Genomic DNA, 230686 nt, shown 5'->3' on the forward strand with positions numbered 1-230686 from the left:
CGCATAGCGCGGACAGTTTCACCAACGAGTTCAGCGCCAATCTGGTCGATTACGTCTTTAATCCGACGTCCTTGAATCCCGGCTTGCCGGGCTTCGAATATTCGGGCGTGATCTTGTACGGTGGCCGAGATTCAACCCGGCGCGAGACGCAGCTCAGTCATACGTTGCGCAACGACTTCACCTACACTGGCCTTGAAGGCCATGCGTTCAAGCTCGGCGCACGTGTCGAGATCACCGATATCGATTTCGACAACCAGAACCTGATCCAGCCGCGCTATATCTTTCGCCGCGAGCCCCAGAACAACCTCAACTTCTCGTTCCCTGCCGAAGCCCGGCTTGGACTGGGCAGCGGGCTCGTGCAGGGTTCGAACACCCAGGTCGGCTTGTACGTCCAAGACGATTGGGACGTGACCGAACGCCTGCAGTTCAATCTCGGCGTACGCTGGGACTATGAGACCAATGGCTTCAACAACGAATATCGTACACCGGCTAGTGCCGCGGCGGCGCTGCGTGCGCTGCCCTCGACTCGGTATTTCGATCCCGAGAACTACATCACCGACGGCAATGATCGCAGCCCGTTCGCCGGTGCGATCGCACCGCGATTCGGCTTCTCCTACGACCTGTTCGGCGATCGCTCGACGGTGATCTTCGGCGGTGCCGGCCGCTATTATGACCGGAATAACTTCAACAACACGGTCGACGAGCTTTCGCGCACGATCAACCCGGTCGGCGTGTTCCGCTTCTCGACCGATGGTGCGCCGCGCGGCGGGTTGCCGACGATCGTCTGGAACCCGTCCTACCTCACCAAGGAAGGCCTCCTTGCGCTACGGGCTAGCGCGGCCGGCGCGGGCAATCCGGAGCTTTTCGCGGTCAAGAATGACGCCAAGCCGCCGGTCAACGACCAGATCAGCCTCGGTGTCCGCCAGCGGATCGGAATCTTCCAGGCTTCGGTCACCGGCTCGTACCAGCGCGGCCGCAACGGCTACACCAACCTGTTCGCAACGCGGAATAACTTCATCCGGCAGGCCAACGGGACCATCGTCCCGGTTCCGGCCGGCGAAGGGGGTTGCTGCAACACCGCGCCGCTGGCGCAATATGGCTATGCCAATGCGCTGATCGGCTATGACGGGCTCGACACGCGCTACAAGGCGCTCTTCGTCACGGTCGACAAGCCTTATAGCGAGAGCTCGGGCTGGGGCATAAACATTGCCTACACGCTGTCCAAGGGCGAGCAGAATGGCGGCGACCTGTTCAGCCTGGATCAGATCACGCCCGACGATTATGGCTGGCGCCCGCGCAACGGCGACGAACGCCACCGGCTCGTCTTTTCCGGCATCGTCGATCTGCCGTTCGGTGTGCAATTTTCGACGCTCACCACCTTGGGCAGCGGCGAGGCGTTCCGCGTGACCGACGAGACCAACGGTGCCGATTCGGGCTTCAACGCCTTCACCGCGCGCTATCCGCAGAAGAACTGCATCGGCGGGGTCTTCGCCTATTGCGAAGTCAACCTGTCGCTCGCCAAGAAGGTCAAGCTGTTCGGCAACCACGAGGTGGAAGCCGGAGTCGACTTGCTCAACGCCTTCAACAACAAGAACTTCGCAGGCTTTGACGATAGCTTCAATAACACGATCGATCCCAACACCGGCAATGTCGTCAACACACTCGACCCCGCCCGGATCGGTCGCGACCTGCTGACGCTGCCGCGGCGCGTCCAGTTCCGGATGGGCTACCGCTTCTGACGACTAGGGGCGGGGCCTCTCCAGGGGCCCCGCCGATAGTCGATGCGATTCCAGCTCGCAGTCAGCTCAACCACCCTCCGGTAAACCCCGCGAGCATCAGCCCGCGCCGGATCGCCGGCTCCTCGCGCATGCGCCGCCAGACGAAGTCGTTGCGGTAGTTGGCGGCCTGTACGAGGATCGGGCCCTGATCGATCCCGAGATGATCCTTCGCATACCAGCCATGCACCGGGTCGACCGTCCCGCTTCCCGTTCGCACATCGCCGTAGCGGAAGCTCGGGTTGAACGAATCGCGGAACCCGTACGCGCCATAAAGCCGGTCGCCATGTTCGCGGCGCAGCGCCTCTGCGCAGGGGATGACGATCTCGGGCGCGAAGGGGAGCGAACCGAGCGCCGCGGTCGGTGACAGCGTGCCGTCGTCGCGCTCGTCGGGCTGGCCGAGCGGGCCGCGCGCCGAATAGCTGTAGAATTGTCGATTCTCGCCTTTGAAGGGCAGGGCGTAATCGCCCGGGCCGTCGCAGGCAGTGAGTCCCCAGACCTGCTTCGACCAGCCGTCCCAGCGCATCGGATTGGCGGTGCAATAGGCGCGGCTGGCATAAGTCGCGCGGCGGCTATTCTCGAAATAGTCGAGCCCCGCCTCGTGCATCACGGTGTCCTGGATGCCGCGGAAATCGATCCAGACATGGCTGTATTGGTGGCCGAACAACGGCGCGAAGGCGAGGTGGCGTGTCGGCCCTTCGCCGCGCCACGAATGCGGGTAGGTCTCCGTCCAGGCTTTCCAGCTATCGGCCGGAAGCGGATGCTCCGGCGCGGCCAGCCCGAGCACATAGACGAACATGGCTTCGTTATAGCCGGTCCAGCTGCGGGGGATCAGCCCGCGCTCGGGATGCCAGCCCATCGACACTGCCGCGCGGCCGTCCGAGCGGAAGAAGTTCCAGTCGGCGCGGGCATAGATCGCCAAAGCGAGGCGGCGGATCTCGGCTTCGGCAGGGTGATCGGCGTCATAATAGCGCCCCGCGAACAGCACGCCCATCAGCAGGATCGTCGTGTCGACGCTGGAGAGTTCGACATCGCGGAAGCGGTGCCCCGTCTTCATGTCGAGGAAATGGTAGAAGAAGCCCTTGTGCCCGGCCTTGCCGCTCGGCTCGGGGCCTTGCGGCGCGTTCCAGAAGAACTCGAGCGTGGTCAGCGTCAGGTCGCGCGCCTCGGCACGCGTGCACCAGCCGCGCTCGACGCCGATCGGGTAGGCAGTCAGCCCGAACCCGACTGCGGCGATCGAGCAGAAGCTCGGCGTCGGCGCGCGATCGGGGACGAGGCCGTTGCGGCGGTTCGCATTGTCCCAGAACCAGCGGAAGGTGCGCTCCTCGATATCCTCATAGAAGGCGGGAAGCGTATTGCCGGTCGGCGCTCCACCAGGCCGTGCCACCGGCGTGCAGGCGGGGAGGGAAGTCGCTGCGGCGAGCAGCGACGAACGGGACAGCAGGCTGCGTCGATCGATCATGTCGTCCTATATCCGAAGGGCGCCCGGGAGCGGGCGTGAAGCGGTCAGCCATTGGCGACACCTGGGCGTGCGGCGGTCGTCGCGCGTGCGATCAGCTCGGGCTGGTGGAGTTCGACGGGCGCGCCGGGGCCCTTGCCTTCGAGCATGTCGACCAGCCGGGAGACCGCGCGCGCGCCGATCTCGGCGATGCGCACCTGGATCGTGGTCAGCGCGAGATAGCGGGCGAGGGGCACGTCGTCGAAGCCGGCAACCGCGAAATCCTCGGGCACGCGCTTGCCCGCCTGGCGCAAAGCGTGGAGGCAGCCGATCGCCATCATGTCGTTGGCGGCGAATATCGCGTCGCAGGGCTGGTCGCTCGCAAGGATCTGCCGCGCCGCCGCTTCGCCCGCTTCCTCGTTGAAGTCGCCGGCGATGATCCGCACCGGCATGTCGGGCGCGAGCTCGGCCAGGGCGTCGCGAAAGCCCCGCGCGCGCTCCTGCGCGTCGACATTGCCCTCGGGCCCGGCGATGTGGACCAGATGGCGATAGCCGCCCGCCAGCAGATGCTCGACCATCGCACGGGCACCGGCGCGATTGTCGAGCCGCAGCGAGGGGCGCGAGGCGAAGTCGCCCGGCGCGTTGATCAGCACCGCGGGCAAAGCCGCAGGCAGCGCGCGCTCGAGCGATTCAGGCGGGATGTGCGGCGCCATCACCAGCAGCCCGTCGACACGGCCGCGCATCGCGCGCAGCGCCACCGCGGCCTGCTCGCTATCGTCGTGCATGTTGGAGAGCAGCAACAGATAGCCGCGCCGGCTCGCCTCGCGGTCCATGCCGCGCACGCATTCGGAGAAGAACTCGCCATGCAGATCGGGCAGGACCACGCCGATCGCATGTGCCCGGGCCAGGCTCAGGCTGCGTGCGCCGGCATGCGGGACATAGCCGAGCTCCGCGGCGGCGGCGAGGATCCGCTCGCGCGTCTCGCCGCGGACATTGTTGAGGCCGTTGAGCGCACGCGACACCGACGCGACCGAAACCTCGGCGCGGCGTGCGACATCGCGGATGGTGGCCTCGCCCATTTTGCTCCTGCTCCCGGTCCCGCGCATCTTTCCTACGTTTCAGACCGTGAGGACGATTGCAATCCTCGCCCTGCAAAGGTTATGTAACCGGTTACGGTTACTTGCAACAAGCATAAAGTTGCGCGCGTCCGCCGCTCAAGGGCGCGCTTCAGGGAGAGAATTGCAATGCTCGACACCAGGATTTCGCGACGCGCGGCGCTGCTCGGCGCGGGCGCGGTCGCGGCTTGGGTCTCCAGCCCGGCGCGTGCATTGTTCCAGGCCGCGGCACGGCTGCCGGTGCCGGCGTTCATCGACGGGCTGGTCGCGCAGATGACGCTCACCGAAAAGGCCGGGCAGCTCACGATCATGCCCGCGGCCTGGGCCGGCGGCGTCGCGGTCGCGCTCAATCCCGCCGGCAACGGCCCCGGCTTCGAGCAGCAGCTCGAGGAAGTCCGCCAGATGCAACTCGCCGGCGTGTTCAACGGTAACGGCGCCGAGATGGCGCGCCGCATGCAGAATGTCGCAATGAAGGAATCGCGGCTCAAGATCCCGCTGCTGTTCGCCGCCGACGTGATCCACGGTCACCGCACGATCTTCCCGGTGCCGGTGGGCGAGGCGGCGAGCTTCGAGCCCGATCTTGCCGAGCGCACCGCGCGGATGGCGTCATATGAGGCGGCGGCGGCGGGGATCGACTGGACCTTCGCGCCGATGGTCGACATCGCCCGCGACCAGCGCTGGGGCCGTACGATGGAAGGCGCCGGCGAGGACGTCCATCTCGGCAATCTGATGGCGGCGGCGCGCGTCCGTGGCTTCCAGGGCCGGAATCTCAAGGCGGCCGACGCGATGATGGCCTGCGCCAAACATTTCGCGGCCTATGGCGCGGCCGAGGCGGGGCTCGACTATAACAGCGTCGACATTTCGGAGCGGACGCTGCGCGAAGTCTATCTGCCGCCGTTCAAGTCGGCGCTCGACGAAGGCGTGATGACCTTCATGGCCTCGTTCAACGAGCTGTCGGGCGTTCCCGCCACGGGCAACGAATGGCTGATGCGCGGGATATTGCGCGGCGAATGGGGCTTCGAGGGCTTCGTCGTCTCCGATTATACCGGCGACATGGAAATGATCGACCACGGCTTCGCGAAGGATTCGCGCGAGGCGGCGAAGCTGGCATTCCTCGCCGGGGTCGACATGAGCATGACCAGCGGCTTCTATCGCAAGCACCTTCCCGAACTGGTCGAGGCGGGCGAAGTGCCGGTGGCGCGCGTCGACGAATCGGTCCGCAAAGTGCTCGCGATCAAGGCGGCGCTCGGCCTGTTCGACGATCCCTTCCGCCGCATCGACGTCAAGCGCGAAAAGGCGCGCTCGCGGACCCGGCCGGCGCAGGCCTTGTCGCGCGAGGCGGGGCGCAAGTCGATCGTATTGCTCAAGAACGAAGGCGACCTGCTGCCCTTGCCCAAATCGGGCAAGAAGATCGCGATCATCGGCCCGTTCGCCTCGGGCAAGCACGACCTCAACGGACCCTGGGTGGTTTATGGCGCCAATGACTATGCCGTCGACCTCGCCGAGGGCGTCCGCGCCGCGGTGTCGGACAAGAACAATGTCACGGTCACTGCGGGCTCGGGTGTCGACGAAGCGATCCCCGGCGGGATCGACGCCGCCGTCGCCGCCGCACGCGCCGCCGACGTCATCCTGCTCGCGATCGGCGAGAACGAAGCCATGTCGGGCGAAGCGCAATCGCGCACCGAGATCGTCGTTCCCGAGGCGCAGCAGGCACTCGCCGAAGCCGTCGCTGCGGTCGGCAAGCCGGTCGTCGTGGTGCTCAAGAACGGCCGTGCCCTCGCGCTGCAGGGCGCCGTCGCGAATGCCTCGGCGGTCCTTGTCACCTGGTTCCTCGGCACCGAGAGCGGCAACGCCACCGCCGATATCCTGTTCGGCGACTACAGTCCTTCGGCGCGCCTGCCGTGCAGCTTCCCGCGCTCGCCGGGGCAGCAGCCTTATTATTATGCGCATAAATCCACTGGCCGCCCAAATCCGTCAGACGACAAGCTCGAGCCCTACAAGGCGCATTATCGCGGGATCCCGAACTCGGCGCTCTACCCGTTCGGCCATGGCCTGACCTACGGCAAGGTCGACTATTCGGGACTCAAGGTCGCACCGGCGCTGGCGTGGGACGGCGCGCTGACGGTCACCGCGACGATCGCCAATCGGGGGACGCGCGCGGTGGAGGAGGTCGTCCAGCTATACATCCGCGATCGCACGGCGAGCATCACCCGTCCGGTCCGCGAGTTGAAGGCCTTCCGCAAGCTCAGGCTCGCGCCGGGCGCGTCCGAAACGGTGACCTTCAAGCTCGATCGTTCGCTGCTGCTGTTCATCGGCCGCGACAACAAGCCGACGGTCGAGCCGGGGACGTTCGACGTCTGGATCGCGCCCTCTGCCGAGGCGGCAGGCCTCCATGCCCAGTTCGAGCTGACTGCCTAAATCCTCCCTCGCGAAGCGGGGGGAGGTGGCGCCGAAGGCGACGGAGGGGGCCTCTCCACGAGCGAATCCCCTCGCGGCCAAGCCCCCTCCGTCATGCTGCGCATGCCACCTCCCCCGCTAGCGCGAGGGAGGATTTATTCATCGCTCCAACCCCTTCAAAATCCGTGCATGCGCACCTTTGCCCAGCGGGTTGAGCAGCATCAGCCCGCACGAAATTGTCAGCGCCGCGAGCGGTACCAATGCGATCGTCCAGCGCATTGCCGCCAGCGTCGCGTCGCTCTGCGGGACGTTGGCCATATAGCCAGCGCTGTCGAACCCGAAGCCGAGGATCGCGGTCGCGAGACCGATGGCGACGCGCTGGAGCAACGCCGCCGCCCCGAACACCGCGCCCTCGACGCGCAGCCCGGTGGCCTGCTCGCCATATTCGATCGTGTTGGGCAGCATTGCCCAAAAGGCGAAGTGCAACCCGACGATCGCCGCCTGCATGCCGACGAGGAACAGCTGCATCGCCAGCGGGCGATCGATGTGCACCGCCGCGAACAAGGCCAGCCCGGCGATGCACAAAGCCGCCGCGACGAACCACAAGGCCCGCGTTCCCATCAGCCGCTGGAGCAGCATCCATATCGGCACCGCGACCGCGCTTACCACGCCCATCCACGCCAGCGCGCTTTGCCCGGCATCGTCGCTGTCGAGAAAATATTTGAAATAATAGAGCACGGATTTGTTGAGCACGGTTACCGCGACGATCATCGCCATCATCGCAAGGTTGAGCGTCACGAAGGCGCGGTTGGCGATCAGGCTGGCCACACTGGCGCGCACCGAGGGCGGCGCGGGGGCGGCAGGCATGGCTTCTTCGCGATACGTCGCGCCGACCAGCATCAGGATCGCCGTTCCCAGCACCGCAAACAGCACCGCCGCCCACAAATAGCCTCGCGCGGCCACCGCGCCGCCGCCGATCCACATCCCGATCGGCACCGTGCCGCGCGCGACCACCACCCATGCCAGCGTCCCGAACAGCATCCGGGCACCCGCCACGAACGCCCGGTCGCGGCTGTCGACGCTGATCCGCGCGCCCATCGCCAGATACGGCACATTGATCGCCGCATAGGCCGTACGAAACAGCAAATGCCCGATCACCACCAGCGTCAGCCCGCCAAGCCCGGTCCCGAGCGGCGCATAAGTGAGGATGCACGCCAGGCCGAGGGGCACGCTCCCCAGGATCAGGACGCGGCCATAGCCATGCTCGGGCCGGCGCCGGTCGGTCACCGCGCCCGCGACGAAATTGGCGATTCCATCCCAGATCGATGCCGCGGTGTAGATCGCCGCCGCGGTCGTCATCGCCAGCCCGAGCGCGTCGGTGTAATAGAAAAGCAGGAAGAGCATGATGCTCTGCCAGTAGAGATTGAACGCGAAGTCCCCCAAGGCGAACAAAGTCAGGCGAAGCTTGAGGGGAAGGGGGGGGCGCACGCCGCGGGATTAAGGCAGGCGCGCGGCCAAGTCACGTCGCGCTCTTCCCCAGACCCCGTTGCCGCTATACCGCATGCGCATGAAAACCCTCGCCGACCCGGCCAACAGCCTCACGCGAAACCTCGCCGCGATCCGCACGCGCTTCCAGGTGTCCGAGGGTTTTCCCCCCGCCGTGCTCGCTGCGGCCGAAGCGGCCGCGCGCCGCGCGCCGACCGAGCATGTCGATCGCACCGGCCGTCATTTCGTCACACTCGATCCGGCAAGCGCTACCGATCTCGACCAGGCTTTCGCGATCGAGCCGAGCGGCGCCGACCTGTTGCTCCATTATGCGATCGCCGACGTCGCCTGGTTCGTCGCCGACGGCGATCCGCTGGACCTGGAGGCATGGCGCCGCGGCACGACGCTCTATCTGCCCGATGGCAAGGCGAGCCTCTATCCGCCCGCGCTCAGCGAAGCCGCGGCCAGCCTGTTGCCCGATGGACCCCGACCCGCGGTGATCTTCACCGTACGCGTCGCGCCGGACGGCGCAGTGCATCTCGACGGCGCCGAGCGCGCGATCATCCGCAGCGCCGCCAAGCTTGCCTATGACAGCGTCCGCGATGCCGATCTGCCGGCGGGCTTCGTCGAACTCACTGCACGGCTCCAGGCGGCCGAGAACCGGCGCGGCGCGGCGCGCGTCGATCCGCCCGAGCAGGAAGTCGCCGCGCGGCCCGGCGGCGGTTTCGAATTGGTGTTCCGCCCGCGCCTGCTCTCGGAAGAGCGCAACGCCGCGCTGTCGCTTGCCGCCAACATGGCGATCGCCGACGCGCTGCGCGCGCATCAGACCGGACTGTTCCGGGTAATGGCCGAGCCCGATGCCCATGCGATCGGCCGGCTGCGCCAGACCGCAGTCGCTTTCGGGCTTCGCTGGCCGCCGGCAGCGCCGCTCGCGCAATTCGAAGCGACGCTCGACGGCAGTAATCCCAAGCAGGCGGCGTTCATGCTCGCGGTGCGCAGGGCGGGGCAGGGGGCATCGTACCAGCCCTTTCAGCAAGGAGTCGTCCCATGGCACGCGGCAGTGGCGGCGACCTATGCCCATGCCACGGCGCCGCTCCGCCGCCTCGCCGATCGCTATGTGATCCGCGCCACGCTGGCCGTGACCAACGGGCAACCTGTTCCGGAGGGGGTGACCGAGGCCTTCGCCAAGCTCCCTGAGGTGATGGCGCGTGCCGACGCGATCGGCGGCCAGATTGATCGGGCGGTGATCGACCTCGCCGAGGCGGTGATGCTGCAGGGCAGGGAAGGCGAGGACTTCGCTGCCGTGGTCACCGACGCCGATGATCGCGGCGCGCGCATCCAGCTGCGGGATTTCCCGGTGGTGGCGCGACTGGCGATGGCAGGCGCCGAACCCGGCGATGCGATCACGGTGCGCCTCGTCGCGGCCGATCCAGAGCACCAGCGACTCACGTTCGAGCGTGCCTCATAGTTTCCCTCTGCCGACCGGAGGAGGAACGGACCTATCCTAGCCCTGCCAAACTCGCCGCCAGTTCGTCCTGCCGGAACGGCTTGGCGAGCCGCGGCAGATCAGGCGAGATGCTTTCCAGATCGGCATAGCCCGATACAATCAGTATTTTCACGTCGGGATTACGCTCGCTTACTATGCGTGCGAGATCCGTGCCCTGCATGCCGGGCATCAGATGGTCGGTGACGAGAAAGTCGACAGAATGCTCGGCCAGATAGGCCAGCGCCTCGCGCCCATTCTCTTTCTCGATCACCTGATAGCCGAGGTCGCGCAGCAACTCGCCGGTTGCCGTGCGCACCGCTGCTTCGTCATCGATCAGCAGCACGATGCCTGCCGCTTCGCTCAGGCTTTCGGCCGTCGGCTTGCTCCGCGTCGCGACCGGGCTACCGGCTACGGGCAGGAGCAGCTCCACCACCGTGCCCAGACCTGGCCGGCTCGAGAGCAGCATCGCTCCGTTCAGTTGCGATACCAGGCCGTGCACCATCGACAGCCCCAGCCCGGTGCCCTTGCCGATTCCCTTGGTCGAGAAGAACGGCTCGACAGCGCGTGCCCTGGTTTCTTCGCTCATGCCCTCGCCGCTGTCGGCGACGGTGAGCCGCACATAGCGGCCCGACGCCAGCTCTGAGCGATGTCCAGGCTCCAGCTCCACTGCAGATGCCGAGAGCGTCAGTCGTCCGCCTTGCGGCATCGCGTCGCGCGCATTCACGCTCAGGTTGAGGATCGCCATCTCCAGCTGGTTGGCGTCCGCCAGCGCCGGCGGCAGGTCCTCGGCCACGTCGACGCTCAGGTTGATCTGCGGGCCGGATGTGCTCGCGATCAGGTCGGACATGCCATGAATCAGCGCAGCGAGATCTACCGGGCCAGGCTGGAGCGGCTGGCGCCTTGCAAAGGCGAGCAGCCGCTGGACCAAGGTGCGGGCGCGTTCGGCCGATTCGAGTGCCGCGCCGATCAGCCGCTGCTCACGCTCGCTCGCGGTCTCGCTGCGGCGCAGCAGGTCGAGGCTGCCGATGATCGGCGTCAGAAGATTGTTGAAGTCGTGCGCGACGCCACCGGTCAACTGGCCGAGCGACTCCATCTTCTGCGATTGGCGCAAGGCTTCCTGCGCGCGCTCGAGTTCCTCGCGGCGCGAGACTTCCTCGGTCACGTCGCGGCCGATGACATAGGCTTCGCCGTCGCCGGGCGCAGCGGTCCAGGCGAAACGCCGCCACGATCCGTCCTTCGCGCGCAACCGGGCAACAAGGTCGCGCAGCGGCGCTGTCGCCGCCGCGCGGATCGCCTCGGCCAACCCGTGCGACTCCTCGGGGTGAAGGAAGCGATCGAACCGCTGGCCGAGCACTTCGTCGGGCGCATAGCCGAGCAGCGTGCCAAGCGCCGGATTGACTGCACGAATCTCCCGGCGGCGGCCGACGACGAGCATTAGGTCGCCGCTCAGCCGCCACATGCGGTCGCGCTCGGCGGTGCGCTCCGCGATCTGGTGCTCGAGCGTCGCGTTGAGCGCCTTTAGCCCTTCCTGCGCTTCGCGCCGCTTGGTCACGTCGCGAACGATGCCGGCAGTGCGGATCGCCTTGCCGCCTTCGTCGCGCTGCACCACCCCGCGCGATGCGATCCAACGGACGTCACCGTCGGGGCGGACGACGCGGTACTCGGTCGAGAACTCCTCGCCGGCGAGCACCGAGCGGCGCACTTCGTCGAGCACGCGTGCGCGGTCGCCGGGGTGGATGGTGCGGATGCGATCTTCGACCGTCACGGCGTCGCCGCGTTCGACGCCGAGGATTTCGCAGGTGCGCGCCGACCAGGTGCCGAGCATCGTCTTGAGGTCCCAGTCCCAAGTGCCGATCTGTGCACCTTCCACCGCGAGCCGCAGTCGGGCCTCGCTTTCCCGCAGCGCCGCCTCGGCGCGCACCCGCTCGATATGCGCCCAGCTTCGCTCGGTGACTTCACGCAGCAGCCCCAGTTCGTCGGCGGTCCAGCGGCGGGGTGTGGAATTGTGGATAGCCATCAACGCGGTCAGCCGGCCCTCCTTGAGAAAGGGCATGCAGATCGTCGCCTGGATGCCGATGTCCACAAACGCCCGCGCACCGTCTTCGCCGAGCAGGTTGGCATCGTCGATCACCAGCGGGTGTCCGGACTTGAGGCTGGCGACCGCGAGGCCGCCGAAGCTGGCGAGGCTGTAGCGCCCGACGATGCTCGGCGCATGCGTGGCGTGCCAGTCGCCGCGGATGTTGAACATGTCCTCGTCGGCTTCCATGTCGGCATAGGCGCAGTCCGACCCGCCAAGCTGCTCGCCCAGCATCCGCGTGGTAACCGCCATCACAGCGTCGGCGTCGGCCGCCCGCGCCGTTGCCACGCCGAGCGTGTCGAGGAAGCGCAGCCGGGCCTCGTTCTTTCGCAATGCCTGCTCGGCCTCGCGCCGCGCGACGGCATTGCGGGTTCGCTCGGCCACTTCCCGGATCAGCGCGAGCTCTTCGTCGCTCCAATCGCGTGGGTCGGCATGGTTGAGGAACAGCAGGGCGACGAACCCGCCTTGCTCGGTTACCGGCATGTTGACGAACGATCGCGCGCTGATCGCCGCCAGGCTTGGCGCAGTGGCGGCGGTGCGCGAGTCCTGTTCGGCATTGGCGACAACGACCGTGCGGCCGGCCTTCAGATCATCGATATAGCTGCCATAATCGCGGAAATGGAGCAGCCCGGCGAGACTGTCGACGCCCGGGGCGTTCCAGTCACGCTCGATGCGGATCGTCTCTGCCTGCTTGTCGATCGCGCCATAGCCGGCGCGGCTCACTCCCAGCCGCCGGCCGAGCAGCGCAGCTGCGGCATAAGCGATCGCGTCGGGGTCCTCGATGTCGCGAATACGGTCCGCGAGCTCGATGAGTATGTCGTGGTGCTGACTCTCAAACCCCGGCATTGTTCAGCGCAAGCCCTTCATCCACTCGATACGTCCGCTCGAGCGCCCCCCGTCGCATGAGATTTGAGCGACCAGAGGTAAAACCAGCGTTCGGGCCAAGGGATCCGGAAGTTTGTGTGAGAACGTTCTTGAGAACGCTCACAATCTATGCTCTAACCGCGACATCCGAGGCGAAAGATCTCGGAAGAGGGGTGTTGGAAAGGTGATCGCGCGCGCCGCAAAGGCGTCTGTGCGTTGCTTCGGCCACGGCTAGACAGCGTTGTCAGTCGAGGGCCGCCCCCGCAGTATGATGCCCGTTCGAGGGGCAAGGAGCGAGGGGCGAAATGCAGTCGAGTCTGGTTAGCGCAGCCCGGTCGTGGGCGATGATCGCCATGATCGCGGCGGTGCCCGCAGCGGCGCAGATTCAAGAACCCGCCCCGGTCGCCGTCCCGCGTCCCTGGTCGGACGCTACGCTCTCGCCGGCGGGCCGCGCCGAAATGCTGCTTGCGGTGATGACGCTCGAGGAGAAGCTCGCGCTCGTCTACACGTGGTTTCCGCCGATGGCGAAGGACCCGGCTGCGCCGGCGGACCTGATCCCGTCGGCGGGCCATCAGCCCGCTATCCCGCGGCTTGGCATCCCCGCGCTGCGCGCGACCGACGCCAGCCTCGGCGTCGCCAACCAGGTCGAGCAGCGCAAGGGCGATGTCGCCACCGCTTTGCCCTCGGGCCTCGCGCTCGCCGCCAGCTTCGATCCGCAGCTCGCTTTCGCCAGCGGCGCGATGATCGGCAGCGAGGCGCGGGCCAAGCGCTTCAACGTGATGCTCGCCGGGGGCGTCAACCTCACACGGGATCCATGGGGCGGGCGCAATTTCGAATATCTCGGCGAGGATCCGTTGCTCGCCGGCACCATGGCAGGCGAATCGATCCGCGGCATCCAGTCCAACCATATCGTCTCGACGATCAAGCATTACGCGCTCAACGCCCAGGAGACCGGGCGGATGATCCTGGATGCGCGGATCGACGAGGCGGCATTCCGCGAGAGCGACCTTCTCGCCTTTCGCATCGCGATCGAGCGCGGTCAGCCCGGCTCGGTGATGTGCGCTTATAATCGGGTCGGCGGCGACTATGCCTGTGAGAATGACTGGCTGCTCAATCATGTGCTGAAGGGCGACTGGGGCTATCGCGGCTGGGTGATGTCGGACTGGGGGGCGGTCCACTCCACGGTCCGCGCCGCACGCAACGGGCTCGATCAGCAATCGGGCGGCGAGCTCGACACGCACCCCTTCTTCCGCGCCGATCTGCGCAAGGCGGTCGAAAGTGGCCAGCTGCCCGCCGCGCGGCTCGACGACATGGTTCGCCGCATCCTGTTCGGCACTTTCTCGGTCGGTGTGATGGACGCACCGGTGGTCCAAAGGGCGCAGCCGCTCGATTACGCGAAGAATGCCGATATTGCCCAGCGCGCCGCCGAGGCGGGGATCGTGCTGCTGAAGAACGAGCGCGGCATGCTCCCGCTGGCCAGAACGGCGGAGCGCATCGTGCTGATCGGCGGGCACGCCGATGTCGGCGTGCTCTCAGGCGGCGGCTCGAGCCAAGTCCGCTCGGTCGGCGGTGCGCCAGTCGAAATTCCGCTCGCTGGCGGTGCTGCCGCCTCGTTTGTGCGCCGCACCTGGCACGCCTCGTCGCCGCTTGCCGCGATCCGCGCACTCGCGCCGCGCGCGTCGGTGCAGTTCGTCGATGGCAGCGACCCTGCCGCCGCTGCAGCCGCCGCGCGCGGTGCCGATCTGGCGATCGTCGTCGCCACCAAATGGACCACCGAGGCCGAAGACCCTGAAGGCATCGCGCTCGAAGGCAATCAGGACGCGCTGATCGCCGCGGTCGCCGCCGCCAATCCGAAGACCGCCGTGGTGCTCACCACCGCGGGGCCCGTGCTGATGCCGTGGATCGATCGGGTACCCGCTGTGCTCGCCGCCTGGTATCCCGGCCAGCGCGGCGGCGAGGCGATCGCGCGCGTGCTGTTCGGCGAGGTCAATCCTTCGGGCCGTCTGCCGATCACCTTCCCCGCCGCCACGTCGCAGGCCCCGCGCCCTCAGGTCCCTGGCATGGAGCAGGTGCTCGCCGATCCGAAGCACGGCGAGGACGCGCGCGCTCTCAAGCCCTTCGAGGTCCAGTATCGCGAAGGCTCGGACGTCGGCTATCGCTGGTATGCCCGGCAGGGCCAGAAGCCGCTCTTCGCCTTCGGTCACGGGCTTTCCTACACGCGCTTCGAGTATGCGAAGCTGCGCGCCGAAGGCGGCGACGGCCTCAAGGTCAGCTTCGATGTCACCAATCGCGGCAAGCGTGCGGGCGCCGACGTGCCCCAGCTCTATGTCACGCCGCGCGATGGATCGCGGGCGCCGCGCCTCGCCGGCTTCGAGCGCGTGATGCTTCAGCCAGGGGAGACGCGCCGCATCACCCTGACCGCCGATCCACGCGTGATCGCGGATTATGACGTGGCGCTGCCCGGCTATCGGGTCGCGCCCGGGAATTATCGCGTGTCGATTTCGCGGGATGCCGGACAGCCGGTGCTCACGGCAATTGCGCAACTGCAGGAGCGCCAGCTGGCGCCCTGAGAAAGAAAACCTGGAGCGACGGGACGCAACAAAACGCCCGCCAGGCAAATCGGGAGGAAGAGAATGAAGAAGGGGTTATCAGGGGTAATCGTCGGGTTGCTGACCAGCACGGCGCTTGTCGGCCCGGCTTGGGCGCAGGACGCGGTCGCGCCCGCGGTGCAGCAGAATCCGGAGGGCGGCGAGGCTCAGGGCGAGGAAATCCTCGTCACCGGCATTCGCGCCTCGCAGGAAGCTGCGGTGGACATCAAGCGGAACGAAGTCGCGATCGTCGATGCCATCTCGGCGGAGGACATCGGCAAGCTGCCCGACGTGACGATCGTCGACGCGCTGCAGCGCATCTCCGGCGTCCAGATCCAGCGCAACGCGGGCGAGGGCACCAACGTCAACATCCGCGGCCTGCCGCAGGTCATCACTCTGCTCAACGGCGAGCAGTATCTGAGCCCAGGCAACCTTGGCGAGGCGCGGCCGAACCTCAACGACTTGCCCGCGCAGCTGATGAATCAGGTGCTTGTGTTCAAATCGACTGACACCAGGAATGCGCTTTCGGGCATTTCGGGCACCGTCGACCTGCGCACCCGGCGTCCGTTCGATCTCGACAAGGGGCTCACGCTGTCGGGCCAGGCCGAATATTCGCGTGGCGACTATACCAAGGAAAACGACTATCTGGTCAGCGGCCTCATCGCGTGGCGCAACGAGAATTTCGGCGCGATGCTCTCCGCGGTGAAGAGCAACTCCAACCTGGGCAACAACTATGCCGGGATTGCCGGCGGGCCCTTCGGCAACAACGACTGGGGCGGCTCGGGGCCCAACTGGATCTCGCCGCACGGCTATGAGTTCTTCAATCGCGTCGTCGAGCGGGATCGCCTGGGCATCAACGGCGCGGTCCAGCTAAAGTTCGGCGAGGGCTTCACGCTCTCAGGTGAGGTCTTTCACACCGAGTTCACCGAGCACAATCGCGCCGCGGGGATCAACATCTCGAACCGCTGGAGCGGCCTTGGCTGGACCAACCCCACTGCATCCTCGGATTCGGGTCAGGTCGCCGGCAACGGCCAGCCGTGGCTCGACGTCGACGAGTATGACCTCAACGTCTGGTGGCTGAACAGCTTCACGGTAAACCGAACGACCAAGTCGAAGGCTACCAACTATAATTTGCAGCTCGACTACGACAACGAGAGCAACTTCAAGTTCTCGGCGCGGGCGATGCGCGCGGACGCAAATTTCCGCAGCATCAACGGCCAGGTCCAGGGCGATATGAGCAACTGGCGCCAGACCAACACCTTCACCCTGTTCCGCGACGCCAACGATCCCACGCGCGGGCCGTTCTATCCTGCCAACATCGCCGCGCAGTTCCCGGCGTCGCGCTATACCAATGGAGTCGTGGGCTCGAACGGCGGGCGCTATATCGATCCTAACCCGCTCGGCTATGGCCAGAACCCGCAGATCCATCTGGATATCGGCGGGGATCATCCTGTGCTCAGCGGTTTCCAGAATCCGATCAGTGGCGGCCTCGGTACGCGTCCGTTGAGCGAATATATGGCGAATCTCGACAGCTACGCCGTCGGTGCCTTCTCGTCGGAGGGCAATCAGGAGAACAATTCCGATCTCGGCGTCTTCCGGGCCGACGGCTCGTACGAGTTCGACGACGACGGGCTGTTCGGGGCGTTCAAGCGGATCGATGTCGGGGTCCGGCGCAGCGATCGCAGCGTCCAGATCCGCGCGTTCCACTTGTTCTCGAACTTCTACGGCGGCAACGGCGCCACCGTCGCCGAGGGCTGCGGTGCGCAGTGGAAGGCAATCGACGTGGTGATGAACCAGGCCGGCTGCCAGGCGGGCGAGCAAGTGGCGAACCCGGCGTTCAACCCCGGGCTACCGGTCAGCGCGACCAATCCGACCACGGTGTTCCAGGGCTATACGGTCAACAAGCCGACCAAGCTCAACGAGTATAACAACGTCTATTTCCTCACCAATCTCGGTGGGGTGAGCTCGGGGATTCCCGGTTTCTGGGTCGCCGATCCACGCGACTTCGACGATGCCAAGGCTTTCCATGAGCGCGTGTTCGGTGGTGCCGACGAGGTCATCATCCCCGGCCGGACGTATGACGTCGATCTGGTCGAGGAGAGCGCGTACCTCAACACCTCGTTCAAGACCGGTATCTTCAGCGCGGCGATCGGCGGCAAGATCATCAATACCAAGCTGACCGTGAAGCAGAACATCACCGGTCCGACGCGCAGCTATGGCGACACCAATACCGACGAAGGCGACACCGTTACCCGCCGCGACTATGTCGATTTCCTGCCGGCGGTGAATCTCAGTGCCGATATCACGCAGAACCTCCGTCTGCGCGCGTCGTTCGCCAAGACGATGCTCCCGCTCGATCTGGGCAATTACGGCGGCGGGCTCACCATCTCGACGGCGGACTCGCTCTGCCCCAAGCCGGGCGATCCCCCGCCGCCGGCCGACGCGGCGCCTTGTGGCGTGCGCCAGGTCACCGGTGCCAATTCGAGCGGCAACCCATACCTCAATCCGTGGCGCTCGAATAATTACGATCTCGCGATCGAATATTATCTGGGCCGCGGCACGCTGTTCAACGTCAGCCTGTTCAAACTCGACATCAACAGCTTTGTCCGCACCACCACCACCAATACCGGCCGCTTCCCCGATCAGGACGGCGTGATCCGCCGGACGGTTCCGGTCACGCAGCCGGCACAGGGCGAGGGCGGGTCGCTGCAGGGTGTCGAGGTCGGTGCCAAGATCGCGTTCAGCGATTTGATCCAGGGCGGCTTGCTGAGCAACTTCGGCATCGATGCGAACTACACCTTCTCCGACAGCAAGCAGACCGACAAGGGCCTTGACGGCGAGGAACTGCCCTTCCCGGACAATTCCAAACACCAGGTGAACCTGGTCGGCTGGTATCAGGACGATGCACTGCAGGTCCGTGTCGCGTATAATTACCGTACGCCGCGGCTTTCCACGACATTCGGCGCCATTCCTATCTTCCAGGACACGGCACAGTATGTCGACGCGAATATCACGTACAATATCAACGATAATTTCGCTTTGTACGCGAACGCTTCGAATATCTTCGGTGAGATCGAGCGATACTACTTCCAGTTCGACAAGGACTCGAAGCAGTTCCACTCGCAGAATGAGTTCGAGCCGCGTTATTCGGCGGGCGTTCGCGTTCGCTTCTAAGAGCCAACCCTCCTGGGTCGGCGGCATTGCGCCGTCGGCCCATTTTTTTGACTGGGCCGACAGGCGATGGTTTCGCTTGCGGTGCAGCGATCAAGAAGATCAGATACGACCATGGGCAACCGGGGAAGCGCAGCGAACGCAATCGAGCGTGTCGTCATCGTCGGGGGAGGCACCGCCGGCTGGATGGCAGCCGCTGCGCTTTCGGCGCATCTGGCTGGAACCGGCGTGTCGATCACGCTGGTCGAAAGCTCGGACATCGGCACGATCGGCGTCGGCGAGGCGACGATCCCCACCATCCGCCGTTTCTACGCCGCGCTCGGCATGTCCGACGCCGAAGTGATGCAGGCGTGTCAGGCAACCGCCAAGCTCGGTATCCGCTTCGTCGACTGGCTGCGCCCGGGGCACGATTTCGTTCATCCCTTCGGTCGCTTCGGGCAGGATCTGAAGGGCATCGACTTCCACCATTATTGGCGCAAGGCGCGCGATGCGGGCGATCCCGCGCCGCTTGGCGACTATTCGCTCGGCGCGCTGCTGGCGAGCGAAGGGCATGCCACCTTGCCCGCGCCCAATCCGGCCTCGCAGCTCGGCATCTTCGACTGGGCGCTGCACTTCGACGCGGCGTTGTTCGCACAGCATATGCGCCGTTTCGCCGAGAAGATGGGCGTCACGCGTATCGATGCGCGCATCGTCGACGTCGGGCTGCGCGGCGAAGACGGCTTCATCGACACGCTGACGCTGGATAGCGGCGTGCGGGTACGGGGCGATCTGTTCGTGGATTGCTCGGGCTTCCGCGCGCTGCTGCTCGGCGAGGCGCTCGGCGTTGCATATGAAAGCTGGTCGCATTGGCTGCTCTGCGACGGTGCCTTCGCCGTACAGAGCGAGCGAGCAGGCGATCCTCCCTCCTGCACCACCGTCACCGCCCGCAGCGCCGGCTGGCAGTGGCGCATCCCGCTGCGCCAGCGCGAGGGCAACGGCCTCGTCTTTTCCAGCCGCTTCCAGAGCGATGATGACGCACGGAACGAACTGCTGGCGAATGTCCCCGGCAAGCCGGTGATGGAGCCCCGCCGCCTTCGCTTCACGCCTGGCCGCCGCCAGGTCGCCTGGAAAAAGAACTGCGTCGCGTTGGGCCTTGCCTCGGGCTTTCTGGAGCCGCTAGAATCCACCAGTATCGCGTTGATCGAAACCGGGATCGAGCGCCTCAAATCCTTGTTCCCGGATAAGGATTTCGATCCTGCCGTGACCGGCGAATATAACGAGCAATCGGCCGAGGAGATGGAACGCGTCCGCGACTTCCTGATCCTGCACTACAAGCTCAACGGGCGGCCTGGTCCGTTCTGGCAGGCCTGCCGCGCGATGGAAGTGCCCGAGAGCCTGAACGGCAAGCTGGCTTTGTGGCGCGCACGCGGCGCCTTTGTCCGCTATCGCTGGGAGATGTTCTCTCCCGCAAGCTGGCTGGCCATCTATGCCGGCTTCGAAGACCTGCCCGATCGCATCGATCCCGCCGTGGCCGGGCTCGACGCGGACCAGTTGCGACGCTCGCTCGAGGGGATGCGGCGCTCCTTGCAGGAGACGGTCGCCGATACGCCGAGCCATCGGGAATTCCTCGAGATCATGGACGGCGCCGCCGCACAGGGGCGGGCGGCGTGAGGGCTCCCGACGCACTCCGCAAAGTCTGTATCGTCGGCGGCGGCACCGCGGGCTGGATCGCCGCCGCGGTGATGGCACACCACTTCAAGGGCAAATTGTTCGAGATCGTGCTGGTCGAGAGCGACGATATCGGCACGATCGGTGTCGGCGAATCAACCATCCCGCCCTTCATGGAACTGATCGCCAAGCTCGACATAAACGAGCAGGACTTCGTCCGAGCGACCCAGGCGAGTTTCAAGCTGGGAATCGAATTCGAGGACTGGCACCGCAAAGGCGAGCGCTATTTCCACCCCTTCGGGACGATCGGTCAGCAAGTCGAACTCAGCGAATTCTACCAATGCTGGCTCAAGGCCAGGCTTGCCGGCCAGCCCTTCGAACTGATGGACTTCGCCCCCGCGGCGGCAATGGCGCGGAGCGGACGTTTCATGCTGCCGTTCAAGGCACACAAGACCCCGGTCGGCGGCGCCGCCTATGCGCTGCATGTCGATGCCAAGCGCGTCGCCCGGTTCCTGCGCGCGCACGCCGAGGACCGCGGCGTGAAGCGCTGCGAAGGCATCGTCTCCGACGTGCGGCTGGACGATCGCGGATTTGTCGATACTCTGGTGCTCAAGGATGGCCGCGAAGTCGCCGCCGACTTCTTCATCGATTGTTCGGGTTTCCGCGCGCTGTTGATCGAGAAGGCGCTTGGGGTCGGCTATGAAGACTGGTCCGAGTGGCTTTTCTGCGATCGCGCGATCGCCGCGCAGACGCTGAATGTCGGCGCGCCACGCCCCTATACGCTGGCACAGGCGCAAGACTCGGGATGGCGCTGGCGCATTCCGCTCCAGCACCGCACCGGCAACGGCCATGTCTTCTGCAGCGAGTTTCTCTCAGACGACGAGGCCACGCGGATCCTGCTCGATCAGGTCGAGGGCGAAGTCGTCGCTGGGCCGATGGTGGTACCGTTCAAGACCGGCATGCGTCAGAAAATCTGGCACAGGAACGTGCTCTCGCTCGGGCTCGCATCGGGCTTCATCGAACCGCTCGAATCGACTGCGATCCACCTTATCTATCGCGGGATGGACTTCTTCTTCCGTTATCTGCCCGACCGGAACTGCGATCCGCGTCTTGCGATCGAATATAACCGACGCATGGCCGCGGATTACACCGAAATCCGCGACTTCATCATCCTCCATTATTGCACCACCCAGCGAGACGACACGCCGTTCTGGCGCAAGTGCCGCGACATGACGTTGCCCGACAGCCTTCACGAGCGAATCGCACTTTTCCGCACTAACGGCGTGCTGCGCGAGGGGCTGGACGAGCTGTTCCGCGCGGTCAGCTGGCATTCGGTGTTCGAAGGGATGGGGATCCGCCCACCGACCTATCACCCGCTCGTCGATCGCATCGACGAAGCTAAGCTGTTCGATGGCATGAACATGCTCCGCGCGCAGCTCGGCCAAGTTGTCGCGTCGCTTCCCACCCACCAGCAGTTCATCGATGCGCATTGCCGCGCCGATGCCGTCGATTTGGGACAGCCGGGACGTTGATGCACAAGAAGAGCGCGATCACGATCAAGCACGTTGCGGCGGAAGCTGGAGTCTCCTTCCAGACCGTGTCGCGTGTGATCAACGACGGCCCCAATGTTACGCCTGCCATGCGCGAACGCGTAATGAATGCAGTCGACAAATTGGGCTATGTTCCGAGCCTCGCCGCGCGGCGGCTGGGTGGTTCGCGCTCCTATCTGGTTCTAGCTTTCAACGATCGGCGCCCGACGCTCGAGGGCTGGGAGTCACGGCGCGGCAACGACTGGGTCGATCAGATGCTCTATGGCGGCATGCTCAAATGCGCGGAGCACGGCTACCGCATGCTCTTCGAGCTGGTCGATTCGCACTCCGACCAACTCGAGGCTCAGGTCCAGGCGGCGCTGTCCGCGCTGCATCCCGACGGAGTGATCCTGACGCCGCCGCACAGCGACGACGCGCGGATCACCCAGCTCCTCCACCGCAACGGCCTTGCCTTTGCCCGACTGGGTTCGCGCCGCGAGGGGGACGGCTGCGCAGTCTATATGGATGACGAGGCGGCGGCCCGCGCCGCCGTCAAATATCTTCTCGACCTCGGCCACAACCGTATCGCCTATGTCGAAGGGCACCCCGAATATGCGATCAGCGGCGATCGCCTGCGCGGCTTCCGCGGCGCGATCGAGAGCCGAGGATTGCAGATTAACCCCGAATATCTGCAGCCTGGCGACTTTACCTATGAAGCCGGGACGCGCGCGATGGCGGCACTCGCAGCGCTCCCCGTCCCGCCGACAGCAGTGCTGGCGAGCAGCGACGAGATGGCATTGGGAGTGCTGCATGCTGCTGCGCCGCTTGGATTTTCCGTGCCGGGAGACCTCTCCGTGGTCAGCTTCGACGACACCCCGACCGTCCGCATGAGCGTGCCTTCGCTCACTGCGATCCGGCAGCCGATCGCGGCGATGACCGCCAAGGCCGCCGATTTACTTATTGCAGGAAAAATCAATAATTTAGAGGGGAATAGTCGGCATTTGCTGCCGTTTGATTTCATCGTTCGGGACTCGACGGCACCGCCGCGTTGACCCGGAACATCCAACCGCCGATGTTGGCACGTCCATGACCTCCCCGTTCCGCAGTCGCGGCTTCATTGTCGTCTACGCGCTTGCGTATGCCGGGCTGTTCGTCAGCTTCATTCCATTCGTTTCCGTCCTGCTCCCGCTCAAGGTCACCGCAGTCGCCGATGCGGAGCACCGTGTCGCGTTGCTCGGCGCCGCGGCGCTGGGCGGCGCCGCCGTGGCAAGCGTCGCCAACCTCGTCTTCGGGGCGCTCAGCGACCGGACCTATCGCGACCGCGGCACGCGCCGGCCGTGGATCCTCGCCGGGCTGGCGCTGCTGATCCTGGCGTATGCGCTGTTCCACGGGAGCGAGGACGCGATCCAGATGCTCGTCTCGGTCGGCTTGCTGCAAATCGCGATCAACATGATGTTCGCGCCGCTCGGAGCGATCATGGCGGACGAAGTGCCCGACGCGCAAAAGGGACTGGTCGCCGGACTGATGGGCGCGGCGCATCCGTTTTCCTCGCTCGTCGCGGTCGGCGTCACGCTGCACGCGCTGGGGACGCAGGGCGTGCGCTATGCCCTGCTGTGCGCGCTCATCGCCTTGCTCGTGGCACCGCTCTTGCTGTTCCTGCGCGAGCGCGGCGACCCGCTGCCCGAGCCGCCGCCGGCGCTCCGCATCCGGCGTGGCGCCGATTTCGCGCGGATCTGGATTGCGCGCATGCTGGTGCAGATCGCCGGCAACGGGCTCTCGACCTACGGGCTGTTCTACTTCCTCGCGGTGCTCGGCCAGAAAATCCCCGACAGGCACCAAGCCGAGGCGGCGAGCGAAGGGGTCGCGACGATCTTCTCGGCCGTGACGATAGTGGCACTGGCGCTGACCATCGCGGCGGGGCGGCTCTCGGACCTGAAGATGCGGCGCAAACCGTTCCTCGCGGGCGCGGCGCTGTTGATGGCGGCGGGGCTGGCGATCATGGCCGCGGCACCAAATTGGGCGGTGGCGGCGCTCGGCTTCGGCGCCGCGATTTCGGGGATGTCGGTGTTCCTTGCGCTGCAATCGGCGCTGGCAATGCAATTACTGCCTTCGCCGCTGCATCGCGGGCGCGACCTCGGCATCCTCAACCTCACCAACACGCTGCCAGCGATGGTCGCGCCGTTGCTCGCGCTGGCGCTCAGCCCCGACAAAACCGGCTATGCCGCGTGGCTGCTGATCCTCGCGCTGGGCGTATTGGCCGGAGGCGCGGCGGCGATGACGATCAGGACCCAGGACTGAGCGCGCGGCCCTTGTCCGACAGACTGCGGAAGGTAATCGACCAGCGCGGCACTTCCATCGGCGCGATGCTGTGTTCCCAGACGTGCCGCGCCTCTCCCGAGAGGTGATAGAGCGAGCGGGGCCCGAGCGGCACCGCGACGCGATCGAACCCGCCGGGCCGTCGCTTGCGGAATCGCATCGTCGTGGCATTGCCGAGCGAGATGCCGACGACATGCTCGAACACCGGGCGATCCTTGTGCCAACCGATACCGGCGCCGGGATCGTAGCGGATCAGCAGCGCGTGCTCGAAGGCATGGGGTGCGAGACCGGCAAATGCCGCGGCCTTGTCGCGAAGCGGAAGCAGCCAGCCGGGCAGCGGCGCACCCTGGGTGAAGCTGGCATCGTCGAAGTCGTAGCGCCAGCCGAAGCTTGCGGTCAGCCGCTTGCCGAGCCAGCCCTGAAACCGGAACGGACTGAGTTCCAGGCCATCGATCGCACCGATCAGTTGCCGTTCCTCGTCGAGTGTGACGAGATCCTCGCGATAGGCAAGGCCGGGGAGCGGCGGGGCGCCAAACAGGTCGAAAGCGGCGGGCATAGGCGGCACGGACAGCCTCAAAGCAGGACAGCCAAGCTGGTGAGCGCGGGCAGGCTTTCCAACCCTCGCGGGGCAGGGTCACATTTTTGCAACATGAGATATTCTAATTAAAATCCGTTGAGATTCCGTCTGATAGCGGTTGCCACCAACGCATTTGAGGCATAGCGGTGCCGACCGTGAAAGACCAAATGATTGCCGAAATCGACCGCGCGTCGCTGTTCCTGAAAGCATTGTCGGGCCGCAGCCGCTTGTTGCTGCTGTGCCATTTGTGGGATGGCGAAAAGTCCGTCGGCGAGCTCGCAAGGCTCACCGGCGCGCGCGACACTGCCGTCTCGCAGCAGCTTGCGCTGCTCCGCCGCGAAGGGATGGTCGCTGCCCGCCGCGCCGGCCAGATGATCTTCTATACGCTGGCGAGCCCCGAAGCGAAGCGCATGCTCGAATCGCTTCACGACCTGTTCTGCATCGAGCCCCTCGCCAACGCGGCCGAATAGAGCCGCTCGACGTCTTCGCGCCGGGTGAGCTCGGCGCCCGGCGTAAGCAGCGCCGCGGCGCCGGCGGCGATGCCGTAGAGCAGCGCATCGCCCAGCGTCTTGTTTGCGGCGAGCGCGAGGGTGAGCCCAGCAACCATCGAGTCGCCGGCGCCCACGGCGCTGCCGGCGGGCACTTCGATCGCGGGCAGGCGCAGCTCGGTCCCTTCGGCGACGAGCAGCGCGCCGCGCTCCGCCAGCGACACCACGACCACGTCGGCGAACCCGCGACCGCGCAGCTCGCGCGCGGCGGCGAACTGCTCGGCATCGCCGGCGAGTTCGCGACCGACAAGTTCCTCGACTTCGCGCAGGCTGGGCTTGACCAGCCAGGCGCAGCCGCGCTCGAGCGCGGCAAGTGCCGGACCCGACGTGTCGACCACCAGCCGCGCGCCGATCTTTCCGGACAGACCGCATAATCTGTGGAAGATCGCGGGATCGCAGCCGGGCGGCAGGCTGCCGCTGGCGACGACGTAGCGCGGGCTGTCCGCGATTACGGCCTGCAGCAGTTGTTCCAGCTCGGCCTCGGCGAGCATGGGGCCGGGAAGCACGAAGCGATATTGTTCGCCGGTTTCGTTCTCGTCGACGGTCAAGCTCGCGCGCGTGGTGCCGGCAATCGGAACCGGTGCGATCGGCACCCCGGTATCGCGCAGCAGTTTCTCGAAGGTCGTGCCGGTCGGTCCGCCGCAGGGGAATACCGCCGTCACTTCGCCACCGAGCGCGTGGATCACGCGGGCGACGTTGATCCCGCCGCCGCCGGGTTCGATGCGCGGCTCGGCGCAGCGCAGCTTGTGGGTCGGGCGGACCTTGTCGGTACGGGTCGACTGGTCGAGCGCGGGATTGAGCGTCAGCGTGGCGATCCGGGCCATCAGCGCCGCCGTTCGAGCACGGCGCGCGCGGCCGCGACGATGACGTCGAGCGGGCGGTTGACGCGCATCCGGTGCCAGCCGGAAAGTTCGCCGATCGAAAGCCGCGATTGCTCGCGCACCACTTCGGGCGTGGCATCCGAAGCATCGCCGCTGCGTGCGGCGACCCGGGCGATCCGATCGCGTTCGGGCGCCTCGAGCCAGATGCCGGTGAACGGCACGTCGAGGCGATAGGCGAGCGCCTCGGCAACGTCGCGTTCGCTGCGGCTGAGGAACACGCCGTCGAGGATCACCGACCCTCCGCAGGCGAGATGATCATAGGCCGATTCGAACAGCGCCTCATAGGTCTCCTCGTCGCTGTGCCGGGTATAATGCGCCGGCGGCAGCCGGGTCTCGGGCGCGAGCCCGGCGAGGCGCTTGCGGAACACGTCGGAGCGCAGGACGCGCGCGCCGGCGCCGCGGCCCAATCGCGCGCCGACCAAGCGGGCAAGCGTCGACTTGCCGGTGCCCGACAGCCCGCCGATCACGACGAGGCGCGGCGGGGAGGGCGCGAGCACCGCCTCGGCCAGCGCCGTATCGCCGGCTTCGGCGGCGTGCAGCGACAGGAACAGCGGCAGTGCCGCCCAGCCACTCGCGCCTTGCGGCACGATGTCGACATAGCGATTGGCGACGATATTGGCTTCGATCGGCAGGCGGCGCCGGAGCAGGCCGGTGAGGTGCGCCGCGAGATCGAACAAAGTGTCCTGCGCGCCGTCCGGCAGGCGGCGAACGCGTTGCGCCCGGCTCCTGCGCTCGAGGTTCGCAAGCTGGCGGGACCATTCGCGGCGCTGGGTTTCGATAGCGGTCAGTGGCTCGATCCGGGAGAGGAATGCCGCGCCGTCGGCCGAGGGGGCCGATGCATGGCCGGAGGCGATGCCATCGGTGAAGCGGTGGAGCAGGGATGCATCGAGCCCGCCCTGTTCGAGCAGCATCTCAGCCGAAGCATTTCCCTTTGCAGCCACCGCGGCCATTGCCGTCTCTCCCTTGCGCATCCCTTAATGGCGCTTTGCCGGGCTAGCACCGCTTTTCTGAACGGAAGCCGACAAAGCGGGGAATCGGACGTCGTGCGTCACGGCGCGGTGTTGATGCCGGAGGATGGTGGTTAGGCGACAGGCAAGTTTTGAAAAGCGGGGCGGTTGACCCGGCACGCGATCATGCGCCTCTGGCGCTTCCGTATCGCGAGCGGCGCGGCGATGACGACGAACAATCCCAACGCCAGGGATAGCCGCATCAAGGTCTTGTCGTTTTCCAATAGGGCAATCCAAACCAGGCATGGCACGGCGATGACCGGCGTCACCTTTGTCACCCACCACAGGATCGATCCCCACCCAGGGAGATCCCGAGCTCCCTTGTTTACAAGCAGAACGGTCAGGGTCGCCACGACCTTGGAGCCGAGAGCGAGCGCCACGATCCAACTCAAAAGGTCGATCGTCGTCGTGAAGCCGAAATGCAGCATCCCTAAAGGATGCCGCGCTGAATATCGGAAGGCAACCAGCTAGGGCGTCCGCTTTCGCTTGGTCGCACGCAGGTTGAGCACATCTGGATGGTAGCGGACCATCGCCACCGGCCGAAAAGTGGTTAGCGGTCGTTCATTCTCCCACTCCCCCTGGGAGAGAAAGAAGATCACCCCGGCCGCGCCGCCGCCGCGGCGAAGCGGCGGGCGAAGACGTCGCGGAGCGGCTTGGGGCGGAACTGCGCGTCATGGGGTGTTGCGCGTTTGACCGTGCCGTCGGCGCGCGGGCTGAAGCCGTTGAGCCAGCCATATTTGTCGCACATTCCCCAGACCAGCACGTCCTTGAGCTGCGGATAGGCGAACATGATCTCCAGATAGGCATCGGCATAGGCGGCGACGCCGGCGTCGCGGAGCCTCGGGTCGCGCGGCAGGTCGCGATCGTTGACGTCGAATTCGGTGATCACCAGCCTGTAGCCCATTCCGACAACCTGATCGAGGAAGCGGCGCCACTCGGTCTCCTGCCGCGCCGCGGTCCGGCCCGGATCGCCATAGACGCCGATATGCGATTGCACGCCGAGCGCGTCGACCGGCACGTTCCGCTTGCGGAAACCTTCGAGCAGGCGGAGCACGCCGGCGCGGTGAGTCTCGTTGCCGGGCTCCCAGCTCATATAGTCGTTGTAGACCAGTTCGGCCCGGGGGGCGTGCTGGCGCGCGGTGTGGAAGGCGAGGTCGACCATCGCGTCGGCATCGCCGAACGCTCTGGACAGCGCGGTTTCGCGCTGGAGGCCGGTCTTCTCGTCGATCGTCTCGTTGACCACGTCGAAGCTGGCGATCCGGTCGCCATAGAGCCGGCACAGGGTGCGGATGTGGGTGCTGAGCAGCGCTTCGGCGCTGGCGCGGGGGCTCGGGCCGAAATCATAGTCGGTGAGCCATTTGGGCAAATATTGCGTCTTGTGCCAAAGAAGGGTGTGACCGCGCATGGCCATGCGATTCGCCTCGGCATAATCGAGCATCGCGGCGAAGCGGGTGACGTCGAACTTGACCGGATCGGGGCGGAGCCGCTGCCATTTGAATTCGTTTTCCGGGACGAGGATGCCGCATTCGCGCTCGATCAAGGCGGCGTAGTTGGGGTTGGCGAACGAACCGGCATCGGCGCCGGGCTTGCTCCAAGCCACGCAGGAGCCGAAGCGCATGCCCTTGGCTTTGGCGAGTGCGTTCAGCGAGGGGGGGGCCGCGGAGAAAGCGGGGCTCGCCACCGCGCAGGCCGCCGTGGCTGCCAGCATTTCGCGGCGGGTCAATCGCGTCATCATTTCTCTCCTCGCGCGCCTTCGCAGTGCGCCTGCTGGTAGCGCTACCATGTGCGGGCTGCTAGGAACAAGTCAATGCGCGGCGGCAGACCGGGGATGAGAGGATGAAAATGCGGCAGGTTCTTGCTTTTATTCTGTTTCTGCTGGGGGCGGCGCTGGCCGGAGGCGCGCGTGCCGAGACCGGCTACGACCTGTGGTTGCGCTATCAGCCGGTCGAAGCCCAGTGGCGGGAGCGCTATGCCGCGCGGGTGACGCACTTCACTGCGGCGGACGGGCCGACGATGCTGGCCGCGGCCGGCGAATTGCGGCGCGGTGTCGCGGGGATGCTCGGTTACGATCCGGCGCGGCGCGAGGCAGTGACGGGGGACGGCGCAGTGGTGCTCGGGACGGCGACATCGCCGCTGATCGCGCCGCTGGGGCTGCCGCTCACCCGGCTGGGGGCCGAGGGCTATCTGATCCGCAGCGCCGTGATCCAGGGCAAGCGCGTGACGGTGATCGCGGGGAACGAAGAGGTGGGCGTGCTCTACGGGGTGTTCCGCTTCCTCAAGCTGATCCAGACGCGCCAGCCGCTCGACGGTCTCGACATTTCCGATGCGCCCAAGCTGCGGGTTCGGGTGCTCAATCACTGGGACAATCTCGATCGGTACGTCGAGCGCGGCTATGCCGGGCAATCGATCTGGGACTGGCAGAAATTGCCGGGGCACAAGGACCCGCGCTACACCGACTATGCGCGGGCCAACGCCTCGATCGGGATCAACGGCACGGTGCTGACCAACGTCAACGCCAATGCCGACGTGCTGCGGCCAGAGTGGCTGGCGAAGGTAAAGGCGCTGGCGGAAGTGTTCCGGCCGTACGGGATCAAGGTCTATCTGACGGCGCGGTTCTCGGCGCCGATCGAACTAAGCGGGCTCAAGACCGCCGACCCGCTCGACCCGCAGGTCGCGCATTGGTGGAAGGCGAAGGTCGACGAGATCTACCGGGTGATCCCCGATTTCGGCGGGTTGCTGGTCAAGGCCAATTCGGAGGGGCAGCCGGGGCCTTCGGACTATAAGCGGACGCATGCCGAGGGCGCCAACATGCTCGCCGACGCGCTGGCGCCGCATGGCGGCACGCTGATGTGGCGGGCGTTCGTCTATGCCGCGGAGAATCCCGACGATCGGCACAAACAGGCTTATGCCGAGTTCCAGCCGCTGGACGGCAAGTTCCGCGACAATGTTCTGGTCCAGGTCAAGAACGGCGCGATCGACTTCCAGCCGCGCGAGCCGTTCCATCCGTTGTTCGGGGCGATGCCGAAGACGCCGCTGCTGATGGAAGTGCAGATCACCAAGGAATATCTCGGTTTCGCGACTCACCTCGCCTATCTCGGGCCGATGTGGGAGGAGGCGCTGCAGGCCGACACCTATCGCCCGCGCAAGGGCATGACCGTGGCCAAGGTGATCCGCGGGGTGGCGGGAGTCGCCAATATCGGCAGCGACATGAACTGGTCGGGATCGCAATTCGATCAGGCGAACTGGTATGCGTTCGGGCGCTTCGCCTGGGACCCCGAGGCGAAGGCCGAGCCGATCGCGAAGGACTGGGCGGCGATGACCTGGGGCAATGATCCCGCGGTGACCGGGCCGATCGTCGCGATGATGATGGCGTCGCGCGAGGCGGTGGTCGATTATATGACTCCCCTCGGGCTCGGGCATCTGATGGCGACGGGGCATCATTATGGGCCGGGGCCCTGGGTATCCGATCTGGCGCGGCCCGAATGGAACCCGGTCTATTATCACAAGGCGGATGCTGGCGGGATCGGGTTCGACCGCACCGCGACGGGGACCAACGCCGCCGCGCAATATGCGCCCGAGGTCGCAGCGAACTTTGCCGACCGCAAGCGCGTGCCGGAGCGGTTCCTGTTGTGGTTTCACCACCTGCCATGGACGTATCGCGCCCGTTCGGGGCGGACTTTGTGGGACGAGCTGATCGTCCGCTACGATCGCGGTGTCGATGCGGTGACGGGGATGGAGGCGTCGTGGAAGGCGCTGGAGGGCAAGGTCGACCCGCGGCGCTGGGCCGAGGTGCGCGACTTCCTCGCGATTCAGCGCGACGAGGCGGGGTGGTGGCGCGACGCCTCGATCGCTTATTTCCAGTCGGTGTCGAAGCGGCCGCTGCCGGCGGGGCACGCCGCGCCCGCGCACGAGCTCGACTGGTACAAGGCGATCCAGACGCCTTACGCGCCCGGCAACGGCAAGTGATCGGGTCGACATGGTTTCGCGATGGACGCGCCGGGTTATCGCTGCCAGGGCACTGAGAAGATAAGATTAATTAATTCCCAAACCCACATAGATTTACAACGGCGCTACCAAGAGGTGTATCCTCAGTGCATCGCCGCCACTGTTCTGGCTTACGGCGACTGAGAGACCATTGCGCTCCCGCCTACGGTGGAGTCGCGATATGCCTCGGTATTTTTTCAATGTGAACGACGGTTCGACAGCTGATGAAGAAGGCGTCGAATTGGAGAGCATCGCCGTCGCGAAATGCGAGGCGGTCAGGACCGCAGCAGCGCTGATCTGCGAATCTTCCAAGACCTTCTGGGACACGAAGGACTTCGGCATGACGGTTTCGAACGCGAGCGGACTGACGTTGTTCAGCCTGATGTTCATCGGCGTGGAAGCGGCCGCGATAGGGGGCGCGCACGCTGGTCGCTAGACTAGAGTCGATTTCATATTGACGGAATCGGTGCTTTTCCCGTTCGCCCTGAGCCTGTCGAAGGGCGGCTATCCGCGCACGGACCGCCGGCGGCATCGCCCTTCGACAAGCTCAGGGCGAACGGCTCGGGTGGTTCAATCCAACTGAATCGTCTCCAGGCTCGCTCCCCTGCGAAAGCAGGGGTCCAGGTTACAAGTTACGGGCGGTGCGCATTGGGCCCTGGCCCCTGCTTTCACAGGGGACTAAAAAATGGCGCCGCGAGCAAAGCTCGCGACGCCAGTCAGGGTGTAGCGGAAAATCAGAAGGTATAGCGGGTGATGATCGAGAAGCGCCGGTCCGGGCTGTACCATTGGCGCGGCACGCGGCGCACGTCGCCGTTCTGGTCCTCGACCGCGGCCTCGGTCACCGTCTTCGACTTGGTCAGGTTCACGCCTTGCACGCCGATCTTGAAATTGTCGGTGACGCTGAGGAATGCCGATGCATCGAGCTGCCCGTAAGCGCGCTGGAAGATCGGATCGAACGGCGTGATCACGTCGCGCAGCGTCAGCAGATAATCCGAGCGCCAATTATAGGTGGCACGCAGCGACAGTCCGCCGATGTCGAGGAACGGCGTGATGTTGAACTGATGCTTCGAGAGCCCCTGGAGCGGGAAATCGGCGCCCGTGATCGTCGGCTGCTGGCCCGAAGACACCGCCGGATCCGTGGGATTGAGGATCGCCTGCGGAACGCCGGTGCTTTGGACATAGGTATAGTTCGCCTGCAGACCGAAGCCCTTCAGGAAGCCCGGGAGGAAATCGTAGGTCTGTTGATAGGCGAGCTCGATGCCCTTGATCTTGCCGGTCTCGGACGAATTGACCGGGGTCGTCACGATCGAGTCGAACGTTTCACCGTTATTGGTGAAGGTCTGACGCTGGATATCGTTGGTGAGGACATTCTTGAGGCGCTTGTAGAAGAGCGACGCCGTGATCGATCCGACGCGGCTGAAATACCATTCGCCGGTCAAGTCGAAGCTGTCGGACTCGATGGGCTTGAGATACGGATTGCCGGCGTTGAACTGGCCCTCGACACGCGCCTGATTGGGCGGGACCGTGCCATCGGGATTGATGATGATCGGAAGCGCCTGGCCGTTGGCGTCGGTATTGGGCTGTGCGTCGAGCGACACGACGTAATAGTTGCGCACCAGGCCCGGCGAGGGCGGCGAGACGCCCTTGGTATAGGCCGCGCGGAACTGCACGCCGCCGCCCGCTTCGAGCCTGACGTTGAGGCTGGGCAGCCAGTAATCATAGTTGATGTCGACATCGTTGGGGATGAGCGCGCCGTTGAGGAAATTGGTGGCGCTGGTCCGCACGCTCTGCGGAACCGCGCAGAAGGCCTGGAGCGCGCCCGTGCCGTTGGTGAGAATGTCCGCAATCGCGTCGTTGCATTCCGCCTGGCTCGGGATCGTGGTGACCACGGGGAATGACTGGAAGCCCTGCGACTCGCGGCGCGTGGTGGTGTAGCGCACGCCGACATTGCCGTTGATCCGCATCCCGCCGAGCGGCGCATCGAACCGCGCCATGATATAGGCGGCCTTGTTGGTCTCGCTCTGCGGATTGATCTCGCCGGGCAGATAGTTCGTGCCGGAGTTCACGCCGCACCGTTCGGACAGGCGATTCCAGCCGTCGTTGATCAACCGGCCGTCGATCGAGCAGGCGATCTTGGGCACCCATTCGTTGATGATCTGATTGGCGTAATTGGCATAGGCGTCATAATTGGTCGCCGGACGGCCGGCGTAGAACAGCCGCCCCTGGCCGCCGACCGGGTTGTTGGCCTGGCCGCCGAGGAAATTGTGGAAGAATACCGGCGTGTAATTGCCCAGCGGCGCGCCCCCGTTGCCGCCGGGAATGCCGTCGACATTATCGTCGAGCCACACCGGACCGCCATTGCCCCATTGCTCGGAGAGCCGGCCCCAATTGTAGGTCGAGAAGCGCGCGGTGGTATCGCGATCCGCATAGCGGGCGCCCGCGCGGATCGCCTTGAGGAAGCCGCCGTCGGGAAAGGTATATTCCAGGTCGATCCGCGCGGCATCCGAATTGCCGTCCGAATCCTCGGTATGATCCATCGCGGCGCGCGGGAAGCTGTTGAACGGATCGATGAAGCTCTGATGCGCGCCGGTATAATAAGCCGGGTAGGCGGCGGTGCCGGGCACGCCGTTGCAGGAGCCGGTGGCGATGTTGAAATTCGCCGATTCGCAATTCTGCGGCGGCAGGAAGCTGACGTCGGGGACGTTCTTGCCGTTCAGCTTGATCGCGGCATCCTGATAGGTCGACATCCACAGCGTGTTGGCAGTGATCCGGCTGCTCGACACGATGTGCTGATAATCGAGGTTCACCGCCAGCCGGTCCGACACGTCCCACTTGAAGTTGAACGAATAGTCGGAGGTGACGATATTCTCCTCCTGCTCGCGGCGGATGTTGTTCGACTGGAGCCCCAAAGCCGGGGTGCGGGCGTCGGCGCCGTTCTGGTCGTCGCGCCAGCCGCTCGGCCCGGTGATGATGCCGCTCTGGAACAGGCCGCTATCGTCGAAATCCAGGCTGGTGCCGGCGCGGGCGCGCGAATCGCCGTTCGACTGGACGTTGTCGGTCGCGATCTCGATCGTGTTCTCGAGCCAGTTCTGGCGCGCGTCGGACCGCAGGAACTGCGCCGTCGCCTCCATCGAGCCATCGTTGCTGCGCCACTGCGCCGCTGCCGAATAGCCGTAGCGCTTGCGGTTGAAATCCTGGCTGCCCATCACCGCGCCGCGCGGGAACAGGCCTTCGCCGGTTTGCGTCGCGGTGCCGAAGGGCAACGTGTCGGTGCGGGTGCCGTCCGAATAGATCGGGCGGACGCGGAAGCTGGAGATGCCCAGCCGGTCCGCGCGCGAATAAAGCTGCGAGTAGGAGAAGCTGGCGAGCAGGCCGAATTCGCCGATCCCGGTCTCCCAGCGGTCGCTCGCCAGGATGGCGGCGACGGGCGCGCTCTTGTCGACGAATTCGCCGTAATTGAGCTCGAGCGAGCCGGCGATCATCAGGCCCTTCTGGTCGAACGGCAGACGCGTGCGCAGATTGACGACACCGGCGATGCCGCCTTCGATCCGATCGGCGGACGGCGATTTGAACACGTCGACGCCGCCGAGCAGCTCCGAAGGCACGTCCTGGAAGCTCAACCCGCCGGCATTGCCGGCGCTGAACGCGTCACGGCCGTTGAATTCCGAGCGGACATACGTGAGACCACGCACCACCACGCCCGAGCCCTCGACCGAGAAATGGTCGGGATCGTTGCCTGCGGCGAAGCGATTGATCGAGACGCCCGGGATGCGCTGCAGCGTCTCGGTGACCGAGCGGTCGGGGAGCGCGCCAATATCCTCGGCAGTGACCGAATCGACGATGACGTCGGAATTCCGCCGGAGCTGCTGCGCGCTTTGCAGCGCCTGGCGATAGCCCTGGACGACGACTTCTTCGTCAGCCTGCGGGTCCTGCGCGCCGGCATCTGTCGCGTCCTGCGTGGCGAGCGGCGTGGCCGCCTCGGTCTGTGCCCAGGCCGAGCCGGCACCGAACAGGCACAAGGCCGCGGCGGACACCCCGGCGCGGAGCAATCCAGACCGCAATTTCGTGGAATTCTCAAATGAATGCGTTGCGTCGTTGCGCATCAAGCGTCCCCTCCTCCCGATGTTAGCGCTATCATTACGTGGCGCTATTTGTTGTAGTTATGGAGCACGATTAGCGGCAATTCGTGGCAGAGATCAAGACACATAGTGACAATGGCGCGCTTATGTGCTGATTTTGCAACGAATTTGCTGCGGTGCAACGAGAAACTTCCCAGCTGGCGCTTTTACGGCCCAGAATGTGGGAGCGCTAACATCGGGCTAAGGGGAGGAATGCAGCGCGTGTCGAACTCTCATCCGAAGCAGCGCCGGTGAACGCGCCGATCCGCAGCATCGTCATCGTCGGCGGCGGCACCGCCGGGTGGATGACCGCCGCGGCGCTGGCGCGGATGGTGCGTGCCGGGGTGGCGGTGACTCTGGTCGAATCGGATGCGATCGGGATCGTCGGGGTGGGCGAGGCGACGATCCCGCCGATCCGCAGCTTCAACGCGATGCTCGATATCGACGAGAACGACTTCCTCGCGAATACCCAGGGATCGATGAAGCTCGGGATCGAATTCCTGGACTGGAACCAGCCCGGCCATCGCTATCTGCATCCGTTCGGCGAGTACGGCTTCAGCGTCGAAGGAGTCCGCTTCCACCAGATCTGGCAGAAATTGCGCGCCGCGGGGCGAGCGGGGCCGATCGACCAATACAGCATGTGTGCGGTGGCGGCGGGGCGCAATCGCTACGCGGCGCCGGCAACCGAGCAGACTTCGCCCTTGTCGCAGCTCGTCCAGGCCTATCATTTCGACGCATCGCTCTATGCGCGCTATCTGCGCCGCTATGCCGAGGCGCGCGGCGTGGTGCGGCGCGAAGGCAAGGTCATGCAGGTCGCGCTGCGCGGCGAGGACGGATTCATCGATGCAGTGACGCTCGAGGACGGCAGCCGGATCCAGGGCGAACTGTTCGTCGACTGCTCGGGATTTCGCGGGCTGCTGATCGAGGAGGCGCTGCACACCGGCTATGAGGATTGGAGCCACTGGCTGCCCTGCGACCGGGCGCTGGCGGTGCCGACGGTCCATGCGGGGCCGCTGACGCCCTATACGCGGGCGACAGCGCGGCCGGCGGGGTGGCAGTGGCGGATCCCGCTCCAGCACCGCACCGGCAATGGCTATGTCTATTCGAGCGCGCACGTCTCGGACGACGAGGCGGCGGCGACCCTGCTCGCCAATCTCGACGGCGAACCGCTCGGCGATCCGCGGCCGCTGCGCTTCGCCACTGGGCGGCGGAAACTGGCGTGGAACCGCAATTGCGTCGCGATCGGGCTGTCGAGCGGGTTCCTCGAGCCGCTCGAATCGACCAGCATCCATTTGATCCAGTCGGGGATTTCGCGGCTGCTCGGGCTGTTTCCCGACAGCGGCTGGGGCGATGCCGAGCGCGATAGCTATAACGACTTCACTGCGGCGCAATATGCGCAGGTGCGCGATTTCGTGATCCTGCATTACAAGGCGAACGGACGCGACGAGCCCTTGTGGCGGCAGGCGCGCGAAATGGACGTGCCGGAGAGCCTGAAGCGGCGGATCGACCTGTTCCGCAATCGCGGGCGCATCTTCCGGCTCGAAGACGAATTGTTCGCCGAGACGAGCTGGATCGCCGTGATGCTGGGGCAGGGGATCGCGCCGCAGGGCTGGGATCCGCTCGCCGATGCCTTGAATCCCGACCAGCTCGCCGCGATGCTGGATCGAATCCGCTCGACCTTCCGCCGCGCCGCCGATGCGATGCCCGACCATGCGGCCTATCTGGCGCGGCATTGCGCTGCCCGGGGGTTTGCATGACCGACCAGCGTATCCGCAACATCGTCATCGTCGGCGGCGGCACCGCGGGGTGGATGAGCGCCGCCACGCTCGCCCGGATCCTCGGGCCCGAATATGCGAGCATCACGCTGATCGAATCCGACGCGATCGGCATCGTCGGGGTGGGCGAGGCGACGATCCCGCAAATGGCGACGTTCAACCGGATGCTCGGCGTGGACGAGAACGACTTCCTCCGGGCGACCAAGGGCAGCTTCAAGCTGGGCATCCAGTTCGTCGATTGGGGGCGGCGGGGGCACACCTATTTCCACCCGTTCGGCAAATACGGCGTCGACATGCAGGGGGTGTCGTTCCACGCTTATTTCCTGCGGCTGCACCAGATGGGCGAGGCGCCGGATGTCGACTTATGGTCGCTCCAGGCGATGGCGGCGCGGGGCAACAAGTTCATGCGGCCGATCGATGCCGGGCGATCGCCGCTGTCCGACATCGCCTATGCCTTTCACTTCGATGCCGGGCTCTATGCGCGGTTCCTGCGCGGCTATGCCGAGGAGCGCGGGGTGGTGCGGCGCGAGGGCAGGATCGTCGACGTCAAGCTGCGCGGCGAGGACGGGTTCGTCCAGTCGGTGGTGCTGGAGGACGGCAGCCACGTCGAAGGCGATCTGTTCGTCGACTGCTCGGGGTTTCGCGGGCTGATCATCGAGCAGGCGCTGAAGGCGGGGTTCACCGACTGGTCGCACTGGCTGCCGTGCGACCGCGCGATCGCAGTGCCGTGCGAGAGCGTCGAGGAATGGACGCCGTATACCCGTTCGACCGCGCATACGGCCGGGTGGCAGTGGCGGATTCCGCTGCAGCATCGCACCGGCAACGGGCATGTCTTCTGTTCGGACTATATGAGCGACGACGAGGCGACTTCGATCCTGCTCGCCAATCTGGACGGCAAGCCGCTGGCCGAGCCGCGCACGGTGCCGTTCCGCACCGGGCATCGCAACAAGTTCTGGGTCAAGAATTGCGTGGCCTTGGGGCTGGCGGGCGGGTTCATCGAGCCGCTGGAGTCGACTGCGATCTGGCTGATCCAGAGCGGGCTGTCGCGCTTCCTGACGATGTTCCCCGACAAGCGGTTCAACCAGGCCGACGTGGATCGCTACAACCGCATCATGGCGACCGATTACGAGGAGATACGCGACTTCATCATCCTCCATTACCACGCGACCGAGCGCGACGATTCGCCATTCTGGGAGCGGTGCCGGACCATGGCGATCCCCGAGCGGCTGGCGGAGAAGATGCGGGTGTTCCGCAGCCACGGCCGGGCGTTTCGCGAGAATGAGGAATTGTTCAACGACACCAGCTGGTTCGCGGTGATGCACGGGCAATTGCTGCGGCCGCAGGGCTTCGATCCGGTGGCGGAAGTGATGCGCCTCGACGAGACCCGCGCGCGGCTGGCGCATATCCGCGAGGCGGTGGGCAATTCGGCCGACTACATGCCGAAGCACCGCGATTTCATTCAGGAGAATTGTGCGGCATGAGCCTTTTCCATCGTCATCCCGGCGAAAGCCGGGACCCAGAGCCACGAACTGCACCGCCTGTTACTCTGGACCCCGGCTTTCGCCGGGGTGACGGCATAGGGTTGGCGCTAGCCTTTCTGGCTCTGACCTTTGCCACCCCCGCCGCGGCGCAACCCGTCGCGAACTTCGACTGGTTCGAATATCGCGGCGAGGATTCGGTCGACCGGGCCAGCCAGCCTGCGGCGGGCGAGTATCGCAATCCGATCCTGCAGGGATTCTATCCCGATCCGAGCGTCACGCGAGTGGGCAAGGACTTCTATCTGGTCACGTCGACCTTCAGCTACTTTCCTGGCATTCCGGTATTCCACAGCCGCGATCTGGTCAGCTGGACGCAGATCGGCAATGCGATCGATCGGCCCGAGCAGCTCGACTTCAAGCAGCTTGGGCTGTCGCGCGGGGTGTTCGCGCCGACGATCCAGGCGAAGGCTGGGATTTTCTACATCCTCAACACCTGCGTCGATTGCGGCGGCAATTTCCTGGTCACTGCCAAGAACCCGGCAGGGCCGTGGTCCGACCCGATATGGCTGCCCGAGCTCGAGGGCGGGATCGATCCGTCCTTGTTCTTCGACACCGACGGCAAGACCTGGATCCTCAACAACGGCCCGCCCGAAGGCAAACCGGAATATGAGGGGCATCGCGCGATCTGGATCCAGCAGTTCGATCTCGCGGCGCGCAAGCCGATCGGCCCGCGGAAAGTGCTGGTCAACGGCGGAGTCGATTTCTCGAAGAAGCCGATCTGGATCGAGGGGCCGCACATCTTCAAGAAGGACGGCTATTATTATCTCAGCTGCGCGGAGGGGGGGACTGCCGAGGGGCATAGTCAGGTGATCCTGCGCTCGAAGAGCGTCACCGGGCCCTTCGAGGCGAACCCGGCCAACCCGATCCTCACCCAGCGCGGCCTGCCGGGCGACCGCACCGATCCGATCACTTCGGCGGGGCATGCCCAGCTGGTCACCACCCCAGACGGCAAATGGTGGGCGACCTTCCTCGCCGTGCGGCCTTATGCCGGCGACTTCTACTCGACCGGGCGCGAGACGTTCCTGTTGCCGGTGCGCTGGGAGAATGGCTGGCCGCGGATCACCGATCCGGGCCAGGTGATCCCGTGGGTGGCGACGCGGCCCGCTCTGCCGCCGCAGCCCGCACCGCCGGTGCCGACCAGCGGCGGATTCACTGTGCGCGATGAGTTCGACGGGGCGAAGCTGCCGCCTTACTGGATGATGCTGCGCAATCCGCGGAGCAACTGGTTCGCGCTCAGCGACGGCAGGCTATCGCTCACCGCGCGCCCGGTAGGGCTCGGCGACAATGCCAACCCGTCCTTCCTCGGGCGGCGCCAGCAGCACCGCAATGCCGCCGCCGAGACGGTGGTGCGCTTCACGCCGGAGAAGGACGGCGACCGCGCCGGGATCGCCGTGCTGCAGAATGACGATTACTGGTTCTTCCTCGGACTGAAGCAAGTCGGCGGCAAGCTGGCGCTGGTGCTCGATCGTCGCGACGGGACCGATTCCGCGGCGGCGGGCGAAACCGTCGCCGCGGTGGAGGCTAGCGCTTACGGCATCGGGCCGGGCAGGCCGCTGGCGCTGCGCATCGAAGTGCGCGGCAATCGCTATGTGTTTTCGTACGCGCGGGTGCTGGGCAGCCCCGACGTGCCGATGCTGGCGTGGCGGCCGCTGACTCGGCTGACGACGGATTCGCTGACCACCAAGGTGGCGGGTGGGTTCGTCGGGTCGACGTTCGGCGTGTTCGCGGGGAGCGCGGAACGATGATGCGCGCGGCGATCCTTGCCGCAACTGCTCTGACCTTCGGCGCGGCGAGCCCGGCGGCGCTGCCGATCCACCTCAATCAGATCGGCTTCGAGCCCGGCGACGCCAAGATCGCGATCGTCGAGGGCGGTGCGGCGCCGATCGAATGGACTCTCGTCGATGCGCGCGGGCAAACCGTGAAGCGCGGTAAGGCGCAGGTCTACGGACCGGATGCCGCCTCGGGCGGCGAGGTGCAGCGGATCGACTTCAGCGATGTGCGCACGCCGGGGGAGGGTTATCGCCTGGTGGTGAACGGTTCACGCAGCGATCCCTTCGTTATCCGTGCGGGGATCTATGCGCCGCTGGCTCGGGATGCGCTGGCGTTCTTTTATCACCAGCGCGCCGGCGTGCCGATCGAGGCAAAGCGGGTCGGCGCGAAGTGGGCGCGGCCGGCGGGGCATCCGAAGGAAGTCGCGAAATGCTTTGCCGGACGCGACGAGCGCGGCGTGGAATGGCCGGGGTGCGGCTATGCGCTCGACGTGACCGGCGGCTGGTATGACGCGGGGGACCACGGCAAATATGTCGTCAATGGCGGTATTGCGCTGTGGACCTTGCTCAATGCGTTCGAACGGCGGCCGGTGGCCGGGCTGCTCGACGAGGCGAAGTTCGAAATGGCGTTCCTCCTCGCGATGCAAGTGCCCGAAGGTACCCGGACCCGGCTTCCGACCGGACCTGAGATCGATGTGGGCGGGATGGCGCACCAGAAGGTCGCCGACCGCAACTGGACCAAGCTGCCGATGCCGCCGCAGGACGATCCCGAGGAACGGCTGCTCTATCCGCCGACCACCGCGGCGACGCTCAACCTTGCCGCCACCGCGGCGCAGTGTGCCCGGGTCTGGCGCGGCGTGGACGACGCCTTCGCCGCACGCTGCCGCGCCGCTGCGGAGCGCGCATGGCAAGCGGCGAAGCGCAATCCACAAATCTACGCCTCCAACAGCTTCACCGGCAGCGGCGGCTATGGCGACGGCGACGTCTCGGACGAATTCTTCTGGGCGGCCGCCGAATTGTTCGCGACGACCGGCGGAGCGGAATATCGCGAGGCCGTGACCGGATCGCCGCACTTCCGCGCCGATCTGCGCGAGCCGGGCTGGCCGAGCACTGCGACGTTAGGAGCGATCACGCTCGCGACCGCACGCAATGGCCTGCCCAAGGTTGAGATCGACCGGTTGCGCCGCGCGATCGTCGCCGCGGCGGATCGCTTTCTCGCCGACGAGAAGGGCAATGGCTATGGCATTCCCTATGTGGCGAAGGACTATCCCTGGGGATCCAATTCGAGCCTGCTCAATCGCGCGATGCTGCTCGGGCTGGCGCACGATATCACCGGCGTGACCAGGTATCGCGCGGGGGTGGTGGACGCGATCGACTATGTGCTGGGGCGCAACCCGCTCGGCCAATCCTATGTCAGCGGCTATGGCGCGCGACCGCTGCTGAACCCGCATCATCGCTTCTGGGCGCATTCGCTCGACGCCAAGCTGCCCGGGCCGCCGCCGGGGGTGCTTTCGGGCGGGCCGAATTCGACTTCGATGAGCGACGACGTAGCGAAGGCGATGCGGGGGAAGTGCGCGCCGCAGCGTTGCTGGGTCGACGATGTGCATGCCTATTCGATGAACGAAGTGGCGATCAACTGGAACGCGCCGCTGTTCTGGGTGGCGGCTTGGTTGGATAGCTAGTCGGCAAATCCTCCCTCGCGCAGCGGGGGAGGGGGACCACGAAGTGGTGGAGGGGGCCTCGCCGCGAGCGATGTCGTGGCGGCCAGGCCCCCTCCGTCGCCTTCGGCGCCACCTCCCCCGCTTCGCGGGGGAGGATTTTCTTATTTCACCGTCAGCGTGGTGCTCTTAAGCTTGACCGAGTCCGGGCCCGACGAGATCGTGAAGGTGCCCGGCTCGACGACGCGCTTCATGTCGACGTTCCACAGCGACAGGTCGCGCGGGGTGAGTTCGAACTGGACGGTCTTCTTCTCGCCCGGCTGCAGGGTGACGCGCTCGAACCGCTTCAATTCCTTGACCGGGCGCGTGACGCTGGCGAGATCGTCGCGGACGTAGAGCTGGACGACCTCGTCGCCAGCGCGCGTGCCGGTGTTGGTCACGTCGACGCTGACGCGGACATTGTTGTACCGCCCGATCGTCGGCGTCGCGAGCACCGGCGCGGCGACTTCGAACGTCGTGTAGGACAGGCCATAGCCGAACGGGTAGAGCGGGCTGGTCTCGGCGAAGAGATAGCCGCGGCGCGCGCTCGGCTTGTGATTGTAGAACATCGGCAGCTGGCCGACGTCGCGGGCGATCGTCACCGGCAGCTTGCCGCCCGGATTGGCGCGGCCGAACAGCACGTCGGCGACGGCGTTGCCGGTCTCCTGGCCGAGATACCAGCCCTCGACCAGCGCCGGGGCGTTCTCCGACAGATACTTCACCGCGAGCGGGCGGCCATTGAGCAACAGCACGACCACCGGCTTGCCGAGCGCGAAGATCTCCTTCGCCAGCTGGTTTTGCGGGCCGATCAGCTCGAGGCTGTTGCGATCGCCGAGATGGTTGTCGGCCCAGGCTTCGCGGCTGAGCTGCTCGTTGTCGCCGAGCACGAGGACGATGGTGTCGGCTTGTCTGGCGGTCTCCAGAGCCTCGGCGCGGAGGCGATCGTTGGTGGCATCGTCGACCAGTTCGACTGCGTCTTCGGCCCAGGCGCGGCTTTTGGTCAGCTTCACGCCTTCGGCGAAATCGACCTGGAACTTGCCCTTGCCTTCGGCCTTGAGCCCTTCGAGGACGCTGACGACGTGGCGGGGGACGTCGCTATAGCCGCCGATCGGCGTGTCGCTGGCGTGCGTGCCGATCACCGCGAGGCGCTTGATCCTGCCGGCGTCGAGCGGGAGCAGACCTTTATCGTTCTTGAGCAGCACGATCGCCTGGCGGGCGGCCTCGCGCGCGAGGGCAATCGCGTCGGGGGTCTCGGTCTTCCGCGCCGCGGCCTTGGCGTCGACATAGGGGCTTTCGAACAGCCCGGCGTTGAACTTTAGCTTGAGAATGCGGCGGACCGATTCGTCGATCTGCGCCTGGCTGACCCGGCCTTCGCGGACGAGTTGGGGCAGATTGGCATAGGCTTCGGCGTCGGGGGTCTCGAAATCGACTCCGGCATCGAGCGCGCGCACGGCGGCGTCGCTGAGATTGTCCGACAGATGGTGGCGCGTGTTGAGCTCGCGGATCGCGAAATAGTCGCTGAGCACGACGCCCTTGAAGCCCCATTCCTGGCGCAGCACGTCATGGAGCAGCCAGCGATTGGCGTGGCTGGGGATGCCGTCGATCTCGTTGTACGACGGCATCACCGACATCACCGGCAGCTCGGTGACCGCGCGTTCGAACGGGGGGAAGAAATTCTCGCGCAGGGTGCGCTCGGACACCGTCGCCGGGCCGATATTGGTGCCGCTCTCCGGCGCACCATGACCGGTCATGTGCTTGAGCGTGACATAGACCTTGTCCTTGGCGAGCGGCAATGTGGTGCCCTGGAAGCCGCGGATCGCGGCCAGGCCCATCTCGCCGACGAGGTAGGGGTCCTCGCCATAGGTTTCCTCGATCCGGCCCCAGCGCGGATCGCGGGCGACGTCGACCACCGGGGCGAGCGCGAGATTGGCGCCGCGGGCGCGCATCTCGCGTGCAGCGATCGCGAAAATCCGTTCCTGAAGCTTCGGGTTCCAGGTGCTGGCGAGCGCGATCGCCTGGGGGAAGCTGGTCGCGCCGGGGGCGACATAGCCGTGCAGCGCCTCCTCGTGGAGGATCAACGGGATGCCCAGCCGGGTCTTCTCGACGGCCCATTTCTGCGCGGCGTTGATGTAGCGCGCGGTGTCCTCGGCGCTGCGGTTGATCGTGCCGGCGGCGGCGCCCGCGGCGGGGCCCTGGGTGATCGCACGGCGATCATAGGGACGCGAGATCTGGCCGAGGCCGTTGGGGAAGTTGCTGCTCGCCTTGGCGGGGTCGAACTCGCCATCGGGGGTCTGGATCTTGTCCTTCTGGAGCCAGATCGCGACCATCTGCTGGACCTTCTCCTCCAAGGTCATGCGGCCGAGCAGATCCTCGACGCGGGCGTCGATCGGCTGGGCGGCGTCCCTGTAGAGCGGCTTGTCGGCGCGGCTGGCCTGCGCGCGCGCGGGCGGCACGAGCGATGGGGTGAGTGCTAGCGCGGCAACGGCGGCGAGCGCCGCGGCGCGGAACCGGCGGGAAACGGGCATGAACCTCTCCTGATTGGCGTTGCGACGCCTTATTGATCGTTGTGGTAGCGCTATCAGGTATCGACCCCCGGCGGGAGGGTCAACCGATACGCAACCGGTTTCATGTCGATTGCATTCCGCGAAACCGCATCTTATGCCTCGGGCGCAAAGGACGGGGATGAGCAAGCCTAGCCGAAGAAGCCGCGGGACGGTCACCGTGCAAGACGTCGCCCGCGTTGCCGGGGTGTCGGCGATGACGGTGTCGCGCGTCGTCAACGGCGGCACCAATGTGCGCGAGACCACGCGCGAAGCCGTGCTCGCCGCGATCGCACAGCTCAATTATTCGCCGAACAGCGCCGCACGCAGCCTTGCCGCCGGCGATGCGACGCAGATCGGGTTGCTCTATTCGAACCCGTCGGCGGCGTATCTGTCGCAATTCCTGATCGGCGCGCTGGCCGCGGCGCGGCGGGCCGGGTGCCACCTCGTGCTCGAAGCGTGCGAGAGCGAGCGGCCCGACGAGCAGGCCGAGGCGACGCGGAGCTTTGCCTCGACCAGCGTCGAAGGGGTGATCCTGCCGCCGCCCTTGTCCGAGGCGGCGCCGGTGCGCGCGGAGCTCGAGGCGGCGGGGATTCCGTGGGTTTCGGTGGCGATGGGACTGCCGCCGGCGCGCAGCCTCAACGTGCGGATCGACGATTTCGAAGGTGCCGCGGCGATGACCCGGCATCTGCTCGACCTGGGACACCGCCGGATCGGCTTCATCCGCGGCAATCCCAACCAGACGTCGAGCGCCGAGCGCTATCGCGGCTTCGCCGCGGCGCTCGAAGAGGCCGGGATCGACGTCAAGTCGGCGCCGGTGGAGCAGGGCTATTTCACGTTTCGTTCGGGGATCGTCGCCGCCGAGCGGCTGCTCGACCGGGCCGATCCGCCGACCGCGATCTTCGCGAGCAACGACGACATGGCGGCGGCCGCGGTCGGCGTCGCGCATCGCCGCGGGCTGCACGTGCCGCAGGATCTGAGCGTGGTCGGGTTCGACGACACCTCGCTCGCCACCACCGTCTGGCCCGAGCTCACCACCGTGCGTCAGCCGATCTCGACGATGGCCGAGGAGGCGCTGGCGCTGCTGCTCGCGCGGATCCGGTCGCATCGCTCGTCGGAGACCGACAAGCTCGAGGACCAGGTCCTCGATCACGAGCTGATCGTCCGCGAATCCTCGGCGCCGCCCAAGGGGACTGCCCCGGCGCGCGCCGGCGGCGGGCGACGCGGCGCGGGTGCCACGAGCAACCCGGGCCTGCGCTAGCGCTTGCATTTCCTGAGCGTCCGGGCCACCGTTACCGCTAACACGCCGTGCCGGTCGCGCATGGGTGGCCAGGAGAGGAAGTGGGATGAACCAGACCGCCGAGAGGGCCAATATCGGCCTGATCAGCGCCATCGTCGCGGTCGCGACGATCGGCGGATTGCTTTTCGGATATGACAGCGGCGCCGTGAACGGCACCCAGCCGGGGCTCAAGGCGGCGTTCGCGCTCGACGATGCCGGGCTCGGCTTCACCGTCGGATCGCTGCTGATCGGCTGCGTCATCGGCGCGTTCTCCGCGGGCACGCTGGCCGACCGGATGGGCCGCCGAAACGTGATGCGGGTCGCCGCGATCCTCTTCCTCATCGGCGCATTGGTCCAGGGGCTGGCGCACGATCACACCATCTTCGTCGTCGCCCGGATCCTCGGCGGCATGGCGGTGGGCGCCGCTTCGGTGCTGTCGCCGGCCTATATCTCCGAAGTCGCGCCGGCGAACATCCGTGGGCGGATGACGACGGTCCAGCAGATCATGATCATCACCGGCCTTACTGCCGCGTTCGTGGTCAATTATTACCTTGCCGGAGCGGCAGGCGCATCGACCAACCCGTTCTGGGGTGGGATCGAAGCGTGGCGCTGGATGTATCTGATGCAGGCGCTGCCCGCCGCGGTGTTTCTGATCGCCTTGTTCTTCATCCCGGAGAGCCCGCGCTATCTCGTCTCCAAGGGACGCAATCCGGATGCGCTTCGCGTGCTGACGTCGCTGTTCGGCCCGACTGAGGGCGGGCTCAAGCTCGCCGAGATCCAGGCGAGCTTCTCGGTCGACCACAATCCGCGGCTCAGCGACGTGCTGACTCCAACGGGTGGCCGCGGTTTCCTTGGTCTTCGCTCAATCGTCTGGGCTGGCTTGCTGCTCGCAGTGTTCCAGCAGCTCGTCGGGATCAACGTGATCTTCTATTACGGCTCGACCCTGTGGCAGGCGGCCGGCTTCAGCGAGGCGGACTCGCTGCTGATCAACATCGTCTCTGGCTTCGTCTCGATCGCCGCCTGCTTCGTTACCATCGCCGTGATCGACAAGATCGGCCGCAAGCCGCTGCTGCTGATCGGTTCGGCGGGGATGGCAGTCACCTTGTTCGCGATGGTCTATGCGTTCAGCCAGGGCGCGCTGGTCGACGGCAAGCTGGTCCTGCCGGGGCAGAGCGGGTTGATCGCGGTGGTCGCCGCCAATCTCTATGTGATCTTCTTCAACGTCAGCTGGGGCCCGGTGATGTGGGTGATGCTCGGCGAGATGTTCCCGAACCAGATCCGCGGCTCGGCGCTGGCGGTTTGCGGCTTCGCGCAGTGGTTCGCCAATTACCTGATCGCGCAGGCGTTTCCGATCATGCTGGCGGGTATCGGGCTCGCCCGTAGCTACAGCTTCTACGCGATCTGCGCGGTGATCAGCTTCTTCCTCGTCCAGCGGTTCATCCAGGAAACCAAGGGCAAGGAACTCGAGGCGATGGAAGGCTGAGCCTTCCGCGTCGTTGAAAGTAAAGCCGTCATCCCGGCGCGAGCCGGGATGACGATTGGAGTAGTCCGAACGCCATGACCCGCACCCCCGCCCGCCCGTTCCGCTCGCGCGAATGGTTTGCCGCGCCCGGCCGCAGCGACATGGCGGCGCTCTATCTCGAGCGCTTCATGAACTATGGCATCACCCCCGACGAACTGCGCGGCGGCAAGCCGATCATCGGGATCGCGCAATCGGGCAGCGACATCGCGCCGTGCAACCGGATCCATCTGGAGACGGTCAAGCGCGCGCGCGAAGGGATCCTCGCGGCGGGCGGCGTGCCGATGGAATTCCCGCTCCACCCGATCTTCGAGAATTGCCGCCGGCCGACCGCGGCGCTGGATCGCAACCTGGCCTATCTCGGGCTGGTCGAGATCCTCAACGGCTATCCGATCGACGCGGTGATCCTGACCACCGGCTGCGACAAGACCACGCCGTCGTCGCTGATGGCGGCTTCCACTGTCGACATTCCGGCGATCGTGCTGTCGGGCGGGCCGATGCTCGATGGCTGGCATGAAGGCGAATTGGTCGGATCGGGCACGGTAATCTGGCGCAGTCGGCGCAAGCTGGCGGCGGGCGAGATCGACGAAGAGGAATTCCTCCGCCGCGCCACGGACAGCGCGCCGTCCTCGGGCCATTGCAACACGATGGGCACCGCATCGACGATGAACTCGATTGCCGAGGGGCTGGGGATGAGCCTGCCGGGCTGCGCGATGATCCCGGCGCCGTATCGCGAGCGCGGGCAGATGGCGTATGAGACCGGGCGGCGGATCGTCGACATGGCGTATGAGGATCTGCGGCCCTCGAAGATATTGAGCAAGGCGAGCTTCCTCAACGCGATCAAATTGCTCACTGCGATCGGCGGGTCGACCAACGCCCAGCCGCACCTGGTCGCGATGGCACGGCATGCCGGGATCGACATCACGCCCGACGACTGGCGCTCGGGCTATGACCTGCCGCTGGTGGTCAACATGCAGCCCGCGGGCGAATTCCTGTCTGAGCGCTTCCACCGCGCCGGCGGCATCCCCGCAGTGCTCACCGAGATGCTCGCCAACGGTGCGCTCGACGGCAGCGTCCTCACCTGCACCGGCAAGACGCTTGCCGAGAATGTCGCCGCCGCGCAGGTCCGCGACCGCGACGTGATCCTGCCCTGGGATGCGCCACTCAAGGAAAAGGCGGGGTTCCTCGTGCTTTCGGGCAACCTGTTCGACATGGCGATCATGAAGACCAGCGTGATCTCCGACGATTTCCGCGCGCGCTATCTGTCGCGGCTGGGCGCCGAGGGGGTGTTCGAGGGAAGGGCGATCGTGTTCGACGGATCGGACGATTATCACCACCGGATCAACGATCCCGCGCTGGAGATCGATGCGAACTGCATCCTGGTGATCCGCGGTTCGGGGCCGATCGGCTGGCCCGGATCGGCCGAAGTGGTCAACATGCAGCCGCCCGATCATTTGATCCAGCAGGGGATCCTGAGCCTGCCGACCTTGGGCGACGGGCGCCAATCGGGGACTTCGGACAGCCCGTCGATCCTCAATGCCTCGCCGGAGAGCGCGGCGGGTGGCGGGCTGGCCTGGCTGCGGACGGGCGACATGGTCCGCATCGATCTCAATGCCGGGACTTGCGACGCGCTGGTCGACGAAGCCGAGATCGCGCGGCGCAAGCTGGAGCCGGCGCCACCGGTTCCGGCGAGCAATACGCCATGGGAGGAATTGTACCGCGAGAAGACGGGGCAACTAAGCGAGGGTGGGGTGCTGGACTTCGCGCTGAAGTATCGGCGGACGAGCGAGAAGGTGCCGCGGCACAATCACTGACGCGCCCGTCGTCATCCTGGAGAAAGCCGGGATCGCGTGCGACGACGTCGCGCCCGCGGCCTGAGATCCCGGCTTTCGCCGGGATGACGGAGAGGAAGCATGGAGCAGCCGCACCCGCTCGATCGCCCCGCCTGGACCGCGCTGTGCACCCGGCAGCAGCCGCTGGCCCGGGGCGAGGGGCGCGCACTGCGTTATGACCGCGATTATGCGATCTTCGCCGCGGTCGGCGACCACGCCCCCGCCTCGCTGGAAGCACTGGGCGCGCTGATCGCGGCCACCGGGCCGGCGATCGTGCTGCAAAAGGATCGGTTGCCGCCGGTGCCCGGCACCGTGGCGGTCAAGCGTCGCATGGGCGTGCAGATGGTGGCGGAAACGCTGTCGGGCAGCGGCGCGCTCGACTTCCTCGAACTCGGTGACGGCGACGCGGCGGAAATGCTCGCGCTCGCGACGCTGACCGAGCCGGGCCCGTTCTTCGCGCGGACGCACCGGCTGGGTGCGTTCATCGGCATCCGCGATTCCGGGCGGCTGGTGGCGATGGCGGGCGAGCGGACGAAGCCCGAGGGGTTCACCGAAGTCAGCGGAGTCTGCACCCATCCAGACTGGCGCGGACGCGGCTATGCCGGCGGGCTGATGCGCGTGGTGGCGGCGCGGATCGCCGCGCGGGGCGAGACGCCGTTCCTCCATGCCTATGCCGATAATCGCGGCGCGATCACGCTGTATGAGAGCTTGGGGTTTCGGTTGCGGTGCGAGGTTAATGTGGCGGTGCTGGAGCCGGAAGCAGGGTAGGGATCGTGGAGGGGGACGGCGGTTATCGCCCAGAAACGGACGCTACCGCTGGATCGCTCGAAACCGCGCCGCGATGATTGATCCGCCGAAAAAGAGCATTGCGCACCCGGCCCCCACGTACACCGTGGCGAGCGCCATGTTTGATTCGTTGAATCCCGAAACCAATCCGACGACGCCGAAGATTAGGGCGAAAATCGCCATTCTGAACGGCATTGTCTGCAAGAGCTTCCATGCCACCGGACCGTATGCTCGCTTTGGCGTTGTTTGTCGTCCTGCCAATGACTTACGCCACGCGCGTCTTGATCCAAACACCGGAATGTTAAGATACCCCTCTCTTTCCTCTGGCGTTACCGGAATACCGCGTGACCAACGATAATGATAATACACGAAACCGTGTTCGGTTTGCTCGAAGCTAAGTGCCAACATTTCGCGCTGCTGCGCTGGAGACGTTAGTGTCATAGCGGCCATGCTAGTGCCGAACCCGCGAAACGCCAATGGCAGCTTGCCATCACCTGTCGCCGTTTGGGGTATTGATCCGTACGGCGCGACTGGTCGCGAGGGCAAACCGATGCAGGCTGTTCGACTACCGCGCCGGCCGGCACGGTTTCCCCTCATATTGGTGACGCTGGAGCACATAGGCCTTGCCGTTCCAGCGCTGGACCGGGAAGCAGAAGCCCTGGCCGCCGATTTCGAGATCGGGCCAGCCGCCCATGCCCTTGGTCGCGAGAATCGTGAGGATTCCCGCGCCGTCGGTAATCCGCTTCCACGTCTGATCGGCCTGCTTGCTGACCAAATTGTAGCCCATCTCGTCGCCGCCGAAACAGGCGATGCTGCCTTCGGTGATCACTGCCTCGGGCCGGCCGTCGCCATTGAGATCGCGGAAGGTCTCGATCTTGCCAGGGGTATAGCTGGCGCTGCCGGGATCGCCGCATGCTTGCCACTGGCTGCCGTGCTTCTTGAAGCCGGCCGCCTTGAACGCCGCGGCCTGGTCGGCCGAGGAAAGGATGATCTGCGCCGCCGCGGGCGTTGCGAGAGCCAGCAGGGCGAGCAGAGTGTATCGAATCGGCATGATCTGTCCCTTCGCTTCAATCGTCTCCGTTTCCAGCCATCAGGTCCATGAAGTTGCGTGCGGCTTCGCGGTCGGCTTCGTCCTTGAACGCGACATCGAGATCGGGGGCGTTGCCGAGGATGTGGAGGAGCGCCCATAAGGCGAAGCGGCGATTGCGGTCCTTTTCGAGGCCAAGGTCGACGCGGATGCGATCGGTGCCGTCGGCGAGCGCGTCGGGGCTGAGCGTGGCGGGGTCGGCGGTGCCGAAATAGCGGCGGAGCTGATCGTCGAAGTTCATGGGGCTCTGCCTATGCGAAATCGCCCGGGACGCAAGCCGGCGCGGGGGGCGGTCAACCGACCACCGTGTGGAGGAAGCTCCGCCACAGGCCGGTCTGGCTGAAGGTGAGGCGGAACAGCTGCGACGCGAGCAGGAAGCCGCCGCCTGCCAGCGTCGCCGGATGGACGCGGCCGCGCTGGCGCAGGTCGAACGCCACGAGGGCGAGCAGGAACAGATCGGAGAGGAGCATGCCGCCGACCGGCGGCGTGACGGCGTTGGTTGCCATGCGCGTGATGCGCGCCAGCGGCGTGGTGGCGAGCGCGACGGTGGCGAGCAGCATCAGGCGCTTGTGGTGCGCCGGGCGCTGCCGCACGGCAATCCCCGCTGTAAAGAGGACGGCGAACGCGGTGATCGCGCCGAGCGGGAAGATCGGCGGCGCGCCATGGCGGACCGCGGCGTGGAGGTTGGCGCGGGCAAGCGTGATCGTCGTCACCACGCCGACTACGAACACGAGCACCGCCAGCGCCGCGCCCGCCATCCCGGTGCGGCGATGCCAACGGACATTGCCGGTACCGATCAACCAGTTCTGTCCGGCGTAGAGGATCATCCACGCACTGAACACCACGCCGTGGAGATGGACGAGCGGGCCCAGCGCGGGCGCAGCGGTGAAATAGGAGAGATAATAAGTCGGCGCGAAGCCGAGCAATGTCACCAGCACCAGCGCGACTGCGGCACCGCCGAAGAATATCCGGTCTGGGTAAGCGCGGCTGCGCGGCGGCGTTGCTGCCAGAGTTGCCATGCCTTGCTTCCTTCGCAGCCGTCGTTCGATATATTCTGCATCCTGCAGGTCTTCGGGGATTGGATAGATTCGACGTTATCCGGGCGAGTCGGATCTGGCCCGGCACGCCTCCGCTGCGCAGCGAAAATGCTTGCAAATGGTGGGATTCCGAGGCGTAATTGCATCGCGTACGATGCTATTACCCCTCCCGGCCTGCGCTCTTGGACCCGCAACCAGCGTGAATAGCTTGGCTCCAAGATAAACTTCTTGACTTGGAGATAAGTATCTTGTCTTAAAGATTCTTATCTTTTTGTTGAGATGCACGACGTCGAGATAGATGTCTCGATGTCGAGGGAGCTGCGATGGCCGAGACCGATCTTGTCGACCAGCTGATTACCCTGTGGTCCGCGGCGATGCCCGAAGTGGACACCCGCGGGCTGTCGGTGCTCGGGCGCGCGCGGCGCGTGGCGCAGCGCGCGCGGCTGGCGGTCGAGCCCGTGCTCGCAAAGCAGGGCCTCGATGAAGGCGGCTATGACGTGCTGGCGACGCTGCGTGCCGCGCCGCCGCCGCATCGGCTGCGGCCGACCGAGATCTATCGCGCGCTGGCGATTTCGTCGGGCGGGCTGACCGCGCGGCTCAACAAGCTCGAGGCGGCGCGGCTGGTGCGCCGGCCTGCGGCGACGGACGACAAGAGGAGCGTGTTCGTCGAGCTGTCTCCGCGGGGCAAGCAATTGGTCGAGCAGGGTTTTCGCGAGGAGATGGCGGTGCAGGCGCAGCTGATAGCGGGCCTTGCCGACAAGGAGCAATGGGTGCTTGCGACATTGCTCAAGAAGCTCGAGGCGACGATGGCGCAAAGCGAGCCTGCCCTCTGAACCTCGGTTGTTATTGCTAAGCGTTCGCAGCCTTGTTGCGAAGCTATCGCAACGCGGCCCGGGTCAGACGCCTTCGCGGATCAGCATGCCGCTCTGGCCGGGGACGCTGACTTCGAAGCGGAACAGGTCGCCGGCATGTGGCTCCTTGGCGAGATCGGCGGGCGCGATATGCTTGTTGGCGGTGGTGGCGAAGACGGTCTTGAGGTCGGGGCCGCCGAACGCGATCTTGGTGATCGCGCTGACCGGGAACCGGACTTCCTCGAGCAGTTCGCCGGCGGCCGAATAGCGGCGCACGCCCCAGCCATTGTACAGGCCGACCCAGACACAGCCTTCGCTGTCGACGGTCGGGCCGTCGGGATGACCCTCGGCATTGGGGATGCGGACGAATTCGCGGCGGTTCGCCAGCATGCCGTCGGCATCGATGTCGCAGGCGTAGATCACGCCGACCAGCGTATCGACATGGTAGAGGGTCTTGCCGTCGGGGCTGACCGCCGGGCCGTTGGTGATCGCCACTAGCGGGCTGGTCGCGACGCAGTGTCCGTCGGCGCCGAGGCGATAGATCGCGCCGGTGATGTCTTCCTCGCTGTCGTCCATGCTGCCGAACCACAGCCGGCCATTGGCGTCGACGGTGGCGTCGTTGAGGCGGTTGCCGGGCTTTCCGGGCTCAGGGGCGCAGATATGGGTGAAGCTGCCGTCGCGCTCGTCGAACTTGCTCAGCCCGGTCTGTAGCCCGGCGACGAAGCCGCCGCTCGCGATCGGCAGGATGAAGCCGATCTGGCCGGGCGCGTCCCAGCTGCGCGTCGCACCGTTCGCGGGGTCGAAGCGGTGGATCTTGTGGCTCTTGATGTCGACGAACCAGAGTGCCTGGTCGCGCTCGACCCAGACCGGGCCCTCGCCGAGCGGCGCCCCGAGCTGCCAGATGCTGACCGGCTCGGAAATCGCCACCTTGCTCATCTCATCGCCACCCTGCGTCCACGAAATATTCGTGGCCCGTTACCAGCCGGGCGTCGTCGGAGGCAAGGAACAATGCCATCGCGGCGATATCGTCGGGGACCAGGCGGCCCTTGAGGCACTGCGCCTTGACGATCTCGGCCTCGCCTTCGGGGGTATACCATTGCATCTGGCGCGGCGTCTTGACGTTGCCGGGAACGATGCAGACCGAGCGGATATTGTCGGGGCCGAGCTCGCGCGCGAAGCTGCGGGTAAGGCCTTCGATGCCGGCCTTGCAGGTCTGGTAGAGGGTGAGCTCCTCGAGCGCGAGATGCCACGAGATCGAGCCGAGATTGACGATCACCCCGCCGCCCTGTGCCTTCATCCCCGGAATCACCGATTGCGCGGCGAAGAACAAATGTCGCAGATTCACCGCGATGCGGTTGTCCCAATATTCGGGAGTGACCTGCTCGATCGTGTGGCGATCGTCGTTGGCGGCATTGTTGATCAGCACGTCGAACGCGCCGTGCTCGTCGATCAGCGCCTTGATCTGAGCCTGCACCGCCGTGATGTCGGTAAGATCGCAGCGCTGGAAGACGGGGGCGATGTCCGCGCCGCTCAGGCTTTCGACCAGAGCCATGGAATCGTCCTCGGCGATGTCGAAGAACGTGACCTGCGCGCCCTGACGGACGAAACCTTCGACCATGCCGGCGCCGATGCCCGAGCCGCCGCCGGTGATCAGCACGCGCTTGCCGCGGATGCTGGGATAGGTCGCCCGCTGATCGCGTGCGAGCGGCAGGTGGCTGGGATCAGCTTCGGACATGGAGCGGGCGAATTCCTGTGAGCGCACGGAGCGCGGGAGCATGGTTGCCGTAGGCGTTTGGTTGGCTAACGAAAGCCGTTTTCACGCGAGCAGGCCGCGGGCGGCGAGGTTGCGCATCAAGTCGCGGATGCCGAACGCCCAGGGCGCTGCGGCCTTGGAGGTCGTCACCCGGTTGACGAGAGCGCCGAGCTTCGGCGTGGCGATGCGGACGACGTCGCCTTGCTTGTGGGTGAAGCCGCGGCCGGGATGATCGCGATCCTGCACCGGCGCGAACAAGGTGCCGAGGAACAAGGCGAAGCCGTCGGGATATTGGTGTTCGCTGAGCGCCTGACGGACGAGATCGGTGGGATCGCGGCTGATCTCGCTCATCTTGTTGGTGCCGCGCAGAATGTAGCCCTCGGGCCCGGTGATTTCGAGATCGACCACTGCCGAGCGGACATCGTCCATCGTGAAGTTGGCGTCGAACAGGCGGATGAACGGCCCGATCGCGGTGGAGGCGTTGTTGTCCTTGGCCTTGCCGAGCAGGAGCGCGCTGCGGCCCTCGAAATCGCGCAGGTTGACGTCGTTGCCGAGCGTCGCGCCGCGTGGATTGCCGTGGCGATCGACGACGAGCACGACTTCGGGCTCGGGATTGTTCCAGTCGCTGTCCGAGCGGATGCCGATCTCGTCGCCCCAGCCGACCGCGGCGAGGACGGGCGCCTTGGTGAACACTTCGGCATCGGGACCGATCGCCACTTCGAGATATTGCGACCACATGCCCGCTTCGATCAGCGCCGCCTTGAGGCTGGCGGCGTCGGCACTGCCGGGGACGACCGAGCGGATGCCGGAGCCGACCCTGGCTTCGAGATCGCCGCGGATTTCGGAGGCCCTGTCGGCGTCGCCGCGCGCGCGCTCCTCGATCACACGCTCGATCGCCGAGAGCGCGAAGGTGACGCCGCAGGCCTTGATCACCTGGAGGTCGATAGGGGCGAGCAGCAGGGGACCATCGCCGGTGCCTAGGGCTTCGACGCCGCAGATCCGCGGGCCGGTGACGCTCGCCAGATCGTCGCGTTCGAGCAGATCGGCGACCGTGGCGGCAGTGCCCGAGACGTCGAACACATCGCCGCCGCGGACCAGCACGGGGGTGGGGCCGGCGTCGAGCAACACGCGCCCGACCAGAGTGGCCTGCGCATGATCGGCAGGCAGCAATTCGACTTTAGACGCTTCCAAGATCCCTCGCCTTGCCGGGTTTGTATTTTGATAGCGCTACCATTGGGTTGGGTTGGAAGCGCTGTCAAGCCGGAGAGGGTCGTACGCGAAGCAACAACAGCAAGATACCGTCGTCGATCGCGCCGGAGCATGGGTCGATCGATCGCAGGTGTGCTGCTATTGATAGTTACTCGCAAATAAGTAGATTTTGTGGTTCAAGGCCGACTCGGCGGCGGTGCCGCGAAGATATTCTGGAGGAAGCGATGAAGCGATGGATCCTGGCGGCGCTGATGCTCGGCGCGTGCGGCGCGGCGCACGCGCATGAGGTGTGGATCGAGCGCGACGCCAACGGGCCGGCGCGTATCTATCTGGGCGAGCCCGGCGATGCGCTTCCCGAAGGCGGGGATCCCGAATTCGCCAAGCTCCAGGCGCCCAAGCTGGTGGCGAACGCCGGCGCGGCGCTGGTCCGCAAAACGGGGTATATCGAAGTCGCGGCGCCCGCGGGCGACGTGCGCGCCTGGGACGACAATGTCTTCGCGCCATGGGATGCCGAGGGCAAGAAGGAAGGCGTGGTCTATTATGCCCGCGCCGGCCGCAGCGATCCGCGCGCCGTTCTGCCGTTCGAGATCGTCCCTGCCGCGGCGGGCGCGAGCCGATTCGTGGTGGTGCGCGACGGCAAGCCGGTGGCCGGCGCCAAGGTGGTGGTGATCACGCCCGACAAATGGTCGAAGACCATGGTCGCCGATGGGGGCGGCGCGCTCGAGATCCCAGTGCGCGAGAAGGGGCGCTACATCCTGTCGGCGACGCAGAAGGACGGCGCAGCGACCTTGCCGGGCGGCGCCGTGGATGCAGTGCACCGGATTACCACGACGACGTTCGTCATCGGGTGAGATACGGGCGGGGTCGACTTGGCGTTCCTTCCCGGCCCGCCCCCGCCCGGCGCAATCCCAATTGCAGACGCTCGCCGAAGGGCTAGAGTTTGGCGATGGGAGCCTCTGAAACGCGACGTGACCGCCTGTTCCATCATGACTGGCGGATTGCAGTCAACTCGGCCCGGGCAACCTTTGCGGGTTGGCAGGACCGGCTGATTGCCGGGACCATGCTGCTGATCGCCATGACGGTCGTCCGGTCATGGTTCACCGATCCGCCATGGAGGATTGCGGCGTGGGTGGCGCTTGGAGCCGGAATTGTCGTCGGAATGGTGGCGGGGCGCTTGGTTGCGGCCCGTCTGCGGTTTCATGGCTCCGACGGCCTGCTCGCCGCCGAGGCCTTGCAGTCGCTGACCCGCCGCCGCTACATGGCGGCTTCGCACGGCGCCGGGATCGCGGTGCTGGCGGCAACAACACTGATCGCGCGCCCATCGCTGCTGATCATCAGCGCGCCAGCCTATCTTGCCGGCGCATTCGCGGTCCACATGATAACGAACCTCGCAAGGCCTGTGCCGGCGATCCGCAAGGCGAGGCCAGGATGGACGGTCCGAAGATGGTTGCGCCAGCCAGGTGCCGGGATCGTTGCCGCAATGATCCTGCTTTTGTCTTTGCTATGGGCAAACACGCTCGGGACGAATGCTCTGATAGCCGTTGTCGGCATCGAGGTTATCCTTCTGGCACTGACGCTCACCCTCGTCGACGATAGCGTTGTTCGCTTCATGACGATCGCCGGACATGGCGCCCGGGCCATCGTCCTCCACCACGCCCAAAGCCTGCTGCCGTTCACCGGTCTGGCCGTGCCGATCTGCTTGGTCGCTTTCGGACCCGTCGCTGCCGGGATCGTCGCTGCCGCGTCCATCGCGACGCTGCTCCTGCTGGCCGCGCGCGTTCTCGCGTACCGCCTTTACGGCAAGCGCTTCGCCGATCTGCTCGTCTCGATCCACGCGGGCGTGCTCCTGCTGGCCGGGTATGCCGCGCCGATAGCCTTGCCCTTCGTCGCCATCGCCATTCTGTGGCAATTGCAGCGCCGGGGGGCCGCGAAGACGTGGTTGCTCGCGTGAACCCTGCCGTCCTTCTCACCGGAGCGGCGGTTGAACGCGGCGGACGGCAAGTCGTGCGCGCCGTCGATCTGACGGTCGCCCAGGGGTCGTGGTTCGGCTTTATCGGAGCCAACGGATCCGGCAAGACCAGTCTCCTTCGAGCGCTCGCCGGGCGGCTACCGTTCGCCGGCGGATCCTGCCGCGTCGGTGGCGAAGAGCTGGTCGGGGATCGCGCAGCGCGCGCCTTGCGCTTCGGTTTCGCCCCTCCACCCGACAAGCTGCCGGACTCCCTGCGCGGGCGCGACGTACTCGAATTCACCGGTGGAAAGATGGAAGAGGTTCGTTCCCGGATGGGATCGTTATACGTGGCGTTGGGTGTGGCCCCTCTGCTGGACCGCTGGATCGGCGACTGCTCGGCCGGGATGCGGCAAAGGATCGCGATCGCCGCGGCCTTCGCTGGGGGTCATTCGCTCGTTATTCTGGACGAACCGTTCAATTGGCTTGATCCAGTCGCGGCCTTCGACCTGCGGCGGGCGCTGCGGGAGAGGGTCGATGGCGGACTTACCCTAATGACTGCCCTGCACGACCTCAACACATTGGCGGCAGCGTGCGACGCGGGTCTGATGTTCGCCGACGGCAAGGTCGCGATGACGCTGAGCGAAGACATGCTTCAAACCGCTGCCCGGACCCCCCAAGCCTTCGAACGACAGATGATCGACATCCTGCGATCCGAGACCGGTGGGTAAGGGGCCACCTGGTGCAACGAGCGAACGGCTGCGTCGCTGCTGCGCGACCTGTATTACCGCGTCCGCCAGGCTTCGATTGCTTGGGCGGCGCGCGCCCGGACTTCCTCGGGCGTGCCGAGCGCGTCGATCACGACATGCCGCCCTGGATCGCGCGCCGCCTGGTCGAGGAACGACTGGCGAATGCGGCGGTGGAAATCCAGGTCGAGCGTCTCGAAGCGGCCTTCGTCGATCGCCCCGGCGCTGAGCCGCTGGCGGCTGCGGGCAAGGCCGATCTCCGGATCGAGATCGAGGATGACGACCAGGTCGGGCCAGACGTCGCCGACTGCCTGTTTGTGGAGGTCGCGGATATAGGTCTCGGCCATGCCGCGGCCGGCACCCTGATAGGCGATGGTGGAGCCGACATAGCGGTCCGACACCACCGATGTGCCGCGTTCGAGCGTCGGCACGATGACGCGGCGGACATGCTCGACGCGCGCGGCGGTCATCATCAGCAATTCGGACTGCTGGTCCCAGGCGTCATCGGCGCCCGATAGCAGCAGCGCGCGGAGCTTTTCGCCCTGCGGCGTGCCGCCGGGCTCGCGCGTGGCGATCGCGGGCGTGCCGTTGGCGGTCAGGTGATCGACGATGCAGGCCACCATGCCCGACTTGCCGGATCCGTCGACCCCTTCGACTGCGTAGAAACAAGCCGCTTTGCCCATGCGCCCCGCCTTAAGCAGCGCGGCGGGCGATGTCACGGTGCGGCGCTGAGCATCTCGGGAAAAGCGGCGGCGCCGGCGGGCGCCACGCCATGGCCGAGATAATGCGCCGCGCGGGCGATGTGGAGCGCTTCTTCGGCTTCCACCGCCTGGCTGTAGAGGAAGCCCTGGCCATATTGGCAGCCGAGGCTGGCGAGCAGTGCGGCGCTCTCGTCGGTTTCGATCCCCTCGGCGGTAACGGGCAGGCCGAGGCCTTCGCTCAGGCTGAGGATCGCGCGGATGATCTGGCCATTGTCGCCGGCGTGCATGTCCTGGATGAACTCGCGATCGATCTTGATCCGGTTGAACTGGAGCTCGCGCAGATGCTTGAGGCTGGCATAGCCGGTGCCGAAATCGTCGAGCGCGATCTGGATGCCGGCATTGCGCAGCGAGACGAGGATCACGCGCGCCGCGTCGATATCCTGGACGAGGCGCGTCTCGGTGATCTCGACGATCAGCCGGGCGGGGGCGAAGCCGGTGCTGCACAACACCTGGAGGATGCGCTGCGGCAGCCAGGGATCGTTAAGCTGGAGCGGCGAGATGTTGACCGACAAGGTGAGGTGCTGCGGCCAGCGGCGTGCCTCGATGCAGGCACCGCGCAGCACCGCGAACCCGAGATCCTGGATCATCCCGGCTTCCTCGGCGATCGGAATGAACCGGTCGGGCGCGATCAGGCCGCGGCTCGGATGATTCCAGCGGGCGAGCGCCTCGAAGCCGATCAACGCGCCCGAGGCGAGCTCTACGATCGGCTGGAAATAGGGAACGAATTCGCCGCGATTGATCCCGGCGTGCATGTCGAGCTCGAGCTGGGCGCGTTCGCCCATCTCGGCTTCGATGCCGGCGGCGAACACGCAATAATTCGAACGGCCCGAACGCTTGGCGCGGTACATCGCGAAATCGGCGGCGCGCAGCATAGCTTCGGCGTCGGACGCGCCCGGTGGGCTGGTGACGAGACCCACCGAGGCGCTGACCTCGGCGAGCCCGCCGCGCAGCTGGACGGGCTTGGCGACCGCGGCGAGGATCGCCTCGGCAGTCTCGACCGGCAGATGCGAGCCGGCGGGATGCTGGACGATGCAGGCGAATTCATCGCCGCCGATCCGCGCGACCATGCCGTTCGCGCCGGCGAGGTGCTCGAGCCGGCGGGCGATCGTGACGAGCATCGCGTCGCCGCCTTCATGACCATAGGTATCGTTGACGGGCTTGAAGCGGTCGAGATCGAGCATGAGCAGACTGATTTCGGTGCCCGGCGCGAGCCTGGCCATGCGCGCGGCGATCTGGTCGGCAAAGATGCGCCGATTGACCAGTCCGGTGAGCGAATCATGCCGCGCGAGCTGGTTGGCTTCGCTCTCGGCGCGCCGCCGGCGCTGCAATTCGACGCGCAATCCGCGCGTTCGCCTGACCAGCAGCACCATGTACAGCAGCCCGGCGACGACGAAAGCGGGAAGGAATTCGTCGATCTGCCAGGCCTCGTGGCGTTCGGCGAAGAGGTGGAAGCGCTCGCTAAGATTGAAGATGACGCCGAGCAGCAGCATCGCCAGCACCGGGACGACGACGAGGATGTGATCCCGATGGCGGACGAACAGGCGGCGCAGCTGGCCCTCCATTGCTCAACTCCCTGCGAGCGCAATGCATTCAACTTGCTTTATAGGAGGTTACCACGCGCTTCGGCGCGGTCGCGGCAATTGAGTCTCAGGGAAAGATCGCGCCGACCAAGGCGGCCAGGCGCGACGGATCGCAATCGTCGAGCAGGATTTCGAGCGGGGGATTGCTGCTGTAGCCGATCATCCGCCCGTCGCGGTCCGCACCGACCGAGAGCAGCCGCCAGCCGGTTTCCTCACGCAATGCCGCGAGGCCGCCAGGAGCAGGAAAGCGATCGGGGTCGACGATTACCACGGCCTGGCCGGGTAGGCCGCCGCCCAACGAGGCGCGGCAGACCTTGAGCCCGAAGGCGCGTGGACCGGCGGCGTGCGGCGCCTCGACCTTTTCGGGGGTGGGCGTGTCGGCGATCAGCCCCGCTGCGAGCGGGGCGCCGAGCACCGCGATCAAGCGGATCGATACCGCACCGCCCACCGACAGCGGCGCCACGACCGCGACCGGGGCAGGGACCCCGGCCTGCAAGCCGGCGGATATCTCCGCGATCCGGGCGCGGGTGCGCTCGTGGCGCGCGGCCGCGCCGGCGATTTGGCCGAGGACGCCGTCGAGCGCGCCGCTCGCGTGCAAGCCAGTGACCTGTTGGCGGAGCGCGACTTCGTCGGCAACGCGGAGCAGCTGGTACAATGCGCGGTGGGTGGCGGCATTCCAGCGATCGAACGTCTTCTGTGCGTTTTCGATGCGCGACAGAGTCACCGGAGCGATGCCATAGTCCCGTTCGATCGCGGCGATGGTCAGCGCCGGGTCGCCTGCACGTCTGGCGCGCAGTGCCGCGGCGAGCAGGACGGCGAAGCGTTCCTCTGCGAAATCGGGGGCCGCGCCATCGAGGAACGGCTCGGCCCAGGCAGCGATGTCGAACCCGGGGGCGTCGACGTCGAGCAGCAGTTCGCCGGGAGCCTGGTTCAGCGCCGCGGCGATGCGGCGAAGTTCCTCCGCACGCGGGACGACTTCGCCGCGCTCGATCTTGGACAGGCGGATATAGGGAATGTCGGGGATCGCCGAGGCCAGCCGGAGCAGCCTGACATGGCCGGCCGCGCGGCGCTGCTCGCGCATGCGATTGGGGAAGACGAAACAGCGATGCAGGTCGACCGGTACCTCGCCGGCCGCCGCACGGGCTCCGCCCTGCCGCTTTCCCTTCCCCTTCGCCATCGCCACGCCAGTCCCCCCGCGGACTTTTGCCGCTTGTGACCAATCATGAAGCGAAACAAGAATAATGCAAGGTTAACGCTATATCCTTTAATAGAATAAGCGTGTCTTATAGTGAAACTGCAATTCAAACTTAATGGAGCGAGCGCTCCTGGCGCTGGGCGAGCAATGCGCAAGGGCCCGACCGGTCGAGAGCGACGATCGCGAGCAATGGAGCGCCGCCGTTCGCCTGACGGAATAGCCAGCCCGACGCCGATGGAGCGGGATGATCGGGTGCAAAGGCGACGCCGATGCCGTCGGTGATCACGCCATAGCCTGCGGGCGGGCTCGGCCAGCGACCGGCGAGATATTCAAGCAATTCGGCCGCGGCTTCCTGCAATGCGCCTTCTTCGGTGTCGACTGCGCAGAAGCCTGCGGGCGATGCGCTGATCTCGGCAACCTTGGCGAAATCGTCCGAACGCCACCAGAGCAAGCGGATCGCGCCGGCGGCATCGGTCTCGAGACCCATGAACAGTCCCGCGCCTTCGGGCAGGAGCGGCAGCGCGCAGCGCGCCACCTCGCGGGCCAGGGCAGTCAGGCGGCGATTGGGGCGGGGCATCATTGCCCAGCCGCCAGACGGGCCTTCGCTCGTTTTGATCTCGCCGTACATCAGGGCCCTCTCCTCTATCTGCCTATATTATAGGAGAAATACGGACAGACGGTGTGTCTCGGACATATCCGACGCGATTAGTGCAGCACGGCGCGCAAAGGCGTGGCGGCCTGGGCGACGAGCACCGCTTCGACGCGTTCGACGCTCTCGACCGGGGCGGCCAAAACAATGCTCAGTTCGGCCGGCTGGATGGCGCGGACGCTGGCAAGCAGGTTGTGCGGCTGGTCCGCATCGGGGAGCAGCGAGGTGGTGGCGGGGGCCGGCTGGCGGCGCTTGGTCGCCGGGCGGTCATATTCGGCCATCACCGCGAAGCGCGGATCGGCAGCGGCGATCTCGGCGAGCGTCTTGGCGGCGCGCTTGGTGATCTGGCGGACGCGCTCCTTGGTGACGCCGGTCTCGAGCGAGAGATCGTCGAGCGTCGACGCCTGGAACACGCGGCGGACGACGATGTCGCGGTCGCGGGCGAGCTTGGCTTCCAGCTTTTCGAGCTCGGCGGGATCGATACCGTAGGTGGCGGTGCGGAGCCGCGGGCCTTCGCGGCGCAGCGCGGCTTCCTCCCGCTTCGGACGGGGACGACGGCGCAGCGCCTCGATGCCGACTTTGCGGAGATGATCGACATAGGCGTCGACCAGCGAGGCGATGGCGCCTTCCGAGAGATAGTCCGAAGCGGCGGCTTCGGTGCGGGCGAGTGCGTCCTCGTCGGCGATCAGCGTCTCGGGCGACATTTCCTCGCCATCGACCCCGACCGAAAGCGCGTTGAGCGACACGGTGGTCGCCTCGACCTTCTTCGCCGAGGGGCGCTGATCGGTCATCAGGCGAAAGCGGAGGCTCTGCAGCTCGCCGCGGATCTGCCAGTTCACGAACGTGGTGAACTGCGCCTTGGCAGGGTCATAGGCTTCGATCGCGCGGTGCACGGCGATGGCGCAGCACTGCTCGGCATCGTCCCAATGGGCGACCAGGCCGTATTGGCGGATGAAATGGCGGATGCGCGGGGCGATCAGCTTGAGGATATGGGCGAAGGCACGGTCGACATACACGCGCTGGCGGTTGGTTCGATTGCCGTCGGCGGGCGTGTTCTCGATGACGGTGGCGACGGCGGCTTCGAGTGCGATCGTGATCTTCGACATTTCTGTTTCCCCTGCTTCGCGAGCCGCCGTGAGGCCGCCCTTTCGACAGGGACACTGATGCCAGTTAATCCTTTAACGGATGTAAACCGATCCTATATGTAGAAATACGCAGTGGGGATCGTCCGTAGGTCGAGGGGAACTCCCGAAAATCTGCGACCTACAATGGTTTACGGCCTGATAACCGCGCCATTTTCGAGTGGTAAACGGTGATTTCGTTATAGGAAGAATTTTACGCCGCGAATGTTTCGGGGCGAATTCTTCGATCGATGAAGCCCAGCAGCCACTGGCGATGGGCCTGCGTGGCGTTGCCCGCACTCGCGATGCGCTGGTCTGCGGCGGACGAACCGATCTGGGCCGAAAGCAGCATCCGGGCGCGTCCGGCATCAATCCCGCCGCTCAGGAACTTCTTCGCGTCCCCCAGCCCGAGATGGTGGCCGAGATAGGCGGCCTTGGCGAGCGTCTCGGCATCGGTGCGGACGCGCACGCCGCCTTGTTCGAGCCGGTCGAGATTGGTCTTGGCGAGATCGGCGACGCCGAGGATCGAGGCGCTGGGATCATAGCGCAGCGCAAGCAGTTCGGCGCGATTGCCGGTCTGCAGGCGGCCGCGGCCGTCGAGCCAGCCGCGATCGGCGGCATAGCCGTTGAGCCAGGTGCCCTGGGTCTGGGCGAGTTCCTGCCACGTGCCGCTGAGGAACTGGCCGAGGCCGGCGGCGCTCGATCGCGGATTGCGCGAATGGGTGTTCCAGCTGCCGTCGCCGGTCTTGGCGGCTTCGGCATCGACGATCGCGGCGAGCGCGGTGGCCGGGATGCCGGTGCGCGCCTCCGCAGTGGCGAAGGTGGCGGCATAGCGCGCATTGGCGCCGAGCTGGAGCGTGCCGCTGCCCGCGGCGCCATCACCGGTCGACAATCGCACGGGCGTGTAAGCCGTGTGCGATTCCTCGGGATCGATCGTTCCGGCGCCAGTAGTGCCCGCACCGACCTTGACGGCGGGGCTGGCGACGCTCGCAACGGCCGGCTGGTGACAATTGCACGCGCAGTGGCAGGCGCATGCGGCCGGCGCGCCGGAAATGCCCTCGCGCCCGCCGAGCAGGCCGAGCAGCGAGTCCATGTTCATGTTGTTGCCGCCGAAGGGCGAATTGTCGCGGGCGTCCTTATTGTCGCCATCGCCGAGCGCGGCCCGCCACAGCCGGCTCGACAGCTGCGACTGCGCCTCCGCATAGATCACTTCCGCGCGCTTGGCGGGCGGGAGCGCGGCGAGTTGCGCCGGATTGATCATGCCGGCCGCCGGACGGCGGCGCGGGCGCGCAGGAAGCGCGCCGCGGCGATATCGTCGCCCGCGCTCTGTTCGGCGAGGGCGATGGTGCGTTCCGCGTCCTCTTCGTAGCGCTCGGCAGCGCCTTCGATCGCGCGCATCGTGCCATAGGCCTCGACGGCCTTGTCGCGCAGCCGGACCAGCCGGGCCTGGGCGAGGTAGGCGGCTTCGTCGAGACGCGCGCGTTCGGCTTTCATCCGCGCAGTCCAGGCGTCGCTGGCGAAGGGCAAAGCGGAGGCGAGCGCGCGCTCCTGACGCAGCGTCGCGTCGTGCGCACGGGTCTGGCTCTCGAGCGTCGTGATCCGCTCGACTTCGACGCTGATCGATACCTTGACGGCATCGACTTCGCGGCGGTGGACGCGCAGCGCGGTGTCGAACGGAGTCATGCGGCCATTCCGAGCGGCTCGACGGCAAAGGCCTCGCTGCCGACGATTTCCGCCAGCGCGGCGAAGGCGGCATCGGCATTGCCGCGCTCGTTCTTGCCCTGATTGATCAGCGCCTCAATCTGCGGAGCGAGTGCGACGGCGCGGTCGACTTCCTCGGACGAGCCGGCCTTGTAGGCGCCGAGGCGGACCATCTCTTCCATGTCGGCATAGGTCGACAGCAATTTGCGTGCGGCGATGCGCGTCGCATTCTGCTCATCGTTCATGCAATGGGGGAGAGTACGCGACACCGATTTGAGCACGTCGATCGCCGGATAGCGGCCGCGCTCGGCGATCGCGCGGCGCATCACGACGTGGCCGTCGAGGATGCCGCGCACCGCGTCGGCGATCGGCTCATTATGGTCGTCGCCGTCGACGAGAACGGTGAACAGGCCGGTGATCATGCCCTTGCCCGGCTCGCCGGGGCCGGCGCGCTCGAGCAGACGGGGCAGTTCGGCGAAAACGGTGGGGGTGTAGCCCTTGGTCGCGGGCGGCTCGCCCGAGGCCAAGCCGATCTCGCGCTGCGCCATTGCGAAACGCGTGACCGAATCCATCAGGCAGAGGACGTTGAGGCCCTGATCGCGGAAATGCTCGGCGATGGCGAGGGTGGTCCATGCGGCCTGGCGGCGCATGAGAGCAGGCTCGTCCGAGGTGGCGACGACGACGACCGAGCGGGCCATGCCTTCGGGGCCGAGATCGTCTTCGATGAATTCCTGAACCTCACGGCCGCGCTCGCCGATCAGGCCAATGACCGCGACGTCGCACTGCGTCCAGCGCGCGAGCATCGACAGCAAGACCGACTTGCCGACGCCAGATCCCGCGAACAGCCCGAGCCGCTGGCCGACGCAGAGCGGCGCGAACATGTCGAGCGTGCGAACGCCGGTCTCGATGCGCTGGCCGACGCGCGCACGGTTGGAGGCAGCGGGAGGCGAGGCCTTGATCGGCTGGGGGTCGGCGCCATTGGGAAGCGTGCCCTGGCCGTCGACCGGACGGCCGAGGCCATCGATCATGCGGCCGAGCCATGCGGCGGACGGGCGGATGCTGAACTGACCGGCGGCGAGCTCGGCGCGCGAGCCGAGACCGACGCCTTGCGGGTCGACGAAGGGGAGGCAGAGCGCGACGTTGCGATCTAGCGCAGTGACTTCGGCTTCGACCTTGCCGTTGGAACCCTGGATTTCGACGCGGCTGCCGATCTGCGCGACGCCGGCGAGCCCCTCCACTTCGATCAGCGCGCCGCGAACCGCGACCACGCTGCCGAAGCGGCGATCGGGCACCATCGTGCGGATCGCGCGGGCGGCGCTGGCGAGAGTCTGCACCGGCGGCGGTCCTTACGCGGCCTGGGCTTCGGTCGCGACATTCTCGAAGCCGATCAGTTCGCGCGCGGCCGAGAGCGCCTTGTAATAGTCGCCCTGCGCCATGTCGTGGGCGAAGGCGATGCACGCAGTGCGCGCCTCGGGAGCAGTAAGCGTGGCGACCAGAGCGCCGATCAGCGCCACGACATTGTCCTGGTGCTGGCTGCGATTGGCCGGATCGATATATGCGAGCATCGCAGCGAAATAGAGCTGGCGGGCCGGCGTGGTGGCTTCCTCGGGCTGCATGACTTCGCGGCCGCGCAGGATCGAAACCTGGTTCTCGACCACGATCTGCGTACGGCCCACAGCGCGCAGGACGGCACCGTTGACGATCACCTTCTCGCCGTCGCGAAGCGTAATGCGGAGCATGGGGACAAACCTTTCGTGTGCGTTTCCTCCATTATAGGATCGATGCGGCGGACAGGTTTTTTTGCTAGGCAAATTTTGCCGGGCATTTGGTTCGGTCTGCGGTCCTCCTAGAATACACCTGTGGCCTGCGCGATCTATCCGCGGGCGTCGTCAGGAGTAATGACTTGAGCCTCTATTCCGCTCTCTATGCCGGCGTGTCCGGTCTCAGCGCTCAAGCGAGCGCAATGGCGACCGTCGCCGACAACATCACCAACATCAACACCGTCGGGTACAAGGGCGTCGAAGCCCAGTTCCGCACCATGGTCACCGACGGCCGCGCCAAGAGCAACTATTCGGCGGGCGGCGTCGCCGCGGCGCCGATGTCGATGGTTTCGAAGCAGGGTCTGCTCCAGGCTTCGGGCAGCAGCACCGATCTCGCGATCGACGGCGGCGGCTTCTTCGTGACGCGCGCCAGTTCGGACTCGAGCGGCGACGTCGCCTATACCCGCGCCGGCGCATTCCGTCCCGACGAGGAAGGCTTCCTCCGCAATCCCGCCGGCCTCTATCTCTATGGCTGGCCCCTCGACGCCACCGGCGAATATACCAACACCGGCAGCATCGAAGCGCTCGAGCCGGTGCGCGTGAGCGACCTGGTCGGCACCGCTTCGCCGACCACGCGCATCCAGGCGCGCATGAACCTGCAGTCGACCACCGCGACCTACACGGGTCCTCCTGCTTATACCGCCGGTGGCATGGCCTCAGGCACCGTCACGCCGCAATTCTCCCGCTCGTTCGACGTGTCGGACGCGCAGGGCGGCACGCACCGCGTGACGATGGGCTTCATCAAGACCGGTCCGAACACCTGGCAGAGCGAAGTCTATGCGAATCCGGCCAGCGACGTCACCGCCACCAATGGCATGCTCGCCAGCGGCACGATCAAGTTCAACGGCGACGGCAGCCTCGACCGGACCGGTTCGACCGCAGCCTTGTTCAATCCACTCAACGTCACCTGGACCAACGCTGCCGGTTCGGTTCCGATCACGCTGGCGATCGGCAGCGACGACGGCATCGACGGCCTCACCCAGTCCGGCTCCGAGAGCTCGCTGATCTCGTCGAACGTCGATGGCGGCATGCTCGGCAACCTCTCGTCGGTCGAGATCGACAAGAAAGGCGTGGTCAATGCGATCTTCTCCGACGGCTCGAGCCGTTCGGTGTTCCAGCTGCCGATCGCGACCTTCCAGAACCCGGACGGCCTCACCCGTCTGTCGGGCAACGCCTATACGATCAGCCGCGCCTCGGGCGGGATGACGCTCAATGCGCCAGGCCAGCTCGGCGCCGGCAGCATCGCTTCCAACTCGCTGGAGGCCTCGACCGTCGATCTGGCGGGCGAGTTCACCAACATGATCCGCTTCCAGCGCGCCTACAGCGCGTCGTCGAAGATCATCACCACGGTGGACGACATGCTGCGCGAAGTGAGCGACCTGAAGCGTTAATCCTCCAATATCCGAGACCTAAGCGATGTCGCTCAATCACATCCTCGGATCCGCGGTTTCCGGCCTGGCTGCAGCCCAGGCCGGACTCCGCTCGGTTTCCAACAACATCGCCAATGTCGGCGTGGCGGGGTATGCGCGCGAGCGCGTCAACCTCAGCACCGGCGTGGTCTCGGGCCAGGTGGCCGGCGTCGTGGTGGGCGAGCCCAGCCGTGTCGCCGACCGCTTCCTCGAAGCCAATGTCTATCGCCGTGCGGGCGATTATGGTCGCGCGGACGTCACCTCGGGCTATCTCGACCGGCTCCAGTCGCTGCTCGGCCAGCCCGGCGCGGCTTCGGGCCTGCCGGCACGGCTCGACGCGGTAAGCTCGGCGGCAGTCGCGATGACCGGCTCGCAATCGTCGGCGCAGACCGTCGCGGTGTTCACGTCCGACGTGCAGGACGCGATCGATTCGATGCAACAGCTTCAGTCCGATGTCAGCGGGCTGCGAGGTGACGTGGAATCCGAGGTCGGCTATTCGGTCGACAAGATCAACGGCCTGCTCAAGCGCATCCACGATCTCAACATCAGCGTCGCCTCGGCGACGGGCCAGGGCAAGAATGTCGGCGGCGCCGCCGATCAGCGGATGACCGCGATCGAGGAACTGAGCGGGCTGATCGCAGTCAATGTCCGCGACCAGCCCGACGGCCGCGTCACGATCGAGACCGCCAATGGCGGCGTGCTGCTCGACAAGCGGCTGCGCCAGCTGTCCTATCCCAATGGCGGCGGAGGCGGCGCTTCGCAAGCCACGTATCCGACGATCGAGATCCGCTTCGCCGAAGACAGCGGCGCGATGGGTGCAGCGACGGGCGAAAAGCTCGATTCCGCGGCTGTCGGCGGCAAGCTGGGCGGGCTGCTCGACCTGCGCGATCGCGCGCTGCCCGCGTTCAGCGAGCAGATGGGCGTCCTGTTCTCGGGGCTTTCCGAGGCGCTCAATTCGGTTTCAAATGCCGGCAGCACGGTGCCGCCGCCGGTCAGCCTCGACGGCCGCCAGACCGGGCTCGTCGGCAGCGACCGGCTCGGCTTCACCGGCGCCGCGACCTTCGCGGTGACCAAGGCCGACGGCACGCTCGTCGCCAAGACCAGCATCGACTTCGGGGCATTGCCCGCCGGCGCGACGATCGACGACATGGTGTCGGCGATCAACGCCGGGCTGGGCGGATCGGGGACGGCGACCTTCACCGACGGCAAATTGAGCATCAAGGCCAACGGCGCCGGCAACGGCGTGGTCGTCGCGCAGAGCGAAGCCAATCCGAGCGCGCGCGCCGGCGTGGGCGTCTCGCAATATTTCGGACTCAATGACATCGTTCGCAGCGAGTCGAGTTCGCTGGTCCCCTCGGGGCTCGTTGCCGGCGACGCGCACGGCTTTGCGACGGGCGAGACCGCGCAAATCGTGCTGCGCGACGCCACGGGCCGCTCGCTGACCAGCTACACGCTCAGCCCGAGTTCGGGCGGCACCGTCGGCGACCTGGTGACCGAGCTCAATGCCAGCCCGCTGGGCGATTTCGGCGATTTCAGCCTCGACGATCGCGGCCGGATGCGGTTCGAGCCAGCCGGCGCGCTTTCGGGGGCGACGCTGTCGATCCCGTCGGACTCGACCGACCGATTCGGCACCGGGCGCGGCTTCGGCGCGATGCTCGGCCTGACCGGCGCATCGAGCGGGCTCGAAAATGCGCAGGTGCGCCCCGAAGTGCTCGCCACCCCGGCCAAGCTGCCGCTCGCGCGCTTTCAGGAAAACGCTGCGGTGGGCGCCAAGGCGCTCGGCGCAGGCGACACCCGCGGCGCGACTGCGTTCGTGGAAAAGCTGGGCAGCGCGATCGACCTCGGCAAGGACGGCAAGACCACGATCGAGCGCTTTTCGAGCCTGTTGCTCGGCCGCGCCGGGCTGGAGGCGAGCCGGGCGGAGGGCGATCTGCTCGATGCAGCGGCGCGGCGTGACGACGCAGTCAACCGCCGCGACAGCTTCTCTGGCGTCAATATCGACGAGGAACTCTCGCAGATGGTGATCCTGCAGAACAGCTATTCGGCCGCGGCGCGCGTGATCTCCACCGCATCGGAAATGTACGACACCCTGCTCAACATGGTCTGATCGGAACGACAATGACACGCGTAGCCACCATCCCGCTCCAGCGCAGCATGGCGGGCGCTATCCAGCGTTCGCAGGAAGCGCTTGCCATCACCCAGCAGCGCCTCGCGTCCGGCAAGAAGGCGGCGGACTTTGCCGATCTCGGCACCGAGACCGTGCGCAATCTCTCGGCGCACAGTCTGCTGGCGCGGCAGGATGCGCAGTCGACCGTGTCCAAACGCGTCGGCACGACGCTGTCGATTTATCAGGGCCATCTCGAGGGCATCGATAAGGCAGTCGGCGACCTCAAGAACGACATCCTCAACGCCGTCGGCACCGGCGATGCCGCCGGCCTGCAGGAAGCCATCGAAACTGCGTTCAGCCAGTATCGCACGTCGCTCAACGCCAACGAGGGCGGCGCCCCGATGTTCGCCGGCTCGCAGACCGACGGCACGCCGTTCACCCCCGATACGCTCGCCCAAGTCGCCACGACCAGCGCGGCCGACGCATTCAAGGACGACGGGGTTCGCTCCAGCGCGCGCGTCGCCGACGGAGTCGACGTGGTCTATGGCATCACCGCGAGCGCCGTGGGCAAGGATCTGTATGCGGCGTTCAAGACGCTTGCCCAGGCCGGGACGATCGGCTCCAAGCCGACCAGCGCCCAGCTCGACGCGCTCAAGCAGGCTGTGGGACAGCTCGGCACCGGCATCGACAGCCTTCGTGCAGTGAACGCCGATAACGGCCGCAAGCAGAACCAGGTCGAGACGCTGGCCACGCGCGGCGAGCAGCGCGGCCTGCTGCTGGAAGGCGTGATCGAGACCAATGAGGACGCCGATCTCGGCCAGGTTGCGCTCGACCTTGCGCAGCAGAAGACGATGCTGCAGGCCAGCTATTCGGTGTTCGCGCAGCTGTCCGATTTGAGCCTGGTCAATTATATCCGCTGACACGGTTCCCGGTCGAGAGATATAGAGGGGCTGCCGCGCAAGTGGTGGCCCCTTTTCCCGTTGATGATATCTTTTACGACGCCGCGTCGAGCAGGTCGCCGGTCGCCCCTGCGGGACTGGCCTGGGGGATCGCGCTCATCGCCGCGCCGATCGCGGCGGGATCGATGCTGCCAACCTTGCGAGTCAGCACTTCGAATGCCTGGCCGCTCGGCAGCGACTTGAACGCCGCGGCATAGCGCGCGTTCAGCGCCTCGAGCTGGTCCTCGCGGCCGAGCATCGCCAGCGCGACCGCCTGGCGGAGCACCGCTGCCTGGGCGGGTTCGCTCAGGCCGGCCTTGGGCGCGGGGAGGGCGTTCTCGGTGACGAAACTGCCCCAGTCCTTGACCTGCCAGCGCATCTCGGCGCGGATCGCGTGCGCATCGGGCAGGCCCTCCAGCGCGGACATTGCCGCATCGACCTTGCCGAGGCGCAGGAGTGCGACGGCCTGGACGCGCTTGCGGTCCTGGCGCATCGCGTCGGAATAGCTGGGCTGCTCGGTGGTGCGGATTGCGTCGAGCGCGCGATCGGGGCTGCCGGCGAGAATGTGCAGCGACGCCACCTTTACCGACAGCGGCCCCTGCGCGACGTCCTCCGCGCGCTGGGTGAGCTGATATTGCAGCAGCTCGGCGGCGCGGGCGTAGAGCGAGGCGTCCTGGAGGCGGCCGGCGAGGCGCAGCACGAGGGCGTCGCCCTCGGCGCCGGCGGGCGCCAGTTCGCGATAGTCCCAATAAAGGCCCGCGGCTTCGGACAGCGGCACGCCGCTGTCCGGGCCGAGCGCGGCGGAGAGCGCGGCCTGCAGCTCGGCGAGCATCGGCGCAGCCTTCGCGCCAACCTTGAAATAACGGATCAGTGCCGCGCCGGCGCGGAGCTGGGCGCGCAGATCGTGCGCTTCATTGGCAAGGGCGAGCTGGATCTCGAGCACGCGCCGCTCGACGGCGCCACCGCGCCAGCCGAAGCGCAGTGCATCGAGCTGCTTGAGCGCTGCGGCGGGGGAAAGGCTGTGGATTGCCATTCCGGCTTCGATCGTGCCGAGCCTGGCCTGCGCCTTGATCGCGGGATCGCCGCTGAGCGCGGCGCGCTCGAGCCGGAGCTGACCGCCTTGCGGGTCGCCGGTGGCGACCAGCGCGCGACCACGCAATATATTTGCCTCCGGGTCTCGATCGTCGAACAGCTTGAGCCAGGCGAGCGCCGGGCCGGGCTGGCCGGCATCAATCGCGGCACCGGCCGCGGCGAGCACAAAGGGCGCGCGCGCATCGGGGCTGCGGCCGTTGATCGCGGGGAGCGCGCAATTGACCTGGCGGATCGCGGCCTGGGCGTCGCCGGCATGCGCGAGTGCGCGCATCCGCCAGGCACAGGCTTCGGGATTGGCGGCGAGCTCTTCGATCGAGAGCGCCGAAACGGCATCCTCGTCGCGCTCGACGAGCGTCAGCGCGACACCGCGCGCCAGCAGGAAGGGGGCGACCAGGCCGAGGTCGCGGTCGCTGCCCTGCATGACGTCGAGCACGCCGAGCGCATCGGCACCCCGGCCTTCGCCGATCAGGCCCAGCGCATAGTTCCAGCGGCGCAGCTGGCGGTTTTCGGGACGCGAGGCGGCGAGCAGCGCCCAACCGGTCTCGCCGGTCTCGCCGTGCCAGCCGGCGCCGCCGGAGATCATCGGCATCTGCGCGAGCTCTGCGGCGAAGGGCGGAAGCACTGCGGCAGCGGCATTGAGGCCTGGCTTTGCCGCAGACGCGGCTTCGGCCGTAGCAACCGGCGCCGCCGCATGCGGCGTGCCGGTGGCGGCACCGGCAAGCAGAGCGATGAGCGCGGTGCGCATCAGCCGAGGCCCATCGGACGCATCACCGCGACCAGCACGCCGCCCGCCACGCAGGCGAGCAGGAACAAGGCCGCGGGAAGCAAGGGGAGGCTGCCTTGGTCGGTTGCTGCCGCGGTAGGGGCGGCCCCGACAGTGCCCGCGCCGCCGACGACTTCGAACGAATTCGCGGCCTCGTCGGCCGTGACGGCGTTGCCGCGGCGGCGGTCGGACCCGCTCGGATCCTTGACGACGCGCATCCGGCCGGGACGTTGATCGTGGCTCACTGGGACACCTTCTGACTCATTTCATTCTATTATAGACGCATGGGCGCGTATTCGACTGCCCGAACCAAGGAGTTTTGAAGTGCGTAAAGGTCTGGCCACGCTTGCGCTGACAATAGTGCTGGTGCCCTTTCCGGGCGGCGGGGCGCAGGCGTCCGGCGGCGGAACTGCCGCGGATGCCGAGGGGCTCAACCTCGTTCCGATGGATGAAGTGATCGTGCCGATCATCGAGTCCGACCGGGTCGCCGGCAATATGCGCTTCAAGCTGGTGCTCGAGACGAAGGATGCGGCGACCGCCGCCAAGGCGACCGCCGAGATGCCGGCGCTGCGCGATACGACCGTTGCCGCCGCGCTCGAATTCGCCCGGCTCAACGCCTCGGGGCTGCGCGCGATCGATGCCGGGCGGCTCGATCACGACCTCAATGCCGCGCTCAAGGCGGCGGAGCCGGGCGTGTCCAAGGTGTTGATCGTCGAAGTCGCCGCCGCGCGGAATTGATCGGCGCAGCGCGGAAAGTTGCTATTGGGCAGGCGAAATGCGTTTTTCGCCCGCCCCACCTCAGCCCCTCCCCTGAAGGGGAGGGGCTTGTTGTTGGTCTGCTTTCAGGATCAGTTTCGCGCCGTGAGCGGCCGCCGCGGCTGACCTCGTGCACGCGGCGTCAGGATGGCTTATCAAGGGGAGACCCACAGGAAGGCCATCACACCGATGACGTTACTAGAGCAATATATCGCCGGCTGGCGGGCGCACGACGTGGCCGCGATCCTCGCAACGCTTACCGCGGATTGCGTCGTCATCGAGAGCTTCGGACCGATCTACCGCGGGCACGATTGGGTAACACGATGGGTCTCGGCCTGGCTGGCTGAGGATGGCCAAGTAATCGACTGGACAGTCCGCGATCTACGATCCTCACCTGAGGCCGAGGCCGCTGAATGGACGTTCCACTACAGGTGGCGCGGTGAGGAAAAGAGCTTTGACGGCGCGACCATCGCGAAGCTGCACGACGGCAAACTCTCGTATTTGCGTGAGTATGCCGCAACCGCGGCGCTCTACGATTGGCGGGGCGAGTGGCAGGCATTTAAATGACGGTATAACCCGCCTCAACGACCTTCCCTTAAACGAAGGCTCAGCAGGACAGCCGTGGCAGGATCGGTCTTCCCGATACGACCATCGCGGCCGCTTTCCCAAGCCCCGTTCCGGATTGGAATTCCCGAAACATCCGGCTGGACACGGCCTTACGGAAATGCCTTCGAAAGCGGACATTGCCTTTGGCCTGCAGCGCCGCTTATGTTTTCGCTTTCGCCCGGGACAAAAGATGCACCAGATGCTCGCCGCCAAGCTCGTTGCCTGCGTTGCCGTGCTCTCGGCAGCAGCACCCGCTGCCGGTAACGACAAGCCAGTCGACGGCCGTTTCGATATAGGCGGGCGCTCCATTCGCCTGGCCTGCAAGGGAACGGGCGGTCCCGTCGTGGTGATCGACGCGGGAATGGGAACGGCGCCCGTCGAAGACCAGGGCTGGCGGATCATAGCGGATCAGGTGGCCCCGGTCACGCGGGTCTGCCTGTACGATCGCGCCGGTCTCGGTGGGAGCGATCCGGCACCGGCAGGGCCGCGCTCCAGCCTCGATGCCGCGGCGGACCTGCACGCCGTTTTGTCCGCCGCCGGGATAAAGGGGCCCTATCTTCTGGTCGGCCACTCGATAGGCGGGCTCCATGCGCAGGTGTTCGCAGCCAAATATCCTGCCGACACCGCCGGGCTCGTATTGGTGTCCACGACGCATCCCGATCAGTTCTCGAGATGGCTGGCGCTGTTGCCCGCGGCCACATCGGACGAGGAAAAGGCAGTGACCGAAGCGCGCGCCTTCCTCACCAGCGTGCAGGCAGATCCGAGCAAGAACGAAGAGCGGCTGGACATGCGGGCAAGCGCGCGCGAAGCACATCTGCTCACTTCGCTCGGCAGCAAGCCAGTGATCGTTGCCACCCACAGCCCGCGCTTCCGGATGGTGCCCGGATTGTCGGAACCGCTTGCCGTCAAATTGGAAGACGCAACGCAGCGCATGCAGCGCGAATATCTGTCGCTGTCGACCAATGCGCATCAGAACATCGCCGAACGCGCGGGCCATGGCCTGCCACACGAAGCACCGAAGTTCGTAGTCGACAATATATTCGAAGGCGTCGCGGCAGTCCGGCAGCAGTCGGCTCGGTAGTGAATTGCCCGGCCTAGCTTCCTGAGGCCAGAAACGGAAAGGCCGAGGTCGCTTCCGGCCTCTCGCGTTCCTCTACCGTTGCGACGCTTATTTGCGCGCCCGCACCCCTCCCTGCGGCGGCGGCGTGACCGCGGCGATGCGCGCCGATCGGCGGGCGAGCGCCATGCTCAGCGCGGCGGCGCCCTTGGGAGTCATCGCGGCCATGATCATGCCAGTCGAGCGCTCGCGCATGCGCTGGGCGACCTTCATCTGCACTTCCATGTCGAGCTGCTCGAAGACCAACGCGGCGGCCTTGGGCTTCATCGCCTGATAGATACGGGCGAGCTCGTCGAACTGCGCCTCGGGCGCCTCGGCGACGCCGCCGGCGGCCGCGCCGGGCACGCCGGGCGCAGCGGTGCCCTGGCCTTGCTTCTGGCGTGCTTCGAGATCGGCCTGGAGGCGCGCCTGCGCGGCCTTGGTCGCCTGTTCGCGCAAGTCGAGCCCGCGTTTGCGGCGTGCGGCGGCGGTGTCGCGCTCGGCGATGTCCTGGTCGATCGAGCTGCCGAGCCGGGTCTTCGACGCGCCGTTCTGCGTCGCGGTCGACGCAATCGTAGAGGCGTTGGCAACGACCGCGAGCCCCGCAGCGGCCGCGGTCATCAGCAGGAGCGAAGGGCGGGCCATCAAACGAGCTCGGTTTCGGGCTTGGCTTCGGCGTCTTCGGCTTCCGCTTGCGCCGCGCGTAGTGCATTTGCCAGGCCGACGGCGTTGACGACTCGCTCGCACGAGGAGTCGGCGATGCCGATCATGTCCGACAGCTCGTCGCGAAGCCCGCGGGCCTGATCGACGAGGCGCGCGTGCTGGGCGCAATCGGTGCTCAGCGTCAGCTTCATCTCCGAGAGCACCGAGCGCGCGCCGGCGGTAGCCTTTTCGAGCGCGGTGACGACTTCGGTGAGCGCGCCGTCCTTGACGGTGCGCAGGCTGCGCATCATCCGGACGCTCTGCACGAGCACGGCCATGCACAGGATCATCGTCAGAGCGTTGGCGAGAATGGCGAAGCTCATGATTTCATCTTTCCCTGGGAAACATCGTTGATCAGGCGCACGGCGACCTTGCCGCGGCGCTGGCCGATCTGGGCCTGGGCGAGCGTGACGCCGCCGCAGGCGAGATCGAGCGCGTCGTCAGGGCTCTTGTGGAGCGCAATCGTCTGGCCGACCTCGAGCGCCTTGAGCTCGGCGATGGCCATGGCCTTCTCGCCGAGGACTACGTCGACGCTGACATGTGTCTTGCGGATCTCGGAGGCCATATGCGCCTCCCAGACGCCGTCGCGGCCGCTCTTCTCGCCCATGAAGCGCTGGAGAAGCTTGTGGCGGACGGGCTCGAGCGTCGCATAAGGGAACACCATCGTGAATTCGCCGCCGCGGCCGAGCATGTCGACGCGGAAGGTTGCGATCGCGCAGATGTTCGACGTGCCGGCGATCGCGGCGAAGCGCGGATTGCTCTCGATACGCTCCAGACTGATATTGATCGGCTCGATCGGCTCGAACGCAGTGGCGAAATCCTTGAGCGCGAACTCGAGCATCCGCGAGACGAGCCCGGTCTCGATCGTGGTGAAGGCGCGGCCGTCGATCAGCGTCGGTGCGCCGCCGCCGCGCCCGCCGAGCAGCGCGTCGACCACGGCGTAGATCAGGCTCGATTCGACGGTGACGAGGCCGAAGCTTTCCCACTCCTCGACCTTGAACACGCCGACCATCGCCGGAAGCATCACGCGATTCATGAATTCGCCGAAGCGGATCGACGTGACGTTTTCGAGGCTGACGTCGATCGCGTCGGACGTGAGCGTGCGCATCGAGCTGGCGAACGCGCGGACCATGCGGTCGCAGACCACTTCGAGCATCGGCAGACGCTCGTGGCTGATGACCGCGGACTCGATGACCGCGCGGAGCCCTTTTTTCTTCGCGACGGGACCGCCGAAATCGCCGAACAGCGCGTCGATGTCCGACTGGTCGAAGCGGGCGTCGCCATCGGCACCCATCGGCGCGACGGGCGGCTCGGGAAGATCGAAATCGTCTAGGTCGATCATTGCTGGACGAGGTCCTGGATGAGGATGTCCTTGACCATGCCCGGGCCGGTCATTTCAGTGGCGCGGACCAGCATCTCTTCCTTGATCCGGAACACCGCGGCGGAGCCGGCGAGATCCTCGGGGCGCAGTTCGCGCAGGAAGGGCTGATAGGCGTCGAGGATCAGTGGCAGCTTTTCCTTGAGCGATTCCGCGGTGCCCTTCGGCCCCGGCACGATCATGAAGTGAATCTTGAGGAAGCGCGAGGCGCCGTCCGGCGAGCGCAGGTTCACGACCATCGCCGGCACGTCGACATAGGCTTGCTTGCTGTCGCCCTCGGCACCGCCATGTCCGGCGCTTTCACCGTCGGCTGCGGCTTCGCCATGGCCTTCGGCGGCGGTCTCGGCCTTGGCTGAACCGCCGGAAAGCAACATCGCAGCGCCGCCGCCGCCGCCGAGCACCAGCGCGCCTACGGCCGCTCCTATAATGATGAGCTTCTTCTTCGACTTGGGCGTGGCGGGATTTGCGCCCTCTGCACCTTCCTCGACGATCTCGGGTGACGACATTTCCCTGGCACCTTTCGAAATCAGCGTGTCGGCAACCGCGCCGGCTGATTTGCTTCTATTATAGGAAGGTCACCCGGCAATTTCTGCCTAGCGACAAATTTCTGAAGGGACCGTCCGGTGGACATCTCGTCTTATGTATTGCTGAGCCAGGAACAGGCGCTTCGGCGCCGGCTCGACGTTGCCGCCAACAATCTCGCCAATATGAATACGGTGGGATTCAAGCGCGAACGGCCGGTGTTTCGTGAATATGTCGAAGAGGGCGAGACCACCGTCACGCCCGACGCCAAGAAGACGTCGTTCGTGCTCGATTACGGCGCGGTCCACGATGCCTCTTCGGGCGGTTTCCAGGTGACCGACAATCCGCTCGACGTAATGATCGAGGGGCAGGGTTATCTGAGCGTCGAAGCGCCCGGCGGCGGCACTGCCTATACGCGGGCAGGTTATATCAAGGTGCTGCAGAGCGGCGAGCTCGCCACGTCGGGCGGTCAGCGGATCCTCGGCGAAGGCGGCAAGCCGATCACGGTCCCGCCTGAGAGCGCCGGTCGCCTGAGCATCGGCCCGGACGGTAGCGTGATGGGCCCCGACGGCCCGCTCGGTCGGCTGACGGTGACGGTGTTCGACGAGGCAAATCTCGATCCGCGCGGCGACGGCATGATGAACGGCAGTAGCGGGCGCGAGCTCACCGCCGCCGAGACCAAGCTCAAATCGGGGGGCGTCGAGGGATCGAACGTCAACGCGATCGTCGAGACCACCGACATGGTCGAGATCCTGCGCGCCTACCAGCAGAGCACCAACCTCAACGAAAGCATGTCCGACCTTCGCAAGAAGGCCATCGACCGGCTCGGCCGCGTCGGCTGATATTCCAGAAAGGACTATTTTAAATGCGTTCGCTCTCCATCGCCTCGACCGGCATGCTCGCGCAGCAGACCAATGTCGACGTCATCTCGAACAACATCGCCAACATGAACACGACGGGGTTCAAGCGCCAGCGTGCCGAGTTCCAGGACCTGCTCTACGAGCAGATCGAGCGTCCCGGCACCGCGACCGGGCCGGATACCAAATCGCCTTCGGGCATCCAGATCGGCGCGGGCGTCAAGACCGGCGGCGTCTATCGCATCCAGCAGCAGGGCGCGCTGCAGGCGACAGAGAACCGCTACGACGTGGCGATCACCGGCCGCGGCTATTTCCAGATCACGCTGCCTTCGGGCGACACGGCTTATACCCGCGACGGCTCGTTCGGCGTGTCGGATCAGGGCGAGCTGGTGACGCAGGACGGGTATCCGGTGCAGCCGGGGATCACGATCCCGCAGAACGCAGTCGACGTGACGATCTCCAAGACCGGCGAGGTCCAGGTGATCGTTTCGGGCGATCCGCAGCCGCAGACCGTCGGCCAGCTCGAACTGGCGACGTTCATGAACGATGCCGGCCTCGAAGCGAAGGGCGAGAACCTGTTCCTCGAGACCGCCGCTTCGGGACAGCCGACCGTCGCCAATCCCGGCGAACCGGGCCTCGGCACGCTCAATCAGGGCTTCATCGAAAGCTCGAACGTCAATTCGGTGGCCGAAATCACTGCGCTGATCACCGCGCAGCGGGCGTATGAAATGAACAGCCGCGTGGTGAAGACCGCCGACGAGATGCTGGCGACGACCAGCCAGCTCCGCTGATGAGCATGCTGCTCGCGCTGGTGCTGCTCGGCGCCGGGCCGGCGGAGGACGTGCAGGTCGCGGTGCTCTCGCACCCGATCGAAAAGGGCACCCGGCTCGAATCTGGCGACTTCGACAGCGAGGCGCGCGCGCCGGCAGCGGCACGCGGCGCGCTTTCGGCCGACGATGCGTCGGGCATGGAAGCCGCGCGCAATTTGACTGCGGGCAATATCGTGCGGCGCTCGGACCTGATGAAGCCGCAACTCGTGCGGCGCGGCGAACCGGTGACGATCCGCATCATCTCCGGCGGGCTGGTGATCACGTCCTCGGGCCGCGCGCTGAACGGCGGCGGGCAGGGCGAAATGGTGCGGGTGGTGACCAACACCACCAATCGCACGCTCGACGGCATGATCGACGGCTCCGGCTCGGTCCGGATCGCCGCGCCGTAATTCGTAGAGGGAATATACATGCGTAAGGTCATTCTTCTCGTGGCGCTGGGCGCCACTTTGTCCGGCTGCGGCTCGGTCGGACGCCTCCAGCAGATCGGCAAGGCGCCCAAGCTGTCGGGAATGGATCCCGTCGCCACGCCGGAGTTCGAGGCTTCGCTGGCGATGCCCTCCGATCGCAGCGGCGGGCGCCCAAGCTCGGTAGCGGCGATGCAGCAGCCGGTGGCGGCACCGACCGCGTCGCTTTTCCGGACCGGCGCCGGCGCGTTCTTCCGCGACCAGCGCGCCGCCAAGATGGGCGACATCCTGACGATCAAGATCAACATCCAGGACAAGGCCGATCTCGGCAACAACACGTCGCGCACCCGCGGCGGCTCGGAAAGCGGCGGCGTCGGCGGACTGCTCGGCATTGCGCCGGTAGCCAAGCTGCTCGGCAACAATGCCGCGGCCACGCTCGAGACCAATTCGGGCTCGAAATATTCGGGCGGCGGCACCACCGCGCGCTCGGAGACGATCAACATGACGATGGCGGCGATCGTCACCCAGGTGCTGCCCAACGGCAATCTGATGATCCGCGGCAAGCAGGAAGTACGCGTCAATTTCGAGATGCGCGAACTGCTGGTCACCGGAATCATCCGTCCCGAGGACATCGCTCGCGACAATTCGATCCAGCATTCGCAGATCGCCGAGGCGCGGGTGATCTATGGCGGCAAGGGCCAGCTCACCGACGCGCAGCAGGCGCGCTGGGGCCAGCAGATCTACGACGCCTTGTTCCCGTTCTGACATTCGCCTCCTCGGGGGGAAAGGGAAGGGCCCGTCCGAGCGATCGGACGGGCCCTTTCGCGTTTGGCAGCGCCCCCGGCCGGGGGCCGAGCGATGCACTGAGCCTGGCTTAATATTTTGCTAACTATCTAAATCTCACTAGAAATTTTGGCCGAGCCGGAAATCTTCCCATGATGAACCTGCAGGGCGTGAATACGCCAGGTCGCGGATCGGCGTTTCCGGTCCGGGTCGCAGAAGCGGCTCTCGTCCAAGAAGGAAATCATCATGGGTTTTTCTGTCAACACCAACACCGGCGCGATGGCAGCTCTTCAGAGCCTGTCGGAAACCAACAAGGGCATGTCGCAGGTTCAGAGCCGCATCAACACCGGCCTGAACGTGTCGTCCACCAAGGATGACTCTGCTTCGTACACGATCGCTCAGGGCCTGCGCGGCGACATGGGCGGCCTCAAGGCCGTTTCTTCGTCGCTGAGCCGTGCCAAGAGCGTGACGGACGTGGCAGTTGCGGGCGCGGAGCAGATCTCGGACACCATCAACCAGATGAAGGCGAAAGCCTATCAGGCTGCTGATGCCGGCATCGATACGGCTACGCGCACGGCGCTGAACAACGACTTCGTGGCTCTGCGCGATCAGATCACCACGATCGTCAACTCGTCGGACTTCAACGGCACCAACCTGTTGAAGGCCTCGGGCGGCAGCGTCACTGCACTGCAGTCGCTGAAGGACTCGGACACCAGCTCGGCAACGACCTGGAACCCGGATTCGCTCAGCGTCGCCAACCAGGACATGGAACTTGGTAAGTCGGTCATCACGGTTGCGTCGGGCGGCAAGATCGACACCCAGGCTGCGGCCACGGCAATGATCGATACGCTGACGACCACGCAGGACAACCTGAAGACCAGCCTCAGCACGCTCGGCGCGGCTTCGCGCAAGATCGATGCTCAGGCGAGCTTCACCAGCAAGCTCTCCGACTCCATCGAGGGCGGCATCGGCAATCTCGTCGACGCCGATCTCGCCAAGGAATCGGCTCGCTTGCAGGCGTTGCAGGTCAAGCAGCAGCTCGGTGTGCAGGCTCTGTCGATCGCCAATCAGGCGCCGCAGACCATCACGTCGCTGTTCCGTTAAGGCTAGCTTTTTCCCTGGAAGCTACCTGACGACAGAGAGAGGCCGGGACGGCAACGTCCCGGCCTTTTTTGCGCGCGCCGGTTGCGCCGCGCGCAACGAAATCCGCGCATCCCGGCCGTCGCGATGAGTGACTCATCTATAATGAGGGCAAGGAGATAGTCGCTTGTTCCCACGTATCCGAGAAATCACCGACGCTTTTGGCGGTAAGCTCCGCGTCAGCGTCGAGGAGCATCCGTCGGGCGCACTCGTCGTGCTCGAGCGGCCGGACGTGACCGGTCGGCCGCGCATCCTGCTCGACGGATATGGTACCGATGTGCTCGCCGGCTACATCATGTCGGCGCGGCTCGCGGTGCCGCACGCGCTCCCCGAGGAGCATGTCGACGGCACCTTCGGGACGCGCTTCGAGCTGGGGCTCGAGCCCCGCGCCGCGCTCGAGCTCACTCAGGAAGGCGACGCCAAGCTCGAAATCCCGGCGCCGTTCTGGGATCGGCTCTATGCCGAATTGTGTCTCGTTGCGGCACATGCGCGCGAACTCGCACGTCGCGCCGAGGCGCGGGTTCACTAAGAGGTCACGGCGGCGTCACCGATCCCGGTAACTATACGTATCGGGTCATCCCCGGACTACGGCACGTCGCCCGGCTGATGCATTGGGCCGGCGAGCAGGCTTATAAGACAAGGGTCGTACGCATGAACCTCCACGACATCGGCCACGTTTCCGAGACCGCCGGCAAGGCCTTCACGGTGACGCTGACGCTGAATGTGGAGGACGCGCGCGCGCTGTGGGCAGCGGCGGCCGACAAGGCGCTGCAGGCCGGCATGACGCTGTCGGACGTGCTCGACACGATCGGGCCGCGCGAAGATCCTGCGATCGCCGACTGCATTGCGATGCTGACCGCGCCGAACGCGATCGCCGGCTGCGCGCTCGACGAATTCACTGTAGAATTAGCCACGTCCGCCGATCTGGTCCGGTCGCCGCGCGATGGTCGACCGATATTGAAGTCGGTTACCGGCTGAGCGTTCGGCGCAGGGCGCGAAACGGAAGAGCCAGGCGGGTCGCGGACCCGCCTGGCTCTTGTCGTTTCGGGCCGTGGGGGAGACGGCCGTCAAAGGGAGAGAAAGAGACGAGCGGAACGCAGAGGGGATCGGGACGCCCGCCCGTCTCTCTACCTATATTATAGGGGGGCGGCGGCCTGGAATACGCGCTGCAAGGGGTCGTAGTTCCCCGTTAAGTGCTTGTACGGAAGCGCCGTCGCCCAGGCAAAAGAAAGCGCCGGAGCAGGGGTGTTGCTCCGGCGCCGTCGAGGCGCGCTCAGCCGATGCGCAGCAGATCGGCAGTCGAGACCTTGTTGCCGTTGATGGTGAGCCGCACCACACCGTTCGACAGTTCGACATCGCTGACCTTACCATAGGCATGCGCAGTCGCGATGACCGCGGTGCCCGACGCGTCCTTGCCGGCCAGCTCGAGCTTGTAGAGGCCCGGCTCGACCTTCTTGCCGCCCGTGGTCGTGCCGTCCCAAGTGAAGGCGCCGGCGGCGCCGGTTGCGCCGACCAGCGGGAACGTGTCGATGGTCTTGCCCTTGTCGTCCTTGATCGTCGCAGTCATCGACGCGACGTCGCGTGGCGCCGACCAGGTCCATTGGGCCGGGGCAGTCGCGCTGAGGCCTGAAACGGGTGAAGTCGTCTCGACCTGCGTGCCGATCATCGACGAAGCCTGCATCAGGTTCTGCGTGCCGAAGGCTGCGAGTAGCGATTTGAGCGTCGAAGTCTGCTCGATCGACTGCTCGACCTGCGAATATTGGACCAGCTGCTGCGTATATTGTGCGGTGTCCATCGGATCGAGCGGGTCCTGGTTCTGCATCTGGGTGGTGAGCAGCTTCAGGAACATGTCGAAATCGGCGTTGAGCTTGGACGAAGCGGCTCCGGTCTTGGTGTCGGTCGTGTTCGTGGTGGAAGTGACGGTGGTCATGGCTTTTCCTCAGGCGAGAAGGTCGACCTGCCCGTCGCTGCGGACCGGGCGGTAAATGGGTTCGGCAATGGGTGCGTCGTCATCGGACGATGCGAAGCGGCCGCGATTTTGCGATTGCTGTTGCTGGGCCTGCTGGCCGCCGCTGTCGCCGCCGCGATTCTCGAAGCGGAAGCTCTGCGCGTCGGTGCGGACGCCGGCCTGGTCGAGCGTGCGCGCGAGATCGGGGGCGTCCTGACGGAGCAGGTCCATCGCTTTTGCGCTTTCGGTGCGCACGGTGGCCTGGAGGCTGCCCTTGTCGTCGAAAGCGAGCGTAACTTCGACGCGGCCGAGCTCGATCGGGTTGAGGCGGATGCGCAGCGTCTCTTCGCCGAGCTCGACCTTGCGCGCGATCTCGACACCGAGTGAATGGCCGAGATGGCCTGCGCGAGCCTCGATCACCGGTTCGGCGGGAGCCGCCGCCGGCGCTGCCCGGGCGGGGTCTGCCGAGGCGGCGTGATGGACATGTTGTAGCGGGACCGGCGCGCTAGCAGCGTCGGACTTCGCCACGAGCACGGCCTCCGGCTGGGGCTGACCGTCGGGACTCGATTCGGAACCGGCGGAGTCGGCCTTAGCGGCGACTGCACGCGCGAAATCTGGGGTGCCTGTGTCGGTGCCGGGTGCAGCCTGCGCGGCATCCTGTGCCGGAGCCGCCACGGCAGCGACCTTGCCGGTCTTCGATGCGCCAGGCCCGTTCTGCGGGCCAGGCGAAGCTTCGCGGGGGGTGACCTGCTGTGGCGTGATCGGTTGCGGGATGATGTTGATCGCGAGCAGCGCGACTGGCGTTGCGGGATTGGCTTCGGCCGTTGGAACGGGATCCGGTTCGGCTGCGATTGCGTTGCCGCGGGCGGCCTTTTGCGGCTTTGACGGTGCGGTTTCCGCGGCGCCGGCGGTTTCCGCGGCGCCGGCGGTTGCCGGCGCCTCGGGCGGGGTGTCGCCTTCGGGCTGCAGCTCGACAGCAGCCGGCGGCGGCGGAATCGCTGGCGCCGCCGCGAGCGGAGGCCCGGCGGGCGTGGCCGGTGCGGCTACCATCGCAGGCGTCGCCGGGACGGGGGCGGCAATCTCGGGCGTCACTGGGAGCGGGGCAGAAGCGGGCGCGGTAATTTCAAGCGAGACCATATTCAGCTGGGCCTCGGCTACGATAACGGGCAGCTCGGCCCTGGCGGCAGGCGTCACCGCCACAGGTATTTGCTCCGCGCCCGGCAATTTGGCGGCCGTCGCCATCAGCTCGGACAGCGAAACTGGCTGCTGGAGCCCCGGAAACACGCCGGTCGTGGGCATGGGCTGGCCCTGGGCTTGGGCGAGAAGCGCCTGCGACAGCTTCGGCTCGAAATTCTGAGGCGGAGTCGCCGAAGTCCGGAGGGCTGCCAACTGCGGCGCAACTCCGCCATCGGTGACGAGCCCAAGCGCATCGGCAAAGCCGAGGCCAGCCCCGTTTGCCGGCGCGGCGGATATCCCCGCGCCAAGCGGAAAGCCGAAGGGGTTGATCTGCATCCGGTCGCCTCTAGCCCGGCCTCGGGGGCCGCTTTCTCATTATAGGTGATTGTAGCGCGAACGGTCTCAGCCGATCGTGCCGAGCGCCCGAATGCGTGCGCGGGCATGGATCTCGTTCTGCGAGAGCACCACGGTGGCTGGCCGCACCCGCTCGATGATCGAGCGGACGAACGGGCGAAGCGACGGGCTGGTGAGCAGGCAGGGAATCTCGCCTTCCTGCGCCAGCCGGTCATAGGTCTCACGTACCGAGGCGATGAAGCGTTGGAGCGAAGAGGGAGCCATCGCCAGCTGGCGATCGTCGCCCTGGCCGAGGATCGATTCGGCGAACGCCTGATCCCATTCGGACGACAAGGTCACTACCGGGATCGCCTCGCCGCGGACCTGCGATGCGCTAATCTGGCGCGCGAGGCGGCCGCGGACATGCTCGGTGATCTGAGTCAGATTGGCGGTGTGCGGCGCGGCTTCGGCGATCCCTTCGAGGATCGTCGGGATGTCGCGGATCGAGATGCCTTCGGAGAGAAGGTTCTGGAGGATGCGCTGGACGCTCGAGATCGAGACCTTCGAGGGGACGATGTCGGCGACGAGCTTCTCGGCGTCCTTATGGACTTCGGTGAGCAGCTTCTGCGTCTCGGTGTAGGAGAGCAGGTCGGCGATGTTGTCCTTGACCAATTCGGTCAAATGCGTGGTGATGATCGTGCCGCAATCGACCACGGTCAGCCCACGGAAGCCGGCCTCGTCGCGCAGCTCGCGATCGATCCACAAAGCGGGAAGGCCGAACACTGGTTCCTTGGTGACTTCGCCAGGCATGCCGACCGGGCCGCCGCCAGGATTGATCAGCAGCAATTTCTCGAGCTTGATCTCGCCGCGCGCCGCCTCGGTCTCCTTGATCGTGATGACATATTCGTTGGGCTTGAGGCCCATATTGTCGATGATGCGGACCGAGGGGAGGACGAAGCCGAAATCGGTCGCCATCTGGCGGCGCAGCGCGCGGACCTGATCGTCGAGCCGCGGCTCGCGCTGCTCGTCGTTGATCATCGGCAGCAACGCATAGCCGATCTCGATGCGCAGCGCGTCGATCGCGAGCGTCTGCGAGATCGGTTGCTCGACTACCGCCTCGCGCGCCTGCTCCTGGGCAGCCATGGCTTTGCCGAGCGCGACCTTGGCCTGCGCGGTCTTGCTCATCTTCCACGCGGCATAGCCGGCGGCAACGGCGAAGCTGGCGAAAGGCAGGAACGGCAGGCCCGGCATCAGCGCCAGCGCGCCCATCAGGAACGCGACCATGCCGAACGCCTTGGGGTAGCGGCCGAGCTGGTCGCCCAGCGTGCTTCCGGTCTTGCCCTTGATGCCGCCCTTGGAGACGAGGAGGCCCGCGGCGATCGAAATGATCAGCGCCGGGATCTGGCTGACCAGGCCCTCGCCGACGGTGAGCACGGTATAGGTGTGGAAGGCCTCGCCGATCGGCAGGCCATGCGAAGTGATGCCGATGGTCAGTCCGACGATGATGTTGACCGCGGTGATCAGCAGAGCGGCGATCGCGTCGCCCTTCACGAACTTCGAGGCACCGTCCATCGAACCGTAGAAGCCGCTCTCGGCCTCGATTTCGGCGCGGCGCTCGCGCGCCTGTTCCTCGTCGATCATGCCGGCAGAGAGATCGGCGTCGATCGCCATCTGCTTGCCGGGCATCGCGTCGAGGCTGAAGCGCGCCGCGACTTCGGCGATTCGGCCGGCGCCCTTGGTGATCACGACGAAATTGATGACGATCAGGATCATGAAGATGGTGAGGCCGATGATGACCTCGCCCCCCATCAGGAATTCGCCGAACGCGCCGATCACGCCGCCCGCCGCGCCGTGCCCCTCATGGCCGTGCGTCAGGATCAGGCGGGTCGAGGCAAGGTTGAGGCCCAGCCGGAACATCGTTGCGATCAGCAGGATCGTCGGGAAGGCGCTGAGCTCCAGCGGTTTTTCGATGAACAGCGACGTCATCAGGATCATCACGGCGATCGTGATCGACAGCGCGAGGCCGAGATCGAGCAGCCAGCCCGGCATCGGCAGGATGAGCATGCCGATGATCGCAATGACCGAGCCGGCGAGCGCGAGATCGCGGTTCAGGCCGAAGCGGTTCAGGATGCTGGTGATGGCTGGGGGCATCAGTCTCTTCCGTTCGCCCTGAGTTGTCGAAGGGCGGTTGTTCCTGGGACCGGACAGGCGCTTCGACGGGCTCAGCGCGAACGGTGGAGCTTTCGACTTTACGGCGCCGGGGCGACGGCGATGCCGGCCTCGATGAAGGTGCGCAGCTTGTTGCGCATCGTGCGCACCGAGATGCCGAGGATATTCGACGCCGAGGTGCGATTGCCGTGGCACCGCGTCAGCGTCTGGAGGATCAGCTCGCGCTCGACTTCCTCGACCGTGCGGCCGACGAGGCTCTCGATCTGCAAGTCGCCGGGCTCGGCGAGGTCGAGATCGAGCAAGCGGGTGCCGTCCGAGCGGACGAGATCGTGCGGTTCGATCGCGGATCCCTGCGCAAGCAGGACGGCGCGGTGGATGCAATCCTCGAGTTCGCGGATGTTGCCCGGCCACGCATAGCGCGACAGCAGCACCAGAGTCGCGTCGCTGAACGGGCGGACGAAGATGCCGTCGGCCTCGGACAGCCGTTCGGCGAAATGCGTGGCGAGCTGGGTCAGGTCGCCGCCGCGCGCGCGGAGCGGCGGAACCTCGACGCGGACCAGGCCGAGGCGGACGAGCAGGTCGGCGCGGAAGCTGCCGGCATTGACTGCCGCTTCCAAGTCCATGCCGGTCGAGGCGATCAGCCGTGCGCGGAACGGCACTAGTTCATCGCCGCCGATGCGCGGGAAGCGCTGTTCCTGGAGTGCCGAGAGCAAGCGCGCCTGGGTGGCTGGGGCGAGGCTGCCGACTTCGCGCAGGAAGATCGTGCCGCCGCCGGCTTTTTCGAGCCGGCCGATGCGGCGGGCGGCGGCGCCGGGAAAGGCACCGGCTTCATGCCCGAACAGCTCGGATTCCAGGACGTCTGCGCCGATGCCGGCACATTCGACGACATGCAGCGGATTGGCGCGGCCCGATGCCTCGTGGATCGCACGCGCCATGACTTCCTTGCCGCTGCCCTTCTCGCCGGTGACGAGAATCGGGGCGGCGGTCGGCGCCACGGCAGTGGCGAGCGCAAAGGCGCGGGAAAGGGCAGGGTGGTCGCCGATGCGGATCGGCGCCTTGCGCTCGATCACCGAAGCGATCGCCGCTGCGATCAGTTCGCGCTGCGGAGGCAGTGGAACATAGTCGCGGGCACCGGCACGGATCGCCGCCACGGCACGCTCGGCCGAGGCCTGGATGCCGCAGGCGAGCACCGGAATGGTGAAGCGCTCGGCGCGGATGCTCGCCATGAAGCCGGCGATGTCGGCCTCGACGTCGATCATCACCATGTCGCCGCCGCCTTCGCGGAGAAAGGCGAGCGCCTGCGCCGGAGTGTCGGCCATTGCCACGTCGGCGCCGGCGTCACGTGCCAGCTCGGCGGCGCGGCGAAACTCGCTGCCAGGCGCACCGACGAGGATCATACGGATCGTTCCGGGCATCAACGGTCCTGCCGAACGATTTCAGTGAGAGTGACGCCGAGCGCATTGTCGATCAGCACGACTTCGCCGCGTGCGATCAGGCGATCGTTGACGAAGATGTCGACCGGCTCGCCGACGCGGCGGTCGAGTTCGACCACGGTGCCCGAAGTCAGGTGCAGCAATTCGCCGACGGGCATACGCGCGCGGCCGAGCACTGCCTGAACCTTGACCGGCACGTCATGGACGGCCTCAAGGCCCTCGGAGCCGGCGGGCATGGTGTCGCCGGTGGGAAACGGTTCGAAGTCTTCGAACACGGGGCCGCTGGCGTCGTCGGTTTCGGCGGGGATGATGTCGTGGGGTTCGGTTGCCATCGTCATTTCCTTAGGTGTTCATCCACTGGCGGATCACCGAGGCCGCTTCGGGCGGGCTCGCGGCGATCGCATCGCCAATGCGCTTGAGGGCGGAGAGCTTGATGCGGCCGTCGACCTGGGCGAGCGCGATCTCCTGATCGAGCAAAGGCTGGTCTGCGTTCATCGACTCGAGCTGCTTCATTGCGTCTTCGTCGCCGTCCGCGGCGCGCTCGGCGAGCGCGAGCATTTCCGGAGACTGGCCGGTGAGCGGGGTCTCGCGGACTTCGAGTTCTGGCAACGCCGGCTGCGGCACGAGCTTGGGCTTGATGATCCGCAGCGCGATCAGCCCGACCACGCCGATGATGAGGACCTGCAGCAGGCCCCAGATCCGGTCGGTCGGCAGACCAGCGAGAATGCCGCCTTCCTTGTCGGCGAGGCTGTCGTCATTGGCGAAGCGCATGCTCTCGACGATCACGCTGTCGCCGCGCTCGGCGTCCATGCCGACTGCATTCTCGACGAGGCGCTGGATGCGCTGCATCTGCGCCTGGGGCAGCCCGTTGGCGCCGCCATCGACCATTACCGCGACGGTGAGGCGCGTGACCTTGCCGGGGCCGCGCAGCGTGACGGTCTTGGTCGAGCTGTTGTCGTAGGTAGTGTCTTCCGAGGTCTGGTTGGTGCGCGATTGGCGGCCGGCGCCGGGGGCACCCGGCGGCGGAGCCTGCGTCTCGGGAAGCTGGTTGCCCACCGTGGCGGTCTTTGGACCGGCATCCTGCTCAGTACTCTGCTCGCCATTCTCGACGCTGACCTGGCGCGAGATAACCTGCTTGTCCGGATCGAAGAGGTTCGATTCCTCGCGGGTCTGATCACGGTCGATCTGCGCGGAGATTTCTGCGCGGACCTTGCCCTGGCCGACGATCGGCTCGAGCAGAGCCTCGACTTCCTCGCGAAGCTTGGCTTCGACTGCCTGCTGGCGCTCGTCGGCATCGCCGCCGCTGGCCGAACCGGCTTCGCCCGCCCGAGCGAGCAATGCGCCGGTCTGGTCGACCACCGATACGGAATCGGGCGAGAGCTCGGGGACCGAGGAGGAGACGAGATAGCGGATCGAAGCGATCTGCTCCGAAGAGAGGCGGCCCTTGGTCTTGACCGTCACCGCGGCGGTCGCCTTGCGGCTCTCGGCGGCGAACATCGCACGTTCGGGCATCACGATATGGACGCGCGCGGCGCTGACATTCTGGATGGTCTGGATCGACTTCGAGAGCTCGCCTTCGACGGCGCGGTTCTCGTTCATCTTGGCGCGGCTGGCGGAGACGCCGAACGGCTGCTCCTCGTCGAGCACCTCATAGCCGATCTTGCCGCCGAGCTTCTCGCCGGCCATCGACATGCGCAGCTCGGCGAGCTTGTCCTGCGGCGCCAGCACCGACGTGCCGTCGGCGGAGAGCGAGTATTGCACGTTCGCTGCCTTGAGCTTCTCGGTGATCGTCGCCGCGGCGGACGGATCGAGATCGGTGTAGAGATACCCCATCTGCGGATCGGAGCCACGCGTCGCGACAAAGGCGAGGGCGGCGAACAGCGCAAGCGCCACTCCCCCCATCAGCATCAGTCGCTTCGGGCCAAGCTGCCCGGCAAAATTCTTGATCGCTTCCAATGCCGCCCCGTGGTGTCGACCTGTGAAGGCGGAAATGCCTCCATGGGTGAATTATAGAGGGGTGGGGGGCGGCAGTTTGTGCCGGGTGGGAATTTTTTGCCTAGTGGTTTTGAAAGGGAGGGGCGGGGTGGGTGGCGAGCAGAGCGAGCCCCAACGAGATGCCCAAGATAAAGAAAAGGCCGGGCATCGAGCCCGACCTTTCTTACCCACCCCCGACCCCTCCCCAATAGGGAGGAGAGATCTCAGTTTGCTCCAGCGGGGCTCGGCAGCAGCGTTTCGAGCTCGGCCATCACTGCCTGGCGACGGGCGCCGGCGTCGAGGGCGAGGCCGCCTTGTTCCCAGCCGATCAGCGCATCGCCGATCGTGACGGTGACGTCGCCGATCACAGTGAGGTTGAGCTTGCGGCGGTCCTTGGACTGGCGCTCGGCGATGCGCGTCTCGATCGCTTCGATCAAGTCGGGATGGACGCGGATTTCGAGTTCGGTGCCGCGGGCGACCTGGCTGAGCGCGCGGCCGATCGCCGCGTCGATCGTCTCGGCGGGCGCAGTCTCTATCGCGCGGCCGGCCATCATGTCGGCGGCGGCGAGGGCGATCTCGGTGGCTTCGCCGCTGACTCGCTTCGACACGTCTTCGAACCGCTCGTCGAGCGCCTCGATCCCGGCGTGAAGCGCATCGACGGCGCTCAGCAGCGCGACTTCGCGCTCGCCGCGCGCCTGGGCGAGGCCGGCTTCGAAGCCCTCGGCGCGGGCAAGGTTGACCTGCGCGTCGACATCCGAGCGCAGCAACGCCAGCTCGGCACGCAGCGCCGAAATCTCGAGCAGCACGTCGCCGCTTGGGACCGTCGCGTCTCCGCTTGCCGGAGTCGAGAAGATGCGGTCGAAGGCGAAACGCTCGACGGTCTGGAAGTTCATGCCCATCTCAGATGATCATCGCATCGTCGGACTTGGGATCGACGAGCAGGATCTCGCCGCGATCCGCAAGAATCTTGGCGAGGCGGACGAGCGCCGACTGCGCTTCCTCGCAATCGCGCGCGCGGATCGGGCCCATCGCCGCCATGTCCTCGCGCATCAGCTTGGCCGCGCGCTCGGTCATCGCACCGAAGAACATCTGCTTGAGCTGATCGGGCGCGCCCTTGAGCGCCAGTGCCATCTCGCGCTTGTCGGCATTGCGGACGATGATCGAGATCGCCGCCGGCAGCAGATTGGCGAGATCTTCGAAGGTGAACATCAGCGCGCGGATGCGCTCGGCGCTTTCGGGTGCCTTGTTGTCGAGCGCCGTCAGCATCGCCTCTTCGGTCGAGCGGTCGAGCGAATTGAACAATTCGGCCATCGCCTCGTGCGGATCGCGCTTCTGCGAACGCGAAAGGTTGGTCATGAACTCGCTCTTCAGCGTCGCCTCGACCTGGTTGATCACGTCCTTCTGGACGGTCTCCATGCGCAGCATGCGCATCACCACGTCGACCGAGAATTCGCGCGGCAGCTCGGCGATTACCCGCGCGGCATGATCGGGGCGCAGCTTGGAGAGGATCACCGCGACGGTTTGCGGATATTCGTGCTTGAGCGCGCCGGCGAGGACGGTTTCGCTGACGTTGGAGAGCTTGTCCCACATCGTGCGGCCCGAGGGGCCGCGGATGTCTTCCATGATCTCCTTGACCTTGTCGCCGGGCAGGATCCCGCCGAGCAGCCGCTCGGTGGTCTCGTAGCTGCCGTGAAGCGAGGCCATCGAGGCGACTTCGCCGGTGAACTGGATGAGCAGATGCTCGACGACCTGCGACGGAATGCGGCCGAGCCCGGCGATCGTCGAGGAAAGCTCCTTGATCTCGTCGGTGGTCAGCTGCTCCCAGATCGGCGCGCCGTGCTGCTTGCCCAGCGCCAGCATCAGCGCAGCCGCGCGCTGCGGGCCGCTATACTTCTTCAGTTCGACCGGCTCGGCAATCGGCGCCATCAAACTCATTCCGGACCCCTCGCAGAAAAATGACCTGTGGACGCAAGGAAGCGTTCACTCATCCTATTATAGGAGCATGGGGGAAAGGTACGGTCGCCATGACAGTTAATTTAACCGGAAACCTGATGGGGTTGAGCCTGTTGACGGGGGACTCCTCGGTTTTCACGACGGCCACCACCGCGCTCGCGTTCGAAAGCAAGGCGGTTCGCCTCGCCAAGGCGCAGTTCACCCTCGCCGAGTCCACGCCGCCGTGGAAGGAAACGACCAAGAGCACCTCTATATCGAGCCAGCTCGCGTCGATCCTCGCGTCGAAGACGCTCGTCGACAAGACGAACAGCGGCATCGCGATCCTGCCCGACGACGTCAAGACCAGCTTCACGGCGTACAAGGCGCTCGAGAAACTGCGCGTCCTCGCCGAAGCGGCGACCGTCAAAACCGCGACCACCGCGCAGCGCGCCCAATATGAAAAGGCGTTCGCCAAGGGCATGGCGGACTTGCAGACCTATCTGACCTCCGCACCATCGGACAAGGTCAATCTCTCGTTCGGCAAGCCGAGCTCGACTGCGCAATCGACCAAGCTCTCCGCCACCCAGGCCTATGAGACCAAGGGCAAGGGCCTGGTCAAACTGCGTTCGGACCCCCTTCCCAATCTCACCGGGCAAGAGCAGTTCAGCGTCAAGGTCAGCCGCGGGGCGCTCGCCGAGACCTTCACCGTCGACCTCTCGCAGGGCACGCAGCCGCCGACGCTCGACTCGCTCGTGTCGCAGCTCAACAGCGCGATCAAGTCGACGGTAATCAAGGATACCAATGGCGACCCCGTCACCGACGCGAAGGGCGACCCGATCTCGCGCTGGTCCGCCAGTTTCGAGCCGGTCTACAGCGACGGCAAGTGGGCGCTCAAGCTCAAGACCCCCGACGGCATCGAGCAGGTGTCGCTCGAGCAGATCGGCGCCAAGGACTCGCTGGTCGTGGCGACCGGGCAGACTGCGCTCGATGCGCCTACCGCGACGCAGGTTTTCCGCCTCAACGAGCCGGACGGCGCCGCCACGCGCGTCACCATGGGCACGATTGCGGCGCTCGACCGCGAAGCCACGGCGCAGAACACGATGGCGGGCAAGACCACCAACGTCACCACCACGACCGTCGACATGGACGGCAAGATCAAGACCGCTACCACGAAGACGAGCAACGTCTATGCGAGCACCGACGCAGCGGCGATGGTCACCGACGCGCAGGGCTACAGCTATGTCGTCGGCACCACCAAGGGCGATCTCGGCGCCAACCAGTCGGACGGCGACAACAATCTGTTCCTCACCAAGATGGACGGGACGGGCAATGTCGTCTGGCAGCGCAGCCTCGGCGCGAGCGGTTCCTCGACCGGCGCCGCAGTGTCGCTCGGCGCCGATGGCAGCATCGTCGTCGCAGGCACGGTCACCGGCAGCTTCAATGGCGTGACTTCGGCCGACGGCGACCTGGTGGTCGCCAAATACGGCACCAATGGCGACGAGAAATTCTCGACCGTAGTCCGCTCGACCGGGACCGACGTGGCAAAGGCAGTGACCGTCGGCGCGGACGGATCGGTCTTCGTCGCCGGGCGCGCCGCCGCGGGCAAGGGCGACGCCTTCGTCGCGCGGATCGACGCCACCGGCAAGATCGCCGACCGGCGGACGATCGACAGCGGCGGCACCGATCAGATCAACGCGCTGGCGATCGACGGCGACGGCAATTTGCTCGCAGTGATGAGCCAGGACGGCAACGCCTCGGTGCACAAGCTCAGCGCCACGTCGCTGTCGACCGATCTCGGCAGCATCAATCTCGGCACCGCCGACGTCCGCGCGATCGCAGTGGCGGCCGACGGCACCATTGCAATCGGCGGCGCGACCAACGCCGCGTTGAGCGGCAGCCAGGTCAACGCCAAGAGCGCCGATCGCGACGGCTTCGTCGCGCGGATCGACGCCGGATTGTCGGGCGCGAGCGTGACCTATCTCGGCTCCGCGGTCGACGATCAGGTCGACAGCATCACCTTCCTCGGCAACGATCTCTATGCCGGTGGCCGTACCACCGGCGATCTCGCCGCGCCGCGCCGCGGGCCGACCGACGGCTTCGTCGCGCGGATCGATGCCGCCACCGGCGCGGTCGAGAATATCAACCAGTTCGGCCAGGCGCTGCTGCGCACCGAGCCCGTGCGGGTCTCCGCCGATGTCGGCGGCGGCAATTCGATATCGTCGCTCGGCTTCGCCCGCGGCACGATCAACCCCGCAATCTCGGACAAGCTGACCACGCAGACGACGATGCGCGCGGGCGACTTCTTCTCGATCAAGGCCGATGGCGGCGCGGTCCGCAAGGTTGCGATCGAGGCCGGCGATACGCTCAAGACGATCGCCACGCGGATGCAAGGGATGCTCGGCGCCTCCAAGGCTACCGTCACTGCGACCGTGGTCGACGGCGTCCAGAAGCTCAGCATCACGATGAAGCCCGGCCACGAGCTCGAGCTGATCCCGGGCGGTACCGATACGGATGCGCTCGCCAAATTGGGTATCGAGCCGCAGCGGATCGCGACCCAGGCGACCTTGTCGAGCAGCGCGCCCAAGGTTCGACCCGGCGGCAATTACGGCATGGACTTGTCGGAGGCGCTCAACCTGTCGACGCTCGACAACGCCAAGGTGGCGATGAAGCAGGTCGAAGGCGCGATCTCGATGGCGCAAACCGCCTATCGCTCGCTTTATTGGGACGACAGCAAGGCCAGGATCGTCGACGGCGTCAAGAACACCGCCACCGGCAGGCAATCGACGGCACGCGAGAGCGCGCAGCTGGCGAACTATCAGGCAGCGCTCAACCGGCTCAATTCCGGCGCCTCCTCCACTCTGGGATTCTGATCGTCATGAATACGCCCCCGATCCTTGCCGGCATCCGCGATCGGATGCAGAACCTGTCCGAACGCCAGCGCGTCGTTTCGCAGAACATCGCGAACAGCGAGACGCCGGGCTACAAGGCGCGCGAAGTCTCCGAGCCGAGCTTTGCGGCGCTCGTTGGAGGCAGCGGGGTAATTGCTGCGCCGCGGGTCCAGCTGACCGATCGGATGAAGAGCCTCGGCGCGATCCAGCCCGCGGGCAATGGGCTGATCCTCGACAAGGACATCACCGAGACCAAGCCTGACGGCAACAACGTCACGCTCGAAGATCAGCTGCTCAAGATGGGCGAGATCCAGGCCGACTTCCAGGCGATGACCGGACTGTACCGCAAGCAGATGTCGATGCTGAAGACCGCAGTCGGCGGTCGCGGCGGCTGATAACGACCGGCGCGGTCGTCGGGAAATGACAGCTATAGCGGCGAGGCCGTGGACCGGGCGAATTGCTTGCCAAGCGCGATGGTGCCGTGCGCAAACGGAAAATGCGGTTGACTTGTTGGCGGTTTTTCCGAGCGGGTAAACTTCTCTAAGTTGTTATTAGTACGAGATAAAAACCGGGATGCAGGTTGACTCGGCGCGTAGCTTCGCGCCCGTTACGCGGCACCTACGCGGCACCTACGCGGCACCTACGCGGCACCTACGCGGCACCTACGCGGCACCTACGCGGCACCTACGCGGCACCTACGCGGCACCTACGCGGCACCTTGGCCTCATACAGGCGCGCATGTGCGTCGATACGTCTCGATAAGCCGATCCGACGATGTCAAAGAGCGGCCGGCAAGGGCCGACACGTCATCCAAGCAGACGAAATCCTACATTTAAAGGGGCAGCGAACGGGTACGCACCAAGCTCGGGCTCTGTCGATTGGCCTGTGGTGCGCGCAGGAGCGTGTGGCGCAATGCCCCTGACAGATGCCGGAGGCTAGCCGCTGGTGGTCGGCGCTTCGTCGGGGGTGGCCGAGTCGAGATGCCAGCCGCGAACATCCTTGACCATCGCCTTGCCGCAGCCGGTGCAATGGCTGCGCATGACCGGGCCGTCGTGCCGGGCGTGACGTCTGTCGCGTTGATGTACTCCGAACAGACAACGCGGAAGTTGCAGGAGCTTCATAGGCGATCTCCGGAGCCTTTGGCTGGCTCCGGAGGACAACATACACGCCGGGACCGAAGTCACCTAGTCCCGATCAACTTACGGTTGCTCACTTCTTGCTAGCGTCTGTTTGCTAGCGTCTGTTTGCTAGCGTCTGTTCGCGATTACAGCCGCGCGTTGACCGAGATCGGGGCAGGGGCGTCCATACCGCCCAGGCCGCCGCACGCGCCATAGGTGCTGCTGCGCGTGCCGGTAAGGCGCTGCGCCTCGGCTGCGATCGCGCCCATCATCTCGACCGAGAGCTCGATCTGGCGCGACAGGATCTGCTGATTGACGGCCGAGGCGTCGCGCAGATTGCGGCTGACCTCGGAGAGCTCGAGCCGGCTTTCCGGGTCGAGCTTCTCGGCCCAATCAGCGGATTCGCGCTTCAACCGCGCAAAATCGGCTTCGATCCGGCCGGTGAGGCGCAGCTTGGCGGCGGCGATCTCGCCCAGCTCGGGGATATAGGCCTTGCGAGCGAACTTCTCGCTCTCTTCTTCCATGAGAGCCGTGAGCGAAACCATCGCGTCGATGAGCGGAGCGATCATTACTTTCCCTGTTGCAGCTTGAGGATCGATTCGAGCACGGCGGGCGCCAGGCCGATGCCGCCGCGATTGGCCATCTCGGTGCCGAGCTTCTCGGCGAGCACGCCCTTGAACATCTCTTCGCCAGCGCCGCCGTTGACTTCGCCCTTTTCGACGCTTTCGAGCATCATCTTGGTCATCTGGCCGAGGAACATGCCTTCGAATTCCTTGGCGGTCTGGGCGTTTTTCGGGTCGACCTTGCGGACGGTGGCCGTTGCAGCCGCGGGGAGGGCGTTGAGTTCGTTCATTTACTGGACCTCAATCTCGGCCTGAAGCGCACCGGCGCTCTTCACGGCCTGAAGGATGGTGATCAGGTCGCGCGGGGACACGCCGAGCGTGTTGAGCCCGCTGACCAGCGCCTGGAGCGAGGCGCCGCTGACCATGGCGAGATGCGCGCCATTGCCGTCGTCGACCTGCACCTGGGTGCGCGGCACGACGGTGGTCTGGCCGTTCGATAGCGGTGCGGGCTGCGAGACCTGCGGGCGTTCGGACACGGTGATGGTCAGACCCCCCTGGGCGATCGCGACGGGAGTGATCCGCACGTCGGCGTTCATCACCACCGTGCCCGATGCTTCGTTGATGACGATGCGGGCGGGCTGATCGACCTTGATCTCGAGGTCGCCGACGCGAGTGACCAACTCGATGACGTTGCCGGCGAAGTTGGCGGCGGGCTGGAGCTGCACCGTGCCCGGATCGAGCACGTGCGCGCTGCCCGGATATTTGCCGTTTATCGCGCCGGCAATGCGGTCGGCGGTGGCGAAGTCGGGGTTCTTGAGCGCGAGCTTGAGGCTGGTCGCCGATTTGAGCGCATAGGGGACCTCGCGCTCGACGATCGCACCGCCGGCAACGCGTGCCGACGTGGTCACGCCGCGGCTGACGCTGGCGGCGGCGCCCTGGCCCTTGAAGCCGGAAACGGCGACCTGGCCCTGGGCGACGGCATAGATCTCGCCGTCGAGCGCGCGCAACGACGACGCGATCAGCGTGCCGCCCTGCAGGCTGGAGGCATCCCCGAGCGCGGACACCTGAACGTCGATCCGCGAACCCGAGCGCGAGAAGGGCGGCATCGTCGCGGTGATCGAGACCGCAGCGACGTTCTGGGTGCGCATGTTGGTGCCGCGGATGTTGACGCCCATCCGCTCGAGCATCGCCTGCATCGATTCCTCGGTGAACGGCGCGTTGCGCATGCGGTCACCGGTGCCGGCGAGGCCGACGACGAGACCATAGCCGACGAGCTGATTCTCGCGGACATTCTCGACATCGACGATGTCTTTGATCCGCGTCTGCGCAAGCGCATGCGGGCTGGCGACGAGCGCCAGCAACGGGAGCAGGAACGAAGCGGCGATGCGCTGCATAAACCCTCGGACTAAGTGGAAAAACCGCGGTAACTTTCTTATAGAGGAAAGGTGGCCAATGCGGGCCGAGAGGGTTTGATTTCGTGCGGATCGACAGCCTTATGCCGCTGATGGCACGCAGCCTGCTGGCGGCGCTGCCCAGGGCCGCGGCCAGTTTTCCGGTCGCCGAAGAAGAAGCCGTCGCGCGCCAGATGCCGATGCCGGGTACCGGCACGACTCAGCCGGTGCCGACCGTGGCGATGCTGGTGACGCTCGCCGCTGCCGATCCCTCGATCGAGCGGCGGCGCAAGCAGGCCGTGGATGCCGAGCGCGGGATCAATGCGCTCGACAAGCTCCACAAGGAAATTGCGACCGGCACGCCGAGCGTCGAGCGGCTGCGCGAGATCGTCGAATGGTCTGAGAATCTGGAGCCGTCGGACGATCCGGTGCTCGCGGGCATCCTGTCCGACATCGACCTGCGCGTGCGGGTCGAGCTCGCCAAGGTCGACGTCCAGGCTTAACTTTATTCCCCTCCCTGCAAAGCAGGGAGGGGAATTTGATGTATCACCGCACCAGATCGAAGCGGTCGGCGTCCATAACCTTGGCCCAGGCGCGCACGAAGTCCTGCACGAACTTGCCGCGGCCGGCATCGTCCGAGGCATAGACTTCGGACTGGGCGCGGAGCTGCGAATTGGCGCCGAACACCAGATCGGTGCGCGAGGCAGTCCATTTGTGCTCGCCGGTGGCGCGGTCACTGCCCTGGAATTCCTCGTCGCCGGTGTCGTCGACCTGCTTCCACGCTGTGCCCATGTCGAGCAGATTGACGAAATAGTCGTTGGTCAGCTGGCCCGGCCGATCGGTCAGCACGCCGTGCCGCTCGGCCTTGGGATGGTTGATTCCGAGCACGCGGAGGCCGCCGACCAGCACCGTCATCTCGGGCGCCGACAAGTCGAGCAATTGCGCGCGATCGACCAGCAATTCCTCGGTCGGCACGTTGAACTTGACCGAGAGATAATTGCGGAAGCCGTCGGCCTTGGGCTCGAGCGGCTCGAAGCTCTCGATATCGGTCCATTCCTGGCTGGCGTCGCCGCGGCCCGAAGTGAACGGCACGGTGACGTCGTGGCCGGCCGCCTTCGCCGCCTGCTCGACACCGAGATTGCCGCCCAGCACGATCAGATCGGCGATGCTGACACTGCCGCCGAAGCCGGCCTTGATGTCCTCATAGACGGCGAGCACTTGCGCGAGCGCGGCGGGCTCGTTGACTTCCCAATCCTTTTGCGGGGCGAGGCGGATGCGCGCACCGTTGGCGCCGCCGCGCTTGTCCGAATTGCGGAAGGTAGAGGCCGAGGCCCAGGCGGTCTTGACCAGTTGCTTGATGGTCAGGCCCGAATCGGCGATCCTGGCCTTGAGCGTGGCAACGTCGCCATCGCTGAGCGGGGTGCCGGCGGGGATCGGATCCTGCCAGATCAAATCCTCGCCAGGCACTTCCGGACCGACGTAGCGCGCCTTGGGGCCCATGTCGCGATGCGTCAGCTTGAACCACGCACGCGCGAAGGCGTCGGCGAAATAGGCCGGGTCGGCGCGGAATTTCTCGAGGATTTTCCTATATTCCGGATCGTCCTTGAACGCCTTGTCGGCGGTGGTCATCATCGTCGCGACCTTCTTGCCGGGCGTGTGCGCGGCCGGGGCGAGCGTCTCTTCGGGGTCGCCGACTGGATGCCACTGGTTGGCGCCCGCCGGGCTCTTGGTCAGCTCATAGTCATGGTCGAGCAGCATGTCGAAATAGCTCATGTCCCACTGGATCGGCGTGGGAGTCCATGCGCCTTCGATGCCCGAAGTGATCGTGTGATCGCCCATCCCGCTCTCGTGCGTCGAGGCCCAGCCGAGCCCCATCTGCGCGAGGTCGGCCCCCTCGGGCTCGCGGCCGACATGCTTCTTCGGATCGCCCGCGCCATGCGCCTTGCCGAAGGTGTGGCCGCCCGCGGTGAGCGCTGCGGTCTCCTCGTCGTTCATCGCCATCCGGCTGAACGTCGCACGCAGGTCGCGCGCCGAGCCCTTGGTGTCGGGCTTGCCGCCCGGGCCCTCGGGATTGACGTAGATCAGGCCGTGCTGGATCGCCGCGAGCGGCTCCTCGAGCGCCATGCCGGCCTCGTCGTCGATCCGGGTCTGGCCGAGCCATTCCTCCTCGGTGCCCCAATAGATGTCGCGCTGGGGCTCGAAGATGTCTTCGCGGCCGCCGCTGAATCCGAAGGTCGGGCCGCCCATCGATTCGATCGCGACATTGCCGGTGAGGATGAACAGATCCGCCCAACTGATTGCGGCACCGTATTTCTTCTTGATCGGCCAGAGCAGCCGGCGCGCCTTGTCGAGATTGCCGTTGTCCGGCCAGGAGTTGAGCGGGGCGAAGCGCTGGCCGCCCGAAGACGAGCCGCCGCGGCCGTCGCCGGTGCGATAAGTGCCCGCCGCGTGCCACGCCATGCGGATGAAGAACGGGCCGTAATGCCCGTAATCGGCCGGCCACCAGGGCTGGCTGTCGGTCATCAGCGCGGTCAGGTCGGCCTTGAGCGCCTGATAATCGAGCTGCTCGAATGCCTCGCGATAATTGAACTCCGGCCCATAAGGATTGGGCGAGACGCCGTTTTGGGTAAGGATCTCGAGGCTGAGCTGCTCGGGCCACCAGTCGCGGCTGGTGCGGCCGAGCAGTTTGCGGAGCGCCGCCGGCTGCTTCTGCGGATCGCTGATCGGGCTGCCTGAAGTCGGTGCGTCCATGGCTCGAATCCTTCCGTAGGGGAGATTTTCCCGCAGCGTAGGTCGGCGCGATGAATGACGGAAACGATTAAAACCGCTCACCGCAAGCGCGAAAATAAATGACGCGGTGCAGCGTCAGCGGTTGGCCTTGGCGACCTTCATCACATAGCTGATCACTTCCGCCACGGCGGCATAATGCTCTACCGGGATCGGGTGGTCGATTTCGGCCGAGGCATAGAGTGCGCGGGCGAGGGGACGGTTCTCGACCAGCGGAATGTTGTGCTCGGCGGCGACTTCGCGGATCTTGAGCGCGATCGCGTCCACGCCCTTGGCGACCACGATCGGCGCGTTCATCGCACCGTGATCATATTGCAGTGCAATGGCGTAATGCGTCGGGTTGGTGATGATCACGCTCGCTTTGGGGACGTTGGACATCATCCGGCCCTTGGCGCGCTGCATCTGGAGCTGGCGGATCTTGCCCTTGATCTTGGGGTCGCCTTCGCTCTGTTTGTACTCGTCCTTGATCTCCTGCTTGGTCATCCGCATCTTTTTGAGGAAGGTGAAGCGCTGATAGACGAAGTCGAACAGAGCGAGCGCGCCGACGAGCATCGCGATGGGCACCAGCATCGCATAGACCATGTCGCTCGCCGCCGCGCCCATCGAGACGAGGTCGGCGCCGACCAGCTTGTCGATCCCCGCCGCATGCGGCCAAGCGACCCAGGCGCCGATGCCGACGACGAGGCACAGCTTGGCGAGGGTTTTGAAGAACTCGACCAGGGATTGCTTGCTGAAGGTCCGCATGAAGCCGGTGACCGGGTTGAGCTTGGACCATTTGGGCTTGATCCTGCTGGCGGACAGCATCGGCCGGCCCTGCAGGAATCCGCCGAGCAAGGCGAAGCCGAACAGGGCGGCGAGCATCGGCGCGAGGTTGCTGAAGATCGCCCCGAACAGGCCGGTGGCGAAGTTCTGCGCGCCGGCGGGCTCCATGCGAAAGTCGTCGGCGCTGCCCCACAGCCGCACGAACAAAGAGGCCATCATCTGCATCGTATAGGTGCCCAGGCCCCCCATCACGACCAGCGCCGCGACGAACATCGCGGCGTGCTTCATCTCGGGTGCCATCGGCACTTCGCCGCGTAAGCGGGCATCCTCGAGCTTCTTGTCGGTGGCGTCTTCGGTCTTGTCTTCCTGGTCGGTATCGCCCGACATCACCAGCCTCCCTGCATCGCGTCACCCATTTCGGTGGCGAAGACCGTGAGCATGGTGCCGACGGTGGCGGCGAACAGGCTGATCCCGAGCAGCAGATTGAGCGGCTGGGCGATGAAGAAGACCTGGATCGCCGGGGCGATCCGCGCCGACAGGCCGAGCGCGACGTTGAACACGATGCCGTAAACGATCAGCGGCGCGGAGAGGCTGATGCCGAGCGTCATCGATCGGCCGATCGCGGCAATGGCGAGCTGGGCGAAATCCTGCATCGGCGGAATGCCGCCGATCGGGAAGCTCTGATAGGAGTGAATGATCGCGCCGAGCCAGAGATGGTGGACCTGCATCCCCATGCAGACGAGCGCGGCGGCGATGCCGACGAACTTCGAAAGCATCGGCGCCTGGCTCGCCTGCATCGGATCGAAGATCACCGCGGAGGACAGCCCGACCTGGGTGCTGACGACCGAGCCGGCCATCGAGATCGCGAAGAACAGGATCTTGACGATCATCCCCATTGCGAGCCCGGTCATCAATTCGGTGACGATCACCGCGGGAAGCACGGCGCCGCCCTGGAGCGCGACGCGCGCGGGCTCGCCGAGTGCACCGTACAGCGCCGCCGACATCGCGAAGGCGATCATCAGCCGGATCCGGCCGGGGATCGAATCCTCGCCGAACACCGGTAGCAGCATCAGCACCGCGCCCACCCGGGCGAACACGATGAAGAAGGCCGAGACCTGGAATTCGAGATCGGGCGGCAGGATCATCCGGTGATGATCAGGTCGCTGACCTTGGCCATGAAGCCCGACAGCGCCTGCCCCATCGTCGGAAGCATCAGCAGAAAGACGAGACCCATCGCGAGCAGCTTGGGCACGAAGGTGAGCGTAGTCTCCTGGATCTGGGTCAGTGCCTGGAGCAGGCCGATCGCGGTGCCGACGATCAGCGAGGTCAGCAGCAGCGGGCCCACCACGGTGAGCACCAGCAGCAACGCCGCCTCGGCAAGCTGGATGACCTCACTCGGCGACATGCGTCAGATCTGCATCCGCATGATGTCGGTATAGGCGCTGACGACGCGATCGCGGACGGCGACCATCGTGTCGAGCGCGGTCTCGGCGGCGCCGATCGCAGTGACGACGTCGATCAGATCGCCCTTGCCGGCCACCTGCATCGCCGAGGCCTGCTCGGCGGCGCGCATCTGCTGGGCCGTGCCGGTGACGAGGTCTTCGACCATCGACCCGAAGCCGCCGGCGCCGTCGGTCTTGCCGGCAGGCGGTTTGCCGAGGGCGTTGCCGATCCCTGCGACCTTGCCATAGGCAGAAGTCGCATCAAGTGCTCCAATGGACATGGATATTCCTCTTACTTGAGAAGGTCGATGGTGCGCATCGTCAGGCTCTTGGCCGCCTCGATGGCATTGAGATTGGCCTCGTAGCTGCGCTGCGCGGCCTTCATGTCGGCGCTCTCGACGAGGCCGTTGACGTTGGGCTTGAGCACATAGCCCTGCGCGTCCGCGGCCGGATGGCCGGGCTGATAGATGCGCGAGAAGTCGGACTTGTCGCTCTCGATCGACTGGACCTTGACTTCGGTGGCACCGGTGGCGCGATCGACCTGGGCCTTGAAGCTGGCGACGCGACGGCGATAGGGATCGCCGCCCGGAGTCTGCGCGACCGAATCCTGGTTGGCCAGATTCTCCGCGATCACGCGCATCCGGAGCGACTGGGCGCGAAGCCCGGAAGCCGAAACGCCGAGCGATGCCTTCAAGTCCATTGGGTCGAGCTCCACAGCGGCCGAGCGGCCATTTCCCTCATTGTAGGCAATTGTTGCCGGGGGTGGGGCGGGGAGGCGGAAAAAACGTACCTAGGCAAAATTTGCCGGGTCGAGCGCCGGGTGCCGCGAAACGCTTCCTATAAGAAAGTCAGAAAGGGGCGTTCATGTCCGTACTCGACGAAATCATGATCGACATGTCGATCGTCCTCGGCTCGGCCGAGATCCCGATCCGCCAGATGCTCAAGATGAGCCGCGGGGCGATGATCCCGCTCGATTGCGGCCAGGACGATCCGAGCCTTGTCTATGTGAATGGCGAGCTGGTCGCGCGCGGCCGCATCCTCGTCGACGGCGAGAACATGTCGCTCGAAATCTCGGAACTCGTGAAGAAGTCGCGCAACTGATGGACATTCTCTCGATGATGCGCACCTTCGGGGCGCTCGGTCTGGTGCTGGGCATGCTCGCCGGCGCGTTGTGGGTGGTGCGTCGCTACGATCTCAAGCTGCCGGGCCGCGTCTCGGGCGGCGCGCGCAAGCGGGTCGAGCTGGTCGAGCGCCTCGCGGTTGACGCCAAGCGCTCGATCGCACTGATCCGCCGCGACGGCTGCGAGCATCTGATCCTGATCGGCCCGGACGGCCATCTGACTCTCGAGACCGGCATCACCGCGCCCGCGCCGGCAGCTGCCCCGGCTCCGGCAGGACCCGCGACTGGCGCAAATTTCCAGGCAGACCTCGCCGCCTTCTCCAACAATTTCGGCAAGCTGGTCGAGCTTTCGCGCAGCAAGATCGCTGCCGTGCGCGGCGCCAATGATGACGAGAGCGACGACGACGACGCGGACGCCGCGCCGGCCGAAATCGCAACCGCAGCCGATCTTCCCCAGACCGCGCCCCGCAAGCGCACCCGCCGTCCGCGCGATACCAAGCGCTGGAATCGTGCCGCGGTGCGCGAGGCGCTCAATGCGTAAACTTCTGATCGCCGCCATGGCTGCGATCGTGTTGCTGCCGGTGGCAGCGCACGCGCAGGCGGCCGGCGGTACTACCATCAACCTCGGGGGAGCCACGGGCGCCGGCGGCCAGCTGTCGGCCAAGGCGATCCAGATGGTGCTGATGCTGACCGTGCTCAGCCTCGCCCCGGGGCTGCTGATGACGGTCACCAGCTTCACCCGCATCGTGGTGGCGCTGTCGCTGCTGCGCACCGGCATCGGCGCGCCCGGCGTGCCGCCCAATCCGGTGATCATCAGTCTCGCGATGTTCCTGTCGTTCTTCGTGATGGCGCCGACGTTCGAGAAATCGTGGAACGAAGGCGTCGACCCCTATACCAAGGGCAAGATCACCGAGCAGGTCGCGTTCGAAAAGACCGTCGCACCGTTCCGCACGTTCATGCTGGGCCAGGTGCGCGAAAGCGATCTCAAGCTGTTCGCCGATTTGGCCAACAAGCCGGTCACCACGCGCGCCGAGACGCCGCTGACCACGCTGGCGCCGGCGTTCATGATCTCCGAGCTGCGCCGCGCGTTCGAGATCGGCTTTTTGTTGCTGCTACCGTTCCTGGTGATCGACCTCGCGGTGTCCGCGGTGCTGATGGCGATGGGTATGATGATGCTGCCGCCGCCGACGATCTCGCTGCCGATGAAGATCATCTTCTTCGTGCTGGTCGACGGCTGGGCACTGGTGGCGGGATCGCTGGTGAAGAGCTTCGCGACGTAGCTGGGCGGGATGAAGGATAGGAATGGTCCTCGGTGAAAGCCGGGGCTCTTTTCATTCGAGGACAGACGGTGCAGTCTGCGATCCTCCCCCGGAGGGGGAGGGGGGCCAGCGGAGCTAGTGGAGGGGTAGTCGCCGCATGCTGCACGGCCCGAAATCTACACAGAAGCGTGCCCGCGCGCTGCGGCGGAACCTCACCCTGCCGGAGGTGCTGCTCTGGCAGGCGCTCCGGCAGCGGCCTGCGGGACTCAAGTTCCGCAAGCAGCATCCGGCAGGACGCTATGTGCTCGATTTCTTCTGCGTAGAGTGCCGGCTAGCGATAGAGGTTGATGGCATGGCGCTTGAATGCGGCGACGCGCAGCAGCGTGACGCGCAACGTGATGCATGGATACTAAGCCAGGGCGTTCATGTGGTACGCATCCCGGCGGCAGACGTGCTCACGCATCTGGAGGCAGTCGTTCGCTTCATCGTGGGCACGGCCCGCGGCGACTACCCCTCCACCAGCTTCGCTGGTCCCCCTCCCCCTCCGGGGGAGGACTGAATCAATCAGCTATCCAGGTTGCAGTGCTCGAGCCAGGGGCCGAGATCGTTGTACGCGATCGGCTCGAGGAAGATCAGGCCGGCTTTGTCTTCGGTCGCCCAGCGCGTCGTGCAGCGGCGCGACGGGAGGCCGGGAACCGAGAGGATGATCTCGGTGTCTTCGCGCGGCGGCTTGGGCAAGGCGATGCGCGCGCCGCTTTGCGATACGTTCTCGAGGGTCACGTCGATATAGCGGCCGAAGCAGCTGATCCGCGCAGCGCATTCGACGTCGAAGCGCGGCGCGCGCGGGGCGGGGCCGCAAAAGCGCTCGAGGCTGGCCTTGGCCTGGGCGAGGATGTGATCGACGTCGATCGCCTGCGCGAACTCGACGCCGGCGCGGCCCTCGCTGCTCCAGGCTACGGAGCCTTCCAGGCGATCGCCGCTGCGCAGCTCGACCGTCACCCAGCTGCCATGGCCGAGCGTATGGTGCGTCTCGAGCATCATTCCGGTCATCGAGATGTTTCGGATGCGGCAGAGATGTTCTGCCGAGCCGCGACTGAACAGCTTGCCCACCAGCAATGTGGTGACGGTGCGCGGCGCGCGATCGAGGGCAAGGTCCGCTTCAGCGGTCTGGTTTTGGGTCAGGTGCATGGCTGTCCCTCCTGGTCGATGTGATCCCCTCGCCGTGCACTATTGCCACGGCGAGGGCGGGGCTGTGGCGTCCGTAAAGCTACGCTCCGGGTCATGCCGGGTTTGCCTGAGTCACGGCGACCTTGCGGAGCACGCCGGCACCGAACGCCTCGGGTGCAGCGCTCATCACGACTTTGCGGAACGTCTCGAGATCGGGGATGAGCCCGTCGGGGCCGGCCGCCATCGGCGTGCGGTAGGTGCGCATGTTGATCGCGTGGAGCAGCAGCGGCATCCGAGCGCTGACGAACTCGGTCCTGTCGGCAGGCACTTCGAGCTGGAGCTCGAACTCGACATAGCCCGACAGCCGGCCGTCGGCGAAGACCAGGGGCGCGAGCACCTTGCCGGCGTCGACGAAGCTCGGCGCGACTGCGTCGGCACGCGCCGAGCTGGACGATTGGGGCCCTAGCAGCAGCACCGTCGCATACGCCGCACTGCCGCCGAGGCCGAGGCCGGCGAGGAGCGTGACGATCAGGAACAGGGTCTTCTTCATGGTACCCTTCCTCAGAATTTGAAGCTGGAGTCGCTGGGCAATGCCGAGGCTTCGGCTTTGAGCACCACGGTGATCCGGCGGTTCTCGGGGCGGTTCGGCTGGTCTGGGTAGACCGGCTTGGTCGCGCCCATTCCGACGATCTCGGCGAAGCGGTCGGGAGTCATGCCCGAGCCGATCAGCGCCTGCCGCGCAGCGAGCGCGCGCTCGCTCGAGAGGCGCCAATTGGCGTCGCTCTGGACGCCGCCGGCGCCGTCGGTGTGGCCCTCGATCGCGATCTGCGCACCGGAGACGCCGAGCTTGGCGGCAACCTTGGCCAGCATCGCGCGGGCATAGGGGTTGAGCTCGGCGGTGTTGGCGCGGAACATCGATTGCTGGTCGGTATCCATCAGCGTGATGCGCAGCCCGTCGCGGCTCGGATCGATCTGCACGTTCTTCTTCTGCCCCGAATCCTGCGGGGACGAGTCGAGCGCGATCTGCAGCTCGGAGGCGAGCACCCGCATCGACGCATCGGGCACGCTGGCGGTGCCGCCGCGCGCGCCGCCGGCAGTGGCGGCCTCGCTCGTCGGCGTGCCCTTGGCCTTCGATTCGTCGGTCGAGTTCTTGCGCGAACGGCCGCCGGCGCCCGCCGCGTTGCCCTGCAGCGGCGTCTGCGGGGCGGTCTCGCCGAGCGTGGGGGTGAAATATTGGGCGAGGCCCTTGAGCCGCTCCTTGTCCGGATTGGAGATCAGCCAGAGCAGCATGAAGAACGCCATCATCGCCGTCACGAAGTCGGCATAGGCGACTTTCCAGGCGCCGCCGTGATGCACGACGGCGGCCTTCCTGACCTTCTTGATGATGATCGGGCGGTCATTGGTCATTGGTGAAACCGATCCATTTGCCCGAGAGCGCATCGCGCAGCCGTTCCTGGACCTCGGCGAGGCGGACATGGCCGATCGCGGTCAGCGAATCCTCGCCATTGGCGATCCGCTCGAGCAAATTCGCGCACTCGTCGCTATGCTGGATGAGATAGTCGAACGACTGGAGTTCCTCGATATGGGCGTGGGCGAATTGTTCGTCGGCGACGAGCGCTTCGGCCAGCCGCTCGAGCATGTCGCGAATCTCGCGCAGCTCGCCCGCCATCACGCTGTGAAGCGCACCCGAATAGGGATCGTAGCCGGACATCGGCTCGATGGGGACGGGCTGGGAGGACACGGGCAGACACGACATCAGAACAGCTCCAAGTCTCCGCCGACGGGCGGCAGGGCAACGGGGACGGGGGGGCGGTCGGGCACGCGGTCGGCCACCTTGGTGCAGCGGCTCCTGCCCTCCTGGGGAAGAAACTCGATCTTGCGCGCCGAAGTCCCGCCGACGTCGCTGTGCGCGACCTCGATGCCTTCGGTCTGCATGAAGCGATGCGCGAACGCGGCGTTCGAGGAGCCGATCGATCCGAGCCCCGAGACGATGTTGGCGCCGCCATAGATATGCGCGCGCAGCCGAGTGCGCATCGCGCCCTTCTTCATCATCCCGTTGATCAGAAGCTCCATCGCATGAATGCCGTAGCGCTGCATGTCTCCGGCCGAGACTCGGTGATCGGCGCTGGGCTCGCCGAGAAGGAAGTGGTTCATTCCACCTACCTTCGCGACGGGATCGTAGAGGCAGGCAGCCACGCAGCTGCCGAGCAGAGTCGTGATGACGACGTCCGGCTCCACCACGATGGCATTCTCGCCCTGAACGATCGCCATGCGTCGCATCAGGTCAGCTCGCCGAACACACGCTCGATTTTTTCCTTCAGCGCCGCGGGCGAGAAGGGCTTGACGACATAGTTGTTGACCCCGAGCGCCGCGGCCTTCTGGACGATCTCCTTGTCGGCCGAACCGGTGAGCATGATGAACACGGTCTTGCCGATCACCGGATCGTTGCGCACGGCTTCGAGGAACTGAAGGCCGTCCATCTCGGGCATGTTGAAGTCCGAGATCACGAGATGGACGCGATCGGTCTTGATCGCCGACAGCGCTTCCGAAGCGCCCGACTTGTCGCGCACGTCCTTGAACCCCAGATCCTGCAGCGCGCGACGGATCATCGCACGCATGCTGGTCTGATCGTCCACGACCATAACCTTGATTGCTGCAGCAGCAGGCATCAGACGCTCCCAACTTTTTCGCGGCATGCCTTGAGGATCGCCTCAGGCATCGCAGACAAACCAACTTCCTTCTCGACCGCGCCAAGCTCCACCGCCGCGCGGGGCATGCCCCATACGACGCAGGTGTCGCGGCTCTGGCTCAGCGTACGGGCACCGGCCCGGCGCATCGCCAGCAGACCTTCGGCGCCGTCCTGACCCATCCCCGTCAGGATCGCCCCCACTGCGGAAGCGCCGAGCGGCGCCACCGAGCGGAACAGCACATCGACCGAGGGCCGATGGCCAGTGACGAGATCCCCGGAACGCAGCTTGATGCGCCCGGCGACGCCGCCGGAGAGCTCCATGTGCGTTTCGCCCCCAGGTGCAATATAGACGGTTCCCGGCTGGACCTGTGCGTTCTCCGTAGCTTCCACGACCCGAACGCTACATTCCGCGTCGAGGCGCTGGGCAAAGCTGCGCGTGAAGCTCGCCGGCATGTGCTGGACGATCAGCACCGGCGGGCAATCCGCGGGCAGCGCCGGCAGCAGCGAGAACAATGCCTCGACCCCGCCGGTCGACGATCCGATCGCGATCAGCTTGCCCAGGCCGCCGCCAGCGACGCTGGGCTGCTGGGGCAGCCGGCTGGGTCCGGCGCGGGCCACCGAACGTGCCGCCGTCTTTACCTTTTCGCAGAGCAAGGCGGCGTCGCGCTCGATGTCTTCGGGCGTGCCGCTCGGCTTGGTGACATAGTCGACGGCGCCGAGGCGCAGCGCTTCGATCGTGACTTCGGCACCGCGTGCGGTGAGCGTCGAGCACATCACCACCGGCATCGGGCGGAGGCGCATGATGCGTTCGAGGAACGACAGCCCGTCCATCCCGGGCATCTCGATGTCGAGCGTCAGCACATCCGGATTGAGCTGCTTGATCATGTCGCGCGCCGCGAACGGCTCGGGCGCCATGCCGACGACTTCGATCTCGGGATCGGCCGAGAGCATGCGCTTCAGCGTCGCCCGCATCGAGGCGCTGTCGTCGACGATAAGGGTGCGTACCGGTCTCATCCCTTGGCCTCCGGCTTCGCGTAGATCGTATGCCCGCACGACTTCATCCGGCTCGCCGCTGGGCCGATCAATCGTTCGGAATGGCCGATATAGAGATGACCGCCGGGCGCGAGCTGGTTGACGAAACGCTCCTCGAGCTCCTCCTTTGCGGGATCGCCGAAATAGATCATCACGTTGCGGCAGAAGATCACGTCGTATTGGGCCTTTAGCGGCCATTTCTCGAACAGGTTGAGCACGCGCGCGGTGACCAATTGGCGCGCCTCGTCGGCAACGGTGAAGCCGCCCGGCGCGGGACGCATCCACGCGCTGCGATACGGCTCGGGAACGCCCGATGCGATGTTGTCGGCGTAGAAACCACGCTGGACGGAATCGACGACGTGCGGTGCGATGTCGGTTGCCAGCAGGCGAACGTCGGCAGTGCGCAGCCAGGTCGCCGACGTGCGATCCGGGCCGAGCAGGCACATCGCGATCGTATAGACTTCCTCGCCAGACGAGCAGCCCGCCGACCAGATCCGGATCGGGCCCTGCTTGCGCTTGAGCACTGGCAGGACAGTCTCGCGGAAATGATCGAAGTGATGCGGCTCGCGGAAGAAGTGGGTGTGGTTGGTGGTCAGCGCCACCACCATCGCATGCCGCTCCTGCGCGTCCGCCTGGACCATCGCGACATATTCTGAGAAGCGGCTGAGGCCATGCTCGCGCAGACGCCGCGCGAGGCGGGACTGGACCAACGTGGTCTTGGCCTCGCTCAGCTCGATGCGGGCGTCGCTGTGCATGATCGCGGCGATCGCTGCGAAATCGCGGGGCATGAGCTCCGCATTCGCCGCCGCCATCGCATTGCCGCCGGCGAGCGCCACGGCGCCCCCGGCGCGGCTCACGCTGCCATATCCAGATGCTTGGTCAGGCTCAGCGCTTCGAGATCGAGCAGCAGCACCATCGTGCCGTTCTCGTCACGGGTGCCGTCCTTGGCGCGGGTGGTGATGCGTACCAGCCCGTCGATCACGCTCGCCTCGATCGTCTCGACTTCAGGAGCCGGCTGGATATCGCTGCGGGTAATCCCGACGATATCGTTGACTTCGTCGACGAGGAAGCCCGCCTGCTTGCCGCCGATGCTGACGACGAGGATGCAAGAGCGGGCATGGATCGCACTCGGCTCCCAGCCCAGCCGCTCGGCGAGGCCGACGACCGGGATGACGTTGCCGCGCAAATTGCTCACGCCCTTGATGAAGCGGGGCACGTTGGGGAGCGGAGTCGGCTCGTCCCATTCGCGGATCTCGATGAGCGCACCCATGTCGATCCCGAAAGTCTGCTTGCCGAGCGTGAAGGTGACGATCTTGCAGTCGCTTGCCGTTTCGGTGGTGGTGGTCATGCGGCCAGTCCTTTGGGGGTGTAGCGGTTGGCCGAGGCGACGAGCGCCTCGATGTCGAGGATGAGTGCGATCGAACCGTCACCAAGGATGGTGGCGCCGCCCAGCCCGCGGATCGGATGAAGGTTCTGGTCGAGGCTCTTGATCACCACTTCGCGACGGTCGTCGATGGTATCGACGACGAGGCCGACCTTGCCGTGCTCGCTCTCGACGATCACCACCAGCGAGTCCTCGATCAGACGATCGTCGTTGAGGCCGAAGATTTCCGTCGTGCGCTTCACCGGGACATACTCACCGCGCATGTCGATCACTTCGGTGTCGGGCGAGGTGCGCTTGACCTGGCCCGGCTCGGGCTGGACGGTCTCGAGCACATGCGCGAGCGGCAGCACGAAGCGCTGGCTGGCGAGCCGGACGATCATGCCGTCGAGGATCGCGAGCGTCAGCGGCAGGATCATCGTGAAGGTGGTGCCTTCGCCGGGAACCGAGTGGATCTCGACGCGGCCGCCCAGGGCTTCCACGTTCGAGCGGACCACATCCATGCCGACGCCGCGGCCCGAGATGTTCGAGATCGTCTCTGCGGTCGAGAAGCCCGGCGCGCAGATCAGCTGGTCGATTTCCTCGTTCGAGAGGACTGCATCGGCGGAGATGATCCCCTTTTCGATCGCCTTGGCCTTGACGCGTTCGCGGTTGATGCCGCGGCCATTGTCCTGGACGCGGACGAAGATGCGGGCGCCCTTCTGCTCAGCCGAGAGCTTGATCGTTCCCACCGGAGACTTGCCCGCGGCGATACGCTCTTCGGTGCTTTCGAGGCCGTGGTCCGCGGCGTTGCGGATCATGTGCGTCAGCGGATCGCCGATCTTCTCGATCACGCCCTTGTCGACTTCGGTCGTCTCGCCGACGGTTTCGAGCTCGATTTGCTTGCCGGTCTCGACCGACAAGTCGCGCAGCATGCGCGGCACGCGGCTGAACGCCTGCTTGATCGGCTGGGCGCGCAGCGACATGACATTGTCCTGGATCTGGCGCGTGAGGCGCGCGAGTTCCGGAAGCTCGACGCGCTGGCGGTCTGCCGGTGACAGCCGGTCGGCGAGGATCGAATTGCGGATCACCAGCTCGCCGACGAGATTGAGCAGCAGATCGAGCTTCGACAAGTCGACGCGGATCGTCTGCGACGCCTCGTTCGCCTGCTTGGGCGCCGCGCTCTCGGTCGGCATCACCGGCGCGGGCGTCGGCGTCATCGGTGTGGCGGCGAGATCCGCCACCACTTGCTGGACCTGCGCAGTGAGGTCCTCGATCGAGGCCGTGACCGGCACGAACGGGATCAGATCCTCGGCGGGGGGCTCCAAGTCGAGCGAAGGCGCCGGAATTGGCTCAAATGCCGGGGCAGGGGCCTCGACTTCGTTGCGGGTGATTTCGATCAGCGAATCCGGCGCTACGAAGTCGAAGCAGTCGTCGATGTCGTTCCGCGGAACGTCACCCGGCATGCTCAGCAGCCAAGTGAAATAGGCGTCTTCAGGATCGAGATCGCGCAGCGGCGGCACGTCCGACACGTCGACCGACTCGACCGTCGCGCCGAGCGTCTCGAGCTCGCGGATGAGGAGCATCGGCTCGCTGGCATTGGCGAGCGCGGCGCGCGACGGCTTGAAGCGGATCGTCCAGCTCGCAACCGAAGCCGCGGGCCCGGCAGGTGCGTCGAAATCGTCAAGCGAGAAGGCGACCGGCATGAAGCCGAAATCGTCCTCGGCCGGCGCTGCCGCGACGGGGGCTGGCGCAGCTGCCGGCGCGGCGGCAGCGGGAGCGCCGCCGTCTTCGACGACACCCTTGTCGGCGAGCACCTTTTCTAGCGCGGCAAGCGCGGCGGCGTCGTTCGGACGCGGCGCGAGGCCCTTGGCGGTCTCGACGTGATCGGCGAGCACGTCGAACGAGCTCAGCATCACCTTGATGACGCCCGGGGTGGGGGCGATCTTGCCGCCGCGTACCTCGTCGAGGACATTTTCGAACCGGTGCGCGAACGCGGTCAGATCGGCATGGCCGAACGCGCCTGCGCCGCCCTTGATCGAGTGGACTGCACGAAACACGCCGGCGATCGTCTCGGCAGAGATATCGCCGGTCTGCATCGCCGAAAGGCCCTGCTCGGCGGCGGCCAGACCTTCAGTACATTCTTCGAAGAAGATTGCCTGGATTTCGTCGAGTTCGTCGCTCACGGGCAGACGCGGCGGATCGCCGCTCCGAGCTTGGTGGCTTCGAAGGGCTTGGTGATCCAGCCGGTGGCGCCCGCCGAGCGCGCGCGTTGCTTCTTCTCGTCGGAGAATTCAGTCGAGAGGACCAGGATCGGGAGGCCGCGGAACTGGCCCTCGGCGCGGACTGCCTCGATCAGCTCGAAGCCGTCCATCTTGGGCATGTTGATGTCGGTGATCAGCAAATCGGGCTGAACCTCGTGCATCCGCTCGAGGCCGTGCTGGCCGTCATTGGCGCTCTCGATGCGATAGCCCTGCGCGGTCAGCGACGTCTTGAGCAGCATGCGCATGCTTGCCGAATCGTCGACGGTAAGGATCAACTTGCTCACAGGGTATCTCCGGTTTCGAGGCCGATCGCTTCCGCCATGCGGCAGCTAGTCACGCGATTGACAAAGGCTTGGCTGGGGTTGGCGATACGGAAGCGCTGGCCGTTGGCCATCGCCTCGTTGCGCGCGGCGACGAGGAGCTGGAGCACGGCCTGGCCGACGCTCTCGACCTCGGACGCATCGACTTCGATGGTGTCATCGAGATCGGCGGCGAGGACGAAGCGGATGCGCAGTTCTTCCGCAGTGACGGTGGTGCCGTGCGCCGGGAGGCGCAGCGAGCGGTCATCCGCCGCTTCAGGCAGTGGCAGGGTTGAGTCCATTTTTCGCCTCGTCGAGTGCAGTTTCGAGTTGCTGGAAGCTCGGCGCATAGTCCGAGGGCGTCATGCGGCGGGCGATCTCGATCGCGACCTGAACCGGCTGGTTCTGGGCGTAAGCGACGATCGCGGTCTTCGCGATGAAATAGGGCTTCGCGTCCGCCTCGATCGTTTCCATCAGCTTCGCGGCGAGCGGACCCACCACGCAATAAGCGAGGAGCACGCCGAGGAAGGTGCCGACCAGCGCGCCGCCGATCATCGCGCCGAGGATCTCGGTCGGCTGGTCGATCGAGCCCATCGTCTTGATGACGCCGAGCACGGCGGCGACGATGCCCAAAGCGGGTAGGCCGTCGGCTACGACCTGCAGCGCATGCTGCGGCCCGGCCTCTTCGTGGTGATGCTTCTCGATATCGGCGTCCATCGCCGCCTCGAGCTGATGCGGATCCTCGAAATTGACCGTCATCATGCGCAGATAGTCGCAGATGAACTCGATCAGGTGATGATCCTTGAGAAGGCGCGGATAGGGAGTGAAGAGCGAGCTTTCCTCCGGCGCGTCGAGATGCGGCTCGAGCATGGTCGCGCCGCCCTTCTTGAAGGTCGCGAGCACGGTGAACATCAGGGTCAGCAGGTCCTTATAGTCCTGCGCTTTCCATTTGCCGGCTTTGAACGCACGCACGATGCCGCGCCCGGCCTTCTTCACCGTCGACATCGAATTGGAGACAATGAAAGCACCGATAGCCGCGCCGGCGATCGCCATCATTTCGTGCGGCAATGCGTGGAGGATGATGCCCATCTTCCCGCCAGCCATCACGAAGCTGCCGAATACGCATCCGAGGATGATGAGGAAGCCGACGCCGTTCAGCATGATCTTGCCGCTTTTCTTTCTCTGGTGTTTCCAGAATTATAGGACGAATTCCGAAGGTCGCGGCGTGCCGCGTCCTGAATTGTTCAGGCGGCCTGGCGATCCTGCCAGTCGATCACCGCGAGATAATTGCGCAGGCGGTTGCGCTCGAGCGAGGCGATCAGCGCATTGTCGTGATAGGGCAGGACGATCTGGGCCACTTCGGGTGCCCAGGGCGCGGTGGCGTCGAAGACGATGCCCAGCCCGAACACCGCCGGGACGAAGGCGAACGCCAGATCGGCGCCCTTGGCGCGCTCTTCGGCAAGGAAGTCCTCGACCGCGGTCAGCACGCCGTTGCGCGGGCCGCCTTCGTGGAGCGCGACTGCAAACTGGCCGGCGCCGCGGAAGCCGCGATTGTCGAGCACGGCCGGGTTGTCCAGCGTCACGCCGGCATCGAAGCTGTGCGGATGGAGCCACTCAGCCGGAATACGATCGGGCGCATAATAGAAGTCGCGGCGGCCGCAGGGCCAGCTGACGTCGTGCAGCAGCGCGAGCAGTGGCTTGCCGTCGCGCTTGGCGAGTTCGCCGGCGATCCGCATCTCGTTCGAGACGGTGTAGTAGTTGTGATCGCCATCGATCACCCAGGCGTCGATGTCCTTGCAGCCGGGCATCGCCTCGAGGCTCGGCGCGGCGACATGGTCGACGCTGGGGCTGCTCGCGACCCAGTCGAGGAATTCCTGCTTCGGGCAGGGATCGATGCTGGTCAGGCTGCCACCGGTCGCCTGGGCATACGCGGCGAGCTGCTGCGACGTGCCGCCGAACTCGGCGCCGACCTCGGCGAGCGTGCGCGCGCCGGCGGCGTGGAGAACGCGGAGGATGATGTCGGAAAACTCGGTCATCGAGTGGATCAGCAGGCTGCTCATGCGGAAGCTCCAGTGGCGAGAAGGGCGTTGTGGGTCGCCGGCGCGGGCTTGGCCTCGCGCCTGGCGATGGGGCGGAAGACTACGGCTAGCATCATCTTCTGGTCGTCCGCGCGCGGTGGCGGCGGGACCATCATGAAGCCGAATTCGTCGTCGCACTTGAAAAGGTTGGGGGCGGTCTGCTCCATGCCCTCAAGCGAAGGCGAAGCGGCAATTTCCACGCCCGACTTCGGAGTATCGCTGAGGAACTCCTTTACCGGCATGAAGGTGACGCCCTCGACTTGCAGCCAATCGAACAGCTGGCCGAACTGCAGGCCGACCGAGAAACGGCAATCGTCGATCGGGATCGGCGCGAGATAATAGCCGTCATGCGTCGGCGTGGCGGTGACCGCACCGGTCGTGACGTTGGTGCCGTCGGCGATGATCACCGGCAGCGAAATCGTCTGGTCGACGAAATCGGCATATTTGAGCGCCATCCCGAACCGCTGGCTGGCGAGCAAGGCGAGCTTGAGCGACAGGCCTTCGCCCTGCAGCTCGGCCGGCAGATACATGCGCTCGGCGCCCTTCATGTAGAACAGGCCGCGCTGGCGCAGGCCACGCTTCGCCACCGCCGCGTCGAACAGCGGAACGGTGTCGTCGACGCCGAGGTTTATGTCGTGCTCGAATTCCGCGACGAGCGCGAGCTCGTCCGCCATCGGCAGGAACATCAGCCGCGTGAGAACGGAGGCAGCAGTGCGGCGCCACATCGTCACGGCGCACGGTGCCGAAGCGCGAAGGATCGCGTCCTGCTGGGCATGGACGAAACGGATGCAACCGGCCTGGATGCGATCGCGGATCGCGCTCTGGCGGCCCTTGATGCTGCTCTCGCGGCGGATCGGCGTGCCATCGAGCTTATAGTCGATCACCGAGCCCTGTGCGGCGGTGCAGGTCTGCTCGAGCACCGCGACATTGCGGCTCATCGCCTCGAGCGTGTTCGCGTCATAATTGGCCGGATCGAGCAGGCCCTTCTTATCGAAGCCGGTACGGAACTGTTCGCGCAGCAGCAGATAGCGACCGGCGACGTTGACCCCGAGCAGGCGCTTGAGCACCGGCTCGATTTCGTTCTGGACGGTGCCGTTATAGCCGAGGTCGACCAGCATCAGCGTGTCGCCCGTGGCGGGATCGACGGTGCTGCGGACATGCTGGGCGAGGCGATCGGCGAACGCCTTCGACGCCTTGACGATGCGACGCATCTGCGCGGGATTGCGGATCGCCTTGAGGAAGGCGCCGATCCGGCCATGGGCGGGCAGCGCCTTGTTGACCATTGCGATCTCGGTTGGCGAGAGCAGCAACTGCTTCATCATCGTGTCGAGATCGGTGGTCAGCTCGCGCTGGAGGTAGCTCTCGACCGCCTGCTCGTTGACGAACGAAGCGGCGACCGCGGTGAAGCGGCTGATCTCGATCGCGTGGCCGACGGCATGCTTGCCTGCCGCCCGATGGACGATGAGCGGCAGATGCCCGTCGCGCATCAGGAACAGGTAATGGACCTTGCCGCCGCGCCGGGTCTCCAGCGCCGCAGCCTCGTCGCCGAGCCAGCGGTCGAAGCCGTGCAGCACGGGGCCGAGCGTGGCGAAGCCGAAGGCCTCGGCCGGGTCGGTGATCGTCGGCTCGGCCGAAGCGAGCGCGGCGCGGTGCGGCTGATGCGTGGTCGCGATCCCCGACGCCTGGGGATGGAGCATCGCGCTCACCGCCGCCTCGAGGCGCAGGCGCTGTTCGGTCGCTTCGCCGAACTGTTTCAAGTGGAGAGTGTTGACTCCGAACGGCGCAACGCCGTCGACGTCGGCGCGCTTGTTGTCGCCGATGTGCAGGATTGCCTGGGGCGCGACGCCGGTCTCGGCGAGGACCTGCTTGTAGAGGCCTTCGCGCTTGGATTGACCGTAGACCGAAGAGCAGAAGAAGCGGTCGATCAGATTGGCGACGTCATCGCCCGCGGCGACCGCGATAAGCCCGCGCAGCTGGTCGGCATTGAGATAGGTGTCGGAGACGATGATCACCTGCAGCCCGCGACGCTTCGCTTCGCGCATCAGCGCGACGGTCGGCGCGAAGGCGAAGCAATGCAGCGCCTCGGCCGCCAGCTCGTGCTCGACGGCGATGGTGCGCTCGGCCAGTCCCGCATTGGGGAGCAGCTCGGCATAGATTTCCTCGATGCTCACTTCGAAACGCGTGCGGCGCAGTGCCGAGGCGTTGCGTGCGCGCTGCTCAGCCCAAATGCGCTGCTGCACCGTGGTGTCGGGCAGCAGGCCGAACAGGTCGCCCGGCGCATGGGTATCGCGCCACAGCAAGGTATCGAAGCAATCGAGCGAAAGCATCTTGATGCCGTCGCGCCCATCGAGCGCGCTCGGCAGGGCATGCGGAAGAATGAAGTCGGCCAATGCAGTTTCCCTGGAAAATGCGTCCCGCATCGGTGGACGCATGATTCTTATAGGAAGAGCGAAGACCAGCTCGGCAAAATCTTCCTAGAATGAGATCGTCAGCAAAGGAGCCCGCATGACACTCACTGCCTACCAGCACGCCCGCAGCCGGGCGGAAACGCCGCGCGCGGCCGAATTCCGGTTGATGAGCCAGATCACCGGCGAGATGATGGATGCCGAGACCGCCGGTCTCAAAGGAGCGATGCTGATGCAGCCGCTTCACCGCAACCGCGAGATGTGGTCGGCCTTCGCCACCGATTGCGGCGCGACCGGCAACGGTTTGCCCAATGAGCTGCGTGCGCAGATCATTTCGCTGGCCTTGTGGGTCGAGCGGTTCACCAGCGACGTCGTCTCCGGGCGCGAGCCGCTCGGCGAGTTGATCTCGCTCAACCGCACGATCATGGAAGGCCTGCGCGGACAGCGTCTCGCCGCCTGAGCAGCAGCCTCACGATCAGTAAAAGGGCGCCGTGGTGAGACCGCGGCGCCTTTTCTGTTTGGCGAATGGTGGTTAGTACGCCGACCGTTTTCGGATCATGGCCGATGAGCAGCTATTCCGCGTCGCCGAGCATCGCGGTAGGAAGGTGCGGAAGCGATACACGGGGGCACGATGCGAACGATCGGCTTGATTGGGGGAATGAGCTGGGAAAGCTCGGCCGAATATTACCGTATCCTCAATCAAGGCGTTCGGGACCGACTCGGCCCAACGGCATCGGCTTCCTGCCTGCTCTGGTCGTTCAATTTTGCAGAGATCGAGGCGCTACAGCATCAAGGTGACTGGGACCGCCTGACCGCTCGCATCGTGGACGCCGCGCAGCGGCTCGAGGCCGGCGGCGCCGACGTGCTGTTGATCTGCACCAACACCATGCATCGAATGGCACCCGCGGTTCAGGCGGCGGTGAAGGTGCCGCTGCTTCACATCGCTGACCCCACTGCCGAGCGCATCAAGTCGGCTGGCTTTCGAAAGGTCGGACTGCTCGGCACGGCGTTCACGATGGAACATGACTTTTACAAGGGGCGATTGGCCAAGCAGCACGGCCTGAGCGTCATCGTTCCCAGCGAAGCGGATCGCGCGACGGTTCATCGTGTAATCTATGAGGAGCTGGTCGCTGGGAGAATCGTTCCGGCTTCGCGGGAAGCTTATCGAGACATAATCGCGCGCATGGTCGAGGCTGGTGCAGAGGCGGTGATCCTCGGATGCACCGAAATCATGCTGCTGATTGGCCCCCAAGACAGTCCGGTTCCCGTTTTTGACACGACGGCGATCCATGCGGCAGCGGCGATCGAGGCAGCGCTGGCTGGCTGAACGGCAGCTTCCGGGTCGCCGCAGTGCGGCGACGCCCTTCGGCGCGCCGCGCGCTTAGAATGAAGCCCAGGCGTCCGAGCCCGCGCCTGCCTTTGCGGCGGCGGGAAGCGCCTTGACCGGCGAAACATAGCCTGCGGACTTGGTTGCAGCCCTGGCGGGGCGGGCGGACGGGCGCGGGCGCGCCGATCCGCCCTCGCTGCCAATGTTGAACCTCGCTGCCTGCTCCCCCAGCGCGGCGACTTCGCCCGACAGGCTGCGCGCGGCAGCGGATGTCTGCTCGACCATCGCGGCATTTTGCTGCGTGGCCTGATCCATCGTGCCGATCGCGACGCTGATCTGCGTGATCGCGGTCGACTGGGCCTCATTGTCGGCGGCGATCCCGCCGAGCAGGGCATGGACCTCGCCGACGTCGCCCGAAATGTCGGCCAGCGCGCCGTCGACCTTTTGCACCATCTCCACTGCGGCGACGATGTCGGTCTGGGTGGCGGTGAGCTGGTCGCGGGCGCGACCCGCTTCTTCTTCGGCGCGCATGGCAAGCGCCGAGACGAGATCGGCGACGACTGCGAAGCCGCGGCCCGCTTCGCCTGCGCGGCCGGCCTCGACCGCAGCGTTCATTGCGAGAACGCGAGTCTGGAACGCGATCTTGTCGAGACCTTCGATGACGCTGTCGATTCCCTTCGCCGAATCCGCGACGCGAGTCATCGCCTGTACTGCCTCGTCAGCGATCGAGCGCCCGCCCGAGACGGTGGCGATGGCACCGTCGGCGCGGCCGACCGTGCGGTTGGCGGCTTGCGCAGTCGCCTTGAGGCGCTGGTCCATCTGGGTAACCGCAGCGGCGGTCTGTTCGAGGCTGGCGGCGTTTGTTTCGGTGCGCCGCGCTAAATCCTCTGAAGCCTGCGCGATTTCGCCCGAGCCGGTGTGAATCGCCGAGGCGCTTTCGGTCACCGACCCGATGAGCCCCCGCAGCGATCCCAGCGCCGCATTGTAATTGGTGCGGAGCACGGCGTAGCTGTCGGGGAAGCCCTCGCCGATTTCGGCGGTGAGGTCACCCTCACTCAGCCGCTCGAGTTGGCTGCCGAGCCGCTGGACCGCTTCGTCCTGCTCCTGCGCGAGGCGCTGCTGCACCACCGCAGCGTCGCGGAAGCTCAGCATCGCCTTGGTCATGCGGCCGACACAGTCCTGATAGTCAGTGAATTGGATCGGCGCGGCCAGATCGCCAGCGGCGAGCCCCTCCATCCGGACCACGGTCGAGACATAGGGATCGGCGATCGCCTTGCGATAGCGCGCGCACTGCACCGCGGCGCCGGTGATGAGGATTGCGACGATCGGCAGCGCGATCATGAGCGGTGCGATCAATGCGACCAGCGCGATGGCGACCATCGCTCCAAGCAGCGAATTGAATGCGATGACGAGCTTGAGACGTATCGGCGCCACCGCCTGAAACCAGTGCATGTTGTTCGTCTCCGATTGGCCGCCCATCGAATTTGCGACCCGAGGGGGCACCCTTTGCGCAAATCGCAGACAGGTATTGTCCATTATAGGGGAAATGGTGGAGACACATTTGCCGGCCGGGCGATTTACTGTCGCGACTCCCCATTTCTGCTAGCGATCAGTTTCAGAACGACGCCCAGTCTTCCCCGCCGCCCGCCATCGCCGTCACCGGCAGCGCCCGCACCGGCGAGACGTAGCCAGCGGCCTTGGTCGCCGGCTTGGCTTGCGTGGCGGTTCGCGCCGCCGGACGTGCGGCATTGCCGACGTTGAACTTCGACGCATGCTCGCTGAGCGCGGCGACTTCACCCGAGAGGTTGCGCGCTGCAGCGGAAGTCTCTTCGACCATTGCGGCATTTTGTTGGGTCGACTGGTCCATCGTCCCGATCGCGACGCTGATCTGCGTGATCGCGGTCGACTGGGCATGGTTGTCGGTCGCCATCTGGGCGAGCAGCGCATGAACCTCGCTCACATCGCCAGAGATGTCGGCCAGCGCGAGATCGACCTTCTGGACCATCCCCACCGCCGAGACGATGTCAGTCTGGGTCGCGGTGAGCTGATCGCGTGCGCGCGCTGCTTCTTCTTCCGAGCGCATCGCGAGTGCGGAGACGAGGTCCGCAACGACTGCGAAGCCACGGCCCGCTTCGCCGGCGCGGCCAGCTTCGACGGCGGCGTTCATCGCGAGAACGCGCGTCTGGAAGGCGATCTTGTCGAGCCCCTCAATGACCGAGTCGATGCCCTTGGCACCGTCGGCGACGCGGCTCATCGCCTGGACCGCTTCGTCTGCGACCGCGCGGCCACCCGAAACCGTGGCAATGGCGCCGTCGGCGCGTTCGACCGTGCGGCCGGCCGAAGCCGCGGTCGCCTTGAGGCGGCCGTCCATCTGCGTCACCGCCGCCGAAGTCTGTTCGAGGCTGGCGGCATTGGCTTCGGTGCGGCGCGCGAGGTCTTCCGAGGCCTGGGCGATCTCGCCCGAACCAGTGCGGATCGTCAGCGCACTCTCCATCACCGTGCCGATCAGGCTGCGCAACTCGCCCACCGCTGCGTTGAAGTTGACCTTGACCGATTCATAGGTGGGCGAAAACGCCTCGTCGATCTCGCTGGTCAGGTCGCCTTGCGCCAGCTTGCTCAAATTGGCCTCGAGTATCTCGACCACGCGCTGCTGCTCGGCGTCGGCGATCTTCTTGGCGGCGTCGGTATTCTGCTTGTCGACCGCCGCCTCGCGGAACACGAGTACCGCCTTGGCCATTGCACCGATCTCGTCGTTACGAACGATGCCGGGGATTTCTGCCGCGTTGTCGCCTTCTGCCAGCGTCTTCATCCGCGCCTGGAGATCGGCGATGGGCATTGTGATGCCCAATCGCGACACGAGCAGGCCCACGCCTATCGCGATCGCAATCGCGACCACGCTGACGATCAACAGGCTGGTCGACGTGCCCTTGGCGGCCGCAGTGAGGTCGTTGGACAGGGCCTGCGCGTCCGCTACGTCCTCGTTGTTAGCCCTGACCAATTCCTGCATCGTCACATCGAGCTTGGCATCGAGACCGGCGAGGATCGCGCGGGCCGCGTCGTTCTCATCGCGTAAGCCAAGGGCGATTGCCTGTTCGGCACCCTTGTGAATTTCGTCGAACTTGGCGCGATAACCATCGAGCTCCGCGGCCATGCTCGGGTCGATCTGCTTGATCTCGTCGAATATCTTGACCGCGTTCTCGTGAGCGGCGCGCTCGTCGTCGGCGGCAGCCCGGCCTGCGGCTGATCCGCCTGGATAAGCCATCACCCGGTAGCTCGCATACAGCATCTGGGTGCCGAAGCGGTTGGCGCGGGCAAGCTTGGTCGTGATCGGCAGCTTCTTGTCGACAAGCAGCGCATAGGCATTGTCGGCATTCATGAGCGACCGCGATCCATAGAGCGCGACGCCCAGCGTGATCAGCCCGAGCATCAGCAACAACCCCATGATCTTCACGGGAATTCTGATGCGTGCGAGAAGGTCTGCCATAAGATGCCTTTACTGTCGGGCGCACAGCGGCGCTCACCGCCTGCGACATGATATCAGTATCTTATAGGACAGAGCGCCGCGCGGGGCGTGGCTTACACCTTACTCTGACGGCTAGGTATTTGTGCGTGACCAAGCATCCCAGCCGTCAAGGGTTCTGCGGGATTTTCCCGGCCTAGGGGCACCGCGGGATGCCGGGTACGTAATCAGAGGCGAATTTTCGCCGCCATCGGCAGACCGTTAGCTCGCGGGCCCGCATTAGCGGGCAGAGCGGCCTCAACTCTTTGGAAACAACCCCGCTGCAAACGCAATGCGCAATGCTTCGGACAAGCTGCGCACCTCGAGCTTTTCCATCAGATTGGCCCGATAGATCTCCACCGTCCGCGGGCTGATATCGAGCTCATAAGCGATGATCTTGTTCGATCGCCCTTCGATGAGTCCCTTGAGGACATCGGTCTCGCGCGGGCTGAGCTTGGCGATCTTCGCCTCAGCCGCGTTGACGCGCGACGCCGCCTCATTGTCTTCCTCCAGGCGGGAAAAGGCGTTGTCGATCAACTGGAGCAAAGTCTCCGCCTCATAAGGCTTTTCGATGAAATCGAGCGCGCCGGCCTTCATCGCCTGCACCGCCAGCCCGACATTGCCCTGCCCGGTGAGCACGATCGGCACGAAGCGCGGGCTGTCATCGAGCGCGGTCAGCACATCGAGGCCAGTGGCGCCGGGCATGTGGAAATCGAGCAACAGCACGCCCGGATCGAGTTCGCCGACATCCTGAAGGAAGGCATCGCCCGATCGGAAGCCGCGGACGATCAGATCCTGGCGGATGGACAACAGGCTGTGGAGCGACGCGCGGACGGCATCGTCATCGTCCACGATGTAGATCGTTCGGCTCATTCTATTCCCCACCCTCCTCTACGGCAGGCAAGGTGAAGCGGAAACTCGCTCCTCCCTCGGGCCGGTTCTCGGCACTCAATGTCCCGCCATGTGCTTCGATGATACGCTTGCTGATCGAAAGACCAATACCCATTCCGCCTCCATTCCCTTTGGTGGTGGTGAAGCGCGAGAACAGATGCTCCAACACTTGAGGCGGAATTCCGGGCCCGGAATCGCTGATCACCATCTCGATCAGCTCGGCGTCCAACTTATGCGAAGAAATGGTGATGACCCGTTCGAGCGTTCCGGAGGTTCTCAAGGCCTCCATGGAGTTGCGAAGGAGGTTGACCATTACTTGCTGTACCTGAATTCGATCGGCGAACATGAATGGAGCTTCAGGGTCGAGCTCGTAATTCACGCGAATATGGAATTGGCCGGTGCCGACGAGAATGAGGTCCACTGCATCGCGGACCGTTCGTTCGACTGATTCGGTGCGCATCTCGACCTCGCCGCGCGCCATGAATGCTCGCATGCGGCGGATGATCTCACCTGCTCGCTGCGTCTGTTCCGAACCCATGCGCAGCAGGTCGACGATGCGGTCGGTGCCTTCGCCCCGCTCGATCAGCATCCGCGCGGCGGCGAGGAAGTTGGAGGTGGCGCTCAGCGGCTGATTGAGCTCATGCGCAAGATCGGCGGCGAGTTCGCTCATTGCGCTCTGGCGCGATACGTGGGCGATCTCGGCACTCAGTTCGCTCAGCCGCTCCTCGGTGGCGAGCTGTTCCGAGAGGTTGCGAATGAAGCAGGTCAGTAGAGTTTGACCGTCGCTCCGGGCGACGCCGGAGCGGATTTCGATGGGGAACTTTCGTCCATTCGCCGCCTCGGCCGTCCCCTTCATGACCTCGCCGATGATCCCGTCGCCGGTATCGAGGAAGTGGTTGAGTGCGTCCATGTGGCTGACGCGGCGCTCCTCCGGGACGAGCATCGTCGCCGGCCGGCCGAGCACGTCGGCGGCCCGATAGCCCCACAAAGCTTCGGCGGCGGCGCTGAACTGGAGGATCGTGGCGTTCTGGTCGATCACGACCATTGCGTCCGGCACCGTTTCGAGGATCGAACGGAGCTGCGCCTCGCGCCGGCGCAGGGCGGCCTCGCGCTCCTCACGCTCGGTCACGTCGAGGATTACCCCCACGGTGCGCATCAGATTGCCTTCGGCATCGTAGAACGCGCGCGCGGAGCCTTCCACTGCGCGGATTCCCCCCTGGGGCTGCAGGAAACGGTAACGGTAGCTGAACTTGTCGGCGCGATCGCGCACGGTGCGGGCGATCGTTTCTAGCACGCGTTGCACGTCCTCGGGCTCGACCTCGGCGCGCCATTTCTCGAAATCGCTGATCTTGCCTGGAATAAGGCCGAGCCGCTGCTCGGTGCCCGGCGACCATTCGAGTTTGCCGGTACGGACATCCCATTCGAAAATTCCGAGCTCGTGCGCCGAAGCGGCGACCGCCAGCCGCTCCTCGCTCACCTTCAACGCCTCGACCGCCGCGACGCTTTGCGTGACATCGGCAACGTGGAGCACGACAACCGATGGTCGTCCCGGACTTTCGACGCGCCGGGTGCGTTCGAGGATCGATATTTCGCGGCCATCGCGGCAGATCTCGAGCAATTCCTGGCCATCCTCGAGGCGACCGCGCATCCCTTGCGTGAGGCGGCATTGCGCGCGCAACAGCTCATATTTGTTGTGCCCGACCGCTTCCTCCGCGGTCCAGCCGTAGAGATGTTCGCAGCCGCGCGACCAATGGAGAATTTCGCCCGCATCACTGGTGAGGACGACCGTGGTCTGCTCGAGCGCCTCGCTCAATTCGACCATCGTGGCGTGGCCGCGCGCAACGCGAATCACCGCCCAATACGCGATGATCGCTACGATCAGGATGTTGGCGAGCGTGACCAGAGAGTCGATTGCCAGAGGAGAGAGAGAGGTGTGTCGGTCGGCGAATTGTTCGAGAAGCGACGGAACGATCGGCAATATCACCGCGGCGGGCAAAACGATGCGGATGGTGCTCCAATCGCCGCTTCGGCGCATCAGCAGACGGACCGATTTCAGCCGGCTGTGGAGAATGATATAGGCCAATGTCAGCGCAACCGTCGCGATGGTCGACGGCAGCGAAACCGCGAACAAGCGGGCCGCGGCGCTTCCAGGCGCCGAGAACGCCGTCAACACCCCTGCGACACCGATGAAAGCGAGGGTGAGCGCCACGAAGAGGCTGTTGGTCTCGCCGGACCATTGACGCACGCGCGCGCCGTAGCTGGCTGTTATGAGGAGCAGGAACACCGCTGCCGAATTCATCCCTGGCCGACCGGGATGCACTACGTCGTGGGCGGAAACCAGCGTGCCGAACAACAGCCGGTCGACACCGAGATCGAAGCCGAGGATGGTCTGCGAAAGTGAGACTAGCGCAATCGCGACGGGTATCGTCCACAGCGCCGCCGCGGTCCTGTCCCTCCCGACGATCGAGGCGAGGAAGCCGAGCGAAAGGAAAAGGAAGCCGACCGCAGTAAGCGGCCAGACGGGTGCTCGATCGAGCCCGAAGCCGCGGAGCACCGGCAAATCGAACAGCCATCCTGCCAACGGAAGCAGGCTGCACAGTCCCGCAAGCGCGACAAGGGCTGTCGCGACGTTCTTGGCCATGGGTGGCCGATACTCTGCCGGCGCACCGGAACCGTTACTCACTCGCAAAATACCTGCCCCTGTACAGGGTAAGCGAAGCGACCCGCCTTAACACTGAATGAATCGCGCTGGAAAGCTCCGTACATCCACTATGCCAAGTTATCGTGGGCGTCTAACTTTTCCATGAGATTTCAATGGACAAGCGGATACTTGCTTAATTTCGTGTTTGCCACGATCAAGGCGCGGCGCGCAGGCGCAACGAACAGGGAAGGAATCACGCTTGTCTCGACCGGTCTTGATCCTCGCCAGCGTGCTAGCGCTGGCGGGTTGTGCGGAGAATGCCCCGAGGGCGCGGAGCGCATCCTCCGAGGCCGCCGCACCGGGACCCGGAAAGGGCAAGGGCTATTCGCATGATCCCTTCCCGTCGACTTATCGGGCCTATCCCGGCGCGCCGACCTTGCTGACCAACGTCACGATCCTCGACGGCGAAGGCGGGCGAATCGACAATGGCGCCGTGTTGTTCCGCGACGGCAAGATCGTCGAGGTCGGGCAGGGGCTGACTCCCGGAGCCGGCGTGACGGTGATCGACGGGCGCAACAAATACGTCACCCCGGGGGTGATCGATATCCACAGCCATCTCGGCGATTATCCCTCGCCCGGCGTGGAGGCGCTGTCCGACGGCAACGAGATGACGTCGCCGGTGACGCCCGAGGTCTGGGCCGAGCACAGCGTCTGGCCGCAGGATCCCGGTTTCGGCCGCGCGCTCGTCAATGGCGGCGTGACCACGCTGCAGATCCTGCCCGGGTCGGCGAACCTGTTCGGCGGGCGATCGGTGACGGTCAAGAACGTCTATGCCCGCACCATGCAGGCGATGAAGTTTCCCGGCGCGCCGTACGGCCTCAAGATGGCGTGCGGCGAGAACCCCAAGCGAGTCTATGGCGGCAAGGGCCGGGCGCCTGCGACGCGGATGGGCAATATCGCCGTCGACCGCCAGACCTGGGCCAAGGCAGTGGAATATAAGCGCCGCTGGGACAAATATGAGGACAAGGGCGGCGAAGCGCCGTCGCGCGATCTCGCGATGGACACGCTGCGCGGCGTTCTGGAGGGCGAGATCCTCGTCCAGAACCATTGCTACCGGGCCGACGAGATGGCGGTCGTCATGGATATGGCCAAGGAGTTCGGCTATCACGTGACTGCGTTTCACCACGCAGTCGAAGCCTATAAGATCGCCGATCTGCTCAAGGCCAACGACACCTGCGCCGCGGTCTGGGCCGATTGGTACGGCTTCAAGATGGAAGCCTATGACGCCGTCAACGAGAACCTCGCCATCCTCGAGAAGGAAGGCGCGTGCGCGATGATCCATTCGGACGACCAGAACGGCATCCAGCGGCTCAACCAGGAAGTCGCCAAAGCGCGCGCCTCGGGGCGCAAGGCAGGCTTCGACATCTCCGAGGCGGCGGCGTGGCGCTGGCTGGCGATCAACCCGGCCAAGGCGCTGGGCATCGCCGACCGGACCGGCAGCCTCAAGCCCGGCAAGATGGCCGATGTCGTGCTGTGGAACGGCAATCCGTTCAGCGTCTATACCCGCCCGCAGATGGTGTGGGTCGACGGGGCTTTGCTCTACGACGCCAACAATCCGAAGCTGCGGCCGGTATCCGATTTCGAGCTTGGCCAGCCGGGCGAGGGGGACGTGAAGTGATCAAGACGCTGCTTCTTTCAGCGAGCGCGATGCTCGCGATTGCCGCCCCCGCCGCGGCGCAGTCCGTGGCGATCACCAACGCCAAGGTCGTGATTGGCGACGGCACCGGGCCGGTCGACGGCGGCACCGTCGTGATCCGTGACGGCCGCGTCGTCGCTGCGGGCGCTGGAGTCGCCGCCCCCGCTGGCGCGCGGGTGATCGATGCCGGCGGGCGCTGGGTCACGCCGGGTATCTTCGCCGGTTTCACGCGGATGGGCATCATCGAGATCGACGCGGTGGAAGGAACCAACGATAGCTCGGCGGGAAGCTCGCCGTTCAATGCCGCGCTCGACGTGGCGCCAGCGGTCAACCCGAAGAGCAGCCCGCTCGCGGTCAACCGGCTCGAAGGCGTCACCCGCGCCGTGGTCGCGCCCGACAACAGCAAGGGCTCGATCTTTGCGGGGCAGGGGGCGGTGATCGATCTGGGCGCCGACATGGATCCCGTCGCCAAGCCCCGCGCCTTCCAGTTCATGGAATATGGCGAGGCGGGCGCGCGCGCCGCGGGCGGTAGCCGCCCGGCCGCCTTTGCGATGCTCAAGAACGCGTTGTTCGAGGTTCGCGACTATGTCCGCAGCCCGGCGAGCTTCGCCGATCGCGGCAAGGACGCGCTGCTCACTCGGGCCGATGCCGAGGCGCTGGTGCCGGTGGTGCAGGGGCGGGTGCCGCTGCTCGTCCATGTCGAGCGCGGATCGGACATATTGACGATTCTGGCGCTCAAGAAGGACGTGTCAGCGCTGCGTCTGGTGCTGGTCGGGGCCACCGAGGGCTGGACCGTCGCGCGCGAGATCGCCGCGGCGGGGGTGCCGGTGATCGCTTCGGCCATCGCCGACTTGCCCGAGAGCTTCGAGCAGTTGGCCGCGACTCAGTCGAACATCGGCCGGATGAAGGCGGCGGGCGTGCTGGTCGGGATCGGCACGATCAATCAGGACGAGGCGCGCCAGGCGCGCTGGGAAAAGCAATATGCCGGCAACCTCGTCGCACTCGGCAAACTGCCAGGTGCGAGCGGGCTGAGCTGGGGCGAGGCGTTCGCGACGATCACCTCGCGCCCCGCCGAGGCGCTGGGGATGGCGGCCGAGTTCGGCTCGCTCAAGCCCGGTCGGCATGGCGATGTGGTGATCTGGGATGGCGACCCGCTCGAGATCGGCACCTCGGCGACCAATGTCTTCATCGACGGCGTCGAGCAGCCGATGACCAGCCGCCAGACCCGGCTGCGCGAGCGCTATTGGGATCCCAAGGAAGGCGCGCTGCCCAAGGCGTATCAGCACTGACGCGAATCGTTGCGGAACCCCGCGGCGCGGCGCAGCTTTACCCGGACATGACCGCGGCGAATGGAGAGACGCAGATGACCAATCGCATTATTCTGTCGGTGCTGGGTGCGCTGGCGCTCGCCGGGTGCGGATCGAGCGGCGACGCGGGCGGCGCGAACGCGGTGGCCGACGAGGCGAATGCGACGGGCAATGCAGCGGGCGGGCAGAACGTGACCGCCGCGGTGATCGCGATGAGCGATCGCCAGCGCAACGTCGTGTTCATCCGCGCACTGCTCGACGCCGATATCGACTGCCAGGGAGTAACCTCGTCCGAGCGCCTGCCCGATCGCGACGGCAAGCCGCTGTGGCGCGCCAATTGCTCGAACAAGACCGCGCACATGATCAGCATCACGCCGGACGGCACCGCGAACATCGTCAGCCGGACGGATCGGTGAGTATCCCTTCTTTCGTTGCGGGGGATGAGCAGACTGAGTCTTTGCGCCGCAGAGGCTTAGGGTCAGTCTCCAGTTGTAAGCCACTCGCAATCAAGACGAGGGCGATCGCGCCGCCGCGCGCGCATCTCGCAGACGGAAAGTCACACTAGGGTCACAATATCGCGCATGTGCCGTGCCGCGCGGGAGCCATGCGGAATTCACAAAGATCCGGTCCAGAGGTACATTGTGTTCGGTCGGGACCGACACTGTCAGTATGTGCCGCCGCTTGTAAGCGCTCGAACCCGCAAGCGTGGAAAAACCACTTCGAGCGGCTTCGTGTCGGGCAACACATAGACATAGCCGCCCTTCCGCTGAAACAGCGGACGCACGGTCCTGCTGTAAAGGGCCGCGGGCACATTGATGCAGCCGAAGGTAATGCGGTTGTCGTCGGGGGCAGGCGAGAGCATCCGCTGGCGCCGTCGCTCCCTCGCTTTCGCCCCCGGGGGGATGGGGTGAAGCGCCACCGACGTGGCATAATCGACCCAGAGCACCTTTTCCTTCCCCGCCGCCAGCCCGAACTTCGCGAGGAAGCGCCCGGCGGGCGTCGTTTTTTCCGCGGGGCCGATCTCGGCGAGGTTCTTGCTGCCGACGCCGGGGCTGGCGTCATCCCCGACCGCGACGCCAATGAGCACCGGCGCCTCACCCAGCCGCTTTCCCTTCGCGTCGAACAGGACGAGCGACGCGTTCGCCTTGTCGACGATGATATAGGGAAGCGCGTGATTGTCCCCCGACGCGGCGATCCAGTCGGCAACTAGCACGGTCGCCGTAGAATCGCCGCGCTCAAGCTTCGTCAACGCCGGGCCTGCCGGCCGATCGTCGTCGGCTGCCGCTGCGCTCGCGAGCCCGGCAAGCGCCAGAATGACATTGATCATCGATTCAAGCGCTCACCAGACACGGTCGCCGCACCCGATGGGCGCAGAGAAATCGGGATTTCAGCTTCGTAGATCAGTTGCGCGGCCGCTTTCCGCGATTTTCCTGCGCCTGCAGCCGCTGTTCCACGCCGTCCACCCGACCGTTGAGCTGGTCGAGGCGTTGGCCATGCTGCTGCGCCTGGCCCGAAGCGGCCTGCGCCTCCGCCAATGCGGCCTTGGCCGTGCCGTCGGTTTCCTGCAGCCGCGATTCGAGCGCATCGACTCGCTGGCTGACGGGTGCGATCTGCTCGCGCACGAAGGACTTGGATGCACAGCCCCCCAGGCCCGCCGCGCCGATCAGGATCACGACTGCGGGGATAAGCTTAATCACTGGCGACATATATTTTTCTTTCAACAATTAACCAAGCTGGACAACCCAAGCTCAGCGCCGGAGTTCCAACAATCCGATTCTGTTCGGCTGTGCATCTTCTCGGTTCAATGGATCGCCGCAGGCAGCGATCAGCCCTTTAGTCCCGCGATTTGCGCTTCGCATCGGGCGCGAACGGGTCCTTGGGTATCCGGGCCGAGCGCCTCGCTTGGCCTGCACGCGCGGCGGGCGCCGCCATGTGAATGCCAACGCAATTTCGCAGCTCCGCGACCGCCGCGCCGCTCCCGTCGAGGTCCAATTGCTCGACCGGTACATCGCCGCGATAGATGTGCAGCGCCTTGGACCCGGCGAAATGCTGCGGAAATTCCCCGTCGAAGTTCGTGACGAAACCCCTTTTGCCATCCGTCGCCATCCCGATCACCGCATGGTTTGGATAGCCGCCACTGGTAAGCTTGAAGGTCAGTTTCCGCCGGTCCCTCGGCTTGATCGACCAATTGTCGTTGAGCACCGACAGACGATTGCCGCCATCCACATCGAGACCGAGCAGGAGAGTGGTTCCGCCATTCCCCGGATAGGTTCGGCTCAGGAAGCAGCCGCTTCGGTCCTTGCTGGCCGCCACCGTCCAGGAGCCGATATCCCGCGCAGGATAATCCTGTGCGGAAGCATGCGCGCCCACCAGCGATCCCGCGAAGGCGCCTGCTAGCAATAATGGGCGGACATTCGCCCGAAACCTGGCGGGAACTGGATCAAACATTCGGCACCTGTCTCCACGGCGAGCCCGATCGTCGGCGACGAACGCAATGCGACGGGGAACGCTCCGCAACCGATTGAACGCATCTCCTCTGCCGTGTCGAGTCGGACATTCGGGGCGTCGCCATCGGGGGTGACGAACTCCGCCCCCGCGTCTAACGCCCGCGAATGCCTCAATATGACGCCATCATCCTCGGCGCCGGCGCCGCCGGCCTGATGTGCGCCGCGATCGCCGGCCAGCGCGGGCGCCGCGTGCTGCTGCTCGATCACGCCAGCGACGTCGGCAAGAAGATCCTGATCTCGGGCGGCGGCCGCTGCAACTTCACCAATATCCACACCGCGCCCGACCGCTATCTCTCGGCCAACCCGCATTTCGCCAAGTCGGCGCTCCGCCGCTACACCGCGCAGGATTTCCTCGACCTGGTCGAGCGCCACCACATCGCCTGGCACGAAAAGACGCTCGGCCAATTGTTCTGCGACGGCTCGGCGCGCCAGATCGTCGACATGCTGCTCGACGAATGCGCCCGCGGCCAGGTCGAGATCCGCACCGGCCGCAGCATCGGCGAAGTCACCCATGCCGACGGCCGCTTCCGAGTCGGCAAGGACGAGGCCCCCGCGCTGGTCATCGCCACCGGCGGCACTTCCATCCCCAAGATGGGCGCCACCGGCTTCGCCTATGACTTCGCCCGCCGCTTTGGGCTCAAGGTGGTCGAGCCGCGTCCCGCGCTCGTCCCGCTCACGCTGCCGCCCGACCAGGCATTGTTCCGCGAGCTCTCCGGCGTTTCCACCAACGTGGTCGCCCGCGCCGGCAAGGCCGCCTTCCCCGAAGCCGCCTTGTTCACCCATCGCGGACTCTCGGGGCCGGCGATCCTCCAGGTGTCGAGCTATTGGCGCCACGGCGAGCCGATCCATATCGACTTCCTCCCCGCCCGCACTCCCGGCTGGCTGGTCGAGACCAAGCGCACCCGCCCGCGCACCACGCTCCGCAAAGCCCTGGCGGACACTCTCCCCGATCGCCTCGCCGAGACGCTCGCCGAGCAGCTCGGCCTCATCGCCGAGCTCGCCAATCTTGCCGACCGCAAGCTCGACGACGCCGAGCGCCGTCTCGCCGCCTGGCCGTTCCTGCCCAATGGCAGCGAAGGCTTCGCCAAGGCCGAAGTCACGATCGGCGGGATCAGCACCGCCGATCTCTCGTCGCAGACGATGGAAGCCCGGAAGGTCCCGGGCCTCTATGCGATCGGCGAAGCGGTCGACGTCACCGGCTGGCTCGGCGGCTATAATTTCCAATGGGCCTGGGCCAGCGGCTGGGCCGCCGCGCAGGCGCTGTAGCCACTCCAGGCCTCCGCACTTCCCCCGCAACCCCCGAATTTCCTTGCCCTTCGGCCTCCGTGCCCCCATGTGCGCGGGTTCATGGAATTCCAGAACCTCCCCGCGCTTCTCAGCGAAGCGCTCGCCACGCGTGGCTATGCCGCGCCCACTCCCGTCCAGGCCGCCGTGCTCGAGCCCGAAGCGCTGGGCCGCGACCTCGTCGTCTCGGCGCAGACCGGCTCGGGCAAGACCGTCGCCTTCGGCCTCGCCATGGCCGGCGACCTGCTCGGGGGGGACGGCCGCGTCGTCCCCGCCCGCGCCCCGCTTGCCCTGATCATCGCCCCCACCCGCGAGCTTGCGCTCCAGGTCAGCCGCGAGTTGATGTGGCTGTTCGGCCAGACCGGCGCGCGCATCGCCACCTGCGTCGGCGGGATGGACGCGTCGAAGGAGCGTCGCCAGCTCAGCCACGGCGCGCACATCGTCGTCGGCACCCCCGGGCGGCTGCGCGACCATCTCGAACGCGGCGCGCTCGACCTCTCCGCCCTTCGCGCCGCCGTGCTCGACGAAGCCGACGAGATGCTCGACATGGGCTTCCGCGACGATCTCGAGCACATCCTCGACGCCACCCCCAACGAGCGCCGCACTTTGCTCTTCTCGGCGACGATGCCCAAGCCGATCGTCGCACTCGCCCGCCGCTACCAGAAGGACGCGCTGCGCATCTCGACTGTCGGCGAGGATCGCGGCCATGGCGACATCGCCTATCAGTGCGTGACGATCTCCCCCTCGGACATCGAGCATGCCTGCATCAACCTGCTCCGCTTCCACGAGGCCGAGACCGCGATGCTGTTCTGCGCGACGCGCGACAATGTCCGCCATCTCCACGCCACCCTGGTCGAGCGCGGCTTCTCCGCGGTCGCGCTGTCGGGCGAGCACAGCCAGTCCGAGCGCAACCACGCATTGCAGGCCCTTCGCGATCGCCGCGCCCGGGTCTGCGTCGCCACCGACGTCGCCGCGCGCGGGATCGATCTCCCCACCCTCAGCCTCGTCATCCATGTCGAGCTGCCGCGTGACGCCGAGGCACTCCAGCACCGTTCGGGCCGCACCGGCCGAGCCGGCAAGAAGGGCACCGCCGTCCTCCTCGTCCCCTATCCGCGCCGCCGCCGAGTCGAGATGATGCTGCGCGGCGCGCGCATCGAAGCCGAATGGATCGACGCGCCGACTCCCGAGACGATCCGCGCCAATGATCGCGAACGCCTCCTCGCCGCCTTGCTCGCCCCCGTCGAGACCGACGACGAGGATGCCGCGCTCGCCGAGCGCCTGCTCGCCGAGAAGTCGCCGCAGGAAATCGCCGCCGCCTTGGTCCATGCCCACCGCGCCGCGATGCCGCAGCCCGAGGAGATGATCGACCAGTCGTCCGCCGGGCGCCAGGCTGCGCAGCAGGAGCGCCACCGCCCCGGCTTCGACGACATCGCCTGGTTCCACATGGACATCGGGCGTCGGCAGAACGCCGATCCGCGCTGGGTGCTGCCGCTGATCTGCCGCCGCGGCCACATCACCAAGAACGAGATCGGCGCGATCCGCATCGGCCCCAACGAGACCTTCTTCCAGGTGCCGAGCGCCATCGCGGCCAAGTTCGCCGCCGCCGTCGCGCGCACCACCGAAGGCGACGAGGACGTCCGCATCGAGCCGTCGCGGGACGGTCCGCCCCCGCAGGGTGCCGGCGGCGGTGGCCGCCCCTCGCACCATAGCGGCCCGCGTCCCTCGGGCGAAGGCCGTCCGCCGCAGCGCCGCGACCCCAGCCGGCCCCCCTCCGGGCCGCACAAGGCCAAGCCCTATCAGCGCAAGGGTCCGCCGCAGCGGTGAGCGTGCGGATCCTCGTCGACGGCGACGCCTGCCCGGTCAAGGAGGAGATCTACAAGGTCGCCTACCGTCATGAGGTCCCCGTAATCGTGGTCAGCAACCAGCGCCTGCGCGTACCGGTGCACCCATTGCTCAGCCGCGTGGTGGTGAGCGACGGCTTCGACGCCGCCGACGACTGGATCGCCGAGCAATCGGCCCCCGGCGCGATCGTGATCACTGCCGACATCCTGCTGGCCGACCGCGCTCTGAAGGCCGGCGCCGGCGCCCTCTCGCCCACCGGCAAGCCCTTCACCACCAGCTCGATCGGCGGCGCCATCGCCACCCGCGCGATCATGGCCGACCTGCGTGCCGGCGGCGACCAGCTCGGCGGCCCCAAGCCGTTCGCGGCGGTGGACCGCTCGCGGTTTTTGCAGGCGCTCGATGCGGCGGTGGTGGCGGTCAAGCGGGGGGCTTAAGGGCCCCTGCGATTCGGGATCGCGGAGCTCAACCTAGAGCGCATAGGGATCGATCACACCAACTGCCGCGCCGACGGCGGCCTGGGTGCCGCTGTTCACGACATAGGTCAGCACAACTTCGTTGGCGCTGGGCCCGACGAACATCAGGCGAAACTGCCCGGGGATACCACTGTACGCCCCGAGGCTGGAATCGGCTAGCGCGCCTGTCATCGAATTGCCGGATAGGCTGCCCTCGATGCGGATATAGCCGATGCCGCCGACCACGTTCTTGTAGAAATTCTGGCCGCCCAGACCGAGCTGTCCCGAAACGACGCCGGTGCCGAAATCGACCGTCAGGAAGTTGGAGGTGCCACTCGACAGGAACCATAGATCGGTGTCCGTCGCGTAATTGCCCGATCCCAGAAGCGAGAACTTGACTACGCCCGATCGCGGCATCGCGCCGGGTGCGGTCGCGGTGCCATATGCCAGATAGTTCAGGCGGCTACGGCGCGCCGATCCTTCGACGATGGTGTGTTGCCAACCCGCGCTCCCGCCGTAGCGCGCCATTGTATATCCGCTGCCCTTGCTCGAAGAACTGTAAGTAGTCTGCTGATAGAGCGCGAGATAGTCGTGAATTTCCCCTGTGATCTTGGTGAACAGCACCGTGCCGTTCCCGTTCGGGCTCGTGTCGTCGCGGGTCAGGTGCTCGGGCCAGAATTGCACGCTGTTGATCGCATCCGCGAGGCGATAGCCGTTGTTGTAGCTCCCGCTGAACTGCGGCGTGTCGAGCGTCGTCAATCGGCTGTTCGTCGCTCCGCCCGTGATCACGCCGTTGGTCTGGCTGGCGCCGCCGGTCGTGACCAGTTCCATGGTCGCTGCGATGAAGGTGGCATCCGCCGCCGGCTTGACCTCGCCGGTGTTCAGCGTGCCCGGACCGGGCGTAGGCGTAGGCGTCGGAGTGGGAATTGGGCCGGGCGTGGGCGTAGGCGCGGGATTGACCACGACGCTCCCCCCGCCTGAGCCGCCGCCCCCACCGCAGCTTGCGAGCATCGAGCACGAAACGAGAAGCAAAACAGATTTGCGCATATAATACCCCACCGGCGCCCCTGTTGCCGCACCCGTTGCCGCGCTTCAAGCGTGGCGCGTAACCGATTGAAAACAGGGATGCCTTTTGCCTCCCATCCCGCGAAAGCGAGGATCCATCACCGCCGCGGCGCAAATACGGCCGTCGTAACTTTAGAAAGCTCGGAGATGGGTCGCCGCTTTAGCGGGGATGACGAAGATTGGGTTCGGGGGGATGACGATCGGGAACATGACTTCTCAACCTAGTCGGAGCGGGTGAGGGGACCTGCGCACTCGATAGTCCAGAACCCCTCATTTGGCTCCGCTAGGCAGCAAGCTGCGTTATCTCTCCCTCAGGAAGAGGAAGGAGAGCACCTGCCCGTTCCACCCAAAAAATGGGAGGCCGGCTTTCGACGGCCTCCCTATTTTTCGTGCGGTGCTCAGCCTCAGAGGCCGACGACACCGCCGTCATTCTTGGTGATCACGGCCACTGCCGAGCGCGGCCGGACGGTTGCTCCTGCGGTGCCGGTGGCCTGGCTGTCGGGCCAGTGGCTGGACGGGGCGGCGGGAGTGCCGCCCTCGCCGGGATGCTGGATGCCCACAAAGATCGTGCGGCCGTCCGGAGTGGAGTCGATGCCGGTGATCTCGCACTCGACCGGGCCGACGAGGAAGCGCTTGAGCGTCGCCGCGGTCGGCGCGGCGCCGACGCGGGTTGCCTGGGTGGCAGTGACGCCGCCCGTTCCCGTGTTGGTGATCGTCCGCGCGCCGCCATCGCCGACGGTGCCGGGCTGCGCCGCGAGCAGCATGCAGTTGGTCACGTCGGTATAGGCGCCGTCGTCGGTCTCGATCCACAGCAGCGGCTTCACCTGGCCAGCGGCATTGGTCGGGCGGCTGAAATAGAGTCCGTCGGGGCTGGAGAAGTCCTGATCGGCGGTGAGGCCCGAGACATTGATGTTGGCGGCGTCGAGATCGGCGCCGGCACCGAACAGATAGATGTCCCAGGTGAAGGCGGTCGCCTCGGTGGTGTCGCCGGTTTCCTTGAGGCGAATGATGTGGCCGTTGGGGTTGCCGAACTGGGCAGTCGCCGCCGCGCCGGTCGGATCGTTATAGTGGCGCGGGTTGGCGGCGTCGGTGCCGGCAAGCGGCCGCCCGGCGGCGTTGTTGTTGGTGAGGGTGAGGTAGACCTCGCCGGTCACCGGATTGACCGCGGTCCATTCGGGGCGGTCCATCGGCGTCGCGCCGACCACGTCCGCGGCGAGGCGGGCATGGACCAGCACGTCGGCCTGGTCGGCGAAGGGATAGGTGGCCGCTGCGGTGATGCCGTTCTGGCCGAACACCAGAGGCAGCCAGGTGCCGCTGCCGTCGGCAGCGAACTTCGCGACGTAGAGCGTGCCGCTGTCGAGATATTTGTCGCCGATCGCCAGGCGGTCGGCGGCAGTCGCGTCGGCAGCCACCCAGGCAGTGGCCGAGACGAACTTGTAGAGATATTCGCGGCGCGAATCGTCGCCCATGTACCAGGCCGGCTTCTTGCCGACGACGAACGCGCCCGGCCAGCAGCCCTCATGGCCGAGGCGGCCGAGCGCGGTGCGCTTGCGCGGGGCCTTGCTGGCGTCATACGGATCGATCTCGACCACCCAGCCCATCTGGTTGGGTTCGTTGCGGAAGTCGGCGGTGGCCGAAGCGCCGGTGACGCGTGCGTCCCAGCGCTTGAACACGGTGCTGCTGGCATCTGCCGGCGTCACCGTCGCCCAGCCGAAATTGCCGACCGGGTTGGTGCTGCCGTTGGTGACGCCATAGCGAGTGAGCGCGGTGATCTCCTTGGCGGTGCGGCCGGCGACATCGGTGCTGGCGCGGCGGAAATAGCCGGCCCAATTCTCTTCGCAGGTGATCGCGGTGCCCCAGGGCGTCGTGCCGTTGGCGCAATTGTTGATCGTGCCGCGGCCGGTGGTGCCGTCCGCCGAGAACACCGTCTTGAGCAGGTCCGAACCCTTGACCGGTCCGTTGAACACGACCGGCGTGTTCGGGGTGATGCGGCGGTTGAGCGCGCCCGTCTGAAGGACGGTCCAGGCGCGACCGGTACCTTCGGACACTTCGGTGATGCTAACGCCGTGGCACTCGATCTCCTTGATCGCCTCGGCCTCGGGGCGCGGGCCGGCGGGGGCGTTGGTCGGGCCGGCCGGGTGGAGATACTGGATGTTGATGTTCTCGTGATTCTGGACGAGCAGACCGCGGGTCGAACTGGTCGCGTCGCGCGCGGTGCCGGTCGCGGCGAGGCCGTACCAATAAAGCGCGTCGCCATGATCGCCGATGCGCTGGGCAAAATTGGTGTCGGTGCCGTCATTCTTGTAGGCAGGGACCGCAGCGGCGATCGGGTCGCCGGTGCGGTTGACCACCTGGACCTTGTAGCCGGTCGGCACGCTGACGACGTCGAGCTTGTTCTTGGCGACCGCGGTGAAGCCCAATTGTGCGGGGTTCACGGTCACATTGGTGTCCGCCTGACTGGTCGCATTGCCGTTACCGGTCACATAGCGGAAGACGAACTGCGTCGCGGTCGAAACCGAAGGCGCGAGGAAGCTGGCATTGGCAGAGGTGGCGCCGGTCAGCGTCACCACCGGGCCCGAGACCTGAACCCAGCTCTGGTTGCCATTGGCGTCGGCGGTGCCGGTCAGCGCCACCGTGCGGCCCGAAGCGGTCGTCAGGCTGGTCACCGGACCGGTCACGATCGGCGGATTGAAGCCGTCGTCATCGCTGTCGCAGGCGCTGAGCACCGACGCGCCGAGCGTCGCGGCGACGATCGCCGAGCCGCCGCGCAGCGTCTGCCGGCGCGAGATACGCTGCGCCGCCAGCTCGTTGAGCGTGACGTTGGCGCTGTTGTTGGTGTCTACGTCGCCATCGGTATAGCCGAAGGCCGCGGGCGTCAGGTCGTTCATGCAAAATCCCCCAGGGAATCCGAGTCACTCGCGACCCGGCTCGCACTGCCTTTGGAAGGGGCGCTTTACGGCGTGATGCTATTGGGGTTGCGACACGATGACACTTCACGGTCGCGATTGTGACGCCTTTGCACGCGGCGCGGGCAGCGGCTAATCGGCGGGCGTGACAGAGCATCCCAACTTCGATGGTGAACCTGCCGCGCCGGAGCCGAGCCTCGCGCACCGCCTCGCCGCGTTGGTGAAGCGCGGGCCGCGGGGCAATGCGAATCCGCCCGGCGCGACCCGGCCGGACGCGGGCATCGCGGCGCTGGTCGCGGTGCTGATTGCCGCCGGCCCGCTGCTGACGATCGGCGGGGCGACGCTGTTGACCGCCCGGCAGCGCATCGCCGCGGCGCGCCTTGCGGACGAGGCATCGCCGCGCATCAAGGCGGCGCGGAATGCAGTCGAGGCGCGCGGGCAGATCGCGGCGTTGCTGGGTCGCCCTCCGCTGGGCGCCACGATCGAGGCCCTGGCGCGCGTGCTTCCGCCCGATGCGGCGCTGGTTCGCGCGGGGCGCACTGCGCAGGGCCTGCTCGAGATCGAAGTCGAAGTGCCGGACCCCGACAAGCTGCGTGCGGCGCTGCGCCGTGCGCCGGCCTTTGCGCGACTGCGCAACACCGGCCAGCGGCAGGCGGATGCCAAGATGATCGTCACCTTCGCGGGAACGGCGCCATGAGGGTGCCGCCGCTTGCGCTCGGCACGGGGGCGGGGTTGCTCGTGCTCGCGCTGCTCGCCCCGGCGACCGGCACCGCGCTGGGCGAGCTCGCGGCGGCGCGCACCGCCCGGTCGCAGCTCGCGCTGGCCGCGGCGCAGCCCGAACGCCGTACGCCGCTTGCCGCTGCCGGCGTGGCGCTCGGCGCACCCGACGCGGCGGCGGGGCGCGCGGCGATGATGGCGCGGCTCCAGCGACTGGCCAAAGCGGGCGGGGTGCTGGTGGAGGAGACCAGTGGAATGGAAGCGCCGCAAGGCCTGGTCGTGCTGCGCGTGCGCGTATCGGGGGCGGAGAAGGCAGTGTTCGCATTGGCCGATGCGTTCGAGCGCGAGCAGCCGCTGATGCGCTTCCGCCGCTGGTCGATCGAACCGGTGGCGGGGGGCGTGCGGCTCGCCGCCGAAGCGGTGGCCGTCCAGTGAGCGCGCGCCGCGCCGCGTTGGGCCTTGGCGGGGGTTTTGCCGTGCTGATGCCGCTCGTCCTGCTGGTGCCGCTTGGCGGACCTGACGAGGGGGCGGGCCCCGTGCCACGGTCGATGCCGCTGGCTGCACCTGCGGCGTCGCCGCCGCTCGCCGCGGCGTATGAGCGGTCGCTGTTCGGCGCGCCGGCGCAAGCCGAAGACGCTGCGCCTGGCGACGCGCCTGAGCTGGTCGGGGTGGTCGGCAGGCTCGGCGCGGACGCGGTGGCGCTGGTGCGCACCGCCGACGGAGCCACTCGCGCGCTGCAGATCGGCGAAAGCGTCGACGGCTGGCAACTCGCCAGCCTGGCGATCGACGCGGCGTTCTTCACCCGCGGCGCGCAGCGCGTCCGGGTGCCGCTGCCGGCGGGTTAGGCGGAGGGTTCGCCGATCGTGGGGGCGGGCGTGGTGGATAGCCTTTGGTTGACTGGTTGACTGGTTGACTTGGTTGACTCGTTTTCAGGGTTTTTGGCGGAAAGCGGAGGCGAACCGCCTGCGACGCGCCAGCTTTGCGCCTTGTACGCGGCAGCGACGCGCCACCTACGCGGCGTCCGCGCGGCGGGGACGCGGCAGGCATGCACCGTCTGCGTGGCGGCGACGCGACCCCGACGCGTCACGGCGGCGCTTCGAGTGAAAGCATGAAGCTGGTATGCGACGATGGGAAAGAGCGGCCGGACTTCCGACAGCCTGAGATAAGCTGAGCAAATCCTACATTGCAAGGCAGACGAGACGGCGGCTTCTCGGTGGTTAGCGGTCCGGCTGCCTTCGGGCGCCGACGCCGCGCCCTCGGCCCGTTCCATGACGCCGAAAGTCGTCAATCGGCTGACGAGCTTGCGGCTGCGGCGGCGTTTCCAGCGCGTATAACTTTCTCGATCTGCTGCCTGTGCTCCGTACCCCACTCGCAGAGCGGCATGAGCGCCCTGGCGAGCGTATTGCCGAAGGCCGTCAATGTGTAATCCACCATCGGTGGCATCTGATGGTGGTCACGCCTGGTAAGCACCCCGAACGCCACGAGCTCACGAAGCTGCTGGATCAAGACCTTTTCACTAATGCCAACAACCAGTTTCTTGATCTCCCCGAAGCGCTTCGGCTCACCTTCAAGATGAAAAAGGATCAGCGGCTTCCACTTGCCACCTACGACTGCGAGTGAGGCATCCAGACCGCAAACCCGGGCATAGCTCATCAAATTTCTCACACTTACCTTTAGGTAGGTTCTACCCTTAAAGAAACCATGCGTCCATATCCGAGCAGCCGCCCAGGACCTCGTTCGAGGCCTGGCCGGCGCGCGGCTCATAGGCCGGTCCCTGCAATTGCCTGAACAAAGGATCTTCCATGCAAGAAAATGAAGCCCTGATCAGAAATCTTTATGCGTGCGCAGAAGGAGATCGAAGGAACTTCGACGAGTTCGTGTCCCACTTCGCCCGGGACGGATACATGCGTGACATTCCCGCCGGACTCGAACTTCGAGGGAAAGAGATTAGCGATTATCTCGAAATGGTCACGGCTGCGTTTCCGGACGTTCATCGAGAGCTTTTCAGCGTATACGTCGCTGGCCAGGTCGTCATAGTCGAACTTGCAATCCGCGCGAAACACAGCGGTGATCTGCCGCTCCCGTCCGGCATTCTTGCTGCCACTGGCAAGGCCATAGATGTGCCTTGCTGTGATGTGTTCCAGATCAAAGACGGGAAGATCGCGTCCTTTCATTGTTACAACGCATCTTCCGTACTGCTCCATCAGCTGGGCGCCGGCTGATGCGATGGCGAGAGGCGTCCGCTATTGGGCGGTAGCAGTCTCAGCGCTGACGGATGCCCGAGTTAATAGATCCCGTCGATCTCGACCGTGAGCCGTGGGGTCGGCGGGGCGAGCAGCAGGCTCGAGCGGCGGGTATTGGCCAGTTCTTCGGAGCGCAGGCGGGCGTATTTGTCCTTCGCCGCCGCCGCCGCATCGGCGGGATCGCGCAGGATCGTCGGCTTGAGGAAGATGAACAACGTGCGCTTCTGGCGCGTCTCGCGCCGGCTCTTGAACAATTCGCCGACGATCGGAATGTCGCCGAGGATCGGCACCTGCTGGCGCGAATCCTCCCGGTCATCGGTGATCAGCCCGCCGAGCACGATCGTCTGGCCGTTGTCGGCGAGCACGGTGGTGTTGATCGCGCGGCGATTGGTGACGAGGTCCGAGGCTGCCGCGGTCTGCGCGGTTGCGATCGACGAGGCTTCCTGATTGACCTGCAGCCGGATCGTATCGCCGGCGTTGATCCGCGGCAGCACGCGCAGGGTGATGCCGACATCCTTGCGCTCGATCGTCGTGTAGGGCGCGACCGAAGTCGAATCGGTCAGCACCGATCCGGTGACGAAGGGGACGTTCTGGCCCGAGACGAACTCGCCGGCGACATTGTCGAGCACCGTGATCTGCGGCGTCGACAGCAGGTTGGCGCGGGTTGAGGTTCCGAGCGCCTGGACGAGGATCGAGAAATTGTCGCCGATCCGGACATTGCCGGTCAGCCCGTTGCCGATCAGTGCGCCCGCCGGCACGTTGAGTGCCTTGAGGATCGAGCCGAGCGACGTCCCCGCCTGATCGAACGAGGTGCCGACGCCCTGCGGCTGGAGCGCCGCGCCGTCGGTGCCGAGCTGGACGCCCAGCGCCTCGGCATCGTCGCCGGTGATCTCGGCGATCGCGGCCTCGATCAGCACCTGGGGGCGGCGCACGTCGAGATCGGTGATCAGCCCCTCGATCGAAGCGATGGCGGAGGGCGTGCCGCGCACCACCACGGCGTTGAGCTCGGGGGCGGGCTGGACGGTGATGTCGGGGGTCGAGAAGCCCTGCGGCGTCGGCGTCGGCGTGTTCTGCATCACCGGCTGGGTGGCGGCGTTCGCCGCCTGCATCGCATTGCCGAGCCCGCCGCCGGTCGAGGCGGCGCTGTTCGAGAGCGCGGCGATGTTCGGCGAGCCGCCGCTCAGCCGCGCGAACGGATTGCTGGTCGAGCCCGACAGGCTGCGCGCGATCGGATTGTCGGCGCTCTCGCCCTGGCCGAGCACGCCGCGGAGCACTTCGGTGACGGTCTCGGCATCGGCATAATTGAGGCGGAACATCCGGGTGATCGGTGTGGCGCCGCCCGGCTGGTCGAGCGACGCGGCGATCCGGCGCGCCTCGGCGACCGCGGCGGGGGTGCCGCGGATGATCACGGTGTTGCTGCGCGGATCAGCGGCGACGCGCGCGCCGGTGCCGCTCTGCTGGTCGCCGAGCACGGTCTGGAGCGACTGGGCGACATCGGCGGCATTGCCGTTGCGCAGCGTGATCGTCGCGAAGGTGGCGCCGCTGCCGCCGTCGAGCTGGTGGGCGATCGCCTCTACGCGGCGGACATTGTCGGCATAATCGGTGATCACCACGGCATTGGGGCTGGTGAGCGGCTCGACGCTGCCGAAGGTGGCGACGAGCGGGCGGATGACCCGCGCGACATCGGCGGAGGGCACGTTGGCGAGGCGGACCATCCGGGTGACGAGTTCCTGGCCGCCGGCGGCGCGGCCGGGCACGCCGCCGTCGCGCACGGCGTTGGCGGCGGGAACGACCCGCCAGGCGCGGCCCGAGCGGACCGCCGAGAAGCCATTGGCGCGCAGTACCGACTGGAACAGCTCCCACACCCCCGACGGCGACAGCGGAGTCGCCGACGTGACCGTCACCGTGCCTTTCACCGCGGGATCGAGGATCAGGGTGCGCCCGGTGATCCGCGAGATCTGATCGGCGACGTCGGCGATCTCGACTCCGCGCATGTTGATCACGATGTCGCCGGGCTGGCTCTGGTCGGCGGTCTGCGCGACGGCGACGCTGTCGAGCGCGATGCCGGCGAGCGCGAGGGCGGCGAAGGTGGAGCGAATCTTGTGCACTGGGGTCTCTTTATCGGAGCGGCACGGTAAGCGTCAGTCGCTTCCCGTCACGAAGGATCTGGATCTGGGCGTTGCCGCTCGCCTGGGCGGAAGCGAAGGCGGCGTTGGCGGCGTTGGGATCGCTCAGCGACGTCCCGTTGACCGACTGGATGACATCGCCGGCGACCATTCCGGGCGGGCCGTTGTCGCCGATGCGGTAGCCGCCATTGACCGGGCTCGCATCGAAGCGCTGAAGGAGTCCGGCAGTGCTTGCCGCGGGCGGGGGCGGCGGCGCGCCGCCTCCGCCGGGCGAGGTCACCGCGGAGGGGGGCTGCGGAGTGGTCTGCGACGCCTGGTTCTGCGCGGCCTGGCGCTGCTCGGGCGACAAGGTCGGATCGGGGAAAGCAAGGAACTCGTTGCGCCCGCCGATCGCGAGGATCACCCGATCGCGCAGGATCGCCTGAATCGTCGCGCCGTTGACCGCTTCGCCGACATGGAAGGGTGCCGTGGTCGCGCCGCTCACCGAGATGAATGCCGTCGACAGCGACGCCGGGCTCGCGGCGATCACGCCCTTGAGCTCGAGCGGCAAGGTGGTGGCCTGCGCCGCTTCGCTGGCCGAGGTCTTGCCGAAGGGGGCGAGCGCGATCGCCGGCGCGATGTCGGGCGCCAAAGCAGGGGCGCTGCGGCCCGACGGCACGGTGATCGCGCCGGTGCCGGCATGTCCGGCAAGCCGCCAGGTGAGTCCGGCGAGCGCGAACGCGACCGACAGCACGACCAAACCGGTCAGCACGTCGAGCGCGGTGCGCGCCTGGCGCGGCGTGAGGGAGAATGCAGGGCTCATCCCCTGCGTCCGTCCACGAAGCCGTCGAGCGATGCAAGGGGCGTGCTTGCCTGTGCCGCAAAGACCTGGATTTGCACCCGCTGGATTTCGGGATCGTCGGTGCCGCGCCGGGTCACCGCGATCCGCCATTGCTCGCCGAGCATTTCGACCTGATCGGCGTTGGCGGGCGCCTTTGCCTCGAGCTCGGCGAGGCGGTTCTCGGCGACCCACATCGCCGCGGTCCGCCGCTCGAGCCCGCGAGTGGAGTCGATATGCGATTCGACGGTGCGCATCAGCCCGACGGTGGCGATCGCGAGGACGGCGAGCGCGACCAGCGCTTCGATGAGTGAGAAGCCTTCCGTGCTCCCGCGAAAGCAGGAGCCCAGGGCGGCAAGTGAACCGTTCGTGACCCTGGGCTCCTGCTTTCGCAGGAGCACGGACGGGGAGAGGCAAACGCGCAAGCTCATGCCTTCGGCGCCGGTGCGGGGGCTGCTCGGGCGGTTAGGCCATCATAAGTGACGAGCCAGCGCTGGCTTCCGCTCTCGACCACCGCAGACAGCGGCCTCCCTGCGCCGTCGATGCCGAGGATCACCGGCGGCCGGACGCTGAGCGTCACGACCATTCCGCCCGGCAGGCGATGAAAGCCGAGCGCGTCGTCGCTACGCGCGATCATCTTCCCATTGGTACCGATCGTCGCAAAGCCATAGCCGTGCTTCTCGGCGGTGAAGGCCACCATCCGATCGCCGAGCATCGCATCGTCCGCCGCGGCCTGCAGGCGCGTGGCGAGGCGGCGCGCTTCGGTCTCGACGCTCGGGGCACGGGTGACGCTGCCGATGCCGAGCGTGACCGCACCCGCCATCACTGCCACGATCGTGAGCACGATCAGCATCTCGAGCAGGGTGAAGCCCGCGTCGCGATCGATCGCGCTTCGTGCCTCCCCCCGCACCGGGATCAGCCCTTGCCGTCGATATCGGCGTCGACCCCTTCGCCGCCGAGCTTGCCGTCGCGCCCGAGCGAGCGAATCGTGAAGCTCATCCCGTCCGAATGATATTCGTACGGCTTCTGCCACGCATCGAGCGGCGGCGCCGAGAGATAACCGCCTTGCGCCCAGCTGCCCGGCACCGGCGGGGTAGTGGGCTTCTCGACCAGTGCCTTGAGCCCTTGCTCGGACGTCGGATAGGCGCCGTTGTCGAGGCGGTACATCTTGAGCGCCCCGATCATGCTGCTGATGTTGGACTTAGTGGTGGTGGCCTTCGCTTCGTCCGGCCGGCCCATCACGTTGACGGTGATTAATCCGGCGATGACGGCGATGATCACCAGCACGATCATCATCTCGAGGAGCGTGAAGCCTGACTCTCCCCTGTTCGGGATTGTGCGGCGCTTGCTGATCTGCCTAAGCAGTGCGATGTCACTAAACTGTTTCAAAACTATGCGCATCCCAACCCCATGCGTCCTTCCCATGAAGCAAATGTGACAGCCTCCAGCCGCGCCATAGGAGCGCCCGACGCGCCGGAATCACTCGCCACGGGTGTCTGGACGCTGGCGGGCGACCGGCTGATCATAGCCGAGCGGGGAGGCCCTGTAACCATCGTCGTGCCGACCGAGCAGGTTCGTCTGCTCGCGGTCGACCTGCCGCTGCCGAGCCGCGCCAAGCGGCTGCAGGCCTTGCCCTTCGCGATCGAGGAGCTGATCGCCGAGCCGGTCGAGTCGGTGCATCTCGCGCTCGGCAACGAAGTGGCGCCCGGGCGCTATCTGGTCGGCGTGGTGCGGCATGATTTGATGGCGGCGTGGGTCGATTCGGCGGAGGATGCGGGGCTGGGGCACGCCGCGATCGTTCCCGATGCGCTGGCGCTGCCGCGGCCGAGCGAAGGCGAATGGTCGGTCGATCTCGCGGCCGATCACGCAGTGGTCCGGGCCGGCGACGGCACCGGCTTCGCGATCCCGCCGGCGATGCTGCAGGCGGCCTGGCAGGCCGCAGGGCGCCCTGCCGTGCGCTCTTACGGCGTGCCACTCCCCGCGGAGATGCTGGCCGGTGGATCGACGATCGAACCCGCGTCGCTTTCCGAGCGGCTGCTCGCGCCTGTGCTGGACTTGCGCCAGGGGCCTTATGCGCGCCGCCGCGCCGCTCTGCCCAATATCTGGCGGCGGCTCGGGTGGATCGTCGCGCTCGGCGCGGCCGCGCATGTCGTGATCGCCACTGCCGATACGCTGATGCTGCGGAGCATCGCCGACCGGCGCGAGGCCGATACACGTGCGCTGATCGCCGTCGCCGCGCCCGGCGCCAGCCTGGGTAGCGATCTCGCGGCGGAGGTGACCGATCTGCTCCCCACCGGAAGCAACGCGCCGCCCGATGCCTTCCTGCCGCTGCTGACCCGCGTATCGGGCGCGCTCGGCCCGCTGGCGGGGGCGATCATCGTGCGCGCGATCAACTATCAGGCGAATGCGCTGACGCTCGACCTCGAAGCTGGCGAGCCAGACCTCGCAGGACGCGTCGAAGCCGCGCTGCGCGGCTCGGGCGTCGCGGCAAGCGTTACCCGCTCGCCCGACGGCAGCATCCGCATTACGGCGAACAAGGCATGAGACTCGTGATTGCCCGCGTGCCGGCGCTCGACGCCGCCTTGATCCGCTTCGACTCCTGGTGGAGCGGGCTGAGCCGGCGCGAGCAAGTGCTGGTCGGCGGACTGGGCATCGTGCTGGGGTTGGCGGTGCTGGTTTTCGGCATCATCAAGCCGCTTCAGACCGCACGCGCCGATGCGCTCTCCGATATCCGCACCTATGAGACGCTGAGCGCGCGCATTCGCGCCGCGGGAACGCTTACTGCCGCGCGCACGCCGCGCCGGCAGGGGCCCCCGGCGCAGGTCGCCACCAGCTCGGCGACGGCGTTCGGGCTGATCGTTGCGCCCGAAGCGATACCTGGCGGGATCCGCGTGACGGTGGCGGATGCGAGCTATGATTCGCTGATGGCCTGGCTGGCCGATCTCAGCGGGTCGAGCGACTTGCGCGTCCGGCGAATCGCGATCCAGCGTCGGCCGAGCCCGGGGCGCGTGTCGGCAAGCGTGGATTTCGGCGCATGAGCGAAACGCTGATTCTCGTCGACGACGCGCCCGCCACCGTGCCCTACAGCTTCGCGCGCAAGCATGGCGTGCTGCTGCGGACCGGCGCGGCGGGAGTCGAGTGCGTTCACCGCGCCAGCGTCGGGCTCGATGCGTTGCTCGAGGTGCAGCGCATCGCGCCGGGCGCTGCCTTCGTCGCGGTCAGCGACGAGGCGTTCGATGCGGCACTGAGCGCGCAATATAGCGGCAGCGCGGGGGCCGCCGCCGATTTCGATCTCGGCGACATGGATCTCGCCGCGCTCGCCGACAGCGCTGCTTCGGTCGACGATCTGCTCGATACCCGCGACGATGCGCCGGTGATCCGGCTGATCAACGCCTTGCTGCTCGAGGCGGTGCGGGAAGGCGCGTCGGACGTGCATATCGAGACGCAGGAGAAAAGGCTGGTCGTGCGCTTCCGGGTCGATGGGGTGCTGCGCGACATGATCGAGCCGCCGCGCGCGCTGGCGCCGCTGCTGGTCAGCCGGATCAAGGTGATGGCCAAGCTCGACATCGCCGAGCGCCGCGTGCCGCAGGACGGCCGCGTCACCTTGCGGATCGGCGGGCACGACGTCGACGCACGCGTCTCGACGATCCCGACCCAGCATGGCGAGCGCGTGGTGATGCGGCTGCTCGAAAAGGGCTCGCTGCGGCTCGACCTGGAAGTGCTGGGGATGAGCGCGCGCGATCGGGGCGTGTTCAATCGGCTGCTCGAGCGGCCGCACGGGATGCTGCTGGTCACCGGGCCGACCGGCTCGGGCAAGACGACGACGCTCTATGCCGCGCTCAATCGGCTCAACGACCGCAAGCGCAACATCATGACGGTGGAAGATCCGATCGAATATGAACTGGCGGGGATCGGCCAGACGCAGGTCAACACCCGCACCGATCTGACCTTCGCGCGCGGGCTGCGAGCGATCCTGCGCCAGGATCCGGACGTGATCATGGTCGGCGAGATCCGCGACCAGGAGACCGCGCAGGTGGCGGTGCGCTCGTCGATGACCGGGCACTTCGTGCTCTCGACCCTGCACACCAACAGCGCGATCGGATCGGTGACGCGGCTGATTGACATGGGGGTGGAGCGCTATCTGCTCGCGCCGATGCTGGTCGGGCTGGCGGCGCAGCGGCTGGTGCGCAAGCTGTGCCCGAGCTGCCGCCGGGAAGATGTCGCCAGCGATGCCGATTCGATCCTGCTCGGCGGCGCGATCCGGCCCGGCGAGACGCTGTGGCGCGCCGAGGGATGCGCCGAATGCCACCAGGAGGGCTATCGCGGCCGTGCGGGGCTGTACGAAGTCGTCGCGGTGGACGACCGGTTCCAGAAGATGATCCATGACGGCGCGTCGGAGGCCGATCTCGAGGCGCATGCCCGCAAGGACAATCCGAGCCTGCTCGACGATGGGCTGGCGAAGGTGCGCGCCGGCGTGACGACGGTCGAGGAAGTCGCGCGCGTGGTGAGGGACGAGGCGTGAGCGATAATTCCGTCACCCCGGCGAAAGCCGGGGCCCAGAGCCAGGCAGGGTATCGCGTGCGACTCTGGGTCCCGGCTTTCGCCGGGATGACGACGGTGTTTTAGCATGCCCGCTTATTCCTATCGCGCCGCCGACCGCTCCGGCGCCAATCGCAAGGGCGTCATCGAGGCCTCGTCGCCCGCCGCGGCGCGGGCGCTGCTGCGTGAGCAGGCGTTGCTGCCATTGTCGGTCGAAGTCGCGGGCGCGCGGGGCGCTTCGTTCGGCAGCATCCAGCTGCCGCGGCTGCGGCGAGCAGGGATTTCGTCCAAGGCGCTGGCGACCGTGACGCGCCAGATTGCCACGCTCGCCGGATCGGACATCGCGATCGAGGAGGCGTTGCGGCTCGTTGCCGCGCAGTCCGAACAGCAGCAGGTGAGTTCGCTGATGCTCGACGTGCGCGGGGCGATCCTCGACGGGCGCAGCTTCGCCACCGCGCTCGCCCAGCATCCCAAGGCGTTTCCCGAATTCTACCGTGCGTCGGTGGCGGCGGGCGAATCGTCGGGGCGGCTGCCCGACGTGCTCAATCACCTTGCCGAATTCGTCGAGAACCGGCAGTCGAACGGCCAGAAGCTCCAGCTGGCGTTGCTGTATCCGGCGCTGCTCGCGACGGTGTCGTTCGGGATGATGGTGATGCTGATGGTCTATGTCGTGCCCGACATCGTCCGCGTCTTCGTGTCGCGCGGCGCCGATCTGCCGCTGCTCACCCGCGTGATGATCGCGATCAGCTGGTTCCTGCAGAATTTCGGGCTGTATCTGCTGCTGGCGCTGGCGGTTGCCGGGCTGTTCGCCGGGCGCTGGATGCGCGTGCCGGCCAACCGGCTGCGGCTGCACCGGATGTTCACCGAGCGCCGTCCCTTCCGCCGGTTCAGCCGGCAGATCAACGCCGCGCGCTTCGCCGGGAGCCTGGCGACTCTGGTGGGGAGCGCAGTGCCTTTGGTCGAGGCGCTCAACGCCGCGGCGGCGGTGACTCCCAATCGCTGGGTGCAGGCAAAGGCGCTCGGCGTCGCGCAGCGCGTCCGCGAGGGGATCAGCCTGCGCGCGGCAATGCACGAAGCGGGGGTGTTCCCGACGATGCTGGTCGCGATCGTCGCCAGCGGGGAAAGCAGCGGGCGGCTCGCGCCGGCACTGGGCCGCGCGGCGCACGAGCTCGAACGCGAGCTGGATGCTTTGGTGACGACGCTGGTTGCTTTGGTCGAGCCACTGGTGTTGCTGGTGATGGGCGGGCTGGTGCTGCTGATGGTGCTGGCGATCCTGCTGCCGATCATCAATTTGAACAATCTGGTGACGATGTAGCCTTCTTATTCTCCGCCGGGAACCGGGGGAGCTGGCGCCGAAGGCGACGGAGGGGGTCTATCCACGAGTGAATCACCTGCGGAGGCGCCCCCTCCGTCAGGCTGCGCCTGCCACCTCTCCCGCTTCGCGAGGGAGGATTGAAACTCACATTTCCCCCTGGATCCGCGCCCCCGCCGGGAGACCGAGGAACGGCATCATCGTCGCGCCCTCGGGGGTGACCGAAATATCGACGGTGCCGGTTTCCGCCAGCTCGAACGTGACCAGCGTCCGCCGACGCTGCGCCATCGGCGCGATGCGGATCAGCGTGCGGGTGCCGATATGCTCGGCGGTGAGGATCAGCGCGGGGAGGGCGGAGGCCGCGCCGCCGCGCTTGGCGCGGCAGCTTCCGGGATCGGTGGTGGCATTGCCGCTCAGCATCCGGCTGCCGCCGCCGATCGCGATCCGCTCCATTTCGACTTGCATCACCAGATCGCAGGTGAAGGGAAGGTTCGGCTGGAGCGCCTGGAGCAGGGTCCCGTCGGCCGAGCCGCTGATATTTTCGAGCACGGTGCGTCCGCCGAGATGCGCGAGCAGGCGGCCGCCGAGATCGGTGTCGGGACCGCTGGCCTTCCAGTCGGCGGCGTAGCCGAGGCTGGTCAGCGAGCGCAGCGGCGCCATCTGCCACTCGAACTTGGCGCCGCCGGCGACTCCCACTTCGCCGTTCCACACGGTGCCCGCGACGCCGGTCCGCCACGGGCGGTTCTTGAGCACTGCGCTGGCCGGCAAGGTCAGCAGCAAAGCGAGCAGATAGGCCACTATGCCGAGCGCCGCGAAGACGGTAATACGCCGGCGTGCCACACCCCCAATATCCGGAGTCGGCAATGGACCGACGGTCCCTGCTGCGCTTGCTGCAATCAGGCCTGGTCGCGTCAACGGCATCGGTCGTGCTTCCCTCGCATGCAAATGCCACCGCCGAGAAGAAGGACAAGCGCCCGATCGCCCTGCTGGTGCCGCTCACCGGACCGCGAGCGCGGCTGGGGCTTAGCATGCGTCAGGCGGCGTTGCTCGCGGAAAACAGCCAGTTCGTGCTCAGCTTCGACACCGGCGGGACCGCGGCGGGCGCGGCGGCGGCGGTCGGGCTGGCGCTGCGCCGCAAGCCCGCGCTGATCCTCGGGCCGCTCTCGGCCGAGGAAGTGCCGGCGGTGAGCAGCAGCGTGGCGGGACGCGTGCCGATCATCGCGTTCAGCAACGATTCGGTGCTGCGCGCGCCCGGGGTTTGGATCTTCGGGATCACTGCGCGGCAAGTAACCAGCGCGGTCCTGCGTTACGCCCGCTCGCGCGGGGTCAAGAGCATCGCAGTGATCGACGACGGCAGTCCGTGGAGCGCTGCGGCGGCGCTTGCTGCGGGGCAACTCGAAGGCGAACTGGGCCTGCAGGTGCGCGTGCTGCAGGTCAAAGCCGGGCAGCCGTTGCCCGCCGCCGGCGATGCGCCCGACGGATTGCTGTTGCCCGGCAGCGGCGAGGCCGTCCTCGCTGCGGCGCGCAACCTCAAGGACAGCGGCATCCAGTTGCTCGGCACCCTGCAGGGGATCGACAATCGTCCGCAAGCGCTCGAGGCGCTCGACGGCGCGTGGATCGCCAGCCCCGATCCGGCGGCGTTCGGCACTTTCGCCAGCGAGTTTGCGGCGCGCAACGGCGGCGAGGCGGGCACGATCACTGCGCTGGCCTATGACGCGGCGGGGATCGCCAACACGCTGCGCGCGGCGAACACGCTCAGCGCGCAGGGCCTGCTCGACGGCAAGGGCTTTCGCGGCGTGACCGGGCCGGTGCGCTTCCGCACCGACGGATCGGTGGCGCGCGACTTCGCGATCCTGATGGCCCGGCCGCACGGCTATGAACCGGTGGCGGTGAGCTCGGGATCGTGAGCCGGCGCCCCGAAGCCGGCGAGAGCGGCTTCACGCTGATCGAGCTGATGATCTCGCTCGGGCTGTTCGCGCTGATCGCGGTTGCGGGGCTGGCGCTGGTCGAAGGCATCATCAACGTCCAGGGGCGCACCGAGAAACGGCTCGACCGGCTCGCCGATCTGCAGCGGACGATGTTCGTCGTGTCGAGCGACGTCGAGCAGATCGCCGACGGGCGGCTTTCGGGAAGCGGATCGAACCTTTCCTTCACCCGCGCGGCACCGGGCATGGGGGGCGCCGCGGTGCCGATGCGCTACGGCGTTGCCGGCGGCGCACTGGTGCGGGCGGTCGGGCCCGCGCCGCAAATCGTGCTCGCCGGCGTGGCGAACGCGCGCTGGCGGTTTTGGGACGGCGCCTGGCTCGATCGCTGGCCGGTCAATGACGAGGGCAAGGACCGCTGGCCCCGCGCAGTGGCGCTGGAGCTCCAGGTGGCGGGGCCGGGCGGCGCGCCGGGCTCGCTGCGACGGGTGATCGCGCTGCCGGTGCGGGCCGAGGAGCCCAAGCCATGAGCCGGGGCTGCGACGAAGAGGGGATGATCCTCGTCAACGTGCTGATGTTCGTCGCGATCGCCGCCGGGCTGGTGCTGCTGATGATCAACCGCGAGGAACTGGCGCTCGACCGCGGCCTGCGCACTCGCGAAGCAGCGCGGGCGCTGGCGATCGTGCGCGGCGGCGAATTGTCGGCTTTGGTGGCGCTGCGGCGCGATGCCGAGCAATCGCCCGAAGTCGATCATGTCGGCGAGCCCTGGGCCAAGCTTTCGGAGAACGGCGCGCCGATCGAGGGCGGGACCTTCGACCTCGCCATCGCCGACGCCGAGGGGCGCTTCAACATCAATTCGGTGCGCACCGGCGAAGTGGCCTCAACGGTGCTGTTTCAGGCGATCGGCAACGATGCCGGCATGACCGGCGAGCAGATCGTCGCGGCGATCGAATATGTCCGATTGCGGGGCCCGGTCACCGACTTGCGGCCGCTCCGGATGGCGGGGGTGGAGCCGAAGGTCGCGGACCGGCTCGAACGGCTGGTTACCGCGCTGCCGGGGCGCACCACGCTCAATCTCAATGCCGCCGACGAGGGGATGCTCGCATTGCTGTTCCGCGATCCTGTAGTCGCACAGCGGTTGGTCGCGATCCGCGCGCGGCAGGGCTATCTGACTGCCAAGGATCTGGCCGATCAGAACGTATCGCTCCCGTGGGGCACGACGTTCCGTTCGAACACCTTCTGGGTGCGCACGCGCGCGACGATCGGCGGCACCAGTCAGCAGGCGGCGACCCTGATCCAGCGGCGGCGGGCCCCGGACGGGGCAGTCGACGTGTTTCCGGTAGAGCGCTGGCGCAACGCGGCGGTGCCCCCCGGCGCGCCGGTTTTGCCTGCGGCGAAATCCTAGAATGCCCCACCCTGCAAGGGAGGGGTTAGGGGTGGGTGAGAAAAGGTGGGGCTCGATGCCCGACCTTTTCTTTCTGTCGGGCTGCGTCGATGGGCTCCCCCGGCCTTCGCCGGGGTCGCACCCACCCCCGTCCCCTCCCTTTCAGGGAGGAGATGGATGTCCTAAAGCACGATCCGGAACAGCGCGCCGCCGCCGGGCGCGTCGGTTACATCGATCGCGCCGCCATGTGCGACGACGATCTGGCGGGTGAGATTGAGACCCACGCCGGTGCCGGCGGCGCGGGTGGTGAAGAAGGGTAGGAAGATGTCCTGCCGTAGGCTTTCGGGGACGCCTGGGCCGTTGTCTTCCACTTCGATGGCCGTCGCCTGCCCATCGCCGAGCAAGCGCAGCGCCAATCGGGGCGGCCTGTCCGCGGCCGACATTGCCTGCGCTGCGTTCTGCAACAGGTTGATCAGCACTTGCGCCAGCAGATCGGGATCCCCGTCCAGTGCCAGTGTGTCGGGCGATACATGGACCGACAGCGGCACTTCGGGCGCCTTGGCGACGAAGATGCGCGCGAGCTCGTCGGTCCAGGGGCGTGCGGCGAAGCGCTGGCGCTTGATCTCCGGCGTATGGGCAACAGCTCGGTACGCTTCGATGAAGTTGCTGAGCCCTTTGGCGCGCCGTGCCAGCGTCTCCACTGCGCTGCGCGCGTCGCCGATGCGCGGGTCCGCCGTCAGATCGGCATCGCCGAGCAGATCGGCGGCGGTCGCCGCCAGCGACGTCACGGGGGTGAGCGAATTGAGAATCTCGTGCGTCAGCACCCGGACGAGGTCGGTCTGCGCCGCCATCTCGACTGCGTCGAGCGTCCCCTGGATCGGCTGGACGCTGATCGCCCGCGTGCGTTGGCCGAGCCGCTCGAGAGTCGCGGCGCGGACCAGCATGCGCTGCGACCGACCGGCAATATTGAGAATCAATAGCGCCTCACTTTGCGAGGCGTTCGCAAGATGCTGGGCGAAGGTGGCACCGTAGATTGCGAAATCCTCGGGAAGAGTGCCGTGCTCGCCGGCGAACAGGCGCCGTGCCGCCTTGTTGGCGAGCGTGACGTTTCCGGCGACGCTGACGGTGAGGATCGCGACCGGCATGTCGTCGACCAGCGCATCGAGATAGCGCAATTCCCCGGAAAGGCGGTCCTGATCACTACGAAAGCGCGCAAGCGCCTCGTTGAGCGAGCCGCCGAGTTCGCCGAAGCCCGCGCCGCCGCGCGCGTCGAACCGCAGCATGGTGTCGCCAAACTTCAGCGCTTCGAGAAAGCGTGCGATCGTCCGGTTGGTGCGCGTGACATGTGCCCATAGACCGGCGAAGGTCCCGGCGGCGATCGCCAGCGCCACGATCCGGGCAGCGCCGAGTCCGGGGGTGGCGAAGGCCGCGACACACGCCAGCAGCGCTGCGGCCAGCGCCGCGATCCAGGCAATCAGCCCGATCGTGAAACGCTGATCAAAGCCCATGCTTCTCCATGCGCCGGTAAAGCGCGGCGCGCGAGAGGCCGAGCGCGTGGGCGGCGAGCGAGATGTTGTAGCCGTGCTTCTTGAGCGCTTCCTCGACAAGGCGGCGCTCGACGCGCTCGAGATTGAGATCGTCCGCGGGCCCAGGCGCCACGATTGCCGATGCGGCGATCCGCGGCCCGGATGCGACAAGCGCGAAATCCTCCGGCTCGAGCGGCGCGTCGCGCGCGAGGATGACGGCGCGTTCGAGCGCGTGACGCAGCGCGCGGACGTTGCCGGGCCAGTCATGGACGAGCAGTGCCGCGCGCGCTGCCGCGCTGAGCTGCGGCGGCGGGCGGCCGTAACGCCTGGCATAATGGTCGAGATAGTGGTCGATCAATTCGGGGACATCTTCGAGGCGCTCGCGCAGCGGCGGCAAGTCGATCTCGACGGTATTGAGCCGGAACAGCAGATCCTGCCGGAAATGACCTTCGTCGCGCAGCTTCTCGGGCGGGAGATTGGTCGCGGCGATGACCCGGATGTTGACCGGCACCGGCCGGTTCGCGCCGACGGGGGTTACCTGGCGCTGCTCGAGCACGGTCAGCAATTTGGGTTGGAGCCGCAGCGGCAGATTGCCGATCTCGTCGAGAAACAGGGTGCCGCCATCGGCCGCCTGGATGCGCCCGACGCGATCGGCGCGCGCATCGGTGAAGGCGCCCTTCACATGTCCGAACAGCTCGGAATCGATCAGGTCCTCCGAGACTGCGCCGAGATCGACCGTCAGCATCACCTGGTCGGCACGCAGCGACTGGCGGTGGAGCTCGCGCGCGACGAGCTCCTTGCCAGTGCCGTTCTCGCCGAGGACGAGGACATTGGCGTCGGTGGGCGCGGCGCGGCTGATCAGCGAATGGACCCGCGCCATCGCCGGCGAGCGACCCAGCAGCGCCGAACCACCAGCGACCGAGGATGCGAGGCCGGGTGGGGCACCTTTTGCCGCCACGGCTTTGCGCGAGCGGCGAAGCGATGCCGCGGTGCGCACCGTAGCGAGCAGCTTTTCGTTGGACCAGGGCTTGGACACGAAATCGGTTGCGCCGCGCTTCATCGCCGCCACTGCGACCTGCACTCCGGCATGCGCGGTGATCATCACCACCACCATTTCCGGATCCAGCCCCAGCAACCTTTCGAGCCAGGCGAGCCCCTCGGCCGCATCGGTCGCGCCGCGTGCGAAATTGGCGTCGAGCAGGACGGCGTCCGGCGTGCGGGCCTGGATCAGCGGAAACGCCTCGTCGGGACTGCGCACCGTCGCCACATCGTTGAACAGTCGACGCAGCAACAGCCGCGACGCCATCAATATGTCGTCGTCGTCGTCGATCACGACGCAATAGTCGAATTCCGGCCCGCTCCCCATCCGTTCACTCCCGTACAGCGTCTGTACGATTCCGGACAATCAATTTGCGTGCCAAGCCGGATCTCTTCCCCACTCTGCAAGGGAGGGCCTTGGGGTGGGTGAGAAGAGGTGGGGCTCGATGCCCGGCCTTTTTTCCATTTCACACAAGTGGTTGGGCTCGCCTTCGGCGCACACCCACCCCCAACCCCTCTCCTTTCAGGGAGGGGCGTAGACGGTCCTGTTGGCACAACTCCTGCTCATGCTTCGTCATTGGGGCAAAGCAGGGATCACAACGTGTCTGGCAGACCATCCGGAAAATTGGCGCGGAATGCGATCTTGCTGGCCGCGCTCGCCTGCGCGCTCCTCGCATTCTCGGGCAAGCCGCAGGCGGCGCTGGACGTCGCGGTCCGCCAGAGCAGAGGGCACGCGCTGGTCCGGCTCGGGTTCGCGACCGTTTCGGTGGCGTTCGATTTCGGACACGATTGTCCGAATTCGGACGCTTGCGCGGGTTCGATCCTGTGACCGGCATCGCATTCCTCTCCTGCGGCCTAGCTGGCACGCCGATTGCTATTTCATGACCATGGGTGTGGTTCGGATGCAGAAAGATGGAGAGCGCCCGGTCAGCGGCAGCGGGATGGACGCGGTGGTCGAGACGCGGAAGCTCTCGGCTCCGGTCAAGGCCGCAATCGCCGGCGTGATCGTGCTGGCGGCGGCGTTGCTGTTCTGGTGGTTCGCGCCATCGGGCTCGAGCCAGACGGTGGGTTCGGACCATGTGACGATCTCGACCGTCACGCGTGGCACCTTCGACGATTTCATTCCGCTCCGCGCGCGGGTCACGCCTTTGCTCACCGTCTATATCGACGCAGTCGAAGGCGGCCGAGTCGAGAAGATGCTGGTCGAGGACGGCGCGACGGTCGCGCAGGGCCAGCCGATCGCGTTGCTGTCCAACGCCGAACTCCAGCTCTCGACGCTCGCGCGCCAGACCGAAGTCGAGCAGCAGATCAACAACATGCGCAGCCAGGAGCTGGCGCTGGCGCAGACCCGCCTGGCCAACGAGCGCGCGGTGCTGGAGGCGGGGCTCGCGCTCGACAAGGCGCGGCGGCAGTACGAGCGCGAGAAGCCGCTCGCTGGCAAGGGCTTCGTCACCGCCAAGCAATTTTCGGACACTGAGGCCGATTACCAATATCGCCGACGCAACCTCGCGGCGCTCGAGCGCAGCCAATCGACCGACGCGCGGCTGCAGACCAGCCAGCTCTCGCAGCAGCAGGCCGCCGCGCAATCGATGCAGTCGGGCCTGTCGATCGCGCGCGCCAATCTCGACGCGCTCCAGCTTCGTGCGCCCGTCGCGGGGCAGCTTTCGGGCTTTTCGGTGCAGGTCGGCCAGTCGCTGCAGCGCGGCGAGCGGGTGGGGCAGATCGACAGCCCCGGGCGCAACAAGCTGATCGCCGGCGTCGACGAATTCTATCTCGGCCGCGTCCAGCTCCAGCAGCGCGCCAGCGTGGACTTCGGCGGCAAGCGCTATGATGCCAGGGTCACCAAGATCTATCCGCAGGTGCAGAACGGCCAGTTCCAGGTCGACCTGCAATTCATCGGCGCCGAGCCCGCCAACATCCAGCGCGGCCAGACGATGCAGGCGCGGCTGACGCTCGGCGATCCCGCCCCGGCCTTGCTGGTGCCGAACGGCGCCTTCTACAACGAGACCGGCGGCAACTGGATCTTCGTGGTGACGCCCGACGGCGGCAGCGCAGTCAAGCGCCAGGTCCGCCTGGGTCGCCGCAATTCCGAGTTCATCGAGGTGCTCGAGGGGCTCGATGCGGGCGAAAAGGTGCTGACCTCGCCGTACACCGGCTACACCGACAAGACCCGCCTCGACCTGACCAAATGAAGCGAAAGGGACTTTCATGCTGACGATGCGCGAACTCTCCAAGGTCTACCGAACCGACAGCGTGCAGACGACCGCGCTCGACGCGATCGACCTCAATATCGCCGAGGGCGAGTTCGTCGCGATCATGGGGCCTTCGGGCTGCGGCAAATCGACTTTGCTCAACATGATCGGGATGCTCGATAGCCCGTCGAGCGGCAGTTATGTGTTCAACGGCAAGGAAGTCGCCGGGCTCTCCGAGAGCAAGCTCGCAGACGTCCGCAAGGAGAGCATCGGCTTCATCTTCCAGAGCTTCAACCTGGTCGACGAATTGAGCGTCCGCGACAATGTCGAGCTGGCCCTGCTCTACCACAATGTCTCCGCCTCGGAGCGCAAGCGCCGGGTGGACGAAGTGATGGACAAGGTCGGCATCGCGCATCGCGCGCGGCATCGGCCGAGCCAGCTCTCAGGTGGCCAGCAGCAGCGCGTCGCGGTTGCCCGCGCGCTGGTCGCCAATCCCAAATTGATCCTCGCCGACGAGCCGACCGGCAATCTCGATACGCACCATGGCGAGGAAGTGATGCGGATGCTCCAGACGCTCAACGGCGAAGGCTCGACGATCGTGATGGTCACCCACTCGCCGGCGCACGCCGATTATGCGGGGCGGATCGTGTCGATGCTCGACGGGCGCATCCTGCAGGAGCGTCGGCGGGCGGCGTAGCGGAGTGACCTTTCGTCCACGCACCAATCCCATCCACGCGCTTCGCTACGAATAGGACCAGATCATGTGGCGCAATTACCTGACCGTCGGCCTGCGGGCGCTGGCCAAGAACAAGGTCTATGCCTTCATCAACATCTTCGGGCTGTCGCTCGGCATCGCCGCGTGCCTGCTGATCCTCGCCTTCGTGCGCTATGAGTTCAGCTACGACAGCTGGATGCCCGGCGCCGATCGCGCATTCCAGCTCCAGGATTTCTACAAGCCGACCAAGGCGGGCGGCGAGGAAATGAAGCTGCAGTCGAGCAGCTTCGCCTCGGGAACTGCGCTGCGCAAGGACTTCCCCCAGATCGAGCGCGTCGTCTATTTCTATACCGGCCGGGTCGCCGTGATGCGCGACGGCCAGCCGGTCTCGCCGGGCCGGACCGCACTGACCGACGGGCCGATCTTCGACATCCTCCAGATACCCTTCGTCCGCGGCGATCCGAAGCACGCGCTCGACGATCCGCACGGCGTCGTGCTCAGCGAAACCGCGGCCAAGGCGCAATTCGGCAATGCCGATCCGATGGGGCGCACGATCACCTTGATCAGCGGCAAGATGACCGCCGATTACCGCGTGACCGGGATATTCCGCGACCTGCCGAAGAACACGCATCTCGAAGCCGAGACCGCGCTGATCGCACGCTTCGATCCGCAGAGCTATTTCGCTGACAATCCCGGCGTGCTCACCTCGTGGAACAACCAGAACGGTTACATCTACGCGAAGCTGAAGCCCGGCGCCGATCCGCGCGACATCGAGGCGCAGTTTCCCGCTTGGGAAAAGCGCAACATCCCCGACGACGTCACCGAAGGGCAGCACACCAATCCCGGCGACCAACAGGATTTCAAGCTGGTCCGCGTCCCCGACATCCATCTGGGCGAGGCGCAGGACGGTCCGGGCGGGAGCGGGGACAAGGGTACCGTGATCACCTTTGCGGTGGTGGCGCTGCTCATTCTCGGCATGGCCTGCATCAACTTCACCAATCTGGCCACGGCGCGCGCCTCGCAGCGCGCGAGGGAAGTGGCGTTGCGCAAGGTGCTGGGGGCGACCCGCAAGCAGCTGATCATCCAGTTCATCGGCGAATCCATGCTGGTTTCGGCGATCGCGACGGTGCTCGGCCTGGCGCTCTTCGAACTCGCGCTTCCGGCGCTCAACGCGTTTCTCGATGCACAGATCACGGTCGACTATTTCGGTGCCGGCGGAGTTCTGCTTCCCGTGATCGTGCTCACGCTGATCGTCGGGATCGCGGGTGGGGTGTATCCAGCCTTTTATCTTTCGCGCTTCCAGCCCGCGCGCGTGCTCAAGGCCAACAAGTCTGCGGCGGAGGCGGAGGGCAATGGCCAGCTGCGCAATCTGCTCGTCGTCGCCCAGTTTGCCGTCTCGATCGGACTGATCATCTGCACGGTGGTGATCTACGGCCAGACGATCTATGCGCGCACCGCCGACGCGGGATTTAAGCGGGAGGGCCTGCTTCAGGTCGAGAACCTCATCACGCCGCAAGCCGAGGCAGCTGGCCAGGCACTTGTCGAGCAGGTGCGACGGATCCGGGGGGTGACCGCCGCCGCACGCACCTCGATCGCGGTGATCGCCGGAAGCAACTCCGCGACGTCGTTCAGGCGTCCGGGGCAAGAGGCGGTGGAGCTAGGCATCTATGTGATCGAGCCCGACATGCTGCCTGCAATGGGGATGCGGCTGCTTGCCGGGCGCAACCTCTCGGAAGCCAACGGCATGGACGACGCGACCACGCCACCGTCCGCCGACCAGATCGATTTCAAGGAGGATCGCGCATTGGTCGCGCGCGGGCTCAACGTCATGCTGTCCGAAGTGGCGGCCAAGCGGCTCGGCTTTGCCAGCCCCCAGGCGGCGATCGGCCAGCGAGTCGACGGGGGGATGGTCGACAGCACGCTCGGCTATTTGCCGACGACGGTGGTCGGCGTCGTCAGTGACGTCCGCTACCGCACCGTGCGCGATCCGCTCCAGCCGATCTTCTATTATTACCAGAAGACCGGCTTTCGCCAGATGATGGTGCGGTTCGAAGGCGATCCCAAGGCGATCAACGCCGAGGTCGAGGCGTTGTGGAAACGGCTGGTGCCGTCGGTCCCCTACCGGTCACGGTTCGTCGAGGACATCGTCCACAATGTCTACAAGCGCGACGAGCGGAGCGCGCAATTGTTCGGTGCCTTCGCAGTGCTCGCCGTGGTGATTGGCTGCCTCGGACTGTTCGGCCTCGCTTCGTTCACTGCGGAGCGCCGTACCAAGGAGATCGGCATCCGCAAGGTGCTCGGCGCGCGCACCCGCGACATCGTCCGGCTGCTGGTTTGGCAGTTCAGCCGTCCGGTATTGATCGCCAATCTGATCGCATGGCCGGTCGCCTGGTGGGTGATGCGCGACTGGCTCAACCAGTTCGACGTCCGCATGGGGCTGACGCCGACTCCCTTCGTGCTCGCGGGATTGCTCGCCGTGCTGATCGCCATCGGCACGATCGGCGCGCACGCCTTCCGCGTCGCGCGCACCAACCCGGTCCATGCCCTGCGCTACGAGTAGGCGCGTCAGTTCAGGGCCTGGCCGGGGCGGGCGAGGGGGCAACCTCTCGCCCGCTTCGTTTGCGGACGAGACGGCCAACATGCGAAATGAAAATGGTCGGGAAGAGAGGATTCGAACCTCCGGCCCCCACGTCCCGAACGTGGTGCTCTACCAGGCTGAGCTACTCCCCGACGGAGTATCGGTCCGGCGCCTCCAAGAGGGCGAACCGATGCTGGAGCGGCGCCTATAACCACGAGGATCGAGTCGCGCAAGCGGCGGCGATCAGCCCCCGCGCGCGCCGAGCATGGCCTCGATGCTGGTGAATTTCTCGCGCGGGGAACCCGCGCGCGCGGCGGCGATCTCCGCCGTGTCTATCTTCTGCCAGTCGCGGAAGGTCACGACGTCGACTCCGCGGCTGGCCAGCAATGCATCGAGCCCGGAGCGGCCCCGCTTTCCGGCGCCGTCGCCGATGTCCGCTGCGATCTTCTCGGTGATCGCGAAGCCGTCGGGCCGGTTGGTGCCGATCGTGCCGGTGGGGCCACGGCGCGCCCAGCCGACCGCGTAGAGACCGGGGAGCACGCGTCCGTCTTCGTTGGCGAAGCGGCCCGAGCGGTCGTCATAGGGCACCCCGTCGATCGGCGGGGTGCGATAGCCGATACAGCTCACCACCAGATGGGCGGGAACTTCATAGCGTTCGCCGGTGCCCCGCGCGCTGCCGTCCATCCCGAGCGCGGTGCGTTCGATGATGACTCGCTCGACCTTGCCGTCGCCCTCGATCGCCACCGGCATCGCGAAGAAATCGAAGACGATGCGGGTCGGCTTGCCGGTGTCGCCCGCGGCGGCAAAGCTGCGCAGGTGATTGACCGACTTGCGCTGGCCCGGATCGAGCGCCGTGTCGGCCTCCAGGGGAGGAAGGTCACCCGGGTCGACCACCGGCACCGCGCAGGTAAGCTGGCCGAGCTCGCCGAGCTCCTTGGGGGTCATCGCGATCTGGTGCGGCCCGCGCCGGCCGAGGAGCGTGATCGTGTCGACTCCACTTGCCTTGAGCGCAGTCAGGGCATGCCCGGCGATGTCCGAGCCGGCAAACTCCGCCTCGCATTTGGCGAGGATCCGCGCCACGTCGAGTGCGACGTTGCCGTTGCCGATCACCACCGCGGGGCCGTCCAGCGGGGGCGCGAGATCGGCATAATCGGGATGGCCGTTATACCAGCCGACGAATGCCGCCGAGCCCACCACGCCGGGCAGCGCTGCGCCCGGGATCTCCAGACGGCGATCGTGCGGCGCGCCGGTGGCGAGAACGACCGCATCATAGAGCGTGCGGAGTTCCTCGATCGACACGTCCTGCCCGATCGTCACATTGCCGACGAAGCGGACAGTGTCGGTCAGCGCGACTGCCTCGTAGCGCCGCGACACGCCCTTGATCGACTGGTGATCGGGCGCCACGCCGGTGCGGATCAGCCCGAACGGCACCGGCAGCCGATCGATGATGTCGACCCGGACCTCCTCGCCGAAGGTCTTCTGGCAAGCCTCGGCGGTATAATAGCCGGCGGGTCCCGAACCGATCACTGCGATATGCCGCATGGCTGTCCTCTCGCATTTTGGGACAGGTTAGCGTGACAATTCCGCAGGGCAAGCCACTCGACCCCAATGCAAAGTTGCTGCTACGCCCGCAACGTGAGCCCGATCGAAGCCGCCGCCACCCTGTTCGGGCTGATCAACGTGACGCTGGTGGTCCGGCGGAGCATGTGGAACTACCCGTTCGCGCTCATGATGGTGTCGCTCTACGCGTGGATTTTCCTCGGGGAGAAGCTCTACAGCGACGCGCTGCTCCAGCTCTTTTTCGTTCTGGTCAACCTGTATGGCTGGTGGAACTGGTCGCGTTCGCGCGCCGACACCGGCGAGGTGCGCGTCGAGCAGCTTGCCGCTTCCGCCCGGATCTTGTGGCTCGCCGGCTGCACAGCCGCCGCGCTGGGCTGGGGCGCGCTGATGCATCGCTATACCGACGCGGCCTATCCGTGGTGGGACGGCAGCATCGCGATCCTGAGCATCGCCGCGCAGATCCTCCAGTCGCGCCGCAACTGGGAGAGCTGGGTGCTGTGGATCCTCGTCGACCTCGCCGCAATCCCGCTGTTCGCCGTCAAGGGGCTGTGGCTGACCGCCGGGCTCTATCTCGTATTCCTGGCCCTTTCCGTCTGGGGCCTGATCCAATGGACCAAAGCCAAAGCATGAGCCCGCGCACTATCTGTCTCCACGGTCCCGAGAGCGTCGGAAAGACCACGATCGCCAAGCGGCTCGCCGCGCATTTCGGCGGGCAGATGCTCGACGAATATGGTCGCGACTATGCCGAGACGAACGGCATCATGTTCACGATGCGCGACCTGGTCGAGATTGCCGAGACGCACGATGCCAAGGCTGAGGCGATGCTTGCGGCGGGCGCCGATCCGCTAATCCTCGACACCGATCCGCTGATGACCGCGGTGTGGGCCGACATGCTGTTCGCCAAAAGGGACCCGTGGTTCGACGCGTGGCAAAACACTGCGGATCTGTACCTGCTGTTCGACATCGACTTGCCGTGGATCAAGGATGGCACGCGGATGTTCGGCACCGATCCGTTGCGCCGGCGCTTCTTCGATCTTTCCAGAGCCGAGCTCGAGCGGCACGGGGTGCGCTGGGCGCTGGTCTCGGGGCAGGGCGAGGCGCGGTTCGCCAATGCCGTAGCAGCGATTGAGGCGGCGGGCCGCGCCTGCTAGGGCCGCGCGATCATGGCAACCGAACTATCCAAGATCCGCAACTTCTCGATCATCGCGCATATCGACCATGGCAAGTCGACATTGGCCGATCGGCTGATCCAGCGCACCGGGGGACTCACCGAGCGCGAGATGTCGAGCCAGGTGCTCGACAACATGGATATCGAGAAGGAGCGCGGGATAACCATCAAGGCGCAGACCGTGCGTCTCGACTGGAAGGGCCATACGCTCAACCTGATGGACACGCCGGGGCATGTCGACTTCGCCTATGAAGTCAGCCGCAGCCTTGCCGCGTGCGAAGGCGCCTTGCTCGTGGTCGATGCCGCGCAGGGCGTCGAGGCGCAGACGCTCGCCAATGTCTATCAGTCGATCGAGCATGATCACGAGATCATCCCGGTGATCAACAAGATCGACTTGCCCTCGGCCGAGCCCGAAAAGGTGCGCCACGAGATCGAGGAGATCATCGGCATCGACGCGAGCAACGCGGTGCTCGCCAGCGCCAAGTCCGGAATCGGGATCGAAGAGATCCTCGATGCGATCGTCGAGCGCATTCCCGCGCCCAAAGGCGACGCCGACGCACCGCTCAAGGCGATGCTGGTCGACAGCTGGTACGATTCCTATCTCGGCGTCGTCATCCTGGTCCGCGTGATCGACGGCACGATCAAGAAGGGCCAGCAGATCAAGTTCATGGCCGCGGGCACCACGCATCTGATCGACCGCGTCGGCGCGTTCCGCCCCAAAATCGAGCAATTGCCCGACCTCGGCCCCGGCGAGATCGGCTTCATCACCGCGCAGATCAAGGAAGTCGCGCAGGCGCGCGTCGGCGACACGCTGACCGACGCCAAGCGCCCGACCGCCGAAGCGCTTCCCGGCTTCAAGGAAGTCCAGCCGGTGGTGTTCTGCGGGCTGTTCCCGGTCGACGCCGCCGATTTCGAGAAGCTCCGCGAGAGCATTTCGCGGCTGCGGCTCAACGATGCCAGCTTCAGCTTCGAGATGGAGACCAGCGCGGCATTGGGCTTCGGCTTCCGCTGCGGGTTCCTCGGGCTGCTCCACTTGGAGATCATCCAGGAGCGGCTGACTCGCGAATATGATCTCGACCTGATTACGACGGCGCCGTCGGTGGTCTACAAGATCAGGCTCACGCACAACAATGGCGAGATCGAGCTGCACAACCCGGCCGACATGCCCGATCCCACCAAGATCGAGGAGATCGAGGAGCCGTGGATCCGGGCAGTGATCTACGTCCCCGACGAATATCTCGGCTCGATCCTGAAGCTGTGCCAGGAACGGCGCGGCATCCAGAAGAACCTGACCTATGTCGGTGGCCGGGCGCAGGTAACCTATGAGCTGCCGCTCAACGAAGTGGTGTTCGACTTTTACGACCGGCTGAAGTCGCTTTCCAAGGGCTATGCCAGCTTCGATTACGAGCAGATCGGCCACCGCGCGGGCGATCTGGTGAAGATGGGCATCCTCGTCAACGAGGAGCCAGTGGATGCGCTGAGCATGATCGTCCACCGCGCGACCGCCGAAGTGCGCGGACGCGGCATGGTCGAGCGGCTCAAGGAGCTGATCCCGCGCCATCTGTTCAAGATCCCGATCCAGGCGGCGATTGGCGGCAAGGTGATCGCGCGCGAGACAATCAGCGCGATGCGCAAGGACGTCACCGCAAAATGCTATGGCGGCGATGCCACCCGCAAGCGCAAGCTGCTCGACAAGCAGAAGAAGGGCAAGGCGAAGATGCGCGAATATGGCAGCGTGAGCATCCCACAGGAGGCGTTCATCGCAGCGTTGCGGATGGGCGAGGAATAACGCCTACTGCCGATACCTCTTCGCGGTTGCAGCACCCGGCATTTGCTGCGACCTGCCCGACTCCACATCGAAGGGAGTTCGAATGAAGAAGGTCGTCCAGGTCCTCTGCGTCGTGTTGATCGGCGTCGCCGTGATGATCGGGTTCCGCTGGTATCGGTACGTCGCGAGTTCGGATACGCCCTATGACGAGGTCGGCATCACGCTGAACGGATATATGCCGGGCCCGCTGCGGAGTTGGGGTTGCCACAAGCTCAGGGAGCGTTTCCCGGGTGCACTGCCGCCCTATGGCTGCGCCGCGCCCGACGGGCGCAGCTGGGCCTGACGATCTGCCGGCGAGAGTGCCTCGCCGGCTACCCGGCGGGCAGACGTTACATCGCCCGCAGCAACGGCGCGGCGCGCGCGTCCGGAAGCGCCAGGACGGTCTCGATGAATGCTATTCGCCCGGCGCACTGCGCCTCCGCCGGCCCTTCGTAACGCAGTGCCCGGACGAGCGCGGCGCGATCGATACCGGCACGTGTCGCGCTGGCCGCGATGACATCCGGGGGCACCGCGAAGCGCATCTCTTTCGGGCGCGGTTTGGCGGCAGGGCGGGTCTCGAGAAGGACGCGCGCAACCAGCGCCTTTCGTTGTTCCTCGATCGCCGGTGGCAGCGGGAACGATGTATTGATCGTTTCGCCGCCAAGATGGTCGGCGCAGATCTTGGCGCCCATGCTGCGGACCAATCGGGCTTCGGCCAGTTCGTGACGCTGGCGCTCGCGCAGCACGTCGATCGAGGCATTTGCAAGGCCATCGCGATAACGCTTGTCGAGCAGCGCCTGAAGCGATTCGGCATAGTCGGCCAATGTGGCCCCGGCGTCGCGACCGGCTTGCCACTGGGCAAGGATGGCGCGGTTGAGATCGGGGTTTTGGACTTCCACGATGTTGATGTCGAGCTTGTCCGCGAACAGGCTTTCGAGCGCGCGATCGGTATCGACGCGCGGGTTTTCGAGCTTGATGGAGACGAAGGAAGGGGCGGGCGGGGGCGTCTGGTCGCCGGCGCATTTGGTGAGGTGCGACAGCTGGATCGCGATGACGATGAAGAACCACCACCCAATCTGGGCGACCCAGCCGCGGTCCTTCTTGCTGGTCCAGAGGCCGACGCGATAGCCGTCGAAATTGCCTTCGAGATCGGGGAAGTCGCGGCGCACTGTCTTGAGCAGCTGCTCGATGTCGCGCCGGCGGACGCGGCCGCGGCGCGAGCGCTCCCTGGCGGGCGTCGCGAGCTCGACCCAGGCGCGGTGGAGGGGATGGCCCGGCATGTCGAGCGCAGCGGCGAAATCGAGTGCGCGACGGCGTTGGGCGACGAAGGCGACCGCAGGGGACTGGCCGATCTCGCCGGCGGCTGCCATCCAGCCGAAGAAGTCGGAAACCGGGCGGACCAGCGGATCGGAAAAGGGCCGGTTTTGGGCAATCAGGCCCGCGAACCATTGCTCGGCATCGGCGAAGTGGCCCATCTGATCGAGGCGCGGATCGCCGGCGAGCACGCGCCAGATCGCGAGCATCGCCTCGGCCTCCGCCGCGCTGGCCCAGGGATTCGCGTCCTCGGGCCGGTCGAACATGTCGAGCAGCTTGCCGACCTGCGCGTCATAATCCTCGGGACGAAGCGGCGCCCAAGGGCCGCGCGCAGCGATCCTGGCGGGAGCGGGCGGAGAGGCATCCGGCGGCGGGGCGAGATTCGCTCCCGCTAAGGGCGCGGCATCGTCGGCAAAGGCGGTGTCGTCGTCGAGAAGGTCGTAATCCGCATCCTCGTCGCGCCATGTCGCTTCGACCCGCGCCTGATCATAGGCGTCGCGCAGAGCGATGAAGGCTTCGGGATCGCGATCGGCATCGATCGTCTTGAGCCTGGCGGCATAGGCGCGCCTGATCGCGGTCTGGTCGGTGGTGGGATCCAGGCCGAGCACGTCCCAAGCGGGACTGCGCCAGCTCACAGGAAGCGCTCGCCTTCGATAGCGTCGAGCGCGGCGATCAGTTCGCCGCGCGCCTCGGCGATGCGGCGCGGATCCTGGCTCTCGAGCGCGGCCTCGAACGCAGTGATCCAGCGCCCGACCATGTCGCGCGTTTCGCCGATGAATCCCTCATAGCAGCGCGTCGCGCGGGCCAGTGCGGCCATGTTGCCGCTTTCCTCGCGCGGGTGGATCTTGAGCGCCGCTAGTGCATCGCGGCGGGCGGCGATCTGGGCCTCGCTGAGCGGATCGGCTTCGTCCATGATGACGAGGTTGCGCGACACGCCGGTGGCGGGGACGCTGACATCGACTTCGAGCAGGCCGCTGGTGTCGTAACTGAACCGGCATTCGACGACGATCTCGCCGGCGGGCTTGGCGGGGACCGGCAGCCGGACCTGGCCGAGCTTGACGTTGCTCGCGACGTCGCGCGATTCGCCCTGATAGATGCCGAACTCGATGCTGCGCTGATTGTCCTGCAGCGTCTGGTAATAGCTCACCCGGCTCGTCGGAATGGCGGTGTTGCGATCGATGATCGGCGAGAACAATCCGCTGCGCCAGCCGCCGCGCCCGTCGGGTTCGGCATGGTCGACGCCGAGGGTGAACGGGCAGACGTCGGTCAGCCGCACTTCGTCGAGCGCGCTCGCCTTGGCCAGCAACCCGGCCTGCACCGCCGCACCGAGCGCTACGGCGTGATCGGGATGGACGGTGGCGTTGGGGAAGCGGCCGAACATGCGGGTGATCGCACGGCGCACCACCGGCATCCGAGTCGACCCGCCGACGAGGACGATCTCGCTCAGCGTCTCCACCCGGATTCCCGAATCGCGCAGCGAGCGCAGCACCGGATCGCGCAGCCGTTGGAGCAGCGACGCGCCGGCCTCCTCGAACTCGGCGGAGGTGATCGTAGTGGCGAAGGCGGTGCCATCATGAACGAAACCGAACTCAGCCGTGTCGGACTCGCTCAGCGCGCGCCGCGTGCGCTCGGCCGCGGCGCGGAGCAGCTCCTGGAGGATCAGCGGATCGACCTTGTCGAGCGTCTGTTTCGGTTCCAGCCGCGGGCGGGCGATCTCGACCACCTTCTCGTTGAAGTCCTCGCCGCCCAAGCGGTTGTCGCCCGACGAGGCGCGGACCTCGATGATCCCCTCGAACACCTCGACGATCGAGACGTCGAACGTGCCGCCGCCGAGATCGAAGACGAGGAACGGCTCCTGCTCGCGCGTATGGACTCCGAAGGCGAGCGCGGCGGCGGTGGGTTCGTTGACGAGGCGTTCGACCTTGATGCCGGCCAACTCACCGGCGCGGCGCGTCGCCTTGCGCTGGCGATCGTTGAAATAAGCGGGGACGGTGATGACTGCGCCTTCGACCTGCGTTCCCGTGAACGCCTCGGCATCGGCCTTGAGGCTCTGCAGCACGAGCGCGGAAAGCTCCTCGGGATCGAACTTGCGCTTGCCGAGCGTCACCGTCTGGCTGGTGCCGATGTAGCGTTTGAAGGCAGTCACGGTGTCGCGCGGATGAGTCGACTGGCGCTCGCGCGCGGCCATGCCGACGATCACTGCGCCTTGCGCATCGACGCTCACGGCCGACGGGGTAAGAAAGTCGCCGAGTGCGTTCGGGATCAGCACCGGCCCGTCGTCGCGCCACAGGGCGGCGGCGCTGTTGGTCGTCCCCAGATCGATGCCGATGATCACGCCGTTCCCCCTGCCCGGGCAGAGAGGTAGCGAGGCAAATCGGGATTATCCAGAGGCAAGTATCGCCGATGCTCGCTAGGCGATTTGGGCGAGGATCTCGGCCATCCGCGCGTCGATCGGCGCGATACGCTGCTGATCCTCGGGCGAGAAGAGCGGCAGCACGTCCATCCCGGGTTCCCAGTAAAGACTGGTGATCGCGCCGCGTTTCGCCACCAGCGCGATATATTCGCGGACGAGCGCTTCGTGGCCATCGGCCGCCATGATGTTGCGGCGGAAGGTGCTCGGATCGTAGGGCGCCGAGGGATCGGGCAGGAACAGCACCCGGGCGGGTTCGCCGGTCTGTGGCGTTACGTCGAGCAAGTCGCCTGCCGGGCTGCGCCAGACGGCGTGGTGCTCGGCTTCGAACCAGCGGCCTGGCCAGCGCCAGATCGCCCAGCCATAGACGGCCTCGCCGCCATTCGCCTCGGCATAGACCACCGAATTGTCGAAGCAATAAGCCGGCCTGGCCGCGGAGGCGGGCCGGACGGGCACGTAGACAGGCGTTTCGGGCGAGATCGTCGCGCAAAAGGCGAGCGTTGCCGAATCGAGCTGTTCCGGAGGGCCGAGGATCATGATCCCGGGCTAGCCCCCGCGCGGCGCCGCGTCCATCCGTGCGCCGTGACGGCTTTACGAAATTGAAGGTTCGCTGGGGCTAGGCTTCGATCGTGCCGGTGCGCCCGGCGAGGATGAAGCTGGGGGAAGAATATGGATCGGCTGCCGCTGATCGCGCCGCGCCCGCCGAAACTGAGCCTGATGGGCGAGGCGCTGGCCGGGATCGAAGCGCGCGGAATTTATTCGAACGGCGGGCCGGTGGTCCGCGGGTTCGAGGCGGCGGCGACCGCGCAATTGTTCGGCGGCGCGGGGGACTGCCTCGCGGTCGCCAATGCGACCTTGGGACTGATGCTGGCTATCCGCCATGCGGCCGGCCCGCGCGCGGGGAAGGGGCAGTTCGCACTGATACCGGGATTCACCTTCGCGGCGACCGCGCATGCGGCCGAATGGGCGGGACTGACGCCTTTGCTCTGCGACGTGGATCCCGGGGATTGGGCGGCGAGCGCCGAGGCCGAGGCGCGCGCGTTCGAGAAATATAGCGACCGGATCGCTGCGGTGGTGCCCTATGCGACGTTCGGCGCCGGAATCGATCTGACACGTTACCGCGAATATGCGGCGCGCGGGGTCGGCGTGGTGATCGATGCCGCGGCTTCGCTGGGGGCGCTCGATGCCGAGGGCCGGCAGTTCGGCGCGGGGGCGCCGTTCGCAATGGTCTATTCGATGCACGCGACCAAGGTGTTCGCGACCGCAGAGGGCGGGCTGGTCCATTCGGGCGATTCCACGCTGATCGAGAAACTGCGGCAGATGAGCAATTTCGGCTTTGCCGGGGGGCGCTCGGCCGAAGGGCCGGGGATCAACGCCAAATTGCCCGAAGTGCTGGGGCTGGTGGCGCGGGCCAGGCTCGACGAGATCGAAGGCGTCGCGGCGCACCGGATGCAGCTCGATGCGGCGTATCGCTCGGCGCTGGGCGGGTTTGCCGCGGAGAAGGGGTTCGAATTCCAGGAATTGCGCGGATCGCGGCCGGCGCTGCAATTCCAGTCGCTGCTGCTGCCGCGCGCCTTTGCCGGGCACCGCCGCGCGATCATCGAGACGCTCGCCGCACAGGGGATCGGCGCGGCGCAATATTTCAGCCCGCATCTGGGCGAACAGCCCTGGTTCCGCGCACACGGAGTGAGCGAGCCATTGCCGGTATGCGACGATGTCGCGGCGCGGGTGCTGTCGCTCCCGGTGACCGACGCGATGACCGAGGCCGATGTCGAGCGCGTGTGTGGGGCGCTGATCGATGCGTGCGCCGCATCGGGACTAAAGGCGCTGCCGCATGCCGAGCGGCGCGGCGGGCATGTCCACGAAGCGCTGATCGTCGGCGGCGGGCCGGCAGGGACGGCGCTGCTGACCGCGGCGAGCAAGAGCGATGCGCTGGTGCGGCTCGCCGAGGCGGGGCTCGCAGTGGTCGAGCGCGACGCCGTGCTCGGGCGCGGCGAAATCGGAAGCTACGCGATCACTTCGGACAGCAGTGCGGAGACGTTCATGACCGCAGTCAAGGGCAACGGCCATGACGGGATCGCGGCGCTGGAAAAGCATTCGTCCGGTCAGGAAGTTGCGATGCACGCCGGCAGGCTCGGCGTGCCGCTCGCGCGGACGACGCCGTTTCTCGAGGCAACCGGGGCGGAACTGGCTGCGATCGTCGCGACGCACGGCGGGACCGTGGCGACGCGCAGCGACGCAGTCGAGGCACGGCGGACGCGCGACGACATATGGGCGGTGCGCGTGCGCAATCGAGTCACTGGCGAAGTGCGGGTGATGCGCGCGGCGAAGCTGGTGATCGCCACGGGAGGGCATCAGGCGCGGGCGAACGTCGAAACCGAGCAAGTGGCGGGCGTCACGCTAGGCGCGCTGGCCGGCGAACGGCTGATGACGGGCGACGCTTTCCTGCGGATCGGCGGACTGGACGCGTTGCGCGACCGGATTGCCGGCGTGCCTGCGCCACGGATCGCGATCGTCGGCGGGTCGACCAGTGCGCTGGCGGCGGCGGCGTTGATCCTCAAGGCGGCGCCGGCGCTGCCGCTGGGAGCGGGAGCGCTGGCGCTGTACCATCGCCGGCCGCTGCGGCCTTTCTATCCTTCGGCCGAGGCGGCGCGGGCGGACGGGTTCAGCGATTTCGGCGCGCAGGACATCTGCCCGGTGAGCGGGTTCGTCTATCGGCTGGCGGGCTTCCGGCTCGAGGCGCGGGAACTGGTGCTGCGGATGCTCGGCGTGGGCGGACGGGCGCCCGATCCGCGGATGGCATTGCGGCGGATCGGCGAGGTCGACGAGGCGGCGATCCGGGCCGAGATCGAAGGAGCGGACGTGGTGATCGGGGCGCTGGGCTACCGTCCGCGCGCGCTGCCTCTGTTCGACGTGGGCGGAAGCCGGATCGCGCTTGCGGCGGATGCGCCGGGGCGCCCGCGGCTGGTCGACCAGCAATGTCGGCTGATCGATGCGGAGGGCCGGCCGGTGCCCGGCGTGTTCGGAATCGGTCTCGCCTCGGGGCATGTTCCCGACGGGCGGCTGGGCGGCGAGGCGAGCTTCAGCGGCAAGGCCAATGGCTTGTGGCTGTGGCAGAACGACATCGGCCAGATGATCGTCGACCAGTTGCTCGGCGAACAGGCGCAGGCAGTCGCATGAGCGCTCCCGCCGTCTCCGTGATCATGGCGGTGTACGAAGGCGCGGCGTTGCTGCCCGAGACGATCGCCAGCCTGCGCGCGCAGACGATGACCGACTGGGAGCTGATCGCCGTCGACGATTGCTCGAAGGACGGCAGCGTCGCTTATCTCGAAAGCCTTGGCGACCCGCGGGTCCGCGTGATCCGTTCCGAGACAAATGGCGGGCCGGTGGTGGCGCGCAACCGAGCGTTTGCGGAGGTTCGGGGGCGCTATGTCGCCGGGCTCGATCAGGACGATATCAGCCTGCCTGGGCGGTTTACCCGGCAGGTGGCCTATCTCGACGCCCAGCCTGAGGTGGCGCTGGTGAGCTGCGCGACCGATTTCCTGATCGACGGCAGGCGGCTGCCCGGCAATTGGCTGCGGCCGCTATCTCCCGTGCTGATCGACTGGCTGATGCTGGTGCAGAATCCGATAGCCTGGTCTTCGGTGATGTTCCGCGCCGATGCGGCGCGCCGGCTCGACCCGTTCGAGCGCCCGGCGATGCGCTACGTCGAGGATTTCGACCTGTACCAGCGGCTGCGGCCGTTCGGGCGGATCGCGCAGATAGACGAAGTGCTGATGCTCTATCGCTGCCACGCCGGCGGTGCCTCGCAGATGTTCAACGCGACGATGCGCGCGCACGCCGAACTGCTGCTGCGCGAACGGCATCTGGCGCTGCTCGGCGAAGCGGCACCGGACATTGCCGGAATGCTGGTCCGTCATGTGATGGCGCGCGAGCCGGTGTCCGATGTCGAGACGCTCAACCGGCTTTTCGACGGCATTGCAGTGCTCCGCATGGCATTCGGCGCCGCAACCCCGGACGAGGATCACGCCGCGATCGATTACGAGATATCCTCATTATGGTGGCGAATCTGCCGGGCGAGCGTTCGCTCGGGCTCGCTGCTGCTTCATCGGACGATGGGAAGCCGGCCGCTGCCCATCGGCCAGGCGGCGGACCTCGTCGCCTGCCAGATGATCGGCGGCGTGCGCAAGGTGAAGCGTGGGCTGACGGGGCGTTAGCGGCCATCCAGTCTTAGCGTTAACCTACTGACTTGTAATAAAAAGCCGCCGCCCGGTTTCCCGGACGGCGGCTTTCCTGTTCAGCGCGGGAGCGCCCGAACCAGAGCGATTACTCGCTCTTGTTCAGATACTCGCCGGCGTCCTCGTCGGTGCCGTGGCCCGAGGGGACCACGCTGGCGAGCGCATCGTCGCCGGTGCCGCCGGCATCGCGGGTCGAGCGGGCCAGTTCGGCTTCATGCTCTTCCTTGGCCGAGTTCGGCGCGATCAGCGTTGCTTCGGTCATGCGGCGCTGGGCCACCCGAAGCGCCGCGTCCCGCGACGAGGCTGCGACACGCAGGCGGTTCATGCCCGCGCCGGTACCGGCGGGGATGAGACGGCCGACGATCACGTTCTCCTTGAGGCCGAGCAGGGTGTCCTGCTTGCCCTGGACCGCCGCCTCGGTGAGGACGCGGGTGGTTTCCTGGAACGACGCCGCCGAGATGAAGCTGCGGGTCTGCAGCGACGCCTTGGTGATGCCGAGCAGGATCGGCTTGCCCTGTGCCGGGGTCTGACCCTTGTCGAGCTTGGCGTTCTGCTCGTCCATTTCGTCGCGATCGAGCTGCTCGCCCACCAGGAGCGTGGTGTCGCCGGACTCGATGATCTCGACCTTCTGCAGCATCTGGCGAACGATCACCTCGATGTGCTTGTCGTTGATCTTCACGCCCTGCAGTCGATAGACTTCCTGGATTTCCGACACGAGATATTCCGCGAGCGGCTCGATGCCGAGCACCTCGAGAATGTCGTGCGGATCGGGGCTGCCGCCGATCAGATTGTCGCCACGCTTGACGTAGTCGCCTTCCTGAACGTCGATCACCTTCGACTTGGGCACCAGATACTCGACGACCTCGCCACCGTCCTCGGGCATGATCCCGATCTTGCGCTTGGCCTTATAGTCCTTGCCGAACACGACGCGGCCCGAGACCTTCGCGATGATCGCGTTTTCCTTGGGCTTTCGCGCCTCGAACAGCTCGGCAACGCGCGGCAGACCGCCGGTGATGTCGCGGGTCTTGGCGGATTCGCGGCTGACACGGGCGAGAACGTCGCCCGCATGCACCGTCGCACCATCCTCGACCGAGAGCACCGCACCGGAGGCCAGCATGTAGCGGCCGGCCTCGCCCGACGACTCATCCAGCAGGGTGAGGCGGGGACGAAGATCCTCCTTCTTGGCGGCGATCCCGCGGTTCTCGGTGATGACGCGCTGGGCGATGCCCGTCGCTTCATCGACCTGCTCGGTCATCGTCTTGCCTTCGATGATCTCGACGAACTTCACGATGCCGGGGTTCTCGGTGATCACCGGCATGGTGAACGGGTCCCACTCGGCCATGCGGTCGCCCTGCGAGACGATGTGGCCATCGTCGAACAGCACGTACGAACCGTAAGGAATACGGTGCACCGCCAGCTCGCGGCCGTCCATGTCGACGATCGCCAGCTCGGCCGAACGCGAAGTCACCACGCGGCGGCCGCGCTGATCGACGATCATGCGGACGTCGCGGAATTCGACCTTGCCGTCCGAAGTGGCTTCGAGGTTCGACTGCTCGTTGAGCTGCGCCGCGCCGCCGATGTGGAAGGTCCGCATCGTCAGCTGGGTGCCCGGCTCGCCGATCGACTGCGCCGCGATGACGCCGACCGCTTCACCGATGTTCACCGGGGTGCCGCGGGCGAGATCGCGCCCGTAGCACTTGCCGCAGACACCGATCCGCGCTTCGCAGACCAGCGGCGAGCGGATCTTCATCCCCTGGATGCCGGTGGCTTCGATCTGCGTGATCATCGCCTCGTCGAGCAAGGTGCCCGACGGGATGAGGACCTTGCCGTCCTTGTCGGCGACGTCCTCAGCCGTGGTGCGGCCGAGGATACGCTCGCCGAGCGACGCGATGGTCGAGCCGCCCTGGACGATCGCGCGCATTTCGAGCGCACGCTCGGTGCCGCAATCCTCCTCCATGATGACGCAATCCTGCGACACGTCGACGAGGCGGCGGGTGAGATAGCCCGAGTTTGCGGTCTTCAACGCGGTGTCCGCGAGACCCTTGCGGGCGCCGTGGGTCGAGTTGAAGTATTCGAGGACGGTCAGGCCTTCCTTGAAGTTCGAGATGATCGGCGTCTCGATGATCTCGCCCGAAGGCTTGGCCATCAGGCCGCGCATGCCGGCGAGCTGCTTGATCTGGGCCTGCGAACCGCGGGCACCCGAATGGGCCATCATGTAGATCGAGTTGATGTCCTGCTCGCGACCGTTCGGCAGCTTCTTCACTGCCTTGATCTCGTCCATCATGGCGCTGGCCACCTGATCGCCGCAACGGCTCCAGGCGTCGATCACCTTGTTGTACTTCTCCTGCTGCGTGATCAGGCCGTCCTGATACTGCTGCTCATAGTCCTTCACCTGGCCGCGGGTCTCGTCGACGAGGCCCACCTTGGCGTCCGGAATGATCATGTCGTCCTTGCCGAACGAGATGCCCGCCTTGAACGCGTGCTTGAAGCCCAATGCCATGATCGCATCGGCGAACAGCACGGTCTCCTTCTGGCCGGTGTGGCGATAGACCTCGTCGATCACGTCGCCGACGTCCTTCTTGGTGAGGAGGCGGTTGACGGTCTCGAACGGCACCTTGTGCGACTGCGGCAGCGTCTCGCCGAGCAGCATGCGGCCCGGCGTCGTCTCGTAGCGCTTCATCGCCATCACGCCGGCCTCGTCGGTCTGCGGAACGCGGCTGATGATCTTGGTGTGCAAGGTCACCGCACCGGCGTTGAGCGCCTGATGGACCTCCGACATGTCGGAAATCATCATGCCCTCGCCAGGCTCGCCTTCCTTCATCATCGACAGATAATACAGGCCGAGCACCATGTCCTGCGACGGCACGATGATCGGCTTGCCGTTGGCAGGCGACAGGATGTTGTTGGTCGACATCATCAGGACGCGCGCTTCCAGCTGCGCTTCAAGCGACAGCGGGACGTGAACGGCCATCTGATCGCCGTCGAAATCGGCGTTGAATGCCGAGCAGACCAGCGGATGGAGCTGGATCGCCTTGCCTTCGATCAGCACTGGCTCGAACGCCTGGATGCCGAGACGGTGAAGGGTAGGGGCGCGGTTCAGCAGCACCGGATGCTCGCGGATCACCTCGTCGAGGATGTCCCAGACTTCCTTGCGCTCCTTCTCGACCCACTTCTTCGCCTGCTTGAGGGTCATCGAGAGACCCTTGGCGTCGAGGCGGGCGTAGATGAACGGCTTGAACAGCTCGAGCGCCATCTTCTTGGGCAGGCCGCACTGATGCAATTTCAACTCAGGCCCGGTGACGATGACCGAACGGCCCGAATAGTCGACGCGCTTGCCGAGCAGATTCTGGCGGAAGCGGCCCTGCTTGCCCTTGAGCATGTCCGACAGCGACTTGAGCGGACGCTTGTTGGCACCGGTGATCGTGCGGCCACGACGACCGTTGTCGAACAGTGCGTCGACCGCCTCCTGGAGCATGCGCTTCTCGTTGCGGACGATGATGTCCGGCGCGCGCAGTTCCATCAGGCGCTTGAGGCGGTTGTTGCGGTTGATCACGCGGCGATACAGATCGTTGAGATCCGAGGTCGCGAAGCGGCCACCGTCGAGCGGCACCAGCGGGCGCAGCTCGGGCGGGATGACCGGAACGACGTCGAGGATCATCCATTCGGGCTTGTTGCCCGAATCGATGAAGCTTTCGACGACCTTCAGGCGCTTGATGATCTTCTTGGGCTTCAATTCGGACTTGGTGACCGCGAGCTCGTCGAGCAGCTCCTTGCGCTCGCCTTCCAAGTCGAGGTCCATCAGCATCTGCTTGACGGCCTCGGCGCCGATCCCGGCCGAGAAGGCGTCCTCGCCATATTCGTCCTGCGCGTCGAGCAGCTCATCCTCGGTGAGCAGCTGATACTTCTCGAGGGGGGTCAGGCCCGGCTCGATGACGATATAGGCTTCGAAGTACAGCACGCGCTCGAGCTGCTTGAGCTGCATGTCGAGCAGCAGGCCGATGCGCGACGGCAGCGACTTGAGGAACCAGATGTGCGCGACCGGGGCGGCGAGCTCGATATGGCCCATCCGCTCGCGGCGGACCTTCGAGACCGTGACTTCGACGCCGCACTTCTCGCAGACGATGCCCTTGTACTTCATGCGCTTGTACTTGCCGCACAGGCACTCGTAATCCTTGATCGGACCGAAGATGCGCGCGCAGAACAGGCCGTCACGCTCGGGCTTGAACGTGCGATAGTTGATGGTCTCGGGCTTCTTGATCTCGCCGAACGACCACGAACGGATACGGTCCGGAGACGCGATGCCGATCTGGATCTGGTCGAAGGTTTCCGGCTTGACCACCGGATTTGCGAAGTTGGTCAGTTCGTTCATTTCGTTTTCCTCATGGGAGGACAAATTCTCAGGGCAGAGCGGAACAAGGTGCCAACCGAAGTTGGCACCTTTTGATTCCGCTTATTCCGCTGCGATCTGGACACCGTCGCTATCGAAGCCCGGCTCGTCGGTCTTGAGTTCGACGTTGAGGCCCAGCGAGCGCATTTCCTTGACGAGCACGTTGAAGCTCTCCGGAATGCCGGCCTCGAAGGTGTCGTCGCCCTTGACGATCGCTTCGTAGACCTTGGTGCGGCCGACGACGTCGTCGGACTTCACCGTCAGCATCTCCTGCAAGGTATAGGCTGCGCCGTACGCCTGCAGTGCCCAGACTTCCATCTCGCCGAAGCGCTGGCCGCCGAACTGCGCCTTACCACCCAGCGGCTGCTGGGTGACGAGGCTGTACGGCCCGATCGAACGCGCGTGGATCTTGTCGTCCACGAGATGGTGAAGCTTGAGCATGTAGATGATGCCCACGGTCACCTTGCGATCGAACGTGTCGCCGGTGCGGCCGTCATACAGCGTCGACTGGCCTGACGTATCGAGACCGGCGAGCGCCAGCATTTCGGAGACATCAGCTTCGCGTGCGCCATCGAACACCGGGGTCGCCATCGGCACACCCGGCTTCAAATTGGTCGCAAGTTCGACGATCTGGTCGGCACTGCGCGCCTCGATCTCGTCGGCATAGTGGTCGCCATAGACTTCCTTGAGGCGCGCCTTGACTGCGTCGGGCATCTGACCACCGGTCACGTCGGGATTGGCATGGCGCCAATCCTCGAGCGCGACGCCGATCTGCTGGCCGAGCTGACGCGCCGCCCAGCCGAGATGGGTCTCGAAGATCTGACCGACGTTCATGCGCGACGGCACGCCGAGCGGGTTGAGCACGAGATCGACGGGGGTGCCGTCGGCGAGGAACGGCATGTCCTCCGCCGGCAGGATCCGCGAGATCACGCCCTTATTGCCGTGACGGCCGGCCATCTTGTCGCCCGGCTGCAGCTTGCGCTTCACCGCGACGAACACCTTGACCATCTTGAGCACGCCCGGCGGCAGCTCGTCACCGCGCTCGAGCTTCTCGCGGCGGTCCTCGAACTTGTCCTTGATGCGCTTCACGGCCTCGTCATACTGGCCCTTCACCGCTTCCAGGTTCGCCTGCATCCCGTCGTCCTGGACGGAGAACCGCCACCATTCGTGACGATCGACCGAGTCGAGCAGGTCGGCGTCGATCGTGGCACCCTTGCGGAGGCCCTTCGGCGTCGCCGTGGCGATCTGGCCGATGAGCATTTCCTTGAGGCGCGACCAAGTCGCACGGTTGAGGATGTTGCGCTCGTCGTCCGAGTCCTTCTTGAGGCGCTCGATCTCTTCCCGCTCGATCGCCAGCGCGCGCTCGTCCTTGTCGATGCCGTGGCGATTGAAGACGCGAACGTCGACGATCGTGCCGGCAACGCCCGGGGGCAGGCGCAGCGAGGTGTCGCGCACGTCCGAGGCCTTCTCACCGAAGATCGCGCGGAGGAGCTTTTCCTCCGGGGTCATCGGCGATTCACCCTTGGGCGTGATCTTGCCGACGAGGATGTCGCCCGGCTCGACCTCTGCGCCGATATAGACGATGCCCGCCTCGTCGAGGTTGCGAAGCGCTTCCTCGCCGACGTTCGGGATGTCGCGGGTGATGTCCTCGGGCCCGAGCTTGGTGTCGCGGGCCATCACTTCGAACTCGTCGATATGGATCGACGTGAACACGTCGTCCTTCACGATCCGCTCGGAGATGAGGATCGAATCCTCATAGTTGTAGCCGTTCCACGGCATGAACGCGACGAGCGCGTTGCGGCCGAGTGCCAGCTCGCCGAACTCGGTCGACGGGCCGTCGGCGATGATGTCGCCGGCGTTGACCACTTCGCCCACCTTCACCAGCGGACGCTGATTGATGCAGGTCGACTGGTTCGAGCGCTGGAACTTCATCAGCGTGTAGATGTCGACGCCGCTGGCGGTTGCCTCGACGTCGCCCGACGCGCGGATGACGATACGCGTCGCGTCGACCTGGTCGACGATACCCGAACGGCGTGCTCCGATCGCGGCACCCGAATCGCGGGCGACGGTCTCTTCCATGCCGGTGCCGACGAAAGGCGCTTCCGCCTTCACCAGCGGAACGGCCTGGCGTTGCATGTTCGAGCCCATCAGCGCGCGGTTGGCGTCATCGTTTTCCAGGAACGGAATGAGCGATGCGGCGACCGAGACGAGCTGCTTGGGGCTGACGTCCATCAGCGTGATCTGCTCGGGCAGCGCCATCAGGAATTCGCCCGCCTGACGCGACGAGACCAGTTCCTCGGTGAAGCGGCTCTCGCCGTCGAGCTCGGCCGAAGCCTGCGCGATCGTGTGCTTGGCCTCTTCCATCGCCGACAGATAGACGACGTCGTTGGTCACCTTGCCGTCGATGATGCGACGATAGGGGGTCTCGATGAAGCCGTATTTGTTGACGCGGCTGAAGCTCGCGAGCGAGTTGATCAGACCGATGTTCGGGCCTTCCGGCGTTTCGATCGGGCAGATGCGGCCATAATGCGTCGGATGAACGTCGCGGACTTCGAAGCCGGCGCGCTCACGGGTGAGACCACCCGGTCCAAGTGCCGAAACGCGGCGCTTGTGGGTGACTTCGGAGAGCGGATTGGTCTGATCCATGAACTGCGAGAGCTGGCTCGATCCGAAGAACTCGCGCACCGCGGCGACCGCGGGCTTGGCGTTGATCAGGTCGTTCGGCATCACCGTCGACACGTCGACCGACGACATGCGCTCCTTAACGGCGCGCTCCATGCGGAGCAGGCCGACGCGGTACTGGTTCTCGAGCAATTCGCCCACCGAACGCACGCGGCGATTGCCGAGATTGTCGATGTCGTCGACTTCGCCCTTGCCGTCCTTGAGGTCGACGAGGGTCTTGACCACCGCGAGGATATCCTCGGTGCGCAAGGTCGTGACGGTGTCCTCGGCATCCAGGTCGAGACGCATGTTGAGCTTGACGCGGCCGACGGCCGAAAGGTCGTAGCGCTCGGGATCGAAGAACAGGCCGCTGAACAGCGACTCCGCGGTCTCGAGCGTCGGCGGCTCGCCGGGGCGCATGACGCGGTAGATGTCGCTCAGCGCCTGCTCGCGCTCTTCGGCCTTGTCGACCTTGAGCGTGTTGCGGATCCACGGGCCCGTCGAGATGTGATCGATGTCGAGCAATTCGAGCTTCTCGATGCCTGCCTTGTCGAGCAGTTCGAGATTCTCGGCCGACACTTCGTCACCGGCTTCGATGTAGATCTCGCCGGTCGACTCGTTGATCAGGTCATAGGCGCTGTAGCGGCCGAAGATTTCCTCGGTCGGGATCAACAGCGTCTCGAGACCGTCCTTGGCCGACTTGTTGGCGGCACGCGGGCTGATCTTCTGGCCGGCGGGGAACACGACTTCGCCCGACTTGGCGTCGACGATGTCGAACATCGGCTTCGCGCCGCGCCAGTTGATCGGATCGAACGGGATCTGCCAGCCGCCCGGACCGCGGACATAGGTCACGCGGTTGTAGAAATAGTTGAGGATGTCCTCGCTGTTCATGTTCAGCGCATAGAGCAGCGTCGTCACCGGCAGCTTGCGCTTGCGGTCGATACGGACGTTGACGATGTCCTTGGCGTCGAACTCGAAATCGAGCCACGAACCGCGATACGGGATCACGCGGGCGGCGAAGAGATACTTGCCGCTGGCGTGGGTCTTGCCGCGATCATGATCGAACAGCACGCCCGGCGAGCGGTGCATCTGCGAGACGATCACGCGCTCGGTGCCGTTGATGAAGAAGGTGCCGTTGCCCGTCATCAGGGGCATGTCGCCCATGTAAACGTCCTGCTCCTTGATATCGAGCACCGAACGGGCTTCCGTATCGGGATCGACCTCGAAAACGATCAGGCGAAGCGTAACGCGCATCGGCGCCGCATAGGTGATGCCGCGCTGGCGGCATTCCTCGACGTCGAACTTGGGCTGCTCGAGCTCGTAATTGACGAAGTCGAGCTCGGCGGTGCCGGCGAAGTCGCGGATCGGGAAGACCGAGCGCAGCGTCTTTTCGAGCCCCGACACATAGCCGATCGAGGGATCGCTGCGCAGGAACTGCTCGTAGGATTCGCGCTGAACCTCGATCAGGTTCGGCATCTGGACCACTTCGTGGATGTTGCCGAACACCTTGCGGATGCGGCGCTTCATCGTGCCGCCCGAGCCCGGGCGCTGTGCGCCGCCGTCGATCGCTTTGGTAGCCATGGGTATTTTTGCCTCGTCAGCCGTAATTTCGTGCCCCTTTCCGGGGCCGGGACGTGCGAAAGGACGCGAAAAGGCTGCACGACTCCCTCCCGGGGTTCGGCAGCTTTCAGCGTCCTATGAACTCCACAACGCCAATTCGCACGATGCACTGCGCGACTGCGCATCATTTCCCGGCGCTGTGGTGTGACGGCGATATAGGAGCGCGGGGCGGCACTGTCAAATGCGGCGGCGGCGGGAGCACTTGGGCATCGCGGACGGTGTCGTCTGCGGTCCCAATTTGGGCGAGCGGCGCTATGCCCATAGAAAAGAACATGATTTCCGAAAATAACTAAATCATTAAGCGGATGGATTTCGCTGCGTTAAATTTATAGTCTCCCCCGGGGCGACTCAGGGGGGAAGTATGAACGACGGAAGCGTCAGGTCTGCGCCGGGCATTGTCATGCCCGACATTCACTATTTTCCGGAGGACAGGATGCCGGCGGGCCGGGCGGCGCTGCTGGGGCTCCAGCATGTTCTGGCGATGTTCGGTGCCACAGTCCTCGCGCCGATACTCATGGGCTTCAATCCGAACACCGCGATTCTGTTCTCGGGTATATCGACACTGATCTTCATGGTCGTCGTGGGCGGCAAGGTGCCGAGCTATCTTGGATCTTCCTTCGCCTTCATTGCGGCGATCGCGGCGGCGAGCGGCTATTCCGGCGTGGGCGCCAATCCGAATCTGGCGGTAGCTCTGGGTGGCGTCGTCGCGGCGGGAGGCCTCTATCTCGTCATTGCGCTGGTCATCGGCTGGATCGGCTTTCGCTGGATCGAGGTGATCTTTCCCGATCTGGTCAGCGGGACGATCGTCGGGATCATCGGTCTCAGCCTCGCGGCGGTAGCGGTGAATCAGATCGGTACCACGCCGTTCGGGATCTTCATCGGCTTGCTCACGCTGCTGGTGGCGGTGCTCTGGCCGGTGGTGTTCGGCGCCAAAAAGGGCGTCTCGCCGGGCACTTTCCGCGGGATCATCGCGGTGCTTCCGATCATCGCCGCGGGGGTGGTCGGCTACGTGGCCTATCTGATCGGCGCCAATCTCCTAGGCTATGGCAAGCCGATCGATTTCGGGCCGATGCACCAGGTGCCCATTTTCGGCATCCCCGCTTTCGCCACACCGGTATTCGATCCGGTCGCCATTTCGATCGTGATGCCTGTCGTGATCGTACTGCTCGCCGAAAACCTGGGCCATGTGAAGGCGATCGGCGCGATGATGGGCCGCGACCTCAATCCATTGGTCGGACGGGCATTCGCGGGTGACGCGATCGCCACCATCGTCTCGGGCCTCGGCGGCGGCCCGGGCATGACCACCTATGCAGAGAACATGGCGGTGATGCGCCTCACCGGCAACTTCGCGCGCGTCACCTTCGTGGCGGCGGCGATCATTGCGATCGCGCTCGGATTCTCTCCGATCTTCGGAGCGCTCATCCAGACCATCCCGGTACCGGTTCTCGGCGGGCTGTCCTTTGCGCTCTTCGGGCTGATCACCGGCGCGATGGGCACCATCTGGCAGCGGGGCATCCAGGAAGGAAAGATCAATTTCCTCGAGACGCGGACGTTGCTCGTGGTCGGCATCGGCCTTGTCGTCGGCGCGGGCAATTTCGTGATCCGTATCGGCACGTTCGAACTGGGCGGCATCGTCACGGCGACGCTGATCACGGTCGTCCTGTATCACCTACTCTCGTTCTTCGGTGGAGCCTCGACGGAGGCCCCGGGCAGCGTCGAGTGATGGCGGGGGAGGACGCCGTGCAAGCGCATGTGCCTGTCAGCCCGGCGAGCGACGCGCGATCGCTGCTGGAAGTGGTGAAGTCGGAGAAGGTCGCGCTGACCGTGGCGATCACGGAAATCGGGGTGGCGGCGTCCAACGTCTTCTCTCTGGCCAAGGTCACTCCGGGGACGTTCGTCGTGGCTTCGATTGCGTTGATCGCGATCTGCGCGCTGCTGAACTTCACCCGGGCCGCGAGCCAGAAGTGGATCGGCATCATCACCGCGCTCGGCATCGGATGCCTGGTGATTGCCTTTGCCAGATATCAAAGGGTGGGGCCGGAGCTTTCCTTTCCATTGCTCAGGGTGGAAGCGTTCGAGGATAAGGATGGCGACGGGTTGCGCGGCCCATGGGAAGGCTTTGTAAGCCAGGAAGATTCGATTGCGGTGCGGTTCGTTCCGCAGAGTTCCAAGCCGGAAACCAGGATATTGGACCTGAAGGAGACCTTCAACAATTTCAAAGCTGGTGAGACGGTCACCGTCACGATCTGCGGAATCGACCGGGACGTCAAAACACTGGATGCGAAGGATCCGAACTACAAGCTCGCCTCGGAGCTGACGATACCGATTCCCAAGGCGATTTTCGACCGGTGCGGGCTGAAGGGCAGACAGGAAGCGTCCTGACGGAAGGGGTCGTAGGGACAGTCTCCGGCAGCCGATGCAAGCGAAATCAAGGCAGAACCGGGGACGAATCTGGCATTTCATCGCTTGCGAGCAACGGCCTGGCGCAGTTCAGGCGTCGAATTGCGGGTTCCCATCGTTTAACCTGCGATATGACGAAGAAGCACCCCGTCCGCCCCCGCGCCGCGCTGTTGATCGGTGCCGCGCTCCTTGCAACCCCCGCCTTCGCGCAAGAAGCGCCAACGCAGACTGTGACGCCGCCGCCGATCGCTGCGACCGCGGAGCCGGCACCGGCGCCTGCGCCGCGCATCGAGATGGCGCCGTCGGCTCCGATCGTGCAGCCGGCGCCGCCGCCAGGGCCGCGACCCGAGACGGCGACCGAGGCAGCGCCGCGCGCCGTGCATTCGGCGACACGCTCCACCCAGACACGTCAGACGGCGCGCACTGCCGCGCCCGCACGCCAGGCTGCACCCGCACCTGTAGCGGAGCCTGCCGCTCCGGCGCCGGTGGCGCAATCGCCGGCACCCGTAGCCGAAACGCCTGTGCAGACCGCGGCCGCCCCGGCGCCCGCACCCGTTGCACCGGCCCCCGCCGCCGAAACTACGACCACGCAGACTGTAACGAGCAACGGCTCCAGCTTGCCGTGGCTGCTCGGCGGGCTGTTGCTTGTGCTTGCCGGCGCCGCGGCGTTCCTGCTGATGCGCCGCCGCAGCGACGAGACCGACGAGGTAGAGCCGGTTTATGAGGAGCCCGTGGCACCTCGCGTTTATGAGGCGCCGGTCGCTGCTGCGCCAGTCGTTGAGCCGCGTCGTACCCCCGAAGTCAGCCCGTTCATGGCCGCGACTGCTGCTGCCGCAATTGCCCCGGCGGCGATCCCGTCGGCTGCCGAAGAAATCGCCGAGGCGCATGTCGAGGCTGAGCTCGCCGAGCCCGAGACCGAAGACCTTGCCGGCGTCACCGATGCGCCTGCGCCGGTCGCCAACCGCCCTTGGCTCGAATTCGGCCTTCGTCCGGTTCGCGCCGGCACCAGCGAGGAAGAGGCGCTGGTCGATGTCGAGCTGACCGTCGGCAATTCGGGGGATGTGCCCGCGCGCAACGTCCGCATATCGACCTTCATGCTGGCCGATGCCGATGGCGGCGAGATGGAGAGCCTGCTGACCGGGCGAGTCACCGACACGGCGGTTCCGCCGGTGACGATCGAGCCGGGCGACGGCACTCGGGTCGACGCGCACCTTGCGGTGCCCAAGGGCGAGATGGGGCGCGTGTTCAACCCCGTCGTCATCGCCGAGGCCCGCTACACCCTCGCCGACGGCCGCGAAGGGCGCACCTCGGCGATGTTCAAGATCGGCCGCCCGAGCGCGGTGAGCGAAGGCGTCGGCCCGATCGGCGCGACCCGGCCGCACATGGTCGACGATGTCGAGGCCGAGTTGCTGGGCGCTCCCGAGCACGCCTGATCGCATTACCCCAGACCCTTCCCCAATCGGGGGGTAGGGGTTGGGCACGGCGGGCGAGGGTCGCACCTCGTCCGCCGTTTTCTTGCCTCGCTCTCCCCCAGGGGAAAGGGATGATCGGGCACTTCCTTTCCCCGGCCTTTCGGGTCTATCGCTTCGGCTCCACCCACGGAGCCACGTCACCCATGAACAAGCTGCTCGCCGCTTCTCTCGCCGGCACCGCATTCCTCGCCGCACCTGCACTGGCGCAGCAGGCACAGCCGTTCAACGACATCCCGGCGAAATTCTCGCCCCCGGCGCAGGCTTCGGACTTCATCAAGCGTGAAGTGATGATCCCGATGCGCGACGGGGTGAAGCTCTACACCGTCATCGTCATCCCCAAGGGCGCGAAGAACGCGCCGATCCTGTTCACCCGCACGCCGTACAATGCCGCCGGTCGGGTCAAGCGCACCGACAGCACGACGATGGTCAACGCGCTTTCCGAAGGCGACGAAGTGTTCGTCCGCGACGGCTATATCCGCGTGTTCCAGGACATCCGCGGCAAATACGGCTCGGAGGGCGAGTATGTGATCACCCGCCCGCCGGTCGGCCCGCTCAACTCGACCAAGGTCGATCACACCACCGACGCGTGGGATTCGATCGACTGGCTGGTCAAGAACACGCCGGAGAGCAACGGCAAGGTCGGCATGCTCGGCTCTTCCTATGAGGGCTTCACCGTGGTGATGGCGCTGCTCAACCCGCACCCGGCGCTCAAGGTCGCCGCGCCCGAAAGCCCGATGATCGACGGCTGGATGGGCGACGACTGGTTCCATTACGGCGCCTTCCGCCTCGCCAATATCGGCTGGATCGGCTCGCAGACCGGCTACAAGGGCGAGGGCAAGGCGCCGAACCGGCCCGATTGGGACGATTACGACACCTTCCGCCGGATCGGATCGGCGGGCGATTGGGCGAAGCAGTTCGGCTATGACCAGCTGCCGGCATGGAACAAGATGAGCCAGCACGTCGCCTATGATGCGTTCTGGCAGGGCCAGGCGCTCGACAAATTGCTCGCGAAGAACCCGTCGAACGTGCCGACCTTGTGGGAGCAGGGCATCTGGGATCACGAGGACATGTACGGCGCGATCACGACGTTCGAGGCGCTGCAGAAGACGGACAAGGCCGACAGGAACTTCCTGCTGATGGGCCCGTGGCGGCATTCGCAATTCAATTATAACGGTTCGGCTCTCGGCCAGCTCAATTTCGAAGGCGACACCGCACTTCAGGCGCGGCGCGACATCCTGCTGCCGTTCTTCAATGCCTATCTCAAGGACGGCGCGCCGGCCTTCACTCCGGCGAAAGCGAGCTTCTACAATACCGGCGAGAACCGCTGGGAGTATCTCAACAAATGGCCGCTCGCCTGCGAGGCCGGCTGTGGCGAGACGCTGACGCCGATCTATCTCAGGCCGCAGGAAGGCCTGGGTTTCGAAAAGCCGGGGCAGGGGTCGGACTCCTATGTCTCGGATCCCGCCAAGCCGGTGCCGCATCTGCCGCGCCCGGTGAATTTCGGCGACGGCCGCTGGTCGACCTATCTGGTCACCGATCAGCGTTTCGTCGACGGCCGGCCCGACGTGATGACGTACATGACCGAGCCGCTGACCGCGCCGGTCCGCGTCTCGGGCGCGCCGCTCGCCGACATCTTTGCCCGGACCACGGGCACCGATGGCGACTTCGTCGTCAAGGTGATCGACGTCTATCCGGACGAGAATGCCACCAGGAAGGAAATGGGCGGGTTCCAGCTGCCGATCGCGATGGACATCTTCCGCGGCCGGTATCGCAACAGCTTCGAGCATCCGAGCGCAATTCCCGCGAACAAGGTCCAGGAATACAAGTTCCGGCTGCCGACGGTGAACCATGTCTTCCAGCCGGGCCACCGGGTCATGGTCCAGGTCCAGTCGAGCCTGTTCCCGGTCTATGATCGCAACCCGCAGAAATATGTCGACAACATCTTCTTCGCCAAGAAGTCGGACTATCAGAAGGCGACCGTGTCGATCGTCTATGGTGGGGCGCAATCGAGCTCGGTGCTGCTGCCAATAGTGCCGCTCGACCAGTCGGCGGCGATGGCGAAATAGCGAATTCGGGCCGAAATCGGGGTTTTTTGTAGGGCCTCTACGTATATCTCGGACGAAGGCTCTATAGTGGGATTGATCAGCGCCGCCTGGGGGGGGACGCACGCGCGGCAGCGTTTCTGGCCGAACCGTGGCGACAGCGGGGTTGCGCAGCTCCGATGCCCCGCTGTTGAGGAGAGCACGATGAGTTCCGCAACCGATCGCGCGCATAGGCGGGAGGCCCTGGAGTTCCTTGGCTATTTCGTGCTCGCGGGGGCGCTGGCCGGTGCGACGTTCTGGCTGGTGCAATATCGCCCGTATAAAGAGGCGAAATGGTATATCCTGGCATGCCTAGCGACTGCCGTGGTGTCGGTGCTCTATGCGGGGCGATTATATTATATCTCTCGAACGCTGTCCCGCCGCAATGTGGTTCGCCCCGCGGTGCGATCGCCCGCGCGGCGGGCAGCGCCGCCGCGCCCGACCCGTTTGAAATGGTCCGAGCGGCTGGCCCAACAGGAATCGGGCTCGACCGGCAACGCTGCGCCGGACGCATCGCCACGTTCCCGCGCCGCTCCGAACCGCGGTTCCGACGCGGAAATGCGGGAGGACTCGCAAATGGCGCTCGATGCCATCAAGGCGCGGATCGCCGAACGGATGCGGCTCGAAGACAAGGACAAGGAACTCGAAAGGCGTCAGCCCGGGAAATTCTCTGGTCGCCCCTGAACCGTGATCCCACGCGCGCGCCGCCGCGGCGGGAGAATAGACCTCGACCCGCGATACCAACGGCAGGTGGCGAGCCTTCAGGACAGCAAGACCAGCGAAGCCCTGAATGTCGGGCCCGGCGCCTGTGACTTGCCGCCTTGTGCTTGTGCAGCTTAAATGCGGCGCACATTCGGAGGGCGGCAGGTGGTTCGTACGACGGGATGGCTCTATGCGGTTGTCGCGCTCCTGCCCGCGGGGGCGGCGGCGAAGGAACCCGAGCCCGAAGTGCTCGCACGCGCCGCCAAATGGCAAGTCGATTACGACAAGGAGGCCTGCCACCTGCTGGCGAAGTTTGGCGAGGGCCGCCATCAAGTGATTGCGCGCTTCACGCGTTATAAGCCGGGAGATGCCTTCGACCTCACCCTCTACGGCAGCCGGTTGCTCGGCCTGAACGCCAAGGTTCCGGTGACGGTCGCGTTCGGTGCCGGCGGGTCGACGGTGATCGGCGAGGCGATGACCGGCACGGCGGGCGAGGAGACGCCGCTGCTCGTCCTGACCAACCTCCGTCTCGACGGCCGGCCGGGCGATGCCGCCGACGCGCCCGGTGTCACGCCGGCGCAGGAATCGGCGATCGCCGAGGCGACCTTCGTCATCCCCCGCAAGCGCGCCTTCCGGCTCGGCTTCGGTTCGCTCGGCCAGCCGCTGGCGGCGTTGCGCGCCTGTCAGGCCGATCTGCTGCGCCATTGGGGCTTCGATCCGCAGGTGCAGGCGCGGCTGAGCCGCCCGGCGATGCCGGTCGCCGAGCCGACCGGCTGGATCAACGGCTTCGATTATCCGCAGGCGATGCGCGTGGGCAATAATGTCCTCGTCCGGTTCCGCCTCGACCTGGATTCAGCGGGCGCGGTCTCGGCGTGCCACGTCCTTTACCGGAGCAAGCCCGACGATTTCGCCGATGTTGCCTGTCGGGCCGTGTCCGAGCGCGCGCGGTTCCGTCCCGCGCTCGATGCCGAGGGTAAGCCGGTGCGCTCCTTCTACATCGACGAGATCCGCTGGCTGGCGCCGTTGACGGAAGCCGACTGAGCGCTTTCACCGCTCTCGGCGTGATGCTAGGCCAACACACATCCGATTCCTTCGAGAAGGTTCTCCCGCATGAAGAAATGGAGCCTCGCGCTCGCGCTTGCCGCCTCTGCGCTGGCGACGACGGCGCTTGCCCAGCCGGCCCCCGCGGCGGCGCAGAAGCTGCACGTCGACATGCAGTATTTCACCCTGCCCAACGGGCTCAAGGTCGTGCTGGCGAGGGACCAGATCGCGCCGACGGTGACGATCGCGACCTATTACGGCATCGGCTTCCGAGTCGAGCCGCGCGAGCGCACCGGCTTCGCGCATCTGTTCGAGCATCTGATGTTCCAGGGATCGAAGCATGCGCCCAAGGGCGTATTCGACCAGACGGTGACCAATTCGGGCGGGATTAATAATGGATCCACGCGGTTCGACTTCACCAATTACTATGAAGTCCTGCCATCCAGCGCGCTCGATCGGATGCTGTGGCTCGAAGCCGATCGCATGGCCAATCCGGCGATCGACCAGACTGTGCTCGTAAACCAGCAGGGCGTCGTCGGCAACGAGGTCAAGGTCAACGTGCTCAACCAGCCCTACTCGACCTGGCCGTGGATCGACCTGCCGATGCTGGCCAACACCAACTGGTATAACAGCCACAATTTCTACGGCGACTTGAAGGAGATCGAGGCGGCGACGGTGCCCGACGCGAAATCCTTTTTCGACGCCTTTTATCGGCCGAGCAACGCGGTGCTGGTGATCGCCGGCGACCTGGATTACGCCGCCACCCGCGCGACGATCGAGAAATATTTCGGGCCGATCGCGAAGAAGCCCGCGGTGGTCCAGCCCGACATTGCCGAGCCGCGCCAGACCGCCGAGAAGTATAAGAGCCGCGTCGATGCGCTCGCTCCCAAGCCGGGCTATGCCGCGGGCTATCACGTGCCCGATCGCGGCACACCCGAATGGTATGCGATGGGCCTGATCGACCAGATCCTCGTCCAGGGCGACGACAGCCGGCTCTACACCAAATTGGTCCAGGAAACCGGGATCGCCGGGGAGATCGGTGGCGGGATCAATGGCGATCTCGGCAACATGTTCAATTATCGCGGGCCGATGCTGTGGAGCTTCAGCTTCACGCACGACCCCACGCACAGCCCCGCGCAGATCACCCAGGCGGTGGACGACGTGATCGAGAAGCTGCGCACGACGCCGGTCTCCGCCGCCGAGCTGGCACGTGCGAAGACCAAGATGCGCTCGGACCTGTACGGCGAGATCGACGGGGGCGGCCGCATCGGCCTAGTCGACCTGCTCGCGGTGCACGCGCTGTTCGACAATGATCCGGGTGCGATCAATCGCATCGAGGACGGCTTCGCCAAGGTCACCCCGGCGCTGATCCAGAAGACCGCGCAGGAATATCTGCGCAAGACCAATCGCTCGGTCTATGTGATCGAGCCGGGTGCCAAGGGCGCCGGACAGGGGGGCAAGTGATGAAGCGCGTTCTGCTCGCGAGCCTCCTGGCATTCGCCACTGCCGCCCCGGCGCTCGCCCAGGATTTCCCGCCGGCGCCGCCGGTGGGCGAACCCAAGCCGTTCAAGCTGCCCGCGACCGAGACCTTCACGCTGGCCAACGGCATGCAGGTCACGCTCGTCCCGTATGGAATCGCGCCCAAGGCAGTGGTGTCGCTGCGCGTCCGTGCCGGCAACATCAGCGAAGGCGAGTCGACCTGGCTCGCCGATCTGACCGCGGCGATGATGAAGGAAGGGGCAGGGGGTCGCAGCGCCGGCCAACTCGCCACCGCCGCCGCCGACATGGGCGGCGATCTCGGCGTCGGTGCGGGCCAGCAGATCACTCAGATCACGATGAACATATTGTCCGAATTCGCCCCGCAGGCAGTCGCGTTGATCGGCGACGTGGCGATGCGGCCCGATCTGCCGGCAAGCGAGCTCGCCCGCGTGAAGGCCAATCTGGGTCGCCAGCTGAGCGTCGCGCTGTCGCAGCCCGGCACGCTCGCCGATATCGCGCTGGCGCGGACGATCTACGGCCCGAACCATCCCTATGGCCGGGTGGTGCCGAGTGCGGCGCAACTCGCCGGCTACACGATCGATCAGGTGAAGGCGTTCCACCGCGGCCAGTTCGGCGCGAAGCGCGCGCATCTCTACATCGCCGGCAAATTCGATGCAGCGGCGGTCAAGGCGGCAGTGACCAAGGCATTCGGCGGCTGGGCCGGCGGGCCCGAGCCGGTCAGGCTCGCCGCGCCGCATCAGGCGGGGCCGCGGGTGATCCTGATCGACCGGCCGGATGCGCCGCAGACGACCTTGCGGCTGTCGTTCGACGCCGCGGTGGCGGGGAGCGACGCCGACATCCCCCAGCGCGTGACCAACTCGCTGCTGGGCGGTGCGTTCAGCTCGCGCATCACCACCAATATTCGCGAGACCAAGGGCTATACCTATTCGCCGGGCTCGGGCGTGGCGTTCAACCCCGACGACGCTTTGTGGACCTTCGAGGCCGACGTCACCACCAATGTGACCGGCGCGGCGCTCGGCGAAGTGTTCAAGGAAGTCCGCCGGATGCAGACCGAGCCGGCGCCGATCGAGGAATCGAAGGGCATCCGCACCTATATGGCCGGGCTGTTCGCGATCTCGAACTCGACGTCGCCCGCCCTGGTCAACACGCTGGCGACGCGCGACCTGCTGGGCCTGCCCGCCGATTGGACCGACCGCTATGTGCCGGCGGTGCTCGCGGTCGAGCCGGCGGCGATGATGGCCTCGGCCAAAGCGAGCTATCCGATCGACAAGCTCGTGCTGATCGCGGTGGGCGATCTCAAGACCGTCGAGCCGCAGCTCAAGGCGCTTCCGGAACTGGCGAACGTGCCGTTCCAGCGGGTCAGCGTTCCCTGAGCCCGCGCGGCAATCTGCTTCACCTGCGCCAGACCGCCGCTAAAACGCGGCACGTGCAGGTACAATTCAGCTTGGAACGGCTAGAGACATTCGGGTGACGCGCGGCAAACATCGGATCGGCGAGCTGGCAGGCATCGTCGCGGCAGCGTTGGCTGTCGGCGGGGCGCCCGGCGCGCGTGCGCAGCAGACTACGCCGACGCCGGTTCCGCTGCCGACGCCGGCGCGCCCGAGCACCATACCCAATGTCGCGCCCGAGCGCTTCACGCTGGCCCCGCCCGCCGCGACGCCCACGCCGACCCCGGTCCCGACGGTGGCGCCGGTGCCTGTGCCACCTATACCTGCGCCGACTCCCAATGCCCGCGTGGCTCCACGCTCGGTGGCGCCGGCGCGCTCGACGCCTGCTCCCGCCGCCACGCCGGCACCGTCGAGCCAGCCCGCGCCGACAGTCTCCGCCACGCCGATCCCGACTATTGTCCCGGCTCCGGTTCCGGCGCCCCTCGCCACCGTTTCGACCCCTCAGGCGGTGGTGCCGGCGCCTGCCGGTACGCCCGGCTGGCTATGGGCGCTGCTCGGCGCCGGCGCGACGGCGCTGCTCTTCGGGGGCGTCTGGGCGCTGCGACGCCGCCGTCCCGGCGAGGCGGAGGAATCGTACGAAGCGCCGGCCGCCGTCGCTGCGCCGCCACCCGCTGCACCGTCGGTCCGCCCGGTGGCGCCGCCTCCCGGAATCGCGCCGCCGCTCCCTGCGGCGCCGTTGGGCGAGCCGTTCGAGATCGTCCTGCGCCCCGGCCGCATCGAAGTTACCGAGCGTGACGTGATGCTCGATTTCGAATTGCTGATCGGCAACACCCAAGGCGCCGGCGCCGAGAATATCCGCGTGCTGATGGCGATGATGAGCGCCAATCCCGACCAGGACCGCAACATCGCCGGCTATCATGCCAATCCGATCGTCGATTCCGCCGGCACGCCGTTCGATCTTGCCGCCGGCGCGGGCGGGCGGATGCCGGTGCGCCTCGCGCTGCCCCGCGAACTGGTCCATGTCGTCGAGATGCACGGCCGGCCGATGTTCGTGCCGATGGTGATGATAGAAGTGAAATGGCGCGCGGGGATCAGCATCCGCCGCTTCGGCGCCGACTTCATGATCGGCACGCCGGGACAGGGCGGCAAGCTCGGCCCGATCTGGCTCGATCGCAATCAGCAGGCGAGTCAGCTGACCGCGACACGCTATTTGCCGCGCCAGGCCGCTGCGGCTTGAACCTTCAATCGCGGGTGTCGACCGCGATCCAGTTCACTTCCCACGTCGCGCCGCCATCCGGCGAAGACGCCTGCTCGAATCGCGCCGATCTGGCCGTGACTTCCGAGATCACGAAGCGGACGAGGACAGTACGCCCCCCGACCGTATCGAGACCGTAGAAGGTCCCCCGGCCCTTTCCGTCGAAGGCGCCGGTGACCGGCGGTGTGAGAATACCATTGCGCACGCTGGCGAAGTTGAGCGTCCACTGGCGCGCTTGCGGATTGTAGAGCCGCAGCGAGACGCCTTCGATTCGCCCGGCGGCGCCACTGACCGAAAGCTCGACGATGTTCGCGCGGCGGCCCAGCAACGCGCGGACTTCGGTCGTGCCGCGATACTCGACCCATCGAGTCGATCCCGTAAGCGGTTCGGGGAGGTAGCGCAGCTCGGTCGTCCAGCTTCCGATTTCCCAGTCGAAGTCGTGGCTGCCGTCGCGGGCGGCAGCGGCAGCCGGCGGTGTCGCCTGCGCCGACGCGGCATGTGGCGGAAAGGAGAGCGCGGCCAAAGCGAGCGCGATCGAGAAGTGCGGCGGCGTCCTTGTGCGGGCGGACGGGCGGATAGGCATGTGCGGCATCTGCGCCTCCTGATCGCCGCATCCTATCGCGGTACGGCCAGCTGGAAAACCGGCCAATGGCCGCGGCCAAGGGGGATCGGCGCTCAGTGGCGGATCTTGTGCACCACGAACGCGATCGCCCCGCCGACCGCGAGCCCGAGCAGTCCCGATCCGAGGGCGGTGACCAGCCAGCCGGTGAGCCCGCCGAGCGCGCCACTGGCATGCGCCACCGCCTCGGCGGCGTGGTGGATCGTGCCGGCGGGCTCGTGCAGGCCGAGCACGTCGAGGCCATGGACGAGAATGCCGCCGCCGACCCAGATCATCGCCGCGGTGCCGACCACCGACAGCGTCTCCATCAGTACCGGCATGCCGCGCACCAGTCCGCGGCCCAGCGCGCGGGTCGCCGCGGCGCGGCGCTTGGCGAGGTGCAGCCCGATATCGTCCATCTTCACGATCAGCCCGACCACGCCGTAGACCATCACGGTTATACCGACCCCGACCAGCACCAGCACGATCGCCTGGGTGAGCAGGGGGCTCTCCGCGACATCGGCCAGCGCGATCGCCATGATCTCGGCCGAGAGGATCAGATCGGTGCGGATCGCGCCGCTGATCTTGGATTGCTCGAGTTCGGCGGCGTCCATCGGCGCGGCCTCTTCCTCGGCGTGGCCCGCGCCACCCAGCGCTTCGAGCACTTTCTCCGCGCCCTCGAAGCACAGGAACGCGCCGCCGAGCATCAGCAGCGGAGTGATCGCCCAGGGCGCGAAGGCACTGAGGATCAATGCTGCCGGAAGCAGGATCAGCAGCTTGTTGCGCAGCGATCCCATCGCGATCTTGGAGATGATCGGCAGTTCGCGATCGGGGGTGAGCCCGACGACGTAGCGCGGCGTCACCGCGGTATCGTCGACCACCACGCCGATCGCCTTGCTCCCCGCCTTACCCGCGGCCGCGCCGACATCGTCGAGCGACGCCGCGGCGAGCTTGGTGATCCCGGCGATGTCGTCGAGCAAGGCTACAAGTCCGGAGGGCATGCGAATTCCAGTCAGGCGGGACGGGGGACGAATCGATCCGTCCTCATCCCCGGATGCAGGGCCCGCGGCAAGGCTTGGCGGCAAGAAAGCCTTTGCCGCCCGATCGTTCGAGGGTAGTTCGAAGGCGATCAACGGAGCAAGGCGGCGGGAATGGGTGCCAAGGATGACCTAGCCGCGATGGCGGTGCTGCTCGGCGACGACGATGCGCTCCGCAAGATCCTCGCGCTGGTCTGCGAGCAGACTCAGATGGGATTTGCCGCGGTGGCGCGGGTAACCGACGACCGATGGATCGCCTGCCAGGTGCTCGACAAGATCGAGTTCGGTTTGGACCCCGGCGACGAACTCGAAGTCAAGACGACGATCTGCGACGACATCCGCGCCTGCGGCGAAGCCGTCATCATCGATTCGGTGATCGACGATCCGAAGTGGCGCAAGCACCATACGCCGCAGATGTACGGCTTCGAGAGCTATGCCTCGCTGCCGGTCTATCTCGACGATCGCAGTTTCTTCGGGACGCTGTGCGCGATCGATCCCGAGCCGCGCCAGATCAGCGGGCAGCAAGTCATCACCGCGCTGCGGGGCTTCGCCGGACAGGTTGGGAGCATCATGTCTGCGCGCATTCGCGAACAGGCGCGCGCCGCGACTGCGGCTTAGCGTTGCCTAGCGCAGGCGCGAAACCCGATTGCCCGCGCCGACGACGTTGAGGCGCGGCTTGGCGGCACCCGGTGCGCGCCAGCGAATTTCATTGTCCGCGCCTTCGACGCGAATTGTCGAAACCTTGCCGAGGTCGATCGTGATGCGATTGCTCGCGCCGGTGACGCGCAGGCTGGTGCAGGCCCCGGTGATGGTCAGGACATTGCTGGCGCCCTCGATCGTGGCAGCGCCGCCGCCGCAATCGAGCTCGGACTCCTCCCCCGCGCCGGTGAACTCGGTCTGCGCACTCGCAGGCAGAGCGGTGAACACCGCTGCCGAGGCCACGGCCGATAATGCCGCTCGTTTCAGATCCCGCATTCACTTCTCCGTTCGTTACGCAGCCGCAAGTTTACGCATGACATGAAATGCGGTTCCGTGGGACCTGCGCTCCTCGCGGGCCCGCAACGAAAAAGGGCGGCCCCGAAGGACCGCCCTTTCGTCTCTGCCGTGAAGCAGAAGCTGGATCCCCGCCTGCGCGGGGATGAGTCCTTCGCGCTTACGCGCGCAGGCTCACTTGATCTCGACGGTGCCGCCGGCTTCCTCGACCTGCTTCTTGATCTTCTCGGCCTCTTCCTTGTTGACGCCTTCCTTGATGGCCTTGGGAGCCGATTCAACGAGGGTCTTGGCTTCGGTCAGACCGAGGCCGGTGAGGGCGCGGACTTCCTTGATGACGTTGATCTTCTTGCCACCGTCGCCGGTGAGGATCACGTCGAATTCGGTCTGCTCTTCGGCAGCCGGAGCAGCGGCGCCGGCGCCGCCAGCGGCAGGCGCTGCAACTGCAGCGGCGGCCGAGACGCCCCACTTCTCTTCGAGAAGCTTCGAGAGCTCGGCGGCTTCGAGAACGGTCAGCTCCGAGAGCTGGTCGACGAGTGCGTTAAGGTCAGCCATGATTAACTCCAGTCAATGCAAATAGGGTTGGGTATTGGTCTCGTGAAAGGGGCCGCTCAGGCGGCTTCCTTCTCCGCATATGCCGAAAGAACGCGTGCCAGCTGTGCAGCCGGTGCCTGGGTGATCGTCGCGATCTTGGTCGCGGGTGCCACGATGAGCCCCACGATCTTCGCACGAAGTTCATCCAGCGACGGCAGCGTCGCAAGTGCCTTCACGCCATCCGCATCGAGCAGCTGGCTGCCCATTGCGCCGCCGACGATTTCGAGCTTGTCGTTCGTCTTGGCGAATTCCGCGATGACCTTGGCCGCAGCCACGGGATCGGCGGAGGTGGCGAGCGCCGTAGGACCGGTGAGCAGGTCCCCGATCACCGAATAATCGGTGCCTTCGGCGGCAATGATGGCAAGCTTGTTCTTCGAGACCTTATAGCTCGCGCCGGCTGCGCGCATCTTGTTGCGGAGGTCCGTCGATTGCTTGACGGTCATCCCGAGATTGCGGGTGACAACCACCACGCCGACCTCGTTGAAGGTGCGATTCAGCTCGGCGACGGCATCAGCCTTCTGGGAACGATCCATGCCGGTCTCCTCGTTGTGAAGCCCCCTTTCGGGCGCTTCGGTTCAAACAAGTCCGAGGGGCACGATCATCATGGCCAGGGGCTGCCCCGGCATGACCCGAACGCCCGCGCAAGGCGGATCGCCGGTGAAAAATCTGTCCCCGTCTTGGCGAGAAATCAAGACCGGCAAATCCCGGTCACTCGCTGTCTCGGACGGAACGCAGGCAGGGCAAGCCCCATCCGCGAAGGCGCGCACTTAGCGGAATGGGAGGCGAAGTCAAGCGGCCGACGCGAGTCGAGATCCTTACCGGAGGGCGGCATGCTTAACGAAGGATCAAGCCGTCCCCCTGCGGAACAGTCCAAAAACCATGCTAGCCAGACCGGGTTTCACCAGCAATATCGTCGCGCATGAAGACTCGACCCTCGCTCCTCCGCCGGTTTCGGCGAGCGGCAGGAGGCGCATTCATGCTCCTCCTCGCATCGCTGCTGCTGCCTTCCGATGCCGCCGCCGCGGCTGCTCCCAAGGGCCCGATCGTTCTCGCGATCCTGACCCCCGACGCGCCGCTCGAAGAAGGCGAATATCTCTGGGAGCCGCAGCGCGCGCCGGCGGGCCGGATCGAGATCGTCGCCGATGTCGCGCGCGACACGCTCTACGTCTATCGCGGCGGAGTCGAGATCGGTCGTACGATCCTGATCTACGGCGCCGACGAGAAGCCGACTCCGCTCGGGTCGTTCCCGATCCTGCAGAAGCAGGTCCACCACGTCTCGAATATCTACAATGCGCCGATGCCCTATATGATGCGGCTGACCTGGGACGGCATCTCGCTCCACGGCAGCGGGGACACCGTCGACAACCGTTACGCCACCCATGGCTGCATCGGGCTGCCCGACGAATTCGCGGCGTTGCTGTTCCGCGCTGCCAAGCTTGGTGACAAGGTGACCGTCACGCGCAACTGGCTTCCACAATTCTACGGCGCCTGAGCCCGACCCCGATCAGGAATGCGGGTTGCGCAGCAGCCGTTCGCGCAGATCCTGCATCGCGATGCCTTGCGCGGCACTGATGGGGTCCGACGCGCCGAGCACGGTGCCGAGATGCTCGAGGATCTGGCTGGCGCGGTCCAGATTCTGGAGCACGCGCATGTGGCGCTGAAGCATCACCGGGTCCTCGACCAGTTCTTCGCCCAGCGCATCGATCAACTGCCGGACATGGACGACTTCCTCGGCGACTCGCCGGTCGAGATCCATGGCGTCGGGCGTCCCTGCAGCGGGGGCAGGCTCTGCCGGAAGCACCGCGCCGAAACGCACCGCGGTCTGAATCGCATCGACCCGCGCCTGGCCCTGCTTGCCGTCGAAAGTCGCCGGGCGTTTTCCCGTCACCCATTCGTCGACAGAGGCGGCGACCAGCGCGAAGCGGATCCCGCAGCGTCGGTCGTCGCGCCACACCACGGTTGCGCCAACGGTGATTTCGGCACGCAGCAGCACCAAAGAATCGCCCGGACCGGGAAGCGCTGCCCCGTCGAGCATCGCGCCGGTTTCGGAAAGATTGCGGATGCGCACCGGCACGCGCGTGCCGGCGGATTCGATCGTTGCCGACAGCATCAAATTCTTGCGAGGCGGGCGCGGCTGCAGGCCAAGCGCCGCCGTGGCCAGGCGTCGGGCGTCGTCGGAATCCGGACTGGTCATCGGCGCGCCTTCATCGGGCGCACGATAGGCGCAATATGGCCAGCGCACCATTAGGGAAAATCCACGCATCATTCGGGCCGTACGGCACCGGGCCGCCGCCATGCACAGATATGAAGAAGGGGCCGGAATTGCTTCCGACCCCTTCAAACATTTTCATCCCAGGCAGTTCACACGCCGGCGATTTCCGCCGCGTCGACCTTGACGCCCGGGCCCATCGACGAGCTCAGCGCGACCTTGCGCAGATACTTGCCCTTGGCGCCGGCCGGCTTGGCCTTGACCACTGCGTCGACCAAAGCGTCGAAGTTCGCGCGCAGATCCTCCGCGGGGAACGACGCCTTGCCGATACCCGAATGGATGATACCGGCCTTTTCGACGCGATACTCGACCTGGCCGCCCTTGGCCGCTTTCACGGCTTCGGCGACGTTCATCGTCACGGTGCCGAGCTTCGGGTTGGGCATCATGCCCTTCGGACCCAGGATCTTGCCCAGACGGCCGACCAGACCCATCATGTCGGGCGTGGCGATGCAGCGGTCGAAATCGATCTTGCCGCCCTGGATGGCTTCCATCAGATCCTCGGCACCCACCACGTCCGCACCGGCGGCAGTGGCTTCGTCGGCCTTGGCGCCGCGGGCGAAAACACCCACACGGACGTCCTTGCCGGTGCCCTTGGGCAGGGTAACGACGCCGCGGACCATCTGGTCGGCGTGGCGCGGATCGACGCCGAGGTTGAGCGCGACTTCGACGGTCTCGTCGAACTTGCTCGTCGCGTTCGCCTTGACGATCGAGATCGCCTCATCGACGCCGTGAAGCTTCTCGGCTTCGACGGTCCAGGTCTTCTGCTTCTTGGTCAGCTTTGCCATGGTATCAGCCCTCCACAACCTGGAGGCCCATCGCGCGAGCGGAGCCTTCGATGATCTTCGTTGCCGCCTCGATGTCGTTGGCGTTCAGGTCCTTCATCTTCGCTTCGGCGACCGCAGCGACGGCCGAGCGCTTGATGGTTCCCGCGGAAATCTTGCCCGGCTCCTTCGAGCCCGACTTCAGGTTCGCGGCCTTCTTGAGCAGATAGGTTGCCGGCGGGGTCTTGGTCTCGAACGAGAACGAACGGTCCGCATAGACGGTGATGACGGTGGGAAGGGGGGTGCCCTTTTCCTGATCGCCGGTCGAGGCGTTGAACGCCTTGCAGAATTCCATGATGTTGACGCCGCGCTGACCCAGCGCAGGGCCGATCGGCGGAGACGGGTTCGCGGCGCCCGCGGGCACCTGCAGCTTGATATAGCCGGTAATCTTCTTTGCCATGTCACTCTCTTTCAGGGGTCTTGGCAGGCCCCGATCAAGTTTAGCGGTTCAGACGGACGCCGAGGCATCCTCCCGCAAGGTTTCCTTAGCGATAGCTTTGGAAGGGGGCGCACCTAGCGCAAACGCAAGTTGAGCGCAACAGACGCAACGACCAATACGAAAAAGGCCAGAGCTTTCGCCCCGGCCTCTCGTATCTATCAAAGTGAGGCTCGGGTTACTTGACCCGTTCGACATCCTCGAAGCCAAGCTCCAGCGGCGTCGCGCGGCCGAAGATCGAGATCGAGACCTTGACCCGGCTCTTGTCGAAGTCGAGCTCCTCGACGATGCCCGAGAAGGTCGCGAAATTGCCGCTGGTGACCTTGACCGTGTCGCCGATGTCGTAGTCGACCTGGACACGCGCCTTGGGGGCAGCCGAAGCGGCCTCTTCCTTGGTGTTGAGGATGCGCGCGGCCTCGGCCTCGCTGATCGGTTGGGGCTTGCCCATCGATCCGAGGAAGCCGGTCACTTTCGGGGTGTTCTTGACGAGGTGATAGACGTCGTCGTTCATCTCGAGCTTGGCGAGCACATAGCCCGGAAAGAACTTGCGCTCGGACTGGATCTTCTTGCCGCGGCGAACCTCGGTGACGGTCTCTGTCGGAACCTCGACTGCCTCGACCAGACGGTCGAGCCCCAAGCGGGTCGCGTCGGCGAGGATCTGGTCGCGGACCTTGCCCTCAAAGCCCGAATAGGCGTGGATGATGTACCAGCGCGCCATGCGTGTCGTATTCCTTACTGGGCCAGACGGAGAAGCGATCGGACGACGAGATCGAAGAACGAGTCGACGCCGAGGAAGAACACGCCGAGCAACGTCGCCATGATGAGCACCATAACACCGGTCATGATCGTTTCCCGGCGCGACGGCCAGACGATCTTGGCGGTCTCGGCACGGACCTGCCGCATGAACTCGAGGGGACTGGTTTTCGCCACGGGGGCATCCTCGTCAGAAAAAATGGACCCTTCGGCGAGGCATGGGTCCGCCGCCGCTCCTTCCGGAGGAAGGACCGGCGTGTTCCCATCACGCTGTCGGATTGGGAGGGGTATCTAGCGAGGGCACGGGGCAAAAGCAAGCGTGCCGACACTGCTCCCAAACGGGCGGACAAGCGCGTGCCGGATCGCCAAATGCGGCGGCACTTACGACACAGAGGGCGATGCCGGGTGTATTGGTACTGCCGATCGTCAACCCGCCGAAAAGGCGCCCCGGGTGGCCGGAGCGCCTTTATCGAGGTTCGGGCTTACGCGCCGCCTACGGGCTGTCGGGTTCGTCGTCGCCAAAGATGTTGATCACACCGGTAACTTCGAGCAGGCCGACCACCGCGATGATGCCGATGATCGCGAACAGCGGGCTGCCCGGGATCAGCTTGCTTTCCTTCACGTCGTTGGTGCTGGCGCGACCCTCGATGCCGGGGGCGCCGCGCAGGCTGAGGGCGGAGGCCGAGTTCGCCTGCGCCAGGGTGCTGCCAAGTATCATCGAGGAAGCGGCGGCAATAACCGCCAGTTTCTTGAACATGTTTCGTCCCCTCTAAGCGTTGCGACTTTGATTCGGCGAGCGTGAACAGTGAATGAACCAAGTCGCGCTTCTGCAACAAATGCTCAATTCGTCGTCTAAAGCATTGCCACCGCGGCAAAACCACCGACGAGGAGGATCAAGAAGCCCCAAGCGAACAAGTTCAAGCGCTTTTCGATGAACGCCTGCACAGGCTCGCCGAACCGCTTGAGCAACGCCGCGATGATGAAGAAGCGCGCCGCGCGCGTTATGGTTGCGAGCAGGACGAAGAGCGGGAAATTGAAGTGAAACAGGCCGCTGGCAATGGTGACCAGCTTGAATGGGATCGGAGTCAAGCCTTTGGCCAAGATGATTGCGGCACCGTATTGATCATAGCCATGGCGCAGCGATTCGATCTTGCTCTCCATGTGGTAGAGCTGGATCAGCCACTGACCGATGCTTTCCATCAGATAATAGCCGATGGCATAGCCGAACATGCCGCCGATCACCGAAGCGATCGTGCAGACCGCCGCGATGCGATATGCCTGGTCGCGCCGAGCGAGGATCATGGGGACGATCATCACGTCGGGCGGGACCGGGAAGAAGCTGCTCTCCGCGAACGAGACCAGCGCGAGGCTGCGCAGCGCGTGGCGATGGTGCGCCATGCGCAGCACCCAGTCGTACATCGCTCGAAACATGCCAACTCCGGAACCGTTTCGCGGTCCCTGCCGTATTCGCAGCCGCAGCGAAAGGCGCAATTCGCCGGCCCGGCGATCCAATGGGCTAGTCTGCCGCCACCAGGATGCGATCGGGGGTCACTTCGATGATATGCGCGAAGCCGTTGAGCTCGATCGCCTGGGCCAGCGCCAGCGTGTCACCGGCGCGGAACACCCCCAGAATGCGTTCGTCGGGAGCCCGCCCGTCGCGAAAGGCAAGTTTCTGCCGCGAATAGCGGTTCATCTCGTCGACCGCCTTGGCGAGCGGCTCGTCGACGAACGACAGGCGGCCGATCAGCCAGGTGGTTGATTGCGCCGCGTCGATGTGGCGGATCGACCAGTCATTGTCCCGCTGCGTGACCAATTGGGTGCCCGCGCTTATCCGCGCTGCGTTCGCCACCGTGCGCCCCGGATTGCGTTCGGTGACCTCCACCGTGCCTTCGGTCACCGTAACGATCACTTCGCCCTTGTCGATTCGCACTTCGAATGCGGTTCCGACTGCGCGGATGCGCTTGTCTCCGGCCGAGACGATGAAGGGGCGGTGGGGGTCCTTGGTCACCTTGAAATAGGCGCGGCCACGCCGGAGCATCACGTTGCGCGCCTTTTCATCCATGCTGACCGCGATCTCGCTATCGGTATCGAGCGAAACGCTGGTTGCGTCGGCCAGCGTCATGCGCTTGCGTTGGCCGACTGCCGTCGAGACGCCCGGTGCCGGAGCCGCGGCGATGTGGGGCGTACCGCCTCCGAACCAGGCGAGCGAGGCGATGCCAGTCAAGCTGAGGGCCAGAGCAGCGGCGATCGGCGCGAATCGCCGCATCGGCGGACGCTGGAAGCGGGCGAGGTCGTCTTCGATCGCGGCGCGGATGCGCGGATCGCCGGCAACCGCACCGGTGAGCGTCCAAAGCCGCTCCATTTCGAACATAGCCTCTTCGTCGAGCGAAGGCACGGCCTGGTCGAGCAGGTCCTCCGGGCCCGTGTGGCGATCGAGCAGGCGCCCTGCCGCGCGCATGCGGCGGTCGCCCAAGCGGGAGCGCAGCAGCCGGATCATGCGTCGACGTCCAGGCGTTCGACGAGCCGTACGAGCGCGCGGTGGATCAGTTCCTTCACCGACTCGTGCGAAATGCCCATGCGGGCGGCGATCTGGTGATAGGTCATCTTCTCGAACCGATGAAACTGGAACGCAGCGCGTGCGCGGGGCGGCAGCTGCAGGATCGCCTCCACGGTACGCTCATATTCGTCGACGCCGATGACGATCCGCTCGGGGGACAGCGAATCGACCGGATCGGATGCTTCGGTGAGCGGCTCGTGCGCCCCGGCCAGCCGCGCCTTCTGATAACGGTATCGCGAGATCAGGATGTTGCGTGCGACGGTGAAGATGAAGCGGTCGACCTTCTCGACCGGGGTTTCGCGGCGCATCGCGTGGAGCCGGAGGAAGACCTCCTGGACCAGATCGTCGGCCTCGGCTTCGCTGACGCGGCGCGCGAAATAGCTGCGCAATGCCGGGCCATGCTGGCGCACCCAGCCGTCTAGCTCGGGCTGGGTGCGGGAGGCGCCGCTCATGGCGCTTTCCACCTGCAATGATGTGGCGCGCGACCACATGGCTCCGATCCCCGCTCACGGACGAACCCCGCCCCTATCTTACAGACGCACGGGCGCGGCGGGTGGGGGGATTGCGGGTTCGCCATATCAGTCGGTCCCCTCCCGTGGCGCTGCGGTCGGGTCCGCCCAGACGACGGTCTCGCCGGGGCGGAGCCCCGCGCGGATCTCGACGCCAGCCGGCGTGATCTGGCCCACCGTGACCTGGCGCTCAATGACGCGCCCCGCGGCGCGAACCTTGACCCGGGCCTGCGGCGCGGTGCCGATCAGCGCCTCGGGCGGGACAACGATCGCGGCAGGCGCCTGATAGGCGATCACCGCGACCGCAGCGCTCATGCCGATGCGCACGCGCGCAGCCTGATCGGCGGGCAAAGGATCGAGCCGGGCGCTGGCGACGAAGCGGGTCGGCCCGGTGGCGGCCTCGGTCGGTGCGGCGAACGCGGCGACCTTGCCGCCGAGCGCAACCCCGGCGAAGCCCGCGCCGGTGACGATCACGGGCTGGCCGACCGCGAGCGCATTCACATCGGACTCGTCGACCTCGAAGATGACCGAAAGCCCCCCGTCGCGCGCAACCGTGCCGATCAGCTGTCCGCGTGTGACGCGGGTTCCGGGGTGGAGCGGGCCCTCGACCAGCTTCGCACCCGGTGACGGTGGCGCGACGAGCACTCCGGATGCCGGCGCGCGGATCACCGCTTGGCCGATCTGGGTTTCGGTGCGGTGCAGCCCGGCGCGGGCATTTTCGAGCTCGAGCCTGGCGATGCGGGCGGCGGCGGGGCTTCCGCGCGCAAGCGTGTCGGCGAGTTCGTCATTGGCGGCGGCGGCGGTCATCCGCTGCGCCACCAGCTGCTGCTCGACACCGTCATGCTCGTTGCGCGCGATGAGCCCCTTGTCGAGCAGCCGCCGGCTCTCGCGCGCCTCCCGTTCGAGCCGTGCGAGGTCGAGCGCCGCGAGGCGGACGCGACGGCGGGCAGCGGCGACTTCCGGGCCGCGCGGCCAATTGGCGATGTCGTCGGCGGGCTGGTGCGCCTTGAGATAGGCGGCCTCGGCCTGGTTGCGCGCCGCGGCGATCTCCTGCGTGTCGAGCACCAGCAGCACGTCGCCTGCTGCGACGCGCGCGCCATAAGCGAAGTCGATCGTCCGCACCGCGCCGTCGAACGGCGCGGTGACGCTGACAGCGTCGCCAGCCGCGATCTTGCCGGCAAAGGCCAATGTGGCGACGAAGGGCTGGCGTTGCACGACGAGGCTGCGCTCGGCAGGAACCTCAGCCTTGTCGGCATGCGCGCCGGTCCACCACCAGCCGAACGCGGCGACGAGGAGCGCGACGACTCCGAGCCAGAGCGCGCGGCGGCTGCGGACCGTGGGGGTCATTCGGCGCTCCATTCGATCTTCCAGCTTTCAAGCGTGGCGCCGATCTGGAGATCGAATGACGTTAGCGCGTCGAGATAGGAGATCATCGAAGCGAGCTCCTGGATTTCGGCGGCGCGGAGCGCGTCCTGGAGCGACAGCACTTCGAAATTGCTCGAGCGGCCGGCGGCGAGCTTGTCGCGGGCGATCTCCACGGCGCGCGCCGAAAGCGCCTTGAAGCGGCGGGCGGCTTCGACTTGCGACCAGGCCGCCTCGACGCGCTGCGCGGCGTCGCGCACTTGCGTTTCGACCGATTGATCGAGGGCTTCGAGGCGCAGCTCGGCAGTGCGCAGGCTGGTATCGGCCTCGATCACCGCGAGCTTCGGCGCGGGATCGCCGAGCGGAATCGCCAATTGGACGCCGACGCGATTGTCATTCAGGGTGGGAAGGGGACCAAGCAGCGGATCGCGCCCTGCGAACCGCGTCGCAGTGGCGACCAGCGAGAGGTCCCAGAGCCGCTGGTTGCGGGCGAGGCGCAGCCCCTCCTGCGCCTGTTGGACAGATCGCTGCTGCGCGAGCAGGTCCATGCGACTGGCACGCGCGATTTCGATGGCATGCTCGGTGTCTATGGGGACCTGTTCGGCGGCGATTGGATCGGCGGCGACGATATTGGTGACCGGATCGAGCGCGAGCTGCTCGAGCAAGGCGAGCTGCGCCGAATTGCGCTGCTGCCGCATCTGATGGAGCGCGACTTGCTGGTTGGCCTGATCGGCCTCGCTCTGGACGATGTCGGCCGCCGCCATCCGGCCGGCGTCGATCAGCGCACGGTTGGTGGCGATCAGATCGGCGGTGCGCCCGAGCGCGAATTCGGCGAGGCGAACCTGCTCCTGTGCCTGCTGGAGCGAACGATACGCGAAGGCGATCCGGCTGATCCCTTCGGACAGCGTGTTGCGGAGTGCGAGCCGCTCGATCGAATCCTGGAGCCGGGCGATACGGAGCGGCGCGCGGTTCACTGCGAAGCCGCCGCCGCGCAGCAATGGCTGGGTGACCGCGAGGGTGGCGACGTCGCTGTCTCCGCGGCGGTCGAGCCGCTGGCGACGGTCCCACACGAAGCCGATTTGCGCGCCGCTGGGGAGCAACAGGCTGCCGACGCCCCCGACACTGCCCTGGTGCGTGACGATTCCGGCACGATCGTCGCGATAGATGTCGGCGAGGACATCGAGCCTCGGGGCGAAGCGCTGTTCGGCGGCACGCAGGCGAAAGCGCTGCGCGGCGCGCTCGAGGAAGGCAGCGCGGATGTCGCGATTGTCGCGAACGCCAAGTGCCACCGCATCGACCAGGCTGATCGGCACCGGCCGGTCGAGCGCCGAGGGGCGTATGCCCGAGGGCGAGGGAATCCCGGCGATCGGCGCCGTCGCCCGCGCCTGGGCCAGCGCCGGGTGCGGCGCGCATAGCAATGCGCAGGCAAGGACTTCCGGTCTAATCCGCACGCAGCGCCTCGATCGGGTTGAGCCGCGAAGCAGTGATTGCAGGATAGAGGCCGAAGACCAGCCCCATGCCGCCGGCGGCGGCGGGGCCGAGCGCGAGCGTCCACGGGGCGAGGGCGAAGTCCCAGCCCGAACTGTGGGCGATGACCCAGGCGATTGCCGCTCCGAGCGCCGAGCCGATGGCGCCGCCCGCGATCGTCAGCAGGACTGCTTCGAGGAGGAACAGGATGCGGATATCGGTGGGGGTGGCGCCGGTGGCCGCGCGCAGGCCGATCTCGCGCTGGCGTTCCATCACGCTCATCAGCATGACGTTCATTACGCCGATCCCACCGACGAGCAGCGAAACCGCGCCGATCCAGATCAGCATCCGCGAATGCACGGCCTTTTGCTCCTGCATCGTCCGCAGGATCGATCGCGCGTCGAGCACGGTGAGCTTGGCATCGGGCGTAGCGAGGCGCGCGGTGATCCGTTCGCTCGCCGCCTGGGTGTCGGCGCCGGGGCGCAACCGGACGAGCAACCCGGTGGGGCCGCCATCGGGAATGATCCGCCGGGCACAATGAAGCGGAATCAGCACCGCCATGTTGTAGTCGACCGGATCGAGCGTCTCGGGCACCACCGGTGCCAGCACGCCGACGATCGTATAGCCATAGCCGCCGATCAGCACGGCGCTGCCCGGGCCGACCGCCGCGGCGGGCCCGGAGAGCGCACGCGCGGCGGCATCGCCGAGCACCCCCGACAGCGCACATTCCTCGACGGCGGCGGGATGCCGCCCCGCGGCGAGGCGCAGGTTTGCCAGCGTTGCCAGTGCCGGCGGCGCCGCGAGGATGGCGATATCCGCGGTTCTCCCGCCGGTGCGCGCCGCCGCGCGACCGTTGGCGAGCGGGACGGCCTCGATCACGTCGGGATCGGTGCGGGCAAGTGCGTCGATCGCTGCCTGCGACAGCAATGCAGGGCGATCGCCGGTGGGCGCCGACCCGATCTGGAGCATGTCGACCCCAAGCTTGGCGAACAGCTTCAGCGATTCGCGCTGCGCCATGTGCCCGCCATTGAGCATCGCGATGATCGACGCCGTGCCGATCATGATACCGAGCAAAGCGAGCGCGGAGCGGCGGCCCTGCGAGCGCAGGTTGCTCCACGCCTCGGCAAGGGTGTCACCGAGCCGCGCCTGGATGCCGGGTAGTGCGATCAGCATGTTCCGGATCCGCTGCCGAGTACGCGTCCGTCTCGCAATGCGATCTGGCGCGGGCAGGACGCGGCGAGCTCGCGGTCGTGCGTGACCATCACGACGGTCACGCCGAGCTCGGCATTGAGCGCGGCGAGCAGCGCCATCACGTCCTGCGCGGTGCTGCTGTCGAGGCTGCCGGTGGGCTCGTCCGCCAGCAGCAGCCGCGGTGCGCCGACCAGCGCGCGGGCGATGGCGACGCGCTGGCTCTGCCCTCCGGATAACTGGCCGGGTAGATGTCCGGTGCGATCGGCAAGGCCCACGCGGGCGAGCATCGCCTCGGCCGCGGCGCGCTGGGCGTCGCGTGGGACGCCGCGATATTGCAATGGCAGCGCGACGTTCTGCCACGCCGTGAGGCGCGGAAGCAGATGGAAGGACTGGAAGACGAAGCCGATCAGCCGGTTGCGCAGCCGTGCGCTCTCGTGCGCAGAGCAGCCGGCAACCGCTTCGCCGTCGATCCACAGCGTCCCGCTGCTCGGCCGATCGAGCAAGCCGATCAGATTGAGCAAGGTGCTCTTGCCCGAACCGGACGGGCCTACCAGTGCACAGAACTCGCCGCTCGCAATCGACAGCGTGACTTCATCGAGCACGGCGATCGCGCGATCAGGCGCAGCATAGTATTTGGAGACGCTTTCAAGCCTAAGCACACCGACCTCCACCCGGAGGCGAACAGGAATGATCGCCCGATCGGTGTCAATAGGGCCCCATTTTGTCGTAGAATTGCCGATTTCACGAAGTTGTGCGGTGCAACGTGATGCCCACTGTTGCGGCTGCGAACACCGCGATGTGGATATGTACTGACATCCGTGTAGATATTTTTTTGCGGGTCCCCCCGGCCTCGTGGTTTCGGCGTCGTAGTTCTAGACTGTGGCACGCCGCAGCGAACAACCGAGGCACGAGCCTCGACCAGGAGGGGATATCCATGGGTGTTATCGCGCCGAAGCTGCGTCATATTCTGCTTGTCGGAGTGGCCAATCTTGGATTGGTCGCGACTGCGGGGGCGGGGCAGGCGACACCGCGCGAGACCAGCTTCAAGATCGAAGCACAGCCACTTGCCACCGCACTGCGCGATCTGGCGATGCAGAGCGGCGTTTCGATCCTCGCGGATTCGGCGCTGACCCAGGGCAAGATGGCCCCGCGCTATGCAGCTACCAGCGATGTCGAGCTGGCGCTGGGCGTTCTGCTTCGCGGAACGGGACTGACCTATCGTCAGCGTGGCAACCTCTATGTCGTGGTCGCGGCGCGCGCGATGACCACGGGCGCCCAGGACCAGGCGGCGTCGCCGCCGCCGCCGCCGGACAATGACGGCGAAATCCTCGTCACCGCGCAGAAGATCGAAGAGTCGATCCAGGACGTGCCGATCGCGGTTTCGGCCTTTTCGGGGGCGGCGCTCGACAATCTGAAGATCGAGACGGGCGGCGAATTGCTGCGCGCGATCCCCAACGTCACCTTTTCGAAGAGCAATTTCTCCGGCTATAACTTCTCGATCCGCGGGGTGGGGACCAAGGCGGTGTCGGCGAGCACCGATCCGGCGGTGGCGGTCAGCTTCAACAACACGCCGTTGATCCGCAACCGGCTGTTCGAGCAGGAATTCCTCGACCTCCAGCGCGTCGAGGTGCTGCGCGGGCCGCAGGGCACGCTGTATGGACGGAACGCAACCGCGGGCGTGGTCAACGTGCTGCCGGCCTTGCCCTCGAACAAGTTCGGCGCCGAAATCGAGACCGAGGTCGGCAATTACGAGACCCGCCGCGTGAGCGGGATGGTCAATCTGCCGCTCAGCTCTACGCTCGCGGTACGCGCGGCGGGCGCCTACACCAAGCGGGACGGCTTCGAGTATAACCGCTTCAACGATACGCGCGTGAACGGGCGCGATCTGTGGACGACGCGCATCTCCGCATTGTGGGAGCCCTCCGCCGGCTTCCGCGCGAGCATGATCTGGCAGCATTTCGAGGAAGACGACAATCGCTCGCGCAGCGGCAAGCAATTGTGCACGCGCGATCCCGGACCAGCCAAGATCGGCAACACGGAGGTCCCCGACACGCTGCGCGCACGGTTCAGCCAGGGCTGCCTGCCGGGGACGTTATTCTCCGACGATGCGTTCGGCGTTCCCAATGCGGAGAGCTTCCCGCATGTCCTGATCGCGAGCAACATCGGCCTCGGGGACCGGCCGGACGGGACAACGGTATCGGCAGTGCGGCCGTTGACCGATCCCTATGCAGGCATCACCCAGTCGCGAAACCTGCGCGAGATTTCGACCAGCTATGATCCGGTTTTTCGCGCCAAGAACGATTTCTACCAGCTCAACCTCGACATCGGGTTGGCCGACGGGCTGCGGCTGATCTCGCAGACTGCCTATGCACGTGATCGCTATTATTCTTCGCAGGATTACAGCCGGTTCGCGTCCAATCCGATCTTCGGCAATTCGACCGAGCCCGGATTGACCCGCGCCGTCGATTTTACGCTGGTGGCGCCGGATGTCACGCCCGGCGGGATCTTCACTGACCCGCAACTGGGGGCTTCGAACCGGTTCCTGTCGGTGGATCTCAGCAAATCAAGCAACGAGCAATGGACGCAGGAGCTTCGTTTGCAATCGTCCTGGGACGGGCCGCTGAATGTCAATTTTGGAGGTAACTATCTAAACTTCAAATCGAAAGATGATTATTACGTATTCAGCAATCTATTCACGCTTATCGGGAGATATTTCTATAATCTGGATCAAAATGGCTTCGATTATGATAAGTTTACGTACAATATGCGCACACTGCCTTGCCAGCCGACCAGCCCAACCGACACCGATGCGGCCTGCATCTATATCGACCCGAACCCGCTCGACAAGATCAACGGCGAGGGGCACAATTATTTCCGCAGCAAGAACGAAGTTCAAACCGAAAGCTGGGCCCTGTTCGGCGAACTATATTACAAGCTCACCGATCGGCTGAAGCTCACCGGTGGTCTGCGCTACACCAACGACACCAAGACCAGCACGCCCTATCCGAGTCAGTTGCTGCTCGGGATTGGCGGCGTGATGGGCACGTTGACGGGCGGCAAGGCGGCGATTGGCTATCCGGCGCAGCCCGACATCGTCCAGAAGTGGCAACGCTTCAGCGGCCGCGCGGTGATCGACTGGAAGCCCGACCTTGGCTTCACCAAGGATACCCTGATCTATGCGTCGTTCTCGCATGGCTATAAGGGCGGCGGCTCGAACCCGCCGCGGGTGGATTTCGATCCGACGATCGTCCGCTACCAGCCGCTCGCGCAGACTTTTGCGCCCGAATATGTCAACGCGTTCGAGATCGGCACCAAGAACGTGTTTGCCGACGGCAGAGCCGGGCTCAACCTGACCGGCTTCTATTATGATTACACCAACTACCAGGTCTCACAGATCGTCGATCGCATTTCGCTCAACGAGAATTTCGATTCGACTTCGATGGGGCTCGAGGCGGAGGCATGGTGGCAGCCCTCGCGCAACTTTCGGCTGGATGCCAATCTTGGCTATCTGCGCACCCGCATCGCCGACGGCGAGCAATCGATCGACGTGATGAACCGCACCCAGGGCAATCCCGATTGGGTGTTGGTAAGGCCTTGGGTGCAGGTGCCGTCCAACTGCATCGCGCCGCGCGTCGCGGTGGAAGCGATCCTGAACTCGCCCTTGTCGCTGGGCCCCGATGGCGGGCTGGGCGCCACGGCATTGGCGGCGTTGTGCAGCGCGTCGAACCGCTATGGCGATTATGAGCCCGAGGAGCCGAACGGGCTGCTGCCGCTTTATGCGATGTTCGATCTCCTCTACGACCCGTTGCTGCCCTATGACCCCACGAAGAGTCCGGTCCAGCCGTTCGGCGCCACCGCTGCACGCAGTGGCGCGCCCAATGGCGGGCGCGGCTTCTATGCCGATCTGAGCGGCAACGAACTGCCCAATTCGCCGCGGCTGACGCTCAATGTCGGCGCGCAATACAGCCTGTTTCGCGACGAATGGAAGGTCACGCTGCGCGGCGATTATTACCGCCAGGGCCCGAGCTATGCGCGCGTTTACAACACTGCCTATGATCGGCTGCACGGCTGGGACAATGCCAATCTGGCACTGACGATCGAAAATGCGAAATGGGATATGACCGCGCAATTCTATGTGAAGAACGTCTTCAACAGCACGCCGATCACCGACGCCTTCACCAATTCGGATGATACTGGGCTAACCACCAACGTGTTCACCTCGGAGCCGCGGATCTTCGGGTTCCGGCTGTCGAAGCGCTTCTGAGATGGAACGGTCGGGAAGGCGGGGTCAGTGCGCCCTCGCGACGGCGGCAGCGCTCGTCGTTGCACTGACCGCCGCGGCTTCTGCGGGGCAGGCAGGCGACAAGGCGCTGATCGGCCGCTGGCACACCGAGCGCGAGGGCGGGGTGGTCGAGATCCACCGCTGCGGGGAGGCGCTGTGCGGCCGGGTGGTCGACGGGGTGCGGCTGCGGGTCAATCCGGACCAGCGCGACGTGCGCAACCCGGACCGGGCGCAGCGCAGCCGCAAGGTGCTGGGCGTGCGGGTGCTGAACGGGTTCTCGGGTGGGCCGGGCAGGTGGAAGGGCGGGCCGCTCTATGATCCGGAGACGGGCAATTTGGCCGGATCGGGCACGCTGACGCTGGCGGATCCCGATACGCTCAAGGTGCAGGGCTGTATCGCGATGTTCCTGTGCAAGACCCAGACGTGGCGGCGCGCGCGTTGAACTAGCCGCGCGGCGGCGGCGCGATCAGCAGCGGCAGGATCTGCGCGATGAGTTGCCGCATGGCGCCCGCTTCCTGGCCGAGCATGCGGCGCAAGTGCGGACCTATCAGTGCGTCGCCGAACGCCGAGACCGCGACCAGCAGGACGATGTCGCGGATCCGCGCCTCGCTGTCGGGGCTGTCCGGTACGCGCGCGCGGACCGCCGCGACAAGGTCGGCAACCGCCTGCTCGAGCGAATCGAAATAGTCGAGTTCGCGCGCGAGGACGAGCCACGCGGCGAGCTGGCCGGCGCCTCCTTTGCCGAACGCGTCGAACACCCGATCGACAAGGCGGGTCGGCGCGTCGGCATCGACATAGAGCGCGCTGACCGCATCGCCGAGCGCGTCCGCGAGGTCGCGGATCATCGCCTCCATCAACGCGGTCTGGAGCCCCGCCGCCGAGCCGAAATGGTGAATGACGTTGGTGTGCGACATCGCGATCGCGCGCCCCACATTTGCGAGGGTAACCGCCGCCGGTCCCCGTTCGAGGAGCAGGCTCCGCGCGGCGGCGAGCGCTTCGTCGCGGGCTTCGGTGGCGCTGCGTTTGCGTCGCTTGGTGGGCGAGATGGTCATGTCTTGGGCATAGTCGAAGGATCAGTCGCGACAAAGTAGACGCGGGGCAACTGACTTGTGTTCATCCACGATTCTTCTTTCCCGTGACTGGTCCGCATTTGTCTGCTGCCTTGCCCTGTATTTCGCGCGATATCCCCCCGGTCCCGGTCCGCGCGCGTCGTTTGAGATGGGGGAGGCAGGGAGTGCCGCCTCCGAACGGGCAGCCCAATGCCCAAAAAAAACGAGGAGAGGAATGATGATCAAGAAAATCCTGGCAGCAGGCGCGCTTGCCGCGTCGGCCGCGTTCCTGGTGCCCCAGGCATCGGCGCAGACCTTCTCGCCGAGCGGCGCCTTCACCCTGACTAATATCGGCACGATCACCGTCAGCAAGGGAATCACGCTCAGCTGCAGTCTCAGCGGCGGCGGCACGGTCTCCGGCGGCGCGGCCAGCGTCAGCTCGATTACCCTCAGCGGCGGCCTGTGCAGCTCGGTGACGTTCACGGGGGCCCCCTATACGGTCACTTCGGGCTCGCTGACTTCGATCACGCTGAACGGAGTCATCGTCACCGGGATCACCGGAAACTGCGCGGGTAGCCTGACCGGGGCGTACAACCAGTCGACGGGGGTGATCACCTACACCAACGCGACGATCCCGAAGACTTCGGGCATCGGTGACTGCAAAGTCACTGGCAAGGTCCAGGTCTCGCCGAAGGTTACCTTCACCATCCCGTGAGGCGTATCCGGGCCGGACGGCACCCTGTCGATCCGGCCCACATTGCAAATCCACCGACCTCGCCGAGCGGCGATGCGCCGAACCTGCCGGCAGCGTCTTCGACCCGACGCCAACCTGGTCCAGGCAAGGCGGCCGCTCGGTTTTTTTCCTCGATCCGCTCTCGTGCAGCCGCTTGAAACGGCGCACCGGCGCGGCCTCGCCGAGCGTCGCGCAGCGGGGACCCTCCTCAAGGCCCGCCCATTTTGCACCTTGACGCCGGCCATGCAATATTGACATTGATGTCAATATCACGGCGACTGGAGATTGGCCATGGCGTTCTGGATCGGCGCATTGATCGTCGCGGGCTTCGCGCTCATCCTGGTGCAGGCACATGCCTGGCTGCATTTGATGGTGTCCGCCGCGTGGATCGGCGCCGGCTATGCGCTGGGCGTGATCGGGTGGCAGACTGCCGCGATCCTGTCGGTCGCGCTGGTGCCGCTGCTGATGCTGGCGGTGCACCCGGTGCGCCGCGTGCTGCTCGCCGCGCCGCTGCGCACGATGTTCCGCAAGATCATGCCGCGGATGAGCCCGACCGAACAGGCGGCAATCGATGCGGGCACGGTGTGGTGGGATGCCGAGCTGTTCGCGGGCAAGCCCGATTGGCGGCGGTTGCTCGCCACGCCGGCGCCGTCGCTCACCGGGGAGGAGCAGCGTTTCCTCGACGTCGAGACCGAACAGCTCTGCGACATCGCCAACGACTGGGAGAGCAGCGCGGTGTGGCAGGATATGCCGCCCGCCGCCTGGGCCTATGCGCGCGACAAGGGCTTTCTGGGGATGATCATCCCCAAAGCTTATGGCGGGCTGGGCTTCTCGGCCTATGCGCACAGCCAGGTGATCCAGAAATTGTCGACGCGCTGCTCGGCAGCGGCGGTATCGGTGATGGTGCCCAATTCGCTCGGGCCCGCGGAATTGCTGCTCCACTATGGCACCGGCGCGCAGAAGGACCATTATCTGCCGCGGCTCGCGCGCGGCGAGGAGATTCCGTGCTTCGCGCTGACCAGCCCCTATGCGGGGTCCGACGCCGCGTCGATCACCGATACGGGCGTGATTTGTCGCGACGTTTGGCAGGGGCGCGAGACGCTCGGCTTTCGGGTCAGCTGGAACAAGCGTTACATAACGCTGGCGCCGATCGCGACGGTGCTCGGACTCGCCTTTCGCGTGCGCGATCCCGAAGGTCTGCTGGGCGGCGAGGCCGATCTCGGGATCACCTGCGCGCTGATCCCGCGCGACCATCCCGGAGTGCAGATCGGGCGACGGCACTGGCCGCTCAATGCGGTGTTTCAGAACGGTCCGACTTCCGGCGACGAGGTGTTCGTGCCGATCGAGATGGTGATCGGCGGGCGCGAGCAGGTCGGCAATGGCTGGCGGATGCTGATGGAGTGCCTGGCGGCGGGGCGGGCGATCTCGCTGCCTTCGTCCAACGTCGGCATGGCTAAGCTCGCCGTGGGCGGGGTCAGTGCCTATGCCGCGATCCGGCGCCAGTTCAACGTGCCGATCGGGATGTTCGAAGGTGTCCAGGAGCCGCTCGCGCGGATGGCGGGGCATCTCTATGCGATCGATGCGACGCGGCGGCTGGCGGCGAGCGGGCTCGATCAGGGCGAGAAGCCCTCGGTGGTCTCGGCGATCGCCAAATACCATGTCACCGAGCGCGCCCGGCTGATCGTCAACGACGGGATGGACCTGATCGGCGGCAAGGGCATCTGCATGGGGCCGGGCAATTTCCTCGCGCGGGCCTATCAGCAGATCCCGATCGCGATCACCGTCGAGGGCGCCAACATCATGACGCGCACGCTGATCATCTTTGGTCAGGGCGCGATCCGCTGCCATCCCTATATCCTGACGCTGCTGCGCTCGGCGGAGGAGGAGGGCAAAGCGGGGCTCGCGCGGTTCGACAAGGCGTTGTTCGGCTATTTCGCGTTCCTGCTGCGCAATGCGGCGCGGGCGCTGGTGTTCGCGACTCCGGCGGGTGCGCTGATCCCGCCCCCTGCCGACGCCGCGCCCGAGCTAGCGCTTTATTACCGCCGCGCGACCCGGCTCTCGACGGCGCTGGCGCTGGCGAGCGATGTGTCGATGGCCACGCTGGGCGGCACGCTCAAGCGGCGCGAGACGGTGACCGGACGACTGGGCGACATATTGTCGCAGCTCTTCATCCTCTCGGCGGTGCTCAAGCGTTTCGAGGACGAGGGGCGCCCCGCCGCGGACCTGCCGTTCGTGCACTGGGCGGCGCGCGACGCGCTGGCGCGTGCCGATACTGCCTTGCGCGAAGTGATCGCCAACCATCCGAGCCGATTTGCGGCACTTGCGCTGCGGCTGCTGGTGCGGCCGTTCGGCGGGCGGTTTGCGGGGCCCGACGATCGCGCCGCCGCCGCGGTGGCGCAGCTCGTCCAGTCGCACGGGCCGGCGCGCGATCGGCTGCTCGCGGGATCGTGGACGCCGCGGATGGAAGTCGATTCGATCGCAGCGACGCATGTCGCTTTCGAGCTCTATCCCGCGGTTTCTTCGATCGAGGCACGGCTGCGTCCGGCGATCCGCGCCGGCAGGATCGCGCGGCTGCCGCAGAATTTCGGCGCGCTGGGCAAATGGGCGGCGGATGTCGAAGCCCAGGGGTTGATCGATGCCAGCGAGCGCGATGCGATCATCCGCTTCGCACAGCATGCCGACATGGCGATCCAGGTCGATGATTTCCCGTCCGATTTCGGGCTCGCCGAAGGGCTCCGCCAGCGCGATGCCGGCAAGCCCGGCGCGCTTGCCGAGGCTGCGGAATGAGTGACCGCTATCTCGACTTCGCCAATTCGGGGATCGGGCACTGGCTGACCGGCGCGCTCGGACTGCCGCAGCCGGTGCCGATCGACCGCGATCCGGCGCGCCTGGCCAAGTCTGCGCTGGTTGCTGACGCCGGCGGAGGGCGGCTAGGCGGGCTGTTGACGTGCGAGCTCGAACGGCTCGGCATAGCGCATGCCGGTGGGGGGAGCGCGGATGCGCTGATCGTCGACGCCACCGGCTGCACGACCGTCGCAGCGACCGGCACGCTGTATCGCATCTTCCACGAGAATCTGCGCGGCGTGCGGGCCAATGGCCGCATCGTGCTGCTCGCGCACGATCCCGATCAGGCGCCGGACGAGGGGGCCGCCGCGATCTGGCGCGGGCTCGAAGGGTTTCTGCGCTCGCTTGCCAAGGAGGCGCGCAGAGCGATTGCGGCGCAACTGGTCTATTTGCCGGTGGTGGGCGAGCCGGCGCTGGCGAGCACGCTCGCTTTCCTGCTTTCGGGGCGCTCGGCCTATGTCTCGGGGCAGGCGATCCGGGTTGGCGTGACAGCGGCAGGATCGACTAGCCGAAAAAGGATTGTGCTCGTTACTGGAGCGTCGCGCGGGATCGGTGCGGCGATTGCCGAGAACTTCGCGCGGGCCGGCGCGCATGTCGTGGGTCTCGACATCCCCGCGGCGCAGCAAGCGCTCGCCGAACAGGCGGCTCGGCTCGGCGGCAGCGCGCTCGCGCTCGACATCACCGCGCCCGATGCGCCGGCGCGGATCGTCGAGGATGCGCGCGCGAGGGGCGGGTACGATGTGATCGTCCACAATGCCGGGATCACGCGCGACAAGACGATCGCGCGGATGGACCAGGATCGCTGGAATTCGGTGATGGAAGTGAACCTCGCCGCACCGATTCGCGTCACCGCCGCCTTGCTCAATGCCGGCCAGATACGCAGCGGCGGACGGATCGTCGCGGTCTCTTCGCTGAGCGGGATCGCGGGCAATGTCGGGCAGACCAACTACGCCTTCTCGAAGGCCGGGGTGATCGGATGGATCCAGCGGCTGGCGCGCGACGTGGCGCCGGCCGGCATCACGGCCAATGCGGTCGCGCCGGGGTTCATCGAGACCCAGATGACCGCCGCGGTGCCGTTCACGATCCGCGAGGCGGGACGGCGGATGAACGCGATGGGGCAGGGCGGGCAGCCCGAGGACGTCGCGGAGACGATCGCCTGGCTCGCCGATCCCGGCAGCGCCGGCATCTCGGGCGAGATCGTCCGCGTCTGCGGTCAGAGCCTGTTGGGGGCCTGAGCGAAGTGGGCGTGGAAACGCTGATCGTCGAGCGTTCGTCCTCGCCGGGCGCGGTGCTGTTGGCAGGACTCGTGACGTTGGCGAAGACGGCGCCGAGGCATCCGGCGTTGCCCGGCGTGCGGCTGGTTCGCCCCGATCTGGCGATCGAAGCGGCGCCACTGGCAGAGTATCGCGCGCTCTGCGGATTCAGCGAAGCGCAGGGCGTGCCGCCGATTTGGCCACATCTGCTCGCTTTCCCGCTCCACCTCGAGCTGATGATGCGGCGCGACTTTCCGTATCCGCTGGCGGGAACGGTCCACATCGGGAACCGGATCGTCCAGCACGGCGCGATGGCGATCGGCGGTCGGCTGACCGTCTCGGCGGAGTTTGGCGGGTTCCAGTCCCATCCGCGCGGCCAAGCCTTCACGATTCTCGCCGAGGCGCAACTCGGCGGCGGGACGGTGTGGCGGAGCGAAAGCGTGTATCTGCGGCGCGGCGCGCGATCGGCACTCGGCGGCCCGATCTCGACGCTGTCGGACGAAGACGCGGCGACGACGCAGACCGGCGCTGAGGCAATCGCACGCGCAGTGGCGCTGCGCTACGCCCGCCTCTCGGGCGACCGCAACCCGATCCACCTGTCGTGGCTGGGCGCTCGGCTGTTCGGCTTCAAGCGGCCGATCGCGCACGGCATGTGGACCAAGGCGCGGGCGCTGGCGCGGGTGCTCCCCGCAGCGCCGCTCGAGCGGGTCGCGATCGACGTGGCATTCCGGGCGCCGATCCTGTTGCCCGGGCGCGTGACCCATTTCGCCGATCGCGCGGGCGACGGCACTGGCTTCGCGGTGCGCGACGGTGCCGGCGAACGGCTCCACCTGGTCGGCCGGCTCGGCCGCGATCCCGTCTTCGAAGAGGAACTACATGCTCAGCATCAGTGAACCGCGCCGGGTCGCGATCCTCGGCGGCAGCCGGATCCCGTTCGCGCGCTCGAACACGACCTATGCCCGGGCTTCGAACCAGGAGATGCTGGCTGCTGCGCTGCAGGCGTTGGTCGACCGGTTCGGGCTCGCCGGTGAACGGCTGGGCGAAGTCGCGGCGGGTGCGGTGCTCAAGCAGGCGCGCGACATCAACCTGACTCGCGAGGCAGTGCTCTCGACGAGCCTGTCGCCCGAGACGCCGGCCTATGACATCCAGCAGGCATGCGGCACCGGGCTCGAGGCGGCGATCCTCGTCGCCAACAAGATCGCCCTCGGCCAGATCGACGTGGGCATCGCCGGCGGTGCCGACACCACCTCCGACCCGCCGATCGCGGTCAATGAGGGCTTCCGCCAGGCGCTGCTCGCCGCGAATCGCGCCAGGACGACCGGCGCGCGGCTGAAAGCGTTGGCCAGGATCCGGCCGGGAATGCTGTTCAAGCCCGAGCTGCCGCGAAACGCCGAGCCGCGCACCGGGCTCTCGATGGGTGAACATTGCGAACTGATGGCCAAAAGCTGGGGCATATCCCGCGCCGATCAGGACGCGCTCGCGGTGCGCAGCCATCATAATATGGCGGCGGCCTATGATCGCGGCGACTTCGACGACCTGATCGTGCCGTGGCGCGGGTTGGCACGCGACAATAATCTGCGTCCCGACAGCAGCATCGACAAGCTCGCCAAGCTCAAGCCGGCGTTCGATCCGGCGCACGGCACGCTGACCGCGGGCAATTCGACTCCGCTGACCGACGGCGCCGCGGTAGTTCTGCTCGCCAGCGAGGAATGGGCGCAGGCACGGGGCCTGCCGATCCTTGCCTATCTGCGCGCGGGCGAAGCCGCGGCGGTCGATTTTGTGAGCGGCGCCGAAGGGCTGCTGATGGCGCCGGCTTATGCCGTGCCGCGGATGCTAGACAAGCTCGGCATCCCGCTGCAGGATTTCGATTTTTACGAACTGCACGAGGCGTTCGCCGCGCAGGTGCTCTGCACGCTGGCGGCGTGGGAAGACCCGGAATTCGCGCGCGAGCGGCTGGGGCGCGACGTGCCGCCGGGATCGATCGATCGTGTGAAGCTCAACGTCAACGGCAGCTCGCTTGCCGCGGGGCACCCGTTCGCGGCGACCGGAGGGCGGATTCTCGCCAATCTTGCGCAGATGATCGACCGCCGCGGCGGTGGGCGCGGACTGATTTCGATCTGCGCGGCGGGCGGGCAGGGCGTCGTGGCGGTGGTCGAGAAATGACCGCCGAGCCGGTCGCGCAGAACGATGCGGATCGGCTCTGGGCCGAGCGCTTCTGGACGCGCTTCTATCGCCCCGGCGTTCCTGCAACCATCGACGCCGAGCTCGATGCGGCGGGAACGATGGCCGACCTCTTCGAGCGCGACGCGCTGCGCTACGCCGACCGTGTCGGCTTCGTCAGCCTGGGCAGCGGGCGGACCTATTGCGAGATGCTGGGCGATGCCAAGGCCTTCGCGGCATGGTTGCAGAGCGTGGGGGTGCAAAAGGGCGATCGCGTCGGGCTGATGATGCCCAATTGTCTGCAATATCCGGCGGCGTTGTTCGGCACGTTGTTCGCCGGCGCGGTGGTGGTCAACGTCAACCCGCTCTACACCGCGCCCGAGCTGGCGCACCAGTTGCGCGACAGCGGCGCGGTGGTGCTGGTGGTGATGGACATGTTCGCCGAGACCTTCGCGTCGATCCGCGAGCAGACCGCGGTGCGCGAAGTCGTGGTGACAAGCATGGGCGACATGCTCGGCACCCTCAGAGGGCCGGCGATCGGATTGATGCTGCGTTTCGCCGGGCAGAAGCCGGCGCCCTGGCCGAAGCGCGGCATGCACCGGTGGAAGCAGGTGATGCGCGGCGCGAGGGGGATGAAGTACCGCAAGCCCGAGATCGCGCAGGGTGACCTCGCATTCCTGCAATACACCGGGGGCACTTCGGGAGTGGCGAAGGGCGCGATGCTGACGCACCGCAACGTGGTCGCCAATGTGCTGCAGGGGCGCGCCTGGGTGCTCACCCAGATCCACGACGACGAGGTGCCGACCAACGTCACGCTGCTGCCGCTCTACCATATCTTCTCGCTCACCGCGAACCTGCTGATGTTCATGGGGGTGGGCGGACGCAACATCCTGATCGCCAATCCGCGCGATACGAAGCGGGTGAGCTGGATCCTCAAGAAGGAGCGGTTCACCGGGATGGCCGGGGTGAACACCTTGTTCGCCAGCCTGCTGGACGATCCGGACTTCCGGAGCCGCGATTTTTCTACGCTGCGGCTCACGATTGCCGGGGGCATGGCGACGCACGCCGATGTGGCGGGGCGCTGGGAGGCGCTCACCGGCAAGCCGCTGGTCGAGGGCTATGGACTCACCGAATGCGCGCCGGTGGTGTGCATCCGCCCGGTCGATTTCGCGGCGCCGGGAGTGATGGGCTATACCGGCACCGTCGGGCTGCCGGTGCCGTCGACCGAAGTGCGGATGCGCCGCGCCGACGGCAGCTGGGCGGCACTGGACGAGCCCGGCGAGCTGTGCGTTCGCGGGCCGCAAGTGATGCAGGGCTATTGGCGGCATCCCGAGGAGAGCGCAGGAGCATTGTCAGACGACGGCTGGTTCGCGACCGGCGATGTCGGGTTGATGGGGGAGGATGGCGAAGTGCGGCTGATCGATCGGATCAAGGACATGATCCTCGTCTCGGGCTTCAATGTCTATCCCGCCGAGGTAGAGGCAGTGATCGCCACCCACCCGGACGTGGCCGAAGTGGCGGTGATCGGCGTTCCCGATCCGGTGAAGGGCGAGCGGATCAAGGCAGTGGTGCATCCGCGCGGAGCGGGGCTTTCGGGCGAAGCGGTGCGCGCGCACTGCCGGGCGCAACTGACCGGGTACAAGGTGCCGTCGATCGTCGAGCTCCGCGACACGCCGTTGCCCAAGAGCAATGTCGGCAAGATCCTGCGGCGGGAGCTGCGCTGATGGCGCCCCGCGAAGTCGATGTGATCGTGGTGGGCGCCGGACTGGCGGGGCTGGTCGCGGCGAGCGAGGCAGTGGCGCGCGGCGCCTCGGTGATCGTGGTCGATCAGGAGCCGGAGCAGAGCCTTGGCGGGCAGGCCTTCTGGTCGCTCGGCGGCCTGTTCCTAGTCAACTCGCCCGAGCAACGCCGGCTGGGCATCCGCGACAGCCATGACCTCGCATGGCAGGACTGGCTGGGCAGCGCCGGATTCGATCGGCCCGAGGATAAATGGCCGCTGCGCTGGGCAGAAGCCTATGTGCGTTTCGCCGCGGCCGAAAAGCGCGATTGGCTGCGCGGGCTCGGCGTGTCGTTCGTGCCGGTGGTCGGCTGGGCCGAGCGCGGCGACGGGCGTGCCGAAGGGCATGGCAATTCGGTGCCGCGCTTCCACATCGCCTGGGGAGCGGGGCCGGGGGTAGTGAAGCCCTTTGCCGAGCTGGCCCGTGCGGCCGAGCGCGACGGCAAACTGCGTTTCCTGTGGCGGCACCGCGTCGATGCGCTGGAGACCGAAGGTGGGCGCGTCACCGGGGTTTCGGGCACCCGGCTCGCGCCCGACGAGGTCGAGCGCGGTGGTGCCAGCACGCGCGACGCGATCGGCGATTTCCGGCTGACCGCGCGTTCGGTGATCGTCGCTTCGGGGGGGATTGGCGGCGACCTCGACCTGGTCCGGCGCAACTGGCCGGCGCGGATGGGAACGCCGCCGGCGTTCATGGTGCGCGGCGTGCCGGCACATGTCGACGGGCGGATGATCGGCATCGCGCAGGCCGCCGGCGCGCGGCTGACTCACCCGGATCGCATGTGGCATTATGTCGAGGGGCTGCGGAACTGGCGGCCGATCTGGAAGGACCACGGCATCCGCATCCTCCCCGGCCCGTCGTCAATGTGGTTCGACTCGCGCGGCGATCGGCTGCCGCCGCCGTTCCTGCCGGGGTACGACACGCTGGGGACGCTGCGCTACCTGCTTGAGGGCGGCAACCCCTATAGCTGGTTCGTGCTCAACCAGTCGATCATCCGCAAGGAGTTCGCGCTGTCGGGCTCCGAGCAGAACCCCGACCTCACCAGCCGCAGCCTGCGCCGGACGTTGCGCCGGGTGACCAGCCGCAGCCGCGCGCCCGAGCCGGTCGAGGCGTTCAAGACGCATGGCGAGGACTTCTTCGTGGCGAACGACATCGCCACTCTGGTCGCGGGCATGAACCGGGTCGGGGAGGGCGCGCCGCTCGATCCGCGCAAGATCGAGGATTCGATCGTGATGCGCGATCGCGAGTTGGCCAATCGCTTCTCCAAGGACTTCCAGCTGATGGGGATCCGCAATGCCCGATTGGGCCTGGCCGAGCGGCTGATGCGAACCGCGCCGCCGCGCCCGATCCTCGATCCCGCAAACGGACCGCTGATCGCGGTGCGGCTCAACATCCTCACGCGGAAAACGCTGGGCGGGCTCGAGACCGATCTCGACGCGCGGGTGCTCGGTACCGATGGCGAGCCGATCGCGGGGCTGTTCGCGGTGGGCGAAGCGGCGGGCTTCGGCGGCGGCGGGATGCATGGTTATCGCTCGCTCGAGGGCACCTTCCTCGGCGGTTGCCTGTTCAGCGGGCGCGCTGCGGGGAGGGCGGTGGTTCAGGGCTGAACCGCTCAGCGTGGCGCAATTCCCACGGGCCCGAGGATACCGGACGGCTGGGCCGCCGGCGCTTCGACGAGCAGCACGATGGTGCGCGGTCCCGCTCCGGGCGCGATCGTGGCGCGCATCGGTCCGGTGGCCGCGGCGTCCTTGACCGCCACGCGAGTACCATCGATCCACAGCTCGGCGCGGCCACCGAGTGCCGCGAAACGGATCACGCCTCCCTCCGCGGCAATGCGCTTCCACGGCGTTACCCGCGCCCGATAGAGGCGCCAGACGGACCGGGCCTCGGCAGGGGTAGGCTGGCCGCTGCGGATCACATCCCAGCTGTTATTATCGCCATCGGCGGGCGCGAGCGCCGGGTCCGGACGCTCTGCAAAAGCCGCCGAGCGTTGCCAGTCGCGCACCTGCATCACCGCTGGCGGCGACGGCGCGATTTGCGGGCGCGGCGCGATATCAGCGCGGTCGATCGCGAGCGTTGCCGGTTTGAGTCCTTCTGCCGTGGCGCGCACGGTGATCCGCCCGCGGCCGTTGCCTGCGCGCAGGATCATCTGGGCCAGCCCGTTGAACAGCGAGCGCGTGCCGGCGGGGCCGGCGAACTGCTCGGACTCATGACTGTTCGGGTCGCCATTGCCAACGCCGAGCAACGTCGCGCCTTCGATGGTAAAGCGTGTCATCAAATTGGCGGTCGGGACGTGGCGCCCGCGCGCATCGACCGCGTGGATCGTGATCGGCTGCGCGTCCTCGTCGTCGCCTGCCATCACCGATCGGGCGGGCGTGAGCCGCAGCGCCACCGGCGCGCCCGCTGTCTCGTGCACCGCGACCGCCACGACCTTGCCGCCGCGCATCGCGCGCGCCTCGATCCGGCCGGGGGCATAAGGCACGGTCCACTCGTTGCCCATGATCCGGTCGACCTGCTGCACGCCGAGGTCGCGGCCGTTGAGGCGCAATTCCACGGTTTCGGCATTGCTGGCGACGAACACCTTGATCGGCTCGCCCTCGCGGCCCCGCCATGTCCAGTGCGGCGCGATCGCGACGACCGGCCGGTCGTCGATCCAGTGCGCGCTGTGGATGTCGAACGCGGTCTTGGGAAAGCCGCACAGATCGAGGATGCCGAAGAAGCTCGAAATGGTCGGCCAATCGTGCGGGGTCGGTTCGCCATGATAGTCGAACCCGGTCCAGACGAAGCCGCCGGCAACGAACGGCCGCGCGGCGATTTCCTTCCAAGTGTCGCGGTGCGTGCCGCCCCAGCTTGCCGCTTCGGTGTCGTAGGAAGTGATCACATGACCGGCGGAATCGGTCGCGAAGGCGCCGCGGGTCTCGAATGCGCTGGTATCTTCCGAACTGGTGATCGGCTTGGTCGGGTTCAGCCGGTGGAACTTGTCGTAATCGCCCTGGTAGTAATTGAAGCCCATGACATCGACGACGCTCGACACGTTCGCCGGATTGTAGAACGAGCCGTTCATCGCGGCGGTGACCGGGCGACTGTGGTCGAGCCGGCGGACTGCGGCCGACATGCGGCGCACCATCTCGACCCCGGCTTCGGTGCCCTGCATCGGCTCTTCGTTGAATACCGACCACAGGATGATGCTGGGATGGTTGCGGTCGCGCCGCACCAGCCATTCGAGCTGGGCGAGAAATTCGGGCGCGGGATTGAAGATGCGGTTCTCATCCATGACGAGAAAGCCCATCCGGTCGCAATGGTCGAGCAGTTCGGCAGTGGGGGCGTTGTGCGACATGCGGATCGCATTGCAGCCCATCGCCTTCAATCGCTCGAGCCGCCAGGCGAGCAGTGCATCGGGGATCGCGACGCCGACGCCGGCGTGATCCTGATGCAGGCACACGCCCTTGAGCTTGACCGGCGCGTCGTTGACGAACAGCCCCTTGTCGGCATCGAAGCGCACGCTGCGGAAGCCGATCGCGATGCGGCGTTCGTCGACGGCGAGGCCATCGCGCAGCACCCGGGTGCGGACGGTATGGAGGGTCGGCTTCTCGACCGACCAAAGCGCGGGGCTCCCGGCGTCGAGGATGACTTCAGTCTCGACCCGGTCGAGCGTGGGCACCGTCGCCTCGGTCCGCCCGGTCGCGATTTCGCGCCCGGTCGGGTCGAGCAACGTCGCCTCCACCGTCACCGCCGCGACGCCGCGCTCGATGTTGGCGAGGGTTGCCGTGACGGGCACGCGCCAGCGACCGTCGGGCGCCTGACGCGGATCGCAATGGACACCGTCGCTGACGATCGCCACCGGCGCGCGGCGGACCAGCCAGGCGTGGCGGTAGAGCCCGGCGCCTTCGTACCACCAGCCTTCCTTGGCGTTGGCGTCGACGCGGACGGCGATGATGTTGGTCTCGTCGCCGAAGCGCGCGAACGGCGTCAGATCTACATGGACGCTGTTATAGCCCGACCAATTGTGCGCGACGAGGCTGCCATTGACCCAGATCGTCGCATTGGTCGCGATGCCGTCGAAATGGAGTTCGATCGCCTTGCCGCGGTCGCCGGGGTCGAGGCGCAATGTGCGGCGGTACCAGCCGATCCCGCGCGGGCGATACCCCTGCGAGACGTTCGCCGTCTCGACGAAGGGCTGCGCGGCTGCCCAATCGTGCGGCAGCCGCACGTCAGGCCAATCGGAATCGTCATAGGCGATGGCTGCCGCGCCGGGCGCATTGCCTGCCTTCACGCTCATATAGGTCTCGTTATGACCCTTCGGTTCGGACA

At 66.3% G+C, this 230686-nt stretch carries 203 protein-coding genes and 1 tRNA gene (2 of these 204 running past the window's edge); 93 read left to right on the forward strand and 111 right to left on the reverse strand.

The genetic code is table 11. The annotated features are described in order from the left end of the window. A protein-coding gene (locus E5A73_RS08415) for a TonB-dependent receptor (protein WP_135963374.1) crosses the window boundary here: on the forward strand, window positions 1-1739 show its 3' portion. Its footprint begins 1252 nt before the window's first position; only the last 1739 of its 2991 coding nucleotides appear in the window; its start codon lies beyond the left edge, outside the window; the stop codon is at window positions 1737-1739. A gap of 61 nt (window positions 1740-1800) precedes the next feature. Here E5A73_RS08415 and E5A73_RS08420 read toward each other — a convergent pair whose 3' ends face one another. Beyond that, on the reverse strand, window positions 1801-3237 hold the full coding sequence (locus tag E5A73_RS08420; protein WP_135963375.1) for a glucoamylase family protein: 1437 nt from the start codon (window positions 3235-3237) through the stop codon (window positions 1801-1803). A gap of 44 nt (window positions 3238-3281) precedes the next feature. After that, window positions 3282-4292, reverse strand: coding sequence for a LacI family DNA-binding transcriptional regulator (locus E5A73_RS08425; protein WP_135963376.1), 1011 nt, complete (start codon window positions 4290-4292; stop codon window positions 3282-3284). Window positions 4293-4457: 165 nt separating this feature from the next. On the opposite strand from E5A73_RS08425, the gene E5A73_RS08430 reads away from it, so the two are divergent. Further along, window positions 4458-6746, forward strand: a complete 2289-nt coding sequence (locus E5A73_RS08430) for a glycoside hydrolase family 3 N-terminal domain-containing protein (protein WP_135963377.1) — start codon at window positions 4458-4460, stop codon at window positions 6744-6746. A 138-nt stretch (window positions 6747-6884) separates the two neighbouring features. Here the strand turns inward: E5A73_RS08430 and E5A73_RS08435 are convergent, their stop codons facing one another. Then, window positions 6885-8213, reverse strand: a complete 1329-nt coding sequence (locus E5A73_RS08435) for an MFS transporter (protein ID WP_240700091.1) — start codon at window positions 8211-8213, stop codon at window positions 6885-6887. A gap of 79 nt (window positions 8214-8292) precedes the next feature. Here E5A73_RS08435 and E5A73_RS08440 point away from each other — a divergent pair, with 79 nt between their 5' ends. Continuing rightward, a complete protein-coding gene (locus E5A73_RS08440; protein ID WP_135963636.1) occupies window positions 8293-9678 on the forward strand; it encodes an RNB domain-containing ribonuclease in 1386 nt (461 codons plus the stop codon). 31 nt (window positions 9679-9709) lie between these two features. Here the strand turns inward: E5A73_RS08440 and E5A73_RS08445 are convergent, their stop codons facing one another. Continuing rightward, on the reverse strand, window positions 9710-12619 hold the full coding sequence (locus E5A73_RS08445) for a PAS domain-containing protein (RefSeq protein ID WP_135963379.1): 2910 nt from the start codon (window positions 12617-12619) through the stop codon (window positions 9710-9712). Between the two features lie 362 nt (window positions 12620-12981). Here E5A73_RS08445 and E5A73_RS08450 point away from each other — a divergent pair, with 362 nt between their 5' ends. The 6 genes from E5A73_RS08450 to E5A73_RS08475 all read left to right on the forward strand — a co-directional run bounded on the left by E5A73_RS08450 (window position 12982) and on the right by E5A73_RS08475 (window position 23870). Further along, the gene (locus E5A73_RS08450; RefSeq protein ID WP_135963380.1) at window positions 12982-15207 is read left to right on the forward strand and encodes a beta-glucosidase; all 2226 of its coding nucleotides are present in this window, start codon (window positions 12982-12984) and stop codon (window positions 15205-15207) included. Between the two features lie 63 nt (window positions 15208-15270). Further along, a complete protein-coding gene (locus E5A73_RS08455; RefSeq protein ID WP_135963381.1) occupies window positions 15271-18399 on the forward strand; it encodes a TonB-dependent receptor in 3129 nt (1042 codons plus the stop codon). Between the two features lie 111 nt (window positions 18400-18510). After that, on the forward strand, window positions 18511-20046 hold the full coding sequence (locus E5A73_RS08460; protein ID WP_135963382.1) for a tryptophan halogenase family protein: 1536 nt from the start codon (window positions 18511-18513) through the stop codon (window positions 20044-20046). Next, entirely contained in the window at window positions 20043-21575 is a 1533-nt protein-coding gene (locus E5A73_RS08465) for a tryptophan halogenase family protein (protein WP_135963383.1), read from the forward strand. The genes E5A73_RS08460 and E5A73_RS08465 overlap by 4 nt, the downstream gene beginning before the upstream one ends. Further along, window positions 21575-22624, forward strand: coding sequence for a LacI family DNA-binding transcriptional regulator (locus E5A73_RS08470; RefSeq protein ID WP_135963384.1), 1050 nt, complete (start codon window positions 21575-21577; stop codon window positions 22622-22624). Before E5A73_RS08465 ends, E5A73_RS08470 begins: the two co-directional genes overlap by 1 nt. A gap of 34 nt (window positions 22625-22658) precedes the next feature. Then, on the forward strand, window positions 22659-23870 hold the full coding sequence (locus tag E5A73_RS08475; protein ID WP_135963385.1) for an MFS transporter: 1212 nt from the start codon (window positions 22659-22661) through the stop codon (window positions 23868-23870). Here E5A73_RS08475 and E5A73_RS08480 read toward each other — a convergent pair. Continuing rightward, window positions 23854-24444, reverse strand: a complete 591-nt coding sequence (locus E5A73_RS08480; protein WP_135963386.1) for an alpha-ketoglutarate-dependent dioxygenase AlkB — start codon at window positions 24442-24444, stop codon at window positions 23854-23856. The two genes, E5A73_RS08475 and E5A73_RS08480, sit on opposite strands and share 17 nt — an antisense overlap. 176 nt (window positions 24445-24620) lie before the next feature. Between E5A73_RS08480 and E5A73_RS08485 the strand changes: the two genes are divergently transcribed. Next, window positions 24621-24935 (forward strand): ArsR/SmtB family transcription factor, encoded by a 315-nt coding sequence (locus tag E5A73_RS08485; RefSeq protein WP_240700092.1) that lies wholly within the window; start codon window positions 24621-24623, stop codon window positions 24933-24935. Here E5A73_RS08485 and E5A73_RS08490 read toward each other — a convergent pair. The 4 genes from E5A73_RS08490 to E5A73_RS08505 form a co-directional block, all read right to left on the reverse strand. Next, window positions 24890-25837, reverse strand: a complete 948-nt coding sequence (locus E5A73_RS08490; protein WP_135963388.1) for a 1-phosphofructokinase family hexose kinase — start codon at window positions 25835-25837, stop codon at window positions 24890-24892. The two genes, E5A73_RS08485 and E5A73_RS08490, sit on opposite strands and share 46 nt — an antisense overlap. Beyond that, on the reverse strand, window positions 25837-26844 hold the full coding sequence (locus E5A73_RS08495) for a P-loop nucleotide/nucleoside kinase family protein (RefSeq protein WP_135963389.1): 1008 nt from the start codon (window positions 26842-26844) through the stop codon (window positions 25837-25839). Before E5A73_RS08495 ends, E5A73_RS08490 begins: the two co-directional genes overlap by 1 nt. Window positions 26845-26975: 131 nt before the next feature. Further along, the gene (locus E5A73_RS08500; protein WP_135963390.1) at window positions 26976-27329 is read right to left on the reverse strand and encodes a hypothetical protein; all 354 of its coding nucleotides are present in this window, start codon (window positions 27327-27329) and stop codon (window positions 26976-26978) included. A 167-nt stretch (window positions 27330-27496) separates the two neighbouring features. Beyond that, window positions 27497-28633, reverse strand: a complete 1137-nt coding sequence (locus E5A73_RS08505) for an endo-1,4-beta-xylanase (protein ID WP_135963391.1) — start codon at window positions 28631-28633, stop codon at window positions 27497-27499. A gap of 110 nt (window positions 28634-28743) precedes the next feature. Here E5A73_RS08505 and E5A73_RS08510 point away from each other — a divergent pair, with 110 nt between their 5' ends. Both E5A73_RS08510 and E5A73_RS08515 read left to right on the forward strand, forming a co-directional pair. Continuing rightward, window positions 28744-30867 (forward strand): alpha-glucuronidase family glycosyl hydrolase, encoded by a 2124-nt coding sequence (locus tag E5A73_RS08510; protein ID WP_135963392.1) that lies wholly within the window; start codon window positions 28744-28746, stop codon window positions 30865-30867. Between the two features lie 199 nt (window positions 30868-31066). Then, window positions 31067-31321 carry a DUF6894 family protein gene (locus E5A73_RS08515; RefSeq protein ID WP_420822565.1) on the forward strand — a complete coding sequence of 85 codons (255 nt, stop codon included), beginning with the start codon at window positions 31067-31069 and terminating at the stop codon, window positions 31319-31321. Window positions 31322-31619: 298 nt separating this feature from the next. Here E5A73_RS08515 and E5A73_RS08520 read toward each other — a convergent pair whose 3' ends face one another. Next, entirely contained in the window at window positions 31620-34988 is a 3369-nt protein-coding gene (locus tag E5A73_RS08520; RefSeq protein ID WP_135963394.1) for a TonB-dependent receptor, read from the reverse strand. 266 nt (window positions 34989-35254) lie between these two features. Here E5A73_RS08520 and E5A73_RS08525 point away from each other — a divergent pair, with 266 nt between their 5' ends. From E5A73_RS08525 to E5A73_RS08540, 4 genes are all read left to right on the forward strand, one after another. After that, window positions 35255-36760 (forward strand): tryptophan halogenase family protein, encoded by a 1506-nt coding sequence (locus E5A73_RS08525; RefSeq protein WP_206366428.1) that lies wholly within the window; start codon window positions 35255-35257, stop codon window positions 36758-36760. Continuing rightward, complete coding sequence (locus E5A73_RS08530; protein ID WP_135963395.1) at window positions 36757-38259, forward strand: tryptophan halogenase family protein; 1503 nt, start codon at window positions 36757-36759, stop codon at window positions 38257-38259. The genes E5A73_RS08525 and E5A73_RS08530 overlap by 4 nt, the downstream gene beginning before the upstream one ends. A 101-nt stretch (window positions 38260-38360) precedes the next feature. Then, entirely contained in the window at window positions 38361-40061 is a 1701-nt protein-coding gene (locus E5A73_RS08535; RefSeq protein ID WP_240700093.1) for a glycoside hydrolase family 43 protein, read from the forward strand. Next, on the forward strand, window positions 40061-41767 hold the full coding sequence (locus tag E5A73_RS08540) for a glycoside hydrolase family 9 protein (protein WP_240700094.1): 1707 nt from the start codon (window positions 40061-40063) through the stop codon (window positions 41765-41767). The genes E5A73_RS08535 and E5A73_RS08540 overlap by 1 nt, the downstream gene beginning before the upstream one ends. Window positions 41768-41907: 140 nt before the next feature. On the opposite strand, the gene E5A73_RS08545 is transcribed toward E5A73_RS08540, so the two are convergent. Continuing rightward, on the reverse strand, window positions 41908-44307 hold the full coding sequence (locus tag E5A73_RS08545; protein WP_135963397.1) for a glycoside hydrolase family 3 N-terminal domain-containing protein: 2400 nt from the start codon (window positions 44305-44307) through the stop codon (window positions 41908-41910). A gap of 157 nt (window positions 44308-44464) precedes the next feature. Between E5A73_RS08545 and E5A73_RS08550 the strand changes: the two genes are divergently transcribed. From E5A73_RS08550 to E5A73_RS08565, 4 genes are all read left to right on the forward strand, one after another. Then, entirely contained in the window at window positions 44465-45583 is a 1119-nt protein-coding gene (locus E5A73_RS08550; protein ID WP_135963398.1) for a LacI family DNA-binding transcriptional regulator, read from the forward strand. A gap of 85 nt (window positions 45584-45668) precedes the next feature. After that, the gene (locus E5A73_RS08555) at window positions 45669-47084 is read left to right on the forward strand and encodes a sugar porter family MFS transporter (protein ID WP_135963399.1); all 1416 of its coding nucleotides are present in this window, start codon (window positions 45669-45671) and stop codon (window positions 47082-47084) included. A 74-nt stretch (window positions 47085-47158) separates the two neighbouring features. Next, window positions 47159-48934: an IlvD/Edd family dehydratase gene (locus E5A73_RS08560; RefSeq protein WP_135963400.1), complete on the forward strand. Its 1776-nt coding sequence runs from the start codon at window positions 47159-47161 to the stop codon at window positions 48932-48934. 99 nt (window positions 48935-49033) lie between these two features. Then, window positions 49034-49720 carry a GNAT family N-acetyltransferase gene (locus E5A73_RS08565; protein ID WP_135963401.1) on the forward strand — a complete coding sequence of 229 codons (687 nt, stop codon included), beginning with the start codon at window positions 49034-49036 and terminating at the stop codon, window positions 49718-49720. Between the two features lie 42 nt (window positions 49721-49762). Here E5A73_RS08565 and E5A73_RS21350 read toward each other — a convergent pair whose 3' ends face one another. The 4 genes from E5A73_RS21350 to E5A73_RS08585 form a co-directional block, all read right to left on the reverse strand. Further along, window positions 49763-49921 (reverse strand): hypothetical protein, encoded by a 159-nt coding sequence (locus E5A73_RS21350; RefSeq protein WP_168355862.1) that lies wholly within the window; start codon window positions 49919-49921, stop codon window positions 49763-49765. Between the two features lie 382 nt (window positions 49922-50303). Next, window positions 50304-50789, reverse strand: a complete 486-nt coding sequence (locus tag E5A73_RS08575; RefSeq protein WP_135963403.1) for a hypothetical protein — start codon at window positions 50787-50789, stop codon at window positions 50304-50306. Window positions 50790-50805: 16 nt separating this feature from the next. Then, window positions 50806-51066, reverse strand: coding sequence for a hypothetical protein (locus tag E5A73_RS08580; RefSeq protein ID WP_135963404.1), 261 nt, complete (start codon window positions 51064-51066; stop codon window positions 50806-50808). 52 nt (window positions 51067-51118) lie between these two features. Next, window positions 51119-51844 carry a hypothetical protein gene (locus E5A73_RS08585; RefSeq protein ID WP_135963405.1) on the reverse strand — a complete coding sequence of 242 codons (726 nt, stop codon included), beginning with the start codon at window positions 51842-51844 and terminating at the stop codon, window positions 51119-51121. 341 nt (window positions 51845-52185) lie between these two features. Between E5A73_RS08585 and E5A73_RS08590 the strand changes: the two genes are divergently transcribed. Then, the gene (locus tag E5A73_RS08590; protein ID WP_135963406.1) at window positions 52186-52695 is read left to right on the forward strand and encodes a MarR family winged helix-turn-helix transcriptional regulator; all 510 of its coding nucleotides are present in this window, start codon (window positions 52186-52188) and stop codon (window positions 52693-52695) included. Window positions 52696-52758: 63 nt separating this feature from the next. Here the strand turns inward: E5A73_RS08590 and E5A73_RS08595 are convergent, their stop codons facing one another. From E5A73_RS08595 to E5A73_RS08605, 3 genes are all read right to left on the reverse strand, one after another. Then, window positions 52759-53649 carry an SMP-30/gluconolactonase/LRE family protein gene (locus tag E5A73_RS08595; protein WP_206366430.1) on the reverse strand — a complete coding sequence of 297 codons (891 nt, stop codon included), beginning with the start codon at window positions 53647-53649 and terminating at the stop codon, window positions 52759-52761. Window position 53650: 1 nt separating this feature from the next. Beyond that, the gene (gene xylB, locus E5A73_RS08600) at window positions 53651-54448 is read right to left on the reverse strand and encodes a D-xylose 1-dehydrogenase (RefSeq protein WP_135963407.1); all 798 of its coding nucleotides are present in this window, start codon (window positions 54446-54448) and stop codon (window positions 53651-53653) included. Between the two features lie 81 nt (window positions 54449-54529). Then, window positions 54530-55657, reverse strand: a complete 1128-nt coding sequence (locus E5A73_RS08605; protein WP_420822566.1) for a fumarylacetoacetate hydrolase family protein — start codon at window positions 55655-55657, stop codon at window positions 54530-54532. A 242-nt stretch (window positions 55658-55899) separates the two neighbouring features. Between E5A73_RS08605 and E5A73_RS08610 the strand changes: the two genes are divergently transcribed. The 3 genes from E5A73_RS08610 to E5A73_RS08620 all read left to right on the forward strand — a co-directional run bounded on the left by E5A73_RS08610 (window position 55900) and on the right by E5A73_RS08620 (window position 58351). Further along, entirely contained in the window at window positions 55900-56526 is a 627-nt protein-coding gene (locus E5A73_RS08610) for a DUF4198 domain-containing protein (RefSeq protein WP_135963408.1), read from the forward strand. Window positions 56527-56735: 209 nt separating this feature from the next. Continuing rightward, a complete protein-coding gene (locus E5A73_RS08615) occupies window positions 56736-57626 on the forward strand; it encodes a hypothetical protein (protein WP_240700095.1) in 891 nt (296 codons plus the stop codon). After that, window positions 57623-58351 carry an ATP-binding cassette domain-containing protein gene (locus tag E5A73_RS08620; RefSeq protein ID WP_135963410.1) on the forward strand — a complete coding sequence of 243 codons (729 nt, stop codon included), beginning with the start codon at window positions 57623-57625 and terminating at the stop codon, window positions 58349-58351. The genes E5A73_RS08615 and E5A73_RS08620 overlap by 4 nt, the downstream gene beginning before the upstream one ends. A gap of 53 nt (window positions 58352-58404) precedes the next feature. Here E5A73_RS08620 and tmk read toward each other — a convergent pair whose 3' ends face one another. The 9 genes from tmk to E5A73_RS08665 all read right to left on the reverse strand — a co-directional run bounded on the left by tmk (window position 58405) and on the right by E5A73_RS08665 (window position 67112). Then, window positions 58405-59049 (reverse strand): dTMP kinase, encoded by a 645-nt coding sequence (gene tmk, locus E5A73_RS08625; protein WP_135963411.1) that lies wholly within the window; start codon window positions 59047-59049, stop codon window positions 58405-58407. Between the two features lie 32 nt (window positions 59050-59081). Then, a complete protein-coding gene (locus E5A73_RS08630) occupies window positions 59082-60689 on the reverse strand; it encodes a putative bifunctional diguanylate cyclase/phosphodiesterase (protein WP_135963412.1) in 1608 nt (535 codons plus the stop codon). 85 nt (window positions 60690-60774) lie between these two features. Beyond that, complete coding sequence (locus E5A73_RS08635) at window positions 60775-61884, reverse strand: helix-turn-helix domain-containing protein (RefSeq protein WP_135963413.1); 1110 nt, start codon at window positions 61882-61884, stop codon at window positions 60775-60777. Window positions 61885-62014: 130 nt separating this feature from the next. Further along, entirely contained in the window at window positions 62015-62530 is a 516-nt protein-coding gene (locus tag E5A73_RS08640) for a hypothetical protein (protein WP_240700096.1), read from the reverse strand. 77 nt (window positions 62531-62607) lie between these two features. Beyond that, window positions 62608-63657, reverse strand: coding sequence for a sigma factor-like helix-turn-helix DNA-binding protein (locus E5A73_RS08645; RefSeq protein WP_135963414.1), 1050 nt, complete (start codon window positions 63655-63657; stop codon window positions 62608-62610). 229 nt (window positions 63658-63886) lie between these two features. Next, a complete protein-coding gene (locus E5A73_RS08650; protein ID WP_135963415.1) occupies window positions 63887-64933 on the reverse strand; it encodes a peptidoglycan-binding protein in 1047 nt (348 codons plus the stop codon). Beyond that, window positions 64930-65355: a hypothetical protein gene (locus E5A73_RS08655; RefSeq protein WP_135963416.1), complete on the reverse strand. Its 426-nt coding sequence runs from the start codon at window positions 65353-65355 to the stop codon at window positions 64930-64932. The genes E5A73_RS08650 and E5A73_RS08655 overlap by 4 nt, the downstream gene beginning before the upstream one ends. Continuing rightward, entirely contained in the window at window positions 65352-66707 is a 1356-nt protein-coding gene (gene fliI / locus E5A73_RS08660) for a flagellar protein export ATPase FliI (protein WP_135963417.1), read from the reverse strand. The genes E5A73_RS08655 and fliI overlap by 4 nt, the downstream gene beginning before the upstream one ends. A 12-nt stretch (window positions 66708-66719) precedes the next feature. After that, window positions 66720-67112 carry a flagellar biosynthesis repressor FlbT gene (locus E5A73_RS08665; protein WP_135963418.1) on the reverse strand — a complete coding sequence of 131 codons (393 nt, stop codon included), beginning with the start codon at window positions 67110-67112 and terminating at the stop codon, window positions 66720-66722. Window positions 67113-67276: 164 nt separating this feature from the next. On the opposite strand from E5A73_RS08665, the gene E5A73_RS08670 reads away from it, so the two are divergent. Genes E5A73_RS08670 through E5A73_RS08680 form a run of 3 tightly spaced genes read left to right on the forward strand, consistent with a single transcriptional unit; the run spans window position 67277 to window position 71629 of the window. Further along, window positions 67277-68584, forward strand: coding sequence for a flagellar hook protein FlgE (locus E5A73_RS08670; RefSeq protein WP_135963419.1), 1308 nt, complete (start codon window positions 67277-67279; stop codon window positions 68582-68584). A gap of 25 nt (window positions 68585-68609) precedes the next feature. Further along, window positions 68610-70709: a flagellar hook-associated protein FlgK gene (locus E5A73_RS08675; protein WP_135963420.1), complete on the forward strand. Its 2100-nt coding sequence runs from the start codon at window positions 68610-68612 to the stop codon at window positions 70707-70709. An 11-nt stretch (window positions 70710-70720) separates the two neighbouring features. Further along, window positions 70721-71629: a flagellin gene (locus E5A73_RS08680; RefSeq protein WP_135963421.1), complete on the forward strand. Its 909-nt coding sequence runs from the start codon at window positions 70721-70723 to the stop codon at window positions 71627-71629. 73 nt (window positions 71630-71702) lie between these two features. Here the strand turns inward: E5A73_RS08680 and E5A73_RS08685 are convergent, their stop codons facing one another. Both E5A73_RS08685 and E5A73_RS08690 read right to left on the reverse strand, forming a co-directional pair. After that, window positions 71703-73484, reverse strand: coding sequence for a hypothetical protein (locus E5A73_RS08685; RefSeq protein WP_135963422.1), 1782 nt, complete (start codon window positions 73482-73484; stop codon window positions 71703-71705). Continuing rightward, entirely contained in the window at window positions 73484-73747 is a 264-nt protein-coding gene (locus tag E5A73_RS08690) for a hypothetical protein (protein WP_240700097.1), read from the reverse strand. The genes E5A73_RS08685 and E5A73_RS08690 overlap by 1 nt, the downstream gene beginning before the upstream one ends. Before the next feature lie 79 nt (window positions 73748-73826). Between E5A73_RS08690 and E5A73_RS08695 the strand changes: the two genes are divergently transcribed. From E5A73_RS08695 to E5A73_RS08705, 3 genes are all read left to right on the forward strand, one after another. Beyond that, window positions 73827-74240 (forward strand): hypothetical protein, encoded by a 414-nt coding sequence (locus tag E5A73_RS08695; RefSeq protein ID WP_135963423.1) that lies wholly within the window; start codon window positions 73827-73829, stop codon window positions 74238-74240. Window positions 74241-74405: 165 nt separating this feature from the next. Beyond that, window positions 74406-74825, forward strand: coding sequence for a nuclear transport factor 2 family protein (locus tag E5A73_RS08700; protein ID WP_206366431.1), 420 nt, complete (start codon window positions 74406-74408; stop codon window positions 74823-74825). Window positions 74826-75054: 229 nt separating this feature from the next. Further along, a complete protein-coding gene (locus E5A73_RS08705; protein ID WP_168355863.1) occupies window positions 75055-75945 on the forward strand; it encodes an alpha/beta fold hydrolase in 891 nt (296 codons plus the stop codon). Window positions 75946-76032: 87 nt separating this feature from the next. On the opposite strand, the gene E5A73_RS08710 is transcribed toward E5A73_RS08705, so the two are convergent. The 4 genes from E5A73_RS08710 to E5A73_RS08725 are packed head-to-tail and all read right to left on the reverse strand — an operon-like array spanning window position 76033 to window position 78546. Beyond that, the gene (locus E5A73_RS08710; protein ID WP_168355864.1) at window positions 76033-76605 is read right to left on the reverse strand and encodes a MotE family protein; all 573 of its coding nucleotides are present in this window, start codon (window positions 76603-76605) and stop codon (window positions 76033-76035) included. Next, on the reverse strand, window positions 76605-76985 hold the full coding sequence (locus E5A73_RS08715; protein ID WP_135963426.1) for a DUF6468 domain-containing protein: 381 nt from the start codon (window positions 76983-76985) through the stop codon (window positions 76605-76607). The genes E5A73_RS08710 and E5A73_RS08715 overlap by 1 nt, the downstream gene beginning before the upstream one ends. After that, on the reverse strand, window positions 76982-78004 hold the full coding sequence (gene fliM, locus E5A73_RS08720; RefSeq protein WP_135963427.1) for a flagellar motor switch protein FliM: 1023 nt from the start codon (window positions 78002-78004) through the stop codon (window positions 76982-76984). The genes E5A73_RS08715 and fliM overlap by 4 nt, the downstream gene beginning before the upstream one ends. Then, on the reverse strand, window positions 78001-78546 hold the full coding sequence (locus E5A73_RS08725; RefSeq protein WP_135963428.1) for a flagellar basal body-associated FliL family protein: 546 nt from the start codon (window positions 78544-78546) through the stop codon (window positions 78001-78003). Before E5A73_RS08725 ends, fliM begins: the two co-directional genes overlap by 4 nt. A 117-nt stretch (window positions 78547-78663) precedes the next feature. Between E5A73_RS08725 and E5A73_RS08730 the strand changes: the two genes are divergently transcribed. The 7 genes from E5A73_RS08730 (at window position 78664) to E5A73_RS08760 (ending at window position 83554) form a co-directional block, all read left to right on the forward strand. Next, entirely contained in the window at window positions 78664-79404 is a 741-nt protein-coding gene (locus tag E5A73_RS08730; RefSeq protein ID WP_135963429.1) for a flagellar hook-basal body complex protein, read from the forward strand. A gap of 23 nt (window positions 79405-79427) precedes the next feature. Then, entirely contained in the window at window positions 79428-80210 is a 783-nt protein-coding gene (gene flgG / locus E5A73_RS08735) for a flagellar basal-body rod protein FlgG (RefSeq protein ID WP_135963430.1), read from the forward strand. Next, on the forward strand, window positions 80210-80638 hold the full coding sequence (gene flgA, locus E5A73_RS08740; RefSeq protein ID WP_135963431.1) for a flagellar basal body P-ring formation chaperone FlgA: 429 nt from the start codon (window positions 80210-80212) through the stop codon (window positions 80636-80638). The genes flgG and flgA overlap by 1 nt, the downstream gene beginning before the upstream one ends. A gap of 18 nt (window positions 80639-80656) precedes the next feature. Continuing rightward, window positions 80657-81418, forward strand: coding sequence for a flagellar basal body L-ring protein FlgH (gene flgH, locus E5A73_RS08745; protein WP_135963432.1), 762 nt, complete (start codon window positions 80657-80659; stop codon window positions 81416-81418). Window positions 81419-81682: 264 nt separating this feature from the next. After that, window positions 81683-82540, forward strand: coding sequence for a flagellin (locus tag E5A73_RS08750; RefSeq protein ID WP_135963433.1), 858 nt, complete (start codon window positions 81683-81685; stop codon window positions 82538-82540). Window positions 82541-82703: 163 nt separating this feature from the next. Further along, a complete protein-coding gene (locus tag E5A73_RS08755) occupies window positions 82704-83105 on the forward strand; it encodes a hypothetical protein (RefSeq protein ID WP_135963434.1) in 402 nt (133 codons plus the stop codon). 122 nt (window positions 83106-83227) lie between these two features. Beyond that, window positions 83228-83554 carry a hypothetical protein gene (locus E5A73_RS08760; RefSeq protein WP_135963435.1) on the forward strand — a complete coding sequence of 109 codons (327 nt, stop codon included), beginning with the start codon at window positions 83228-83230 and terminating at the stop codon, window positions 83552-83554. A 295-nt stretch (window positions 83555-83849) separates the two neighbouring features. Here E5A73_RS08760 and E5A73_RS08765 read toward each other — a convergent pair whose 3' ends face one another. From E5A73_RS08765 to E5A73_RS08800, 8 genes are all read right to left on the reverse strand, one after another. Beyond that, window positions 83850-84506, reverse strand: coding sequence for a flagellar hook assembly protein FlgD (locus E5A73_RS08765; RefSeq protein WP_135963436.1), 657 nt, complete (start codon window positions 84504-84506; stop codon window positions 83850-83852). Between the two features lie 9 nt (window positions 84507-84515). Then, window positions 84516-86036 carry a flagellar hook-length control protein FliK gene (locus E5A73_RS08770; RefSeq protein ID WP_135963437.1) on the reverse strand — a complete coding sequence of 507 codons (1521 nt, stop codon included), beginning with the start codon at window positions 86034-86036 and terminating at the stop codon, window positions 84516-84518. Window positions 86037-86102: 66 nt separating this feature from the next. Next, entirely contained in the window at window positions 86103-88184 is a 2082-nt protein-coding gene (gene flhA, locus E5A73_RS08775; protein ID WP_135963438.1) for a flagellar biosynthesis protein FlhA, read from the reverse strand. 98 nt (window positions 88185-88282) lie between these two features. Then, on the reverse strand, window positions 88283-89617 hold the full coding sequence (locus tag E5A73_RS08780) for a sigma-54-dependent transcriptional regulator (RefSeq protein ID WP_135963439.1): 1335 nt from the start codon (window positions 89615-89617) through the stop codon (window positions 88283-88285). Continuing rightward, on the reverse strand, window positions 89617-89967 hold the full coding sequence (gene fliN, locus E5A73_RS08785) for a flagellar motor switch protein FliN (RefSeq protein WP_135963440.1): 351 nt from the start codon (window positions 89965-89967) through the stop codon (window positions 89617-89619). Before fliN ends, E5A73_RS08780 begins: the two co-directional genes overlap by 1 nt. 10 nt (window positions 89968-89977) lie before the next feature. Continuing rightward, window positions 89978-91591: a flagellar basal-body MS-ring/collar protein FliF gene (gene fliF / locus E5A73_RS08790; protein ID WP_135963441.1), complete on the reverse strand. Its 1614-nt coding sequence runs from the start codon at window positions 91589-91591 to the stop codon at window positions 89978-89980. Window positions 91592-91833: 242 nt separating this feature from the next. Next, entirely contained in the window at window positions 91834-92502 is a 669-nt protein-coding gene (locus E5A73_RS08795) for a FliH/SctL family protein (protein WP_135963442.1), read from the reverse strand. A 7-nt stretch (window positions 92503-92509) separates the two neighbouring features. Continuing rightward, entirely contained in the window at window positions 92510-93544 is a 1035-nt protein-coding gene (locus tag E5A73_RS08800; RefSeq protein WP_135963443.1) for a flagellar motor switch protein FliG, read from the reverse strand. An 89-nt stretch (window positions 93545-93633) separates the two neighbouring features. Here E5A73_RS08800 and E5A73_RS08805 point away from each other — a divergent pair, with 89 nt between their 5' ends. Further along, on the forward strand, window positions 93634-96411 hold the full coding sequence (locus E5A73_RS08805; RefSeq protein ID WP_240700098.1) for an NHL repeat-containing protein: 2778 nt from the start codon (window positions 93634-93636) through the stop codon (window positions 96409-96411). Between the two features lie 5 nt (window positions 96412-96416). After that, complete coding sequence (locus E5A73_RS08810; protein WP_135963444.1) at window positions 96417-96824, forward strand: flagellar basal body protein; 408 nt, start codon at window positions 96417-96419, stop codon at window positions 96822-96824. 540 nt (window positions 96825-97364) lie between these two features. Here E5A73_RS08810 and E5A73_RS08815 read toward each other — a convergent pair. The 4 genes from E5A73_RS08815 to E5A73_RS08830 form a co-directional block, all read right to left on the reverse strand. Further along, window positions 97365-97550, reverse strand: a complete 186-nt coding sequence (locus E5A73_RS08815) for a hypothetical protein (RefSeq protein WP_135963445.1) — start codon at window positions 97548-97550, stop codon at window positions 97365-97367. A gap of 143 nt (window positions 97551-97693) precedes the next feature. Next, window positions 97694-98116 carry a flagellar protein FlgN gene (locus E5A73_RS08820; protein ID WP_135963446.1) on the reverse strand — a complete coding sequence of 141 codons (423 nt, stop codon included), beginning with the start codon at window positions 98114-98116 and terminating at the stop codon, window positions 97694-97696. Further along, entirely contained in the window at window positions 98116-98400 is a 285-nt protein-coding gene (locus E5A73_RS08825) for a rod-binding protein (RefSeq protein ID WP_135963447.1), read from the reverse strand. The genes E5A73_RS08820 and E5A73_RS08825 overlap by 1 nt, the downstream gene beginning before the upstream one ends. Continuing rightward, the gene (locus E5A73_RS08830) at window positions 98401-99504 is read right to left on the reverse strand and encodes a flagellar basal body P-ring protein FlgI (RefSeq protein WP_135963448.1); all 1104 of its coding nucleotides are present in this window, start codon (window positions 99502-99504) and stop codon (window positions 98401-98403) included. 110 nt (window positions 99505-99614) lie between these two features. Here E5A73_RS08830 and E5A73_RS08835 point away from each other — a divergent pair, with 110 nt between their 5' ends. Then, complete coding sequence (locus E5A73_RS08835; RefSeq protein WP_135963645.1) at window positions 99615-100004, forward strand: flagellar assembly protein FliX; 390 nt, start codon at window positions 99615-99617, stop codon at window positions 100002-100004. Window positions 100005-100047: 43 nt separating this feature from the next. Here the strand turns inward: E5A73_RS08835 and katG are convergent, their stop codons facing one another. The 6 genes from katG to flgC form a co-directional block, all read right to left on the reverse strand. Continuing rightward, complete coding sequence (katG, locus tag E5A73_RS08840; RefSeq protein ID WP_135963449.1) at window positions 100048-102252, reverse strand: catalase/peroxidase HPI; 2205 nt, start codon at window positions 102250-102252, stop codon at window positions 100048-100050. A 114-nt stretch (window positions 102253-102366) separates the two neighbouring features. Then, window positions 102367-103437 carry a flagellar biosynthesis protein FlhB gene (flhB, locus tag E5A73_RS08845; RefSeq protein WP_135963450.1) on the reverse strand — a complete coding sequence of 357 codons (1071 nt, stop codon included), beginning with the start codon at window positions 103435-103437 and terminating at the stop codon, window positions 102367-102369. Next, window positions 103437-104195: a flagellar biosynthetic protein FliR gene (fliR, locus tag E5A73_RS08850; protein WP_135963451.1), complete on the reverse strand. Its 759-nt coding sequence runs from the start codon at window positions 104193-104195 to the stop codon at window positions 103437-103439. The genes flhB and fliR overlap by 1 nt, the downstream gene beginning before the upstream one ends. Continuing rightward, on the reverse strand, window positions 104192-104455 hold the full coding sequence (locus E5A73_RS08855; RefSeq protein ID WP_135963452.1) for a flagellar biosynthetic protein FliQ: 264 nt from the start codon (window positions 104453-104455) through the stop codon (window positions 104192-104194). The genes fliR and E5A73_RS08855 overlap by 4 nt, the downstream gene beginning before the upstream one ends. 3 nt (window positions 104456-104458) lie before the next feature. Continuing rightward, on the reverse strand, window positions 104459-104773 hold the full coding sequence (gene fliE, locus E5A73_RS08860; protein ID WP_135963453.1) for a flagellar hook-basal body complex protein FliE: 315 nt from the start codon (window positions 104771-104773) through the stop codon (window positions 104459-104461). 11 nt (window positions 104774-104784) lie between these two features. Next, on the reverse strand, window positions 104785-105192 hold the full coding sequence (gene flgC / locus E5A73_RS08865) for a flagellar basal body rod protein FlgC (protein WP_135963454.1): 408 nt from the start codon (window positions 105190-105192) through the stop codon (window positions 104785-104787). 164 nt (window positions 105193-105356) lie between these two features. Here flgC and E5A73_RS08870 point away from each other — a divergent pair, with 164 nt between their 5' ends. From E5A73_RS08870 to E5A73_RS08885, 4 genes are all read left to right on the forward strand, one after another. After that, a complete protein-coding gene (locus tag E5A73_RS08870; protein ID WP_100281864.1) occupies window positions 105357-105593 on the forward strand; it encodes a FliM/FliN family flagellar motor switch protein in 237 nt (78 codons plus the stop codon). Then, window positions 105593-106153 (forward strand): flagellar biosynthetic protein FliO, encoded by a 561-nt coding sequence (locus tag E5A73_RS08875; protein WP_135963455.1) that lies wholly within the window; start codon window positions 105593-105595, stop codon window positions 106151-106153. The genes E5A73_RS08870 and E5A73_RS08875 overlap by 1 nt, the downstream gene beginning before the upstream one ends. Continuing rightward, the gene (fliP, locus tag E5A73_RS08880) at window positions 106146-106892 is read left to right on the forward strand and encodes a flagellar type III secretion system pore protein FliP (RefSeq protein ID WP_135963456.1); all 747 of its coding nucleotides are present in this window, start codon (window positions 106146-106148) and stop codon (window positions 106890-106892) included. Before E5A73_RS08875 ends, fliP begins: the two co-directional genes overlap by 8 nt. Before the next feature lie 136 nt (window positions 106893-107028). Then, window positions 107029-107430: an endonuclease domain-containing protein gene (locus E5A73_RS08885; RefSeq protein ID WP_135963457.1), complete on the forward strand. Its 402-nt coding sequence runs from the start codon at window positions 107029-107031 to the stop codon at window positions 107428-107430. Between the two features lie 5 nt (window positions 107431-107435). On the opposite strand, the gene E5A73_RS08890 is transcribed toward E5A73_RS08885, so the two are convergent. From E5A73_RS08890 to E5A73_RS08960, 15 genes are all read right to left on the reverse strand, one after another. Then, window positions 107436-108059, reverse strand: a complete 624-nt coding sequence (locus E5A73_RS08890; RefSeq protein ID WP_135963458.1) for a PilZ domain-containing protein — start codon at window positions 108057-108059, stop codon at window positions 107436-107438. A gap of 91 nt (window positions 108060-108150) precedes the next feature. Continuing rightward, complete coding sequence (locus tag E5A73_RS08895; RefSeq protein WP_135963459.1) at window positions 108151-108588, reverse strand: hypothetical protein; 438 nt, start codon at window positions 108586-108588, stop codon at window positions 108151-108153. Window positions 108589-108599: 11 nt separating this feature from the next. Beyond that, window positions 108600-109445 carry a flagellar motor protein MotB gene (locus E5A73_RS08900; protein ID WP_135963460.1) on the reverse strand — a complete coding sequence of 282 codons (846 nt, stop codon included), beginning with the start codon at window positions 109443-109445 and terminating at the stop codon, window positions 108600-108602. Further along, window positions 109435-109794: a hypothetical protein gene (locus E5A73_RS08905; RefSeq protein ID WP_135963461.1), complete on the reverse strand. Its 360-nt coding sequence runs from the start codon at window positions 109792-109794 to the stop codon at window positions 109435-109437. Before E5A73_RS08905 ends, E5A73_RS08900 begins: the two co-directional genes overlap by 11 nt. Continuing rightward, complete coding sequence (locus E5A73_RS08910; protein ID WP_135963462.1) at window positions 109794-110318, reverse strand: chemotaxis protein CheD; 525 nt, start codon at window positions 110316-110318, stop codon at window positions 109794-109796. Before E5A73_RS08910 ends, E5A73_RS08905 begins: the two co-directional genes overlap by 1 nt. After that, window positions 110318-110707: a response regulator gene (locus E5A73_RS08915; protein WP_206366432.1), complete on the reverse strand. Its 390-nt coding sequence runs from the start codon at window positions 110705-110707 to the stop codon at window positions 110318-110320. Before E5A73_RS08915 ends, E5A73_RS08910 begins: the two co-directional genes overlap by 1 nt. Then, window positions 110707-111741, reverse strand: a complete 1035-nt coding sequence (locus E5A73_RS08920) for a protein-glutamate methylesterase/protein-glutamine glutaminase (RefSeq protein WP_135963463.1) — start codon at window positions 111739-111741, stop codon at window positions 110707-110709. The genes E5A73_RS08915 and E5A73_RS08920 overlap by 1 nt, the downstream gene beginning before the upstream one ends. Then, on the reverse strand, window positions 111738-112616 hold the full coding sequence (locus tag E5A73_RS08925; RefSeq protein WP_240700099.1) for a CheR family methyltransferase: 879 nt from the start codon (window positions 112614-112616) through the stop codon (window positions 111738-111740). The genes E5A73_RS08920 and E5A73_RS08925 overlap by 4 nt, the downstream gene beginning before the upstream one ends. Further along, the gene (locus tag E5A73_RS08930) at window positions 112613-113107 is read right to left on the reverse strand and encodes a chemotaxis protein CheW (RefSeq protein ID WP_135963464.1); all 495 of its coding nucleotides are present in this window, start codon (window positions 113105-113107) and stop codon (window positions 112613-112615) included. Before E5A73_RS08930 ends, E5A73_RS08925 begins: the two co-directional genes overlap by 4 nt. Then, window positions 113104-115305 carry a chemotaxis protein CheA gene (locus tag E5A73_RS08935; RefSeq protein ID WP_135963465.1) on the reverse strand — a complete coding sequence of 734 codons (2202 nt, stop codon included), beginning with the start codon at window positions 115303-115305 and terminating at the stop codon, window positions 113104-113106. Before E5A73_RS08935 ends, E5A73_RS08930 begins: the two co-directional genes overlap by 4 nt. Beyond that, window positions 115302-115667 carry a response regulator gene (locus tag E5A73_RS08940; protein ID WP_135963466.1) on the reverse strand — a complete coding sequence of 122 codons (366 nt, stop codon included), beginning with the start codon at window positions 115665-115667 and terminating at the stop codon, window positions 115302-115304. The genes E5A73_RS08935 and E5A73_RS08940 overlap by 4 nt, the downstream gene beginning before the upstream one ends. Then, complete coding sequence (locus E5A73_RS08945) at window positions 115664-115984, reverse strand: STAS domain-containing protein (RefSeq protein ID WP_135963467.1); 321 nt, start codon at window positions 115982-115984, stop codon at window positions 115664-115666. Before E5A73_RS08945 ends, E5A73_RS08940 begins: the two co-directional genes overlap by 4 nt. Then, entirely contained in the window at window positions 115959-116843 is an 885-nt protein-coding gene (motA, locus tag E5A73_RS08950) for a flagellar motor stator protein MotA (RefSeq protein WP_135963468.1), read from the reverse strand. Before motA ends, E5A73_RS08945 begins: the two co-directional genes overlap by 26 nt. A gap of 83 nt (window positions 116844-116926) precedes the next feature. After that, window positions 116927-117742 (reverse strand): class I SAM-dependent methyltransferase, encoded by an 816-nt coding sequence (locus E5A73_RS08955; protein WP_135963469.1) that lies wholly within the window; start codon window positions 117740-117742, stop codon window positions 116927-116929. Further along, window positions 117739-120150, reverse strand: a complete 2412-nt coding sequence (locus tag E5A73_RS08960; protein ID WP_135963470.1) for an HAD family hydrolase — start codon at window positions 120148-120150, stop codon at window positions 117739-117741. The genes E5A73_RS08955 and E5A73_RS08960 overlap by 4 nt, the downstream gene beginning before the upstream one ends. Window positions 120151-120265: 115 nt before the next feature. On the opposite strand from E5A73_RS08960, the gene flaF reads away from it, so the two are divergent. Both flaF and E5A73_RS08970 read left to right on the forward strand, forming a co-directional pair. Next, complete coding sequence (flaF, locus tag E5A73_RS08965) at window positions 120266-120625, forward strand: flagellar biosynthesis regulator FlaF (RefSeq protein WP_135963471.1); 360 nt, start codon at window positions 120266-120268, stop codon at window positions 120623-120625. A gap of 171 nt (window positions 120626-120796) precedes the next feature. Next, entirely contained in the window at window positions 120797-121492 is a 696-nt protein-coding gene (locus E5A73_RS08970; RefSeq protein ID WP_135963472.1) for an aspartate/glutamate racemase family protein, read from the forward strand. Window positions 121493-121546: 54 nt separating this feature from the next. On the opposite strand, the gene E5A73_RS08975 is transcribed toward E5A73_RS08970, so the two are convergent. From E5A73_RS08975 to E5A73_RS08990, 4 genes are all read right to left on the reverse strand, one after another. Then, the gene (locus tag E5A73_RS08975; protein WP_240700100.1) at window positions 121547-122971 is read right to left on the reverse strand and encodes a methyl-accepting chemotaxis protein; all 1425 of its coding nucleotides are present in this window, start codon (window positions 122969-122971) and stop codon (window positions 121547-121549) included. A gap of 136 nt (window positions 122972-123107) precedes the next feature. After that, entirely contained in the window at window positions 123108-124934 is a 1827-nt protein-coding gene (locus tag E5A73_RS08980) for a methyl-accepting chemotaxis protein (RefSeq protein ID WP_240700101.1), read from the reverse strand. Window positions 124935-125249: 315 nt separating this feature from the next. Continuing rightward, window positions 125250-125864: a response regulator transcription factor gene (locus E5A73_RS08985; protein ID WP_135963475.1), complete on the reverse strand. Its 615-nt coding sequence runs from the start codon at window positions 125862-125864 to the stop codon at window positions 125250-125252. Between the two features lies 1 nt (window position 125865). After that, entirely contained in the window at window positions 125866-128523 is a 2658-nt protein-coding gene (locus E5A73_RS08990) for a PAS domain-containing sensor histidine kinase (protein WP_135963476.1), read from the reverse strand. A 259-nt stretch (window positions 128524-128782) separates the two neighbouring features. On the opposite strand from E5A73_RS08990, the gene E5A73_RS08995 reads away from it, so the two are divergent. From E5A73_RS08995 to E5A73_RS09005, 3 genes are all read left to right on the forward strand, one after another. Next, window positions 128783-130201 carry an amidohydrolase gene (locus E5A73_RS08995; RefSeq protein WP_135963477.1) on the forward strand — a complete coding sequence of 473 codons (1419 nt, stop codon included), beginning with the start codon at window positions 128783-128785 and terminating at the stop codon, window positions 130199-130201. Further along, window positions 130201-131508: an amidohydrolase family protein gene (locus E5A73_RS09000; protein WP_135963648.1), complete on the forward strand. Its 1308-nt coding sequence runs from the start codon at window positions 130201-130203 to the stop codon at window positions 131506-131508. The genes E5A73_RS08995 and E5A73_RS09000 overlap by 1 nt, the downstream gene beginning before the upstream one ends. A 74-nt stretch (window positions 131509-131582) precedes the next feature. Further along, a complete protein-coding gene (locus tag E5A73_RS09005) occupies window positions 131583-131942 on the forward strand; it encodes a hypothetical protein (protein WP_135963478.1) in 360 nt (119 codons plus the stop codon). A 248-nt stretch (window positions 131943-132190) separates the two neighbouring features. Here E5A73_RS09005 and E5A73_RS09010 read toward each other — a convergent pair whose 3' ends face one another. The 3 genes from E5A73_RS09010 to E5A73_RS09020 form a co-directional block, all read right to left on the reverse strand. Continuing rightward, window positions 132191-132853 carry a hypothetical protein gene (locus E5A73_RS09010; protein ID WP_135963479.1) on the reverse strand — a complete coding sequence of 221 codons (663 nt, stop codon included), beginning with the start codon at window positions 132851-132853 and terminating at the stop codon, window positions 132191-132193. 73 nt (window positions 132854-132926) lie between these two features. Continuing rightward, a complete protein-coding gene (locus E5A73_RS09015) occupies window positions 132927-133232 on the reverse strand; it encodes a hypothetical protein (RefSeq protein ID WP_135963480.1) in 306 nt (101 codons plus the stop codon). A gap of 127 nt (window positions 133233-133359) precedes the next feature. Further along, window positions 133360-133974: a hypothetical protein gene (locus E5A73_RS09020; RefSeq protein ID WP_240700102.1), complete on the reverse strand. Its 615-nt coding sequence runs from the start codon at window positions 133972-133974 to the stop codon at window positions 133360-133362. 164 nt (window positions 133975-134138) lie between these two features. On the opposite strand from E5A73_RS09020, the gene E5A73_RS09025 reads away from it, so the two are divergent. The 3 genes from E5A73_RS09025 to E5A73_RS09035 all read left to right on the forward strand — a co-directional run bounded on the left by E5A73_RS09025 (window position 134139) and on the right by E5A73_RS09035 (window position 137593). Further along, window positions 134139-135299, forward strand: coding sequence for a BaiN/RdsA family NAD(P)/FAD-dependent oxidoreductase (locus E5A73_RS09025; protein WP_135963481.1), 1161 nt, complete (start codon window positions 134139-134141; stop codon window positions 135297-135299). A gap of 81 nt (window positions 135300-135380) precedes the next feature. After that, window positions 135381-137141, forward strand: a complete 1761-nt coding sequence (locus tag E5A73_RS09030; RefSeq protein WP_135963482.1) for a DEAD/DEAH box helicase — start codon at window positions 135381-135383, stop codon at window positions 137139-137141. A gap of 2 nt (window positions 137142-137143) precedes the next feature. Beyond that, on the forward strand, window positions 137144-137593 hold the full coding sequence (locus tag E5A73_RS09035; protein ID WP_135963483.1) for a YaiI/YqxD family protein: 450 nt from the start codon (window positions 137144-137146) through the stop codon (window positions 137591-137593). 33 nt (window positions 137594-137626) lie between these two features. On the opposite strand, the gene E5A73_RS21900 is transcribed toward E5A73_RS09035, so the two are convergent. Together E5A73_RS21900 and E5A73_RS09045 are read right to left on the reverse strand one after the other, a co-directional pair. Further along, on the reverse strand, window positions 137627-138622 hold the full coding sequence (locus tag E5A73_RS21900; protein WP_168355848.1) for a HupA family protein: 996 nt from the start codon (window positions 138620-138622) through the stop codon (window positions 137627-137629). 458 nt (window positions 138623-139080) lie between these two features. After that, window positions 139081-141564 carry a PhoX family protein gene (locus E5A73_RS09045; RefSeq protein ID WP_135963485.1) on the reverse strand — a complete coding sequence of 828 codons (2484 nt, stop codon included), beginning with the start codon at window positions 141562-141564 and terminating at the stop codon, window positions 139081-139083. 163 nt (window positions 141565-141727) lie between these two features. Here E5A73_RS09045 and E5A73_RS09050 point away from each other — a divergent pair, with 163 nt between their 5' ends. From E5A73_RS09050 to E5A73_RS09060, 3 genes are read left to right on the forward strand one after another with little or no spacing between them, the layout of a single operon-like run. Further along, window positions 141728-142279 (forward strand): hypothetical protein, encoded by a 552-nt coding sequence (locus tag E5A73_RS09050; protein ID WP_135963486.1) that lies wholly within the window; start codon window positions 141728-141730, stop codon window positions 142277-142279. Then, a complete protein-coding gene (locus E5A73_RS09055; RefSeq protein ID WP_135963487.1) occupies window positions 142276-142734 on the forward strand; it encodes a GspMb/PilO family protein in 459 nt (152 codons plus the stop codon). The genes E5A73_RS09050 and E5A73_RS09055 overlap by 4 nt, the downstream gene beginning before the upstream one ends. Window positions 142735-142781: 47 nt before the next feature. Beyond that, window positions 142782-143144 (forward strand): hypothetical protein, encoded by a 363-nt coding sequence (locus tag E5A73_RS09060; RefSeq protein ID WP_135963650.1) that lies wholly within the window; start codon window positions 142782-142784, stop codon window positions 143142-143144. 439 nt (window positions 143145-143583) lie between these two features. On the opposite strand, the gene E5A73_RS09065 is transcribed toward E5A73_RS09060, so the two are convergent. Then, window positions 143584-143952 carry a winged helix-turn-helix transcriptional regulator gene (locus tag E5A73_RS09065; RefSeq protein WP_135963488.1) on the reverse strand — a complete coding sequence of 123 codons (369 nt, stop codon included), beginning with the start codon at window positions 143950-143952 and terminating at the stop codon, window positions 143584-143586. 149 nt (window positions 143953-144101) lie between these two features. Here E5A73_RS09065 and E5A73_RS09070 point away from each other — a divergent pair, with 149 nt between their 5' ends. After that, window positions 144102-144521 (forward strand): nuclear transport factor 2 family protein, encoded by a 420-nt coding sequence (locus E5A73_RS09070; RefSeq protein WP_135963489.1) that lies wholly within the window; start codon window positions 144102-144104, stop codon window positions 144519-144521. A 62-nt stretch (window positions 144522-144583) separates the two neighbouring features. On the opposite strand, the gene gspD is transcribed toward E5A73_RS09070, so the two are convergent. From gspD to gspG, 5 genes are read right to left on the reverse strand one after another with little or no spacing between them, the layout of a single operon-like run. Continuing rightward, window positions 144584-146650: a type II secretion system secretin GspD gene (gene gspD, locus E5A73_RS09075; RefSeq protein ID WP_168355865.1), complete on the reverse strand. Its 2067-nt coding sequence runs from the start codon at window positions 146648-146650 to the stop codon at window positions 144584-144586. Window positions 146651-146660: 10 nt separating this feature from the next. Continuing rightward, window positions 146661-147470, reverse strand: coding sequence for a type II secretion system protein N (locus E5A73_RS09080; RefSeq protein WP_135963490.1), 810 nt, complete (start codon window positions 147468-147470; stop codon window positions 146661-146663). Further along, window positions 147467-147886: a type II secretion system minor pseudopilin GspI gene (gene gspI / locus E5A73_RS09085; RefSeq protein WP_240700103.1), complete on the reverse strand. Its 420-nt coding sequence runs from the start codon at window positions 147884-147886 to the stop codon at window positions 147467-147469. Before gspI ends, E5A73_RS09080 begins: the two co-directional genes overlap by 4 nt. Before the next feature lie 26 nt (window positions 147887-147912). Continuing rightward, window positions 147913-148395, reverse strand: coding sequence for a prepilin-type N-terminal cleavage/methylation domain-containing protein (locus E5A73_RS09090; protein ID WP_240700104.1), 483 nt, complete (start codon window positions 148393-148395; stop codon window positions 147913-147915). A 5-nt stretch (window positions 148396-148400) separates the two neighbouring features. Continuing rightward, the gene (gene gspG / locus E5A73_RS09095) at window positions 148401-148886 is read right to left on the reverse strand and encodes a type II secretion system major pseudopilin GspG (RefSeq protein WP_135963492.1); all 486 of its coding nucleotides are present in this window, start codon (window positions 148884-148886) and stop codon (window positions 148401-148403) included. A gap of 33 nt (window positions 148887-148919) precedes the next feature. On the opposite strand from gspG, the gene gspL reads away from it, so the two are divergent. The 4 genes from gspL to E5A73_RS09115 all read left to right on the forward strand — a co-directional run bounded on the left by gspL (window position 148920) and on the right by E5A73_RS09115 (window position 153339). After that, window positions 148920-150029, forward strand: coding sequence for a type II secretion system protein GspL (gspL, locus tag E5A73_RS09100; RefSeq protein WP_240700106.1), 1110 nt, complete (start codon window positions 148920-148922; stop codon window positions 150027-150029). After that, window positions 150026-150523 carry a type II secretion system protein M gene (locus E5A73_RS09105; RefSeq protein ID WP_135963494.1) on the forward strand — a complete coding sequence of 166 codons (498 nt, stop codon included), beginning with the start codon at window positions 150026-150028 and terminating at the stop codon, window positions 150521-150523. Before gspL ends, E5A73_RS09105 begins: the two co-directional genes overlap by 4 nt. Beyond that, a complete protein-coding gene (gene gspE / locus E5A73_RS09110) occupies window positions 150520-152007 on the forward strand; it encodes a type II secretion system ATPase GspE (protein ID WP_135963495.1) in 1488 nt (495 codons plus the stop codon). Before E5A73_RS09105 ends, gspE begins: the two co-directional genes overlap by 4 nt. A 105-nt stretch (window positions 152008-152112) precedes the next feature. Continuing rightward, a complete protein-coding gene (locus tag E5A73_RS09115) occupies window positions 152113-153339 on the forward strand; it encodes a type II secretion system F family protein (protein ID WP_135963496.1) in 1227 nt (408 codons plus the stop codon). A gap of 144 nt (window positions 153340-153483) precedes the next feature. On the opposite strand, the gene E5A73_RS09120 is transcribed toward E5A73_RS09115, so the two are convergent. Beyond that, complete coding sequence (locus tag E5A73_RS09120) at window positions 153484-154176, reverse strand: hypothetical protein (RefSeq protein WP_240700107.1); 693 nt, start codon at window positions 154174-154176, stop codon at window positions 153484-153486. A gap of 23 nt (window positions 154177-154199) precedes the next feature. Between E5A73_RS09120 and E5A73_RS09125 the strand changes: the two genes are divergently transcribed. Genes E5A73_RS09125 through E5A73_RS09135 form a run of 3 tightly spaced genes read left to right on the forward strand, consistent with a single transcriptional unit; the run spans window position 154200 to window position 156663 of the window. Then, window positions 154200-155243 (forward strand): ABC transporter substrate-binding protein, encoded by a 1044-nt coding sequence (locus E5A73_RS09125; RefSeq protein WP_135963497.1) that lies wholly within the window; start codon window positions 154200-154202, stop codon window positions 155241-155243. Next, complete coding sequence (locus tag E5A73_RS09130; RefSeq protein WP_135963498.1) at window positions 155240-155788, forward strand: type II secretion system protein GspJ; 549 nt, start codon at window positions 155240-155242, stop codon at window positions 155786-155788. The genes E5A73_RS09125 and E5A73_RS09130 overlap by 4 nt, the downstream gene beginning before the upstream one ends. Continuing rightward, window positions 155785-156663 (forward strand): type II secretion system minor pseudopilin, encoded by an 879-nt coding sequence (locus E5A73_RS09135; RefSeq protein ID WP_135963499.1) that lies wholly within the window; start codon window positions 155785-155787, stop codon window positions 156661-156663. Before E5A73_RS09130 ends, E5A73_RS09135 begins: the two co-directional genes overlap by 4 nt. Window positions 156664-156824: 161 nt before the next feature. Here the strand turns inward: E5A73_RS09135 and E5A73_RS09140 are convergent, their stop codons facing one another. Both E5A73_RS09140 and E5A73_RS09145 read right to left on the reverse strand, forming a co-directional pair. Next, entirely contained in the window at window positions 156825-158150 is a 1326-nt protein-coding gene (locus tag E5A73_RS09140) for a sensor histidine kinase (RefSeq protein ID WP_135963500.1), read from the reverse strand. Then, a complete protein-coding gene (locus tag E5A73_RS09145; protein ID WP_135963501.1) occupies window positions 158140-159534 on the reverse strand; it encodes a sigma-54-dependent transcriptional regulator in 1395 nt (464 codons plus the stop codon). Before E5A73_RS09145 ends, E5A73_RS09140 begins: the two co-directional genes overlap by 11 nt. Before the next feature lie 315 nt (window positions 159535-159849). On the opposite strand from E5A73_RS09145, the gene E5A73_RS09150 reads away from it, so the two are divergent. The 4 genes from E5A73_RS09150 (at window position 159850) to E5A73_RS09165 (ending at window position 164673) form a co-directional block, all read left to right on the forward strand. Continuing rightward, entirely contained in the window at window positions 159850-160035 is a 186-nt protein-coding gene (locus tag E5A73_RS09150) for a hypothetical protein (RefSeq protein ID WP_135963502.1), read from the forward strand. A gap of 73 nt (window positions 160036-160108) precedes the next feature. After that, window positions 160109-161398 (forward strand): efflux RND transporter periplasmic adaptor subunit, encoded by a 1290-nt coding sequence (locus E5A73_RS09155; protein WP_240700108.1) that lies wholly within the window; start codon window positions 160109-160111, stop codon window positions 161396-161398. A 16-nt stretch (window positions 161399-161414) separates the two neighbouring features. Next, window positions 161415-162095: an ABC transporter ATP-binding protein gene (locus E5A73_RS09160; protein WP_135963503.1), complete on the forward strand. Its 681-nt coding sequence runs from the start codon at window positions 161415-161417 to the stop codon at window positions 162093-162095. 64 nt (window positions 162096-162159) lie between these two features. After that, window positions 162160-164673, forward strand: coding sequence for an FtsX-like permease family protein (locus E5A73_RS09165; RefSeq protein ID WP_135963504.1), 2514 nt, complete (start codon window positions 162160-162162; stop codon window positions 164671-164673). 93 nt (window positions 164674-164766) lie between these two features. Here the strand turns inward: E5A73_RS09165 and E5A73_RS09170 are convergent. Beyond that, window positions 164767-164843: transfer RNA gene (locus tag E5A73_RS09170), tRNA-Pro, on the reverse strand. A 91-nt stretch (window positions 164844-164934) separates the two neighbouring features. Continuing rightward, the gene (locus tag E5A73_RS09175) at window positions 164935-166233 is read right to left on the reverse strand and encodes an FAD-dependent oxidoreductase (RefSeq protein ID WP_135963505.1); all 1299 of its coding nucleotides are present in this window, start codon (window positions 166231-166233) and stop codon (window positions 164935-164937) included. A gap of 93 nt (window positions 166234-166326) precedes the next feature. On the opposite strand from E5A73_RS09175, the gene pnuC reads away from it, so the two are divergent. The 4 genes from pnuC (at window position 166327) to E5A73_RS09195 (ending at window position 169530) form a co-directional block, all read left to right on the forward strand. Next, window positions 166327-166881 carry a nicotinamide riboside transporter PnuC gene (gene pnuC, locus E5A73_RS09180; RefSeq protein WP_135963506.1) on the forward strand — a complete coding sequence of 185 codons (555 nt, stop codon included), beginning with the start codon at window positions 166327-166329 and terminating at the stop codon, window positions 166879-166881. Beyond that, window positions 166878-167402 (forward strand): AAA family ATPase, encoded by a 525-nt coding sequence (locus tag E5A73_RS09185; RefSeq protein WP_135963507.1) that lies wholly within the window; start codon window positions 166878-166880, stop codon window positions 167400-167402. Before pnuC ends, E5A73_RS09185 begins: the two co-directional genes overlap by 4 nt. 12 nt (window positions 167403-167414) lie before the next feature. Beyond that, window positions 167415-169208, forward strand: coding sequence for a translation elongation factor 4 (gene lepA / locus E5A73_RS09190; RefSeq protein WP_135963508.1), 1794 nt, complete (start codon window positions 167415-167417; stop codon window positions 169206-169208). Window positions 169209-169290: 82 nt separating this feature from the next. Next, on the forward strand, window positions 169291-169530 hold the full coding sequence (locus E5A73_RS09195) for a hypothetical protein (RefSeq protein ID WP_135963509.1): 240 nt from the start codon (window positions 169291-169293) through the stop codon (window positions 169528-169530). 46 nt (window positions 169531-169576) lie between these two features. On the opposite strand, the gene E5A73_RS09200 is transcribed toward E5A73_RS09195, so the two are convergent. From E5A73_RS09200 to E5A73_RS09210, 3 genes are all read right to left on the reverse strand, one after another. Continuing rightward, window positions 169577-171175: a hypothetical protein gene (locus E5A73_RS09200; RefSeq protein WP_135963510.1), complete on the reverse strand. Its 1599-nt coding sequence runs from the start codon at window positions 171173-171175 to the stop codon at window positions 169577-169579. Then, the gene (locus tag E5A73_RS09205; protein ID WP_135963511.1) at window positions 171172-172875 is read right to left on the reverse strand and encodes an Hsp70 family protein; all 1704 of its coding nucleotides are present in this window, start codon (window positions 172873-172875) and stop codon (window positions 171172-171174) included. The genes E5A73_RS09200 and E5A73_RS09205 overlap by 4 nt, the downstream gene beginning before the upstream one ends. Before the next feature lie 75 nt (window positions 172876-172950). After that, entirely contained in the window at window positions 172951-173487 is a 537-nt protein-coding gene (locus E5A73_RS09210) for a hypothetical protein (protein WP_135963512.1), read from the reverse strand. 132 nt (window positions 173488-173619) lie between these two features. On the opposite strand from E5A73_RS09210, the gene E5A73_RS09215 reads away from it, so the two are divergent. After that, window positions 173620-176130 carry a DegT/DnrJ/EryC1/StrS family aminotransferase gene (locus E5A73_RS09215; protein ID WP_135963513.1) on the forward strand — a complete coding sequence of 837 codons (2511 nt, stop codon included), beginning with the start codon at window positions 173620-173622 and terminating at the stop codon, window positions 176128-176130. Continuing rightward, entirely contained in the window at window positions 176127-177167 is a 1041-nt protein-coding gene (locus E5A73_RS09220) for a glycosyltransferase family 2 protein (RefSeq protein ID WP_135963514.1), read from the forward strand. Before E5A73_RS09215 ends, E5A73_RS09220 begins: the two co-directional genes overlap by 4 nt. 109 nt (window positions 177168-177276) lie before the next feature. On the opposite strand, the gene rpoC is transcribed toward E5A73_RS09220, so the two are convergent. Beyond that, window positions 177277-181557, reverse strand: a complete 4281-nt coding sequence (rpoC, locus tag E5A73_RS09225; RefSeq protein WP_135963515.1) for a DNA-directed RNA polymerase subunit beta' — start codon at window positions 181555-181557, stop codon at window positions 177277-177279. A gap of 81 nt (window positions 181558-181638) precedes the next feature. Next, window positions 181639-185817, reverse strand: coding sequence for a DNA-directed RNA polymerase subunit beta (gene rpoB, locus E5A73_RS09230; protein ID WP_135963516.1), 4179 nt, complete (start codon window positions 185815-185817; stop codon window positions 181639-181641). Between the two features lie 400 nt (window positions 185818-186217). Between rpoB and E5A73_RS09235 the strand changes: the two genes are divergently transcribed. The 9 genes from E5A73_RS09235 (at window position 186218) to E5A73_RS09275 (ending at window position 197677) form a co-directional block, all read left to right on the forward strand. Continuing rightward, window positions 186218-187579: a solute carrier family 23 protein gene (locus tag E5A73_RS09235; protein ID WP_135963517.1), complete on the forward strand. Its 1362-nt coding sequence runs from the start codon at window positions 186218-186220 to the stop codon at window positions 187577-187579. Beyond that, the gene (locus tag E5A73_RS09240; RefSeq protein WP_135963518.1) at window positions 187579-188238 is read left to right on the forward strand and encodes a hypothetical protein; all 660 of its coding nucleotides are present in this window, start codon (window positions 187579-187581) and stop codon (window positions 188236-188238) included. Before E5A73_RS09235 ends, E5A73_RS09240 begins: the two co-directional genes overlap by 1 nt. A 149-nt stretch (window positions 188239-188387) precedes the next feature. Then, a complete protein-coding gene (locus E5A73_RS09245) occupies window positions 188388-189689 on the forward strand; it encodes a hypothetical protein (RefSeq protein WP_135963519.1) in 1302 nt (433 codons plus the stop codon). A gap of 182 nt (window positions 189690-189871) precedes the next feature. Further along, on the forward strand, window positions 189872-191794 hold the full coding sequence (locus tag E5A73_RS09250) for a CocE/NonD family hydrolase (RefSeq protein ID WP_135963520.1): 1923 nt from the start codon (window positions 189872-189874) through the stop codon (window positions 191792-191794). A 180-nt stretch (window positions 191795-191974) separates the two neighbouring features. After that, the gene (locus tag E5A73_RS09255) at window positions 191975-192493 is read left to right on the forward strand and encodes a hypothetical protein (protein ID WP_135963521.1); all 519 of its coding nucleotides are present in this window, start codon (window positions 191975-191977) and stop codon (window positions 192491-192493) included. Between the two features lie 183 nt (window positions 192494-192676). Next, a complete protein-coding gene (locus tag E5A73_RS09260) occupies window positions 192677-193552 on the forward strand; it encodes an energy transducer TonB (protein WP_168355867.1) in 876 nt (291 codons plus the stop codon). 69 nt (window positions 193553-193621) lie between these two features. Further along, entirely contained in the window at window positions 193622-195016 is a 1395-nt protein-coding gene (locus E5A73_RS09265; protein ID WP_135963523.1) for a M16 family metallopeptidase, read from the forward strand. After that, on the forward strand, window positions 195016-196425 hold the full coding sequence (locus E5A73_RS09270) for a M16 family metallopeptidase (RefSeq protein ID WP_135963524.1): 1410 nt from the start codon (window positions 195016-195018) through the stop codon (window positions 196423-196425). The genes E5A73_RS09265 and E5A73_RS09270 overlap by 1 nt, the downstream gene beginning before the upstream one ends. A 94-nt stretch (window positions 196426-196519) precedes the next feature. Beyond that, entirely contained in the window at window positions 196520-197677 is a 1158-nt protein-coding gene (locus E5A73_RS09275; RefSeq protein ID WP_135963525.1) for a hypothetical protein, read from the forward strand. A 4-nt stretch (window positions 197678-197681) separates the two neighbouring features. On the opposite strand, the gene E5A73_RS09280 is transcribed toward E5A73_RS09275, so the two are convergent. Together E5A73_RS09280 and E5A73_RS09285 are read right to left on the reverse strand one after the other, a co-directional pair. Then, on the reverse strand, window positions 197682-198287 hold the full coding sequence (locus tag E5A73_RS09280; protein WP_206366433.1) for a hypothetical protein: 606 nt from the start codon (window positions 198285-198287) through the stop codon (window positions 197682-197684). Between the two features lie 83 nt (window positions 198288-198370). Then, window positions 198371-199294, reverse strand: coding sequence for a DUF808 domain-containing protein (locus E5A73_RS09285; protein WP_135963526.1), 924 nt, complete (start codon window positions 199292-199294; stop codon window positions 198371-198373). Between the two features lie 150 nt (window positions 199295-199444). On the opposite strand from E5A73_RS09285, the gene E5A73_RS09290 reads away from it, so the two are divergent. Next, entirely contained in the window at window positions 199445-199948 is a 504-nt protein-coding gene (locus tag E5A73_RS09290; protein ID WP_135963527.1) for a GAF domain-containing protein, read from the forward strand. Window positions 199949-199954: 6 nt separating this feature from the next. Here E5A73_RS09290 and E5A73_RS09295 read toward each other — a convergent pair whose 3' ends face one another. The 3 genes from E5A73_RS09295 to rplJ all read right to left on the reverse strand — a co-directional run bounded on the left by E5A73_RS09295 (window position 199955) and on the right by rplJ (window position 201447). Next, window positions 199955-200305, reverse strand: coding sequence for a DUF3060 domain-containing protein (locus E5A73_RS09295; RefSeq protein WP_135963528.1), 351 nt, complete (start codon window positions 200303-200305; stop codon window positions 199955-199957). 192 nt (window positions 200306-200497) lie between these two features. Then, the gene (gene rplL, locus E5A73_RS09300; RefSeq protein ID WP_135963529.1) at window positions 200498-200875 is read right to left on the reverse strand and encodes a 50S ribosomal protein L7/L12; all 378 of its coding nucleotides are present in this window, start codon (window positions 200873-200875) and stop codon (window positions 200498-200500) included. 56 nt (window positions 200876-200931) lie between these two features. Beyond that, on the reverse strand, window positions 200932-201447 hold the full coding sequence (rplJ, locus tag E5A73_RS09305; RefSeq protein ID WP_135963530.1) for a 50S ribosomal protein L10: 516 nt from the start codon (window positions 201445-201447) through the stop codon (window positions 200932-200934). Between the two features lie 443 nt (window positions 201448-201890). On the opposite strand from rplJ, the gene E5A73_RS09310 reads away from it, so the two are divergent. Beyond that, window positions 201891-202406 carry a L,D-transpeptidase family protein gene (locus tag E5A73_RS09310; RefSeq protein WP_135963531.1) on the forward strand — a complete coding sequence of 172 codons (516 nt, stop codon included), beginning with the start codon at window positions 201891-201893 and terminating at the stop codon, window positions 202404-202406. A 12-nt stretch (window positions 202407-202418) separates the two neighbouring features. Here the strand turns inward: E5A73_RS09310 and E5A73_RS09315 are convergent, their stop codons facing one another. From E5A73_RS09315 to E5A73_RS09375, 13 genes are all read right to left on the reverse strand, one after another. After that, window positions 202419-203108, reverse strand: coding sequence for a PilZ domain-containing protein (locus E5A73_RS09315; RefSeq protein ID WP_168355868.1), 690 nt, complete (start codon window positions 203106-203108; stop codon window positions 202419-202421). Between the two features lie 167 nt (window positions 203109-203275). Further along, window positions 203276-203968, reverse strand: a complete 693-nt coding sequence (gene rplA / locus E5A73_RS09320) for a 50S ribosomal protein L1 (protein ID WP_135963533.1) — start codon at window positions 203966-203968, stop codon at window positions 203276-203278. A gap of 4 nt (window positions 203969-203972) precedes the next feature. Beyond that, complete coding sequence (gene rplK / locus E5A73_RS09325) at window positions 203973-204404, reverse strand: 50S ribosomal protein L11 (RefSeq protein WP_135963534.1); 432 nt, start codon at window positions 204402-204404, stop codon at window positions 203973-203975. 214 nt (window positions 204405-204618) lie between these two features. After that, window positions 204619-205158 (reverse strand): transcription termination/antitermination protein NusG, encoded by a 540-nt coding sequence (gene nusG / locus E5A73_RS09330; protein ID WP_135963535.1) that lies wholly within the window; start codon window positions 205156-205158, stop codon window positions 204619-204621. 14 nt (window positions 205159-205172) lie between these two features. Next, window positions 205173-205370 (reverse strand): preprotein translocase subunit SecE, encoded by a 198-nt coding sequence (gene secE / locus E5A73_RS09335; RefSeq protein WP_135963536.1) that lies wholly within the window; start codon window positions 205368-205370, stop codon window positions 205173-205175. Window positions 205371-205686: 316 nt separating this feature from the next. Continuing rightward, window positions 205687-205950, reverse strand: a complete 264-nt coding sequence (locus tag E5A73_RS09340) for a hypothetical protein (RefSeq protein ID WP_135963537.1) — start codon at window positions 205948-205950, stop codon at window positions 205687-205689. A 95-nt stretch (window positions 205951-206045) separates the two neighbouring features. Next, window positions 206046-206624, reverse strand: coding sequence for a YqaA family protein (locus tag E5A73_RS09345; protein ID WP_135963538.1), 579 nt, complete (start codon window positions 206622-206624; stop codon window positions 206046-206048). A gap of 85 nt (window positions 206625-206709) precedes the next feature. Further along, window positions 206710-207690, reverse strand: coding sequence for a FecR family protein (locus E5A73_RS09350; protein ID WP_135963539.1), 981 nt, complete (start codon window positions 207688-207690; stop codon window positions 206710-206712). Then, on the reverse strand, window positions 207687-208202 hold the full coding sequence (locus E5A73_RS09355; RefSeq protein WP_168355869.1) for an RNA polymerase sigma factor: 516 nt from the start codon (window positions 208200-208202) through the stop codon (window positions 207687-207689). Before E5A73_RS09355 ends, E5A73_RS09350 begins: the two co-directional genes overlap by 4 nt. Window positions 208203-208328: 126 nt before the next feature. Then, a complete protein-coding gene (locus E5A73_RS09360; protein ID WP_168355870.1) occupies window positions 208329-209606 on the reverse strand; it encodes an efflux RND transporter periplasmic adaptor subunit in 1278 nt (425 codons plus the stop codon). Further along, complete coding sequence (locus tag E5A73_RS09365) at window positions 209603-211072, reverse strand: TolC family protein (RefSeq protein ID WP_240700109.1); 1470 nt, start codon at window positions 211070-211072, stop codon at window positions 209603-209605. The genes E5A73_RS09360 and E5A73_RS09365 overlap by 4 nt, the downstream gene beginning before the upstream one ends. Continuing rightward, a complete protein-coding gene (locus E5A73_RS09370) occupies window positions 211062-212261 on the reverse strand; it encodes an ABC transporter permease (RefSeq protein WP_135963543.1) in 1200 nt (399 codons plus the stop codon). The genes E5A73_RS09365 and E5A73_RS09370 overlap by 11 nt, the downstream gene beginning before the upstream one ends. Further along, on the reverse strand, window positions 212255-212938 hold the full coding sequence (locus tag E5A73_RS09375; protein WP_135963544.1) for an ABC transporter ATP-binding protein: 684 nt from the start codon (window positions 212936-212938) through the stop codon (window positions 212255-212257). The genes E5A73_RS09370 and E5A73_RS09375 overlap by 7 nt, the downstream gene beginning before the upstream one ends. Before the next feature lie 275 nt (window positions 212939-213213). Here E5A73_RS09375 and E5A73_RS09380 point away from each other — a divergent pair, with 275 nt between their 5' ends. Both E5A73_RS09380 and E5A73_RS09385 read left to right on the forward strand, forming a co-directional pair. Next, window positions 213214-216543, forward strand: coding sequence for a TonB-dependent receptor (locus E5A73_RS09380; protein ID WP_135963545.1), 3330 nt, complete (start codon window positions 213214-213216; stop codon window positions 216541-216543). A 1-nt stretch (window position 216544) separates the two neighbouring features. Beyond that, the gene (locus tag E5A73_RS09385; protein WP_135963546.1) at window positions 216545-217003 is read left to right on the forward strand and encodes a DUF2147 domain-containing protein; all 459 of its coding nucleotides are present in this window, start codon (window positions 216545-216547) and stop codon (window positions 217001-217003) included. A 1-nt stretch (window position 217004) separates the two neighbouring features. Here the strand turns inward: E5A73_RS09385 and E5A73_RS09390 are convergent, their stop codons facing one another. Further along, the gene (locus tag E5A73_RS09390; protein WP_135963547.1) at window positions 217005-217613 is read right to left on the reverse strand and encodes a TetR/AcrR family transcriptional regulator; all 609 of its coding nucleotides are present in this window, start codon (window positions 217611-217613) and stop codon (window positions 217005-217007) included. Window positions 217614-217848: 235 nt separating this feature from the next. On the opposite strand from E5A73_RS09390, the gene E5A73_RS09395 reads away from it, so the two are divergent. From E5A73_RS09395 to E5A73_RS09425, 7 genes are all read left to right on the forward strand, one after another. Then, window positions 217849-218325, forward strand: coding sequence for a hypothetical protein (locus E5A73_RS09395; protein ID WP_135963548.1), 477 nt, complete (start codon window positions 217849-217851; stop codon window positions 218323-218325). Window positions 218326-218634: 309 nt separating this feature from the next. Next, entirely contained in the window at window positions 218635-221130 is a 2496-nt protein-coding gene (locus tag E5A73_RS09400) for an acyl-CoA dehydrogenase (protein ID WP_135963549.1), read from the forward strand. Then, window positions 221127-222422, forward strand: a complete 1296-nt coding sequence (locus tag E5A73_RS09405; protein WP_135963550.1) for a 3-oxoacyl-ACP reductase — start codon at window positions 221127-221129, stop codon at window positions 222420-222422. Before E5A73_RS09400 ends, E5A73_RS09405 begins: the two co-directional genes overlap by 4 nt. 11 nt (window positions 222423-222433) lie before the next feature. Next, window positions 222434-223333 carry a MaoC family dehydratase gene (locus tag E5A73_RS09410; RefSeq protein ID WP_206366434.1) on the forward strand — a complete coding sequence of 300 codons (900 nt, stop codon included), beginning with the start codon at window positions 222434-222436 and terminating at the stop codon, window positions 223331-223333. Next, window positions 223317-224603, forward strand: a complete 1287-nt coding sequence (locus E5A73_RS09415; protein ID WP_135963551.1) for an acetyl-CoA C-acetyltransferase — start codon at window positions 223317-223319, stop codon at window positions 224601-224603. Before E5A73_RS09410 ends, E5A73_RS09415 begins: the two co-directional genes overlap by 17 nt. After that, a complete protein-coding gene (locus tag E5A73_RS09420) occupies window positions 224600-226324 on the forward strand; it encodes an AMP-binding protein (protein WP_135963552.1) in 1725 nt (574 codons plus the stop codon). Before E5A73_RS09415 ends, E5A73_RS09420 begins: the two co-directional genes overlap by 4 nt. Continuing rightward, window positions 226324-227982 carry an FAD-binding dehydrogenase gene (locus E5A73_RS09425; protein WP_135963553.1) on the forward strand — a complete coding sequence of 553 codons (1659 nt, stop codon included), beginning with the start codon at window positions 226324-226326 and terminating at the stop codon, window positions 227980-227982. The genes E5A73_RS09420 and E5A73_RS09425 overlap by 1 nt, the downstream gene beginning before the upstream one ends. 5 nt (window positions 227983-227987) lie before the next feature. On the opposite strand, the gene galA is transcribed toward E5A73_RS09425, so the two are convergent. Beyond that, window positions 227988-230686 carry the 3' portion of a beta-galactosidase GalA gene (gene galA / locus E5A73_RS09430; protein ID WP_135963554.1) on the reverse strand. The gene runs 208 nt beyond the window's last position, so 2699 of the gene's 2907 nt are visible here — the last part of the coding sequence; the start codon falls outside the window, past its right edge; it ends in the stop codon at window positions 227988-227990.

Source organism: Sphingomonas gei (assembly GCF_004792685.1).
In the GTDB taxonomy this organism is placed as follows: Bacteria; Pseudomonadota; Alphaproteobacteria; order Sphingomonadales; family Sphingomonadaceae; genus Sphingomonas; species Sphingomonas gei.

Coding starts and splice junctions, on each gene's coding strand:
- E5A73_RS08420 (WP_135963375.1), bottom strand. CDS start 3,237: ATGATCGATCGACGCAGCCTGCTGTCCCGTTCGTCGCTGCTCGCCGCA.
- E5A73_RS08425 (WP_135963376.1), bottom strand. CDS start 4,292: ATGGGCGAGGCCACCATCCGCGATGTCGCACGCCGCGCCGAGGTTTCG.
- E5A73_RS08430 (WP_135963377.1), top strand. CDS start 4,458: ATGCTCGACACCAGGATTTCGCGACGCGCGGCGCTGCTCGGCGCGGGC.
- E5A73_RS08440 (WP_135963636.1), top strand. CDS start 8,293: ATGAAAACCCTCGCCGACCCGGCCAACAGCCTCACGCGAAACCTCGCC.
- E5A73_RS08445 (WP_135963379.1), bottom strand. CDS start 12,619: ATGCCGGGGTTTGAGAGTCAGCACCACGACATACTCATCGAGCTCGCG.
- E5A73_RS08450 (WP_135963380.1), top strand. CDS start 12,982: ATGATCGCCATGATCGCGGCGGTGCCCGCAGCGGCGCAGATTCAAGAA.
- E5A73_RS08455 (WP_135963381.1), top strand. CDS start 15,271: ATGAAGAAGGGGTTATCAGGGGTAATCGTCGGGTTGCTGACCAGCACG.
- E5A73_RS08460 (WP_135963382.1), top strand. CDS start 18,511: ATGGGCAACCGGGGAAGCGCAGCGAACGCAATCGAGCGTGTCGTCATC.
- E5A73_RS08470 (WP_135963384.1), top strand. CDS start 21,575: ATGCACAAGAAGAGCGCGATCACGATCAAGCACGTTGCGGCGGAAGCT.
- E5A73_RS08475 (WP_135963385.1), top strand. CDS start 22,659: ATGACCTCCCCGTTCCGCAGTCGCGGCTTCATTGTCGTCTACGCGCTT.
- E5A73_RS08480 (WP_135963386.1), bottom strand. CDS start 24,444: ATGCCCGCCGCTTTCGACCTGTTTGGCGCCCCGCCGCTCCCCGGCCTT.
- E5A73_RS08490 (WP_135963388.1), bottom strand. CDS start 25,837: ATGGCCCGGATCGCCACGCTGACGCTCAATCCCGCGCTCGACCAGTCG.
- E5A73_RS08495 (WP_135963389.1), bottom strand. CDS start 26,844: ATGGCCGCGGTGGCTGCAAAGGGAAATGCTTCGGCTGAGATGCTGCTC.
- E5A73_RS08500 (WP_135963390.1), bottom strand. CDS start 27,329: ATGCTGCATTTCGGCTTCACGACGACGATCGACCTTTTGAGTTGGATC.
- E5A73_RS08505 (WP_135963391.1), bottom strand. CDS start 28,633: ATGACGCGATTGACCCGCCGCGAAATGCTGGCAGCCACGGCGGCCTGC.
- E5A73_RS08510 (WP_135963392.1), top strand. CDS start 28,744: ATGCGGCAGGTTCTTGCTTTTATTCTGTTTCTGCTGGGGGCGGCGCTG.
- E5A73_RS08515 (WP_420822565.1), top strand. CDS start 31,067: ATGCCTCGGTATTTTTTCAATGTGAACGACGGTTCGACAGCTGATGAA.
- E5A73_RS08520 (WP_135963394.1), bottom strand. CDS start 34,988: ATGCGCAACGACGCAACGCATTCATTTGAGAATTCCACGAAATTGCGG.
- E5A73_RS08530 (WP_135963395.1), top strand. CDS start 36,757: ATGACCGACCAGCGTATCCGCAACATCGTCATCGTCGGCGGCGGCACC.
- E5A73_RS08540 (WP_240700094.1), top strand. CDS start 40,061: ATGCGCGCGGCGATCCTTGCCGCAACTGCTCTGACCTTCGGCGCGGCG.
- E5A73_RS08545 (WP_135963397.1), bottom strand. CDS start 44,307: ATGCCCGTTTCCCGCCGGTTCCGCGCCGCGGCGCTCGCCGCCGTTGCC.
- E5A73_RS08550 (WP_135963398.1), top strand. CDS start 44,465: ATGAGCAAGCCTAGCCGAAGAAGCCGCGGGACGGTCACCGTGCAAGAC.
- E5A73_RS08555 (WP_135963399.1), top strand. CDS start 45,669: ATGAACCAGACCGCCGAGAGGGCCAATATCGGCCTGATCAGCGCCATC.
- E5A73_RS08560 (WP_135963400.1), top strand. CDS start 47,159: ATGACCCGCACCCCCGCCCGCCCGTTCCGCTCGCGCGAATGGTTTGCC.
- E5A73_RS08565 (WP_135963401.1), top strand. CDS start 49,034: ATGGAGCAGCCGCACCCGCTCGATCGCCCCGCCTGGACCGCGCTGTGC.
- E5A73_RS21350 (WP_168355862.1), bottom strand. CDS start 49,921: ATGGCGATTTTCGCCCTAATCTTCGGCGTCGTCGGATTGGTTTCGGGA.
- E5A73_RS08575 (WP_135963403.1), bottom strand. CDS start 50,789: ATGCCGATTCGATACACTCTGCTCGCCCTGCTGGCTCTCGCAACGCCC.
- E5A73_RS08580 (WP_135963404.1), bottom strand. CDS start 51,066: ATGAACTTCGACGATCAGCTCCGCCGCTATTTCGGCACCGCCGACCCC.
- E5A73_RS08585 (WP_135963405.1), bottom strand. CDS start 51,844: ATGGCAACTCTGGCAGCAACGCCGCCGCGCAGCCGCGCTTACCCAGAC.
- E5A73_RS08590 (WP_135963406.1), top strand. CDS start 52,186: ATGGCCGAGACCGATCTTGTCGACCAGCTGATTACCCTGTGGTCCGCG.
- E5A73_RS08595 (WP_206366430.1), bottom strand. CDS start 53,649: ATGAGCAAGGTGGCGATTTCCGAGCCGGTCAGCATCTGGCAGCTCGGG.
- xylB (WP_135963407.1), bottom strand. CDS start 54,448: ATGTCCGAAGCTGATCCCAGCCACCTGCCGCTCGCACGCGATCAGCGG.
- E5A73_RS08610 (WP_135963408.1), top strand. CDS start 55,900: ATGAAGCGATGGATCCTGGCGGCGCTGATGCTCGGCGCGTGCGGCGCG.
- E5A73_RS08615 (WP_240700095.1), top strand. CDS start 56,736: ATGCTGCTGATCGCCATGACGGTCGTCCGGTCATGGTTCACCGATCCG.
- tmk (WP_135963411.1), bottom strand. CDS start 59,049: ATGGGCAAAGCGGCTTGTTTCTACGCAGTCGAAGGGGTCGACGGATCC.
- E5A73_RS08630 (WP_135963412.1), bottom strand. CDS start 60,689: ATGGAGGGCCAGCTGCGCCGCCTGTTCGTCCGCCATCGGGATCACATC.
- E5A73_RS08635 (WP_135963413.1), bottom strand. CDS start 61,884: ATGGCGAAGGGGAAGGGAAAGCGGCAGGGCGGAGCCCGTGCGGCGGCC.
- E5A73_RS08640 (WP_240700096.1), bottom strand. CDS start 62,530: ATGTACGGCGAGATCAAAACGAGCGAAGGCCCGTCTGGCGGCTGGGCA.
- E5A73_RS08645 (WP_135963414.1), bottom strand. CDS start 63,657: ATGTCGAAGATCACGATCGCACTCGAAGCCGCCGTCGCCACCGTCATC.
- E5A73_RS08650 (WP_135963415.1), bottom strand. CDS start 64,933: ATGATCAATCCGGCGCAACTCGCCGCGCTCCCGCCCGCCAAGCGCGCG.
- E5A73_RS08655 (WP_135963416.1), bottom strand. CDS start 65,355: ATGACTCCGTTCGACACCGCGCTGCGCGTCCACCGCCGCGAAGTCGAT.
- E5A73_RS08665 (WP_135963418.1), bottom strand. CDS start 67,112: ATGCTCCGCATTACGCTTCGCGACGGCGAGAAGGTGATCGTCAACGGT.
- E5A73_RS08675 (WP_135963420.1), top strand. CDS start 68,610: ATGTCGCTCAATCACATCCTCGGATCCGCGGTTTCCGGCCTGGCTGCA.
- E5A73_RS08680 (WP_135963421.1), top strand. CDS start 70,721: ATGACACGCGTAGCCACCATCCCGCTCCAGCGCAGCATGGCGGGCGCT.
- E5A73_RS08685 (WP_135963422.1), bottom strand. CDS start 73,484: ATGCGCACCGCGCTCATCGCTCTGCTTGCCGGTGCCGCCACCGGCACG.
- E5A73_RS08700 (WP_206366431.1), top strand. CDS start 74,406: ATGGCTTATCAAGGGGAGACCCACAGGAAGGCCATCACACCGATGACG.
- E5A73_RS08705 (WP_168355863.1), top strand. CDS start 75,055: ATGCACCAGATGCTCGCCGCCAAGCTCGTTGCCTGCGTTGCCGTGCTC.
- E5A73_RS08710 (WP_168355864.1), bottom strand. CDS start 76,605: ATGGCCCGCCCTTCGCTCCTGCTGATGACCGCGGCCGCTGCGGGGCTC.
- E5A73_RS08715 (WP_135963426.1), bottom strand. CDS start 76,985: ATGAGCTTCGCCATTCTCGCCAACGCTCTGACGATGATCCTGTGCATG.
- fliM (WP_135963427.1), bottom strand. CDS start 78,004: ATGATCGACCTAGACGATTTCGATCTTCCCGAGCCGCCCGTCGCGCCG.
- E5A73_RS08725 (WP_135963428.1), bottom strand. CDS start 78,546: ATGTCGTCACCCGAGATCGTCGAGGAAGGTGCAGAGGGCGCAAATCCC.
- flgG (WP_135963430.1), top strand. CDS start 79,428: ATGCGTTCGCTCTCCATCGCCTCGACCGGCATGCTCGCGCAGCAGACC.
- flgA (WP_135963431.1), top strand. CDS start 80,210: ATGAGCATGCTGCTCGCGCTGGTGCTGCTCGGCGCCGGGCCGGCGGAG.
- flgH (WP_135963432.1), top strand. CDS start 80,657: ATGCGTAAGGTCATTCTTCTCGTGGCGCTGGGCGCCACTTTGTCCGGC.
- E5A73_RS08750 (WP_135963433.1), top strand. CDS start 81,683: ATGGGTTTTTCTGTCAACACCAACACCGGCGCGATGGCAGCTCTTCAG.
- E5A73_RS08760 (WP_135963435.1), top strand. CDS start 83,228: ATGAACCTCCACGACATCGGCCACGTTTCCGAGACCGCCGGCAAGGCC.
- E5A73_RS08765 (WP_135963436.1), bottom strand. CDS start 84,506: ATGACCACCGTCACTTCCACCACGAACACGACCGACACCAAGACCGGA.
- E5A73_RS08770 (WP_135963437.1), bottom strand. CDS start 86,036: ATGCAGATCAACCCCTTCGGCTTTCCGCTTGGCGCGGGGATATCCGCC.
- flhA (WP_135963438.1), bottom strand. CDS start 88,184: ATGCCCCCAGCCATCACCAGCATCCTGAACCGCTTCGGCCTGAACCGC.
- E5A73_RS08780 (WP_135963439.1), bottom strand. CDS start 89,617: ATGCCCGGAACGATCCGTATGATCCTCGTCGGTGCGCCTGGCAGCGAG.
- fliN (WP_135963440.1), bottom strand. CDS start 89,967: ATGGCAACCGAACCCCACGACATCATCCCCGCCGAAACCGACGACGCC.
- E5A73_RS08795 (WP_135963442.1), bottom strand. CDS start 92,502: ATGAACTTCCAGACCGTCGAGCGTTTCGCCTTCGACCGCATCTTCTCG.
- E5A73_RS08800 (WP_135963443.1), bottom strand. CDS start 93,544: ATGAGTTTGATGGCGCCGATTGCCGAGCCGGTCGAACTGAAGAAGTAT.
- E5A73_RS08805 (WP_240700098.1), top strand. CDS start 93,634: ATGACAGTTAATTTAACCGGAAACCTGATGGGGTTGAGCCTGTTGACG.
- E5A73_RS08810 (WP_135963444.1), top strand. CDS start 96,417: ATGAATACGCCCCCGATCCTTGCCGGCATCCGCGATCGGATGCAGAAC.
- E5A73_RS08815 (WP_135963445.1), bottom strand. CDS start 97,550: ATGAAGCTCCTGCAACTTCCGCGTTGTCTGTTCGGAGTACATCAACGC.
- E5A73_RS08820 (WP_135963446.1), bottom strand. CDS start 98,116: ATGATCGCTCCGCTCATCGACGCGATGGTTTCGCTCACGGCTCTCATG.
- E5A73_RS08825 (WP_135963447.1), bottom strand. CDS start 98,400: ATGAACGAACTCAACGCCCTCCCCGCGGCTGCAACGGCCACCGTCCGC.
- E5A73_RS08830 (WP_135963448.1), bottom strand. CDS start 99,504: ATGCAGCGCATCGCCGCTTCGTTCCTGCTCCCGTTGCTGGCGCTCGTC.
- E5A73_RS08835 (WP_135963645.1), top strand. CDS start 99,615: ATGGCACGCAGCCTGCTGGCGGCGCTGCCCAGGGCCGCGGCCAGTTTT.
- katG (WP_135963449.1), bottom strand. CDS start 102,252: ATGGACGCACCGACTTCAGGCAGCCCGATCAGCGATCCGCAGAAGCAG.
- flhB (WP_135963450.1), bottom strand. CDS start 103,437: ATGTCGGGCGATACCGACCAGGAAGACAAGACCGAAGACGCCACCGAC.
- fliR (WP_135963451.1), bottom strand. CDS start 104,195: ATGATCCTGCCGCCCGATCTCGAATTCCAGGTCTCGGCCTTCTTCATC.
- E5A73_RS08855 (WP_135963452.1), bottom strand. CDS start 104,455: ATGTCGCCGAGTGAGGTCATCCAGCTTGCCGAGGCGGCGTTGCTGCTG.
- fliE (WP_135963453.1), bottom strand. CDS start 104,773: ATGTCCATTGGAGCACTTGATGCGACTTCTGCCTATGGCAAGGTCGCA.
- flgC (WP_135963454.1), bottom strand. CDS start 105,192: ATGGACTTGAAGGCATCGCTCGGCGTTTCGGCTTCCGGGCTTCGCGCC.
- E5A73_RS08870 (WP_100281864.1), top strand. CDS start 105,357: ATGTCCGTACTCGACGAAATCATGATCGACATGTCGATCGTCCTCGGC.
- E5A73_RS08875 (WP_135963455.1), top strand. CDS start 105,593: ATGGACATTCTCTCGATGATGCGCACCTTCGGGGCGCTCGGTCTGGTG.
- fliP (WP_135963456.1), top strand. CDS start 106,146: ATGCGTAAACTTCTGATCGCCGCCATGGCTGCGATCGTGTTGCTGCCG.
- E5A73_RS08885 (WP_135963457.1), top strand. CDS start 107,029: ATGCTGCACGGCCCGAAATCTACACAGAAGCGTGCCCGCGCGCTGCGG.
- E5A73_RS08890 (WP_135963458.1), bottom strand. CDS start 108,059: ATGCACCTGACCCAAAACCAGACCGCTGAAGCGGACCTTGCCCTCGAT.
- E5A73_RS08895 (WP_135963459.1), bottom strand. CDS start 108,588: ATGAAGAAGACCCTGTTCCTGATCGTCACGCTCCTCGCCGGCCTCGGC.
- E5A73_RS08900 (WP_135963460.1), bottom strand. CDS start 109,445: ATGACCAATGACCGCCCGATCATCATCAAGAAGGTCAGGAAGGCCGCC.
- E5A73_RS08905 (WP_135963461.1), bottom strand. CDS start 109,794: ATGTCGTGTCTGCCCGTGTCCTCCCAGCCCGTCCCCATCGAGCCGATG.
- E5A73_RS08910 (WP_135963462.1), bottom strand. CDS start 110,318: ATGCGACGCATGGCGATCGTTCAGGGCGAGAATGCCATCGTGGTGGAG.
- E5A73_RS08915 (WP_206366432.1), bottom strand. CDS start 110,707: ATGCCTGCTGCTGCAGCAATCAAGGTTATGGTCGTGGACGATCAGACC.
- E5A73_RS08920 (WP_135963463.1), bottom strand. CDS start 111,741: ATGAGACCGGTACGCACCCTTATCGTCGACGACAGCGCCTCGATGCGG.
- E5A73_RS08930 (WP_135963464.1), bottom strand. CDS start 113,107: ATGACCACCACCACCGAAACGGCAAGCGACTGCAAGATCGTCACCTTC.
- E5A73_RS08945 (WP_135963467.1), bottom strand. CDS start 115,984: ATGGACTCAACCCTGCCACTGCCTGAAGCGGCGGATGACCGCTCGCTG.
- motA (WP_135963468.1), bottom strand. CDS start 116,843: ATGCTGAACGGCGTCGGCTTCCTCATCATCCTCGGATGCGTATTCGGC.
- E5A73_RS08955 (WP_135963469.1), bottom strand. CDS start 117,742: ATGAGCAGCCTGCTGATCCACTCGATGACCGAGTTTTCCGACATCATC.
- flaF (WP_135963471.1), top strand. CDS start 120,266: ATGACACTCACTGCCTACCAGCACGCCCGCAGCCGGGCGGAAACGCCG.
- E5A73_RS08970 (WP_135963472.1), top strand. CDS start 120,797: ATGCGAACGATCGGCTTGATTGGGGGAATGAGCTGGGAAAGCTCGGCC.
- E5A73_RS08975 (WP_240700100.1), bottom strand. CDS start 122,971: ATGGGCGGCCAATCGGAGACGAACAACATGCACTGGTTTCAGGCGGTG.
- E5A73_RS08980 (WP_240700101.1), bottom strand. CDS start 124,934: ATGGGGTTGTTGCTGATGCTCGGGCTGATCACGCTGGGCGTCGCGCTC.
- E5A73_RS08985 (WP_135963475.1), bottom strand. CDS start 125,864: ATGAGCCGAACGATCTACATCGTGGACGATGACGATGCCGTCCGCGCG.
- E5A73_RS08990 (WP_135963476.1), bottom strand. CDS start 128,523: ATGGCCAAGAACGTCGCGACAGCCCTTGTCGCGCTTGCGGGACTGTGC.
- E5A73_RS09005 (WP_135963478.1), top strand. CDS start 131,583: ATGACCAATCGCATTATTCTGTCGGTGCTGGGTGCGCTGGCGCTCGCC.
- E5A73_RS09010 (WP_135963479.1), bottom strand. CDS start 132,853: ATGATCAATGTCATTCTGGCGCTTGCCGGGCTCGCGAGCGCAGCGGCA.
- E5A73_RS09015 (WP_135963480.1), bottom strand. CDS start 133,232: ATGTCGCCAGTGATTAAGCTTATCCCCGCAGTCGTGATCCTGATCGGC.
- E5A73_RS09020 (WP_240700102.1), bottom strand. CDS start 133,974: ATGTTTGATCCAGTTCCCGCCAGGTTTCGGGCGAATGTCCGCCCATTA.
- E5A73_RS09025 (WP_135963481.1), top strand. CDS start 134,139: ATGCCTCAATATGACGCCATCATCCTCGGCGCCGGCGCCGCCGGCCTG.
- E5A73_RS09030 (WP_135963482.1), top strand. CDS start 135,381: ATGGAATTCCAGAACCTCCCCGCGCTTCTCAGCGAAGCGCTCGCCACG.
- E5A73_RS21900 (WP_168355848.1), bottom strand. CDS start 138,622: ATGCTCGCAAGCTGCGGTGGGGGCGGCGGCTCAGGCGGGGGGAGCGTC.
- E5A73_RS09045 (WP_135963485.1), bottom strand. CDS start 141,564: ATGAACGACCTGACGCCCGCGGCCTTCGGCTATACCGATGGCGACGTA.
- E5A73_RS09055 (WP_135963487.1), top strand. CDS start 142,276: ATGAGGGTGCCGCCGCTTGCGCTCGGCACGGGGGCGGGGTTGCTCGTG.
- E5A73_RS09060 (WP_135963650.1), top strand. CDS start 142,782: ATGCCGCTCGTCCTGCTGGTGCCGCTTGGCGGACCTGACGAGGGGGCG.
- E5A73_RS09065 (WP_135963488.1), bottom strand. CDS start 143,952: ATGAGCTATGCCCGGGTTTGCGGTCTGGATGCCTCACTCGCAGTCGTA.
- E5A73_RS09070 (WP_135963489.1), top strand. CDS start 144,102: ATGCAAGAAAATGAAGCCCTGATCAGAAATCTTTATGCGTGCGCAGAA.
- E5A73_RS09080 (WP_135963490.1), bottom strand. CDS start 147,470: ATGAGCCCTGCATTCTCCCTCACGCCGCGCCAGGCGCGCACCGCGCTC.
- gspG (WP_135963492.1), bottom strand. CDS start 148,886: ATGCGCATAGTTTTGAAACAGTTTAGTGACATCGCACTGCTTAGGCAG.
- E5A73_RS09105 (WP_135963494.1), top strand. CDS start 150,026: ATGAGACTCGTGATTGCCCGCGTGCCGGCGCTCGACGCCGCCTTGATC.
- gspE (WP_135963495.1), top strand. CDS start 150,520: ATGAGCGAAACGCTGATTCTCGTCGACGACGCGCCCGCCACCGTGCCC.
- E5A73_RS09115 (WP_135963496.1), top strand. CDS start 152,113: ATGCCCGCTTATTCCTATCGCGCCGCCGACCGCTCCGGCGCCAATCGC.
- E5A73_RS09125 (WP_135963497.1), top strand. CDS start 154,200: ATGGACCGACGGTCCCTGCTGCGCTTGCTGCAATCAGGCCTGGTCGCG.
- E5A73_RS09135 (WP_135963499.1), top strand. CDS start 155,785: ATGAGCCGGGGCTGCGACGAAGAGGGGATGATCCTCGTCAACGTGCTG.
- E5A73_RS09140 (WP_135963500.1), bottom strand. CDS start 158,150: ATGGGCTTTGATCAGCGTTTCACGATCGGGCTGATTGCCTGGATCGCG.
- E5A73_RS09145 (WP_135963501.1), bottom strand. CDS start 159,534: ATGGGGAGCGGGCCGGAATTCGACTATTGCGTCGTGATCGACGACGAC.
- E5A73_RS09155 (WP_240700108.1), top strand. CDS start 160,109: ATGCAGAAAGATGGAGAGCGCCCGGTCAGCGGCAGCGGGATGGACGCG.
- E5A73_RS09160 (WP_135963503.1), top strand. CDS start 161,415: ATGCTGACGATGCGCGAACTCTCCAAGGTCTACCGAACCGACAGCGTG.
- E5A73_RS09165 (WP_135963504.1), top strand. CDS start 162,160: ATGTGGCGCAATTACCTGACCGTCGGCCTGCGGGCGCTGGCCAAGAAC.
- E5A73_RS09175 (WP_135963505.1), bottom strand. CDS start 166,233: ATGCGGCATATCGCAGTGATCGGTTCGGGACCCGCCGGCTATTATACC.
- E5A73_RS09185 (WP_135963507.1), top strand. CDS start 166,878: ATGAGCCCGCGCACTATCTGTCTCCACGGTCCCGAGAGCGTCGGAAAG.
- lepA (WP_135963508.1), top strand. CDS start 167,415: ATGGCAACCGAACTATCCAAGATCCGCAACTTCTCGATCATCGCGCAT.
- E5A73_RS09195 (WP_135963509.1), top strand. CDS start 169,291: ATGAAGAAGGTCGTCCAGGTCCTCTGCGTCGTGTTGATCGGCGTCGCC.
- E5A73_RS09210 (WP_135963512.1), bottom strand. CDS start 173,487: ATGATCCTCGGCCCTCCGGAACAGCTCGATTCGGCAACGCTCGCCTTT.
- E5A73_RS09215 (WP_135963513.1), top strand. CDS start 173,620: ATGGATCGGCTGCCGCTGATCGCGCCGCGCCCGCCGAAACTGAGCCTG.
- E5A73_RS09220 (WP_135963514.1), top strand. CDS start 176,127: ATGAGCGCTCCCGCCGTCTCCGTGATCATGGCGGTGTACGAAGGCGCG.
- rpoC (WP_135963515.1), bottom strand. CDS start 181,557: ATGAACGAACTGACCAACTTCGCAAATCCGGTGGTCAAGCCGGAAACC.
- rpoB (WP_135963516.1), bottom strand. CDS start 185,817: ATGGCTACCAAAGCGATCGACGGCGGCGCACAGCGCCCGGGCTCGGGC.
- E5A73_RS09235 (WP_135963517.1), top strand. CDS start 186,218: ATGAACGACGGAAGCGTCAGGTCTGCGCCGGGCATTGTCATGCCCGAC.
- E5A73_RS09240 (WP_135963518.1), top strand. CDS start 187,579: ATGGCGGGGGAGGACGCCGTGCAAGCGCATGTGCCTGTCAGCCCGGCG.
- E5A73_RS09245 (WP_135963519.1), top strand. CDS start 188,388: ATGACGAAGAAGCACCCCGTCCGCCCCCGCGCCGCGCTGTTGATCGGT.
- E5A73_RS09250 (WP_135963520.1), top strand. CDS start 189,872: ATGAACAAGCTGCTCGCCGCTTCTCTCGCCGGCACCGCATTCCTCGCC.
- E5A73_RS09255 (WP_135963521.1), top strand. CDS start 191,975: ATGAGTTCCGCAACCGATCGCGCGCATAGGCGGGAGGCCCTGGAGTTC.
- E5A73_RS09265 (WP_135963523.1), top strand. CDS start 193,622: ATGAAGAAATGGAGCCTCGCGCTCGCGCTTGCCGCCTCTGCGCTGGCG.
- E5A73_RS09270 (WP_135963524.1), top strand. CDS start 195,016: ATGAAGCGCGTTCTGCTCGCGAGCCTCCTGGCATTCGCCACTGCCGCC.
- E5A73_RS09280 (WP_206366433.1), bottom strand. CDS start 198,287: ATGCCGCACATGCCTATCCGCCCGTCCGCCCGCACAAGGACGCCGCCG.
- E5A73_RS09285 (WP_135963526.1), bottom strand. CDS start 199,294: ATGCCCTCCGGACTTGTAGCCTTGCTCGACGACATCGCCGGGATCACC.
- E5A73_RS09290 (WP_135963527.1), top strand. CDS start 199,445: ATGGGTGCCAAGGATGACCTAGCCGCGATGGCGGTGCTGCTCGGCGAC.
- E5A73_RS09295 (WP_135963528.1), bottom strand. CDS start 200,305: ATGCGGGATCTGAAACGAGCGGCATTATCGGCCGTGGCCTCGGCAGCG.
- rplL (WP_135963529.1), bottom strand. CDS start 200,875: ATGGCTGACCTTAACGCACTCGTCGACCAGCTCTCGGAGCTGACCGTT.
- rplJ (WP_135963530.1), bottom strand. CDS start 201,447: ATGGATCGTTCCCAGAAGGCTGATGCCGTCGCCGAGCTGAATCGCACC.
- E5A73_RS09310 (WP_135963531.1), top strand. CDS start 201,891: ATGCTCCTCCTCGCATCGCTGCTGCTGCCTTCCGATGCCGCCGCCGCG.
- E5A73_RS09315 (WP_168355868.1), bottom strand. CDS start 203,108: ATGACCAGTCCGGATTCCGACGACGCCCGACGCCTGGCCACGGCGGCG.
- rplA (WP_135963533.1), bottom strand. CDS start 203,968: ATGGCAAAGCTGACCAAGAAGCAGAAGACCTGGACCGTCGAAGCCGAG.
- rplK (WP_135963534.1), bottom strand. CDS start 204,404: ATGGCAAAGAAGATTACCGGCTATATCAAGCTGCAGGTGCCCGCGGGC.
- nusG (WP_135963535.1), bottom strand. CDS start 205,158: ATGGCGCGCTGGTACATCATCCACGCCTATTCGGGCTTTGAGGGCAAG.
- E5A73_RS09340 (WP_135963537.1), bottom strand. CDS start 205,950: ATGTTCAAGAAACTGGCGGTTATTGCCGCCGCTTCCTCGATGATACTT.
- E5A73_RS09345 (WP_135963538.1), bottom strand. CDS start 206,624: ATGTTTCGAGCGATGTACGACTGGGTGCTGCGCATGGCGCACCATCGC.
- E5A73_RS09350 (WP_135963539.1), bottom strand. CDS start 207,690: ATGATCCGGCTGCTGCGCTCCCGCTTGGGCGACCGCCGCATGCGCGCG.
- E5A73_RS09355 (WP_168355869.1), bottom strand. CDS start 208,202: ATGAGCGGCGCCTCCCGCACCCAGCCCGAGCTAGACGGCTGGGTGCGC.
- E5A73_RS09360 (WP_168355870.1), bottom strand. CDS start 209,606: ATGACCCCCACGGTCCGCAGCCGCCGCGCGCTCTGGCTCGGAGTCGTC.
- E5A73_RS09370 (WP_135963543.1), bottom strand. CDS start 212,261: ATGCTGATCGCACTACCCGGCATCCAGGCGCGGCTCGGTGACACCCTT.
- E5A73_RS09380 (WP_135963545.1), top strand. CDS start 213,214: ATGGGTGTTATCGCGCCGAAGCTGCGTCATATTCTGCTTGTCGGAGTG.
- E5A73_RS09385 (WP_135963546.1), top strand. CDS start 216,545: ATGGAACGGTCGGGAAGGCGGGGTCAGTGCGCCCTCGCGACGGCGGCA.
- E5A73_RS09390 (WP_135963547.1), bottom strand. CDS start 217,613: ATGACCATCTCGCCCACCAAGCGACGCAAACGCAGCGCCACCGAAGCC.
- E5A73_RS09395 (WP_135963548.1), top strand. CDS start 217,849: ATGATCAAGAAAATCCTGGCAGCAGGCGCGCTTGCCGCGTCGGCCGCG.
- E5A73_RS09400 (WP_135963549.1), top strand. CDS start 218,635: ATGGCGTTCTGGATCGGCGCATTGATCGTCGCGGGCTTCGCGCTCATC.
- E5A73_RS09405 (WP_135963550.1), top strand. CDS start 221,127: ATGAGTGACCGCTATCTCGACTTCGCCAATTCGGGGATCGGGCACTGG.
- E5A73_RS09415 (WP_135963551.1), top strand. CDS start 223,317: ATGCTCAGCATCAGTGAACCGCGCCGGGTCGCGATCCTCGGCGGCAGC.
- E5A73_RS09420 (WP_135963552.1), top strand. CDS start 224,600: ATGACCGCCGAGCCGGTCGCGCAGAACGATGCGGATCGGCTCTGGGCC.
- E5A73_RS09425 (WP_135963553.1), top strand. CDS start 226,324: ATGGCGCCCCGCGAAGTCGATGTGATCGTGGTGGGCGCCGGACTGGCG.